This window comes from Pseudomonas sp. KBW05, assembly GCF_003852405.1.
Taxonomy (GTDB): domain Bacteria; phylum Pseudomonadota; class Gammaproteobacteria; order Pseudomonadales; family Pseudomonadaceae; genus Aquipseudomonas.
Window position 1 is genome coordinate 1 of record NZ_QAJM01000020.1, and the last position, 169479, is coordinate 169479.

167 protein-coding genes, 1 tRNA gene and 3 pseudogenes are annotated in these 169479 nt (G+C 60.4%); 88 read left to right on the forward strand and 83 right to left on the reverse strand.

Annotated elements, in window-relative coordinates:
- Window positions 1–208 precede the first annotated feature (208 nt).
- Window positions 209–2818, reverse strand: a complete 2610-nt coding sequence (gene acnB / locus DBR46_RS19965) for a bifunctional aconitate hydratase 2/2-methylisocitrate dehydratase (protein ID WP_124527704.1) — start codon at window positions 2816–2818, stop codon at window positions 209–211.
- A gap of 397 nt (window positions 2819–3215) precedes the next feature.
- Between acnB and DBR46_RS19970 the strand changes: the two genes are divergently transcribed.
- Complete coding sequence (locus DBR46_RS19970) at window positions 3216–3686, forward strand: DUF1289 domain-containing protein (protein WP_124527548.1); 471 nt, start codon at window positions 3216–3218, stop codon at window positions 3684–3686.
- Window positions 3687–3811: 125 nt separating this feature from the next.
- Here DBR46_RS19970 and DBR46_RS19975 read toward each other — a convergent pair whose 3' ends face one another.
- A complete protein-coding gene (locus tag DBR46_RS19975; RefSeq protein WP_124527549.1) occupies window positions 3812–4675 on the reverse strand; it encodes a universal stress protein in 864 nt (287 codons plus the stop codon).
- 151 nt (window positions 4676–4826) lie between these two features.
- Between DBR46_RS19975 and DBR46_RS19980 the strand changes: the two genes are divergently transcribed.
- Window positions 4827–5429 (forward strand): tRNA-(ms[2]io[6]A)-hydroxylase, encoded by a 603-nt coding sequence (locus DBR46_RS19980; protein ID WP_124527550.1) that lies wholly within the window; start codon window positions 4827–4829, stop codon window positions 5427–5429.
- On the opposite strand, the gene DBR46_RS19985 is transcribed toward DBR46_RS19980, so the two are convergent.
- Window positions 5385–6584 carry an MFS transporter gene (locus DBR46_RS19985; protein WP_124527551.1) on the reverse strand — a complete coding sequence of 400 codons (1200 nt, stop codon included), beginning with the start codon at window positions 6582–6584 and terminating at the stop codon, window positions 5385–5387. The two genes, DBR46_RS19980 and DBR46_RS19985, sit on opposite strands and share 45 nt — an antisense overlap.
- A gap of 156 nt (window positions 6585–6740) precedes the next feature.
- On the opposite strand from DBR46_RS19985, the gene DBR46_RS19990 reads away from it, so the two are divergent.
- Both DBR46_RS19990 and DBR46_RS19995 read left to right on the forward strand, forming a co-directional pair.
- Window positions 6741–7448, forward strand: a complete 708-nt coding sequence (locus tag DBR46_RS19990; protein ID WP_124527552.1) for a winged helix-turn-helix domain-containing protein — start codon at window positions 6741–6743, stop codon at window positions 7446–7448.
- Window positions 7449–8726, forward strand: a complete 1278-nt coding sequence (locus DBR46_RS19995; protein WP_124527553.1) for an ATP-binding protein — start codon at window positions 7449–7451, stop codon at window positions 8724–8726.
- A 156-nt stretch (window positions 8727–8882) separates the two neighbouring features.
- Here DBR46_RS19995 and DBR46_RS20000 read toward each other — a convergent pair whose 3' ends face one another.
- The 3 genes from DBR46_RS20000 to ampC form a co-directional block, all read right to left on the reverse strand.
- Window positions 8883–9674 (reverse strand): MipA/OmpV family protein, encoded by a 792-nt coding sequence (locus tag DBR46_RS20000; protein WP_124527554.1) that lies wholly within the window; start codon window positions 9672–9674, stop codon window positions 8883–8885.
- Window positions 9675–9691: 17 nt separating this feature from the next.
- Window positions 9692–11515 carry a serine hydrolase gene (locus DBR46_RS20005; RefSeq protein ID WP_124527555.1) on the reverse strand — a complete coding sequence of 608 codons (1824 nt, stop codon included), beginning with the start codon at window positions 11513–11515 and terminating at the stop codon, window positions 9692–9694.
- 107 nt (window positions 11516–11622) lie between these two features.
- The gene (gene ampC / locus DBR46_RS20010; RefSeq protein ID WP_124527556.1) at window positions 11623–12774 is read right to left on the reverse strand and encodes a class C beta-lactamase; all 1152 of its coding nucleotides are present in this window, start codon (window positions 12772–12774) and stop codon (window positions 11623–11625) included.
- A gap of 127 nt (window positions 12775–12901) precedes the next feature.
- On the opposite strand from ampC, the gene DBR46_RS20015 reads away from it, so the two are divergent.
- Complete coding sequence (locus DBR46_RS20015; protein WP_124527557.1) at window positions 12902–13780, forward strand: LysR family transcriptional regulator; 879 nt, start codon at window positions 12902–12904, stop codon at window positions 13778–13780.
- A 422-nt stretch (window positions 13781–14202) separates the two neighbouring features.
- On the opposite strand, the gene yghX is transcribed toward DBR46_RS20015, so the two are convergent.
- Window positions 14203–15090 (reverse strand): YghX family hydrolase, encoded by an 888-nt coding sequence (gene yghX / locus DBR46_RS20020; protein WP_124527558.1) that lies wholly within the window; start codon window positions 15088–15090, stop codon window positions 14203–14205.
- A gap of 44 nt (window positions 15091–15134) precedes the next feature.
- Window positions 15135–15629: a PaaI family thioesterase gene (locus DBR46_RS20025; RefSeq protein WP_124527559.1), complete on the reverse strand. Its 495-nt coding sequence runs from the start codon at window positions 15627–15629 to the stop codon at window positions 15135–15137.
- Between the two features lie 91 nt (window positions 15630–15720).
- Between DBR46_RS20025 and DBR46_RS20030 the strand changes: the two genes are divergently transcribed.
- Complete coding sequence (locus DBR46_RS20030; RefSeq protein WP_124527560.1) at window positions 15721–16287, forward strand: YceI family protein; 567 nt, start codon at window positions 15721–15723, stop codon at window positions 16285–16287.
- Here DBR46_RS20030 and DBR46_RS20035 read toward each other — a convergent pair.
- The gene (locus tag DBR46_RS20035; RefSeq protein ID WP_124527561.1) at window positions 16284–17174 is read right to left on the reverse strand and encodes a DMT family transporter; all 891 of its coding nucleotides are present in this window, start codon (window positions 17172–17174) and stop codon (window positions 16284–16286) included. The two genes, DBR46_RS20030 and DBR46_RS20035, sit on opposite strands and share 4 nt — an antisense overlap.
- A gap of 89 nt (window positions 17175–17263) precedes the next feature.
- Here DBR46_RS20035 and DBR46_RS20040 point away from each other — a divergent pair, with 89 nt between their 5' ends.
- Complete coding sequence (locus DBR46_RS20040; protein ID WP_124527562.1) at window positions 17264–18589, forward strand: PLP-dependent aminotransferase family protein; 1326 nt, start codon at window positions 17264–17266, stop codon at window positions 18587–18589.
- A gap of 1 nt (window position 18590) precedes the next feature.
- On the opposite strand, the gene DBR46_RS20045 is transcribed toward DBR46_RS20040, so the two are convergent.
- The gene (locus tag DBR46_RS20045) at window positions 18591–19016 is read right to left on the reverse strand and encodes a nuclear transport factor 2 family protein (protein WP_017736083.1); all 426 of its coding nucleotides are present in this window, start codon (window positions 19014–19016) and stop codon (window positions 18591–18593) included.
- A gap of 236 nt (window positions 19017–19252) precedes the next feature.
- Between DBR46_RS20045 and DBR46_RS20050 the strand changes: the two genes are divergently transcribed.
- Complete coding sequence (locus DBR46_RS20050; RefSeq protein WP_124527563.1) at window positions 19253–19480, forward strand: DUF6434 domain-containing protein; 228 nt, start codon at window positions 19253–19255, stop codon at window positions 19478–19480.
- Window positions 19477–20214, forward strand: a complete 738-nt coding sequence (locus DBR46_RS20055) for a CPBP family intramembrane glutamic endopeptidase (protein ID WP_256659343.1) — start codon at window positions 19477–19479, stop codon at window positions 20212–20214. The genes DBR46_RS20050 and DBR46_RS20055 overlap by 4 nt, the downstream gene beginning before the upstream one ends.
- 137 nt (window positions 20215–20351) lie before the next feature.
- Here the strand turns inward: DBR46_RS20055 and DBR46_RS20060 are convergent, their stop codons facing one another.
- A complete protein-coding gene (locus DBR46_RS20060; protein ID WP_124527564.1) occupies window positions 20352–22061 on the reverse strand; it encodes an amidase in 1710 nt (569 codons plus the stop codon).
- A gap of 54 nt (window positions 22062–22115) precedes the next feature.
- Window positions 22116–22904: a helix-turn-helix domain-containing protein gene (locus tag DBR46_RS20065; RefSeq protein WP_124527565.1), complete on the reverse strand. Its 789-nt coding sequence runs from the start codon at window positions 22902–22904 to the stop codon at window positions 22116–22118.
- A gap of 83 nt (window positions 22905–22987) precedes the next feature.
- On the opposite strand from DBR46_RS20065, the gene DBR46_RS20070 reads away from it, so the two are divergent.
- Together DBR46_RS20070 and DBR46_RS20075 are read left to right on the forward strand one after the other, a co-directional pair.
- Window positions 22988–23284: a DUF2834 domain-containing protein gene (locus tag DBR46_RS20070; RefSeq protein ID WP_124527566.1), complete on the forward strand. Its 297-nt coding sequence runs from the start codon at window positions 22988–22990 to the stop codon at window positions 23282–23284.
- A pseudogene (locus DBR46_RS20075) lies at window positions 23277–23684 on the forward strand (MAPEG family protein); the annotation flags it as partial. The gene DBR46_RS20070 and the pseudogene DBR46_RS20075, both read left to right, overlap by 8 nt.
- Window positions 23685–23844: 160 nt before the next feature.
- Here the strand turns inward: DBR46_RS20075 and DBR46_RS20080 are convergent.
- The 3 genes from DBR46_RS20080 to DBR46_RS20090 are packed head-to-tail and all read right to left on the reverse strand — an operon-like array spanning window position 23845 to window position 26781.
- Window positions 23845–24768, reverse strand: coding sequence for a sugar ABC transporter substrate-binding protein (locus DBR46_RS20080; RefSeq protein ID WP_124527568.1), 924 nt, complete (start codon window positions 24766–24768; stop codon window positions 23845–23847).
- Window positions 24769–24811: 43 nt separating this feature from the next.
- A complete protein-coding gene (locus DBR46_RS20085; RefSeq protein WP_124527569.1) occupies window positions 24812–25936 on the reverse strand; it encodes a phytanoyl-CoA dioxygenase family protein in 1125 nt (374 codons plus the stop codon).
- Complete coding sequence (locus DBR46_RS20090) at window positions 25936–26781, reverse strand: SDR family oxidoreductase (protein ID WP_124527570.1); 846 nt, start codon at window positions 26779–26781, stop codon at window positions 25936–25938. The genes DBR46_RS20085 and DBR46_RS20090 overlap by 1 nt, the downstream gene beginning before the upstream one ends.
- A gap of 122 nt (window positions 26782–26903) precedes the next feature.
- On the opposite strand from DBR46_RS20090, the gene DBR46_RS20095 reads away from it, so the two are divergent.
- Both DBR46_RS20095 and iolG read left to right on the forward strand, forming a co-directional pair.
- The gene (locus DBR46_RS20095; protein ID WP_124527571.1) at window positions 26904–27929 is read left to right on the forward strand and encodes a LacI family DNA-binding transcriptional regulator; all 1026 of its coding nucleotides are present in this window, start codon (window positions 26904–26906) and stop codon (window positions 27927–27929) included.
- A gap of 35 nt (window positions 27930–27964) precedes the next feature.
- Entirely contained in the window at window positions 27965–28969 is a 1005-nt protein-coding gene (gene iolG, locus DBR46_RS20100; protein ID WP_124527572.1) for an inositol 2-dehydrogenase, read from the forward strand.
- Between the two features lie 75 nt (window positions 28970–29044).
- On the opposite strand, the gene DBR46_RS20105 is transcribed toward iolG, so the two are convergent.
- From DBR46_RS20105 to DBR46_RS20125, 5 genes are all read right to left on the reverse strand, one after another.
- Window positions 29045–29431 carry a hypothetical protein gene (locus tag DBR46_RS20105; RefSeq protein ID WP_124527573.1) on the reverse strand — a complete coding sequence of 129 codons (387 nt, stop codon included), beginning with the start codon at window positions 29429–29431 and terminating at the stop codon, window positions 29045–29047.
- Window positions 29432–29570: 139 nt separating this feature from the next.
- On the reverse strand, window positions 29571–29957 hold the full coding sequence (locus DBR46_RS20110; RefSeq protein WP_124527574.1) for a hypothetical protein: 387 nt from the start codon (window positions 29955–29957) through the stop codon (window positions 29571–29573).
- Entirely contained in the window at window positions 29954–31363 is a 1410-nt protein-coding gene (locus tag DBR46_RS20115) for a PAAR domain-containing protein (protein ID WP_124527575.1), read from the reverse strand. The genes DBR46_RS20110 and DBR46_RS20115 overlap by 4 nt, the downstream gene beginning before the upstream one ends.
- Window positions 31364–31540: 177 nt before the next feature.
- Window positions 31541–32707: a GGDEF domain-containing protein gene (locus DBR46_RS20120; RefSeq protein WP_124527576.1), complete on the reverse strand. Its 1167-nt coding sequence runs from the start codon at window positions 32705–32707 to the stop codon at window positions 31541–31543.
- Between the two features lie 107 nt (window positions 32708–32814).
- Window positions 32815–34029, reverse strand: a complete 1215-nt coding sequence (locus tag DBR46_RS20125; protein WP_124527577.1) for an MFS transporter — start codon at window positions 34027–34029, stop codon at window positions 32815–32817.
- An 84-nt stretch (window positions 34030–34113) separates the two neighbouring features.
- Here DBR46_RS20125 and DBR46_RS20130 point away from each other — a divergent pair, with 84 nt between their 5' ends.
- Window positions 34114–34935, forward strand: a complete 822-nt coding sequence (locus tag DBR46_RS20130) for a helix-turn-helix domain-containing protein (protein WP_124527578.1) — start codon at window positions 34114–34116, stop codon at window positions 34933–34935.
- A gap of 16 nt (window positions 34936–34951) precedes the next feature.
- On the opposite strand, the gene DBR46_RS20135 is transcribed toward DBR46_RS20130, so the two are convergent.
- A complete protein-coding gene (locus tag DBR46_RS20135) occupies window positions 34952–35455 on the reverse strand; it encodes a GAF domain-containing protein (protein WP_124527579.1) in 504 nt (167 codons plus the stop codon).
- A gap of 51 nt (window positions 35456–35506) precedes the next feature.
- Window positions 35507–37009 carry a glycine betaine/L-proline transporter ProP gene (gene proP, locus DBR46_RS20140; protein ID WP_124527580.1) on the reverse strand — a complete coding sequence of 501 codons (1503 nt, stop codon included), beginning with the start codon at window positions 37007–37009 and terminating at the stop codon, window positions 35507–35509.
- A gap of 404 nt (window positions 37010–37413) precedes the next feature.
- Here proP and DBR46_RS20145 point away from each other — a divergent pair, with 404 nt between their 5' ends.
- Window positions 37414–38817, forward strand: coding sequence for an MFS transporter (locus DBR46_RS20145; RefSeq protein ID WP_124527581.1), 1404 nt, complete (start codon window positions 37414–37416; stop codon window positions 38815–38817).
- A gap of 38 nt (window positions 38818–38855) precedes the next feature.
- On the opposite strand, the gene DBR46_RS20150 is transcribed toward DBR46_RS20145, so the two are convergent.
- Window positions 38856–39776, reverse strand: coding sequence for a helix-turn-helix domain-containing GNAT family N-acetyltransferase (locus tag DBR46_RS20150; protein WP_124527582.1), 921 nt, complete (start codon window positions 39774–39776; stop codon window positions 38856–38858).
- A 139-nt stretch (window positions 39777–39915) separates the two neighbouring features.
- On the opposite strand from DBR46_RS20150, the gene DBR46_RS20155 reads away from it, so the two are divergent.
- Window positions 39916–40944 carry a UV damage endonuclease UvsE gene (locus tag DBR46_RS20155; protein WP_124527583.1) on the forward strand — a complete coding sequence of 343 codons (1029 nt, stop codon included), beginning with the start codon at window positions 39916–39918 and terminating at the stop codon, window positions 40942–40944.
- 6 nt (window positions 40945–40950) lie between these two features.
- On the opposite strand, the gene DBR46_RS20160 is transcribed toward DBR46_RS20155, so the two are convergent.
- Entirely contained in the window at window positions 40951–41901 is a 951-nt protein-coding gene (locus tag DBR46_RS20160) for a transporter (RefSeq protein ID WP_124527584.1), read from the reverse strand.
- 169 nt (window positions 41902–42070) lie between these two features.
- Between DBR46_RS20160 and DBR46_RS20165 the strand changes: the two genes are divergently transcribed.
- Window positions 42071–42556, forward strand: a complete 486-nt coding sequence (locus DBR46_RS20165; RefSeq protein WP_124527585.1) for an ATP-binding protein — start codon at window positions 42071–42073, stop codon at window positions 42554–42556.
- Window positions 42557–43039: 483 nt separating this feature from the next.
- Here the strand turns inward: DBR46_RS20165 and DBR46_RS20170 are convergent, their stop codons facing one another.
- Window positions 43040–44980 (reverse strand): methyl-accepting chemotaxis protein, encoded by a 1941-nt coding sequence (locus DBR46_RS20170; protein ID WP_124527586.1) that lies wholly within the window; start codon window positions 44978–44980, stop codon window positions 43040–43042.
- Here DBR46_RS20170 and DBR46_RS30325 point away from each other — a divergent pair.
- The 3 genes from DBR46_RS30325 to DBR46_RS20180 all read left to right on the forward strand — a co-directional run bounded on the left by DBR46_RS30325 (window position 44898) and on the right by DBR46_RS20180 (window position 46081).
- On the forward strand, window positions 44898–45068 hold the full coding sequence (locus DBR46_RS30325; protein ID WP_177414101.1) for a hypothetical protein: 171 nt from the start codon (window positions 44898–44900) through the stop codon (window positions 45066–45068). The two genes, DBR46_RS20170 and DBR46_RS30325, sit on opposite strands and share 83 nt — an antisense overlap.
- Before the next feature lie 130 nt (window positions 45069–45198).
- A complete protein-coding gene (locus DBR46_RS20175; RefSeq protein WP_124527587.1) occupies window positions 45199–45642 on the forward strand; it encodes an HIT family protein in 444 nt (147 codons plus the stop codon).
- Complete coding sequence (locus tag DBR46_RS20180) at window positions 45635–46081, forward strand: NUDIX hydrolase (RefSeq protein WP_124527588.1); 447 nt, start codon at window positions 45635–45637, stop codon at window positions 46079–46081. The genes DBR46_RS20175 and DBR46_RS20180 overlap by 8 nt, the downstream gene beginning before the upstream one ends.
- Window positions 46082–46087: 6 nt before the next feature.
- Here DBR46_RS20180 and DBR46_RS20185 read toward each other — a convergent pair whose 3' ends face one another.
- Both DBR46_RS20185 and DBR46_RS20190 read right to left on the reverse strand, forming a co-directional pair.
- Window positions 46088–47626 carry a hypothetical protein gene (locus tag DBR46_RS20185; RefSeq protein WP_124527589.1) on the reverse strand — a complete coding sequence of 513 codons (1539 nt, stop codon included), beginning with the start codon at window positions 47624–47626 and terminating at the stop codon, window positions 46088–46090.
- On the reverse strand, window positions 47619–48206 hold the full coding sequence (locus DBR46_RS20190; RefSeq protein WP_124527590.1) for a hypothetical protein: 588 nt from the start codon (window positions 48204–48206) through the stop codon (window positions 47619–47621). Before DBR46_RS20190 ends, DBR46_RS20185 begins: the two co-directional genes overlap by 8 nt.
- Window positions 48207–48328: 122 nt before the next feature.
- Between DBR46_RS20190 and DBR46_RS20195 the strand changes: the two genes are divergently transcribed.
- Complete coding sequence (locus DBR46_RS20195; protein ID WP_124527591.1) at window positions 48329–48910, forward strand: hypothetical protein; 582 nt, start codon at window positions 48329–48331, stop codon at window positions 48908–48910.
- 10 nt (window positions 48911–48920) lie between these two features.
- Here DBR46_RS20195 and DBR46_RS20200 read toward each other — a convergent pair whose 3' ends face one another.
- Window positions 48921–49541 (reverse strand): LysE family translocator, encoded by a 621-nt coding sequence (locus tag DBR46_RS20200; RefSeq protein WP_124527592.1) that lies wholly within the window; start codon window positions 49539–49541, stop codon window positions 48921–48923.
- An 81-nt stretch (window positions 49542–49622) separates the two neighbouring features.
- Window positions 49623–51188, reverse strand: a complete 1566-nt coding sequence (locus DBR46_RS20205; RefSeq protein WP_124527593.1) for a PAS domain-containing methyl-accepting chemotaxis protein — start codon at window positions 51186–51188, stop codon at window positions 49623–49625.
- A gap of 162 nt (window positions 51189–51350) precedes the next feature.
- On the opposite strand from DBR46_RS20205, the gene DBR46_RS20210 reads away from it, so the two are divergent.
- Window positions 51351–53549 carry an OsmC domain/YcaO domain-containing protein gene (locus DBR46_RS20210; RefSeq protein WP_124527594.1) on the forward strand — a complete coding sequence of 733 codons (2199 nt, stop codon included), beginning with the start codon at window positions 51351–51353 and terminating at the stop codon, window positions 53547–53549.
- A 137-nt stretch (window positions 53550–53686) separates the two neighbouring features.
- Here the strand turns inward: DBR46_RS20210 and DBR46_RS20215 are convergent, their stop codons facing one another.
- The 7 genes from DBR46_RS20215 to DBR46_RS20245 all read right to left on the reverse strand — a co-directional run bounded on the left by DBR46_RS20215 (window position 53687) and on the right by DBR46_RS20245 (window position 62313).
- Complete coding sequence (locus DBR46_RS20215) at window positions 53687–54853, reverse strand: cystathionine gamma-synthase (RefSeq protein ID WP_124527595.1); 1167 nt, start codon at window positions 54851–54853, stop codon at window positions 53687–53689.
- Complete coding sequence (locus tag DBR46_RS20220; RefSeq protein WP_124527596.1) at window positions 54850–56226, reverse strand: pyridoxal-phosphate dependent enzyme; 1377 nt, start codon at window positions 56224–56226, stop codon at window positions 54850–54852. Before DBR46_RS20220 ends, DBR46_RS20215 begins: the two co-directional genes overlap by 4 nt.
- 121 nt (window positions 56227–56347) lie before the next feature.
- Window positions 56348–57211, reverse strand: a complete 864-nt coding sequence (dapA, locus tag DBR46_RS20225) for a 4-hydroxy-tetrahydrodipicolinate synthase (RefSeq protein WP_124527597.1) — start codon at window positions 57209–57211, stop codon at window positions 56348–56350.
- Window positions 57212–57574: 363 nt separating this feature from the next.
- Window positions 57575–60016, reverse strand: a complete 2442-nt coding sequence (locus tag DBR46_RS20230) for a TonB-dependent siderophore receptor (protein ID WP_124527598.1) — start codon at window positions 60014–60016, stop codon at window positions 57575–57577.
- 95 nt (window positions 60017–60111) lie between these two features.
- On the reverse strand, window positions 60112–61083 hold the full coding sequence (locus DBR46_RS20235; protein ID WP_124527599.1) for a FecR domain-containing protein: 972 nt from the start codon (window positions 61081–61083) through the stop codon (window positions 60112–60114).
- Window positions 61080–61595, reverse strand: a complete 516-nt coding sequence (locus tag DBR46_RS20240) for a sigma-70 family RNA polymerase sigma factor (protein ID WP_124527600.1) — start codon at window positions 61593–61595, stop codon at window positions 61080–61082. The genes DBR46_RS20235 and DBR46_RS20240 overlap by 4 nt, the downstream gene beginning before the upstream one ends.
- A gap of 97 nt (window positions 61596–61692) precedes the next feature.
- Complete coding sequence (locus DBR46_RS20245) at window positions 61693–62313, reverse strand: LysE family translocator (protein WP_124527601.1); 621 nt, start codon at window positions 62311–62313, stop codon at window positions 61693–61695.
- A 298-nt stretch (window positions 62314–62611) separates the two neighbouring features.
- On the opposite strand from DBR46_RS20245, the gene DBR46_RS20250 reads away from it, so the two are divergent.
- The 5 genes from DBR46_RS20250 (at window position 62612) to DBR46_RS20270 (ending at window position 67334) form a co-directional block, all read left to right on the forward strand.
- Window positions 62612–63097: a MarR family winged helix-turn-helix transcriptional regulator gene (locus DBR46_RS20250; protein ID WP_124527602.1), complete on the forward strand. Its 486-nt coding sequence runs from the start codon at window positions 62612–62614 to the stop codon at window positions 63095–63097.
- Complete coding sequence (locus DBR46_RS20255) at window positions 63094–64305, forward strand: FAD-dependent monooxygenase (RefSeq protein ID WP_124527603.1); 1212 nt, start codon at window positions 63094–63096, stop codon at window positions 64303–64305. Before DBR46_RS20250 ends, DBR46_RS20255 begins: the two co-directional genes overlap by 4 nt.
- Window positions 64306–64384: 79 nt before the next feature.
- A complete protein-coding gene (locus tag DBR46_RS20260) occupies window positions 64385–65050 on the forward strand; it encodes a TIGR02466 family protein (protein WP_124527604.1) in 666 nt (221 codons plus the stop codon).
- A gap of 102 nt (window positions 65051–65152) precedes the next feature.
- Window positions 65153–66208, forward strand: a complete 1056-nt coding sequence (locus DBR46_RS20265; RefSeq protein WP_124527706.1) for an alpha/beta hydrolase — start codon at window positions 65153–65155, stop codon at window positions 66206–66208.
- A 10-nt stretch (window positions 66209–66218) separates the two neighbouring features.
- Window positions 66219–67334: a carboxymuconolactone decarboxylase family protein gene (locus DBR46_RS20270; protein ID WP_124527605.1), complete on the forward strand. Its 1116-nt coding sequence runs from the start codon at window positions 66219–66221 to the stop codon at window positions 67332–67334.
- Here DBR46_RS20270 and DBR46_RS20275 read toward each other — a convergent pair.
- Window positions 67331–68224: a LysR family transcriptional regulator gene (locus DBR46_RS20275; RefSeq protein ID WP_124527606.1), complete on the reverse strand. Its 894-nt coding sequence runs from the start codon at window positions 68222–68224 to the stop codon at window positions 67331–67333. The genes DBR46_RS20270 and DBR46_RS20275 overlap by 4 nt on opposite strands.
- Window positions 68225–68505: 281 nt before the next feature.
- Here DBR46_RS20275 and DBR46_RS20280 point away from each other — a divergent pair, with 281 nt between their 5' ends.
- From DBR46_RS20280 to DBR46_RS20295, 3 genes are all read left to right on the forward strand, one after another.
- A complete protein-coding gene (locus DBR46_RS20280; RefSeq protein ID WP_124527607.1) occupies window positions 68506–69024 on the forward strand; it encodes a GNAT family N-acetyltransferase in 519 nt (172 codons plus the stop codon).
- A 238-nt stretch (window positions 69025–69262) separates the two neighbouring features.
- Window positions 69263–71974, forward strand: a complete 2712-nt coding sequence (locus DBR46_RS20285) for an AAA domain-containing protein (RefSeq protein WP_124527707.1) — start codon at window positions 69263–69265, stop codon at window positions 71972–71974.
- A gap of 206 nt (window positions 71975–72180) precedes the next feature.
- Window positions 72181–73131 carry a hypothetical protein gene (locus DBR46_RS20295; RefSeq protein ID WP_124527608.1) on the forward strand — a complete coding sequence of 317 codons (951 nt, stop codon included), beginning with the start codon at window positions 72181–72183 and terminating at the stop codon, window positions 73129–73131.
- 138 nt (window positions 73132–73269) lie between these two features.
- Here DBR46_RS20295 and DBR46_RS20300 read toward each other — a convergent pair whose 3' ends face one another.
- The 3 genes from DBR46_RS20300 to DBR46_RS20310 form a co-directional block, all read right to left on the reverse strand.
- The gene (locus DBR46_RS20300) at window positions 73270–73593 is read right to left on the reverse strand and encodes a hypothetical protein (RefSeq protein WP_124527609.1); all 324 of its coding nucleotides are present in this window, start codon (window positions 73591–73593) and stop codon (window positions 73270–73272) included.
- A gap of 11 nt (window positions 73594–73604) precedes the next feature.
- Window positions 73605–74207: a hypothetical protein gene (locus tag DBR46_RS20305; protein ID WP_124527610.1), complete on the reverse strand. Its 603-nt coding sequence runs from the start codon at window positions 74205–74207 to the stop codon at window positions 73605–73607.
- Between the two features lie 84 nt (window positions 74208–74291).
- Window positions 74292–74696: a hypothetical protein gene (locus DBR46_RS20310; RefSeq protein ID WP_124527611.1), complete on the reverse strand. Its 405-nt coding sequence runs from the start codon at window positions 74694–74696 to the stop codon at window positions 74292–74294.
- Between the two features lie 114 nt (window positions 74697–74810).
- On the opposite strand from DBR46_RS20310, the gene fos reads away from it, so the two are divergent.
- From fos to DBR46_RS20330, 4 genes are all read left to right on the forward strand, one after another.
- Window positions 74811–75221: a fosfomycin resistance glutathione transferase gene (fos, locus tag DBR46_RS20315; RefSeq protein ID WP_124527612.1), complete on the forward strand. Its 411-nt coding sequence runs from the start codon at window positions 74811–74813 to the stop codon at window positions 75219–75221.
- Between the two features lie 152 nt (window positions 75222–75373).
- Complete coding sequence (locus DBR46_RS20320) at window positions 75374–75805, forward strand: VOC family protein (protein ID WP_124527613.1); 432 nt, start codon at window positions 75374–75376, stop codon at window positions 75803–75805.
- A gap of 34 nt (window positions 75806–75839) precedes the next feature.
- Window positions 75840–76295: a VOC family protein gene (locus DBR46_RS20325; protein ID WP_124527614.1), complete on the forward strand. Its 456-nt coding sequence runs from the start codon at window positions 75840–75842 to the stop codon at window positions 76293–76295.
- A gap of 84 nt (window positions 76296–76379) precedes the next feature.
- Window positions 76380–76802, forward strand: coding sequence for a hypothetical protein (locus DBR46_RS20330; RefSeq protein WP_124527615.1), 423 nt, complete (start codon window positions 76380–76382; stop codon window positions 76800–76802).
- A gap of 108 nt (window positions 76803–76910) precedes the next feature.
- Here the strand turns inward: DBR46_RS20330 and DBR46_RS20335 are convergent, their stop codons facing one another.
- The 3 genes from DBR46_RS20335 to DBR46_RS20345 all read right to left on the reverse strand — a co-directional run bounded on the left by DBR46_RS20335 (window position 76911) and on the right by DBR46_RS20345 (window position 78811).
- A complete protein-coding gene (locus DBR46_RS20335; RefSeq protein ID WP_124527616.1) occupies window positions 76911–77384 on the reverse strand; it encodes a GNAT family N-acetyltransferase in 474 nt (157 codons plus the stop codon).
- Window positions 77385–77570: 186 nt separating this feature from the next.
- The gene (locus DBR46_RS20340) at window positions 77571–78146 is read right to left on the reverse strand and encodes an HD domain-containing protein (RefSeq protein WP_124527617.1); all 576 of its coding nucleotides are present in this window, start codon (window positions 78144–78146) and stop codon (window positions 77571–77573) included.
- 107 nt (window positions 78147–78253) lie between these two features.
- Window positions 78254–78811, reverse strand: a complete 558-nt coding sequence (locus DBR46_RS20345; protein WP_124527708.1) for a helix-turn-helix transcriptional regulator — start codon at window positions 78809–78811, stop codon at window positions 78254–78256.
- 228 nt (window positions 78812–79039) lie between these two features.
- On the opposite strand from DBR46_RS20345, the gene DBR46_RS20350 reads away from it, so the two are divergent.
- A complete protein-coding gene (locus DBR46_RS20350; RefSeq protein WP_124527618.1) occupies window positions 79040–79816 on the forward strand; it encodes a nucleotidyltransferase domain-containing protein in 777 nt (258 codons plus the stop codon).
- A gap of 54 nt (window positions 79817–79870) precedes the next feature.
- On the opposite strand, the gene DBR46_RS20355 is transcribed toward DBR46_RS20350, so the two are convergent.
- From DBR46_RS20355 to DBR46_RS20365, 3 genes and pseudogenes are all read right to left on the reverse strand, one after another.
- Complete coding sequence (locus DBR46_RS20355; RefSeq protein ID WP_124527619.1) at window positions 79871–80776, reverse strand: DMT family transporter; 906 nt, start codon at window positions 80774–80776, stop codon at window positions 79871–79873.
- A 231-nt stretch (window positions 80777–81007) separates the two neighbouring features.
- Window positions 81008–81160 (reverse strand): annotated as a pseudogene (locus tag DBR46_RS20360) (transposase domain-containing protein); the annotation flags it as partial.
- Between the two features lie 34 nt (window positions 81161–81194).
- Complete coding sequence (locus DBR46_RS20365; protein ID WP_124527620.1) at window positions 81195–81806, reverse strand: TetR/AcrR family transcriptional regulator; 612 nt, start codon at window positions 81804–81806, stop codon at window positions 81195–81197.
- A gap of 116 nt (window positions 81807–81922) precedes the next feature.
- Here DBR46_RS20365 and DBR46_RS20370 point away from each other — a divergent pair, with 116 nt between their 5' ends.
- The 7 genes from DBR46_RS20370 (at window position 81923) to DBR46_RS20400 (ending at window position 91235) form a co-directional block, all read left to right on the forward strand.
- On the forward strand, window positions 81923–83701 hold the full coding sequence (locus DBR46_RS20370; RefSeq protein ID WP_124527621.1) for an ABC transporter ATP-binding protein: 1779 nt from the start codon (window positions 81923–81925) through the stop codon (window positions 83699–83701).
- Window positions 83695–85422, forward strand: a complete 1728-nt coding sequence (locus DBR46_RS20375) for an ABC transporter ATP-binding protein (RefSeq protein WP_124527622.1) — start codon at window positions 83695–83697, stop codon at window positions 85420–85422. Before DBR46_RS20370 ends, DBR46_RS20375 begins: the two co-directional genes overlap by 7 nt.
- The gene (locus tag DBR46_RS20380; protein WP_124527709.1) at window positions 85422–86354 is read left to right on the forward strand and encodes an ABC transporter permease; all 933 of its coding nucleotides are present in this window, start codon (window positions 85422–85424) and stop codon (window positions 86352–86354) included. The genes DBR46_RS20375 and DBR46_RS20380 overlap by 1 nt, the downstream gene beginning before the upstream one ends.
- Window positions 86351–87283: an iron chelate uptake ABC transporter family permease subunit gene (locus DBR46_RS20385; protein WP_124527623.1), complete on the forward strand. Its 933-nt coding sequence runs from the start codon at window positions 86351–86353 to the stop codon at window positions 87281–87283. The genes DBR46_RS20380 and DBR46_RS20385 overlap by 4 nt, the downstream gene beginning before the upstream one ends.
- A complete protein-coding gene (locus DBR46_RS20390; RefSeq protein ID WP_124527624.1) occupies window positions 87280–88044 on the forward strand; it encodes an ABC transporter ATP-binding protein in 765 nt (254 codons plus the stop codon). The genes DBR46_RS20385 and DBR46_RS20390 overlap by 4 nt, the downstream gene beginning before the upstream one ends.
- Before the next feature lie 8 nt (window positions 88045–88052).
- Window positions 88053–88985 (forward strand): siderophore ABC transporter substrate-binding protein, encoded by a 933-nt coding sequence (locus tag DBR46_RS20395; RefSeq protein WP_124527625.1) that lies wholly within the window; start codon window positions 88053–88055, stop codon window positions 88983–88985.
- Between the two features lie 66 nt (window positions 88986–89051).
- Complete coding sequence (locus tag DBR46_RS20400; RefSeq protein ID WP_256659345.1) at window positions 89052–91235, forward strand: TonB-dependent siderophore receptor; 2184 nt, start codon at window positions 89052–89054, stop codon at window positions 91233–91235.
- Window positions 91236–91370: 135 nt separating this feature from the next.
- Here the strand turns inward: DBR46_RS20400 and DBR46_RS20410 are convergent, their stop codons facing one another.
- The 20 genes from DBR46_RS20410 to DBR46_RS20515 all read right to left on the reverse strand — a co-directional run bounded on the left by DBR46_RS20410 (window position 91371) and on the right by DBR46_RS20515 (window position 118072).
- Window positions 91371–93932: an autotransporter outer membrane beta-barrel domain-containing protein gene (locus tag DBR46_RS20410; RefSeq protein WP_124527627.1), complete on the reverse strand. Its 2562-nt coding sequence runs from the start codon at window positions 93930–93932 to the stop codon at window positions 91371–91373.
- 237 nt (window positions 93933–94169) lie between these two features.
- Complete coding sequence (locus DBR46_RS20415; RefSeq protein ID WP_124527628.1) at window positions 94170–94931, reverse strand: PIG-L deacetylase family protein; 762 nt, start codon at window positions 94929–94931, stop codon at window positions 94170–94172.
- A gap of 177 nt (window positions 94932–95108) precedes the next feature.
- A complete protein-coding gene (locus DBR46_RS20420; protein ID WP_124527629.1) occupies window positions 95109–95768 on the reverse strand; it encodes a glycosyltransferase family 2 protein in 660 nt (219 codons plus the stop codon).
- Window positions 95765–96364 carry an SAM-dependent methyltransferase gene (locus DBR46_RS20425; RefSeq protein WP_124527630.1) on the reverse strand — a complete coding sequence of 200 codons (600 nt, stop codon included), beginning with the start codon at window positions 96362–96364 and terminating at the stop codon, window positions 95765–95767. The genes DBR46_RS20420 and DBR46_RS20425 overlap by 4 nt, the downstream gene beginning before the upstream one ends.
- On the reverse strand, window positions 96361–97119 hold the full coding sequence (locus DBR46_RS20430; protein ID WP_124527631.1) for a PIG-L deacetylase family protein: 759 nt from the start codon (window positions 97117–97119) through the stop codon (window positions 96361–96363). Before DBR46_RS20430 ends, DBR46_RS20425 begins: the two co-directional genes overlap by 4 nt.
- On the reverse strand, window positions 97116–98114 hold the full coding sequence (locus DBR46_RS20435) for an acyl-CoA dehydrogenase family protein (protein ID WP_124527632.1): 999 nt from the start codon (window positions 98112–98114) through the stop codon (window positions 97116–97118). Before DBR46_RS20435 ends, DBR46_RS20430 begins: the two co-directional genes overlap by 4 nt.
- 1 nt (window position 98115) lies before the next feature.
- Window positions 98116–100275, reverse strand: coding sequence for a glycogen debranching protein GlgX (gene glgX / locus DBR46_RS20440; protein WP_124527633.1), 2160 nt, complete (start codon window positions 100273–100275; stop codon window positions 98116–98118).
- 224 nt (window positions 100276–100499) lie between these two features.
- Window positions 100500–100733: a DUF2934 domain-containing protein gene (locus DBR46_RS20445; RefSeq protein ID WP_124527634.1), complete on the reverse strand. Its 234-nt coding sequence runs from the start codon at window positions 100731–100733 to the stop codon at window positions 100500–100502.
- Between the two features lie 24 nt (window positions 100734–100757).
- Entirely contained in the window at window positions 100758–103490 is a 2733-nt protein-coding gene (locus DBR46_RS20450) for a malto-oligosyltrehalose synthase (protein WP_124527635.1), read from the reverse strand.
- A complete protein-coding gene (gene malQ, locus DBR46_RS20455) occupies window positions 103487–105571 on the reverse strand; it encodes a 4-alpha-glucanotransferase (protein WP_124527636.1) in 2085 nt (694 codons plus the stop codon). The genes DBR46_RS20450 and malQ overlap by 4 nt, the downstream gene beginning before the upstream one ends.
- Window positions 105568–107313, reverse strand: a complete 1746-nt coding sequence (gene treZ / locus DBR46_RS20460; protein WP_124527637.1) for a malto-oligosyltrehalose trehalohydrolase — start codon at window positions 107311–107313, stop codon at window positions 105568–105570. Before treZ ends, malQ begins: the two co-directional genes overlap by 4 nt.
- A 19-nt stretch (window positions 107314–107332) precedes the next feature.
- Complete coding sequence (gene glgA / locus DBR46_RS20465) at window positions 107333–108886, reverse strand: glycogen synthase GlgA (RefSeq protein ID WP_124527638.1); 1554 nt, start codon at window positions 108884–108886, stop codon at window positions 107333–107335.
- A 489-nt stretch (window positions 108887–109375) separates the two neighbouring features.
- Window positions 109376–110329: a D-2-hydroxyacid dehydrogenase family protein gene (locus tag DBR46_RS20475; RefSeq protein WP_124527640.1), complete on the reverse strand. Its 954-nt coding sequence runs from the start codon at window positions 110327–110329 to the stop codon at window positions 109376–109378.
- Between the two features lie 26 nt (window positions 110330–110355).
- The gene (locus tag DBR46_RS20480) at window positions 110356–111357 is read right to left on the reverse strand and encodes an alpha/beta fold hydrolase (RefSeq protein ID WP_124527641.1); all 1002 of its coding nucleotides are present in this window, start codon (window positions 111355–111357) and stop codon (window positions 110356–110358) included.
- Window positions 111358–111401: 44 nt separating this feature from the next.
- Window positions 111402–111845 carry a YqaA family protein gene (locus DBR46_RS20485; protein WP_124527642.1) on the reverse strand — a complete coding sequence of 148 codons (444 nt, stop codon included), beginning with the start codon at window positions 111843–111845 and terminating at the stop codon, window positions 111402–111404.
- A complete protein-coding gene (locus DBR46_RS20490) occupies window positions 111842–112288 on the reverse strand; it encodes a DUF411 domain-containing protein (RefSeq protein ID WP_124527643.1) in 447 nt (148 codons plus the stop codon). The genes DBR46_RS20485 and DBR46_RS20490 overlap by 4 nt, the downstream gene beginning before the upstream one ends.
- Before the next feature lie 97 nt (window positions 112289–112385).
- Window positions 112386–112844 (reverse strand): SRPBCC family protein, encoded by a 459-nt coding sequence (locus DBR46_RS20495; protein ID WP_124527644.1) that lies wholly within the window; start codon window positions 112842–112844, stop codon window positions 112386–112388.
- A gap of 89 nt (window positions 112845–112933) precedes the next feature.
- On the reverse strand, window positions 112934–114928 hold the full coding sequence (locus tag DBR46_RS20500) for a methyl-accepting chemotaxis protein (RefSeq protein ID WP_124527645.1): 1995 nt from the start codon (window positions 114926–114928) through the stop codon (window positions 112934–112936).
- A gap of 180 nt (window positions 114929–115108) precedes the next feature.
- Complete coding sequence (locus DBR46_RS20505; protein ID WP_256659346.1) at window positions 115109–116542, reverse strand: M91 family zinc metallopeptidase; 1434 nt, start codon at window positions 116540–116542, stop codon at window positions 115109–115111.
- Window positions 116543–117076: 534 nt separating this feature from the next.
- A complete protein-coding gene (locus tag DBR46_RS20515; protein ID WP_124527647.1) occupies window positions 117077–118072 on the reverse strand; it encodes an aldo/keto reductase in 996 nt (331 codons plus the stop codon).
- Window positions 118073–118190: 118 nt separating this feature from the next.
- Here DBR46_RS20515 and DBR46_RS20520 point away from each other — a divergent pair, with 118 nt between their 5' ends.
- Window positions 118191–119105 carry a LysR family transcriptional regulator gene (locus DBR46_RS20520; protein WP_124527648.1) on the forward strand — a complete coding sequence of 305 codons (915 nt, stop codon included), beginning with the start codon at window positions 118191–118193 and terminating at the stop codon, window positions 119103–119105.
- A gap of 141 nt (window positions 119106–119246) precedes the next feature.
- Window positions 119247–119441 carry a hypothetical protein gene (locus tag DBR46_RS20525; protein WP_124527649.1) on the forward strand — a complete coding sequence of 65 codons (195 nt, stop codon included), beginning with the start codon at window positions 119247–119249 and terminating at the stop codon, window positions 119439–119441.
- 1 nt (window position 119442) lies between these two features.
- Here the strand turns inward: DBR46_RS20525 and DBR46_RS20530 are convergent, their stop codons facing one another.
- Window positions 119443–119823, reverse strand: a complete 381-nt coding sequence (locus DBR46_RS20530; RefSeq protein WP_124527650.1) for a fe2+ zn2+ uptake regulation protein — start codon at window positions 119821–119823, stop codon at window positions 119443–119445.
- A 225-nt stretch (window positions 119824–120048) separates the two neighbouring features.
- On the opposite strand from DBR46_RS20530, the gene DBR46_RS20535 reads away from it, so the two are divergent.
- The 3 genes from DBR46_RS20535 to DBR46_RS20545 all read left to right on the forward strand — a co-directional run bounded on the left by DBR46_RS20535 (window position 120049) and on the right by DBR46_RS20545 (window position 123407).
- The gene (locus DBR46_RS20535; protein WP_124527651.1) at window positions 120049–122337 is read left to right on the forward strand and encodes an acylase; all 2289 of its coding nucleotides are present in this window, start codon (window positions 120049–120051) and stop codon (window positions 122335–122337) included.
- Between the two features lie 212 nt (window positions 122338–122549).
- Window positions 122550–122623: transfer RNA gene (locus tag DBR46_RS20540), tRNA-Cys, on the forward strand.
- Window positions 122624–122897: 274 nt separating this feature from the next.
- On the forward strand, window positions 122898–123407 hold the full coding sequence (locus DBR46_RS20545) for a hypothetical protein (protein WP_124527652.1): 510 nt from the start codon (window positions 122898–122900) through the stop codon (window positions 123405–123407).
- A gap of 71 nt (window positions 123408–123478) precedes the next feature.
- Here the strand turns inward: DBR46_RS20545 and DBR46_RS20550 are convergent, their stop codons facing one another.
- The 14 genes from DBR46_RS20550 to DBR46_RS20615 form a co-directional block, all read right to left on the reverse strand.
- Complete coding sequence (locus tag DBR46_RS20550) at window positions 123479–124543, reverse strand: tyrosine-type recombinase/integrase (protein ID WP_124527653.1); 1065 nt, start codon at window positions 124541–124543, stop codon at window positions 123479–123481.
- Between the two features lie 3 nt (window positions 124544–124546).
- Window positions 124547–124783, reverse strand: a complete 237-nt coding sequence (locus DBR46_RS20555) for a DUF4224 domain-containing protein (RefSeq protein WP_124527654.1) — start codon at window positions 124781–124783, stop codon at window positions 124547–124549.
- Between the two features lie 2 nt (window positions 124784–124785).
- Window positions 124786–125205, reverse strand: coding sequence for a hypothetical protein (locus tag DBR46_RS20560; RefSeq protein WP_124527655.1), 420 nt, complete (start codon window positions 125203–125205; stop codon window positions 124786–124788).
- The gene (locus DBR46_RS20565) at window positions 125202–127283 is read right to left on the reverse strand and encodes a DNA cytosine methyltransferase (protein ID WP_124527656.1); all 2082 of its coding nucleotides are present in this window, start codon (window positions 127281–127283) and stop codon (window positions 125202–125204) included. The genes DBR46_RS20560 and DBR46_RS20565 overlap by 4 nt, the downstream gene beginning before the upstream one ends.
- The gene (locus DBR46_RS20570) at window positions 127280–127630 is read right to left on the reverse strand and encodes a hypothetical protein (RefSeq protein ID WP_124527657.1); all 351 of its coding nucleotides are present in this window, start codon (window positions 127628–127630) and stop codon (window positions 127280–127282) included. Before DBR46_RS20570 ends, DBR46_RS20565 begins: the two co-directional genes overlap by 4 nt.
- A gap of 74 nt (window positions 127631–127704) precedes the next feature.
- On the reverse strand, window positions 127705–128514 hold the full coding sequence (locus tag DBR46_RS20575; protein ID WP_124527658.1) for a DUF2303 family protein: 810 nt from the start codon (window positions 128512–128514) through the stop codon (window positions 127705–127707).
- A gap of 45 nt (window positions 128515–128559) precedes the next feature.
- Window positions 128560–128910 (reverse strand): hypothetical protein, encoded by a 351-nt coding sequence (locus tag DBR46_RS20580; protein WP_124527659.1) that lies wholly within the window; start codon window positions 128908–128910, stop codon window positions 128560–128562.
- A gap of 60 nt (window positions 128911–128970) precedes the next feature.
- Window positions 128971–129213 (reverse strand): pyocin activator PrtN family protein, encoded by a 243-nt coding sequence (locus tag DBR46_RS20585; protein ID WP_124527660.1) that lies wholly within the window; start codon window positions 129211–129213, stop codon window positions 128971–128973.
- Window positions 129210–129584, reverse strand: a complete 375-nt coding sequence (locus tag DBR46_RS20590; RefSeq protein ID WP_124527661.1) for a hypothetical protein — start codon at window positions 129582–129584, stop codon at window positions 129210–129212. The genes DBR46_RS20585 and DBR46_RS20590 overlap by 4 nt, the downstream gene beginning before the upstream one ends.
- Entirely contained in the window at window positions 129581–129856 is a 276-nt protein-coding gene (locus tag DBR46_RS20595; RefSeq protein ID WP_124527662.1) for a hypothetical protein, read from the reverse strand. Before DBR46_RS20595 ends, DBR46_RS20590 begins: the two co-directional genes overlap by 4 nt.
- Window positions 129857–129866: 10 nt before the next feature.
- On the reverse strand, window positions 129867–130448 hold the full coding sequence (locus DBR46_RS20600; protein WP_124527663.1) for a deoxynucleotide monophosphate kinase: 582 nt from the start codon (window positions 130446–130448) through the stop codon (window positions 129867–129869).
- Entirely contained in the window at window positions 130445–130642 is a 198-nt protein-coding gene (locus DBR46_RS20605) for a hypothetical protein (protein WP_124527664.1), read from the reverse strand. The genes DBR46_RS20600 and DBR46_RS20605 overlap by 4 nt, the downstream gene beginning before the upstream one ends.
- Before the next feature lie 94 nt (window positions 130643–130736).
- Complete coding sequence (locus DBR46_RS20610) at window positions 130737–130988, reverse strand: DUF1654 domain-containing protein (protein ID WP_124527665.1); 252 nt, start codon at window positions 130986–130988, stop codon at window positions 130737–130739.
- A 141-nt stretch (window positions 130989–131129) separates the two neighbouring features.
- A complete protein-coding gene (locus DBR46_RS20615) occupies window positions 131130–131843 on the reverse strand; it encodes a LexA family transcriptional regulator (RefSeq protein WP_124527666.1) in 714 nt (237 codons plus the stop codon).
- A 99-nt stretch (window positions 131844–131942) separates the two neighbouring features.
- Here DBR46_RS20615 and DBR46_RS20620 point away from each other — a divergent pair, with 99 nt between their 5' ends.
- The 34 genes and pseudogenes from DBR46_RS20620 (at window position 131943) to DBR46_RS20790 (ending at window position 158371) form a co-directional block, all read left to right on the forward strand.
- The gene (locus DBR46_RS20620) at window positions 131943–132170 is read left to right on the forward strand and encodes a YdaS family helix-turn-helix protein (RefSeq protein ID WP_065908188.1); all 228 of its coding nucleotides are present in this window, start codon (window positions 131943–131945) and stop codon (window positions 132168–132170) included.
- A 142-nt stretch (window positions 132171–132312) separates the two neighbouring features.
- Window positions 132313–132801 (forward strand): phage regulatory CII family protein, encoded by a 489-nt coding sequence (locus DBR46_RS20625; RefSeq protein WP_124527667.1) that lies wholly within the window; start codon window positions 132313–132315, stop codon window positions 132799–132801.
- Window positions 132794–132996: pseudogene (locus tag DBR46_RS20630) on the forward strand (transcriptional regulator). Before DBR46_RS20625 ends, DBR46_RS20630 begins: the two are co-directional and overlap by 8 nt.
- Window positions 132993–135683: a bifunctional DNA primase/polymerase gene (locus DBR46_RS20635; protein ID WP_124527668.1), complete on the forward strand. Its 2691-nt coding sequence runs from the start codon at window positions 132993–132995 to the stop codon at window positions 135681–135683. The pseudogene DBR46_RS20630 and the gene DBR46_RS20635 overlap by 4 nt, the downstream one beginning before the upstream one ends.
- Before the next feature lie 328 nt (window positions 135684–136011).
- Window positions 136012–136494, forward strand: coding sequence for a hypothetical protein (locus tag DBR46_RS20640; RefSeq protein WP_124527669.1), 483 nt, complete (start codon window positions 136012–136014; stop codon window positions 136492–136494).
- 189 nt (window positions 136495–136683) lie between these two features.
- Window positions 136684–137049: a putative holin gene (locus DBR46_RS20645; protein ID WP_124527670.1), complete on the forward strand. Its 366-nt coding sequence runs from the start codon at window positions 136684–136686 to the stop codon at window positions 137047–137049.
- Window positions 137042–137332, forward strand: a complete 291-nt coding sequence (locus DBR46_RS20650; RefSeq protein ID WP_124527671.1) for a phage holin family protein — start codon at window positions 137042–137044, stop codon at window positions 137330–137332. The genes DBR46_RS20645 and DBR46_RS20650 overlap by 8 nt, the downstream gene beginning before the upstream one ends.
- Window positions 137332–137676 carry an HNH endonuclease gene (locus tag DBR46_RS20655; protein WP_124527672.1) on the forward strand — a complete coding sequence of 115 codons (345 nt, stop codon included), beginning with the start codon at window positions 137332–137334 and terminating at the stop codon, window positions 137674–137676. Before DBR46_RS20650 ends, DBR46_RS20655 begins: the two co-directional genes overlap by 1 nt.
- Window positions 137677–137876: 200 nt before the next feature.
- Complete coding sequence (locus DBR46_RS20660) at window positions 137877–138404, forward strand: phage terminase small subunit P27 family (RefSeq protein WP_124527673.1); 528 nt, start codon at window positions 137877–137879, stop codon at window positions 138402–138404.
- Entirely contained in the window at window positions 138370–140130 is a 1761-nt protein-coding gene (locus tag DBR46_RS20665; RefSeq protein ID WP_124527674.1) for a terminase large subunit, read from the forward strand. Before DBR46_RS20660 ends, DBR46_RS20665 begins: the two co-directional genes overlap by 35 nt.
- Window positions 140130–141551, forward strand: a complete 1422-nt coding sequence (locus tag DBR46_RS20670; protein WP_124527675.1) for a phage portal protein — start codon at window positions 140130–140132, stop codon at window positions 141549–141551. The genes DBR46_RS20665 and DBR46_RS20670 overlap by 1 nt, the downstream gene beginning before the upstream one ends.
- 16 nt (window positions 141552–141567) lie before the next feature.
- On the forward strand, window positions 141568–142452 hold the full coding sequence (locus DBR46_RS20675; RefSeq protein WP_124527676.1) for a head maturation protease, ClpP-related: 885 nt from the start codon (window positions 141568–141570) through the stop codon (window positions 142450–142452).
- Window positions 142453–142455: 3 nt separating this feature from the next.
- On the forward strand, window positions 142456–143673 hold the full coding sequence (locus DBR46_RS20680; RefSeq protein ID WP_124527677.1) for a phage major capsid protein: 1218 nt from the start codon (window positions 142456–142458) through the stop codon (window positions 143671–143673).
- Window positions 143674–143714: 41 nt separating this feature from the next.
- Complete coding sequence (locus tag DBR46_RS20685; RefSeq protein WP_124527678.1) at window positions 143715–144116, forward strand: hypothetical protein; 402 nt, start codon at window positions 143715–143717, stop codon at window positions 144114–144116.
- Window positions 144117–144118: 2 nt separating this feature from the next.
- Window positions 144119–144469 (forward strand): head-tail connector protein, encoded by a 351-nt coding sequence (locus tag DBR46_RS20690; RefSeq protein ID WP_124527679.1) that lies wholly within the window; start codon window positions 144119–144121, stop codon window positions 144467–144469.
- The gene (locus DBR46_RS20695; protein ID WP_124527680.1) at window positions 144470–144847 is read left to right on the forward strand and encodes a phage head closure protein; all 378 of its coding nucleotides are present in this window, start codon (window positions 144470–144472) and stop codon (window positions 144845–144847) included.
- On the forward strand, window positions 144825–145346 hold the full coding sequence (locus tag DBR46_RS20700) for an HK97 gp10 family phage protein (protein ID WP_124527681.1): 522 nt from the start codon (window positions 144825–144827) through the stop codon (window positions 145344–145346). Before DBR46_RS20695 ends, DBR46_RS20700 begins: the two co-directional genes overlap by 23 nt.
- A gap of 69 nt (window positions 145347–145415) precedes the next feature.
- Window positions 145416–146006 carry a hypothetical protein gene (locus DBR46_RS20705; RefSeq protein ID WP_124527682.1) on the forward strand — a complete coding sequence of 197 codons (591 nt, stop codon included), beginning with the start codon at window positions 145416–145418 and terminating at the stop codon, window positions 146004–146006.
- Complete coding sequence (locus tag DBR46_RS20710; protein WP_124527683.1) at window positions 146003–146197, forward strand: DUF2635 domain-containing protein; 195 nt, start codon at window positions 146003–146005, stop codon at window positions 146195–146197. Before DBR46_RS20705 ends, DBR46_RS20710 begins: the two co-directional genes overlap by 4 nt.
- Window positions 146197–147693, forward strand: a complete 1497-nt coding sequence (locus DBR46_RS20715) for a phage tail sheath subtilisin-like domain-containing protein (RefSeq protein ID WP_124527684.1) — start codon at window positions 146197–146199, stop codon at window positions 147691–147693. Before DBR46_RS20710 ends, DBR46_RS20715 begins: the two co-directional genes overlap by 1 nt.
- Before the next feature lie 72 nt (window positions 147694–147765).
- On the forward strand, window positions 147766–148113 hold the full coding sequence (locus tag DBR46_RS20720) for a phage tail tube protein (protein ID WP_124527685.1): 348 nt from the start codon (window positions 147766–147768) through the stop codon (window positions 148111–148113).
- Entirely contained in the window at window positions 148110–148397 is a 288-nt protein-coding gene (locus DBR46_RS20725; RefSeq protein ID WP_124527686.1) for a phage tail assembly protein, read from the forward strand. The genes DBR46_RS20720 and DBR46_RS20725 overlap by 4 nt, the downstream gene beginning before the upstream one ends.
- 139 nt (window positions 148398–148536) lie before the next feature.
- The gene (locus DBR46_RS20735) at window positions 148537–150585 is read left to right on the forward strand and encodes a phage tail tape measure protein (RefSeq protein WP_124527688.1); all 2049 of its coding nucleotides are present in this window, start codon (window positions 148537–148539) and stop codon (window positions 150583–150585) included.
- Between the two features lie 3 nt (window positions 150586–150588).
- Window positions 150589–151839 carry a DNA circularization protein gene (locus tag DBR46_RS20740; protein ID WP_124527689.1) on the forward strand — a complete coding sequence of 417 codons (1251 nt, stop codon included), beginning with the start codon at window positions 150589–150591 and terminating at the stop codon, window positions 151837–151839.
- Window positions 151840–151842: 3 nt separating this feature from the next.
- Window positions 151843–152958, forward strand: coding sequence for a phage baseplate assembly protein (locus DBR46_RS20745; protein WP_124527690.1), 1116 nt, complete (start codon window positions 151843–151845; stop codon window positions 152956–152958).
- Entirely contained in the window at window positions 152955–153464 is a 510-nt protein-coding gene (locus DBR46_RS20750) for a phage baseplate assembly protein V (RefSeq protein ID WP_124527691.1), read from the forward strand. Before DBR46_RS20745 ends, DBR46_RS20750 begins: the two co-directional genes overlap by 4 nt.
- The gene (locus DBR46_RS20755; RefSeq protein ID WP_124527692.1) at window positions 153461–153859 is read left to right on the forward strand and encodes a phage GP46 family protein; all 399 of its coding nucleotides are present in this window, start codon (window positions 153461–153463) and stop codon (window positions 153857–153859) included. The genes DBR46_RS20750 and DBR46_RS20755 overlap by 4 nt, the downstream gene beginning before the upstream one ends.
- Window positions 153849–154889, forward strand: a complete 1041-nt coding sequence (locus DBR46_RS20760; protein WP_124527693.1) for a baseplate J/gp47 family protein — start codon at window positions 153849–153851, stop codon at window positions 154887–154889. Before DBR46_RS20755 ends, DBR46_RS20760 begins: the two co-directional genes overlap by 11 nt.
- A complete protein-coding gene (locus DBR46_RS20765; RefSeq protein ID WP_124527694.1) occupies window positions 154877–155476 on the forward strand; it encodes a YmfQ family protein in 600 nt (199 codons plus the stop codon). Before DBR46_RS20760 ends, DBR46_RS20765 begins: the two co-directional genes overlap by 13 nt.
- Window positions 155477–155486: 10 nt before the next feature.
- A complete protein-coding gene (locus DBR46_RS30580; RefSeq protein WP_256659347.1) occupies window positions 155487–156752 on the forward strand; it encodes a hypothetical protein in 1266 nt (421 codons plus the stop codon).
- On the forward strand, window positions 156752–157177 hold the full coding sequence (locus DBR46_RS20775) for a tail fiber assembly protein (protein WP_124527695.1): 426 nt from the start codon (window positions 156752–156754) through the stop codon (window positions 157175–157177). Before DBR46_RS30580 ends, DBR46_RS20775 begins: the two co-directional genes overlap by 1 nt.
- A gap of 62 nt (window positions 157178–157239) precedes the next feature.
- Window positions 157240–157749 (forward strand): glycoside hydrolase family 104 protein, encoded by a 510-nt coding sequence (locus DBR46_RS20780; RefSeq protein WP_124527696.1) that lies wholly within the window; start codon window positions 157240–157242, stop codon window positions 157747–157749.
- A complete protein-coding gene (locus DBR46_RS20785) occupies window positions 157746–158117 on the forward strand; it encodes a hypothetical protein (RefSeq protein WP_124527697.1) in 372 nt (123 codons plus the stop codon). The genes DBR46_RS20780 and DBR46_RS20785 overlap by 4 nt, the downstream gene beginning before the upstream one ends.
- Window positions 158114–158371, forward strand: coding sequence for a hypothetical protein (locus DBR46_RS20790; protein WP_124527698.1), 258 nt, complete (start codon window positions 158114–158116; stop codon window positions 158369–158371). The genes DBR46_RS20785 and DBR46_RS20790 overlap by 4 nt, the downstream gene beginning before the upstream one ends.
- Here the strand turns inward: DBR46_RS20790 and DBR46_RS20795 are convergent.
- The gene (locus tag DBR46_RS20795; RefSeq protein ID WP_124527699.1) at window positions 158355–158717 is read right to left on the reverse strand and encodes a hypothetical protein; all 363 of its coding nucleotides are present in this window, start codon (window positions 158715–158717) and stop codon (window positions 158355–158357) included. The genes DBR46_RS20790 and DBR46_RS20795 overlap by 17 nt on opposite strands.
- A gap of 259 nt (window positions 158718–158976) precedes the next feature.
- On the opposite strand from DBR46_RS20795, the gene DBR46_RS20800 reads away from it, so the two are divergent.
- Both DBR46_RS20800 and DBR46_RS20805 read left to right on the forward strand, forming a co-directional pair.
- On the forward strand, window positions 158977–160062 hold the full coding sequence (locus DBR46_RS20800) for an acyltransferase (RefSeq protein ID WP_124527700.1): 1086 nt from the start codon (window positions 158977–158979) through the stop codon (window positions 160060–160062).
- A 541-nt stretch (window positions 160063–160603) separates the two neighbouring features.
- Window positions 160604–163078, forward strand: coding sequence for a hypothetical protein (locus DBR46_RS20805; protein WP_177414102.1), 2475 nt, complete (start codon window positions 160604–160606; stop codon window positions 163076–163078).
- Window positions 163079–163444: 366 nt separating this feature from the next.
- On the opposite strand, the gene DBR46_RS20810 is transcribed toward DBR46_RS20805, so the two are convergent.
- The gene (locus tag DBR46_RS20810) at window positions 163445–163966 is read right to left on the reverse strand and encodes a phospholipase D family protein (protein ID WP_124527713.1); all 522 of its coding nucleotides are present in this window, start codon (window positions 163964–163966) and stop codon (window positions 163445–163447) included.
- Between the two features lie 166 nt (window positions 163967–164132).
- On the opposite strand from DBR46_RS20810, the gene DBR46_RS30240 reads away from it, so the two are divergent.
- The 5 genes from DBR46_RS30240 (at window position 164133) to treS (ending at window position 169352) form a co-directional block, all read left to right on the forward strand.
- Window positions 164133–164300 carry a hypothetical protein gene (locus DBR46_RS30240; protein ID WP_158619159.1) on the forward strand — a complete coding sequence of 56 codons (168 nt, stop codon included), beginning with the start codon at window positions 164133–164135 and terminating at the stop codon, window positions 164298–164300.
- Window positions 164301–164451: 151 nt separating this feature from the next.
- The gene (locus tag DBR46_RS20820) at window positions 164452–165060 is read left to right on the forward strand and encodes a LysE family translocator (RefSeq protein ID WP_124527701.1); all 609 of its coding nucleotides are present in this window, start codon (window positions 164452–164454) and stop codon (window positions 165058–165060) included.
- Between the two features lie 360 nt (window positions 165061–165420).
- The gene (gene lepB / locus DBR46_RS20825; protein WP_124527702.1) at window positions 165421–166089 is read left to right on the forward strand and encodes a signal peptidase I; all 669 of its coding nucleotides are present in this window, start codon (window positions 165421–165423) and stop codon (window positions 166087–166089) included.
- Window positions 166090–166161: 72 nt separating this feature from the next.
- The gene (locus tag DBR46_RS20830) at window positions 166162–167145 is read left to right on the forward strand and encodes a GlxA family transcriptional regulator (RefSeq protein ID WP_017734272.1); all 984 of its coding nucleotides are present in this window, start codon (window positions 166162–166164) and stop codon (window positions 167143–167145) included.
- 140 nt (window positions 167146–167285) lie between these two features.
- Window positions 167286–169352, forward strand: a complete 2067-nt coding sequence (treS, locus tag DBR46_RS20835) for a maltose alpha-D-glucosyltransferase (protein WP_124527703.1) — start codon at window positions 167286–167288, stop codon at window positions 169350–169352.
- Window positions 169353–169479: the final 127 nt, after the last annotated feature.

A 169479-nucleotide genomic window follows, 5' to 3' on the forward strand; every position in this document is an offset into this window, starting at 1 on the left:
GCGGTTAAAAATGTGGGAGCGGGCTTGCTCGCGAAAGCGGTGTATCAGCCGATACATGTATTGACTGACCCACCGCATTCGCGAGCAAGCCCGCTCCCACACAAGCCCGCTCCCACATTTGGTCGATGGTGTTATCAAGTCTGTATTCCAGGCATAAAAAAACGCCGCGTATCGTGAGATACGCGGCGTTTTTTATTGCATCAACACCTTAGGCTTGAATCACCGGGATGTTGGCGCTTGCTGCGATTTTACGGAACTCGGCAATCTGGTCGAAGTTCAGGTAGCGGTAGACGTCACTGGCCATGGTGTCCAGTTTCGCTGCGTAGCCCATGTACTCTTCGACGGTCGGCAGGCGACCCAGAGTGGAAGCAACTGCCGCCAGCTCAGCCGAAGCCAGGTAGACGTTCGCGCCGTCACCCAGACGGTTCGGGAAGTTACGGGTCGACGTCGACACAACAGTCGAGTTCGGTTCTACACGTGCCTGGTTACCCATGCACAGCGAGCAGCCCGGCATTTCCATGCGCGCGCCAGCCTTGCCGTAGATGCCGTAGTAGCCTTCTTCGGTCAGTTGGTGAGCGTCCATCTTGGTCGGTGGCGACAGCCATAGACGAGTTGGCAGCTGACCCTTGACCTGTTCCAGCAGTTTACCGGCAGCGCGGAAGTGACCGATGTTGGTCATGCACGAACCGATGAACACTTCGTCGATCTTCTCGCCGGCAACGCTCGACAGCAGACGGGCATCGTCCGGGTCGTTTGGCGCGCAGAGGATAGGCTCGTTGATTTCCGACAGGTCGATCTCGATGATTTCGGCGTATTCCGCGTCGGCATCGGCTTCCATCAGCTCTGGGTTGGCAACCCAGGCTTCCATCGCTTGGGCGCGACGTTCCAGGGTACGCGGGTCGCCGTAGCCTTCACCGATCATCCAGCGCAGCAGGGTGATGTTGGAGTTCAGGTACTCGGTGACGGACTCTTTCGACAGCTTGATGGTGCAACCGGCAGCCGAACGTTCAGCCGAGGCGTCTGACAGCTCGAAAGCTTGTTCCAGCGTCAGGTCGTTCAGGCCTTCGATTTCCAGGATGCGGCCGGAGAAGGCGTTTTTCTTGCCTTTCTTCTCTACAGTCAGCAGACCCGATTGGATCGCGTAGTAAGGAATGGCATGAACCAGGTCACGCAGGGTGATGCCAGGTTTCATTTTGCCTTTGAAGCGCACCAGGATCGATTCCGGCATGTCCAGTGGCATGACGCCAGTGGCTGCGGCGAACGCGACCAGGCCCGAACCGGCCGGGAACGAGATGCCCATCGGGAAACGGGTGTGGGAGTCACCACCGGTACCGACGGTGTCCGGCAGCAGCATACGGTTCAGCCAGCTGTGGATGATGCCGTCGCCTGGACGCAGCGATACACCGCCACGGGTCATGATGAAGTCAGGCAGGGTGTGGTGGGTGGTCACGTCGATCGGCTTTGGATAGGCCGCGGTGTGGCAGAAGGACTGCATCACCAGATCGGTCGAGAAGCCCAGGCACGCCAGGTCTTTCAGTTCATCACGGGTCATTGGACCGGTGGTGTCCTGGGAACCCACGGTGGTCATCTTCGGCTCGCAGTAGGTGCCAGGACGAACGCCTTTGCCTTCCGGCAGGCCGCACGCCTTGCCGACCATTTTCTGTGCCAGGGTGAAGCCTTTGCCGGTGTCGACAGGTGCTTCAGGCAGCTTGAACAGGTCGGTAGGGCCCAGGCCCAGCTCGGTACGTGCCTTGTCGGTCAGGCCGCGACCGATGATCAGCGGAATACGGCCGCCAGCGCGCACTTCGTCCAACAGCACCGGGGTCTTCATTTCGAAGGTGGTGATGACTTCGTTGCTGTTGTGTTTGCAGACTTTGCCAGCATGCGGGTACAGGTCGATCACGTCGCCCATGTTCATGTTGGTAACGTCGAATTCGATTGGCAGTGCGCCAGCATCTTCCATGGTGTTGTAGAAGATTGGAGCGATCTTGCTGCCGAAGCAGAAGCCGCCAGCGCGCTTATTCGGTACGTAAGGAACGTCGTCGCCGAAGAACCACAGTACGGAGTTGGTGGCCGATTTACGCGACGAACCGGTACCGACCACGTCACCGACGTAGGCGATCGGGAAGCCTTGGCCGCGCATCTCTTCGATCTGCTTCATCGGGCCGGTCTTGCCTTGCTCGTCCGGCACGATGCCTTCGCGAGCCATTTTCAGCATGGCCAGGGCGTGCAGCGGGATGTCAGGACGGGACCAGGCATCGGGAGCAGGGGACAGGTCGTCGGTGTTGGTTTCGCCGGTCACCTTGAATACGCGCAGGCTGATCTTGTCGGCCAGGGTAGGGCGGTTGCGGAACCATTCGCCGTCAGCCCAGGACTGGATCACGCCTTTGGCGTGCTCGTTGCCGTTCTTGGCTTTTTCGGCCACGTCGTGGAACGCGTCGAACATCAGCAGGGTGTGCTTGAGTTGGGCGGCGGCGACAGGTGCCAGCTCGGCATCGTCCAGCAGCTCGACCAGGGTCACGATGTTGTAGCCGCCTTGCATGGTGCCAAGCAGTTCAACAGCGCGCTGTTTGCTGATCAGGGGGGAAGTGGCTTCGCCCTTGGCCAGGGCAGACAGGAAACCGGCCTTGACGTAGGCAGCTTCGTCAACACCAGGTGGAATGCGGTTGGTGATCAGGTCAACGAGGAATTCTTCTTCGCCAGCCGGAGGATTTTTCAGCAGCTCGACCAGGCCTGCGGTTTGTTCGGCGTTAAGCGGCTGGGGAACAATACCCAGGGCTGCACGCTCTTCGATATGTTTGCGGTAGGCTTCAAGCACAGTTATTACCCTCATCAGTGGTCCCACGGGACGCTCATCCAGAAATGAACGGCACGCATGCGCTCGGGGGCTTTTTGGGCCGCAAAGCCAGCGCTGCCGGCATTCCTCACAGAAGCTGCTTTCAAAGTTTTACGCCTGCAGAACGGGGCTGATGAGGGTTGGCGAGGGTATTGACCTACCGAGTCATTGACCATCGCCAACACCGTTCTGAAGGAACGACTGTGCTCGTGACGCTTTGAAAACAGCTTCCAGCGGATTATTGGCGCCTTACAAGGCCGGATGATTCTACGGCAAAAAAAATCTAAAGGTAAGTTGCCTAACCAAGTTTGCAGGGTGATCAAGGTTAGACAAAGGGCTAACATGGCGCATTGTTTCGCTGATTTGCGTGTTGTTACCCATGCCCAACCAAACCATCAAGACCCCCTGCGTAGGCCTGTGCTCCACGGTCTACGGCGATCTCGTGTGCCGTGGCTGCAAGCGTTTCCACCATGAAGTGATCCAGTGGAATGGCTATAACGAAGAAGAAAAACGCGCGGTCTGGCTGCGCCTGGAGCAACTGCTGGTGCAGGTGATGGCCGGTAAGGTGGAGGTTTTCGACCCCAAGACCCTGCGCGGCCAGCTGGAGCAGCGCAAGATTCGCTTTGTGCCGCACCAGTCGGAGTATTGCTGGGCGTACCAGTTGATTGCCCGGGGCGCGCGGGTGATCTCCAATCTGGAGGCCTATGGCATGGTGCTGTTGCCGGAGTTTCGCGAGTGGGCCTTGCCGGATTTGCGTGATGCGATTGATCGGGAGTTTTTTATCCTGTCCGAGGCGCATTACCAGCGCTATATCGCGCCGGGGTTTCTCAAGGATGTATTTGGTGCCTGACACCGCGCAGAGCAAATGTGGGAGCGGGCTTGCTCGCGAAAGCGGTGTATCAGTCACCGATTGATGTCGACTGGCCCACCGCATTCGCGAGCAAGCCCGCTCCCACATTTTGATCTCCATCACCTTCAGGCTTTGCCAGCCAGTTCTTCTAGATGTGCCATTAGCGTTTCAGGCTTAAGCACCAACACATCACTTTCCACCGCATCCAGCACCACCTCCGCCGTATTGCCGATCAGCGCCCCGGAAATCCCGGTACGTCCCACGGTGCCGATAATGGTCACTGCAGCTTCTAATTTATGCACCAGATGCGGGATCAGCACATCCGCTGGACCTTCCTCGATATGCAGATGCTTGTCGTCCACATCAAATTCAGCCTGGAACGCCCGGCACTGCTCGCGATAACGTGCCTCGATGGTTTCCTTGAGCTGAAAGGTCGGGTCCGCTGCCGACAGCATCGGCGACGGGTGGGCGCTGATCACGTGCAGTTGCGCCTTGGCCAGGCTGGCGATGTCGAAGCCATGGTCAATGATGGCGTTGTGCAGTGAGCGGTGTTCGCCGTCGCTGTTGCCCACATCGATGGCCGCCAGGATCACGCCCCCAGCCCACGGCGTAGACGTCTTCACCAGCAGCACCGCCGTCGGGCAATAGCGCAGCAACTTCCAGTCCGCCGGCGTCAGCAATGCCTTTTTCAGCGGGCTGTCGGGAAAGTGTTGCTTGATCACCAGCCCACAACCTTCGGCCTGCTGCACATCAATGATGGTTTCATGCAGGCTGTCATTCCACGCCTGTTCGGTGGTGACGCTGTAGCCATCCTCCTGCAAGCCGGCCTTTAGCAGGCTCAACAGCGCCGAATGCTCATGCTTCCTGTCGCACACCAGCAAATGCAGGTGCGCGCCAGTGACCCCGGCAATCAGCTTGGCGCGCTTGAGGGCCAGGCTTTCCGAGTGTTCGGGCTCGATGACCACCAGGATGCTGCGGATGGCTTGCATGTTCGGGTTCTCCATGAAAAGGGGGACATGGAACAACTATAGTTGCTGCCCGGCGCACGTCATGTTGATACACATCAAGGCCAGTGGCTGGTGGTCTGCGGCGTGGTCGGTATAATCGGCGCCCTTTTGTGATCCTTTGCCCGTGAGCCCGATGAACCTGCCCGAAATCCACGAATTCCTCGGCTGCCGCACCCCCGACGCCTGGGTCCAGGCTGCCTTGGCCGATCAGGAAACCCTGCTGATCGACCACAAGAACTGTGAATTCAAAGCCGCCAGCACCGCCTTGAGCCTGATCGCCAAGTACTACAGCCATGTCGACCTGATCAATATGATGTCGCGCCTGGCCCGGGAAGAACTGGTGCACCACGAACAAGTCATGCGCCTGATGAAAAAGCGCAAGATCGAACTGCGCCAACTGAATGCCGGGCGTTACGCCTCGGGTTTGCGCAAAGTCGTGCGCACCCACGAACCGGTCAAACTGGTGGATACGTTGGTGGTCGGCGCCTTTATCGAAGCGCGCAGTTGCGAGCGTTTCGAAGCGCTGGTGCCGCATTTGGACGAAGAACTCGGCAAGTTCTACTTCGGCCTGCTGAAAAGCGAGGCGCGGCACTTCCAGGGCTACCTCAAGTTGGCCTACCAGTACGGCGACGCCAAAGACGTGCCCCTGGTCATTGAGCGGGTGCGGGCGGCCGAGCAGGAGTTGATCGAATCACCCGACGTCGAGTTCCGCTTTCACAGTGGCGTGCCAGCCTGAGGCGACGGCCACGCCGATCAATGCGGTGATGCCTGCCAGCAGCAGGATCACCGTTTGCACGCCCAAGGGCGCGGCCAATACGGCAATCATCAGACCCGCCAGCGGTTGCGGCAGGTTGTTGAGCAAGGTAATCACGCCCACGGTCTTGCCGAAGTCCTGCACCGGAATCACCTTTTGCCGCACGCTGCGCATGTACACGCTGTACATCTTGTCGAAGCCGATCACCAGCAAAAAGCCCAGGGAGTACAGCCATAGATTGGGGCTGATCGCCGTGATCAGTGCGCCCAGGGCAATCATTGCGTAGGAAAGCCCACCGAGCAGCTTCAACGGCAGGGTGGCGCGCGCCAGGTAGAACAGAATCACGATGGTCACCAGTGCGCCGGCCGCTTGCAGCACGGCGTAGGCGTCTTTGTCGGCGGCGTACAGGCCAGTGACCATCGCTGCTGACGTGGCCAGCGTGACGCCGATGATCAGGTTCACGCCCACCGTCAACGCAATCAGGCGCTTGAGCCCGGCGAGGTTACGGATATGCCCAAACGCAATCCGCAGCGGTTGCAGCCAGATATCCCGATGTTGCTCGAAAACGGCCGGGACTACCGTGCTGGAACGCTGCCACACGCGCATCGCCACGTCCGCCAACATAAACAGCCCGGCAATCCCCAGCACCACCCAATGCCACGCCCAGACTTCCAGCATCAGCGCCGCCACCAGCGGCCCGAGCACCAGGCCGCTTTGGTCGGCGATCTGTGAATAGGACAGGGTCTTGGCATAGCTGTACTGCTGGAAGATATGCGGCATCAGCACTTCGCGGGCCATGATGCCCTGGGTGGTCAACACCCCGCACACGGCCGATAGCAGCACGATCCAGTAGATGCCGTCGAACAGGCCGAACAGCGCCACTGCCAACACGCAGGCCAGCGCCCGGTAGACCTGGCTGATATGCAGGATGCGCACAGGAGGGTACTTGTCACACAGCGCCCCGCACAGCGGAAACGCGAGGAAGCGCGGCAGCGACTCGACGAAAAACGCCAGCCCGGCCCACGAAACACTGCCGGTGGTCTGGAAGACGATCAACGGCACGATAAACAGCAGGATCTGATCCGCCAGCCGCGACAGGAACAGTGAGATAAAAAACGCCAGGTAATCCTTGCGCATACAACTCCCTGTGAATGGCGTTAAAGATTGCGGGCAATTTGTTAAAAAGTCTTAAAAGCATGAAGCTTGGTCGGGCGGTGCTGGCCAGTTGCTTAAGTTGCCCAGCTTGCCACCTATAATGCCTGCACTTCAATCTGCGTCGCACACTGAGAATTTATGGAAAACCTGGGTCTGGGCAAGGTATTGCTCGTTGAAGACGACGAGAAACTGGCAGGGCTGATTGCACATTTTCTGTCGCAGCATGGCTTTGACGTGCGGGTGGTGCACCGGGGCGATGAGGCCTTGGCGGCGTTCCTGGATTTCAAGCCGAAGATTGTCGTGCTCGACCTGATGTTGCCGGGTCAGAGCGGCCTGCATGTGTGCCGTGGCATCCGCAACGTTTCTGATACACCCATCGTGATCCTCACCGCCAAAGAGGACGATCTGGACCATATCCTGGGCCTGGAGTCCGGCGCCGATGATTATGTGATCAAGCCGATCAAACCGCCGGTACTGCTCGCGCGGTTGCGCGCGTTGCAGCGGCGCCAGGTGCCTGAGCCAACGGTGCGTGGCTCCCTGGCGTTCGGGCGGTTGGCCATTGATCGCACTTGCCGGGTGGTCAACCTGGGCGAGGAGAAGATCGACCTCACCACCATGGAGTTCGAATTGCTGTGGTTGCTGGCCAGCCACTCGGGCACGATCCTGTCCCGCGATGACATCCTCAACCGCATGCGCGGCATCGCCTTTGACGGCCTCAATCGCAGCGTCGATGTGTACATCAGCAAGCTGCGCGGCAAGCTCAACGACAACCCCCGCGAGCCGGTGTGCATCAAGACCATCTGGGGCAAGGGTTACCTGTTCAATCCGTTCGCGTGGGAGGTCTAGATGCTCCGGCTGTTTCTGCGCCTGTATGTGATCCTCGCGCTGGGCCTGGCGGGGGCCATCTGGCTGGTCAACTACACCTTTGACGAGTTGCTGCCCGAAGCCAACGAAACTTATAACCGCGAAGCCATGCGCGGCCCGGCGTATGGCTTGGTGGAGCAATTGCGCCCAGTGCCGGAGGCGGCCCGGGCGGCGCGCCTGGCTGAGTTGCAAAGCCACTACGGTCTGCACCTTAAGTTGGTGGCGCGCGACGAGCTGAAGCTGAGCTCGCGCGAGCAGCAATTGCTCGCGGCCGGGCAATTGGTGGTGCGTGGCGACTTTATGGAGTTCATCGCCAATATCGACGGCGGTTCGCAACTGCTGGAAATCAAATTGCCGGAAGAACCCAAGTGGTTGTACTTGTGGGCCTATGGGTTCCTCGGCCTGTGCCTGGCCATCGTCCTGTATTTCTGGGTGCGCCCGCACTGGCGCGACCTGGAGCATATCCGCCTGGCCGCGCAACGTTTTGGCGACAACGACCTTGGTTCACGCATCCTGCTACCGCGTCGCTCCACCGTGCGTGAGTTGGCCGGGCACTTCAACCAGATGGCCGAACGCATCGAGAGCCTCATCGCCAACCAGCGCGAACTGACCAACGCGGTTTCCCATGAGTTGCGCACGCCGATTGCGCGCCTGTCGTTCGAGCTCGACCAGCTCAAGCAACAGGCCGATCCGCACCTGCGCGGCGAGCTGATCACCGACATGTATGCCGACCTTGGCGAGTTGGAAGAAATGGTTTCCGAGCTGCTTACCTACGCCAGCCTGGAACGCGGCGCGACCCAGGTCACCCGGGAAAGCATCGAGGCCCACAGCTGGCTCGACAGCGTGATCGGCAGCGTCGCGCTGGAGGCCGAAGCGGCGGGTGTGCAGTTGTCGTTGCGCACCTGCGAAGTGGACTTTATCCAGATCGAACCACGCTTTATGGCGCGGGCGGTGATCAACCTGCTGCGCAACGCCATCCGTTACGCCGAACGGCGTGTGGAAGTGTCGCTGGTCAAGTTCGGTCAGGGTTATGAAGTGCGCGTGTGCGATGACGGCCCTGGCGTGCCCGAGGAAGGGCGGGCGAAGATCTTCCAGCCGTTCATGCGCCTGGATGCCAGCCGCGACCGCCGTACCGGTGGTTTTGGTCTTGGCTTGGCGCTGGTGCAGCGGGTATCGCAATGGCATGGCGGGCAAGTGGAGGTGTTGGATTCGGAGTGGGGCGGCGCGTCGTTTCGGATGACGTGGGCGTATGCCGAGTAGCGCTTTGGAAAACGCAGTAGATCAAAATGTGGGAGCGGGCTTGCTCGCGAAAGCGGAGTGTCAGCCAATGCATCAGGTGACTGAACCACCGCTTTCGCGAGCAAGCCCGCTCCCACACAAGCCCGCTCCCACAGTGTGTTTACAGCATGGCTCCTGTTAGAACGTGTATTCCAGCACCCCCATCACCGACGTCTGCAAGCGCCGCTCCACAATCGGGCTCTTGCCCGCTTCATCCGCCAGGTACTGCACATCGAGCAAGGTGGAGAACTGGGTGTGCTCGCTGATCGGCAAACTCCATACCAGGTTCATGCCATTGCTGATATTGCCTGCGCCGGCCTTGTAGGCCTTGAACCGGCTTTGTGCGGCCTGGCCAGTGGTCACGCCGTACCAGGTCTGCAGGTATTCACGGTCGCCAAAGTGGCTGCTGAGGCTGGCATCGACCGAGCCGTAGCGGCCGTCATAGAGGTTGGTGCCCAGGCTCAGTTCCAAATGGGTGTAGGCCTTGCCGGTGTCCTTGTGGTCATCGTCCTTGAGCGCGTGTTCCAGGGTGGCGCCGACGATGGCGCCGCCGAGGTTGTAGCTGGCACTCACGCCTACTTGCGCCCGCGACTTGATTTCGCCCATGCCTTTGAGGCGCTTGGAGCCGGCGTGCATCGACTCGTTCTTATCCTTGCGTGAAGCGCTGGCGCCGACATACGTGCTGAAGCTCAGGGCGTTCCCTTCGTAGCCCCAGCCCAGGCCTTTGTCGGTGTCGAGGAAAATCCCCCAGGGGCTGACGATTTTGCCGCCCAGCACCGGCGCGGTCATGCGTTCGTCGCTGCCGCTGTAGCGGGGTGCGTTGGCGACGCCGGCCTTGAGGCTGTATTGCCAGTCCTCGGCAATGGCTGCGTCGGCCGTGGCGAACAGGCACAGCGACGAGAGGGACAGGCATAGGTTTCTTGAGCGCATCAGGGTGTTCATCCGTATTAAAGGTTCAGGGGTGGGTGAGGCGAATGGGTGCGTTTGAAGGCGTAGCCCGACGCGCTGAGGCCATTGATCTGGCGGCTCACGGTGTCGCCCAGGCCATAGCCATTACCGGCCAGTACGGCGTGGGCGTTATCGACGGGTAGCAGGATGTAGTCGGTCAGCGGTTCGTCGTGCAATTGGCCGCGAATCACCAGGAAGCCTTGCTCCAGGCGCACGCTGATGCCGGTCAGCGGTGCGTCGGGCTCATGGGTGTTGAGCACCTGATAGGTGCCGATGGTGTCGGCCCAGGCCTGGGGCAAGGGCGGCGGGTCGATGCGCTCGCCAATGGCGATGCGTTGGCCGTGGCTGCGGGCAGTGAGCAGTTGGCGGCCTTGCACGGTGACCATGTCCAATTGCACGCGGCCCAGCTCGCCGAGGTCCTTGAACCACAGGCCGAGCACGCGTTTTTGCGCGCGCAACCAGCCTTGTTCGTCACGCAACAGTTCGAAGTCGAACCCGGCCAGTTCGCCGAACAAACGCTCCTTTTCGTCGCGGATGCGCAATACGCCCCAGGCGGTGGCATAAAAACCGGCCAGGCGCTTGCGGTCGATGGCGGCCGGTACATGGCGCAGTTTCAACCCGTGGTTGGGTGCCTCGCAGCCGTCGCCACACACGGATTTTCCGGTTTGCGCCTGAAGCATCAGGCGCAGGGCGTCGGTGGCCAGGCGGGCGACCAGGTCTTCGGCGTTGCTGTCGTTGGCCATGATGATCACCGCCAGTTGCTGGTCGGGCAGCAAGGTCAGTTGGGCGGCAAAATCATCACCGCCGCCGCTGTGCTGGTAAGTGCGCACGCCGGCGCCGACCGGTTCGTCGCCGCAAGGGGCGAGGAACCAGCCCAGCCCCATCTGGCAATCGAAGTCGAGGGCGTTGCCGGTGTTTTGTTGGGTGAACATCGTGTCGATGGAGCGGGCGCTCAGCAGCCGTTTGCCTTTGTACTGGCCCTGGGCGAAGAGCATGTTCACGTAGTGGCCGAGGTCCTTCGGGCTGGCCCATAACCCCCCAGCGGCCAGGTCGCGCACCTGGGCATCGCTGCTGGCGCTGCCGTCCTGATAGCCCATGGCGCGGTAGCCCGTTACCGCGCCGGTGCCGATAAAGCTCGACTGGTTCATCTCCAGGGGCTTGAGCACGCTGTATTGCAGTTGGGCCTCAAAGCTTTTGCCGGTGCTGCGCTCAATGGCGGCACCCACCAGTGCATAGCCGAGATTGGAGTACGCCACTTGCGAGCCCGGCGGGCTGCTGAGCCACACGCCGGACATGCGCATTGGCATCAAGCCCATGGCGAAGGTGCTGTGGAGGTCGCGCAGGTGCTCGCTGGGCAGGCCGGACTGGTGGCTCAGCAAGCGACGCAAGGTGATATCGCGGTCTGCCGCGTCCTGGTCTGGATGAAAGCGCGAACGCACATGGAATTCGCTCAGGGTCTGCTGGATCGGTACATCCAGCCCCAGGCGCTGTTGCTCGACCAGTTGCAGTGCCGCCGTTGCAGTGAGCAGTTTGGCGATGCCGCCGGCACGAAATGCGGTGTTGGGCGTTACCGGCACACCGTGGGCCTTGTCGGCCAGGCCAAAGCCGCGGGCCCAGATCAGTTCCTGGCCGTTGACCAGGGCAATCGACAGCCCGGCTACATTCTGCCGGGCCATGTCCTGGGGAATGCGTGATTGCAGGTACCGAAGGATCGCGCCGTAATCACCCTTTTGGATGCGCGGCGCAGCGGGTGGCTGCCCCTGGCAACCGACGCTGCCGAGCAGGCAACCCAGCAGCGCGATACTGCGCAATGTGCGAAACATGAAGAGCACCCGAAGGATGGTTTGGATGCTCAAATGCTAGGGGCGCGGCGGTTGCCAGTCTTTGAGGGCTTTGTCGGGAAACTGTCAAAGACTGTTAAAGCGCGGTATCAGTGCATGGCCTCCAGGATGGCGTGCGCGACCTTCACCCGCTCCCCATTCGGGTAGTTCTTGTTCGCCAGGATCACCACGCCCATCCCCTTGCTTGGCACGTACGCGACATACGCACCAAAGCCATTGGTAGAGCCGGTCTTGTTGATCAGCGTGTCGGCGTGGAGCGGTTGTGCGGGCGTGAGCCATTTGACTGGGTGCGGTTCCATGGCCATTTGTGTCGAGTTGCCGTTGACCAGAACATCGAGTGGGACAGGGTAGGGGTACATTTCCCAGCCCAGGCCTTGGGTCATGCCATCGACGGTGTAGTAACCGGCATGGGTGGTTGCGATGGCTTGTTGCAACGGCTGCTCAAGGCGGCTCGGGTCCAGGTTGGCTTGCACGTAGTGCAGCAGGTCCGAGGCGCTGGTCTTGATGCCGTAGGCTTCACTGCCCATGGCGCCGGGGCCAACACGCACGGGGTTGCCGTCCTTGCCGTAGCCTTGGGCGTACAGGTTCATCTGGCTTTTGGGCACGGTGACAAAGGTGTGCTTGAGGCCCAGTTTTGGCAGCAGGGTCTTTTCCATTGCCTGGTCAAACGGTTGCTTCAGGCTTTGTGCCGCCAGGTAGCCGAACAGGCCCAGGCTCGGGTTGGAATACAGGCGCTGGGTGCCGGGGGTGAAGGCGGGCGTCCAGTGCTGGAAGTAGCTGATCATGTGCTGGCTGTTGTCGGCCTCGCGCGGGAATTGCAAGGGCAAGCCGCCTGCGCTGTAGGTGCCGAGGTTGAGCACGCTGATGTGCTCGAAGGCGCTGCCACGCAGTGCTGGCAGGTACTGGCTGGCCGGTGCCGGGAGCGTGAGTTGGCCCGTGGCGACGGCATAACCCGCGAGGGTGGCGGTGAAGGTTTTGCTCACCGAACCGATCTCGAACAGGGTGTTTTCGCTGACGGGCTGCCGGGCGTCCTGGTTAGCGACGCCGTAGTTAAAGTATTGCGTCTTGCCATCCTGCAGGACGCCGACGACAAGGCCCGGAATAGACTGTTGCTGCATCAGCGGTTTGACGCTGGCGTCCACCACGGTGCGCAGATCGGTGGCGGCAAGGCATTGACCCGTGCCGAGAAGCAGGGCAATGGCACTGAAATTAAGCATTCCAAACCGGGCATGTTGGGGCATGATGTCGCTTCCATGAGAGTGATCGAGTGAATGAGGCCTGCGCGGGCGCCGCCAATGTAGGCAGTTCGCAGGCGTTGGACAAACGATCATATTTCGCAGCAGCCATTAGAAAAATTTGGGCCAAAGCATGCTTCGTTCCCATCTGCCCCTTAACGCCCTGCGTGCCTTCGAGGCCTCGGCCCGGCATTTGAGCTTTACCCGTGCCGCCATCGAATTGTGCGTCACCCAGGCGGCCGTCAGTCATCAAGTAAAAAGCCTGGAGGCGCAGCTCAACGTCACGTTGTTCAAGCGCCTGCCACGGGGCTTGATGCTGACCAGCGAAGGCGAAACCCTGCTGCCGGTGGTGCGTGAGTCCTTTGATCGCATCGCCCAGACCCTCAGCCAATTCGAAGGCGGGCATTACCGCGAAGTGCTCACGGTGGGCGCGGTAGGCACCTTTGCCGTGGGTTGGTTGCTGCCGCGCCTACCCGACTTTCATGCGCGTTATCCGTTTATCGACCTGCGCCTGTCCACCCATAACAACCGTGTGGATGTGGCTGCCGAGGGCCTGGATTACGCTGTGCGTTTCGGTGCCGGCGCCTGGCACGGCACCGACGCCTGCCAACTGCTGGAAGCGCCGCTGACCGTGCTGTGCGTGCCGCACCTCGCCGAGCAACTGCGCACGCCGGCCGATCTGCTCAAGCACACCTTGCTGCGCTCGTACCGCGCCGATGAGTGGAGCCTGTGGTTCCAGGCTGCCGGCTTGCCCGCTGATACCCTGGTGCCGCGCAGCATTGTGTTCGACTCATCCCTGGCGATGATGGAATCGGCCCTGCAAGGCATCGGCGTGGCCTTGGCGCCGGCGCTGATGTTTTCGCGCCAGTTGGAAAGCGATGCCATCCGCCAACCCTTCGACGTCGGCATCAGCACCGGCAGTTATTGGCTGACCCGCTTGCAGTCGCGGGTCGAAACGTCGGCGATGCTGGCGTTCAAGGGTTGGTTGAAGGCGGTCGCAGGGGCGCATTGATAGGGATATCTGCGAGAGGGCGCGCACCCGCTATGAGGATTTACTGTGGGCCCCGGTGGCCATAGGTATCTGCACAACTTTGAGCATTGCTGCTGGACCTGTGGCGAGGGAGCTTGCTCCCGTGACGGCCTGGCAGTCGGGCGATTTTTACCGTGTGTAAACCGGCTCTACTGTGGGAGCGGGCTTGCTCGCGAAGACGGCCTGGCAGGCGGTCTGGGTTTTTGGGTCGGAGTACATATCCGTTACCGAAGCCATGGATATGTACTCTGACCCAAAGGCTCCAGCGCCTGACACATAGCCTTCGCGAGCAAGCCCGCTCCCACATTTGGATCGGGGTGCATCCGAAAAACCGCAGGCGCCTGTCAGGCCGCTATCGCAGGCAAGCCAGCCCACACAAGCCAGCACCTACAGTCAGATGGATGTCAGGCGAGGTATTTGCGGAACCAGCCCAATGTCCTGTCCCACGCCAGATTCGCTGCCGCTTCGTCATAGCGTGGCGTCGAATCATTGTGGAAACCATGGTTGGCGCCCTTGTAGATGTATCCCTCGTACGTGGTGCCCGCAGCCTTCAGCGCCGCTTCATACGCCGGCCAGCCTTCATTGATCCGCGTATCCAGCTCGCCAAAATGCAGCATGATCGGTGCCTTGATGCGCGGTACGTCCTTGGCGTCCGGCTGGCGCCCATAGAACGACACCGCCGCACCCAACTCCGGGTAGGCCACCGCCGCCGCATTGGTCACGCCGCCGCCGTAGCAGAAGCCGGTGATGCCGACCTTGCCGGTGCTGCTGTCGTGGTGCATCAGCCATTCGATGGCGGCGAAGAAATCGTTCATCAGCTTGGTCGGGTCAACGGTCTGTTGCAGTGCCACGCCTTTTTCATCGTTGCCGGGGTAGCCGCCCACCGAGGTCAGGCCATCCGGTGCCAGGGCGATAAAACCGGCCTTGGCCAGGCGTCGGGCGACGTCTTCGATATACGGGTTGAGGCCACGGTTTTCATGGACAACGACCACGGCGGGCAATTTGCCTGCGGCCTTGGCCGGGCGCACCAGATAGCCGCGTACGGTGCCGTTGCCCTTGGGCGAGGGATAGGTGATGTAGTCGGCGACGATATCCGGGTCGGTGAATTTCACCTGTTCGGCCAGCGCGTAGTTGGGGCTCAGGGCCGCCAGCAACGCCGAGGCGGTCAGGCCGCCGAAGGTGAACAGCGCGGCGCGGTCGAGAAATTCGCGGCGGTTGATCTTGCCGTGGGCATAGCCGTCGTAGAGTTCCAGCAGTTCGGGCGCAAAGTCTTTCGCGGTGAGACGAGTCATCGGTGCAATCCTCGATTAGCGGTGGCGGTCAATGTAAACCACCTTCAACCCTCGCGGCCATGGGCGGTGGCGGCCAATTGGCCGGTGTCGACGCGCACGAACACCGAGTCGCCAATGGCCGTCAGCACGTTACCTGCGTACACCTCGCAGACCACGCGGCTTTTGCGCCCCACATCGCCCTCGACCCGCGCGCGCAAGGTCAAGGTGACGCCCATGGGCGTGGGCTTGATGAACTTGATACCGAGGTTGCCGGTGACGCAGTCGATGCGTGGCAGGCTGCCGGGTTCGCGCTGCTCGGCACGGTAGTGATAGGCCATGGCCGTCCAGTTGGAATGGCAATCCACCAGCATGGCGATCAGGCCGCCGTAGACCAGGTCGGGCCAGCCGCTGTATTGGGCGTCGGGCAGGTGTTCGGCGATCAGGTGGATGCCGTCGGCGTCCCAGCGGCTCTTGATGTGCAGGCCATGGGGGTTGCTGGCGCCGCAGCCGTAGCAGATACCTTCGGGGGCGGTAATGTCCTGGAGGGAAGCAGGGTGCATGAAACGTCCTTATTATTTTGGGGGGCTACTCTGTTTAGCAGGACACGGGCAGGATGGGAACACGGTGGCCTTACTTCTTGCGGAGCGTTGCATGAACCTTCGACTTTTCCCAATCGTGTGGCTGGCGCTGGTCCTGGGTGGGTTTTCCAGTGCCCAGGCCGTGGAGTATCGGGACGTCAACCGCGCGGCCAGCCAGATCAGTTTCACCTTCCAGCAGTTCGGGCAGCGGGTCTACGGCACGTTCGGCGAGTTTGAAGGCACGTTGGCGTTTGACACGCAACACCCGGAGGCGGCCCATGCGCTGCTGACGATCCAGCTTGCCAGCATCGATGCTGGCAGCCCGGATGCCAACGATCAATTGCAGCGTCCGTCCTGGTTCGATACTGCGACGTATCCGCAGGGCGTCTACCAGTCCAGTGGCGCCACGGCACTGGGGGACAATCGCTTCAAGATCAACGGCGACCTCACCCTCAAAGGCATCACGCGCCCGGTGACGGTGGACGTGGTGCTCAAGGAGCAGGGCGGCATTGGTGTGTTCGACGGCGAGTTCATCCTCAAGCGCGCCGATTTCAAGATCGGCGAGGGCGAGTGGGTCGGCAACAGCGTGGTGTCGAATGACATCCACATCAAGTTCAAGATGGTCGCGCCGCAGCGCTAACGGGCGAATTTCTTCGCGCCGGCCACACAACCGATGACCGCGACGGTGACCAGCACCATGCCCAGGCTGACCTGTTCATGCAGCAAGCCAGCCGCCAGCGCCAGGCCGAAGAACGGTTGCAGCAATTGCAACTGGCCCACCGCCGCGATGCCGCCCTGGGCCAGGCCGCGATACCAGAATACAAAGCCGATCAGCATGCTGAACAATGCCACATAGCCCAGGCTCAACCACGCGGGCAGGCTGATGCCACTGAGACTCGCGGGGGCAAGGATCAGGCTCAACGGCACCACCACCGGCAGCGACACCACCAGCGCCCAGCAGATCACTTGCCAGCCGCCAAGGCTGCGCGACAACTTGGCGCCCTCGGCGTAGCCCAGGCCGCACACCAGCACCGCCAACAACATCAGCACGTCACCCGCCGGTGCAGCGCTCAAGCCTTGGGCAAACGCATAACCCATCACCAGCACGCTGCCCAGGATCGAAAACAGCCAGAACACCAGGCGCGGGCGCTCGCCGCCGCGCAGCACGCCGAACACCGCCGTGGCCAGCGGCAGCAGGCCGATAAACACGATGGAGTGGGCGGAGGTCACGTATTGCAGCGCCAGCGCGGTGAGCAAGGGGAAACCGATGACCACGCCCAGCGCGACGATCACCAAGGGCTGCCACTGGTTACGTGCGGGACGTTGCTCCCTGAACAGCGCTAACAGCATCAGCCCGAGTACGCCGGCGATGGCGGCGCGGATCATCGTCAGGAACACCGGGTCGAACTCCATCACCGCCAAGCGCGTGGCCGGCAGTGAACCGCTGAAGATCACTACACCGATAAAGCCGTTGATCCAACCGTGGGTGCTGCTGTCCAGGGGGTTGAGGGAAGAAGTGCGTTCCATGGGCGGTTGCCTGAAAAAGAATGATTGCGTGCTGACCATCCTAGAGTTGAAGATTAAGACAATCAAAAAATTGTCATGGATACAGCCCTATGCCACGCGCCCGCTACAAGTCGCTGGTCGATACGTTTGCCGCCGCCATCCGCAACGGTGACATGCCGCCCGGCACGCGCCTGCCGACCCATCGGCAATTGGCCGCCGAGCATGGCTTGGCGCTGGTGACAGCCAGCCGGGTGTACGCCGAGCTGGAGGCCATGGGCCTGGTCAGCGGTGAAACCGGGCGCGGCACCTTCGTGCGTGAGATCGCCTTGCCACCGGGGCAGGGCAGCGGGCAGATGAACGTTGCAACGGGCATGCTGGACCTGAACTTCAACTATCCGTCACTGCCGGGCCAGGCGGATTTGCTGCGCACGGCCCTGCGCCAGTTGGCGTTGTCCGGCGACCTGGAAGCGTTGTTGCGCTATCAACCACACGCCGGCCGCATGCATGAGCGCGCGGCGGTGGCGCGCCATCTGTTGAACCGAGGGCTGGCGGTCGAAGCCGAGCAGGTGCTGGTGGTCAGCGGCGCACAGCACGGGTTGGCGGTGACGATGATGGCGCTGCTCAAGCCGGGGGATGTGATAGCTGTCGATGCATTGACCTATTCGGGCTTCAAGGTGCTGGCCGAGACCCTGCACCTGGAAATCGTCGCGATCCCGGTCACGCCCGCCGGCCCGGACCTGCACCACCTGCAGCAGCTGTGCCGCAAGCGTCCGGTGCGTGCGGTGTACAGCATGCCGACCCTGCATAACCCGCTGGGCTGGGTCATGAGCCTGGAGCAGCGCGAGCAATTGGTGGCCATTGCCCGTGAGCACAACCTGATGATTATCGAGGACGCGGCCTACGCGTTTCTGGCCGAAACCCCGCCGCCGCCCCTGGCGACCTTGGCGCCGGAGCGCACGGTGTACGTGGGCGGCCTGTCGAAAAGTGTCGCGACGGGACTGCGCGTCGGATTTGTCGCGGCGCCGGCTGAGTGGGCGAAGATGTTGGAGCGAACGATCATGGCCACCACCTGGAACGTGCCGGGGGTGATGTGCGCGATTGCGGTGGGCTGGATCGAAGACGGCACCGTCGCCCAGTTGGAAGCACAAAAGCGCGCGGATGCCCAGGCGCGCCAGGCGTTGGCGGCGCAAGTGCTGATGGGGCTGGATTACACCAGTCACCCGTCATCGTATTTCCTGTGGCTGCCGTTGGCGGAGGAGGTCCGCGCTGATCAGATCGCCATGACCTTGCAGCGCGAGCATATTTCCGTGTCCACCGCCGAGCCGTTTGCGGTGTCGGCCCAGGTGCCCCACGCGTTGCGCCTGGCATTGGGCTCGGTGGCCATGCCGGCGCTGCGTGAAGCGCTGATCAAGGTGCGCAAGGTGGTGGCGTGGTAAATCAGTACTTGTAGGCCTGGCGCCCGATCAGCAACCATTTGCCATGCTGTTTTTGCCAGACCTGGAAGTTGTCGATGTCGGTGGGCACTTCGACGCCGCTGTTCACCGCCAGGGCGTGAAAGTGGTTGCGCACCAGGGCGGTGTCGCCGTTCAGGCTGATGGTCTGGTTCTGCATTTCCAGGGTCTTGAAGGCGCTGGTGTGGGTTTCCAGGTCGGCGATGAACTGCGCCTTGTTCTGCACTTTGCCGCTGGAATGGCCGTAGGTGAGCGTATCCGAGGTCAGCGCATGCAGTTGCTTGAGGTCCAGATGCAGCATGGCCTGGGTCAGTTGATCGACCGCTTGGGCCACGTCCTTTTCCGCTGGAGCGGCAGCCACATAGCCACTGAACAGGCACAGAAAACCGATCAACACTTTTACGTTGGGCATGGGTGTTTCCTTATTGTTGTGGGGTGAATACGACGGCTTAAGTCGTCGTACAACCATGCCGTATTTGTCAGGTCGAAATAAAGTGAAATTTGAAATATCTTGAAATTATTGGCCATATTTGCGATGGCTATTCATGTACGACGTCCTAACACATCAAATACTCAAGGCCGATTCTTCCTGGCAAAGTGGCATATCGCTATGCTGTCGCCCAAACAACAAGACGTCCGAGGAACAAAATGGATTTTGACTGGCATAGCGACACCATCACCCGTACCACCCCTGTCACTCCAAGCTATAAAAATACCCAGAATGTGCGCCGCTTCATGCTGGAACACTGCGGCCCCGGCTTCAAATTCGATCGTCCTTTCATGGCCTGGATTCGCAACGACATCGCCAAAACCCTGGGCGATGTCGTGGACGAGTGGCGGCGCCGCAACCCTGATCGCCAGGAACCGCGTGTGTGATCACCGAAGGTATGTGGGTGCTGGCCGACTACGCCAGCCACCTGACTCCCGGCCTGCTGTTGTTCGGCCTGTGGTTTGCGCTGACACCCTCGACGCTGCCGGCGATGCGCATCCTCATTCTGCTGGCCGCGTTTGTGCTGATGCGCGACGCGATGACGCCGTTGGGTATGTGGGCGCTGGGCAGCGAGGTGCAGATCGCCTTCAGCGCCAATGCCTTTGTGCTGGCGATGCTCGGCTGGCTGTCGGTGCTGCTGATCATGCTGCTGGCCCGCATCGCACCGGACCTGTGGCGGCTGATCCGCTGGACCCTCGGCCACCCTGGCATTGGCTTGGCGTGCGGGTTGCTGGTGGGGTGCTTGATCGGCGTGCCGCTGCGGATTTACCAAGGTATCGACGCGTCGGCGATCCACGGTTATTGGGTCTGGTTGCCGGGCATGGTGGTCTTGGCGTTTGGCGCCAATGCCCTGGAGGAAGTGTTGTTTCGTGGGTTTTTGCAGGGTTATCTGGAACAACACGTCACGCTGTTGCGCGCGGCGTTGATCAGTGGCGTGGCGTTTGCGGCGTGCCATGCTTTCCTGGCGTTGAGCGTGACGCAACTGGGCTGGCCGGTGTTGCTGTTTACGTTGCTTGAAGGGTTGGCGTGCGCGTTGGTGCGCATGCGCTATGGCGTGTTGCCAGCGGCGGTGGCCCATGGCACGGCGATCTTGCTGATCGCGGTGCCCTACATTCCCTGATTTGAAATACACAGCCAAAGGTGGGAGCGGACTTATGTGGGAGCGGGCTTGCTCGCGAAAGCGGTGGATCAGTCACTCAAGTATCGACTGACACACCGCTTTCGCGAGCAAGCCCGCTCCCACAATTTTGACCGCGTTTAGGCTGTTGGCAACGGCGGCGTACGCGGCGGAACCTGGCGTTTGCTGCCCGTCGCTTCAAACGCCGCCGCAAAGCGCAGCAACGCCGAATCGTCATAGGCACGCCCGGCAAACGTCAGCCCGACCGGCATGCCAATGTCCGCCATCACGCCCATCGGCACGGTCACCGTCGGTACGCCCAGGTGGCGGATCGCCAGGTTGCCGTTGGCCACCCAGATGCCGTTGCTCCAGGCAATATCCGCCGACGCTTCGTTCACATCCGCATCCGCCGGGCCCACATCGGCTACGGTGGGGAACAGCACGGCGTCGAGGCCGAGGCTGTCCATCCAGTCTTCCAGGTCCAGCCGCCGGGTTTGCTCCAGGCCGCGCAGGCCGTCGGGCACGGTGCTGATTTCGTTCCACGGGGTGATGCCGCGCTCGGCCATGCGCACGTACTCGTCCATGCCAGCGGCGAGGTCGTCTTCACGGTTCGGCAAGGTGCTGGGGTCGTGCGGGAAGATTTTCGGCCCGTCCACATCCGCCAGGCGGTTGAGGCTTGGGTCGCCGTTGGCACGCAGGAAATCGTCGAAGGCCCACGCGGACAATTCCCACAGCTCGTCGTGGAGGAATTCCTTGGACACCAGGCCACGGGTAAACACCGTCGGTGCACCGGGGCGGTCGCCTTCGCAGTTGGACACCAGCGGAAAATCCACTTCGATAACTTCGGCACCGGCCGCTTCCAACGCTTGGCGCGCGGCCTGCCACAGGTCGATCACCGTGGCGCGGGTGTTGATTTTTTGCCCGGTCGGGCCGCCGATGCCGGGTTTATCGCTGGTGCCCGCGTCGGCGTCCGCGTTGATGTACATGCGCGGCACGCCGAAGCGTTTGCCGGCCAGGGAGGCGGCGTCCACCGCCAGTTCCGCGTAGGACGCGGGGCGTACCGAAGCGACGCTCGGGATCGGCACCCAGGGTTGCAGGCGCCACAGGTCGCCACGGGTGTCGGGGTCTTCGGCGACCACCACGTCGAGCACTTCCAGCAAGTCAGCCATGGTGCGCGCGTAGGGCACCACCACGTCCATGGTCGGCGTTAGCGGCCAGTTGCCACGCACCGAAATTACCCCTCGGGACGGGGTGTAGGCACACAGGCCATTGTTGGACGCCGGACCGCGCCCGCTGGACCAGGTTTCTTCCGCCAGGCCGAACGCCGCAAAGCTCGCAGCGGTGGCAGTGCCGGCACCGTTGGACGAGCCAGAGGCAAACGGTGCGGTCAGGTAGTTGGCGTTGTAGGGGCTTTCGGCGCGGCCATACACGCCGCGTTGCATGCCGCCGTTGGCCATCGGCGGCATATTGGTCTTGCCCAGGCAGATCGCCCCACCAGCGCGTAGGCGCTCGATGGTGAACGCATCGCGGTGTGCAACGAGTTTGGCAAAGGCCGGGCTGCCGGATGCAGCCGTCAGGCCCTTGACCAAGTAGCTGTCTTTGGCGGTGTACGGAATGCCATCCAATGGCCCCAAGGTTGCGCCCTTGGCCCGGCGCGCATCGGACGCCTGGGCTTCTTCAAGGGCTTGCGGGTTACGCACGACCACGGCGTTCAACGCGGTCGCGGTCTGCGGGCCGTCATAGGCTTCGATCCGCGCCAGGTAAGCCTGGACCAGTTCAACGGCCGTGGTCTGGCCGGATTCCAGCGCAGCGCGCAATTGGGCAATGGAGACTTCGGTTACTTGCATCACGTTTTTTTCGCCGCCTTCAAGTGGGGGTATGGCGGCAGTCTACGTACAGATATTTCACAAAACCAGCGCCGAATAATCCGCATAGGCGGTGCGCATTATCTGCCAGGTGTGCGGGTCAGCCGGAATCAGATGTTCGATACGCAGGGAGGTGAGGGTGATGTCCTGGGGCATGCCAAAGGTGGTGAAGGTGGACAGGAAGTTCAGCTCGCCCTGGCTTGAGCGGATGCGGGTCAGCACCAGCGGCGGCATTTCCCGGGGCAGTTTGCTGCCCGGTGGCGCCGGTAAATCTGCAAGCAATGCGGCCAGTTGAGGATTGCCCAATGCCTCGCGTGTGGCACGTTGCCAAGCCAGGGTGCGGATCTCATCGGCATTGTTCAGGTGGTCGCCGAGGCCGCCGGGTTGCAGCAGGGTGCCCAGCAGGTTCAAGCCGGCGGCGGCGTCAGGCGGGATGCCCACCAAACCAAACAATGCGGCGGTACTCGCGTTGGCGGCCAGCACCTCCCACTGGCTGCCCAGCAGGATCGCCGGCGCGGGATTGTTGGCGTGCAGCACATGGTTGACCGCTTCGCGAATCGCCGCCATGGCAGGGGCGTCAAGCGGCGTGGCGCCGTAGCGCGGGGCGAAGCCGGCGGCGAGGAACACACGGTTGCACTGCTCCAGCGGCGTCTCCAGTGCCGTCAGCAGATTGTGCAGCGTGCCCGGGCTGGGTTTGGCGCGGCCGGTCTCCAGGCAACTGAGATGGCGCTGGGAAACCCCGGTGATCAAGGCCAGGTCGAGTTGGCTGAGCTTGGCCTGGCGGCGCAATTGGCGCAGCTGTTCGCCGGCGGTAGCTGGGTTGTCCATGAGCGGTTCATGACCTCCGAGGTCATTGCGAGGGGCGCAACCTTATCACTAACGTGGGCCTCCATCATTCCAAGGACGAGACCATGCACAGACCCTACATAGCCCTGGCCGCTTTACTCGGATTTACCCTGTATACCCTGTTCACGATGCTGACGGCCGAGCAGTCGCTGCTGGCGTTTGGACGGGAATTGATGGCACGGCCGGACACGGCGCAGGTGGTGATCGACCTGTATTTGATGGCGGCGCTGGCGTGTGTGTGGATGTATCGGGATGCGCGTGGGCGAGGGCGGTCGGCGCTACCCTATATATTGCTGACGGCGGTGTTTGTGTCGGTGGGGCCGCTGCTTTACATCGTGGTGAAGGGGTTCAGGGATGAATGATCTTTTACCGGTCTATGCGGTGTGCGTGCTGGTGTTGTGCCTGAAGATGTTCGCGATTTCCTGTTATCAGGGATATTTCCGTATACGGGAGCGGGCGTTTACCAATCGTGAGGATGCGGCTTTTTTCAATCGCAGCGCGCAGCCTCTGGAGTTGCCGCAAGTGGCCCGGGCTGCCAGGGCGTGGGCCAATGACCTGGAGAACATCCCGCTGTTTTTTGTGCTGGGTGGGTTGTGTGTGGCGCTGGAGAGTGACAGCGCCGCGACCCTGTGGCTGTTCGGTGTTTTCACCTTGGCGCGGGTGGTGCACACCTTGGCGTATCTGATGGGATGGCAACCTTGGCGCACACTGGCCTACGGCGTGGGTGTGGCATGCCTGTTCGGCCTCGGCGCCAGGATTGTGGGGAGCACCACCGATCAACTGTGGGAGTTTTCGAGCTTTAGCGAGGCTGCGAAGGCGGCGGCACTGGTGGTAGAAATGTTGTCTGTGCCGCCGCCATCGCAGGCAAGCCAGCTCCCACATTTGAGCGGGTTCACAAGTCGAAATGTGGGAGTGTTCGAGCTTAGGGGTTGAGGAACGCCTGGTAATTGTCCTTCGTGATCTGCTGATAAGGAATCGTCAGTTCAGCCGTATACGGTTCCTTCTTCACCATCTTCACCGCCAGATCAATCGAGCCTACCGCCTGCCCCTTGTTGTCCTGGTACACCGTCACCAGCAGTTGGCCCTTTTTCACCGCATCCAACCCAGCTGGGCCGCCGTCGCTGCCGGCCACGAGGATGTCCTTGCCCGGTTGCATGCCGGCCTGGCTGATGGCCATGGCGGCGCCAATTGCCATTTCATCGGCGTTCGCCGCCACTGCGTCGATCTTGCGCCCGGAAACGATCCAGTTGTTCATCAGGTCGATCGCCTTGTTGCGCTGCCATTCCGCGGTTTGTTCTTCGACGATCTTGATGTCCGGGTACTCCTTGAGTACGGTCTTCACCCCCAGCGTGCGGTTGTGGGTGGCGTTGTTGGACAGCAGCCCGAGCATGATCGCCAGGTTGCCTTTGCCGCCCATTTTCTCGGCCAGGTAGCGCATCTGGATCTCCCCGGCCTTGACTTCATCCGAGCCCACATAACCCACGCCCGGCGGCAATTGCTGGGCATCCGGGCGGCGGTTGACGTAGACCAGCGGGGTCTTGGCTTGCTGGGCGTTGGTGCTCATCTTCGCCGTGGCGGCAGTGTCCACCGGGTTGACGATGATCGCGTCCATGCCCTGGGCGGTGAAGTTCTGCACCTGGTTGAGCTGGCGCACCACATCGCCCTGGGCATCTTCGAATTGCAGGGTCACGCCGGGCAATTCCTTGGCGTGGGCCGCCATGTAGTCGCGCATCTGCGCGAGGAATACATCGTCGACCTGGGCGATGCTCACGCCGATACGGATATCGGCCAGCGCCCACGGCGTGACAGCGAGGGTAAACAGTGCCGCAAGGAGATGCTTCTTCATGGTTTTGCTCCGTTGTTATTGTTGTTGTTAAAGCAGGGGTGATTCAGGCCTGGCGCTTGGCGCGCATCTGCGCCACCGCCGCCGCAAAGTCCGAGGGCGGCCAGCGTTCGCTGAGTGCCTGTTGCATCAGTTGTTGTCCGGTCTGCGGGGCCAGGCCTTTGAGCGGTGGATCGGTGTCGAGGTTGGTGGGGAAGGAATAACCGTCCGCCGTGCACGCGATCACGGCCTCGGCATCCAGGGACGGATTGGCCAGCAGCGCCGGGTACACCGCGAGCATCATGCGGTCGCGGTCGAGGGCTTCCATGGGTTTGCCGAATGCCGAGGATATTTGCAGCAGGTTGGCCATGCGATGGCGGTCGGCGGTGCGGTTGGTGCCGGCGGCGTGGAACAGCGCCGGGTTGAAGAACAGCAGGTCGCCCTTGTTCAGCGGCAACTGCACGGCGTGTTGCTGGAAGTAGTCGATAAAGTCCTCACGGCGCCACGCCAAGTAACCCAAGGCGTATTGCTGGGAGAATGGCAGCAGTTGGGTCGGCCCGGTTTCCAGTGGCATGTCCGTGTGGGCCACCGCGCCTTGCAGCGTCAGATACTGCGACAGCACGTGCAAGGGCAGGGGGAAGCGTTCCACCACATCGTTGGTCTGGAAACCCAGGTGGTAATCCCGGTGCGGCTGCTGCGCCTGGCCGCCGGGATGCACCACGTTGACCTGCGCCGTGACCTGAAAGCTCGGCCCCAGCCACGCTTCGGCAATCAGCCCCAGCAGCGGGTTGGCGTAGTACTCGACAAACGATTCGGGCGACTGCAACGCGGCCTTCTGCAACGAATTCCAGATGCGCCCGTTGCTGCCTGCCTTGGCAAAGTGGTCGGCGGCCACGCCTTGGGCGGCCTCATTGGCAAAGATCGCCTCGAACACCTGGCTGTGCCGGTCCACCACTTCCAGATCTTCATAGGCCCGGCGTACCACCATTACCCCCGGCCCGTCACGGAACACCCGGTGCAGTTCATTCATCACGCTGCGGCGGTCGCTGTTGCGCAGGGTCTGGGCCTGATAGATCGGCACATTGCTCAGCACTTCCTGGCACAGCGGGTAATCCTCGGCGTGCGCCCGTTGCGCGCAAAGCTGGCTGAAATCCGCCAGGCGTACGGCCTCAGCGCCGACAAACGCCGACATCACACACCCCCTGGCAGGCTCAAGGCCTGGTGCGGTTGCGGGCTGCCACCGTCGGTGCAGCCGACTACGCCTTGTTCCAGGTCGATCACCGAGCCGGTCATCATCCCCGATTCGCTGGACAGCAAAAACGCCACGCTGCGCGCCACTTCCTCCGGCTTGAGCAGGCGCCCGAACGGCTGTGCGCTTTCGGCCTCTGCCAGCCAACCGTCCTGGGCGCCGTGGTACTGGCGCTGGATGTCATCTTCGTGGGGCGTGTCCATCCAGCCGATATTCAAGCCGTTCACGCGGATACGGTTGCGCAGCGCACTGAACGCGACGTTCTTGGTGAGGATCGCCAGCGCGCCCTTGGACGCCGCATACGCGCTCAAAAACGATTGCCCACCATGCCCGGTAACGCTCTGGATATTCACCACGGCGCCTTCCACACCTTTACTGATCATCAGCTTCAACGCTTCCTGCATGAGGAAAAACGGCGCCCGCACATTCACCGCAAACAGCTTGTCGAACAGCTCCGGCGAGGTGTCGAGGATGGTGCCGCGATCTGACATGCCGGCGCAGTTCACCAAGCCGTGCAAGGTGCCGAAGTGGGTACGTGCCGCGTCGATGATCGCCCGGCAATCCTCGACCTGCTCAAGGTCCGCCTCGACGAAAAACGCCTGGCAATCCAGTTGGGCCAACTGCCGCACCTGTTCCTCGCCCTGGGCACGGCGGCGGCCGCAGATGATCAGGCCGGCGGCGCCACGCCGCGCCAGGGTATGCGCGACGGCGGCGCCCAGGCCCTGGGTGCTGCCCGTGACAACAAAGTATTGGCCGCTGAACGTGGTGGCGAGATCGGTGTTAGGCATGCAGTTCTCCTGATTTTTGTTGTTGTGCATCGCCCGGCTCGACGCCGGGCAAAACTGAGACTAGCATTGCGAAACCTCAGTAACGCCCAAATAAGACCTCAAAAACACCTCAGGCAAACCCCATGCTCGAACGCGCAAAACACTTCTCCATCAAGCAACTCGCGACCCAGGCGGGCGTGAGCAAAGCCACGGTCGATCGTGTGCTGCATCAACGCGGCAGCGTGCATGCGCAGACGCGGCGGCGCATCGAGCAGGCGTTGGATGAGCTGGAGTCCCAGGAGAAAAACGGCCTGGCGGTGGGGCGCACCTTTCATGTGGACGTGATCATGCACACGCCCAAGCGCTTCAGTGCAGCGGTGCAAGCGGCCATCGTCGCGCAACTGGCCAGCCTGGCGCCGTTTCGGATTGCCCCGCGTTTTCACCTGTTCGAGGAGATCGAACCCCAGGCCATGCATGACCAACTGCTGCGCTGCCTCGACACCGGCAGCCAGGGCGTGGTGCTCAAGGCCGCCGACGAACCGGCAGTGAACCAGGCGGTCAAGCAACTGATTGCGGCGGGCATTCCGGTGGTGACCCTGGTCACGGACTTGCCGCAAAGCGAGCGCATCGGTTACGTCGGCATGGACAACCGCACCGCTGGGCAGACCGCGGCGTACCTGATGTCGCGCTGGCTGCCGGCGTTGGCCCAGGACGTCGCCGTGGTGATCGGCAGCGAGCTGTTCCGTGGCGAAGAAGAACGCGAGATGGGCTTTCGCGCCTGGCTGCGTGGGCGTGCGCCGCACCTGCGGGTGCTGGATGTGAGTGGCGGTTATGGCGTTTACGAGCGCACCTTCGAGCGCGTGACCCAGGCACTTAAACACCATCCGGAGCTGAAGGCGGTGTACAGCGTCGGCGGCGGCAACCGCGCGATTGTCGATGCCTTCGCCGCCCTCGAACGCCCGCTGGACGTGTTTATCGGCCACGACCTCGACGAAGAAAACCGCCAGTTGCTGCGCGAAGAAAAAGTCGCCGCGATCATCGACCACAACCTGCAGATCGACGCGCGCAGCGTGTTCCTGCACATCCTGCAATTTCATCGGCTGTGGAAGGCCGGGCCGATTGCGCCGTCACAGGTGCAAATCGTCACGCCGTTCAACCTGCCGGACTGAATCTCTCCCCAACAACAAAACTAGGAGTGTTCACCATGCTACGAATCGCCGTTCTAGGTGCCGGGCGCATCGCCAAGATCCACGCCGCCAACGTCGCCGCCCACCCCAATGCCACGCTGGTGCTGGTGGCCGATCCCTGGCGTGAAGGGGTCGATGCGCTAAGCACGCAATTGGGCTGCGAGGCGGCTTACGATTGCGCCGCCGTGCTCAGCCGTGACGATATCGACGCCGTGGTCATCGGCACGCCCACCGACACCCATATCGACCTGCTGCTGGCAGCGGTGGCTTCGGGCAAGGCGGTACTCTGCGAGAAACCCATCGACCTCGATATCGCAAAGGCGCGCAGCGCAGCAAAGGCCGTAGAACGCCAGGGCGGCCTGGTGATGCTCGGCTTCAACCGGCGTTTCGACCCCGACATGCTGCGCCTGCGCCAAGCCCTGGACGCCGGGCAGATCGGCGCCGTGCGCCAGGTGATCATCACCAGCCGCGACCCCGGCCTGGCGCCGCGTGACTACCTGGCCCACTCCGGCGGCATCCTGCGCGACATGACCATCCACGACTTCGACACCGCGCGCCACCTGCTCGGCGAAGAACCGGTGGAAGTCAGCGCCATCGCCAGCCGCCTGGTGGACCCTAGCCTGGCCGAGATCGACGATTACGACAGCGTGATGGTCTTGCTGCGCACCGCCTCGGGCAAGCAATGCCATATCAACTGCTGCCGCCAGGCGGTGTATGGCTACGACCAGCGCGTCGAAGTGTCCGGCGCCAGCGGCGTGCTGCTCACCGATAACCATCGCCCCAGTACCTTGCGACACTGGAGCGCGGCGCACACCGAGGCGCTGGAGCCGTTGCAGCATTTTTTCCTGGAGCGGTATGCGGATGCTTATCGCAATGAGCTGACGCAGTTCATTGATGCGCTGAACGGCGGCCAGCCGTTGCCTACCACTATGCGCGACGGTTTGTACGCGTTGCACCTGGCGGACTGCGCGCTGGAGTCGGTGAAGAGTGGGCGGAGTGTGGCGGTGAGTTACGATCTCTAACGGTAGGCGTTGGTGGGGAAATGGGGACGGACCCCATTTCTCCGACCCCATTTCTCCCGGCGTTACGAGTCGCGGTTAAAGCAAACCGAGCTTAATGGCTATGCCCAAGGTCATCATGACCGCTATCAGCCCGAGCGCGCTCCATTGCAGACGCACGAGTTTAAGTTTGAGCGCGACCGGAAAGCCCGCGAGCTCTTCGGTGCTCAACATACCTCTTTTGATGTGGCGCTTTGGAAATGTGACGATTCCAGAAATGCTACCGATCACCAGCAATTTCCCCCATGGCCCCCCGTACCGAAAAGTCGCCCAAAATGCGACTATCGAACTGTTTTTCAGGTGTTCCAGGATGAGGTCCATTTTTGTATAGGCAAGGTGCAGACAAATACCAAGCCATAGAAAAATGCCGGCAAAATCTGCCAAGGCAATAACCAAAAACACCTTGTCGCCTATGCTCAGGCTCATTTAACCACCTCATAAATCTTTTCCCCTATCCGTTCACCCGTTGCCCCACCTACAGCTCCGGCGGTGGCGGAGGCAGTTCCAACTGCGACGACCGGGAAATGGGGACGGCCCCCATTTCCCACAGCGTTACGAGTCGCGGTTAGATCAATCCGAGCTTAATGGCTATGCCAAAGGTCATCATGACCAGCAAGAGGCCGATCATGGACCACTGCAAAAATGCCAATTTGCGTTTGAGGGCGGCGGGGAAACCCGCTAAGTCTTCAGCGCTCAATTGACCTTTTCTGAGTTGGTAGCTTGGGAACGTGATGAGCCCGCAAACGCCGCCTATGAACATCAGTTTTCCCCAGGGGCCGGCGTGTAGGATCGGTGCCCAAGTCATGATTGCCGGACTGTTTTTGAGGTGTTCCAGCATCACGTCTGCTTGGGTATAAGCCAGGTGCAGGCAGATGCCAATACAAAGGAAAATCCCGGCAAAGTCGACTAGCGCAATGGTCAAAAGAACTGTATCGCTCGTGCTCAGCGTCATTCAGCGGCCTCGTAGATTTTCTCGCCTACCCACCCGCCAAATGCGCCGCCCATGGTGCCTCCTGCGACAGAGCCTGCGCCAACCACGACGAGGCCGCATACCAAAGGAGCTATCCCTACGGTTGGTACACCCAACCCGACACACAGGCCACCGACGACAGCACTTGATAGTGCCGCACCCGCCCAGGCACCACCACCTAGCGACCCGACAAAACTACCTGTTTCCGAAAACTTGATCTTCTCGCAGGCTTCTTGGTTACCCGCAGAACACACGTTTTTCACCTTCATATAAGAAGCCCCACCCCCAATCGCTGTACCGACCCAGCCTCCACGTTTGATCACCGTCGAAGCTTTCGCCAACTGTTGGATGTGGGTCGCGTAACCAGGTATCTGGCCCGGTGCCCCGGCCTGCGACCACCGATGAACAAGACTGCGGCTTGATATTCCCAGCGCGGTTTTCAGATGGGGATGGTCGGGAATGCCGGCGCTTCTGCGGGTCAGGGCGGTGAGGTGGGTATCAAGCCAAGCCAGCGGGTTTTTGCGTTCGGCGAAGAATTCCGGTGATCGCAAGTGTCCGTCCTTGAGGAATGCTTTTTGGTGCAGTGCCTCGATGTCCTGCAAGATTGTTTTCAAGTTATCCAGGTTCCTGGCGAGTATGGTTTCACCCGCTCCGATAGCGGTTGAACTGTGGGCCAGGAAGCTTTGGATCTGCTCGCGATGGCGCATCATGAAGTCCGCATCGGCTGCACTAAGCGGGTTTATAGCGTCATGGGTGAGTGCCGCGGCTTCCAGTAAGTGGTTTTCTTCTTTGCTGCATTGAAAGTTGTTTGGATCGCCAAGCACGATCAATGAGCCGGCTTTAACGTTGTCTGTTCGAGGGTTGAGCGTTCGGAACTTGGCCATTACCGCTGGGTCTGGCGTTGGAAATAACGTGGCCTCCAAAGCGTCGCGGGTCGTGCTTTGGGGCACGATATAGAAGCCGGGTTCTACACCTTGTGGGCTGTTAAGCGCAGAGGGCGTCCAATGACTCGAAGGACGGTACGTCGACTGATTCTGTGCCGCCGAACTGCGGGCCTGAGCCACTGGCGCCGGTTCAGCGGCGCGTCTCATGGCCGGCCGTTCGTAGCTTTCGTTGCGGTAGATCGCCGTGTAGATCGAGGGAATGAATCTTGCTCGGCAGGGGCAACTGCTGAAGCTGTCCAGCGTGCCAGCCATCAGCCTGCCATGGCTGTTCATGTGTGAAATACCGCCGAGTATTTTATATATGCCCGGGTGCTTTCCACATGTCACGCGGTCTCCCTCACAGGCGTGGAGGAGGCCATAGATGTTTATGCTGGGGTCGCCATCCAGGACTTTCCCGCCGCAGGTGGTTTTGTCACCCAAGCCAATGAAGTGTCCGTCACTCATTCAAAATGTCCTTTTTATGCAGTCAGTAAACGTGCGTTTATTACGCAGTTACCCTGATAATTTGGATATTCGAAGTACAGTCGGACGCTTCCGGCCATCACTTAGGAAAAGTCAGCTGGATACGTAGGGATGGTGCAGATGGGGTCGCTGTACGGTGAAAATCACCCTGAGCGACGATTAGCCAAACGAACTCGCTCCAGTCCGATCCACCAACCGAATGCTGTCACGCCCACCGCGCTTGGTTTCATACAGCGCGGTGTCCCCTTGTTCGATCAATTCCGTCAGGCTTGCCGGCGGCTGGTCGAACAGGTTGGCGCCGATGCTCAGGGTGACCGCTGTCGGGGTCGCAAAGGTTTGCGCGGTGAATTGAAAAAATTGCCCGCGCAGGCGGCTGCCGAGGTCGACGATTTGCTCGGTGGAGGCCGGGTGCAGCAGGATTACAAACTCATCACCGCCCAAGCGCGCGACCAGTGCGCCACGGGGCACCACTGCACGGATCATCTCGCTCAAGGCGATCAGCAGGCGGTCGCCGGCGATGTGGCCGTAGAGGTCGTTGACCGGCTTGAAGTTGTCGATGTCGATCAACAACAGCGCGCCCGGACGGGCCGGGGACACCTGGGCCAGCAAGCGCGGCGCACGCAGATCCAGGGCGCGGCGGTTGTAGAGGGCGGTCAGCGGGTCGCGGGCGGCGAGGCGGGCGATCTGCTGTTCGCGGCGATAACGTTCCGAGCCGGTCATCGACAAGGCGATCAGCATGATCGCCATTGCGCCTTCCACCAGGGACACCTGGATGATCTCGCCCTTGAACGCCGCCAGGTCGATCAAGGTGCCGGGGATCAACACCGACAGCGCCTTGGCCACGTAGAACGAGCCGTGGATCAGCAGCACATAGCGCAGTTGCACCGCGCCGATGCTCAATGACTTGCCGTGGGGCCGCAGCAGGCTGCTGGCACATAAGGTCGGTGCCGCCACCAACAGGGACTGCACCGCCAGCATGGCTTTGGACCACGGCAAGTCGGCCGGCAATAGCAACATGCCGAGCCACACGACGGGCATCAGCAGCCACCACCGCGACAGCCGCGCCTGGGTGAACCGTGCTACGCCGAGCAAGAACAGGAAGTGGGCGATCACCAGCAAGCCATTGGCGAACCAGATGCCGATCATCAAGAAGCCGCTGCTGCGCAGCAAGGCGAGGGTGGAGCCGATGCTGATGGTCGCGAAACCGGCGCTCCAGCACAGCAGCGACGGTTCGCGCACGCTGCGCCATTCAACGGCGAGGTACAGGGCAGCAGCAGCGGCGAGGGCCACGGTGAGGGCCAAAATCGTAGGAGGGTCGAGCGTCATGTCTTGCCGGGTCTGCCTGGTGTGCGTTTAAACCGGGATTGTAAGCGCACACGCAGGTTTTCAGAACACTCATCGTCATGGCATTGCGCCAGCCGATGAGTGGCAGGTCAGACGCCCTTGGTGGACGGCAGCAATATTGTCAGGATGCCCACCAGCGGCAGGAACGAACACAGCTTGTAGACATACTCGATGCCGTGGTTATCCGCGAGCAACCCGAGCAGCGCGGCGCCAATCCCGCTGAAGCCGAACATCAGGCCGAAGAAGATCCCGGCGATCATGCCGACGTTGCCGGGCACCAGCTCCTGGGCGAACACCACGATGGCGGAGAAGGCCGAGGCGAGGATAAAGCCGATCACCACGCTGAGCACGGCGGTCCAGAACAGATCGACGTAGGGCAGGGCGAGGGTGAACGGCGCGGCGCCGAGGATCGAGAACCAGATGACTTTCTTGCGGCCGATCTTGTCGCCAATCGGCCCGCCGGCAAAGGTACCCACGGCCACTGCACCGAGGAACAGGAACAGGTACATCTGCGAACTGGCGACCGACAGCTGGAACTTCTCGATCAGGTAGAAGGTGAAGTAGCTGGTGAGGCTGGACATGTAGAAGTACTTGGAGAACACCAGCACGGCCAACACCACCAAGGCAAAGGTCACGCGGCCCTTGGACAAGCCATGGGTAGCTTTGCCGCCTTGCTTGAGCTTGAACAGGCTGAGGTGGTTGCGATACCAACGGCTCAAACCGTAGAGCACCAGAATGGCAAACACCGCAAACAGGCCGAACCAGGCGACATGGCCCTGGCCGTAGGGAATGATGATCGCCGCCGCGAGCAACGGGCCGAGGGCGCTGCCGGTGTTGCCGCCGACCTGGAAGGTCGATTGCGCCAGGCCAAAGCGGCCGCCGGAGGCCAGGCGCGCAACGCGCGAGGTTTCCGGGTGGAAGGTCGAGGAACCCACGCCCACCAGGCCTGCGGCGAGCAGGATCGCCGGGAAGCTGCCGACAAACGCCAGCATCAGGATGCCGACCAAGGTGCAGACCATGCCGGCGGGCAGCAGCCATGGTTTGGGATGGCGGTCGGTGTGGTAGCCGATCCACGGTTGCAGCAGGGAGGCGGTCAGCTGGAAGGTCAGGGTAATCAGGCCGACCTGAGCAAAACTCAGGCCGTAGTTGGCCTTGAGCATCGGGTAGATCGACGGCAGTACGGCCTGGATCAAGTCATTGATCAGGTGCGCCAAGGCACAGGCGCCGAGAATGCGCATGACCAAGGGGCTGGCGTGGGGCGTGGCGGTGGTAGCAGCAGCGGGTGACGCGGTCAGGGTCGACATGCAGGCATTCCATACAGGGTGGCGAGTACTTGGGCTCGCCATCTATTTCAAAATGATTCGGCGTTCATGCTAGATTTGCGGAAAATGCCTGTCTCGCGAAATTCGGGCAGCAATCATCGCAAAAAGGGCGAAATGATCAAATCACTGGATAAATTTCTACAGGAAATCGACGAGGGCGACTGGGCAGTGATCAGTTCGGCCACCGACTACCCCGAGAACTGGGTCATCCCCGAGCACAGTCACGAGAAACACCAATTACTCTACGCCATCGAAGGCGTGATGGTGGTGCACTCGGCGCAAAGCCAATGGACGGTACCGTCCAACCGTGGGTTCTGGATGCCGTGCGGGCAGGTTCACTCGCTGCGGTGCGTAGGGACGTTGAAAATGCGCAGCGTGTTCGTGCGCCCCGATGTATTCCCCAACCTGCCGAGTGAAACCAAGGCGGTGAGTATCTCGCCGTTGTTGAGCGAACTGATCAAGGCGTCGGTGAGCCTGAAACCGCCGTATGCCGAAGACTCGCGGGATGCGCGGATCATGCACCTGATCCTTGATGAACTCGCGTTGCTGCCGGCCTTGCCGCTCTCGTTGCCGCAGCCGGCTGACCCGCGTATCCAGCAGATCTGCGCGGCGTTGCAGGACGACCCGGGCGATGCCTCCACCGTGGCCGATTGGAGTGAACGCCTGGGCCTGGACCAGAAGACCATCCAGCGCCTGTTCCGCAAGGAGACCGCCATGACCTTCGGCCAATGGCGCCAGCAGGCGCGCTTGTTGCTGGCGCTGGAGCGCATTGCGGTGGGGGAGAAGATTATCGATGTGGCGCTGGAGCTGGGTTATGAAAGCCCCAGCGCCTTTACCAGCATGTTCAAGAAACAGTTTGGCAAGACGCCGAGTCAGTTTTTCAGGTAGGAGCGCGCTGTCGAAGTCACTGATCACTGGTTAAATTGGCGTAGAAAATACAGCCAATCAGTCGCGCAAACAGGCTCAGGGTTTCTGGCAGGTTGGGGTCGTCAAACAGCATCGCCCTTGAATCCAGGGCGCAAAGCGCGCCATACAGGCGGCCGTCGGGCAGGAAGATCGGGGCCCCCGCATAGCTTTCGATTTCAAATTGTTTGACCACTGGGCGGGCGGCAAAGCGGCCGTTCTTGCTGATTTCGGGAATGAACAACGCCTGGGGGTTGATGCAGAACTCGCTGCACAGGGTGGTTTCCAGATCCAGCACGTCGTGGACGTTGATGCCCATTTGCAAGGGGTCGTAGACCGAACACACCACCCATTCCAGGTCGGTGAACTTGGCGATGCCGGCGAAACGCATGCCGGTCAGGCGGGTGACCAGGTGAAGGATGCTGGTGGTGGCTTCGATTTCGGCGATGGCGGCGCGTTCTTCGGCGCTGAGTAATGATTGTGCTGCTGTGACGCTTGGAACCATACGGAACACTCCAAAGGCGTGGCGACCAGGGCCGCCACGCACGGTCAGGCCTTAATTGATCCGCGGATGCTGCTGCACCAGGTTCTCGCGCTTGGCTTCCAGTTCGGCAATCTCGGCATCGATGTCTTCGATCTTCTGCTCGATATTGTCGTGATGCTCCTGCAACAACTCCTTGGCTTCGGCCATGTCCGACGCCGCCGGTGCTGCACCGCGCAGGGGTTTGTTGGCGGTTTCCTTCATGGTCAGGCCGGTGATCAGGCCGACCACGGCAAACACCATCAGGTAGTAGGCGGGCATGTACAGGTCGTTGGTGCTTTCCACCAGCCAGGCCACGGCCGTCGGGGTCAGGCCGGCGATCAGCACCGAGACGTTGAACGCACTGGCCAGCGCACTGTAGCGCAGGTGGGTGGGGAACATCGCCGGCAGGGTCGAGGCCATCACGCCGATAAAGAAGTTCAGCACGATGGCGAGGATCAGCAGCCCGGCGAAGATCAAGCCGATCTTGCCGCTGGTGATCAGCATGAAGGCCGGGATCGACAGCACCAACAGGCCGATGCTGCCCGCGATGATGAAGGGCTTGCGGCCGATCTTGTCGCTGACAAAACCAATGAACGGCTGCACGAAGAGCATGCCGACCATGATGGCGATGATGATCAGTACGCCGCTGTTTTCTTTGTAATGCAGGTTATGGGACAGGTAGCTCGGCATGTAGGTGAGCAGCATGTAGTACGTCACGTTGGTCGCGGCGACGATGCCGATACAGGTCAACAGGCTGCGCCAGTGCTTGGTCGCGACTTCCTTGAAGGAGACTTTTGGCCCGTGGCTGAGGCCTTCGCGGTCGCCTTGTTCGAGCTTGTCCATGTGTTGCTGGAACGCCGGGGTTTCTTCCAGGGCGTGGCGCAGGTACAGGCCGATGATGCCCAGGGGCAGGGCGAGGAAGAACGGCAGGCGCCAGCCCCACGATTCAAATTGCTCTTCACCCAGCACGCTGGAGATCAACACCACCACGCCCGCACCAAGGACGAAACCGGCGATGGAGCCGAAGTCCAGCCAGCTGCCAAGGAAGCCGCGCTTGCGGTCGGGTGCGTATTCGGCAACGAAGATCGACGCACCGGTGTACTCACCGCCCACCGAGAAACCCTGGGCCATTTTGCACAGCAACAGCAGGATCGGTGCCCAGATGCCAATCGTGGCGTAACCAGGGATCAGGCCGATGGCAAAGGTGCTCAGGGACATGATCACGATGGTGGCGGCGAGGACTTTTTGTCGCCCGTATTTATCGCCAAGCGCACCAAAGAACAGGCCACCCAGCGGGCGGATCAGGAACGGCACGGAGAAGGTGCCCAGCGCGGCAATCATCTGCACGCTGGGGGAGGCATCGGGGAAGAACACCTTGCCGAGCACGTAGGCGACGAACCCGTAGACGCCAAAGTCGAACCATTCCATGGCATTGCCCAATGCGGCGGCGGTGATCGCCTTGCGCATCTTGGTGTCATCGACAATGGTGATGTCTTTCAATCCGATGGGGTTGACACGTTTCTTGCGAGATTTCATGGGGGCCACTCTAAATCTGAACAGGGGAGGTGCCATCGCCGCGATGGCACCGCTCTGAAAGGTCAGATACAAGCGGACACGAAATAATTCACCCGATGGGGCATTTTTTATTGTCTTGCGCAAAAACAGGTGGGAGCTGGCTTGCCTGCGATGGCGGTCTGTCAGTGAAAAATCTGAGGCTGACCCACCGCTATCGCAGGCAAGCCAGCTCCCACAGTTGAGCGGTGCGTGGAGTAATCAGGATTGTCATCCTACAACTGCTTTTGCCTTGTGCATCACATACCTCAATAAACCGCAATCTTTCAGATTGACAGCCCGTAGGACGCCCGCTATAAAAGTCACAGTTGTACGACGACATATGACGTAACGTATGTCCTACCTAACAAAAATAAAAAAGTGATGCCATGAACTTGAACGAGCCCATCAACGCCCAGCGCGTTGGCCAAGCGGTAGGCAACTATCGCTGGACCATCTGCGCGATGCTGTTCTTTGCCACCACCGTCAACTACCTCGACCGCCAGGTGCTCAGCCTCCTGGCGCCACAGCTGTCCACGCAGTTTGGCTGGAGCAACACCGACTACGCGAACATCGCGGCGGTGTTCCAGTTTGTCTACGCCATCTCCATGCTGTTTGCCGGGCGCCTGGTCGATAAGATCGGCACCAAGACCGCTTATGTGGTGGCGATTGGCATCTGGTCCACGGGCGCCATCATGCATGCGTTCTCGGTGCCGATGGGCGAGGGCATCGCCGCCGTCAGCGGGGCGATTGGCTTGGCGGTGATTCCGGTGTCGATTGCCGGTTTCATGCTGTCCCGTGCGGTATTGGCGATTGGCGAGGCGGGTAACTTTCCGATTGCGATCAAGGCCACGGCGGAGTACTTCCCCAAGAAAGAGCGCTCATTCGCCACCGGCATTTTCAACTCCGGGGCCAACGTCGGTGCGATCCTGGCGCCGATTTGCGTGCCGTTGATTGCAGGCCTCTGGGGCTGGGAAGCGGCGTTTATCGTGATTGGTGCGCTGGGTTTTGTATGGGTGGCGGTGTGGATCGCGCTCTACGAGAAACCCGAGCAGCAAAAGCGCCTGTCGGCGGCGGAACTGGCCTACATCCGCAGTGACGAGACCGTACAGCCGTTCACCCCGGCGCCTACCGGAGCCGTGGAGAAAAAAGTCTCGTGGTTCAAGCTGCTGACCTACCGTCAGACGTGGGCATTTGCCTTCGGCAAGTTCATGACCGACGGCGTGTGGTGGTTCTTCCTGTTCTGGCTGCCTACGTACCTGGCGGCGCAATACGGCATGAAAGGCGCCGATATCGTGATGCCGCTGGCGGTGCTGTACAGCATGACCATGGTCGGCAGCATCGGTGGCGGCTGGTTCCCCAGCTACTTCATGGCCCGGGGCGATGCGCCGTATGACGGGCGCATGAAGGCGATGTTGATCATCGCGCTGTTCCCGCTGGTGGTGTTGCTGGCGCAGCCGTTGGGCTATATCAGCTTCTGGGTGCCGGTGTTGCTGATCGGCGTAGGCGCTTCAGCGCACCAGGCGTGGTCGTGCAATATCTTCACCACCGTGTCCGACATGTTCCCGCAGAAAACCGTGGCCTCGGTGGTCGGCATTGGCGGCATGGCCGGTGGCCTGGGCGGCGTGGTGATGACCAAGATCGGCGGCTGGGTGTTCGACTACTACAAGTCGATCAACGATATCCACACTGGCTACATGATCATGTTCGCGATCTGTGCACTGGCGTACCTGGTGGCCTGGAGCGTGATGAAGACGCTGGTGCCACGCCACAAGGAAATCACTGACCTTTAATGCGAAGCTTCCCGCGCTGCCGGCAGCGCGGGAATGTTTCACAGGTCCCGCGCCCAGGTCTGGCTGATCAATTCTTTCCCGAAGCTTGCAGTGGGCTCCTCTTCAACCAATTCAAACCCCGCCTTCTGGTACAGCTTGCGTGCATCCACCAGCGCGCTCATCGTCCACAGCACCATGCGTTTATAGCCGGCGTGCCGGGCGAACCGCAGGCACTCATCCACCAGGCGCTGGCCGATGCCCATGCCACGCGCGCTGGCATCCACGTAGAGCATGCGCAGCTTGGCGGTGCTGTCGTCATGGCGCACCACAAACACCGATCCCACCACCTCGCCGTCCTTTTCCGCGATCCAGCAGCGCTCGCAGCTCGGGTCAAATTCGCGCAAATACTTGGCGACGATCTCCGCCACCAACGCTTCAAACTCCCAATTCCAGTGGTACTCACGCGCATAAAGGGCGGACTGGCGCTGCACCACCAGGCCCATGTCGCCAGGCTGCGGATCGCGCAGCAGGAATCTGGGCGGCGTGCCTTGCAGCAGGGTCTGGATACGCTGCATGGCGGCGGTCAGTTGCTGCTGTTGCGGTTCGGGCAGGGCCTCCAGCAAGGCGATCACTTCGTCCTGGGTCTTTTGCTCCAGGGGCGTCAATACCGAGCGGCCGAGGTCGCTGAGGTGCAGTTGTACTGCGCGGGCGTCGGTGGTGGAGCGGACCTTCTGGATCAGGCCTTGCCTTTCGAGCCCGCTGATCAGCCGGCTCAGGTAGCCCGCATCCAGGCCGAGCATCTGGCACAGATCGGCGCTGGTCAGGTCGCCACGGGAAGACAGCTCGTACATCACGCGGATTTCGGTGAGCGAGAAGGCGCTTTGCAGCAGGTGTTCCTGCAATACACCGATCTGGTGCGTGTAGAAACGATTGAAGCCACGGATGATGCCGGCGCGTTCGACAAGGGAGGTGGAAGACATGATGGAGTCCATATAGTTGCCCTTGGCAATTATATTGTTGCCTTAGGCAAGCATGTCAATGGACAAATCCACTGAACCTCCTGGGTTGCGTCGCACCTAACCCCGTATCATCCCGTCCTTATCTCCGCCAGGCACTCCCATGACTCATCCACGCATCGGCTTTGCATGCCAATACAAGCATCCCGAACGCCTGCTCTCGGCCAGTGCCCTGAAGTTGATCGAAGGCCCGTACAACCCGCGTACCACCACCCTGCGCTGGATGGACGGGGTCACGCCCAAAGTGGCCCGCGCCAAGCTGGTGGAAGTGGTCACCCATAACCTCGCCGCGCAATTGCACCTGCTGCGCTACGTCGCCGGGTTGCCGCCGACCTTGCGCATGCTGCGCCTGAGCAGCGATTTGTTGCCGTTCTACAGCCACCCGAAAGTCGCCGCGGTGTACCAGGACCCGGCCATCGCGCAGCAGTTGATCGAGGGTTTTGCCGCCATCGGCGAACTGGCGCGGGGGGCGGATATCCGCCTGTCGTTTCACCCTGGGCAATATTGCGTGCTCGGCTCGGAAAACCCCGGCGTGGTGGAAAACAGTCTGGCCGAATTCGAATACCACGCTGACATGATCCGTATGATGGGCTATGGCCGGCAGTTCCAGGACCTCAAGTGCAATGTGCACATCGCCGGCCGCCTGGGGGTGGAGGGCACGCGTGCGGTGTGGGCGCGCTTGTCGCAAGTGGCGCGTAATTGCATCACCTTCGAGAACGACGAGAAGACCTACGGCCTCGACCACTGCCTGCAAGTCGCCGACCTGGCGCCGGTGGTGCTGGATATCCACCACTGCTGGATCAACGAAAACGACTACATCGACCCCCACTCGGAACGAGTCGCGCGAGTCATCGACAGTTGGCGCGGGGTGCGCCCGACGATGCATTACTCCCAGCCGCAGGAGAGCTTGCAAGAGTTGGGCTTTGACGCGGACCACAAGCTGGAAATGGATGCGCTGATGCAGGTGGTGTCCAAACGCGATTTGTACGGCCATAGCGCGCAGATGTGGAACCGCTGGACCAATGACTACGCGCTGCAGTTTCTCGACCGTTTCGACATCATGCTGGAGGCCAAGGATAAGAACGTCGCATCACTGGCGTTCTACGAACATTGGCAGCGGCGCCTGGCTTGACGGCGGTCATTTCTTGCCATTCAGAGGGATGACCAGCGACACCCACATGTTCCAGCCATCGGGGCGGTTCTTGGCGTCGAACTCGTAGTAGCCCTTGATATTGGCGTACCACAACTCATCGCTCACCTTGAAGAAATGCCCGGCCTGCGGGCCAATCCCGGCGACCCGTGATTTGAAATCCCCCAGCGTCGCGCCGCTGCCACTGTCGCCGGTGACTTGTTCGAAGTAGTAGCCGACCAGGCCGACCAGGGTTTGTGAGGTGAAGAAGTGCGAGGCGCTCAGGTCGAGGTGGGCGTCGATGCCGTTCTGGTAGCGGGTGTCGGTGTTTTCCCAGTTGTAGGTCATGCCGGCCACGGCGGAAAACTCGTTGGTCTTGTCGAAGTAGGTGTAGCCACCGCCGGCATCCAGGGCGGCGTGGCCCAGGCCGATATTCACCAGGCGATCCGGGTCATAGGCGCCGATGGGAATGTTGCCCATGGTGTAGGCCATGAAGTTGTGCACGCCGTGGTTCCATTTCAGGGTGCCGAGCAGATAAAGGTCGCTGCCGCCCTTGAGGCTGTCGTTGGTTCCGCCGGAGAACGAGCGGCCGCGCGGGCCGGTCACCGTTGCATCGATACTGGCTTCGGAGCGCGCCACCGCTCCCACCGCTGAAATCGCTGCCTGGGCGCCACCCAGCACTGGCGTTTCAAAGGTGTAGGTGGGGCTGGCGAAGAGCAGGTCCGCCTCCGCATCCAGCCCGACCACGGTACGCCCGCCGCGTGGGAAGGCCTTGTTTTTGTTATCGCTGGCTTTGACGTGGTAGTAGATCAGCGGCAGGCTCCAGCCCGGGGTGACCGGGGCGGCGGCGAGTGCGCCGAACTGGCCGGGCAGCCAGAAGCTGATGCCGCCATCGTCGGCGTGGGCCAAGGCCAGGGGGAGCAGGGCGATCAGGCCCAATACGCTTGTCTGTCTGGTCATAGGACTTCCTATCCAAAAGGCCATGGCTGGCGGCAGGCGCCACCGCTCTCAGTGCCTTCGGACGCACTGCGCTCCCAATGGCTGCTTGAGCATAGTCCAGGGATTGAAGAGTGTTGCCCGGCCACGCATCGCCGGGCATGCTCTGTGACCGACACAAGGAAACGTCTCCATGCCTACCCTGCACCTGCTCTGCGGCAAGATCGCCTCCGGTAAATCCACGCTCGCCAACCGCCTCGCTGCGGAGCACGCCGCCATTGTGCTCAGCGAAGACCATTGGTTGGCACAGCTCTATCCGGGGGAAATCCTCGCCATTGCGGACTACCTGCGCAGCGCCCAGCGTATCCGCGGCGTGCTGGGGCCACTGGTGATCCGCCTGCTGCAATCGGGGGTCAACGTGGTGCTGGACTTTCCGGCCAACACTCTGGCCAACCGCGAATGGCTGCGCGGCCTGGCGCAGACGGCCCAGGTGCCGCATTGCCTGCACTACCTGGAACTGGACGATGCGACGTGTCGCGCCCGGCTGCATGCCAGGAATGCCCGCGGCGAGCATGATTTTGCGGCAACCGATGCTGAGTTCGACCTGATTACTCGTCACTTTTGTGTGCCGAGTGAGGAGGAGGGGTTGGTGATTGAGGTGCATCGCCCGGCGATGTGATTGCGGTGGCACAGGCGAAACCTCTATTGCCTGACCCACCGCTTTCGCAGCCTCGCTAAAGCTCGACAGCTCCCACAGGGGATTGGGTTTGCAGGTGGGTGCAGGTGTACTCAGTTCAAAATGTGGGAGCTGGCTTGCCTGCGAAGACGGCGGCACAGGCGAAATCTCCGTTGCCTGACCCGCCACTTTCGCAGCCTCGCTAAAGCTCGACAGCTCCCACAGGGGATTGGGTTTGCAGGTGGGGGCAGGTGTACACCGTCCAAAATGTGGGAGCTGGCTTGCCTGCGAAGACGGCGGCACAGGCGAAATCTCCGTTGCCTGACCCACCGCTTTCGCAGCCTCGCTAGAGCTCGACAGCTCCCACAGGGGATTGGGTTTGCAGGTGGGTGCAGGTGTACACCGTTCAAAATGTGGGAGCTGGCTTGCCTGCGAAGACGGTGGCACAGGCGAAACCTCTGCTCCCACAGAGGATCGGCGCAAGGCTCAGGACTTGAACCGCCCCACCAACCCATTCAACTCATCCGACAGGTTCGACAGCCGACCCGAGTCGTCCTGTGCCGAGTTCGCCAGGCTTTCCACCAGTCGCGCTTCGTCGTAGATCTGCTGGATATGCCGGTTGATCTCTTCCGCTACGCTGTGTTGTTCCTCGGCGGCGGCCGAGATCTGCAGGTTCTGGTCGCGGATTTCGTTGACCGACAATTGGATGCCCTCGAAGCTGTCCCGCGCGCTTTCGATGGACGACACGCTGGCGCGCGACAGGTCCAGGCAACTGCCCATTTTCTGGGTGACTTCCTGGGTCTTGGTTTCCAGGGTGCCGAGCAGGTTTTCGATCTCGCCGGTGGAGTCCGATGTGCGCTTGGCCAAGGCCCGTACCTCGTCGGCTACCACGGCAAAACCACGGCCTTGATCGCCGGCCCGGGCGGCTTCGATGGCGGCGTTGAGGGCCAGCAAGTTGGTCTGTTCGGCAATGGCGCGGATGGTGCCGAGGATCTGGTTAATGCTGCGGCTGCCGGCTTCCAGTTCGACCATGGCCTGGGACGATTCGGTCAGGCGACGGCCCAGGCGGTTGACGTTGTCGGTGGTCACTTCGATCTGCTGTTTGCCTTCGGCGACGCGGCGATGGCCGTTCTCGGCTGACTCGGCTGCGCCGCTGCACGAGCGGGCAACTTCGTTGGCCGTGGCGACCATCTCGTTGAACGCCGTAGAGACCAATTCCACCGCCTCGCGCTGGCGCCCCGCAGCGTCGTTCATATTATTAGCCACTTCACTGTTGACCCGTGAAGCATCCTGCAGATTGGCCGATGCGGCGCCGATGTGCTGGATCAGCTGGCGGATCGCCGCGAGAAATTTGTTGAACCAGCCGGCCAGTTCGGCGGTTTCGTCCTTGCCCTGCACGTGCAGCTCATGGCGCAAGTCGCCTTCACCCTGGGCGATGGACTGCAAGCCGGTGCTGACCTGGCCGATGGGTTTGACGATGACCTTGGAGAACGCTGCCGCCACCAGCCCGAAGATCAGCACCAGCACCGCGACGATCGCGCTGGTGAGGTAGGTCATGCGCGTGGCCTCGGCCATCACTTCGCTGTATTCGATCAGGCCGACATACCGCCAGCCCAGGCCGGGCGAGGTCCAGATATTGGCCATGTAGCGCACGCCATTGATCACCACTTCGGTGGAACCCTGGGCGGTATTGGCCAATTGTGCGTAGGGCTCGCCAAGGTCTTTGAGGGGCTTGAAGTTGTGCGCGTTGTCGCGCGGGTCCACCAGCACCACGCCGTCTTCGATCAGCATCACGTAGCCGCTTTCACCGAGCTTGATGCTCTTGACCAGCTCGGTGAGATTCTTCAGCGAGACGCTGACCACAAACACGCCCTTGGCCTTGCCGGTGTTGTCCAGCAACGCGCGCGCGGTGCCCACCAGTGCTACATCGTCTTTGTCGTAGTAATACGCCGGGGTGCGCACGGTCTTGCCGGGGCTGGCCATTGCCGCCTTGTACCAAGGGCGCGTGCGCGGGTCATATTTGGCCAGTTGCGGGTCATCGGGCCATTTGGCGTAGGTGCCGTCTTCCAGGCCGATGGACAGGATCGCAGCGGCGGGGTGCGTCGCGCCATAGCGCGCAAAGTGCTCGATCACCTGTTGCGCCTCGGCCGGCATCGGCTGGCTGGCGGCGTTGGCGGGTTGGTAATCCTTGAGGGTGTTCACGGAAGTGTATACAGGATCGGCGGACAATTGATCGACGTTCTGCGTCGTGCCGTCGAAAAACTGCCGGATGTTGCCATCGATCTGGCGTATTTCCCGGGTGCTGCCATCGATGAATTGGTCGACCGCCTGGGTCCGCGTGTTCATGACGGAGATCACCGCAACCAGGCTGACCGGGATAAAAGCGACGGAAACGAAAGCAAGGACCAGCTTATTTTTTATTTTCATCGAGACGACCATCAGCGGGGAGGGCGGCCAAATCGTCGCGTCAGGGTGGGAGGCGGCGATTTGCTATCACCGCTATGTCGGCCTGTAGGTCGAGAACCTTTAGCGATTTTTTGTCTACAAGTCTTATCGCGTATTGTCCTAACGTGGGTTTGCCTGTTTTCCGGGCAGTCGTGCCGGGTAAGATGCCGCCTGCACCTCATCTTGATCAAGGACATGACATGGCGCTCATCACGGAACGCGTAGAACTGGCTCGCAACGGTGCCAATGACAAGGTTATCTGCCGCATGGCCTCAGGCTGGGCGGTGATGGGCGATGTGCAATTTCTGCCGGGGTACTGTCTGTTGTTGCCCGACCCGGTGGTGGCCAGCCTCAACGACCTGGATGCGCAAGCCCGCGCCACGTACTTGCTGGACATGGCGCGCCTCGGCGACGCCGTGCTGCAAGCCACCGATGCCTTGCGCATGAACTACGAGATCCTCGGCAATTCCGAGCCGGAACTGCATTGCCATATCTTCCCGCGTTATGCCTCGGAGCCCGACGACAAGCGGCGGATGCCGGCCTGGTTTTACGACTGGAAAAACGCGCCGCCCTACGCCGAGGCGCTGCACGGCCCGCTGCGCAAGGCTCTGGCGCAACTGCTGGAGGCACCGGCCAATGCGTGAGCGCAAGGCTTCGCGGCTCTTGGTGATCAGCCCCGCCCACGAAGTGCTGCTGTTCCGCTTTGTGCACAAGGACGGCGCCTTGGCCGGGCAAAACTACTGGGCCACTCCCGGCGGCGGTGTTGAAGAGGGAGAAACCTTCGAAGCCGCAGCGATACGCGAACTGCGCGAAGAGACTGGCCTTGTATGCAATAGCGTTGGCGTATGCGTGGCCGACCGCCGCGTTGTCTTGATGCTGCCCTGTGGCGAAACAGTGCTGGCCATCGAGAAATATTTTGTCGTGCACGCGCCCAGCACCGCGCTGTCAAAAGCCGAGTGGACCCTGTCAGAAACCAAAGTCATGGCCGATCACCATTGGTGGTCCGTCAGCGACCTGAGCACCACCAGCGACACGGTCTGGCCTGAAGCGCTGCTCCAGATGCTGCAAGACGCAGGCATCTGACCCCACTCAGCGCGTGTACCCTGGCACTAGTCGAAACGCCTCGGCGACACGCGTTGGATTCGGCAACGCGAGCACTCGGCGGTACAGCTCTTGGTGGGCTTTGCACACCTCAGCGGGGGCATGTTGGGTCGGGTTTCGATAGGCGTCGTAGGTGCCGGGCTCGGCGTGGGTGAACACGCGGTTCAGATCGGCCCGGGCCTGGGCGGTCGGGGTCACGTCACCCGTGACCTCGGCGGCGGCCTTGACCAGTTCGCGTCGGCTGTCCCGTGTGGCCGTGAACAGCGCAAGCAAGGTGTCTGGCATTGCGCTGTAACCCCCGGGGTAGACGCCGCTGAGGTAGAACGCGCAAATCTGCTCGTCGCCTTGCCCCACGGCGTTCACGAGCGCCGCCTGGGCTTGCCAGAATCGCAACAGTTGCGGGGCAGGGGCCTTGCGCAGGGCTTCCTGGATCAGCCAGGTGTCGTGATCCCGCGTGAGCTTATCGAACGCGGTAAAAGTTGAGGCCTTATCCAGGGCTTTTTGTGCCTTGGCTTTTTCCACCTCGTACTGCGCAGGCGCGTCTTCGGCCAGGGTGTTGAGCTGGAAATACTTGCGCAGGTGGGCGTCCAGTTGTCCGGGTTCCCGCAGCCTCGCCAGGCGCGCATCGGTGAAGTCCCGGCTATCTACGGTGGCGGTAATGATGTGCTCATGCTTGAGTTCAGTGATGTCGGGGAACCACATGTCTTCACGGCCGGTCGCCAGCACTTTGTCGACGAACTGCCTGGAGGCGCCGTGTTTGAGCAGGGCATCACGATACTGCTCGACGACGGCCGTTGATGCCTCGCCCGATTCGAACAGCGTCGCGGCATGAAAGCCCAGCTTGCCCTCAGCACCGAGCAAACGCTGCTTGCCGGACATGAACACCAACGCGCAGGCACTCACGCACTCGTGGTTGGTATAGGTGTTCAGGCCCTTGTCTTCGATGAGCCGCGCGATGGCCCGGGCTTCGCCGAACAGGCCGCCCGGGCTGTCCAGTTGGATTGTGGTGACGTTGGGGTGGTCCGCCACTGCCTGCTCGAAGGCTGAAAAGCTGCCGGGCGCGATGCCGCCGTTGAATTCCAATTCAGTGTCGCTGAGTGCGGTAATGCGATAGGAGGGCAGCGCATTGGGATCCATGGCCAGGCGCAACGCCGCCTTGAACGCGGGGACCACATCGAACAACGAGTAAGCCGTCTGCACCGCGCCGACGATCACCAGTATGCGCACCACGGTGACCCAGCGGGACTTGCCGCCGCGCTGGCGGTGGTGCCGGGCCGAACGCCACACGCCCACCCCTTGCCAGAGTGTGACGGCCAGCGCGGCGCCCATGAACGGCACGCCCATCATCAGCAAGCCGGTGGGGCTTGGCGGGTTGCGCACCAGCAGGAAGTACAGCGGCGATGTCGCGAGCAGGCACACCAGGCTGAGCAACACTTCGTTGATCCAGAATGAGTGGGCCAGCGAGAACTCGCCGCGCCAGTGGCGGATCAAGTAATTGCGCGGTGTTGGCGCGACGGCTTCACTCATGATCGGTACCGATGCTCACGCTCAGGCCTGCCTGGCGGGCCAATTCGAGGGTGTACTCAACGCGGTCGGCATCCACGATAAACCCGACGTAATCGTCATCGCCTGAGTCCAGGTGCAGGTAGCGTTTGTCGAAACCGGTGAGCCACTGATCAAAGCTCACCAGCACTTCCAGCATCGGCCGGGTGCCGGTGTGTTCATAGTGGTAGGGCGTTTGCACACCGCTGGCCGCCACAAGGTACGGCGCCTGGTATTCAAACACGTCGAAGCCACGCCAATCGACGCCGAGCAAGGCAAGGTCGGCGAGCTTTTGACCTCTGGAGGTGTCGAGCAAACCTTCGGTCAATGCGCTGGCGGGGGCTTGGTTCACGGCATATTTACGCAGGACGCGGCGCACGAGCCTCGCGCTTTCTGCCTCAGGCACACGCGCCAGAAGGGTTTCGGTGAACACCTTGAGTGCCTGTTTTTGCGCCACAGATTCGGGCGAGCGCATCTCGCGCATGATCGCTGCATGGCTGGCGTTTGTTTCATCGGGTGGCGGCATAGTGAAGCGGCCACCGAACAACCGATCTAAAAAGCCCATCGCATTCCCTCGCTGTAGACCTGTTGCAAAAGGCGCGACCATAGCGTTTTTTTATAGGCTGGCCAACCGGCATCACCGTTTGTCGTTAAACTGCGCGCCCAAAATTCGGCAAGGAAGCGCTCATGAAGATGCAGCAGTGGTTCAAAACGTGGGAATGGGCTGTTCTTTTTTGCGTGGTGGTTGCGATTGTTGTGTACGCGAAAACCGTGTCCATCAGTGAGTGGCCACTGGCTACGGGTGGCTTTCTGTGTGTGGTCGCCGTACTGCTGTTCGGCCTGCTCCTGGATATGAAGACCCTGCGCGTGCGTAAAGGGATATTGATTATCGGGCTGGGCGTGATCACGTCGATGGTCTACAAGTTTGGCGTCGCGGAGTACGTGAAGTGCGCGCTTGAGCTGACTCACGCATCTGGTACGTGCAAGGTCGATGTGCCGCCTTCTGTATTTATCACCGCCAATACCATCGATACCGTGGTCTTGCTGCTATCCATCGCATGCGGCGGTGTCGGCGGCAGCATCCTGGCCGCTCACGGCGATGTCACCGCTACGGATGCGAAAAGCGCACCACCGGCAAATCCCGGCGATATTCACACCTTGCTCGAGTCGATCGACAGCAAGCTGGACCGCCATAACGCCAAGCTGAACCTGGTCTGCGCTGGCGCATTCGGGGTATTGCTGCTGGTGATCGTGCGCGTGTTCTCCTGAGCTCAACGCACTAGCGCCGGCTCAACGCCAACTTCGCGGCAAACAACACAAAGATCATCCCGGTGGTACGGTCCATCCACTGGATGACCTTTTCCCGGCGCAAGAACCCGGACAGCGGCTGAGTGGCGCCGATCAACACCAGCGACCACGCCAGCCCCAGCACCACATGGATGCTCACCAGGCCAAAGGTCCAGGCGATCAGCGATTGGCCTTGGGGAATGAACTGCGGCAGGAACGACACGTAGAAGATCCCCACCTTGGGGTTCAGCACATTGCCCAGCATGCCTTTGACAAACCAGTTGCCGCCGGTTTTGCCCTCCACCTCGGCTGACGCCAGCGAGCGCCGTGGACGCAGCAGCATGTTCAGCCCCAGCCAGGCCAGGTAAGCCGCGCCGCAGTATTTGAGCAGGTTGAAGGCCACTTCCGAGACCGCAATCAGCGCCCCCAAACCGAACGCCACGGCCGCGCCCCACAGCAGGCAGCCTGCGTTGATCCCGAGTGTGGCCTGCAAGGCCTGGCGCTTGCCTTCCACCGTGGCGGTCCTGAGCACCAATGCAGTGTCGAGCCCAGGTGTAAGCGTCAGCAGCGTGGCGGCGAAGGTAAAGGCGAGGAGGTTATCGGCGATGGACATGGCGCTGGCATCCGCAAGAGACAGACGTGGACGTTAGCGCATGCAAAGGCGCCCTGTAAAAGGGCGCGTGAAGGGAAGGGCTCAGCGATTGAAGCGGGCGACCAACGCGTATTGGGTGGCCGCGGTATTGGTCAGTTCTTTGCTCAAGTCGGTGGACTGATGAGCCTGGATAGACGTCTGGTCAGCCAGCCCGGCAATAGTGGTGATATTGCGGCTGATTTCCTCGGCCACCGCGCTCTGCTCCTCGGTGGCGGCGGCGATTTGCGTGGTCATGTCGGTGATGTGCGACACGGCCTCGCTGATGCCAACGAGTGCCTGGTCCGCCTCCAGCACCCACGCCACGCCTTCCTGGGCTTGGCGCTGGCCGTTTTCCATGCTGTGTACGGCGTTGTTGGAGGACGCCTGCAATTGCGTGATCAACGCATGGATCTGCGTGGTGGATTGTGAGGTGCGTTGGGCCAGTTGGCGCACTTCGTCGGCCACCACCGCAAAGCCTCGGCCCATGTCGCCGGCGCGAGCCGCTTCGATGGCGGCGTTGAGGGCCAGCAGGTTGGTTTGATCGGCAATGCCTTTGATCACGTCCACCACGCTGCCGATTTCGTCGCTGTCGCGGGCCAATTGGGCGACGGTCACCCCGGTTTCGCCGACCACGGCGGACAGGCGCTCGATGGCTTCGCGAGTATCGCGTGCCACCTCGCGGCCGCGTCCGGTGAGGGCGTTGGCTTGCTGGGTGGCATCGGCGGTGCGCTGCACGTGGCTGGCGACTTCCTGGGTGGTGGCGGCCATCTGGTTGACGGCTGCCGAGACTTGTTCGGTTTCCACGCGCTGGCGGTCCAGGCCTTGGGCGCTGGCGCTGGCCAACTGATCGGATTGGCCGGCGAGGGCGCTGAGTTGTTCGGCGCTGTCCTGCAGGCGCGTGAGGCAGGTTTTCAGGCGCGCGGCCTGGCTGAGGAACGCGGTTTCCAGGCGCCCTTGGGGGCCACGGGCGTCGCTGTACATCTGCGCGATCAACGCGTCTGACGTCGAAGGCTCCACGCCGCGCAACAAGTGCAAGGTACTGGCCTGGCGCATACGCGCGCAAAGCACGCCGACCGGTATCGCCACGGCGACGGCCACGGCCAGGGCGAGAGGCGCACTGAGCAACAGGCCCGCCAGGCTCCCGGCTACGCCGGTTGCCACGTAGGGCACGCAGTTCAGCGCCGCTGGCAGCCACGCGTCCTGGCGTGGCACGCCGGGTTTGCCGGCGCTGATACGCCGGTACAGCGCCTGGGCGCGCCGGATCTCATCGGCGCTGGGCTTGACCCGTACCGATTCGAAACCGACCACCGTGCTGCCGTCGAAGATCGGCGTGACATAGGCGTTGACCCAATAGTGGTCGCCGGTCTTGGAGCGGTTCTTGACGATGCCCATCCACGGCAGGCCCTGCTTGAGCGCACTCCACATGTGCGCGAAAACCGCGGGTGGTACATCGGGGTGACGCACGATATTTTGCGGTGCGCCGATCAGGTCGGCGCGTTCAAAACCGCTGATTTCAACGAAGGCGTCGTTGCAGTAGGTGATCACACCTCTAACGTCGGTGGCGGAAATAAGTTTTTGCTGAGGCGCGAGTGAAATCTCGCGCTGTGTTACTGGCTGGTTGTTGCGCATTCCGACTACTCCCTGGTTGCACTCAGCCAATCGGCCTCAGCTGGGAAAAGATTAATCTACATTGGCTATTTCGCCAGCCATTGGTCAAAAGCCTGAAACTTCCCGAGGAAAAACCTCATAATGGCGGCCATTTTTGTTTAGCCGTTATTCTGGTGTGCCCGCATGGAAATCAAGGTCAACTTTCTCGACAACCTTCGACTTGAAGCCAAGTTCGACGACTTCACGGTTATTGCCGACCAGCCCATTCGCTACAAAGGCGATGGTTCGGCACCGGGGCCGTTCGATTACTTCCTGGCTTCGTCGGCGTTGTGTGCGGCGTACTTCGTGAAGTTGTATTGCTCCACCCGCGATATCCCCACGGACAATATTCGCCTGTCACAGAACAACATCGTTGACCCGGAAAACCGCTATAACCAGATCTTCAAGATCCAGGTCGAATTGCCGGCGGACATCTCCGAGAAAGATCGCCAGGGCATCCTGCGTTCCATTGACCGTTGCACCGTGAAGAAAGTGGTGCAGGCCGGTCCTGAGTTCATCATCGAAGAAGTGGAAAACCTCGACGCCGATGCCCAGGCCTTGTTGATGCCCAATTCCACCTCCGCAGCGGGCACTTATATAGCGGGCAAGGACCTGCCGCTGGAGCAGACCATTGCCAACATGTCGGCGATTCTCGCCGGCCTGGGCATGAAGATTGAAATCGCGTCGTGGCGCAATATCGTGCCCAACGTGTGGTCGCTGCATATCCGCGACGCCCATTCGCCGATGTGCTTTACCAACGGCAAGGGCGCGACCAAGGAAGGCGCTTTGGCGTCGGCGTTGGGCGAGTTTATCGAGCGGCTCAACTGCAACTTCTTCTATAACGATCAATTCTGGGGTGAAGAACTGGCCAACGCGCCGTTCGTGCATTACCCGGATGAGCGCTGGTTCCAGCCCGGCCCGCAGGATGAGCTGCCGGCGGAAATCCTCGATGCCTACTGCCTGAAGGTCTACAACCGCGACGGCGAACTGCGCGGTTCGCACTTGTACGACACCAACTCGGGCAACGAAGCGCGCGGCATCGTGTCACTGCCGTTCGTGCGCCAGTCCGACGGTGAGGTGGTGTACTTCCCGTCCAACCTGATCGAAAACCTCTACCTCAGCAACGGCATGAGCGCCGGCAACACCTTGGCCGAAGCCCAGGTGCAGTGCCTGTCGGAGATTTTCGAGCGGGCGGTGAAGCGCGAAATCATCGAAGGCGAATTCGCCCTGCCGGATGTCCCGGCCGACGTGCTGGCCAAGTACCCGGGGATCCTCGCCGGTATCCAGGGCCTGGAGGCCCAGGGTTTCCCGGTGCTGGTCAAGGATGCATCCCTGGGCGGTGAGTTCCCGGTGATGTGCGTGACCCTGATGAACCCGCGCACTGGCGGCGTGTTCGCCTCGTTTGGCGCGCACCCAAACCTGGAAGTAGCGCTGGAGCGCAGCCTTACCGAGCTGCTGCAAGGTCGCAGCTTCGAAGGCTTGAACGATCTGCCGGCGCCGACCTTTGAAGGCCAGGCGGTGACCGAACCGAACAACTTCGTCGAGCACTTCATCGATTCCAGCGGTGTGGTGTCGTGGCGCTTCTTCAGCGCGCAGTCGGACTACGAATTTGTCGAATGGGACTTCTCCGGTGAAGGCGCCGACTCCAATGCGCAGGAAGCCGCGACCCTGTTTGGCATTCTGGAAGGCATGGGCAAAGAGTCCTATATGGCGGTGTACGAACACCTCGGCGCCACCGCCTGCCGCATCCTCGTGCCGGACTACTCGGAAATCTATCCGGTGGATGACCTGATCTGGGACAACACCAACAAGGCGCTGTTTTTCCGTGCCGACATCCTCAACCTGCACAGCCTTGACGATGCCGAACTCAACGCCCTGGTGGAGCGCCTGATCGAAAGCGAGCTGGACGACTACACCGACATCACCACCTTGATCGGCATCGAGTTCGACGACAACACGGCCTGGGGCCAGTTGACCATCCTCGAATTGAAGCTGCTGATCTTCCTCGCCTTGCAGCAACATGAGGAAGCCAAGGAGTGCGTAGAGATGTTCCTGCAATACAACGACAACACCGCCGATCGTGGCCTGTTCTACCAGGCGATGAATGCGGTGCTGGAGATGGAACTGGACGACGACCTGGAACTGGCGGATTACGAAGCCAACTTCCGCCGCATGTTTGGCAATGAGCGGATGGACGCGGTGATTGGCTCGGTCAATGGCAGTGTGCGGTTCCATGGTTTGACGCCGACCAGCATGAAGCTGGAAGGGCTGGATCGGCATCAGCGCTTGATTGAGAGCTACAAGAAGCTGCATGCGGCGCGGGCGAACGTTACCTCAGCTTGACGCAATTCTCCCTGTGAATGCGGGCTAGTGTGGGAGCGGGCTTGCTCGCGAATGCGGTGTGTCAGTCAAAGATAGGTTCACTGATCCACCGCTTTCGCGAGCAAGCCCGCTCCCACATTTTTGATCGGCGACTAGCTTTAGATATGTGCCAGGGCCTGGGCCAGGTCCGCGCGCAAATCCTCCACATCCTCAACCCCCACCGACAACCGCACCAACCCATCGCCAATCCCGAGCTGCGCGCGGGTGGCGGCGGGGATGCTCGCATGGGTCATGATCGCCGGGTGCTCGATCAGGCTTTCCACGCCTCCCAGGCTTTCGGCCAGGGCGAAAATCTTTACGTTTTCCAGGAAGCGTGTGGCGCCCGCCAGGTCGGTGTTCAAATCCACCGAAATCATCCCGCCAAACCCGCGCATTTGCCGGCGGGCCAGTGCGTGCTGTGGGTGGGAAGCCAGGCCGGGGTAGTAAACCCGCGAGACTTGCGGCTGTTGCTCCAGCCAGGTGGCCAGGTCGAGTGCGTTGCTGCAATGGCGCTCCATGCGCAGGGCCAGGGTTTTCACGCCGCGCAGGGTAAGGAAAGCGTCGAACGGCCCGGCGATGGCGCCCACGGAGTTCTGCAGGAAACCCACGCGTTCCGCCAGTTCAGGGTTGTCGCCAACCACGGCAATGCCGCCGATCACATCCGAGTGGCCGTTGAGGTACTTGGTGGTGGAATGCACCACCACGTCGAACCCCAACTCCAGCGGCCGCTGAATCCACGGGCTGGCGAAGGTGTTGTCGGCCACGCAGATAATCCCCCGCGCCCGGCAGATACGCGCGATGGCGCTGAGGTCGGTGAGGCTGAGCAACGGGTTGCTGGGCGTCTCGACCCAGACCATACGCGTATCGTCCTGCAATGCGGCTTCGAACGCTGACACATCGCTTAAATCCACAAAGCTGAAACGGTGCCCGGCGCTGCGTTGGCGCACCTTGTCGAACAGGCGGAAGGTGCCGCCATACAAGTCATTGCCGGAGACGATGTGGGCGCCGGCGTCCAGCAACTCCAGCACCGTGGAAATCGCGGCCAGCCCGGAGGCGAAGGCAAACGCCTGGGTGCCACCTTCCAGATCCGCCACGCAACGCTCCAGGGCAAACCGCGTGGGGTTGTGGGAGCGCCCGTAATCGAAGCCCTTGTGCACGCCGGGGCTGTCTTGCAGGTAGGTGGAGTTGGCGTAGATCGGTGGCATCAGCGCGCCCGTGGTCGGGTCGGGGCTTTGCCCGGCGTGGATCACACGGGTGGCAAACGCGCTTTTATCGGGCAGGCTCATGCAAGGGTTCTCCGTAGATGGTTGAGCAGATCGACGCGGGTGATCAGGCCATGGAAGCCGGAGGCGTCGGCAATGATTGCCACCAGGCCACGATCCAGTTCTTCCTGGAGTTCGGCGAGGCTGGCACTGGGGGCGAGGGTTTCAAGGCGACCGGTCATGGCGCTGGCAACCACCATGCCGAAATCCGCAGCGTCATGGTGTATGCCCAGCAGGATGTCGGATTCGTCGATCACGCCCACCAGTTCACGGCCGTCCACCAGCACCGGCAGTTGCGAGACATCTGCCAGGCGCATGCGCTGGAAGGCGGTGAGCAAGGTGTCATCGGGGCTTACGCTGATCACGCGGCCGTCTTCGAAGCGGCGCGCGATCAGGTCGCGCAGGTCGCCGTAGTGCTTGTATTGCAGCAGGCCGGCGTCGTTCATCCACTGGTCGTTGTAGACCTTCGACAGGTAGCGCGTGCCGGTGTCGCAGACAAAGGTGACCACGCGCTTGGGCGAGGTCTGTTCGCGGCAGTAGCGCAAGGCGGCGGCGAACAGGGTGCCAGTGGATGAACCGCCGAGAATGCCTTCGGCCTTGAGCAGTTGGCGGGCGTGGTCGAAGCTTTCTGCATCGCTGATGGAGTAGGCGTGGCGCACGCTGGACAGGTCGGCAATCGAAGGGATGAAGTCTTCGCCAATGCCTTCCACGGCCCACGAGCCGGGTGTTGGCAGGGTGCCGCTGCGGCTGTATTCGGCCATCACCGAGCCCACCGGATCGGCCAGCACCATTTCCAGTTCCGGTTGCACGTGCTTGAAGAAGCGGGTCAGGCCGGTGAGGGTGCCGGCCGAGCCGACGCCCACCACGATCGCGTCCAGGTCGTGCGCCGTTTGCGCCCAGATTTCCGGGGCGGTGCCGGTCTCGTGGGCCAGGGGGTTGGCGGGGTTGTTGAACTGGTCGGCGAAGAATGAACCGGCAATGCCTTTCGCCAGGCGCGCGGCGACGTCCTGGTAATACTCGGGATGGCCCTTGCCCACGTCCGAGCGGGTGATATGCACCTCGGCGCCCATGGCCTTGAGGTGCAGCACCTTTTCCGTGGACATCTTGTCGGGCACCACCAGGACCACGCGGTAGCCCTTGGCCCGGCCCACCAGCGCCAGGCCCAGGCCGGTGTTGCCGGCGGTGGCCTCAATGATGGTGCCGCCGGGGCGCAGGCGGCCGTCGCGTTCGGCGGCGTCGATCATGGCCAGGCCAATGCGGTCCTTGATCGAGCCGCCTGGGTTTTGGGATTCAAGCTTGAGAAACAGTGTGCAGGGGCCGGTGTCGAAGCGACTGACCCGAACCAGCGGCGTGTTGCCGATCAGGTCGAGCACGGCGGGGCGGGACAGGCTGGGCATGGTGTCACCTGTTACGGGAATCGTAGGTGGGACAACAAAGTGCAAGGCATGCCTTGGACCATAGGCCTGGATCGCACGGCTCGCAACCGGGCGGCTCGCCGCGTGTCTGTTTCTTGGCACATCAGCCGGCTAGCTTGCACACCTGCTGCAAGCGCCTGACCGCCGCCTCGCTGGCAGCTTGCATCGGCGCGCGCAATTCGCTGTTGATCAAGCCTTCCAGGGCCAGTGCCGCCTTGACTGGCGCCGGGTTCGGCTCGATAAACATAGTGTTTATCAGTGGCAACAGTTTGAAGAACGTCCCACGGGCCTCGACCAGCTGGTTATCCCGCACCTGTTGCCACAGCGCCACGAAGTGTTCGGTGTGCACATGGGCCGACGCTGCAATCGCACCGCTGGCGCCCAGGCACAGCGCGTTGAAGATTTGCAGGTCTTCGCCGCACAACACATCCACCTCACCGCTGGCGAGTAATGCCAGAGTGTTGGCCAGGTTGCCGCCGCAATCCTTGATGGCTTGGATGCGCGGATGGCTGACGATATTCAGCAAGGTCTGCTGCTCGAAGGTCACGCCGGTGCGATAGGGAATGTCATAGAGGATGACGGGCACGCTGGAAGCATCCGCCACCGTGCGGAAGAACGCTTCCAGCCCCGCCTGGGACGGGCGGATATAACTCGGCGCCGGCACCAGCAAACCCGCGACCGGGCGCTGGAGGATGTCCTTCTGGAACTGCAGCAATTCAATCTGGTTGTTGCCCGACAACCCCATCACCACGCGCTGCGCGGGCACCAGCTGCAGCACCGTATCCAGCACGGCCAGTTGTTCCTGGCGGCTCAGCGCGGCGGCTTCGCCGGTGGTGGTGCACACCATGATCCCGGCCACGTGCTTTTCCAGCAGATGGCTGACCAGGCGGCGCAGGCCGATAAAATCAATGGCGCCATCCTGGAACGGCGTGACCACGGGAACCCAGATACCTTGAAACGCTGACATGCACTTTCTCCTGATGATTGACCGATCAAGTCACCGTCAGAAGGGCAGAGGGAATTGTGCAAGGGGGGAGACCGTCGCGCTCAATGTCCTGTCAGCTCATCTGACGGGACAGCGCGCCCCGGTCACATGAGCGACTGTTTCTTCGATTTGAGGGCGTGCGCCACGCAACCTTGCGCCTTGGCAATCGAGCCAATGACGGAAAGGTTAACCAGCGACTTAGTAGACATGAATTGTCACACCCTGAATGAGATGGCCATCTTCAGGGGATGTGAGCGAGTGTGTCAAGCCCAGGCTATGGCGGTTGCTCAATGGCGCAGTGACCGGGATGCGCCCGCTCACTGCTGATGCGCGGCTTTTATCCCGTCAGAAACTGTACTTCGCCGTGACCGTAAAGTTGCGCGGGTCGCCGTACACATCATACGGGCTCCACGTGGAGTTGCTGGCAATCCCCTGGTAGTACTTTTTGTCGAACATGTTGTTGATGTTCAGCTGGGTGTCCAGGTGTTTATTGACCTGATACCCGGCCATCAACCCCACCAAGGCATAGGCCTGCTGCTCGATATGGAAGTTGCCGAACACATTGCGGCCCTTGTTGTAGGTGCTGCTCTGGCTGTAGAGGTTGGCGCCGATCCGCCAGCGGTTCAGCTCGCCTTGCAGGCGATAGGTGGTGTTGGCCTTGAACATATGGCGCGGTACGTCAGTGTCGAACAGGGTGCCTTCCTTGGCGGCGTCGGCATCTTTCTCGTACTTGGCCTGGGCGAAGGTGTAGCCGGCGCCTACTTGCCAGTTCGGGGTCAGTGCGCCGTTGATCTCCAGCTCCACGCCCTGGCTGCGCACTTTGCCCGCGGCCTCGTAGCACGCGTAGGCGCCGACAGGGATGAATTTGCAAGTTGTGGCGTCTGCCACTTCTGCCGCGCGGTTGAGCTGGTCGATCTGGAACACCGAGGCGCTGGCATTCAGTGCGCCGCCAAAGTATTCGCCCTTGATGCCCACTTCGTAGTTTTCCCCGGTGATGGGCTTGATCCCGCCCCCGTCGCCGTTCTTTTCGGTCTGGGGCTGGAAGATGTCGGTGTAGCTGGCGTACACCGAGTGGTTGTCGTCCAGGTCGTAGATGACACCGGCATACCGGGTGAGGTGGCGTACCTCGCGGGTTTTGCCTGAGGTGTAGTACTGGTCGTTGATCTGGTCGTAGATCGAGGTCGCGTCGTACCAATCCAGGCGGGCGCCGAGGATGACTTTCAGCGGGTCGGCGAGGTTCCAGCGGGTGGTGACATAGAGCCCTTCCTGATCGACTTTCTCGCTGAGGGTGTAGATGTCCGGCACGCTCGGCCGCGCCAGGCCGCCGGGGTTGAAACGGTTGATGTCGATATTGTTGACGAATACCGTGCCGCCAGCGGCCTCGGTCTTGAGTTGGCGCTTGCTGGCGCCCACCACCAGTTCATGTTGGCGGCCAAGGAGGGCGAAGGGGCCGCTGGCGAAGAAATCGTAGGTGGACTGGTCGAAGTCGCGGCCCTGGTTGAACACGCGTTGGCGGTAGCTGGCGTCGTTGTTACGTTCCAGTACGGCGCCCATCATCTTGAACTCGGACCAGTTTTTCGAAGCGCCCAGGTGCAGGCGCCAGTCGTTGTCGAAGCGCTGATCGAGCTCGACGAACAGGGTCTTGTTGTCGATGTCCTGGTGTGACCAGCTGTAGCCGAAGGTCTTCGAGCGCGAAAAGCCCATGTGGCTGCCATTAGGGTTCACCGGCAAGCCACCCCAGTTGATGTTGTTATTGTCGTTCTGCTCGGAGGCACCAACGGTCAGGGTGGTGCTGTCGTTCAGGTCGAACTCGCTGACGCCGTAGAACACGCCGCGTTCGCGGCCGGCGTAATCCTGATAGCTGTCCTTGTCGTTGTATGCGCCGACAAAACGGCCACGCAAGGTGCCGCTGTCGTTGACCGGGCCGCCAACGTCCAGCTCGCTGCGGTAGTTGTCCCAGCTGCCGGCGCTGGCGGTGATGCTCGCCTGGTAAGCCTGGGTGGGACGCTTGCGCACCATGTTGATGGCGGCCGAGGGGTTGCCGGCGCCTTGCATCATGCCGGTGGCGCCGCGTACCACTTCGACACGGTCGTACGGGGCCAGGTCGGCGGTGGCGACCCAGTCGGCGTTGTAGGTGGTAGGCAGGCCGTCGAACATCAGGTTGGTGATGGGGAAACCCCGGGCGAAGAATTCGCTGTTGGCCGGGCGCGCGGCGGCCAAGCGCAGCCCGGGTGTGGCCTGGACCACATCGTCGAGGCTGCGCATACCTTGGTCGTCCATGCGTTGACGGGTAATCACGGTGACCGACTGCGGCGTTTCCCGCAGGGACAATGGCAGCTTGGTCGCGGTCTGCATGGCGCCGGTGGTGTAGGAGCCGCTGTTTTCAGTCGTAGCCCCGAGGTTCAGGCCGCTGATGTTGGTGGCGCCCAACTCAAGCGCCCCGGAATTGCCGCCGCGCGGTACCAGCAGGTAGTTGCCGCTGGCGCTGCGCATCACGCTCAGGCCGCTGTCGTCCAGCAGGCGGCTGAGACCATCATGTACGTCGTAGTCCCCGCGCAGTGCCGGGGCGCGCTTGCCTTGCACCAGCGCCGGGTCGAAGGGCAGGGTGATCCCGGCCGCCTGGGCAAAACGGTTGAGCGATTCTTCCAGTGGCCCGGCGGCCAATTCGTAATGACGACTGTCAGCTTGCGCGGACTGCACCGCAACACCGGCCAGTAGAATGCCCTGGAGGGCAAGTGCAAGGGCACTGCGGGGCAGTGGCCGAGGGGAAATCACAGCAGAGGACATGAACGACGAGCTCCTTTCGAATCACAGGGTATGTTCTGTTTGTCGAAGGCCCCGGAAAAACCCGTAAACTTTTTTGCGATTATTTCTCATCCGGCTCAACGAGCTACGACGCGGGTCCAGAGTGGCGTAAATCGCTCGATGCGTACCGGCAATGAGTCGCCAAGCGCGCTCAACGCGCGATCGATGTCATCCAGTTGGAAGACGCCCGAGACCTCTAGCTGCGCGATGGCGGGATCGCAGCGCAGCCAGCCGTGACGATAACGCGACAATTCGGCCGTCAGGTCGCCCAGGCGCATGCGCTTGGCCACCAACTGCCCCTGTGTCCAGGCGCTGGCGTTCAGGGTGCTGGTCTGGACACGTTGACTGTCGTTGATACTGATCAGGTATTCCTCGCCGGCGGCGATCAGGACCGGTTCACCCCTGCCGTGAATCGCCACCACGCCGTCCTCGACCCGAACCCGTGTGCCGCGTTGCTCATCACGCACGCCGAAGGCGGTGCCGATGGCCTGCAACTGCGCGTGCCGAGTACTGACCCAGAAGCTGCGACGCCCATCGGGCGCGGTGCCGTCCTTGCCGGTATCGACGAAGATCTCGCCGCGCCGCAGGCTGATCAGCCGGCGCCGCGCGGTGAATTCGACGTCGACTGAACTGGCGGTGTTCAGTTGCAGGCGCGTGCCATCCTGCAACAGGAACTGACGCCGTTCGCCCACCCCGGTGGCATAGTCCGCGCCCCAGGGCAGCTGTGTGCTGTCGCGCAACTGCCAGCCGGTAACCCCCGTGATGACCACTCCCACCCCCAGCAATTTGAGCGCTTGGCGCCGGCTGTGATGGCCGCTGTGCAAGCGCTCCAAGGTATCCAGCGCCACCGTGCCCGGCAGCGCGGCCAGCCCTTGGAAGGCCGCGTCGCTTTTATGCAGCGCTTGCCAGGCTGTTTCATGCAGCTTGTCGGCTTGGCGCCAACGAAGGCACGCCTCCAGGGTTTGAGGGTTTGAACCGTCGGATTCGATCCGCACCCGCCAGCCGATGGCTTGGTCGAGCACGGTATCGGGCAATGGCTGTGTGCTCATTGCTGAGCCAGATAGCAATGGCGAATGGCACAGGCCATGTACTTCTCCACCGACCCGAGGCTCACGCCCAAGCGCCCGGCGATCTCCTTGTAGCTGAGCCCCTCCAGGCGCGACAGCAGAAAGGCCATGCGCACCTTGGGGCGCAGGCCATCGAGCAAGGCGTCTACGCGCGCCAGGGTTTGCAGCAGGATCAACTGTGATTCCGGCGACGGCACCTCAGCTTCCGGCAGGTGAGCAATGGCCTCCAGATAAGCCCGCTCGACCCGCTGGCGGCGCACCCGATCAACCAACAAACCATGGGCCACCGTACTCAACCAGGCCCGTGGCTGGCGCAACTCCTGCAACCGCTCCGGCTTGCCGAGGATGTGTACAAACGTATCCTGGGCCAGGTCGGCGGCGCTGTCACCGTGGTGCAGCCGTTTGCGCAACCAGCCCAGCAGCCAGGCGTGATGATCGATGTACAACGCGCGAATATCGGCGTGCGGAGCCGGGGGAGTGGATGACGACGACACGGAAAGCCTCTGCAAGAACACAGTGCATTTGAGAATTCATCGCATCCTAGTGTCTGCAAGCCGTGGTCAGCAAGTAAAGACTGTGTTTATTCCTGGCTTATGCCCGCCGCGCCATCAACAACACCGTTGCCGCCGCCGACAACAACCCTGCGCAGCAGCGATTGAATATCCGCTTGCCACGCGGCTCGGCAAACCAGCGGCGCATGTGCAGGCCCATATAGGCGTAGGCGCTGATGGCGATCCATTCCAGTACCAGGAACATCGCGCCCAGCACGGCGAATTGCGGGGTGATAGGTTGGCCGGGGACGACGAATTGCGGGAGGAACGCGGTGAAGATGAGGATGGCTTTTGGATTGCCCGCCGCCACCAAAAACTCCTGCCGCGCCAACGCCCACAAGCCTACCTTGGCCGTCGCCGCCTCCGATTCCCCCTGCGGACTCGCCCGCCACAACTGAAACGCCAGGTAAAACAGGTACGCCGCCCCGAGGATCTTGATCCCGTAGAACAACAACTCCGAGGTTTGCAGCACCACCGCGAGGCCGGCGGAGGCGAGGGCGATCATGCCGGCGAACGCCAGCAGGCGGCCGATGCCAGCCAGGCAGGAGGTGCGGTAGCCGTAGCGGGTCGAGTTGCTCACCGACAACAGGTTGTTGGGGCCGGGCGCCATGTTCAAGGCGAAGCAGGCGGGGAGGAAAAGGGCGAGGGTGGCGAGGTCCATGGCGGCTCCGGGGTCGCGTGGCTGGGGAGGCTGAAGAGTAAAGAGAGGAAGTTGCCTGGGCAATCCTAAATGCCAGTCAGTCAAAGACGAACACTGCATCTGTGGCGAGGGAGCTTGCTCCCGCTGGGTTGCGAAGCGACCCCAGTTCTTTGTTTAAAAGGCTGGGACCGCTGCGCAGTCCAACGGGAGCAAGCTCCCTCGCCACGGAGGGCAATCGGGTTGTACTGGGGATTAAGGTAGCTAAGCAAGTTAGCTATATGTTAATTTCTCGCTTCTCCAAACCACCAGAGCCCCACCCATGATGTCCCCCCAATCCCTCGCCGAGGACCCACGCACCCTGCAAATCGCCAGCGATCCGGTCGGCCAGCAGTTGCAACAGATCGCCATCCTGTCGCGCAAATCCGCAGGCCACCTAGGCGCGGCGCTGGGCATCAACCAGACCGACATGGCCGCGCTGGAGCACCTGATCACCGACGGCCCGCTGCCGCCGACCGAGCTCGCCGCGCGCCTCTCGGTGACCACCGCAGGCATCACCCAGGTCATCGACCGGTTGGAACGCGCGGGGCATGTGGTGCGCGAGCGGCAGCTGGAGGACAAGCGCCGGGTATTGGTGTGTCCGCTGCCCGCATCCGTGGCACAGGCATATCGGCATATTGCGCCGATGCTCGGCGGGCTGAGCACGGTACTCGGTGCGCTGGAAGGCCAGGATCGCGCGGTGGTCGAGGCGTTTCTGGGGCAGGTGATCGAGGTCTACCGCAACACGTTGCCGGGGGAGCAGTCATGACCTCTAAAAAGGTATTGATCAGCGGCGCCAGCATCGCCGGCCCCGCGTTGGCGTATTGGTTGGCCCGGCAGGGCATGGACGTGACGGTGGTCGAGAAGGCGCCGGCGTTTCGCGATGGCGGGCAAACCATCGACGTGCGGGGAGCAGGGCGGGTGGTGGTGCAACGTATGGGCTTGGAGGCACTGATTCGGGCCAATAGCACCCAGGAACAAGGCATCGCCTTTGTGGACCAAGGCAATCGGACCAAGGCGTTCATTGGTGTAAACGCCTTCGACGGGGACGGCCCGATTGCCGAGCTGGAAATCCTGCGCGGCGAACTCGCCAAGCTGTTGATCCAACAAAGCGAGGATCGGGTCACGTACCGCTTCGGTGACAGCATCAATGCCCTGGAAGACGATAGCGACCAGGTGCACGTGCGCTTCGAGCAGGGTGTTGAGCAGGTTTACGATCTGGTCATCATTGCCGAAGGGATTGGTTCAGCGACGCGCAATCACGTGTTCGGCAACGAAGTCGAGCGCCGCTCCCTGGATCTCTACACCGCGTATTTCACTGTGCCACGCGCGCCGAGCGATGGCCAGGTGATGCGCTGGCACAACCTGCCCGGTGGCCGTTGTATCTGTTTGCGCCCGGACAACCTGGGCACCACGCGCGCCTTCTTGTCGTTTCAGCAAGCGCCCAGCGGTTACGAAAAGCTCACAAGGGACGCACAAGTCGCATTGCTCAAGCGCGTGTTTGCCGATGCCGGCTGGGAGGCGCCCCGCGTACTCGCCGCGCTGGAACACGCCAGCGATCTTTATCTGGATGCGGTGGGCCAGGTCAAAATGCCCCGCTGGTCCAAGGGCCGCATTGCGTTGGTTGGGGACGCCGCCTATTGCGCATCGCCCATCAGCGGCATGGGCACTAGCCTGGGGTTGTGTGGCGCTTATGTGCTGGCCGGCGAGCTCGGGCTTCACGCCGACCACCGCCAGGCGTTTGCGGCGTATGAAAAGCTGATGAGGCCTTACGTCAAGCAGGCGCAAAGCGTACCCAAGTTCGCCCCAAGGCTGGCATCGCCGCACTCGCGCGCGGGCATTGCCCTTGGGCATGCGGTATTGAGGCTGGCCACCGCGCCGGGGTTCAAAACCCTGTTTGGCAAACTCCTGTCGCCAAAAGCCGACGCCATCAAGTTGCCGTGCTACGACGAGGCCCGTATTACTAAAACCCCCTAGACCTTAACAAAGGTTTACATCGCTCAAGGCTTTCGCCCCGTATGGTCTGTGCCTTCTGGCACAACCTGGCGAACAGCCCATGCAACCCAGCAGCACGCGTGTAAATCCTGACCTCATCAACATCCGCCGGCTTTTCGCCACGCCCTTGGCGAGCCTTCAATACCCCGATGCGCAATGGCTCAATGCTGAGCTGAAGACGCTCATCACCACGCGCATGGCGCAGGACCTCTGCGGCACCCAACGTAGCAACGATGGCGGCTGGCAATCCGCCCACGACTTCGCGCAGTGGGGCGGGGAAGCCTGCGATGCATTGGTGGGCTTTGCCAGGGAATTCGCCAACCAACTGACCGCCGTGCACAACGAGCAATACGGTTTCACTGAGCCAGCGTTTGAGTGGAAACTCAACGCCTGGGCCAACGTCAATGAGGCCGGCCACAGCAACGCCTTGCATGGGCATCCTGGTGCATTCTGGTCCGGGGTTTACTGGGTCGATGCAGGCGGGCGCGAAGAAAATGCCAGTGTCGGCGGTGACCTGGAGTTCATCGACCCACGGGGAATGGTGGCCTCGACCTACAACCCAGCGCTGCGCATGCGCGTCGAAGATTGCCTGACGGCAGGGTTCAGCAGCACCTGTTCGGCCACCAGCGGCACCTTCGTGATGTTTCCATCCTGGCTGATGCATGCCGTACGGCGTTTTGAAGGGACGCGGCCACGGATGTCCATCGCATTCAACTTTGGTGTATGAACGGGTTTATGTGATTTTGGTATCAGTGCTATGTGATTTAGCCGGTTTATCGATCAATGCGTGAACGGTAGTTTGCTCTTCAAGCCAATACGGAGCACTGATCTGATGCGCACCACACTGAAAACCACCTTCATGGCCGCGATGATCGGCATGTCCGGCGCCGAACTGCAAGCAGCGGACTACAAGCAAAACCCCTTCACCCTGACGTACGCCGGCGCGCTGACGAAGAACGAGCCCGGCAAGGTCAACATCCACCCGGTGAGCTACAAGCTCAATGGCCTGGACATCACCGCCAACGTCTACACCCCGGCGAACTATGACGCGAAGCACAAATACCCGGTGGTGGTCGTCGCCCATCCCAATGGCGGGGTGAAGGAGCAGGTCGCCGGCCTGTATGCCCAGCGCATGGCCGATCAGGGCTACATCACCATCACTGCCGATGCGGCTTACCAGGGCGCCAGTGGTGGCGAGCCGCGTAACGTCGACAAGCCGGCCCATCGCATTGAAGACATCCACGGCATGGCCGACTTTATTGCCAACTATCCCGGCGCCGACGCCACGCGCCTGGGCTTGTTGGGGATTTGCGGCGGCGGCGGTTATTCCCTGGCGGCGGCGCGCACCGACAAGCGCTTCGCCTCGATTGCCACGGTGAGCATGTTCAACTCGGGCCTAGTGAGGCGCAATGGCTACCAGGACTCGCAAGTCGCGACGATCCAGGAACGCCTGCAACAAGCGTCCGCCGCCCGCGCGCAAGAAGCGGCTGGCGGTGCGGTGGTGTACACCGGCGACGTCAAGCTGACCGATGAACAAGTCGCCAAGCTGCCCTTCGACCTGTATCGCCAGGGCTTTGAGTATTACGGCAAGACTCACGCGCACCCCAATTCCACTTTCAAATACACCTTGAGCAGCTTGCTGGACCTGATGAGCTTCGATGCCACCGACCAGATCGAGCTGATCGATAAGCCGCTGCTGATGATCGCCGGCAGCAAGGCCGACAGTCTCTACATGACCGAGCAGGCGTTTGCCAAGGCCACGGGCACCCAGGACAAGCAGTTGTTCAAGATTGAGGGCGCCACGCACATCGAAACCTATTGGGTGCCCGCGTATGTGGACAGCGCCATCGAGCAACTGACGGCGTTCTACGCCCGTACGCTGTGAGGGGCTCGGTATGAAAAGCACGCTCTTAGGCATTGCACTGTGCGCCACGGCGCCGTTTGCCGCAGGCGCCGAGAGTGTCGGCGAATCACAGCAGATCCGCCGCGCCAACAGCCAGGCGCCGATGGTGGGGCCTGAGGATTATTTTTCCGGGAAGGTGCGGGTGGATCCGTTGTTTTCGGCGTCCGAGGAGGTCAACGCGTCCGGTGCCTACGTCAGCTTTGAAGCGGGCGCACGGTCGGCCTGGCATACGCATCCGGCGGGCCAGCGCCTGGTGGTGATGTCGGGTGTCGGTTTGACCCAGGAGTGGGGCAAGCCGGTGCAGCGCATCCTGCCCGGGGATGTGGTCGTCTGCCCGCCGGGCGTCAAGCATTGGCACGGCGCTGCGCCGAATAGCGCGATGATGCACTTGGCGGTGACCGGATCGGTTGACGGCAAAAATGTCGAGTGGCTGGAAAAGGTCAGCGATGCGGAGTACCTCAAACCGTTGCCCAAAGCGGCCATCGGCAGTGCGCTCTCAGCCAGACAACAGGCCATCCCGCTGATTGCCGCCGCGATGGCAACCAGCAATCTGCCTGGCTTGAACGCGGCGTTGAACCAGGGCCTGAACGCCGGCCTGACGATCAGTGAAGCCAAGGAAATCCTTGTGCAGTTGTACGCCTACACCGGCTTCCCCCGCAGCCTCAACGCCCTCGGCGAGCTGATGCGCGTGGTGGAAGCGCGCAAGCAAGGCGGTATTAAAGATGAGCAAGGGCGTGAGCCCGTCGCGCTGATTCCAGTCGGCGAACAGTTGCTGATCCTCGGCAAAGCCAACCAGACCAAAATCGCCGGCGTCCCCGTCCAGGGGCCGCTGTTCGAGTTCGCCCCGGTGATCAATCAATACCTGCAAGCACACTTGTTCGGCGACATCTTCGCGCGGGACAACCTCGACTGGCAGAGCCGCGAACTGGCGACCGTCGCCGCGTTGGCCGTCACCCCCGGCGTCGAGCCGCAGCTGCGCTCACATATCGCAGCGAGTCTGCGCGTAGGCTTGAGCGCCGCACAATTGCGCGAAGTGGCGCAACTGCTGGCCGAGCAAGGTGACGTCGCGGCGGCCCAGCGCACCACCGCAGCCCTCGACGCGCACTAGTCGCGATAACGCAAAGTGTCGCGCACCAGGGTAAACGCCGGCGAGCTTTGGCGCCGGCTCGGGTAATACAGGTGGTAGCCGGAAAACGGCTCACACCAATCCTCCAGCACACGCACCAGGCGGCCCTGCGCCACATGCTCCAGCACCAGGTTCTCCGGCAGGTACGCCAACCCCAAGCCCTGGAGCACTGCCTCCAGGCGCATGGCAATGGTGTTGAACACCAACTGCCCCTCGACCCGTACGTTCAACGCCTGGCCGGCCTTTTCGAATTCCCACGCATACAGCGCGCCATGGGTGGGCATGCGCAAGGTGATGCAGTTGTGCGCCATCAACTCGTTGGGAATCAGCGGCACCGGGTACCGCGCGAAATACGCCGGCGACCCCACCACCGCCATGCGCATATCCGGGCCGATGCGCATGGCGATCATGTCCTTGGCCACCTGCTCACCGAGGCGCACCCCGGCATCAAAGCCTTGCGCGACGATATCGGTGAAACCGTAATCCACAATAATCTCGATATTCAGGTCGGGATGGTCCGGCAGCAGCTTGCCGAGCATCGGATGCAACACCGAAATCGCCGCATGCTCCCCGGCCGTGATCCGCAGCTTGCCGGCGGGTGTGTCACGGTACTTGCTGAGCAAGGCCAGCTCGCTGTCGATCTCCTCGAAGCGCGGCGCGATCACCTGCAACAGATGCTCCCCGGCCTGGGTCGCCGACACACTGCGGGTCGTGCGCGCCAGCAAACGCACGCCCAGGCGTTCCTCCAGCTGGCGCATGGCACGGCTCAAGGCCGGTTGTGACATGCCGAGGCGGGCGGCGGCGCGGGTGAAACTGCGCTCCTGGGCGACGATGGAAAAAATGGCCAGTTGGTCGTAACGATCGGCGCTCATTGATACGGCTCTGGTATGAATGGAAGCTGATTATGCCTATGGAAATGCCAGTCGGCTAAGCACGAGCGCTGACCCTGTGGCGAGGGAGCTTGCTCCCGCTGGAGTGCGCAACGCTCCCTGCTCTTGAAATCAAAGAGCGGGGCCGCTACGCAGCCCAACGGGAGCAAGCTCCCTCGCCACAGATACAGTGTTTGCCCTTGACTGAGTGGCATGAGTTTCTGTCATGCAATGGCGGCAGACTGGCTCCACCTGCATTCCCTACCCGAAGAAGGACGACTTCGATGATCCGTAGCGCATTGCCCTCCGACGCCAAGGCCATTGCCCACGTGCATATCAGCAGCTGGCAAGCCGCCTATCGCGACCTGATGCCGGCCGACTACCTGCACTCGCTGAGCGCGACCCTGGCACGGAGAGAAGCGTTCTGGAGCCGCTCGATTGAATCGGGTGAATCCAATGCAGTGGTCGCGGAGGCGGGCGGGCAGGTGGTTGGCTGGATATGCATGGGCGCCGGCCGTGATGAAGATGCTGTCGTGGGGGAGAGTGGTGAGGTCATGGCTATCTATGTGTTGGCCGAGCATTGGCACACGGGCGTGGGGCTGGCCTTGTGGCAAGCCGGTGTGCAGCAGTTGAGGGCGCAGGGGTTTCAGCGTTTGACGCTGTGGGTGCTGGCGGGGAATGAACGGGCTATCCGGTTTTATCGCAGGGCAGGGTGCGTGGAGGAGGCGGGGAGTGAGCGCACGCTGGAGAGAGGGGGGGTGACGTTGGTGGAGGTGAGGTATCAGCTGTCGCTATCCCGCTAGATGTGACGGAGGTAACGCACTCCAAAATGCCAGTCAATCAATGACAAACACAGCACCTGTGGCGAGGGAGCTTGCTCCCGCTGGGTCGCGAAGCGATCCCAGCTCTTTGTTGAAAGATGACTAAACGCATGAGTCGGCTATCGATCCGGCACGCAATGATGGCAATATGGCTTCTCATGGAGCAGGGAGCATTCGGCACCAGGCAAAGCCTGATGTCATGGAAATAGGGATAATGAAAATGGCTTCTATTCAGGTGGATGGTGAGGACAAGACCGCAACGATCAGCGACTGGGCGATTCGCTGGAGCGACAAACACAAAGCCATGGAACTGACCTGTCACTTCCCCTCCCAGAAAAAATACACCCGCCCGCTCAGTAACTGCCAAGTTTCGCCCACCCGCGAACTGACCAATGTATTGCTGCAAAAGCCCGGCAGCATGATCGCCACGCCCATTGCCAAGGCTACGATTTACGGCGAGCGTTATGCCATCGTGCATTACCCGGGCGCCGAAAAGCCCTATGTCTATAAGATGGACGGCATCACGTTTACTGCCCCGACATCGATGAAGGACACGCCGGTCTTCCGCTATTTGACTACCGTGGCGAATGCCCGACAGAGCCATGCTGAGTCGAAGACTGATCGTGAAATCGCCAGTAATGTGGTGCGCCAGCTCGAAAAACTGCCCGCTGTCTCGGGCACTGCCTTGCAGGCCTATTGTACGGGGCGCAACGGTACGCTCGCGCCGGGTCAGGGCTTCATCTATCCGTTCGGGCTCAACGAGAGTCAGCTTCAGGCGGTCGAGCGGGCGTTCAGCGCGCAAGTCAGCGTGATCGAGGGCCCACCAGGGACCGGCAAGACCCAGACGATTCTCAACATCCTCGCCAATGTTCTGTTACGTGGTCAGACGGTAGCGGTGCTGTCCAACAACAATGCTGCCGTGGAAAACGTCTACGAAAAGCTGGAGAAATATGGCCTTGGCCACTTGGTCGCCAAGCTTGGCAACAAGGACAAGCGTGAGGCCTTTTTCGCTGATCTGCCTGCATGGCCATCAAGCGCGCCCGAGCCAGCACCGTCCCTGGATGAGATCCAGGCCTTGCTGAGCCGCTTGAAGCAGTACCTGCAAGACCACAACCGGGTTGCACAACTGCAAACCGAACTGGACGAGTTGGTCATCGAGCGGCGCTACCTGCAGCAGTGGCAGGCAGAAAATGATGTGCAGGCCACAGGCTCGCTCGACAAGTACGGGCTGACACCGCGTAAAACTGCGGACCTCATGGCTTACCTGGCTTACCTCGGCGAGCAGCGCATTCAACTCAAAGACCGCATCGAGTTACTGTTCAAATTCAGAATCTTTCGCACCAAGCCATTCGCCGAGGGAGAGGGGCGTTTTGCTGTTTTCCATGCACTGCAGATGCATTACTACGACAAGTCGCTACGGGACAAGGAAGCGGAGCAGCGGGCGTGCCGTGAATCGTTGGCACGCGGGAATTTCACGACCCTGCTGAAAGAACTGACAGCAGCATCGATGCACCATTTGAAACACCACCTGCAACTTCAGGTACCGCCGTCGGACAGCTTTGATGTCAAGACTTACTGCCGACATTTCGATGCCTTCGTGCTGCGCTTTCCCATCCTGGGCAGCGGCACGCACTCGATCGTCAATTCGATCGCGCCGGGAGCGGTTCTCGACTACGTGATCATCGACGAAGCCTCGTTGCAGGACATCGTGCCGGGCATCCTGCCATTGGGCTGTGCAAAGAATTTAATCGTCGTTGGAGACAACCGCCAGTTGCCGCATATCCCTGTGGCATTAGGGCTCCAAGCGCCCGCCGAAGCATACGATTGCGAGCACTACAGCCTGCTGGATTCGTGCATTGCAGTGTTCCAGGACGCGTTGCCCAGAACCCTGCTGAAAGAGCACTACCGCTGCCATCCCAGGATCATCCAGTTCTGCAACCAGCAGTTCTACGATAACGCACTGGTGCCGATGACCGAGGACAAGGGCGAAGCGGCCCTACGCCTGGTAGTGACAGCCAAGGGTAACCATGCCAGAAAGAACACCAACCTACGGGAGTTAGACTCCTTGCTGAAGGTGCTTGAGGATGAAGGGCAGCCGGTTGGACTGGACAGTGAAGGTCGCGGTTACATCGCCCCGTTTCGGGCGCAAATCAATCTTGCCGACACGCATTTGCCGACGGATTTCGTCAAGGACACCGTACACAAGTTTCAGGGGCGCGAATGCGAGGAGATCGTCTTCTCCACGGTGCTGGACAAGAAGCGCTACAACCAGATGCGAACACGCCTGGATTTCGTCGACGACCCACACATGATCAACGTGGCAGTTTCGCGGGCCAAACATCGCTTCACCTTTGTGACCGGCGACGAGGTGTTCACTGACAACAATGGCCACATCGCCGCGCTGATCCGCTACATCAGCTACTACGCGCAGGACGAGCAGATCGTACGCGCGCCGGTGGTGTCGGCATTTGACTTGCTGTACCGCGAGTACGACCAGTCTTTGGCACGCTTGGACGCCCGCCTGCGGCCTGAGGACTCGCGCTACAAATCCGAGCAGATCGTGGCACAGTTACTGCGCGAAGCGCTGTCGGTACCGGCGTGCCAGGGGTTGAAGTATCACACACAGATCCAGCTGGATAAGGTTGCATCGTTGAGCAGCCTCGACTGGACGGCGCCCCAGCAGGCGTTCATGAAACGCGCTAGTTGCGATTTCGTGATCTATTTCAAAGTGGGCAAGAAACCGATAGGGGTGATCGAGGTCGATGGTGGCTACCACGACCAACCCATACAGGCAGCTCGGGATGCCATGAAAAATGAGATTTTGGCTAAAAGTGGTATTCCTATTTTGCGGCTGCGGACAGTAGAGAGTGACATAGAGCGCAGAGTTGGCGAATTTATCGAACAGTGGGCTAGCTCTGCGCATGGAGCATAAACACTGGGCTAGAAGCTGTAGCGCCTGATTTCATTTTTGAGGGGTTTCAGTATTAATTAATGTCGAGATCGTCGCACCGATCATCCAGAAAGTTGATCAGGCTGGTTTTGCGCTGTATCTGGAGTGCAAAGACATCTGGTACCAGGCTGAACACCTAGAAGTGGGTCAGCGCGAATTCATCATGAAGCTATTATAAGGAAATTAAGATGTGGGTAGATAACATTCAAGTGGGTATAGACTTGGCCACCAGCGTGACCATTTTAATTGCGGTGGGCACGTTCTGGGTAAATGCCATCAAAGAGCGAAAAATTGGAGTGGCCGACAGCGCCAGGTCAACGATAATAGAAAACATAAATATCTCCATCACTGACATGGCGAAATCATTCAATTCATTCGTTATGTTGAACACGTCAATTGAGAAGAAAATAGACGTACCTTTAAGTCAAGGTGATGAGTATTTTGCTGAGTATTTGAAAATCGAAAAAAAGGCAGCGAAAGAAATTGCCGAGCTGTTTAGAAAAAGCATATCCGCCATGGGTGAGTTTTACGAGAAAGGAGAGATGCTGAAGTATACAATTTTCCCTTCTTTATATTCTATTGGTGACGAAAGTGAAGCGGTAGATATAATTAAAAAAGAAATCAGCGATGTCATGGACTCTTACAATGAGAGTAACAGGACTTACTTGTCATACCTGGAGTCGGTTCTGGCGCTGAATGCAGGGCTTGAACAGTTCAAGGGCGAGGGTGCAGAAATTTCATATTCAAAAATAGCAAATGATATGAGTCGCATCGTGGACGACAGTGATCATTTCTTGTTTTTAAAAGCATTCATCGAGGATGAGGACATAGACAGCTTTCAAGCTTCAATGGCCAAGAGCATCGCCGACATGACCGACGGCGAAAAGAAAATACGCGTATCTCTCATTGAAACAGTCTTGTCATTTATGCAGGCAAACCCTGAACTTGTAATCGCTCATGCTTTGGAAGCTCTCAGCTTCAAGCTTCAAGAAAACAGAACGCAATGCAAGGAATTTTTAATCACGCTAAGTGCCGTGTCCAGCAAGATGCAGCAAAGGTCCGGTAATTTTTCAGTGAAAAAAGCATACGAAGACTTGAGTTCGGAGAAGTATTTCGATACCCGAGGCACAATAAGATAAGTGTTTGTGAACACCGAGAAAACTCTGCATGCGGAGTCTTCTCGGGGAGCCGACTCTAGTTTTGTAAGCCCGTAGATGAGTCAATCGTTTGCGCGTGTTGAAACGCGGCCTTTAGGCTCGATAGCCCGGTTTCCTGTATCAGGAAGTCGGGCTTTTTATTTTTATTGCACGTGAGTCTTTAGTTAGTCCTACCAGCTCAGTCGCCAGGCCAGCCGCTTCTTGCCGATAGACTTTGTCCCAGACACCTGACCAGTCATCAGGCCTTCCCTCATCGTCCCATTGCGCCAACGCCAGCCCGTTGATGATCTCCAGCTCGAACCAGACACGCTGCCAAGCGACGGCGTCCTGGACCAAAGCACTGTCTTGCCACAGGAACTCGGTTTGCGCGACAAAAGCCGACCATGCAAACAGATCCTCTGATGCTCGTTCGCCGAGCGATATCCAGTAATTCCTGACACCCAATTAACGACTCCTTATAAAACATCCACGCCCGGATAAAGCTCCGCAGGCGGATGGTAATCGGAATCCTCGAAGCGGCTATTGCTGTAATGGGTTTTCGCCGTCGGCCCTTCACCCTTGTAGGTCACCTGCGAGTTTGGCGTGAGATGCCAGCCGTCGCCATCCTTATCGCGCTCGATCAGCGACGGGTACAGCGTACAGGTGCCGGCCGAACCCGATGTCAGCCGGAACTGGTAAAAACGCCCAGCCTGGGGCGTGAACTTCGCCGTGACAGAGCAGGATTGCGTGCGCGCCCCCTCCCAGAACATGCCCACGTGGGTTTCGATGCCGGGTCTGACCCGCGTTTCGTAATAGTCCGACGTGAGATTTTGCCCGGCTTTGGGCATTCCCTCATCCTGCGTAAGGGTGAACGGCAGTGGCCCACTGCGAATGACACCGCCCGAACGTATGCCGTTTTGGTATTGGTACAGGTCGGCATGCTGCGTAAAGTTGACGATGCGTACCCAGGCGGGGTTGGGCTCGTTTGCAGGTGCTGTGAAGTAATCGGTGTGAGGGAAATACTGGCAGCCGGCGAAAAACGGCAGGGCCAGCAGGCAGAGTGCAGGGCGTATCGACATGGAGCGTGTCCTTTTGCGGCGTCGGGGTAGAGACCACAAGAAAGGGCGTGCATTGCAAGACCGGTAAAATTTCGCCAGGAATTGTCAGGTGTCATCCGCGACGTAGTAGAGAATATATCCGGAATACGCGAGAGAACCGGCCGCGACTTCTGCCTTGAAGCACTCGGTGAGTGCAGCCTCATCGGCAAAACCGTACGCCGACAACCTGTCGCCGGCAAAACCGGCAAGTCGCCATGCGTCGAAGCCATCGATCTCACCCCGGGCCCCAAAGTCAAAGTCGACTGTGCCTGTGGGCAGGTGAACCGCGCAGCCATAGCCGTGCTTGAAGTAACGCACACCGCCTTCCAACTCGCCGCGCTGAGGAATGTCAGTGCCCACCCAATCGGTATTGGTTGGGGGGCGGGGGATACCGGACCGCTGCAGCAAGTCCACAGCGCTCGCAACGCTTGCTTGGTAGTCGCTGATTAAAAGGGCGAGTGGGTTATTCATGCAGTTCCACGTTCAAAACAAGTAATTGGAGGGGCAGCGTTGGGCTGCTTGTGTTGAAAAAGTCGGTGTTGATACGCTCATCCATTCTAGACGGTGGGTTCAGGGTAAAGGCTCATGTTGACTAGTTTGAATCATCTTACGTTGGCGGTTGCGGACCTCTCTCGCAGTGTCGAGTTTTACCGTGCGCTTCCTGGCGTTAAATTGGCCGCTCGCTGGGAAGCGGGCGCTTATCTTTCCCTCGGTGATCTCTGGCTGTGTCTGTCTCTTGATGAGAACCGAGTGTCGGAGCAACAGCCGGATTACACCCACTACGCGTTTTCGGTGGAGCAGGACGATTTTGAGGAAGTCACCGCTTGCTTGCGGCGTCTTAAGGTTATCGAGTGGAAATCCAATTCGAGCGAGGGTAACTCGTTTTATTTTGCAGATCCCGATGGGCATCGCCTGGAAGTGCATGTCGGCAACCTGGCTTCCCGGCTTGAACAATGCCGACGCCAGCCGTATGCGGGTATGGAGTTCTTTGACTGACCGTTATTGGCCAACCGTGGGAGCGGCAGTGCGACGATTCGACTTGCCCGCGATGGCGGTGGATCAGTGAAGCCTGTATCAAGACACGTGTTGTAGTCTTGGCGTCATCATGCCCGCAGACCGAAAGACCCTTGTGAAATGGAAGTCATCTAATGTTCGAACGCAATAAACTGGTGCCAGAGTTAATGGTAACCAACCTGGAGAACAGCCTGAATTTCTGGGTTTCATGCCTGGGATTCAACGTGGTTTATCAACGCCCGGAAGACGGATTTGCCTACCTTGATTTGAGCGGCGCTCAAGTCATGCTAGAGCAGGTTGACCCCAGCGCGGGCCAATGGCTGACCGCGCCGCTCGCCAAGCCGTTTGGCAGAGGCATCAACCTGCAGATTGATGTTGAGGCCGTCGCACCGATCATGCAGAAACTTGAACAGGCTGGATTTGCGCTGTACCTGGAATGCAAAGATACCTGGTATCGGGCGCAAGATCTGGAAGTAGGCCAGAGCGAATTTATCGTTCAGGATCCTGATGGTTATCTCGTCAGGCTGGTACAGCGGTTGGGCGAGCGACCGGCTTGCGCAATCTGATCAACACGCACGTCGTTTCAACAGGAGGCCGGCAATGGATCTGAAGTTCAGTCACGTAGATGTACTGGTCAATAATCTCGAAGAAGCCTGCGCTTACTACGCGCAGATACTGAATGCCAGGATATCCAAAACCCTCGTCTGGGAACGAGGTGGCCTGCACGTGCGCTATGCGATTGCGCTGATCGGTCAAGAGCGTTTCATGTTGGTCCAGCCATTGGCGGGGAACCTGAAGGAGCTATTGGACGCCTCGGGAGAAGGGATGATTTATCGGCACTGCTATTCGACACCGGATATCGAGAAGGCCTACGACGAACTGATGGCCGCCGGTGTTCAGCCAGAAGACGAAAACGGAAAGCCATTGGCTCGGGCGAACCTTCAATCGCCGTCGGGAGCACGGATTATTTGGCTACCTAAGCGCTTTGGGCAGTTCTCTATCGAAATCCTCGAAGACAAAGCGCTGGAGGCGTTTATAGCGGCAGCGTTTTCTTGAGTATCTGATACAACGCAATCCAACTGTGGGAGCGGGCTTGCCCTCGATGGCGGTGGATCAGCAACAAGCAAGGTAAATTTCGCGATGAAAAGCTGGATAGCTAATACGAAAATTAATGCACTGTTAGGTGCTGATTCTCAAAAAATTGATGGAGTAAAGGTAAGGCGGACCCTTATAGAATACTGCGAAAGGTATCAAGAAATTTATCCTTTTGACATTCTGGAAGCTCCACTTGAGTTTCTGAAAAACAACGTAAATTCAGATAGTCAATACAGGGAGATGCGAGCCCTGCTTAGGGCTGCTGCTGAAGAATATTGCATTAGTTTAAACGAGATAGCCGATGCTCTTCTTGACCTGATAGACACTCATACCCTTACTGCCGACCAAGCAAAAAAAATCATCAACCACGTTTTCGAAGCTTTTTCCTGCAACGAAAGCCCCGAAGATTTCATTCCGAGAGAGGATACCTATTTGTGCAAAAACCTATTTGCGATTACCACTAGCTAACAAATGGTTGAAACCACTAGCCTTGCTCATAATGACGAGTCCGCAGGGGAACAAAAAAGCGCAAAAAAAGGACAGATTTATTGCTGAAAAAATCAATCTGACCCCCTGTTAGCGTTCAGCCGGAACACACTGACGAACATAATAATTGTCGAATTCAGCACTTTCGATGAGTTGGAAGCCATGGCGGATATAAAAGCGATTCGAAGCGCTTTCTTTGAGAGCACCCACTTTAATCGGGAGCGCAGCCGCATCCGCCTCTTTGAAAATCTGTGCAAGAACAGCAGACCCTACACCTGATCCTTGCGCGCTCGGTTTCACATACAAGTGGTCGAGCCAGAGTTCATTATGGTGATGCGTGACCACTATAAAACCAACCCTCTGTCCAGCTACCTCGATGTAGCGTGTGTTGCCAGCGTCGAATCCGTCAGTGAACCGCTCGCGCGCGCGCACTGGATCAAATCGCCCAACACGCTCCAGACTTTCGCGCATGGCCTCGATTCGAATGGCTACAAGGTTATCCAAGTCGCTTTGTTGAGCCAGGACCAAAATGATTGGGGAGTTTTGATTGGATGGGACGGGCATATTTGCGCTCCAACTATCATCCAGGGTGGCCAGTATCGGTAGATTTTTCACTTGCTCGGCAATGCGGCTTTGCGCGACCGTCGGCTTTTGGCCAGAATCGGACGCTCCACGAAACCCTAGCAAGAGTCCACGGTGTTCGGTGTGCAAAGTCAGTTGAAACGCGTGCCCAGCAAGGTTGCTGCTGATTCACTTCGGGTTTGCAAGCATGTTTTCTTTGGTTTCCTGGTCGATGATATTACGAAGCGTCTCGAAGAGAGGGGCGGCATCTGTGTATTTTTTGCCATAGGCAAGATTGAATTCGTAATCGAAGTCAGGTGGGTTCTTGCCCTGATTGTGCTGGAGCATTGTTTCCAGCTTGTCCAGCGCCTTGACGGCTACGGCCTCGGGCGACAAAGCACTTTCGTAGTCATCCCAAAGTGCCAATATCTCGGTCTTTAAAGATTCGTCCAGGGCTCTGGTCAAGAGTACGAGATCGCGTCTCTCTTGCTCACTCTTATCGGGGAAAGAATTTTTATTGACGGCGGGAATATCTCCGCTGATGGCCTCTCCCAAGTCGTGGACGAGACACATCTTGAGCATTTTCAACTTATCGAGTCCCGGCAGGTAATCGCTGAAGACAACGGCCATCAGGCAAAGACGCCAGCTATGCTCCGCGGTGCTTTCTGTGCGCCCGGAAGAAGTGTGTGCGCTTCTGAGTACATCCTTGAGCTTTTCCGTCTCGCGTAGAAACTCGAGGCGCCCTTTGATTTTTTCGATGTCCATGAACACCTCTAACTCATTCGGCGAGCAGAATATTGCTCACCTTGTTCAGGCCAGACTAAATCTCAAGGCGCTCAGCGTCCACGCATAAAATATGCAGGACGACGCAGTCAGAGCGACTCAACCAGCCGTGCTGTTGTTCCGTCCGAAAGAGGGATACGTGTCCAGCGACAAAGGCTTTGGCTAATCGGAACGATGGGCGAATCATTGTTACCTGTTAGAAATTCCAGTGCAGGTGGTGCGAAAGCTTCCCGCCAACCCGATTTATCCAGGTCAACTTCCTTGCTAAGGATATTGGGTGTCGCGAAGCGCCATAGTGAGCGTCCCAACAGCTCGCTGACAGGCGTCGCGAACTGGGCTGCTCGCGAAGGTGAGCAGGCAAGCAAACGGTGCGTCAAATCGCAAATGAGATGAACGGGACGCGAGCTTTCACGCACCATTCGGCCAAGCGCTTGATCTGCGGCTGTTGAAAGGCGAGCGGCCAATAATTTCTCAAGCGTTCTGTGTGCGAGGGGATCCAACGCCAGCGCGCCACTCTCCCAACGTGAGATGGTCGATTGGGTGACGCTGAACAACTCCGCCGCATGAGACTGTTTGACCCGGTGTAACTGACGCCACCGCCTTAGCATGACGCCGGGCAAGGTGGGGTTTGGCCATATGTCAGACATTTCGGAATACGGAAAGTGGAAGGGCGAGCAAGTCTGATCCATGCGGTACACATCTGCAAATGGGCTGGGTAGATTAAAGCTGGATCGATTTTGCGAAAGCTGTGTCTTCCCCTATGAACGACTGCTTCTGGCCGAAAGCAGCCGTCCACAAATCCGCCTCTCCAGCGAGAGGCATGCCCCATCGACCCTGTTAAAGTCCCTCCCTGAACACACTCAACGGACGGCTCCATGGACCGACTCCACCCAAGTGGCATCGACGCCGACGGTTACATCCTCACCTTACCCAATGTCGAGGTGCAGCCACAGTTTCAGGATGTACTGGCAGACGTTTGCATGACGCTCACTCGGTCGCCCCCTCTGCTGGACGGCATTTACCTGTACGGCAGCGTCGCAAGAGGCGACGCCGTGCCCGCGGTTTCCGATCTGGACCTGACCCTCGTCCTGCAAAACCCTCCCGCATCGCAAGATCTGGAAATGCTGGAGACGAAACGGCGCGCGCTGGAAAGTCGGCATACCGAAGTCATCAAGATCGATTTTGATATCGGTAGTCGAGCCGAAGTATTGGCGGCTGACAATCGATTGAGCTGGGGGTATTGGCTCAAGCATCACTGTCGTTGCATAGGGGGTAATGATCTGAGCAAACATTTCGATCGGTTCAAGCCATCGCGTGATATCGCCATTGCGGTAAATGGTGACTTTGCATCCGTACTGACCCGGTATGCCGACCTAATCGAGCAGGCGCCGATACCGACGCAATCGCTGCGTTTGCAACGTGAAGCTTCGCGCAAACTTATCCGGTCAACTCAAGTACTTCGTTCTGAGCAGGACTTGATGTGGCCGCAAACACTGGAAGAGCATGTCGAACTGTTTGTTCAGCATTTTCCGTGTATGCGCATGCAGGCCTGCTTTTTCTTATCCCAGGCAAGGAATCCGGACGCCGGGCCAAAAGAATTTGCGGCTCATCTGCGTAGTTTTCTGATCTGGATGGCTTCAGAAACCGGTTAAGTCCGTGGCAAAAAAGAGACATATTTATTTCACAAAAAATAAATAAGTTTGTCCCTACAAGCGTTTGAGTTCTTGCTTTGGCGTGCTCTTGCTGAGAACAAACCACACGGCTAAACAGATGAGGCCGCCGCCGTACAAATGCGCGGCCGAAAGACGTTCACCAAGGAACATCACACCCCACAGAACGCCGAAGGGAGGGATAAGGAAGGTCACGGTCAACGAACGCACCGGCCCGATATCCGCGATCAAGCGGAAGTACAGGATGTAGGCACACGCAGTGCAGATGAAACCCAACGCAACCAGTGCTATCCAAGCCTCTAGGTTACCCCAGCTCGCCGGTGGGGTTATGGCGGTTGAGACTCCGAAAAACGGTACGAGAAACAGTGTCGCGCCAATCTGACTGCCAAAAGCTACGAGTTTCGCGTCAAGCCCACCCTTGTCAGCTACCCATCGTTTCGTCAGAAATCCTGCTGCACCGTAGCAACTGGTGGCGACTAAACATGCCAACGCGCCCATGACCACGTTCATTGAAAGTGTGACGGGGCCGGTGCTGGTCAGCAACGTAATGCCCATAAGCCCGATCAACACGCCGACGCCTTTTTTCAGTGTCAACGAATCGCTGAAACACATCCAACCGATCAAGACGCCCATCATCGGTGTGGTCGCATTGAAAATTGCTGAATAGCCGGCAGGTAACAGCAGTGCCGCCACGCTATACATCAAAAATGGGATGCCCGAATTGATAACGCCCAATACCATGGTCTGCTGCAGCTTGCCTTTGAAGTCGGCCTTGGTTTTTAAAATGGCAAGAATGACGGCCAAGCCAATAGCGCCCAACAACACGCGAAAAAATGCAGTCGGCAATGCACCCACAACAGGCGCCGAGATGCGCATGAAGAGGAAACTGGCGCCCCAGATCGCCGCCAGAGCAAGTAGTCGAACATAATCGGATAATTTCATGGGTTGCCTTCAGCGCCGTTCGTTAACTCAAAATGACTCGAGAATTGCAAAGCGAATGCCGGGCAATCCAAAAATGTATTGGAGTGGTTAAGGGGAAAAGGCCGGCTATACGGAAGTCATGGTGGACTCCTCTAAGTTTGGAGTCTCATCGTAAGGGGCTTCGAAATGTGCCCGCACTCCGATTCTTGCTGCCGAAAATGTTTGGGCGTTTGGGCATCACGCCTTTTGTGATTAAACCAGCTGCCACCTATGCGGTAGCAACTGCTCGATGTCACTCGCCCGCTGCGTCGGCAGGCGCGTTAGAACATTCTTCAGATGTGCATACGGATCATGCTCATTGAGCCGCGCAGACTGGATCAAACTCATGATCGGCGCCGCCCGTTCGTGGTGCGCATGATCATGCAGGGGCGAGCAGGAGTTATCGAGCCTCGCTCATCATCACCAACGCCCCCACCACCAACGCCTCCATCCCCCGCGCCAACTCCACCTCCATCTCCGCCTCTTCAGCGGCACGAGAGGTCTCCACCACCGGCTCCCGCTGCGTCACCGTATACACCGTGTCCGCCACCGCCATGCAGTGAAACGCCACCGTCGCCAGCAGCCAGCGCGCCTGTTCCTTGCTCACCCCAAACCCCTGCGCAATCAACGCCTGATGCCCATCAATCTTGGCCAGCATCGGTGCGGTCGCGGCCGCGCGGCGGATTACGTAGGGGGTCAGCCCGGGGTGGGATTTGACGAATTCGCGTACAGAGGTGGCGAACACGATCAGGTAGTCCTTCAACCCGCCGTCGGCATCGCCGCAGTCCTGGGGGATCTGCCAGCGGGTGAAGATTTCTTCGGCAACCATGGCCTTGAGCGCTTCGAGGTTGGCCACGTGTTTGTACAGCGCCATATGGCTGACCCCCAACGCCGCAGCCAGCCCGACGAAGGTGATGTTGGGCAGGCCCATCTCGATGCCGGCGTCGACGATGCGTTCGCGGGTGATGCTCGGCGGGCGGCCGCGGGTGGCGGGTTTTTTTGCGGGTTCCATGGGTATTCCTTAATCGCTGAACACAAGGTTGTAGCTGTCTTGTCGGCTTTGCGCAAATTAGTTTATAGTCATGCAACTAAATATGATTCTGATTCTCAAACGGACTTTTTCTGTCAATGGACTCTCCTGAAGCGGCTTCGGCCAACCCTCAAGTCGCAGGCACCCTAAGCCGGATTCTGACGCCTATCCGTGGGCGTCTTTGCATAGCCGCCGGGCTGGCCGCTGTCGGCGCCATGCTCACGCTGGTACCGCTGGCGGCCATCGCCCATATCGCCGCACGTGTACTCGGCGCTGGCGGTCAGCTGTCGAGCGAAGTGTGGTGGGTTGTTGGCCTTAGCGCTGTCAGCCTTTTCGCGGGGATGGCGTTGATATTCGCTGCTGAGCTGCTTGCGCACTTGGCTGACAATCGCCTCACTCACCACTTGCGCCGCGCGATCACCCAGCGCTTGAGCTGTGTGCCGCTGGGTTGGTTCAGCAGCCGGGCCTCGGGCGAAGTGAAACGGGCGATGCAGGACGATATCAATACGCTGCACAGCCTCACCGCGCACTTCTACACCACCGCTGGCCGCGCGGGCGGGGCGGTGTTGGTGTCGGCGGTCTACCTGTTTGTCATGGACTGGCGCCTGGCGCTGGTGGCGCTGCTGCCGTTTGCCGGGTATTTCCTGTTTTTCTCGCGGGCCATGCGCGCCAGCGGCGCGAGTATGCAGGAATTTGTCAGCGCGATGGCGCGCATCGACAACGCGGTGGTGGAGTTCGTCAATGGCATTCCGGTGGTCAAGGCGTTCGGCGCCAGCGGCAAGGCGCATGGGGCTTATCGCAGCGCCATCGATACGTTCGCCACGACCTTTATCGACTTCACCCGCCCGCTGGTGGCGTCGATGGCAAATGCCAATGCGATGATCGCGCCGGTCACCGTGCTCGGTGTGGTGCTGGCAGCCGGTACGCTGTTTGTTGGCCTGGGCTGGATCGCGCCCGTGGACGTGCTGCCCTTCGTACTGGTGGCGCCGGGTCTGAGCGCGCCGTTGCTGCTGTTGCACTACATCACCCACGATTTGAACAACGCCACCGGCGCCGCGCAGCGCGTGCAGCGCTTGCTGGACACACCGACGCTGACGCAAGAGGCCGTGCAATTGCCCAGCGGCAACACGATCTGTTTTGAGCAGGTCGGCTATGCCTATGAAGGCGACTATGCGGTGCTCAGCGATATCAATTTCACCCTGCAACCGGGCACGACCACGGCCATCGTCGGTTTGTCCGGTGCCGGCAAGTCAACGCTGGCGCGCCTGCTGCTGCGGTTTTTCGATCCCAGCAGCGGGCGCATCACCCTCGGCGGCGCCGACCTGCGCCACCTCGACACGCCGCTGTTGTATCAGCGCATCGGGTTTGTGCTGCAAGAGGTGCGCCTGATCAACGCCAGCGTGCGCGACAACATCGCCCTCGGCCAACCCACCGCGACCCAACTAGACATTGAACAAGCCGCGCGCACGGCGAACATCCACGACCGCATCCTGCGCCTGCCACGTGGTTACGACTCGGTGATCGGTGAAGACGCCCAGCTCTCCGGCGGCGAACAACAGCGCCTCAGCATCGCCCGTGCAGTGCTGCTGGACCCGCCCGTGCTGGTACTCGACGAGGCCACCGCCGCCGCCGATGCCGACAACGAAGTGGCGATCCAGCAAGCCCTGTCGCGCTTCGCCCAGGGCCGCACGCTGCTGGTCATCGCCCATCGGCTCGACACGGTGATGCATGCCGACCAGATCCTCTTTATCCACGACGGCACTCTGCACGAGCAGGGCCGTCACGCCGACCTGCTGGCCCACGGCGGGCTCTACGCGCGGTTATGGCAATTGGGCGATTACGCCCGCAGCGAACCACAGGCGGTGCAACCATGCTGAAGACTTTTGTGCGCCTGCTCGGTGAAGACGCGCCCACGCTGCGCCGCTATGCCGTGATGGCGGTGTTTTACGGCATGCTCAGCGGGTTGACCTTGCTCACGCTGGTGCCGGTGCTCAGCCACTTGTTGGCCGGGGATGCAGTGGAGGCTGGGCGTTGGTTGGTCGCGCTGCTGGTCGGCGTGATGGCCTGCGCGCTGTGGCGCCGCGCACTCGACAAGGCCGGTGTGGCCGTTGGCGTGGCGGTGCTGCAAGGCGCGCGGCAACGCCTCGGCGATCACGTGGCGCGCCTGCCGGTGGGCTGGTTCAGCGCACAAAACAGTGCACGGCTCGGCCATCTCATCACCCAGGGCATGATGGCGGTGGCGCAGTTGCCGGCGCATGTCTTCACCCCGGTAATCAGCGGCGCGGTGACGCCGTTGGTGCTGGTTGCCGCACTGTTTACGTTGCACTGGCCGCTGGGCGTGTTGGCGTTGCTGGCGCTGCCGGTGTTGGTGGGCGTGATGCTGCTCACCGCGCGCCTCGGCCACAGTGCCGACAGCACCTATCAGCAGCACTTCGCCCAGACCAGCCAGCGCATGGTCGAGTTTGCCCAGGCCCAGTCGGTATTGCGCGCGTTTAATGGCAGCGGCGGCGCTACGCGTTTGCTGGACCAGGCCATCGACCAGCAGCGCCAGTCCGGCCAGCGTTTGATTTATCGCTCGTCATTGTCGGCGGTGCTCAATGCCTGGGCGGTGCAAGGAATCTTCTGCGCGCTGCTGGTGGCCGTCGCGCTGTGGTGCGACGCGCTGGAGGCCCACGAGGCAATTGCCGCCTGCGTGACCTTGGTATTGGTGTGTCGTTACATCGAACCGTTGTTGGAAGTCGCCAGTTATGGCGAGATCCTGCGCAGTGCCAACGCCCAGCTTGACGCGGTGCACAGCATTCTGGCCGAACAGCCATTACCGGTCGCCGCGCAAGCGAAAATGCCAACGGACAGTTCGGTGGAATTGCGCAGCGTCAGCTTTCGTTATGCCTCTGGCGAACCCCAGGTGCTGCGCGGCGTGAGCCTGCGCATCGAATCGGGCAGCATGACCGCGCTGATCGGCGCGTCGGGCTCGGGCAAGACCACGCTGGTGCGGCTGCTGGCGCGCTTCTTCGATGCAAGCCGGGGCCAGGTGTTGATCGGTGGTGTGGATGTGCGCGAGATGTCCGATGCGGCGCTGGCCGCGCAGATCAGTCAGATTTTCCAGGACACCTACCTGTTCCAGGGCAGCATTGCCGACAACATCCGCCTCGGTAAACCGGACGCCAGCCTGGCCGAGATTGCCGCTGTGGCGCAGCAAGCCGGCGTGGCCGAGATCATTGCGCGTTTGCCCCAGGGCCTGCACACGCCGGTGGGCGAGGGCGGGGCGCGGTTGTCGGGGGGCGAGCGCCAACGCATCGCCATTGCCCGCGCGTTGCTCAAGGACGCGCCGATCTTGCTGGTGGACGAAGCCACCGCCGCCCTCGATACCTACAACCAGGCCGCCATCGCCGAGGCGCTGGCCAGGCTGCGCGGGCGCTGCACATTGATTGTGATCGCACACCAGTTGTCGACGGTGGCCATGGCCGATCAGATTCTGGTGCTGGATGATGGTGAGATCGTCGAGCAGGGCACGCCTTTGACCTTGGCGGCCAGTGGTGGGCGGTACGCGCAGTTCCTCGCCCAGCGCCGGGCGGCCCGTGGTTGGCGGATTGCATGATGCGGCTAGTGGGCTGTGGCGTGTTGCTGGTGCTGTGCGGTGTGTCGCTGCTGGTTGGCGCCCGTGAGATCGACCTGTTGGCATTCGACGGCGACGCGTGGCTGACACTGACGGCCAGCCGCCTGCCGCGCCTGGCCGCGCTGGTGTTGACCGGCGTCGGCTTGGCGGTGTGCGGGGTGATCTTGCAGCACATCCTGCGCAACAAGTTCGTGGAGCCGGGCACCACCGGCGGCCTGGACGCGGCCAAGCTCGGCATCCTCGTTTCGCTGGGCGTGGCGCCGGCGGCCAACGCGAGCGTGCGCATGCTGTTTGCGCTGCTGTGTTGCTTTGCGGCGAGCCTGGTGTTCCTGGCGATCATCCGGCGCCTGCGTTTTCACCACACCTTGCTGGTGCCGGTGATCGGCCTGATGTACGGCGGCGTGCTCAGTGCCATCGCCGATTTTTATGCGTACCGCCACAATATCCTGCAAAGCATGCAGGGCTGGCTGCTGGGGGATTTTTCCAAGGTGGTGCAGGGCAACTACGAGATCATTTACCTGATCCTGCCCATCGTCGCGTTGGCTTACCTGTATGCGCAGCGCTTCACCGTGATGGGCATGGGCGAGGGCATGGCCACCAGCCTGGGCCTGAACTACGCGGCCACGGCGGCGCTGGGCCTGTTGCTGGTGGCCGTGACCGTGGCGGCGACGGTGATCACCATCGGTTCGATCCCCTTTGTCGGGTTGGTGATTCCCAATCTGGTGGCCTTGTACTACGGCGAAAACCTCAGCCGCACGCTGCCCATCGTCGCCCTCGGCGGTGCTGTGCTGTTGTTGGTCTGCGACATTCTCGGGCGCTTGCTGATCTTCCCGTTCGAAGTGCCGATTGGCCTCACTGCCGGCATCGTCGGCGGCGGCTTGTTCCTCGGGTTGATTGTCTGGAGGCAGCGATGAAGCGGCTGTGGGCCTTGGTGCTCGCCCTGGCGTTGGGCTTCGTGCTGTTTCGCTCCGGGCTGGATTTCGATTACGTGATCCCCAAGCGCCTCGCGCGGTTGGCGGCGATGTGCATTGGCGGTGTGTGCGTGGCGTGGTCGTCGATCATCTTCCAGACGCTCACCGGCAACCGCATCCTCACGCCGGCGATCATGGGCTATGAAGCGGTGTACCTGTTGTTCCAGGCGTTGTTGGTGCTGGTACTGGGCACCGCCAGCCTGGTGGTGCTGGGCAGCCAGGGCAACTTTGTACTGTCGGTGCTGCTGATGCTCGGCTATTCCTGGGCGCTGCAACGCTGGTTGCTGCGCGGGGGCAACAGCAACGTGTACTTCCTGTTGCTGCTGGGCCTGGTGTTGAGCCTGGTGATCGGCACGCTCACGCAGTTCGTGCAGTTGAAGATCAGCCCCGGCGAGTTCTCGATCCTGCAAGGCTTCAGCCAGGCGTCGTTCAACCGCGTGCAGCCACAGCAACTGCTGCTCTCGGGGTTGCTGGTGGCGGCGCTTTGCTTGGGCTTTGCACGCACCCTGCCGACCCTCGACGTGCTCGCCCTCGGCCGCGACCAAGCCGTATCGCTGGGGGTGGATTACCCGCGCGTGGTGCGCCTGCAACTGGCATTGGTCGCGGCATTGGTGGCGATCTCCACCGGGCTGCTCGGGCCCACGGCGTTCATGGGCGTGTTCGTGGCCAACACGACTTATGCGTTGGCGCGCACGTTCCGCCACCGCATCACGTTGCCCATGGGCAGCGCGATTGCCATCGCGATGTTTATCGCAGCGCAACTGCTGGTCGAGCACGTCTTCAACTACAAGACCACCGTCAGCATTCTGGTGAACCTGCTGTGCGGCACGTATTTCCTGGCGCTGATGCTGCGCAACCGAGGCACCCGATGATCACTGTGCACAACCTCCACAAAACCTACGGCACCAAGACCGTGCTGGCTGGCGTCAACGCGAGCTTTGCGGCCGGGCGCCTGACCTCGCTGATCGGCCCCAATGGCGCCGGCAAGACCACGTTGCTGATGATGATCGCGCGGCTGATGGCACCGAGTAGCGGCGACATTTGCCTGGACGGCCGCGAGGTCGGCGACATCCCCCTGCGCGACTACGCCAAGCGCGTGGCCACCTTGCGCCAGGCGCCGGATTTCAACCTGCGCCTGACCGTCGAAGAACTGGTGGCTTTCGGGCGCTTCCCCTACAGCCGTGGCGCGCTGACCGCCGCAGACCACCGCGTGATCGATGACGCGCTGAGCTTCCTTGCGCTGCAACCCTTGCGCAAGGCCTACCTCGACGAACTCAGCGGCGGCCAGCGGCAAATGGCGTTCCTCGCCATGACCATCGCCCAGCAAACCGACTGCCTGTTGCTCGACGAGCCGTTGAACAACCTCGATATCAAGCACGCCGTGCACATCATGCGCGCGCTGCGCCGGCTGTGTGACGAGCAGGGCCGCACGGTGATCCTGGTGGTGCATGACATCAACTTCGCCGCCCATTACTCCGACCACATCCTCGCGATGAAAGCCGGCGCCGTGCATTGCGCCGGCAGCGTGGCCGAGGTGGTCAACGAAGCCCGTTTGGGCGAACTGTACGACCTCGACTTCGAGATCACCCACGGCGCCCGTGGCCGCCTGTGCAACTACTTCAACCCCGCATGAGAACGCCCATGAACCTTAAACACTCCGCCTGGGCCTGCGCCCTGTTCCTCGCCGCGCTTGGCCCAGGGCAGGCTTTGGCCGTCGCCCCGATCAGCGTGACGCACGCGTTGGGCACCACGCTGATCCAGCCGCCCGTACAGCGCGTGGTGGCCCTGGACATGAACGAAGTGGACTTCCTCGACCAATTGGGCGTACCGGTGGCCGGCATGCCCAAGGACTTCGTGCCGCAGTTCCTGCAACGCTACAAGGACGACGCGGCGGTGGTGGACACCGGCGCCATCGTCCAGCCGAACCTGGAGCGGGTGCACGCGGCCAAGCCGGACCTGATCCTGATCACCTCGCTGCAGGCCCCGCACTACGGCGAACTCAGCGAAATTGCGCCCACCGTGCATTTCGACGTGGATTACCGCGACAGCCAGAAGCGCCATATCGAGGTGATCAAGCAGCACCTGCTGACCCTCGGGCAGATCTTCGCCAAGCCGGCCCTGGCGCAACAACAGGTCGCCGCCCTCGAGGCCAAGGTTGCCGAAGCGCGACGCGTCACCGCCGAGCGCCCCGAGCGCGCCTTGGTGGTGCTGCATAACAACGGTGCGTTCAGCTCATTTGGCGTGCAGTCGCGCTACGGCTTTGTGTTCACCGAACTAGGGGTGAAACCGGCGAGCCCGACCGCCGAGGCCGGCTTGCATGGCCAGCCGATTTCCAGTGAATTCATCCAGCAGGCCAACCCGGACATTCTCTACGTGGTCGACCGCACGGCGGTGATGGAGCATCGCCCGTTGCTCAACGCGCACACCCTGGGCAACCCGTTGTTGCGCCAGACCAATGCCTGGAAAAACGGGCGCGTGGTGTTTGTCGATGCCGACGCCTGGTACGTCATGGCGGCCAGCCCGAGCTCGATCAAGCAAGTGATCGCCGATGTGCTCCAGGGCTACCAACCCTGACTCCAGGCGTTAACCCCGCTTCAAACTGCCAACACTAAAAAAACATCCCACCTTACGGAGCCTTCCATGACTCACCGTACACGTACCCCTGTGCCCGCTCGTCCGGGTTTTGCCTCCATGGCCTTGCTCGGGCTGGCGATCAGCAGCGCCCCTTCGCTCGCCGAAGAACTCGCGCAAGTTGAAGAAAACCGTGTGTCCACCTTGCCAGCGATTCGCGTCGAGGGGGAAGCGCCGGCCGCCGACCTGCCGCTGACCTATGCCGGTGACCAGGTGGCGTACGGCAGCCGGCTCGGCCTGCTGGGCAACAAGGACTTTATGGAAACGCCGTTCAGCACCATCAGCTACACGGAAAAGTACATCGCCGACCGCCAGGCCCAGACCGTCACCGATGTGATCGCCGCGACCGACCCTGCGGTGTTCAGCAACGGCCTGAAGGGCACCTACAGCGAGAACTATTCGATCCGTGGTTTCGCCACCAGCATCAGCGATGTGACCATCGACGGCCTGTTCGGCGTGGCGCCGTACTACCGCATCTCGCCGGAGATGTACGAGCGCATTGAAGTGCTGAAAGGCCCGTCCGCGCTGCTCAACGGCATGCCACCGGGCGGTTCGGTGGGCGGCATGGTCAATCTGGTACCCGAGCGCGCTGGAGCGGAGCCGTTGACGCGGTTCACCACCACTTACATGTCCGATGCACAGTTCGGCGGCCACCTCGATGTGGGCCGTCGCTTTGGCGACGGGCAGCAATTTGGTGTGCGCTTCAACGGCATGTACCGCGATGGCGACACCGCGACCGAGCATCAACAGCAGAAAGCCCAGTTGAATTCCCTGGGCCTGGACTGGCGCGGCGAGCGTGCGCGGCTGTCGGCCGACCTCTACAACAGTGAAGACCGGGTGCGCGGGCAAAACCGTGGGATCAGCCTGGCGGCGAATGTGGCCGTGCCCAAGCCGCCGAAGTCCGACACCTTGCTCAACCCGGACTGGGCGTTTGTCGATACCAAGGACCAGGGCGCGATCGTGCGCGGCGAATTTGACCTGACTGAGCAACTGCTGGCCTACGCGGCGTTCGGCGCCAGCGAGACCCACTACCGCTACAGCGGCGCGATGTCGGCTCAGGTCATCAATAACGCCGGCGATTTGAAGACCAGCATGGGCCAGCTGAAGATGGACATCGAGAAAACCTCGGGCGAGGTGGGGCTCAAGGGCAAATGGCAGACCGGGCCGATCGGGCACCAATGGGTGGTCAACGCCACGCGGTATGCCGACAAGCAAAAGGACTACGGCCGGCGTTGGGTGCCCGGGGCTGATTGGCTGACCAATATCTATCACCCGACCTGGGGGCCAGCGGCGCCGCGCAGCTTTGCGCCGGTGGCGCATACGGAGTCCACGCTGACCAGCTACGGCGTGGCGGACACCTTGTCGATCCTGGACGACAAAGTGCAACTGACCCTTGGCGTGCGCCGCCAGAACGTGGTCACGGACACCTTCAACACCACCACCGGCGCGCGTAACAAGCCCGGCTATGACGAAAGCGCGACCACGCCCGCTGCAGCCTTGGTGGTCAAGCTCACGGAGCAGGTCTCGGTGTACGCCAACTACATCGAGGGCTTGAGCAAAGGCGCGATGGCGCCGATGACGGCGGCCAACTACGGCGATGTCTTCGCCCCGTATAAATCCAAGCAGAAGGAGATCGGCCTCAAGCTTGACCTGGGCACGTTCACCCACACCCTCAGCCTGTATCAGATCGAGCGCCCGGGCAGCGCCACCGATCCAGTGACCAATGTGTTTTCCTTTGGCGGCGAGCAGCGCAACCGTGGGATCGAGTGGGGCTTCTTCGGATCGCCCATTGACGACGTGCGTCTGATGGGCGGCGTGGCCCATGTTGATCCGAAGATCACCAAGTCGCCGGGGGGCGATGATGAAGGCAAGACGGCCACCGGCTTGCCCAAGCTGCAAGGCAAGCTCGGTGTGGAGTGGGACACGTCACTGGTGTCCGGCCTGACGCTGACCGCCAATGCGACGGCGGTTTCCCAGCAATACATCAGTGACGACAACGCGCAGTCGATCCCCGGCTATACGATTTTCGACCTGGGCTCGCGGTATGCGATGCAGGTCGCCGGGCGGCCTGTGACCCTGCGTGGCACGGTCACCAACGTCACCGACAAGGCGTATTGGGGCATGCCGCTGACGTCCAGCCTGGGGTTGGGTGCACCGCGCACGTTCGAGTTGTCGGCGACGGTGGATTTCTGAGGTTAAAACCGCACCTGTGGCGAGGGAGCTTGCTCCCGCTGGACTGCGCAGCAGTCCCCGCCTTTCAAGCAAAAAGCGGGGCCGCTACGCGACCCAGCGGGAGCAAGCTCCCTCGCCACAGGGACAGCTTTTGACTCAGAACGCCATACGCAACCCCAGTGTGCCTTGGCGGCCATTCAAGGCATTGCTGTCCAGGTTGCGGTTGAAGCCCACCTCGCTGTACAGGCTGACGCCCGGTGCCACGGTCAGGTTGGTGCCGAGGCTGACGCCCATGTTGGTGGATTTCTGCTCGGTATCAATGTCGGTGACGTCGGCAAAGGTCACCGTGTTCTTGCCGCCCCGGGTGTGCCAGATATTGGCCCGGGCATAGGGTTGCAACGGCATGCCGCTGACCTGGTAATCACCGCGCAGGCGCACGCCCAGACGGGTGGTGACGGTGGTGTCGGCTTTGTATGCAACGTCGGAGATACCATCGTTCTGGCTGTCCAGTTTGGTCTTGCCAACGATCAACTGGGCCTGGGGTTCTACGACCCATTGGGGCGTGACCTGGAACGGCCGGCCGACTTCAGCCGAGGCCGAGACGTTGTGCCCCTGGGTATCCATCTTCACGCCACGGTCCGACTCGTTGTGGCCGTCGAGGCGCGTGCCCATCAACACCACATCCAGATAAGCCTGGTTGGCGCCAATCAGCGTCAGGTAAGCGCCCAGGCTGTCGCCGCGCAGGGTGGTGTTACCGGCGTCGTTGTCTTGCCAGCCGCCATTGAAGCCTTTGATATCCCCCCTCAAGCGGCTATGGCCGACGAAGAACCCCGCGTGTAAATCCGTGCCGCCGTCAGTGCGGTGGGTAAAGAGGTCACTGCCCACTTGAAAACCGGTGATCGAGCTTTTGAGCGTGGGGTTGACCGTGCCCGCAAAGCTTTGCCGGCTGCTGCTGCCGTAGACCCGGCCCCAACCAGCGCGAAGGGGATCGCCCTGTTGCTGGCCCTGGTCGCCCATGCGCTCGTGATAAGTGCCCAGCATGCCCTGGACGATTTGCTGGGCGGCGGGAAACAGCGCGGCGTAGATCGGCACTTCGGGACGGTAGATGGGGATCGGTGTGATCCCTGGGTTGGGCGGCAGCGGTGGTTCGCCAGGGCTGGGGCTCGGGAGCGGGGCGATGATCACCGGGTCCGGTGGGGTGACCGGCACGGTGGAGCGCAAGTAGTAGTTCTCGCCGGTGCCTGCGGTGACCCCACCCTTGAACAAGCGATAGTCAAACGCCCCGGCAGACACCGGACCGGCCAGGGTAAACGCTCCCGCGCTGCCGCTGGCGCCGTTGGTGGCTTGTACCACTTGTATCCCGTCCTGCAAGGTCGCCGCCCCTGCGCCGCCGAGGTTGCTGACGCTGATGGCGGTGCTGCCCTGGAGGGTGCCTTGGCTCACCACCAATTTGTCGCTGGGCGAACCATCGGCCCCCAAGACACTTTGCAGCAGGAGTTTGCCGCCGTTGCCGTTGTAGTTGCCATTGACCGTCAGTGTGTCGGTGGCGGTGGCACTGCCGGTGGTCATATCGATGCTGCCGCGGTTGTTCAGTGTCACCAGTTGGCCAGTGGTGAATGCGCTGAGCGTGCCAGTATCGACTAGCAGCGAACTGCTGCCGTTGATTGTCATTGTGCCGGTCTGGGTGCCGGTGTCTCCGAGTACAAAGGTGCCGCCGAGTCTGAACGTGGCGTTATTGTCCAGCGTCACCTGCTCCCAGTTGGTATAGCGTCCCGGCGTTGCGGCCTGGGTGTTGTCGAACGTCAGCGTGTCGGTGCCCGTGCCGCCGTCAATCAACGGCGTGGTCGCCAGGGTGGCTTCGGTGAGGTTCTGGATCAGCGCCGTGTCGTTGTCGTTGCCCATCAGCACAAACCCACGGATTTGCCCGCCGCCGATCCAGCTGAAATGGTCCTCGCCCGCGCTGGCGAGGATTTGCCCGCCAATGGTTCCGCCGGTGACGGTAATGCTGTCGGTCCCGCCGCTGGTACTGATGTTGCCACCGATAAAACTGGTGCCCGAGACCCGGATGGTGTCATTGCCAAACCCCGTCACCAGGTTGCCGATGATCGTGCCGCCACTCATGTCGAAGAGGTTGTTGTCCAGTTTCATGTCCACCCGCCCGATGCTGCCACCGGTCATCGTCGCATCGTCGCCGTCCTCGAACGCGCCCGTGATGGTGCCGCCGCTCATGTTGAAGGTGTCATGCCCGTCGCCCTGGGCCAGCGATGCAATCGTGCCGCCACTCATGGCGAAGCGATCGACGCCTGCCCCCTGGCTGATGGCACCGGCCTGCCCACCGCTGATCTGCGCGATATCGGTGCCCGAACCCTGGTTGACCGCCCCGGTGATCGTGCCTTTGTTCAGCCGGAAGATATTCACGCCATCGCCCATGCTCACCGAACCGTTGATCTGCGTGTCCGGTGCGTCCAATTGCACCAGGTCGTTGCCCGGGCCTAACGCCACATTTCCGTTGATCACACTGTTGCCGCTGGGGAACAACACTTCGTTGTCGCCGGTCAGCGCCGTAATACCAGGGTCGGTGCCGCTGGTGCAGGTGAAGACCTGGCCCGTGGGGCCAGGGGTGACGACACAGGCTGCTGGCGCGAGCAGGGGCCATGCGGCGAGGACCGCCGAGGTGGCCAAACTCAGGTACAGCGTGGGGGGGATCTGTCCGCGCATGATCTGTCCTCGCATAGAGGGGTGTTGTTCCGTCACCGGGGTTCTCCGGTGCGGTCCAGACCATGACAACGTTATGCACGATACGGATCAGGGGTTACCTGGTCAAAAACACTGGCCAATGCAAGGGGTTGGCATGGGTTTCTCGACTGCATCTCAACCTGTGCAGCACGCTTGCACTCTAGTCATGCATTGCACATACCGCCACTGTCAGAAATAACAGGTATAGACGAGTTGGGCCTAGGCAAAAATGATTTCATAGGGCTCGCGCATGCGCTCCAGCAGCACTTGGGCCAGCATCGGCGCCAGGCCGATCTCGGGGTCGCCGGCCAGTTGGCTGGCATAGGCATGGGTGGCGTGCAGCTTGCGCGCCACGCTCCAGGTGTCCAGGCGCACCTTGCGCGCCCGTTGCCAGGGAATCATCGAGGTTTCCCGGGCCGGCCAGTGCCACGCCCAGATCGGCAGTTCGTAGTGGCGTGCGCCCACCAGGCTGCAGGCTTTGGCGCTGGCGCGGCCGACCACGTCATGGTCGTCGTTGCCGTCTTTGCGCCAGGTGCTGAAGACCACATCCCCCGGTTGCAGGTAGCGCGCGATAAATTGGCTTAACGGTTGCTCGCGCGCGGCCAGGGCGTTGTCGCAGAAGCCGCCGCGAATCCACTTCAAACTGTGCAGCGGCATGCCCAGACGGCGCAGGGCCTCGACGCTTTCCTGGGGGCGCACCACACTCAGGCGGGCCGCCGGCCACACATGGGAACCGGGGTGGCTGGCGCTGCCGTCGGTGACCGAGATCAGTTGCAGCGGGTGGTCAAGGGTGCTGAGCAATTGCAGCAAGCCGCCACAGGCCAGCACTTCATCGCCAGGGTGCGGGGCAATCACCACCACGCGAGCGCCCGGTGGTACCAGCTTGGTCGGATGGATGATGGGGATTTGCGCCAGTTGCGGCGCATGGTTCCAGATTTGCGCCGGGCCACGGCGGCCTTCGCTTAAGGAGGCAGGCTTCATGGGTGTCACGTCCTTGTCGGTGAATGCGGGTCGTACCCCGTTGACGGGACGACGCTCTTTTATTCACCACAGGCTCCGCTGTGGTGATTGCGCGGCACTCCAACCCTGGATTGCCCGCAAGGCGTCCTCAGCATAGTCAAGGACTGGTCGCTTTTACATCTTGTAATGTCGTTTTTTTCACGGGGCGTGCATCAGAGTCTTCAAGTAATCGCCAAAGCCGCCCTCGGCGCGGCAATCGAGGCGGGCGCTGGTGATCACCTGCGGGGTGTGGCTCCAGGCAATGGAGGCCCCGCAGCGCTCCAGATTGCGCACCAACTGCACATCTTCATGGCACGCCAAAGGCTCGAACCCGCCGGCCCGCACATAAGCACCTGCACTCATGCCCAGGTTGGCGCCGTGCACGTGCCGGTGCCCGTCGCGAGCTTGATAGGCCTGGTGATAGCGGATCTGCGCAGCCGGATCGAAGCCTTCACTCCAGGCGTCTACGGTGACCGTCCCACACACGGCCTCGACCCCTAGCGCCAATTGCGCCACCAACCAGTCGGGGGCCACGCGGCTGTCGGCATCCGTGCAGGCAATCCACCGCGCGCCCTGGTTCAACAAGTGGCGGGCGCCGATACCGCGAACCCGCCCCACGTTGCGTGCCTGCACGGCCAGGCTGTGCACCGGGTACGCCTGGGCGATCTGCGCACTGCTATCACTGCAACTGTCGAGCAGCACCAGCACCTCGACCCGTTCGCCCAGCAGACCGGGGTGGTTGGCGGCGATCACTGCGGCCTTCAAGCATTCCGCCAGCAACGCTTCCTCGTTATGGACGGGAATCAGCACGCCAATCATTGCAGCCCCTCAAGTGTCGCCACCGATCGGCCGTCGCGGCTCCAGAGATCGAGCAGGAAATCGGCTTCGTGATGGCTCGCCACGGGCGCCATTCCCAAGCGTTGCGCCAGCACGGCATGCACCTGATCCGCCGTTTGCGGGCAACCTTCGATGGGCGGACGCCAGTGGCAGGCGAGCAGTTGCCCGTCGTCGCTCAGCGAGCCGAGGGCGTGCTCGATTAACCGGTGCAGGTCAGCCGCGTCGAGGTAGTAACACCACTCGCTCAACACGATCAGGTCGAACCTCTCGCGTGGCCATTGCTCGGGCAAGCGTGCCTGCTCCACCCGGGTATGGGCGAACCCAAGCAGGCGGGTGCGCGCCAGTGCGACGGCGGCGCTTGCAGTGTCGCAGCACAGTAGGCGATCACAGCGTGGCGCCAGTTCGGCGCTCAGCTCACCGTTGGCGCAGCCGGGTTCGAACACCGCGGCATACCGTGGGCGCGTGAGCACTGCCAGGGTCAGTGCGCGTTTGCGGCGCTCGTACCAGCGTTGGCGAAAGGCCCAAGGGTCATCGTTGCCGGCAAACAACTGGTCAAAATACGGCGTGGCCACGCTCATACAAACACCACCTCGAACGGTTGCAGCAAACGTTCCACCACATACGGCGGCAAGACCGCAGGCAAGCCGATCTGCGGGTCACCCTCCAATTGGCTGGCAAACGCGTGGATCGCATGACGCTTGCGTGCCAGGGCTGCGCTGCTCAGCGGGATTTTACGTGCGCGATGCCACGGCAACTGGCTGCCTTCGGGTGACGCCCAATGCCAGGCCCACACCGGCAGTTCATAGAAACGCGCGCCAACGGCCTGCGCCGCCACGGCACTGGCGCGGCCCACGGCTTCATGGTCGCAATGACCGTCTTCACGCCAGGTGGCGAACACCACGTCCGTGGGCTTGAGATGGCGCCTGATAAACGCCGCGAGTTCATCCTCGCGGGCTGCCACCTGGCTGTCGGCAAACCCGGCGCGCAACCATTGCAGACCGTGCGGCGGCAGGCCGAGGCGATGCAAGGCCTCGGCCGACTCTTGCGGGCGCTCCACATTCAGCCGCGCCACCGGCCAACGGCGCGAGCCTGGGTGGCTGGCGCTACCGTCGGTGACGGAGATCAACTGCACGGGCCGCCCCAGCGTCGCCAACCCTTGCAACAGCCCGCCACAACCGAGGACTTCATCATCCGGGTGCGGCGCGATAATCACCGCCCGACAACCCTCTGGCACCAATTGCGCGACGCTGACGTGGGCCAGTTGCGCCAATTGCGTCGAAGTCTGCCAACGGTGCAACGGCGTGCCCTGGCCGACGATTGGGTTGGGTTTCATAACTGCCACCTCCCTGTGGGTGCACCGACGACGCTTTCACCCAGCGCAGCCAGGTCGCGTTCGGCATGACTCTGGCGCACATACACCGGCAGGTCCGCCATCAACTGTGCAAAGTGCGCATCCTTGCAGTACGGGCCCGCCCCGACGGCGCGACCGACGTGGCGGATCACTTGCTCCACGCTGTCCTCGACACACGCACGGGCCAGTTGCGCCCATGGTTGGGCATTGGCCAACGGTTGCTGATCCACCTGCTTGGCCGATGCGCGCAACACGCAGGCCGCGCTGTTCAGGGCACTGTCCACCGCGCCCAGGTGGGCGAGGGCATGGGGCTCCGGGCGTTGGGTGCAGTGCGCACGCAGCGTTTCAGCCAGGCGCTGCGCGGCGCCGTACCAGCAGGCGGCGATGCCGATCCCTCCCTGCCAGAAACCGGGTCGCGCGAGGTAATCCCCCGGCCCGCCGACTGCCAAGCCTGTGGCGCCACTGAACACGATGTCGACACTGCCCGAGGCCGCCATGCCCACGGCGTGCCAGCCCGCGTCCGTCACTGTGACCCCTGGTTGATCCATGGGTACGGCGACCAACTGTTGTTCATCTGCCTCATTCCAGGCGGTCAACAACCCATGGCTGACCACCGCCGCGCCGGAGCACCAGGCCTTGCGCCCGTCGAGGACCCAGTGCTGGCCGTCCCGGCGTACGCGGACCTTGGCCGTCGGCGGCTCGGCGGCCCACATGCCCCAGGTGCTGCCCGACGGCGCCAGCGGGCCATGCAGTTCGGCGATGATCGCCAAGGCGTCGGTGTGCCCCTCAAACAACTTGCACAGGCCCAGGTCATGGCCTGCGACCTGGGCCAAACGGCTGAAGCGCTCCAGGGTTTCGCCGCTGCCCGGCAGCGGCAGGCAGTCCAGCTCTGCACGTTGCAGAGCCTTCAGTGCCTCGCCGAGGGCCAGGGTGTTCCCATAGCGCCCGCTGCCCTGGAGGAATCCGTGGAGCGTCATGTCACACCTCTTCCGAGTGTTGCAGTTCGAACAGCAGCAGTGAGCGGCCAGTCACGGCGTATTCGTGATCGAACTCGAAGCGTTCCTGGCCACGTACCGAGGGTTGATTGGTATCGACCATGCAGGTCCAGAACTCGCCTTCCGGCACCGGCGGCAGGCGGAAATTCACCATGTCATGGTGAGCATTCACCACCAGCAACAAGGTGGCGTCGGCCCCCGGGCGACGGATACCGGTTTCCTGGGCGCGGCCATCCATCAGCATGCCCAGGCAGCGGCCATGGCTGTCATGCCATTGCTCGGTGGTCATTTCGTTGCCATCCGGGGCGAGCCAGGTGACGTCTTTGACGCCGATGTCTTCGTTGTAGTCGCCCACCAGGAAGCGCCCACGGCGCAGGATCGGGTAGGCCAGGCGCAGCTTGATCAGGCGCTTGACGAACTTGAGCAGGGCCTTGCCATCGTCGTCCAGGTCCCAGTTGACCCAGCCGATTTCGCTGTCCTGGCAATAGGCGTTGTTGTTGCCGTGCTGGGTGCGCGCGAACTCGTCACCCGCCACCAGCATTGGCGTGCCCTGGGCCAGCAACAGGGTGGCGAAGAAGTTGCGCATCTGGCGCAGGCGCAGCGCGTTGATTTCCGGGTCGTCGGTGGGGCCTTCGACGCCGTGGTTCCAGGACAGGTTGTTGTTGCTGCCGTCCTGGTTGTTCTCGTCGTTGGCCTCGTTGTGCTTGTCGTTGTACGACACCAGGTCGTGCAGGGTAAAACCGTCGTGGGCGGTGATGAAATTCACCGAGCTGTAGGGGCGGCGCCCGCGATGGTTGAACATCTCGCCGGAAGCGGTCATGCGTGCGGCAAAATCCGCCAGTTGGCCGTCATCGCCTTTCCAGAAGGCACGCACGGTGTCGCGGAAACGGTCATTCCATTCCACCCAGCCCGGTGGGAAGTTGCCCACTTGATAACCACCGGGGCCGCAGTCCCAGGGCTCGGCGATGAGTTTGAGCTGGCGCAATACCGGGTCCTGGCGGCAGGCCACGAGGAAGCTGTGGCGCTCGTCGAAGCCGTCGCGGTAACGGCCGAGGATGGTCGCCAGGTCGAAGCGGAAACCATCCACGTGCATCTCGTTGGCCCAATAGCGCAGGGAGTCGGTGACCATTTGCAGCACGCACGGGTGGCTCAGGTCCAGGGTGTTGCCGGTTCCGGAATCGTTGATGTAGAAGCGCTTGTCATCCGGCATCAAGCGGTAGTACGAGGCGTTGTCGATACCGCGCATGGACAGGGTCGGGCCGCGCTCGTTGCCTTCGGCTGTGTGGTTGTAGACCACGTCGAGGATCACTTCGAGTTTTTGCTCGTGCAGGTGCGCGACCATCTCCTTGAACTCGGCGATCTTGCCGCTGGCCAGGTAACGCGGGTCGGGGGCGAAAAACGCGATGCTGTTGTAGCCCCAGTAGTTGGTCATGCCTTTTTGCAGCAGGTGCTGGTCATTGACGAAGGCATGCACGGGGAGCAGTTCCACGGATGACACGCCGAGCTGGCGGATGTGCTTGAGCACGTCGTCTTCCATCAGTCCGGCGCAGGTGCCACGTACTGATTCACCCACCGAAGGGTGGCGCATGCTGATGCCGCGCAGGTGGGTTTCATAGATGATCGTACGGTCCCAGGGCACACGCACCGGTTGGTCGTTGCCCCAGGTGTGCGCCGGGTCGATGACCTTGCACTTGGGCACGAAAGGCGCACTGTCGCGTTCGTCGAAACTGAGGTCGTCGTCCGGGTGGCCGATGGTGTAGCCGAACAGGGCCTCGGACCATTTCAGTTCGCCCACCAACTGCTTGGCATAGGGATCAATCAGCAATTTGTGATGGTTGAAGCGATGGCCGTTGGCCGGGTCATACGCACCGTACACGCGGTAGCCGTAGATCAGCCCGGGGTGGGCGTCGGGCAGGTAGCCGTGGAAGGTTTCGTCGGTGTATTCGGGCAGTTCGATGCGTTCCAGCTCGACCTCGCCGGTGTCGTCGAACAGGCACAGTTCGACCTTGGTGGCGTTGGCCGAGAACAGTGCGAAGTTGACGCCCAGGCCATCCCAGGTCGCGCCGAGGGGGAAGGGCAAACCTTCACGAATCCGCGACGGCTCGTTTGGGGGCGTCGGTGGGGTTTTGTCGGGTTTGCTCATTGAGGTGCTCCTGCAAAAGGGTTTTCTCGAGGCGAACGCGGCCTAGGTGACAGTGGTCAGGTCAACATCGGATTAGATTGAAATGCGTCCCCTGTGGGAGCGGGCTTGTGTGGGAGCGGGCTTGCTCGCGAAGACGGTGTGTCAATCACCTCATGCATTGGCTGACACAACGCATTCGCGAGCAAGCCCGCTCCCACACAAGCCCCTCCCTCAGGGGAATGCGGTCAACCGGCGGGCTTGCGCGGTGCCTTGGGTTTTTTCTCGGCGGGCGGCTTTGGTTTGGGTGGCGCTTTCGGCTTGGCCGCCGCCTTCGCCTTGGGCTTGCTCGGCGTCAAGGCTTCCGCCTCCGCCAGCTTTCTCGCCATCTCCCAATGGCGGGTGTCCTGGCCATGGGGTTTGCCTTCCGACTCCCAGATCTGATGGGCCAGTTCCCGTATGCGTTTGTCTTCAGTACTCATCGCAATGCTCCTCACAGAAAATTTTCAGCTTTCTTGATCATCAGGATTGATAAAGACATTGACCGGGAAATCCCCCAGGGCAGTGCTCAGCGCCAGCTCCTTGTTTGGTGTGACTGCGCCTGTGTGGAAAAGTCCCTTCCATTTTTGTGCCGTGGCGGCGAACGGTAGTGCGACCCGTGTATCGCCCCAAACCTGCGCATCGATCCGGGGCTGCACACCGTTTTCAAGCAAGTGATGGGGCCAGCGTGGCACCACCACCACGAGGTGTTTGCCCTGATATTCGCGGGCGAACGCGACAACCTGTGCGGCGTGTTTGCCCAGCACTTCCAGCGGCAGGTAGCCGCCGCTGCGAAACAGCCCGGGATGGGCCTTGCGCAAGGCCAATGCCTGGGCGATTACGGACTGTTTGATACGCCCGTCGCGCCAGTGCAACAACAGTTCGCCGATGTCCGGTGGGGTTTGCAGTGCCTGTTGCCGTGCATTGAAATCCACCGGGCGACGGTTGTCCGGGTCCACCAGGCTGAAGTCCCAGAACTCGGCGCCCTGGTACAGGTCCGGCACACCCGGCACGGTGATGCGAAGCAAGGATTGCGCCAGCCCGTTGATCGCGCCGGCGCGAGCGATGACCTCGGCGGCGTCGCCAATGGCCGTGCGCAGCGCGTGGCCCGCATCGCTTTGCAGCACGCCCGTGAGGAAGGCTTCGACGCCTTGCTCATAGGCCTCGTTGGGTGCGCTCCAGCTGCTGTGCAACTTGGCTTCGCGCAGGGCTTTTTGTTGCCATTGCCAGAGACGCGATTGATAGTCGGCGAAGTCTGCGTCCAGCGGCCAGCTACCCAGCAGCACTTGATAGAGGATCAACTCATCGCCCGCCGAAGGGCTGCTGGCGTCACGGCGCAACGGTGCGGCCAGGCTGCGCCAATGCTCCACCTGTTGCACAAACCACGGCGCGCATTCGCTGAGTACCGCCAGCCGCGCACGGCTGTCTTCGCCGCGTTTGTGGTCATGGGTGGCGGTGGCCAGCAGGTTGTCGGGAAAGCTGTGCAGGCGCTGGCGGTTGGCCGCGTGGAAGTCGGCCAGCGGCGCGCTGAACTGCTCGGTACTGAAACCCACATCGTTGCGCGACAGCAGCACTGCCGAGCGATAGAACGCGGTGTCTTCCACAGCCTTGGCGGCGGCGGGCGAGGTCAGTTGCTGGAAGCGCACGCAGGCATGCTTGAGGATCTTGCGCTCACGGCCCACCGGGCGATCGCGCCACGGTTGGCCGCCGAGCCAGTTGGCCAGGTGATCGAGCACCGGCCAGTCGCCTTCGCCCAAGGTAGTGCGGGCACCGTCCATGGCCTGCTGGAACAGTTTGTCATCGGCGGCGCTGCGGCCACGGGCGCTGATATAGGTGCGGTACACCGGAAAGTGCACGATCAATTCCTGCAAGGCGCGACGGATCGCGCCGAGGGTCAGGTCGCGGGTCATCACATCGTCGCGGGCCACTTGCAACAGAGCCTGGGCCACACTTTCAAAGTCGCCGCCGAGGGAGCCATTGAGGATTTGCTGGCGGGCCAGCCGCGCTTCTTCGATAAACGCCGCGGGGCGCTCGCTGTGCCGACTCCACAGTTCGGCCAGCGGGGCGAAGCCGTCGGGGTGATGTTGCAGCAACGACAGCTGGTTCATGAATTCGTAGCCGGTGGTACCGTCCACTTGCCAGTCTTCGCGCAGGGTTTCTCCTTCGCCAAGGATCTTCTCGACAAAGATCGGCAAGTGCCGCCCTGGCGCCAATGCGTCGACGCGCCTGCGCAGCTTGCGGCAATAGCCCCGTGGGTCGGCGAGCCCGTCGATATGGTCGATGCGCAGGCCATCCACCAAACCTTCGCTGATCAGCTCGAAGATCTTGCCGTGGGTGGCTTCGAACACGGCGCTGCGTTCGACTCGCAGGCCGCCCAGCTCGTTGACATCGAAGAAGCGCCGCCAGTTGATATCGTCCGCCGCCGTGCGCCAACTGGCCAGGCGATAGGCTTGTTGTTCCAGCAGATGGTGCAGGCGCTCGAAGTCGAATGTAGCGAGTTGCTGCTCAATGGCGTGCAGCACCGGCGCGTCAGTGGCGCGCTCGGCCAACGCCTGCTTGAGCCACTGCGCCTCGTGGTAGGCATCGTCCTGGTCGGCCAGTGCGCTGAAGCGTTCGGCCATGGGCTTGAGCAAGACCCCGGTGCCGAGGATCTCCGCGTAATCTTGTGGGCAGATCGGAAAGCGGTGCTCGTAATGCGCGACATAAAACTCGCCGTGGGCTGCATCAAACTGCAGGGTCACGCTGCCGCTCTGCAAGGCTTCGCCATAATCGCTGCCGAGAAAAGGCATGAGCAATTGGCCCTTGAGCAGGGGATCCGGCGAGTGCCATTGGATATCGAAGAATTCGCTGTAGGGGCTCAGGCGCCCCCATTCCAGCAGGTCCAGCCACCAAGGGTTATCCGCGCCGCCGACGGCCATATGGTTGGACACGATATCGAGGATCAGCCCCATGTCGTGCGCGCGCAGCGCCGCCACCAGCCGGTGCAACGCCGCTTCACCGCCCAGCTCAGGATTGACCTGGGTCGGGTCGACCACGTCGTAGCCATGCATGGACCCGGCGCGCGCACTCAGCAGCGGCGAGGCATACAGGTGGCTGATGCCCAGCGCGGCGAAGTACGGCACCAGCGGCACCGCGTCATCCAGGGTAAACCCGGCGTGGAATTGCAGGCGCTGGGTGGCCCGTAGCGGCAGGTATTTCATCGGTCACGCTCGTGGGCCTGGTTGCGCGCCACGGCCAACAGTTCCAGGCGGCGGGCGGCGCCGGCATTGTCCAGCAGGCTGGACGCTTCGCCCGCCAGGCGCCGACGCCAATTCGGGTGGGTGTCGAGCGTGCCCGGCAGGTTGGCTTGTTCCTCCACGCCCAGCGCGTCCTCCAGCGGCAGCAACACCAGCGGCGCCCGGGTATGGCCGAGGTAGCGCACACTGGCGTCGATCATGTGGTCGGTGTCATTGCGGATTTCATCGACGAAGTTCTGCGGGTCCTGGCTCAAGGCCTGGCGCAGCGCCTGGCGTTCGCGCAGGCGGTGTTCGCTCCATTGTTCCACGGTGGGAGCGTCGATCAGGCCCAGCTCGATGTTCCATTCGATGTCGCGGCTGTGCCACCAGCCGTTGAGGGTCGGCAGGTCGTGGGTGCTGGTGGTAGCGAGGGCGTTGTCGGGCCAGTCGAGGATGGGCTTGAACTGGCCGTCGTGGCCTTGTTCGAACAGCAGCACGCGCATGCCGAGAATCGAGCGGCCGCTGAGTTTTTCGCGCAGGCCGTCGGGCACGGTGCCGAGGTCTTCACCGAGGACGATGGCCTGGTGGCGGTGGGACTCCAGGGCCAGCAGGCGCAACAAATCGTCCACCGGGTAATACAAGTACGCGCCTTCACGCGGCGACGCACCGATGGGGATCACCCACAGGCGTTGCAGGCCCATCACATGGTCGATGCGCAAGCCACCGGCGTGGGCGAAGTTGGCCCGCAGCATCTCGATAAAGGCGCGGAAACCGTTGCGCTTGAGGCCTTCCGGGGAGAAGGCGGAAATGCCCCAACCCTGGCCGGCGCGGTTGAGGATGTCCGGTGGCGCGCCCACGGTGAGGTCGGCGAGCAGTTCATCCTGGCGGCTCCAGGCCTGGCTGCCGCCGCCGTCAGCGCCCACGGCGAGGTCGGCGATCAAACCGACGCCCATACCGCTGCCGCGGGCGGCCTGTTGTGCGCGTTCCAGGCTGCGTGCGATCAGCCATTGGCTGAAGGCGAAGTAGCCGATGTCCTCCGCGTGTTCTTCGGCGAACAGTGCGAGTGCCGGGCTTTGCGGGGTGCGCCACGCTTCAGGCCAGTGGCGCCAGTCGAGGTCTTCACCGGCAGCCGCGCGCAGAGTTTGCACGGCTTCGAAGCGGCAGTGGTTTTCCAGGGCCTCGCCGCCGGCCTGGCGGAAGCTGAGGAAGTCGGCGTGTTGCGGGTGCTCGCCGTGGCGGAAGTCGGCATACAACGCGCGCAGCAGGCGGTGCTTGGCCTTGGCGGCGGCGGGCCAGTCGATCAGCTCGAGTTGTTCGAGGCGATGCAGCTCTTCGCTGAGGCCGATGGTTTCAATCGCGTTGCGCACTTCACGCTCGCCGAGAATGCACGCGGGTGATGCGTACAGGCAGTTGAGAAACAACCGGCTGGACGGCGAATAGGGGCTGTAGCGCCCGGTTTCGGCGCTGAACATCGCGTGCATCGGGCTGATCGCCAGGGCATCGGCACCGCGTTCGGCGGCTGCGCGGGCCAGGTGCTCGAGGGCCAGGGTGTCGCCGAAGCCACCATCGCCCAGGCGGCGCAGGGCATAGAGCTGGGCGCTGAGGCCCCAGGCGCGGGCGGGCTCGCTGTTGACGGCTTCGGCCACGCTATAGCAATGCGTCGGTGCGACGGCGAGGGTGAAGGTCTGCCCGGCGATATGCACCTGGTGGTAGCCGAGGGCGATGACGCCGGGCAGTACCGCGTCGCCGTCGAGGCGTAGCTCCAGGGTTTCGCCGTCTTCCAGGCTGACCCGGCACAGGGTGTCAGGCTCGAAGTAGCGCGCCAGGTCGAGGCCCGCGCCGCTGTCGATGGTCATCAGGGGCGGCAGGTGTTTGGCGTGTTGCACCTGCTCCAGTTGCAGCAGGCTGGCATCGATCTCGGCGTCGCTGTCGGCCGGGTGGCCCAGGCCCTTGAGCACGGCGCGCAGGGCATCAGGTTGTACACGTTGCGGGCGGCCATTCGCGTCGATCCAATCGACGGCCAGGCCCGCTCGGCTGGCGAGGATTTCCAGGTTCGCTTCGCTCAAGGGTGCTCTCCAACAGGGGATAGGGTGACGCGTGCGCTGTAGGGCGGCAGTTGCGCGCCTTGGTGCGCAGGCGTTTCGAATAGCAGGTGGGTGCTGGCGGGATGATCGAGGGCGGTGGCGCTGAGGTTGAGGTCGATCTGCAACAGGCTGCCGTTGCCCAGGCGCCAGCGTGCGCTGACAGCGCCGTCGGCCAACACCTGCGCGCCCAGCGCCACGCTGCCGGGTAGGTGCGGCACCAGGTGCTGATGGCGCAGGCTAAGCAGATGGCGGTAGAGATCGGCGTGTTCGCTGGCGGCAAACGTGGGGGTCGATTGGGCAAAGGTCGCCGGGGCGTTCGGATCGGGAATGCGTTCGCGCAGCGCCGGGTCGTGGAACGCGGCGAAGTCGGCGAACTCGTTGCGCCGGCCTTCGCGCACGGCGTCGGCCAGTTCGCCGTGGTGGTCGGTGAAAAACAGGAACGGCTCGCTGGCGTTGACTTCATCGCCCATGAACAGCAGCGGAATCATTGGTGACAGCAGCAATAAGGCGGTCGCGGCGCGCAGTGCCTGGGGCGAGCACAGTTGGTGCAGGCGCTCGCCGAGGGCACGGTTGCCGATCTGGTCGTGGTTCTGCAAGAACAACACAAAGGCGCTCGGCGGCAGGTGGGCGCTGGGTTCGCCGCGTGTATGGCCGTGCCGGGTGATCTCGCCTTGGTAGATAAAGCCTTCGCCCAGGCAACGCGCCAGTTTGGCTGTGGTGTCGCTGGCGAAGTCGCTGTAGTAGGCGTCGGTTTCGCCGGTGAGTAACACGTGCAGGGCGTTGTGGCCGTCGTCGTTCCATTGCGCGTCGAAATCATGTTCCAGCAGGCTGGCCTGGTTGAATTCGTTTTCCAGCACCAGCCAGACGTGACGGCCGATATCCACTTGCTGGCGCACGCGCTGGGCGAGGGTTTGCAGGAAACCGGGGTTGTCGATGGCGTGCACTGCGTCCAGGCGCAGGCCGTCGAAGCGGTATTCCAGCAGCCACATCAACGCGTTGTCGAGGAAGAAGTCGCGCACTTCGCGGCGTTCAAAATCGATGCCGGCACCCCAGGGCGTGTGCACGTCTTCACGAAAGAAGCCCTCGGCATATTGGCCGAGGTAGTTGCCGTCGGGGCCGAAGTGGTTGTAGACCACGTCGAGGATCACCGCCAGGCCGTGTTCGTGGGCGCTGTCGATCAGGTGCTTGAGCTGCTCGGGTGTGCCGTAGGCTGCGTGGGGCGCGTAGGGTAAGACGCCGTCGTAGCCCCAGTTGCGCTCGCCGGGGCATTGCGCGAGCGGCATCAACTCAATGGCCGTTACGCCCAGTTCGGCCAGGCGCGGCAGGTGTTGCTCCACGCCGGCGTAGCCGCCCAGAGCGCCGACATGCAGCTCGTAGATCACCGCTTCATGCCACGGCCGGCCTTGCCACTGGCTGTGGCGCCAGGGGTAGGCGAGCGGGTCCACCACCAGGCTCCAGCCATGTACATCCGAGGCCTGGGCGCGGGACGCGGGGTCGGGGACATCCCGTTCCCCGTCGATATTGAAGCGGTAGCGGGTGCCTGCCGGGCAGGCGATTTCGCTTTCAAACCAGCCATCTGCCTGGGGCAGCATGGCGACGGACTTGCCGTGTTCCAGTTCAACGCTGACGTAATACGCATCTGGCGCCCACAAGGCAAAACGCGTGTGTTGCGCGTCCAGCATGATTGCGCCGTGGGGCCAGGTTTCCAGAGTCCGTGACGGCATCTATAGAGACCTCCCGTATTTATTTAGCGGATTTCCCCAGGGCCTTGGCCACCAGTTGTTCGTACAGGTCGGCGTAGGGTTCCACCGCCTGGCACCAGTTGAAGGGTTGGGTCATGGCGCGGCAACGCATGGCGTTGAGCAGGCGCGGAAAGGCGAAGACCTTGAACGCGCGGCTCAGCGCTTCCTGGTAGCTGTCCACGGTGGACTCATTGAACAGGAAGCCGGTGACGCCATCCTCGATGGTGTCCGCCAGCCCGCCGGTATTGCGTGCCACCGGCAGCGAACCGAAGCGCTGGGCGTACATCTGGCTCAGGCCGCACGGCTCGTAGCGTGACGGCATCAGCAGGAAATCGCTGCCGGCAAACATGCGCCGGGCGTCGGTTTCGTTAAAGCCGATGCGCACACCGATCTGGCCGGGAAAGCGCAGGGCCAGTTCACGCATGGCTTGCTCTTCTTCAGGTTCGCCACGGCCGATAATCGCGATCTGGCCGCCCTGTTCGACGATAAAGCTGGCCACGGCTTCGGTGAGATCCAGGCCTTTCTGATAGACCAGGCGCGAGACCACGGCGAACAGCGGGCCGCTGGATTCGTCCAGGCCGAACAGGTTGCGCACATGAGCCGCGTTGATCGCCTTGCCGTCCCAGTCGCCGATATTGAAGTTGTGGGTCAGGTGGCTGTCGGTGGAGGTTTCCCAGCTTTCATCGATGCCGTTGGGGATGCCACTGAGCAGGCCTTGCTGGGTCTTGCTGGCGAGGAAGCCATCGAGGCCGCAGCCGAATTCGGGGGTGGTGATTTCCTGGGCGTAGGTCGCGCTCACCGTGGTGATATGGCTGGAATACGCCATGCCGGCCTTGAGGAACGACATCTTGCCGTAGAACTCCATGCCTTCCTGTTGCAAGGCGTGGGGCGGAATGCCCAGCTCCGGCGTCGAAGCGAGGCTGACCACGCCTTGATAGGCCAGGTTATGAATGGTGAACAGGGTCGGGGTGCGTGACCCACGCCAGTGCATATATGCCGGGGCCAGGCCTGCGGGCCAGTCGTGAGCGTGCACCAGGTCCGGGCACCAGTGGATCTGCGCGAGGTTGGCGGCCATGTCGGCGGCGGCCAGACCGAGGCGGGCGAAGCGGATATGGTTGTCCGGCCAGTCGCGGCCATTGTTGGCGCCGTAAGGCGTGCCTTCGCGCTCGTACAGCTCGGGGCAGATCAGCACATAGATGACCAGGCCATCCTTGAGGTCCATGCGCCCGATCTTGCACGGCGGCAGCGCAGCGTGGCCGCCCAGTTCGCCGATGATATGGATCGGGTTGTCGCTTTCCATCACCTGCGGGTAACCGGGGATCAACACGCGTACATCATGCAGATGGGCCATGGCGCGGGGCAGGGCGGCGGAGACGTCGCCCAGGCCACCGGTTTTCACCAGGTCGGCGAATTCGGAGGTGACGAACAGGACTTTCTTGCGATTGGGGTTCTGACTCACGACCGGCCGCGAAGTGGCTGGCAGATCGATCAATGAAGATCCCTCTACCGGCTGACTGACTCGCTCTCCCTGAACATCTACAGCGGCACTGATCATAGTTCTCTCCCACATGTTGGTTGGCTAACGGCCCGCTGCCATCAGCTCCGATGACCGCTTCCTGCGGTCAGGCGCACAAGCACTGTACAAACTGGCAAGGCGTATGCCAGTTGCACGGATTGCGAAAAAAGAGTGGATGGACGGCACTGGTCATGAAGCCCACGTGCTCGCCTTACCTTAAAACTGGACCTACGGCAGAGTTGTAAAGTTTCGATTTTTTGCGGGGTTTTTGTTTTCGAACGGACCCATCGGTCATCAGTCTAGGACAGATCCTAGAGCCCGTAGGGTTTGTGAGAGAATTTTGTAGGACAAAAATCTTGTAACCATATGCTGCTTTGAAAAAGCCGTTTTTTGTGGCGAGGGAGCTTGTCGAATCGTCGCACCGTCCCGCTGGAGTGCGTAGCGCTCCCAAGATTTTTGGGGCCGCTTCGCGCCCCAGCGGGAGCAAGCTCCCTCGCCACATAGGTGCATATGCCTCAAAGTGGTGCGTCAGCCAAGCACGCGAATGGGCGCGCCGCTGGCCCAGGCCTGGATGTCTCCGATCATCTGCCCATAGAACTGCTGGTAATTCTGTTCGCTTACATACCCCACATGGGGCGTAGCCAGCACGTTGGGCAAGCGGCGGAACGGGTGATCCAGCGGCAGCGGTTCGTCGGCAAACACATCCAGTGCGGCGCCGGCCAGCCGGCCACTTTCCAGGGCCTGGATCAGCGCCTGTTCATCCACGATCGGCCCGCGCGCGGTGTTCACCAGGCGCGCGCCCGGTTTCATCCAGCCCAGCGCCTCGGCGTCCACCAGGCCACGGCTGCGGTCGCTGAGGACCAGGTGCACCGTGAGAATGTCCGCCTGTTCGAACAGCTGTTGTTTGCTGACCCAGGTAACACCGGCTTGCGCAGCGCGCTCGGGGGTGAGGTTTTCGCTCCAGGCAATCACGCGCATGCCGAACACCTGGGCAAATTGCGCGACTTTCTGGCCGATGCTGCCCAACCCGAGGATGCCCAGGGTCTTGCCATGCAGGTCGCCGCCCAGGCCGACTTGCCAGCCGCCTGCACGCAGCGAGTTGGCTTCGGCCAGCAGGTTGCGGGTGCTGCCCATGATCAACGCCCAGGTCAATTCCGGCGCCGCATGTTTATAGCTGTCGGTGCCGCACACCTGGATGCCCAGTGCCTTGGCGGCGGGAATGTCGATGGCGGCGTTGCGCATGCCGCCGGTTACCAGCAGCTTGAGCCGGGGCAAGCCTTGCAACAGGGCCTGGTCAAAGGTGGAGCGTTCGCGCATCACGCAGATCACGTCGAACTCGCGCAAACGCTCGATCATCGTCGCGGTATCTGCCGGGTAATTGTGCAGGAAGTGCAACTGCCCAACAGCCTCCAGGGCTGACCAGTCCACCACGCCTCGCGCCACACGCTGCCAATCATCGATGACTGCAATCTGTACCGACATTCACGCGAACCTCAAAAAGGGTTGGATTAAAGGGCGTTCAGGCCCTGCAACAGCGCCTGGTGGAACTTGGCCGGTTCTTCCATCTGCGGCGCATGCCCCAGCCCCGGGAATTCCACCAGGGTGGCGTGGGGAATCAGCTTGGCCACTTGCTTGCCCAGCACCTGGTAATCGCCCAGCTTTGCCTTCACGGCGGGTGTCGCGAGGTCCTTGCCGATGGCGGTGTTATCGGACGTGCCAATCAACAGCAGCGTCGGCATTGGCAGGTGCTTGAACTCGTAATACACCGGCTGGGTGAAGATCATGTCGTAAATCAACGCCGAGTTCCAGGCGACCAACTTATGGCCCGGGCCGTTGCTGAGGCCCGCGTACATGTCCACCCAGCGCTCGTACTCTGGCTTCCAACGCCCGACGTAGTAGGTATTGAGCTGGTATTTGCGAATCCCGTCGGCATTGACCTTCAGTTCACGCGCATACCATTGGTCGACGGTGAGGGAGGGCACGCCCAACGCTTTCCAGTCTTCCAGGCCGATGGGGTTGACCAGCGCGAGTTGTTCGGTTTGTGCCGGGTACATCAGGGCGTAACGGGTGGCGAGCATGCCGCCGGTGGAGTGGCCAAGGAGCGTGGCCTTCCGGACGCCGAGTTTTTCCAGCAGCTGGTGGGTGTTGGTTGCCAGCTGCTGGAAGCTGTACTGGTAATGCTCAGGCTTGCTGGAGCTGCAGAAGCCGATCTGGTCTGGGACAATCACGCGGTAACCGGCCTCGCTGAGGGCTTTGATCGAGCCTTCCCAGGTGGCGCCGCAGAAGTTCTTGCCATGCATCAGCACCACGCTGCGACCATTCGCGCGGCCCTTTGCGGGCACGTCCATGTAGCCCATTTGCAGGTGCTTGCCTTGGGACTGGAAGGCGAAATGCTCCACCGGGTAAGGGTATTGAAAACCTTGCAGCTCGGGGCCGTAGGTCGCGGCGAACACCGGGGCGGTGCCCGCCGTCAGCAAGGTGGCGATGCAAAAAACGCGTAGAGAAGGCATTGGCAAGGCTCCGGAAAGGATGCCCGGATGCTCTTTGGAGGCGATTAAGTGGGGATTAACACCCACTGCAAGGTCACGGCGGCGAGCACCGCATAACGCAGGCTTTTGGCCACGGTCACCAGCAACAAAAAGCGCCACAACGGCTCACGCATCACCCCGGCCACCAGCGTCAGTGGATCACCAATGATCGGCACCCAACTGAGCAGCAACGTCCAATGCCCCCAACGCTGGTAATGCCGGCGCGCCTTGTCCAATTGCTGGTCGTTGACCGGAAACCAGCGCCGTCCCTTGAAATGCTCGACCCAGCGCCCCAGCCACCAGTTGACCAGCGAACCGAGGACATTGCCCAGGGTTGCGAGGCCCAGCAGCAGCCACAGGCTGTAATGCCCGCTGAGCAGCAGGCCCACCAGCACGGCTTCCGATTGCAACGGCAACAAGGTGGCGGCGCCAAACGCCGCGAGGAACAGCCCGAGGTAGCCCGCGATCATTGCGCCGGGTAGTCAGCCACCACCACATCTTTACCTTCGCGGGTCAGGCCGATGACTTGATAGGCCTCGCTGCGGCCGTCCACTTCCATGCCCGGCGAACCCATCGGCATGCCCGGCGCGGCCATGCCCAGCAGGTCGCTGCGCTTGCGCAAGGCCAGCACCTGCTCGGCGGGCACGTGGCCTTCGACAAACTTGCCGTCGATCACCGCGGTATGGCACGAACCCAGCCGCGGGGCGACGCCGAGGCGTTGCTTGACGGCGCTCATGTCGGCTTCGACATGGTCATTGACCTTGAAACCGTTGCTTTCCAAGTGGCTGATCCACTTTTTGCAGCAACCGCAATTGGCGTCGCGGTGCACGTCGATGGGGATCAGGTCGGCCGCCTGGGCCAGGGTGGTGGTGAACAGGGCGGACAGCAGGGCCAAGCGCAATGGGGTTTTCATGATGGGCTCACACGGTGATGGTCGGGGCGATCATGACGACGTCATCGCAGGCAAGCCAGCTCCCACAGGGGGGAGCTGTGGCGGTAATGTTTCTAAATTATACAAAGGGTGGGTTTTCCAGCCGATGTTTGAGCTGGTCCAGGGCAATCGTCGACAGTTCGATCATGCGGTCATGCAAGGTGGCCAGTTGCAATTCGGTTTCATAGACCAGCACGCGCTTGAACAGGGTGCCGTCGCGGTGGGGCTGCAAGAAGTAGTGAATCGAGCCGTCAACGGCCAGGGAGGTGAACACGGTCTTGAATTCGCTGGGGCGCCGGGCGATCTGCACGCGGTAGCTCATGGGCACGCGCACGCCCAGCAGGTCGATGTACTCGGTGAAGCGTGCACCGACGGGGAGGGAACCGAGGGTGCCGGTGTCGGCACTGAGGGAGGTGGGGTGCCATTCGTGCCAGCGATCTGGCTGGGTGACGTAGTCGTAGATGGCTTCGATAGGGGCCTGGATAAAGCGTTCTTGACTGATCCGCTCCAAGCGGACCGACTGCTCGACAGCGCGCATTGCACACCTCCTGTGTGGCGTTCTTAGCACTGGGAACTGTCAGAATAGTCCGACTCCCGTGCTTTGCACGGGAGTAAGCGAGCAATTGATCAACGGACTTTGAAGCGACTCATCAGGGCAATTACCCGGCCATTGGCGTCCAGCAGGCTTTGGGTATTGGTTTCGGTGGCGTGCCCGCTTTGCACCAATTCTTCGACCATATGGCGGATGTGTACCATGCTGCGGTTGATCTCCTCGGTGACCGCGCTTTGTTGCTCGGCGGCGGTGGCGATCTGCGTGCTGAGGTTGTTGATATGGCTGACCGAACCGGCCATCTCATCCAGGCCGGTGTTGACCCGGGCCGTCGCATCGGCCGCCGACTGGCAGCTGGCCTGGGTGTTTTCCATGGCCGCTACCGACGTGCTCACCCCGCTGGTCAAGCGCGCGAGCATCTCGTTGATCTGCGAGGTGCTGGCCTGGGTGCGTGCAGCCAGTGCGCGCACTTCATCCGCGACCACCGCAAAGCCACGGCCTTGTTCGCCAGCCCGCGCTGCTTCGATGGCGGCGTTGAGCGCCAGCAGGTTGGTCTGGCCGGCGATTGCGCCGATTACGCCGAGGGTTTCGGTGATACGCGCGGCGTCCTGGCGCATGTTTTCCACGCTGTGGGTGGCGCTGGACACTTCGCCGATCAAGGCGCTGACGCTGTTGGACGCTTCGCCCACCACCACGCGGGAACGGTCGGCGTGCTCGTTGGCACGTTGGGTAAACGCCGCGGTTTCGGCGGCGTTCTGCGCGACGGTGTCGGCGGTGGAGCTCATTTCGGTGATGGCGGTGACGGTCTGGTCGGTCTCCGAGGCGTGGCGTACCAGGATCTGGTTGGTCTGTGCCGAGGTCTGCTGCAACTGCGCAAGCCCTGACGACATGGCGGCGGTGGCCTGGGTTACTTCACCGATCATGTTTTGCAGGTAAACGATAAAACGGTTCACCGAATGGCCGATGGCCCCCAGTTCGTCCTCGGCGCGGATGGTGATGCGGCGCGTCAGGTCGGCATCGCCGGCGGACAGCGCGTCGATGTTGCTCTTGAGCGACTTCATGCGCTGTACCAGTTGGCGGATCGCGTAGACCTGCAACAGCACCAGCAACAACACCATGGGAATTTGCAGCAGGGCCAGGCTGCCCAGCACGTCATTGCGCTGGGCGGTGATCAGCGACGTGGGCAGGGCGGTGGCGAGGAACCACGGCGTGCCTTCGATCGGGCGCATATAGAAGGTGCTGGCGACGCCGCCGTTGTCGAACTCGCTGCGCTGCAACCCCTGGTTGCGCTGGGCCAGGGCTTTGCTGACCTGGGCGGCAAACGCCGAGGTGCCGGTCAGTTCGCTGATGTTCTTCAACACCACCGGGCCGCTGATGCGTGAGCTGTTGCTGATGATCTTGCCGTCGCCTTCGACGATGAGCATTTGCCCGCCGATGTCTTTTTCCTTGCTGGCCACCAGGTCATTGAAGAAACCCAGGGTCACGTCGATGGTCGCCACGCCATACGCGGCGCCGTCACGCTGGATGGCCATGGCGCAGTTGGTGCGCGGCTCCTGGCTGGCGTCGTCTTTATAAGCGGCAGCCCAGGCGCATTGGCCGCGCGGCGAAGCGAGGCCGCCTTTGTACCAGCTCTGGTCGTAGTAGTTCGGCGCGGGGTCGCTGTTCCAGAACGTGTTGACCGTCAGCTTGCCCGAGGCATCGCGGTGCCAGAACGTGCTGTGCTTGTTGCGCCCCGGGGTGCGTTGGTTGGGCAGCGGCCAGATGCCGCCGCCAAAGACTTTCAGCTCGCCATACTGATCCACCAGGCCCGGCAAGACCTTGTCGATGGCATCGCTGTCGAGCAGGGGAATGGTTTGGGTGATGGTGCGTTGCTGGGCCTGAACCTTGTTCAGTTCGCCCTGGATCTGTTCGGCCACTTCGCTGACGCGGTTGAGCACCACCTGTTCTTCGGTGTGCTGCAACTTGGGCGCGACCAACTGGCCGATGCCGACGACGGTCAAGACAAATAACACCAGGACGAACAGCACCAGAAACAGGGTATAGCGGGCTTGGATGGAGCGCAGTGCAGGCATGGGGGTCGTCCTTACGAAGCGTTTATTATTCACGCGGCTTTGTTAGAGCTTCGTAGGGTTATCGGCTTGTGTATCAGGAGCTTTAGGTACGATCGTGCAAGAAAATCGAGGCGCCGTTTGCCGGCGCCTCATTCTTGTGATGGTGCCGCCGTGTGAGGGTAGCAGCGCTGACTTTTGGCGTTACAGGCCGTAACCCTGCCGACTAGGGGTAAGCAGGTGGAATTTGCGTAGCGGCTTGCCCATTTCTTCATTCAGCGCGTTTTCTGTGAAGTGCTTCGGGTTGACCGTCGTGGGCGGGGTAGAGGGGTCATCATCGAGGTCAAAAGGTGTTGCGGTGTTGGGTATGCCGATAGCCTGGAACTCTTCATTGTGCGTCGAGTCTTTGCTGCTTGAGTCGGCCTTGGTGGACGGATCGTCGGCTTTGCTGCTCCCGCTCAGGAAGGTGCCCTTTGCGCCATTCCAGGCGTGGATTATTTCATGGTAGAGCCCTGTCACGGGGACGATCGTATTTCCGTTTTTTTCCTCGATGATTGACAGCGCATCGTAGTGAATGCGGGCGCGGTCAGCGCGAGAACCGGCTACGCCATTGGTGATTCGGCCAAAGCTCGACTCATCAATCTTTCCTTCACCCCCGGCTCTCAGAGCATCCAAGGCCTTACTACCAAACACGTACTCGCAGCTGCCAAACCCGATGGGCTTAATGGTGACCTTGCTGTCATGGGTGTCAGCGAGCGCATCCATCTCAGCGAGGACCTTCTGACCATTAGGCGAACTGCGCATGAACTCAAAATCATCGGCCACGCGTTGCTTGAAGTCTTCATCACCGGCTACCGTAAACCCCCGCTCGCCCGCGTTGCTGGTTGAAACGGGGGTAAATGACGAACCCACGTTACGGTTAAATTGATCGTTGATCTTGGCGTAAATGCGGTCATGAGCCTGATTTTTTCGTATCCGGTCCTGGCCTTTACCGGTATAAAATGTCGTGCGGTCATGCCCGACCAGATCATCATCACCGTTGCCACCGTGCAGGACACTATGCCCTTTGCCTGCGTAGAGTTGATCGTTGCCATTGCCCCCATCCAGGTAACTTTGCTTATGTTTGCCACCCGTGCCTGCATAAAGACGGTCGTTGCCATTGTTGCCATACATGACGCCGTTGCCGCTGCCGCCGATGAGGGTGTCATCACCGTCGTTGCCTTCTGCATACCCCAAGCCGCTGCCCAGGCGTAGCGTATCGTTACCAGCTCCACCGCACAGGCGGGATCGTCCGCCTCCCGCTTGAATATCATCGTCGCCGTCACCACCGTCCACATCGACACGAAGCATCACGTCCTGGTCGATCGTTATTTTGTCGTTACCACCCTTCGCGTCGATCCACAGCCCCAGTTGCGGGCCTTTTTTTGTCTCGGTATCAATCTTGAATACATTGCCGTTTACGGTGATCTGAATCTGCTTCCCAGGCCCTTTACTGACATGAATGACGTCATCGTCATTACCGGTTTTCACCACGATTCGGTTGTTCAAAATCGACGGCTCTCGGCCAGGTTTCCAGGAGACTTCATGGCTAATCTGGATATCGCCTTTGGTGTGCAGCACATGGTATTTATAATTCATGACCCCAGGCTTCAGGTCTTTTGGTGTGTCGTAGGGTGAGGGCGGAGGAGGGTTCTCAGAAGCGGAGGTGTGTCGTTGTTGTGATGCCGCTAAATATCCAAGGGCTGCGAGTATCATCATTAAACCTTGTTGTTGAACTTAGGAAAAGGTCTGGCAGCGCTATTGAGTTTTGCGCGTCAGGCTCGCAGATTCTGTGGGCGTAACGCGCATAACGTTCCCGGATACCGCAAGATGCTTAACGCTAAATGTTTCGACGGGGCCTGCTGCACTTGGCCTGTCCTACCTGCAGAACATCGAGGCCTTTAGCGAGATAACCTTTCAATACATCGCGATTTCTGTCGGCTTGTTCGTGGTGGTGATCAACGGCATATCGCGGTGCCAGAACGTGCTGTGCTTGTTGCGCCCCGGGGTGCGTTGGTTGGGCAGCGGCCAGATGTCGCCGCCGAAGACTTGTAGGGCGATCGGCTTGGGTATCAGGATTTTTAGGTACGTTCGTGCAAGAAAATCGAGGCGCCGTATGCCGGCGCCTCATCTTTATATGTCCAGCATCGCCATGACCGCTTCGGGATAACGCAGGCCGGCGGTTGCCTGTGCCGGGAAGATCGCTTCCAGCGCGGCCAATTCGTCAGGCGCGAGGGTGATCGACAGGGCCTTCACGTTTTCTTCCAGGTATTTACGCTGCTTGGTCCCCGGGATCGGGATGATGAAATCGCCCTGGGCCAACACCCACGCCAGCGCCAGTTGCCCGGCTGATACGCCTTTGTCCGCCGCCAGCGCCTGCACCTGGTTCACCAACAGCAAGTTTTTCGCAAAGTTTTCGCCCTGGAAGCGCGGGCTGAAACGGCGGTAATCATCAGCCGCGAAATCCTCCGGGCTGTTCAACGCGCCGGTGAGGAAGCCCCGGCCCAGTGGGCTGTACGGCACGAAGGCGACACCCAGGCGCTGGCACGCCGCGAGGCAGCCGTTGTCTTCCTGGTCGCGGCTCCAGAGCGAATATTCACTTTGCAGGGCGCTGATGGGATGGACCTTGTGCGCCCGTTCCAGGGTGGTAGCGGAGGCTTCACTCAAGCCCAGGTAGCGCACCTTACCCTGGGTGACCAGTTCGGCCATGGCGCCGACGGTTTCTTCGATGGCCACGTCGGGGTCGATGCGGTGTTGGTAGTAGAGGTCGAGGGTGTCCACGCCGAGGCGGCGCAAGGTGCCGTCGATGGCCGCGCGGATGTACTCGGGGCGCCCGTTGACGCCGCGCAGCGCAGGGTTGGCCGGGTCGCGCACAATGCCGAACTTGCTGGCCAGGAACACCTGGTCACGCTTGCCGGCGATGGCTTGGCCGATCAGGCTTTCGTTGGTGTGCGGGCCGTAGATGTCGGCGGTGTCGAGGAAGTTGACCCCCAGTTCCAAGGCGCGGTGCAGGGTCGCGATGGCCTCCTGGGTGTTGGTGCCGGTGGTATAGAAATCGGTCATGCCCATGCAGCCGAGGCCGATGGCGCTGACATGGGGGCCGTTTTTGCCGAGTTGACGGGTGTGCATGGGTGTCGCTCCTGGGTGGGATAGGACGCTATTGTTATCCTCGACAAAACCTGGATAAACCGGCTAAAACCGCTATCACTATTCGTAAATTCCAAATAATCGACGGGGAAGGGTGCCTTTGGACCGTTTTAATGCGATGCGCGTGTTTACCCGGATCGTCGAATTGGGTGGCTTCGCCAAGGCCGCCGACAGCCTGCAACTGCCGCGCGCGTCGGTGACGGTGCTGATCAAGCAGTTGGAAGCGCACCTGGGTGTGCAGCTGTTACAGCGCACCACGCGACAGGTCAGCCCGACATTGGACGGTGCGGCGTACTACCAGCGCTGTGTGCGTTTACTGTCCGACCTTGAGGAAACCGAGGCGGTATTTTCCGCCAGCCGCCAGCACCCACGAGGCACCTTGAGCGTGGACATGCCCTCAGGCATCGGGCGTTTTATCGTGATCCCGGCGCTGCCCCAATTTACCGCGCGTTACCCGCAGATCGAATTGGAGATCGGTCTCAATGACCGCCCGGTGGACCTCATCCGTGAAGGTGTGGATTGCGTGCTGCGCGGTGGTTTGGCGCTGGATGAATCACTGGTGGCGCGGCCTTTGGCGATGATGGAACAGGTGACCCTGGCCAGCCCCGCTTACCTCGAACGCATGGGGGTGCCCACCTCCCTTGACGAACTGGTGGCCCATCACCAGATGGTCGAGTACGTTTCCAGCACCAGCGGCAAACGTTTTGGCCTGGAGTTCCAGCTGGGCAGCGAACTGCGCGCGATCAACCTGCCCAAGCGTATCGCAGTCAACAGCGCCGATGGGTACTTCGCGGCGTGCGCGGCCGGGTACGGCCTGATCCAGGCACCGCATTACCACGCCATGCGTCAATTGGCCGAGGGCACGTTGGTGCCGGTGTTGGCCAAACTGCCGGTGCCGGAAATGGCGCTGACGGCGTTGTACCCGCCGCACCGCCAGTTGTCCCAGCGGGTGCGGGTGTTTGTGGATTGGCTGGTGGAGTTGTGCGCATCCCCAGGCCTGGGATTGCGCCGATAACGTCAGCGTCAGGCAAGCCAAAGTGCGTCATCGCCTGTAATATGGGACCTTGCCGACCCTGGCTCATCCCTGGCAAGGGCGATGGGCTTGGCGTGTGTCGGCGATACACAGTGGCTACATTCTCAAGATTCAGGAACTGTCATGACCCAAAAGCAACGTTTGAAATATTCAATTCTGATCGCCCTGACGGTACTGGCGACGATGTTTGGCCTGTCCTACCTGCAGAACATCGGGGCCATCAGCGAGAAAACCTTCCAGTACATCGCGATTTCCGTCGCCGTGATCGTGGTGGTGATCAACGGCATCATGCGTCGCAAGGTCAAGCCTAACTTCTGAGTCAGGCGCGGCCTTCGAGCACTTTGGCAGCCTCTGCATGGAGGCTGTAGCTTTTATCGGCATTGAGGGTGATCACGCCCTCGCTGCACAGGCGCTTGAGCACCTCACGCACGCTGAGAAACGACAACGGAATGCCCAGCTCCAGCAAGTGGCTGTGCACGCCGCGTACCCCGAGGGTGCGCTGGTTGTCGGCGGCCGTGAGCAGGGCGTCGATGACCTTCAGCCGGATCAGGCTGGTGCGCAGGCCAAAATACTTGAGCAAATGGCGAATCCGTTGGTTGCCTTGCTGTTCCGGCGCCTTGCCGAAGGCGTGGCCGGCGTTGCCAAACGAGGCCTCGGCGGCGGGTGAATGTCCATCCGTGGGCAGTTGCGAGTTGTACATGCAATAAAACTCCTTATCAGAGCCTGATCAGGAAAATGAGCGCTCTTAGTTAATAAGACGAACGAGCAGCCGAAATCATGAAGTTTTAGATGTGTAAATTTCGTCAGTATCGGATTTGTCACAGCGACAAAGCCTGCGTGTGCCTAAATTGTTCCCGGTCAATTGCGTCCTTACGGTGGGGTAGCTGCCCCTTGCGAGGGTGTTCAATTTGACTGTGGAGTGGGTGTGATTATTTCCAACGGGTTGTCCAGGGTGTGTGTGGCGGGTGTGTTGCTGGGCTTGAGCCTGGGCGCATCGGCACGGGAGCAGGTGACGCAGGCGTCGGCGCAGATCCAGCGCACCGGCTTTGGCGTGCCCCATATCCGCGCCAATGATGAGCGTGGTTTGGGCTACGGCATCGGCTATGCGTATGCCCAGGACAATATGTGCCTGCTGGCCAATGAAGTGGTGACGGTGAGTGGCGAACGTTCACGCTTCTTTGGCCCGGAGCAGGCGACGCTGGAAGAGCGCAACAACCTGGCCAGTGACGTGTTTTTCACCTGGCTGAATACGCCGCAGGCGGTCGCCACCTTCTGGAACGCGCAAACGCCGCAGATCCAGCAGCGGGTCGAAGGCTACGTGGCGGGGTACAACCGTTATTTGAAAGAACACGGCGCGCCGGCACAGTGCCAGGCCGCGTGGATGCGCGCGATCACGGCTGAGGACGTGGTCAAGCTGACCCGCCGCTTGCTGGTGGAGGGGGGCGTGGGCCAATTCGCCGAAGCGCTGGCGGGGGCAACGCCGCCTGGTGTTACCACCGGCGTACAGGCCAGCGCCCAACGCTTCGAAGTGGCAGAGGCCAATCAGCAGCGTTTTGCTCTGGACCGTGGCAGCAACGCAGTGGCAGTAGGCCGTGACCGCTCGTTCAATGGCCGTGGCATGTTATTGGCCAACCCGCATTTCCCGTGGGTCGGTGGCATGCGCTTTTATGAGATGCACCTGACCATTCCCGGCCAGTTGGACGTGATGGGCGCCGCATTGCCGGGCTTGCCGGTGATCAACATTGGCTTCAACCAGCATGTGGCCTGGACCCATACCGTCGATACCTCCAAGCATTTCACCCTGTACCGCCTGACTCTGGACCCCAAGGATTCCACGCGTTACCTGCTGGACGGCAAATCCCTCCCGCTGGATAAAACCACGGTAACCGTCCAGGCCAAACAACCCGACGGCAGCCTCAAGGCCTTGTCCCAGACGCTTTACAGCTCCCAATTCGGCCCAGTGGTGCAATGGCCCGGCAAGCTGGACTGGGACAACCACTACGCCTTCAGCCTGCGCGACGCCAACCTCGGCAACGACCGCGTGTTGCAGCAGTGGTACGCAATGAACCGCGCCGCCAGCCTCAAGGAGCTGCAAACCTCGGTGCATACCCTGCAAGGCATCCCGTGGGTTAACACCTTGGCCGCCGACGACCAGGGCCAGAGCCTGTACATGAACCTGTCGGTGGTGCCGAACGTCAGCCAGGCCAAGCTCGCGCAATGCAGCGACCCGCGCGCCGGCCTGCAACTGATCGTGCTCGACGGCGCCCACAGCGCCTGCGCCTGGGACATCGACCCGCGCGCAGCCCAGGCCGGCATCTTCGCCGCCGACCAGCTGCCGCAACTGGAACGCAGCGACTATGTGCAGCATTCCAACGACTCGGCGTGGCTGGCCAACCCCAAGGCGCCGCTGACCGGGTTCTCGCCGGTCATCAGCCAGGACCACATCGACCTGGGCCCACGTGCACGCTTCGCCGTGCAACGCCTGCAATCCCTGGAGAGCAAGCCGATCAGCGTCACCGACCTGCAACATATGGTGATGGACAACGAGGTCTACCTGGCAGGGCTGGTCATGCCAGACCTGCTGGCGTTCTGCGCCAAACACCTGGGCGCCGACGCGGCTGCGCTGCAACCGCTGTGCACCAGCCTGAAAACCTGGGACCAACGCGCCAACCTCGACAGCGGCCTGGGCCTGGTGCACTTCATCAACCTGATGGAGCACCTGCAGCAAATGCCCGACGCCTGGCGCGTGGCCTTCGATCCGACGCAACCATTGACCACGCCACGCGGCCTGGCCATCGACCGCGAAACTGTCGCCAAGGCCCTGCGCGAGGCGATGCTTGCTTCCGTGGCGGATGTAAACAAGTTGGGCCTGACCGCCAACAGCCGTTGGGGCGATATCCAGGTCAGCGGCCAAACCCCGATCCATGGCGGCCCGCAGGCACTGGGCATCTACAACGCCATGCAAACCGTCCCACGTGCCGACGGCAAACGCGAAGTGGTCAGCGGCAGCAGCTACCTGCAAATCGTCACCTTCGACGACAACGGCCCCCAGGCCCAAGGCGTGCTGGCGTTCTCCCTGTCCAGCGACCCAGCGTCCAAGCACGCCAAGGACCAGACCCAGGCCTTCTCCGAGAAAAAACTCCGCCCGCTGCCGTTCACCGAAGCCCAGATCAAGGCCGACCCGCAATACCAGCAGCTCCAGATCAAGGAGTAGGGCAGGCGCGCAACCCCTTGAAAGCGCTGCGAAATATTTTTGAAATCAAGGGGTTGCACGCATTGGCAAATACGTACATAATGGCGCCCATCGAACGCAACGAAGCATTAAAAACTTCAATGTATTCAATGAGTTAGAGTAGAGGCAGGCTTCATTAGCCCACTCAAGTTTGCATGCGGTGAGTGCCAGTGACTAGGGCATTGATCGTTTGAGGCCGAGTAGCAAAATGGTTATGCAGTGGATTGCAAATCCACCTACGCCGGTTCGATTCCGACCTCGGCCTCCACTCTTAAAGCCCCGTAGATCAATGGTCTACGGGGTTTTTTATTGCCTGCGATTTATGAGCCATTCCGCAACTTTCGAGAGGCCTTCCGCAACCACCCTCCTTTATGACCACAATTTAGGGGGGGCAGCATCAGGCGCGAGGAGGCTATCGTTCATTTTCAGAGAGACGCCCAAGCATTAGAAAATGATATATTCGGGCGCGTAGAGATAAATTCATACTGGTATGCCGGACCCTGATTTTCGCGGTTGGCATGTTGCGTGGGAGGGGGAGTGATATGTCAAGTATGTTGTTGGGGTTGCTTTCTTCTGAAACATTCAAAAGGAATAATAAGGTTTTAGAAGAGCACTTCAAAGATGGTGTTGATGAATTGTCCGCGCTACTAAAGTGCCACTTGCTAATCGAACAAAATCTCAGAGACTTCTGCAATGCGAGCGTTCTTAATCCGTCTCATCTTAAAGGTAAGCGATTTCAGTTTTCTCATGTTGTGAGCTTGGCAAGGGCGCTCATAGAAGAGCCTAAAGACCTCGATGTTAGCTGGATGTGGGGCGCGATAGATCTTTTGAATGGCCTAAGAAACAGCTATGCGCATGAGTTGGATCCGAACCTATTACTGATTGAAGAAAAAAAGAATAAACTCATAAAGCTTTTGTCTCCCATGATTAAGGATGAACCCCTGTATAAGGGAGTTGACGTTCCGCTAAATGTGTACCTGGGGATCCTAATTGGAGCGTTGTCTGGGTATTTGTTTTTTATTCTAGAAACACGCGGTGGCCTGAAGGGATGACTACGAATTTAGCTCTCGGTTTTTGGCCTCAAACGTAGTTAGCCCATCAAGCTTTTTTAGAATTGATTTGATTACTTCGTGGGCTTTACGATCTCGCCAACTCTTCGGTAAACCTTCTTGGTCATCTCCTCTGTGGAGTGTCCTAGTAATCGGCTGGCATGTCCCAGCTCGATCTCACTGGCAGCTTTCGGGCGGATGTCCTTGAACTGGAACTGGCGAATCAGTACGGCCAGGGCAGAGTCCCCATCGGCTCCGGCCTTAATGGCCGCGTTCTCGCGTGCTTCATCCCATCGATTGCGCAGCATCTGCTGACTCATCCGCAGGCCGGACGTGTTGGTGATGAGCCTCGATGTTTTGATGCCCTTGAGTGCACGTCGCTCTTGGAGATCATCAATAAAGGCACTGAGCCCGGATTGCACGCCCTCATCCTCCAGCCGTAGGCGGAGTTTCTTCGAGGTCTTGCCTTGTTTGACCATCAGGAAACCCGCGTTCAGGTCGGTGGTGGCGACCTTGAGTACGTCAGCGGGTCGCTGGCCAGTTAGATAGGCCAGGTCCATGGCGTCTTTGAGTTCCTGCGGCGCCTGATCATAGACGGCATTCCAAACGATCTCACCGGCGTAGTAGTCACGCGGGGTTTCTTTGTTGCGGCGCAGGCCGAAACACGGGTTTGCCTTGTCCGTCAGACCCCATTCCCGGGCGAACGTGAACATAGTTGATAGAAGCGCGATCTCTCGGTTGGCACGCACCTTGGCCTTCCTCGCGTCGCGGTATTGAGCAATGATCTGTGGTGTCATAGCGTCGAGTGGGGCGCCGCTGAACGCCTTTTTCAGCTGTCGGAGACCTTTCTGATAGTCGTCCTGAGTGCCCTTGGTCAGCTTGGGCATCACTTTCTTTTCGTACTCTTCGAACAGTCGGTCTATTAGGTGCGCAGGAGACGGCACTGCTTTGCGCTCCAGGCGCGCCCATTCAACTTTTGCGTCGTCAAGGTCACTGCCCAGGGGGATCTCTTTGCGTTTGCCTTCGGCGTCCCTGCCGTTGTAGTAGTACCCGATCCAGATTGTTCCGTTCTTTCGTTTCTGGCGGCGGCGGATCATGCGCGGGGGCAAATCCCGGTTTGCTGTAGATTTCTGGCGCATTGATTAACTCACGTTCGCCAGGTCGAGTGACCAAGTTTCGGCGACCGCATTTACCGCAGAGGGCTTAACGCCTGCCAGTTTCAGGCGGGCGTATACGCGACCCACGATAGGGCGGTGTGCGCCTGTCAGGACAAACTCCCAGCGGTTGGTGGTCAGCCACAGGATTTGCTTGGACGGGATCTGATAACCGGTGATGGTGGCCAGCTCTTCGTCGGCTAGGGTTTCGCTTTGAAATTCCATCATCATGCCTCCGATACCAGTGCGTTTTTGAACTGTGCAGCGAGATGCCAAGGCGTCCAGTAACCATCGTCCATTTGAACGGCGAGAGGTTCCGTCGGGCCATTCCAGCGCAGCCCATACCGAGGTAGCCCATAGCCCTCAGGCGGTCGCGGCGGTAGATCAGGTTTAAGCCCTCGTAGGTGTTCGTTTTCGGCGATCAGGGCCAGAATGGCCGCTGGTGTAGCGGCCTCAATAAAGTCGCGATAGGGCTTGGGAATCGCCAGTAGGGGCGTACCATCCATGCTCTTTACGGCGCTCAGCACATCGCCGTCACGCAGGCCATGATCTAGATTGCTGGTGAGCCGCAGCACTGAATTGCTGGTCCACCAGCTCCATTCGACTCCACCGGCAGCCATTGCCGCTGATTTAAGTACGTCGCTCATGCGGCCTCCCGATGCTGCACAGTGAGTTGCCATGGATCATTCGCCAGTGCTAGCGCTGCCATTGGCGGTGGGCTTACGCTGTTCCCGCACATGTGCACCTGCTGGCTGATGTTGAAGGGCTTGCCGTCGGCGCCGTGGGTGATGACGTAGCTGGTGGGGAAGCCTTGGGCCTTGTACAGCTCTGCCGGTTTGAGCATCCGCAGGCAGATGTCGACGATCACGTACGGCGTGCCTTTCACCATCACAGTGACCAGGGCCAGGCGGTCCTTGGTGGTGATGGTGGGTGCCGGTGCATCGCAGGCGCTGACGTTCTCGGTGCCGTAGTAGCTGATCAGGAAGGCGGCAACGCGCAGGGCTCCGGCTTCGTGTTCCGGCGAGAGGGTGAGCGACACCAGCGAGCTCTTGCCACCGCCACCGGCAGTGATGGTCGGTGCCGGATCATCCAGGCCCAGGCCAACGCTCCCGCCGATTGCCCGTTCCATGAAGGCGCTGACCAAGCCGTGGTGCTGGCCGCCGGCACTGATGGTGTGCAGCGGGTCATTGGCGTCCCGTGCATCACAGTTGCCACGCATGTGCACCAGGTGCGCCGTCGCCAACTGCTGCTGGCTGCCGGTGTTGGTCACCGTGGTCATCGGGTCGCGGATGTCCTTGGCGTGCACGGTGTTGAACCCGCCGTTGGCCTGGATCATCACCGCAGTGCTGACGGACTGTCCGCCGCCGCTGGCAGTGACGGTGCCCACCGGGCCGCAGATGTCGTTAACCCCGTGGGAGCGGCGCTTGGTTGCACCGGAACCCTCGCCGTGCCCGGCCTGGACAATGCAGGCTGATGCTACCGCGCGGTGGCTTCGGGTCATTAGCGTTCCCATTGGCTGGTCCGCCGATACCGGGTGCCCGGCATACACCGGCCCGCCGGCCCCAACCATTACTGGGCTGATCAGCGTCAGCTCACCGCGATTCGCGCAGGTCACCGTCGGCAGTGGGTCGAGCGGATCATTGATCCGGTCGCTGCCCTGGTGCGTTGCCGGTGCGATCACCGGGCTCACCACCGAGAAAGCGCCGCCCTTGGGATAGGAGGTGATCGTGCGCAGCGGCTCGCCGGCGGACTGCACCGACTCACCCGACCAGTTGGCGATAGGCACAATGAACGGCGCGGGGCTGTCGATGACGAATTTCTTCATGCCCTTGGCGACGCGGCGCAGGGTGGCGTCGGCCAGGTCTTTCTTGCGGCCGAAGATGCTTTTGCCAAGGTCGGTGAAGTCGATGCAGTCAGCGGCTGTCTTGTACTTCTGCTGACCCTTGACCGGGTTCTTTGCGTGGGTAGCCTCAGGCCATACCACCGGCCGGCCATCGCACCGGGCAATCATGAACAATCGTTCCCGGCTGGTCGGCGCGCCGAAGTCGCACGCTTTGATCACCTTCCACTCCACCACATATCCCATGCCTTCCAGCAGGGCTACGAAACGGCGCCAAGTGCGGCCGCGCTGTTTCGGGTCCGGTACCAGGAACTGGTTCGACACCGACACTTGCTCGCCGGGTTCGGCCACCCTGTTGGTGGTTTTCCCTTTCTTGGTTGGGTGCGGCACCTGGTCCAGCGTTACCACCCGGCCGGTGGCCTTGTCGCGTTTGGCGATCAGTCGGCCCCATTGCAGGATCTGCTTCACGTTCTCCAGGCTGATCACCCGTGGCCGCTTCATGCCTGCCCACTTGAGGCCGATCCACGACAGGTTGCGGATCTCGCGCTTGCGCGGCTGACCGCCGGCTGCCTGGCTGTGATGCGTGCAGTCCGGCGACATGTGGAACCAGCCCACGGCCTTGCCGCCGCACTCAGTATCGGGGTCGCCCTCGAAAACATCCGTGGTGAAGTGCTGCGCCCCGGGGTGGTTCATTGTGTGCATGCTGATCGCTTGGGAGCTGTGGTTCTTCGCGACATTGACGGGGCGGCCTAAACCCATCTCCAGGCCGGTGCCTGCGCCGCCGCCACCACAGAAAAAGTCCACGACGATTTCGTCATCTTGTGCGTCGAAGCCCAGGCCGTATTGGGTTTTGAAGTCGAAGGGCTGCTTATTGGATGTTTTCATGCCGCATCTTCCGCATTCAGTTGCGCGGGATAGGCCGCTAGCCACATCTTCGCGGCGAAGGCAGTCAGTTGGCGGCGCTGTTTGTTCACTTTCGTCACCATGGCTTCTGTGCCAGGGAACGCCTGCCAAGTCGCCACGGCCAGGCCCAATGATGTAGTTATCTTGGTCATCAGTTCATGGTCAGCAATGGTGCAAGACGGCGAGCTGGCATGCTGTTGGCGAGCAAGCCTCACTCCACGGTCAAAGCCGCGCGCGTATGCTTTGTTGGCTGCTCGGTACAGGAAAAATCCGGTTGCAAGCCAGCCGGCTAGAAGGCCGATGGAGATGATGTAGGTTTCGATTTGCATGTGCTGTGCCTCGATAAGAGCCCGCCGCCGGACAGTTTTGGTGAGAGGACGGCGGCGGGGTGTTGCAGTGGTGGTTAACCCAGGTTGAAGCTGCCGATGGTCAAGGTCGCGGAGCCGCCGACTTCTTGTTGAACGACTTGCTTGAACTCTTGGGCCAGGTCTTCGCGCAGTTGCGCTTCGCCAATCCAGCGCAGACGCAACGCTGGCTTATCGCCGCCGGTCAGCACGGCTACGCGGAGGCGGATCGTGCGCGAGTCCAGCCCTTCGTACGGCGGCGTGGTGAACAGAAACTCAGCTGGCAGACCTTCCGAGGACTTGGCCTCGATCTGATCCATGGCCGAGCGGGACGCGCTCAGGTCGCCTACGACGTGCTCGCTTTTACGGGCCTGCTCGATGCTGATGGAGCGGATGGCGCCAGCTGCCTTGGTCAGTGGGATGTCCTTGTCATCGGCGTCCAATGCTTTCAGGTTTGGCGCCCAATCCTCGATCCAATCACTGAGGTCTTTCTGGGCGTGCGTACGTTGTGCCGCGTGCTCAAGTGCCAGGAATGCAGCGGTTTTTTTCAGCGTGAGTGTGGCGTTGTAGTCGCCGTGGCCCGGTGTTTCGGCATCGCCGAGGTTGAAGTACACGGTGCAGGCCATCGCGTCGCCGTCTACGAAGCCTACGGCGGCCGGACCTTTGGCGGCGACCACGTAGTCGGCGAAGTCTTTCAGCGAATGAGTGGCCAAAGCACCACGGAAGCGGCTGCGCAGTTCCTGGAACTTCTCGATGCTATGCAACTTCACGTCCACTGGCAGGGCCAGCACTGGAGTGAAGGTGCCCAGCGATTTTGCGTGGGCCAGCAGGGCGGTGTCTTGAATCAACTGAATTGCTTTGGCTTCCATTGGATCTAGTTCCTGTTTTGGTGAGAGGTATGGAGCGGTGTAGCGTTAGGACTTGGCGTGAATCGGTGCGGCTTCGCGGTTGAACAGCTGATCCGCGTGGGGTGTCTCGGGGAACAGCGTGAGGCAGCCGCCGGAGCCGACATGCATAGGCGTGTCGAGGGTGGTGTCTTCGCTGCGGCTTCCGCGTTTGGTCGGTACCTTGTAGGCGAGCTTGTGGTTGACGGTCACCTGGTGGCTGTCGGCGATTTGCTTCATGGTGAAGGTGAGCGTGACGGTGCCGACCTTCTTGTTGTCAACGACGCCGGCCGCGACCTCCGAGAGCGCGTGACCTATTTGGCTGGCGAAGACGCCGGCGTTGAGTTCGCCAATAAAGTCGGCGGTATTGGTAGCTTTCATGTGCTGTGCCTCAGTGATGAGTTGCTGTTTGCCCCTGGTCGGCAGGGGCTACCGTTTGAATCAGGCCGCTTGCTTCGTCGCCTGGGCGTCGAGGTAGTCGGCCAGGTCGTGCAGGTAAACGACTGGCTTGGCGCGGGTCGAACAGTGCAGGCGCTTGACCACCAGCTTGATCCGACCTGCCTTGATTTCGCTCAGCAGGTAGCGGTCGGTGCGGATGTGCGTGAAGTACTGTTCACGCACGGCGGTCAGCGATGGGCACGGTGTGGCGAACTGGCGCCGGAGTTGTTCCAGGGTGGTGGTCACGCGGGTTCCTCCCCATGCCCCTCCTTTTGGGGCACCAGCTTGAGGCGGATCAGTTCGGCGAGACCTTCTTTGCTCTTGCCCTTGGCCGCTGCCAGCACGTTGCCCTTGGCGTCTGCGACTACGGCGCCATATGGGTATTCCGGGCACTTGACCGGGGTTACGTAGACCACCTGGTCGTCGGAGATGACGGCATCCACGCAGCGGAATACTTCGGCCAGTTCGACCGACACGCAGGGCAAGGCCTCAAGTAGTGCGACAGCTTCGGCCGAGGCGCCAATCAGCGTGGCGCGGCTGATTACCGTTGGATGGTTGAGGTACATCGGCACCAGTTTCAGTGCGCCTACAGCGGCGTTGATGGCGTTCGGCTTCATGCTGCGGCGTCCTTCTTGGTGATGGTGATGTTCAACTTCTTGGCGATCCACTCGACACCGGCTTCCTTGACCATCACCACGGAGTAATGGGTGTAGTTGCGGAGTGTTGGATTCCAGCGGCAGCGCGGGTCGGAGAACAGGTAGCCGCGCTCGCGGTGTGCGCTGGCCAGGTCGCCGGACGAATTCAGCACGCCGAGTGCCCGCAGCCTGGTGCGGAAGGCACGGGGCTTGAGCCCGAGCAAAGCGGCGGTTTGATCCAGGGTACGGTTCATGACGCTGTCCTCAGGCTGATAGCTTTTCGGCGCGCGGGTGGCGCTCGCGAATCATGAGGAACACCTCGTCCAGCGAGCGCAGGAACTCATCAACTGTGCCGTTGTTGCGCAGGATCAGGTCGTCCTGGCGAACGGCTACACCGGCCTCGCTAATGTGCGGGTTCACCGCTTGCGCGTCGTTGCGGCCGATGTGGATGATGGTGCCGCCCCGGCGGCGAATGAGGTCCGCCTCGTTTTCGAAGCGCACGTCGCTGACGACGAAACCGAGTACTGCGCCCAGCGCTTTCGTCATGTAATCGAGGTTCTGTTCGGCGAGCTTCACCCAGATATCCGGGTGTACAGTGTTGCGTGCCCACTCTGTACCCATCGACTGCATCAGTTGACGGGGCGAGCGGCCCAGCCAGGCCAGAGGCTGTTCCTTGCGGTCGCCTTCAAAGTCGCTCGGGTCGAGATTGAAGATCGCCATCAGACCGTCGCGAAGCGGATCAGCGAAGGCGTAGTGCTCCAGCAGGTACGTGCCAACCAGGTGTTCAGCGGCAGTCGACTTGCCGGAGCGTGCGCGCCCAGTGAGACCAATCAGAAGAGGCTTCATGCTGCATCGCCTCCCCAAGGGCCCTGGTCGTCAGCGATGACAACTGCGGGGGCGTTGGACATGGTGACGCGACCGAGGTTAACGATGACCAGCAGGCCGGTACTGCGCTGGATGCGCTCAACGGCGGCTGGACTGGTGGCGGCTGCCGGGTGGAGATACACCGGGCAGCGATTGTTGTGCTGTGTTGTTTGCATGGCTCGTAACCTGTGGTGAGAGGAGTACGAGCCAAAATTAGCAATAGCTAAATTATAATGCAATAGCAGATGCTAAATTAGTTTGGTGCCAGAGCTACTCGGTTTGGGGTACATCCCAATACACGCGAATAGCGCCATCGTCTTGAAAAGTGACGTGCACACCATCGGTCTCTGTAATCGCTTCTATGATCTGATCCCAATCTTCCTGTGCCTCATCTGGTGCTTTCGAGATGATCGCGGCGTGTGCCTTCTGGGCGGCGGGGGCATTTATTATTTTCTGTAGCCGCGCGCCGAGCAGCTCGATGGACGTGGTTGGGGCGGGGCTTTTGGGGTTGGGCTTTGCCATAGGATCCTCCTTGGTTGCTGTATGTTCATACAGTATGTCGAGAGGATTCCTACGGCAAGAAAAAAAGAGCACATATGTACTCTTTACGGTGAGAGGCAATAAAAAGCCCGCATAAGCGGGCTTCTATCGTCGGGCGTTCAATCACAGTTTTTTAGCATTCCAAACCAGCAAAACTCGGGCTTGGATATGGACCTTTTCAAGGTCAGCGCCCTCAATCATGATCGCTGGATAAACAGGATTATCAGAGATCATGCGTAAGGAGCCGCCAGTTAGGCGCTGCAAACGCTTTATGAAAAGATCTCCGTCCAGTGTGAAAACGTACACCGCGTCAGTTCTTATATCCGTGATACCGCGATCTACAAGCAGGGAATCGCCGTCGCGGAACGTACCATTCATGCTGTCGCCGTCGCCGGTAATGATGGCCAGGTTTTCAATCCCGGAGAACGCGAGGCCTTGGGTTTTGATCCAGTCTAGGTGGACCGTAATTTCGCGTATGACCTCGATCTGATGATCGGGCGGTACATTGCCTGATCCCATTGACGCGGCGACATCGAGGTGCGGGATGGTTACAAACCCCAGAGACTCCATCACCTTCTTTTTACCAGGCAGTACAGGGTGGACCGAATTGACATCGGTCTCGTCACCAACCGGCTGAGTAGGCGCTACAAGCGTTCCAGGCGCGAGTTGGATCTTTGCCTCAAGCGAGGACGCGGCTTTCTCACCGAGCTTCCTGTGGCCTGTTAATAGCTGCGACAAATAGGACGCGTCCAACCCGTGCTGATTGGCAAAGTCCTTCTGTGTGAGCCCTGCCATTGCGTGGCGTAGAGCCTTAATGCGCTGTTCGTAGATATCCATTTCTCATGATCGCTTGACGTTAGCAAACAGTAAATTACGGTTTGCTATTGCTGTGCTGATTAGCAATTGCTAATCTGCGTATCCAGAACGGAGGTGCACATGACTCTGCACGAATTTTTGAAAGGTCTTAACAAGACGGATCTAGAGGCGTTCGCGAGCAAATGCGACACCTCGGCAGGACAGCTTCGGCAGGTCGCATATTGCAATCGCCGAGCAAGTGCGGCTCTCGCAGTCAACATTGAGCGTGAGTCCAAAGGGGCTGTGGTCTGCGAAGTGATGCGCCCGGATATCGATTGGGCGTACCTGCGCGGTTCTGAAGCGGCTTAAACAGGTGCCGGAACTGGGGCCTCTCACCACAAGATTTCCCCAGTCCGGCTACGACGACATACAGCACATGCACATCGGTCGTGGTCGTAGGATAGGGCGTGCCCGTTTCTATGACTAGACCGTAAACGGGGAATTTACGGTTATGAGTCGAACAGAACAGTCACCGGCCATCGCGCCGGTTCTTTCACTTCGCAAGGCAATCTATCGCGCAGCGCATGACTTCCATGGCGGTGTCACCGCACTGGCGCTCGATATGGTCATGGACTACGACAGCCTGCAAAAGAAGGTCAAGCACGACTTCGAACAGCGCTGGCTTGATCCTGATGAGTTGGAAGAGGTGATACGCCTGACGGCCAACCCCTTGTTGCTGGATGCCTTGATGCGGCCCGCAGGGATGGTTTGGTACAAGCCGGAAGCGGCGGCGCCGACCAAGGAAGCCTTGCTGGCTGTCAGCAAGGTGTTGCACCAAACAGGCCTTTTTGTTTCCAGCATGCATGAAGGTGCTGCCGACAACATTTGGGAGCCACACGAGGTTGAATGCCTGGAGAAACACGGCGCCGACGTGATCCGCGCGGTTCTGGGCATTATGGCCGGGGCCAGGGAAGCGATGGAGGCCCGCCAGAATGTCTGATGATATCGATATGGCCAACGAAGCTGCCGAACGCTTCCGCCTGCACGCATTGGCGTGCCGTCCGCGCCCGACGTGCTCTGTCAGCGCGCAGTTCTGTGAGGACTGCGACGAACCCATCCGTTACTTCGTCAACAGACGATCCAGGGTTGTGCAACCTGCGTCAGTTGCCAGGGGTTGCGGGAGCGGCGGCGATGAGTGAGCAATCCACTGGCACTGCAATATCGTCCTGGGCTCGCCGCTACATCGAAACCTTTAACCTTGCCCTGGTGCCGATTGACCCAGGCGAGAAGGCACCGAAGGGCAAGGGCTGGAACAAACCGGGCGGTTACATTACCGACCCGGCAGCCGCCGAAGCATTCTGGCAACGCAACCCCAACCACAACCTAGGCGTCGTGCTCGGGCCTAGCCGTGTCTGCTCGTTGGACGTGGACGATGTGCAGTGGACGCGGTTTGTGTTGTTTGACCAGATGGGCCTCGATCTGGATGCCATGGCGGTGGTTTATCCGACCATCGTGGGTAACCCGTTGCGATTTCGTGTGCTGTTCAAGATGCCCGATGACATCGACCTGACGCGTCACTCGCTTTCCTGGCCCAACGAGAAAGACCCAGACGGATCGATTCACAGGGGGCTATTGGCTCGGGCCAAGGCCGCGAAAGAGCAGGGCGATACTGTCGGTGAGGAGGCAGCCCAGGCAGAAGCCGACGAATACAAGCGCTTCACGGTGTTTGAACTGCGTGCGGGCCTGGTGCAGGACGTGTTCCCGCCATCGATCCATCCGGGCACTGGCAAGCCGTATACCTGGCGCACGCCGCCGAGTGCCGCTGATGGTCTGCCGGTGCTTACCAACGAACTGCTGAATATTTGGCAGAATTGGGATGTCTTCAAGCGCAATGCCGAGGCCGCGTGCCCTTGGGCCCCTAAGCCCAAGAAGCCCGCCGCGAAACCAATCAAGCGCGCTCCACCCGCAGACGGCAAACCCTCAGTGATTGATGAGTTCAACCGCTGTCACGATGTGGAAGAGCTATTGCGTGCCCATGACTACATCAAGCGCGGCAACAAATGGCTGTACCCCCATAGCAGTACCGGGCTACCAGGTGTGACGGTCACCGACCGCAAGGTCTATTCGCACCACGGCGCGGACCCGCTGGCCAACGGTCACCAGAATGACGCTTTTGAGGTGTTTTGCCTGCTGGACCATGATGGCGACCAGTCCAAGGCGGTGAAGGACGCGGCCCGAATGCTGGGCATGCAGCACGCCCCACGCCCAGCCCCACAAGATCTTCCCCCGCCCCCATCGGCGGATGCCAGCGTGCAGGACTCTGGCGAGCCGGCCTGTGAGGCAGCTCCTGCTGCTGACGGGGGGGCGGGGGAGGTGCTGACCTATGAGCAAGTGCTCCGGCGTTATGTGTTGGTTGAGGGCACCACTCAGGTGTGGGATCTCGACAAGTCGCGGGTTATGAAGAAAACCGCTTTTGAGGCCCGCGTCGGTAAGCCGTTGGCGAAACAGTGGATTGACGACACGAGTAAAAAGCTGATCTCTGACGACAAGGTTAAGGAGATCGAGCAGGCCCGCAAGATGGCCGGCAAGAAGGGCGGTGCGCTCAACCTGGAGCCGATTGAACGCTATGTGTACATCGACGGTACCAAGGACGTTTGGGACCGGGAGAAGAAACGCCGCGTTGCCGAAGGCGCCGTCAAGATGGCCATCGGTGATATGTACGGTATGTGGTTGAACAGCCCGGAGCGGCGCGTGGTCGACGTGGAGAATATCGTGTTCGACCCGACTATGACCAAAGACCCCAACCTTTACATCAATACGTTCGACGGGTTGCCTATGGAGCCAGCCCGTGATGACGCCGCGTGCGAGAACCTGCGGTGGTTGATCTCGTTTCTGTGCAACCACGATAAATCGTCGAACGATTGGCTGGTGAAGTGGTTGGCGTACCCGTTGCAGCACCTGGGCGCGAAGATGGATACGGCGGTGCTGGCTCACTCGACCATGGAAGGCTCGGGCAAAAGCCTGCTGTTCGCCGATGCCTTCGGTTTACTTTACGGCCAGTACGCCGCCACGGTCGGGCAGACGCAGCTCGAAAGCAACTTCAACGCGTGGCAAAGCAGAAAACTGTGGGCAGTGTTTGAGGAAGTGGTCAGCCGTGACCAGCGTTACAACCAGGTGGGCAAGATCAAGCACCTGGTCACCGGCAAGACGGTGCGCATGGAATCGAAGTTTATCAACGGTTGGGAAGAAGCCAACCACATGAACGCCGCGTTCCTCAGCAACGAGATCATGCCCTGGCCCATCGCGCCAAGTGATCGCCGCATGTTGGTGTTGTGGCCGATGGAGACATTGCCGGTCGAGCGACAGAAGGCCGTGGGCCGTGAGCTGGAAAATGGTGGTGTGGCGGCGCTGTATGCGTGGTTGCTTGCCGTTGACCTGGGTGACTTCGACCAGCGTACCAGGCCGCCCAGCACTGATGCGCGTGAGCGGTTGGTGGCGTTGAGCCGGGCGAGTTGGCAGACTTTTCTGTTCCTTTGGCAATACGGCGAGTTGGGGCGTGATATGTGGGGCGCCTGTCTATCCACCGACATTTACGCGATGTTCCTGGAGTGGTGCCACCGCAACAAAGAGCACGTGATGAGCCAGACGAAGTTCTCGTTGTTCATCAGCTCTGAGGTGGACAAGACCCGTGCGATCCCCTGGACCGACGGCAGCAATCGCAAGTTCGGGGCGTTCTTCTTTCCGCGCGATGACCAGGCTTCCCAGCCCCCATCACTCAGTTCGGCCGATCTGGGCAAGGCGGTGGTCGCTTGGCGGGCTGCGGCGCGCCTGGCGGGCTGGAACGTCGATAACTGGGATCACATCAAGGCGGCAGCGGCATGAATCCGACCAAAAGTGTGTTGGGTGTGTTGGGTGTGTGTTGGGTTGGTTTTCGATACCCCACACAATTTCAAGCCTTCTATCTCGCGGCTTTGAGCCATGTGTGTTGGGTGTGTTGGGTTTGTCGTCGCGCGCGCGCATGGGCGACATTATTTAACTCAATGGCAGCAAGATTTTTTTCTCATGCGAGAACCGTTAAACCCAACACACCCAACACACTCAACACAGTTTGTTTAAAGCTATTGAATTTAAAGGGTTTTAGCTGTGTTGGGTTTGTGTTGGGTACGGTGTTTTTTGTGTTGGGTTTGGTTTTGACCGGGGGAGCGGGGCGATGATCGAAGAAATGGAAACGTTGTTGAAGCACTGGGGCGAGCAGACGCGGCGGTGTGGCTCGGCCGGTGGTTTGGGCAGTCCGATGGCTACGATTATGGAATGGGGTGGTTGCGCACCACGCGGCACGCCTGGGCCCCGGATCCTTCTCGATGCGGGGGCTGGCATTGATGCTGTTGCGCAGGAAGTCGCGGCGGCGCTGGCAGAAGTTGGGCGGCAGGACGCTCGTGGTCAACAGTTGGAGCATTTGGCTGTGCTGCGTTATACGGATGACCCGGCGCCGCCGTGGACGATGCAGATGCATCTACTGGAATCCGGGTCGCGCGCAAAGCAGACCTACTATGACTGGGTGCATAGCCTGCATCTGCGACTGCTACAGGTGTTGGCTGACCGGTCTGGGGCGCGCAAGTGGCTTACCGCTGGTCAGGGCACTTTGCCTCAAAGTCTCCTCAAAGCTGCGTCAAAGTTGCGTCGAGTCAGTTAACCGAAATTGCCCCCTTTTCGGTTCCGTACTCAGAGGGTAAAAAGTCCCCACGATATGGAATTTGCGCCTCGGCGCTGACCTCGCACGTGCTGTGCAGCTTTACCCGGTTTCCCTAGACCGGTCACTTGACCCCGCTTCGGCGGGGTTTTCTATTTCTGCCCGATGGGTGTCTGCATATGGAGTATCAGCATGGGCGAGCCAGCAAGCACGGCTGCAACTGTTGTCGTGGCCGGCGGTGCCGGTGCTGCTGTAACCGGCTTGTTCACCGGGATTGATGCGCTTGCCGTGATCGGTGCTCTCGCTGGTGCGCTGGTGTTCTTCACCACCACCGAAGAGTTGCCGGTGTGGAAGCGGGTGGTGTTTCTTCTGGTGTCCTTTGTCATGGGCTATCTGTTTGCCCCGGGCCTCGGCGAGTTGGAGCTGTGGGGCATTCGCCCGTTCAAGCATTCAGGGCCGGCTGCATTCGGTGCGTCGGTACTGGTTGTCACGGTTGCTCTCGCCATCATCAAGCGACGCGGTCTCGATGCCGAACCGCATGGGAGGCAGGATGGATAGTCACCTGATGCAGGCGGTTCTGACCCAGGCCACGTTCTGGTTGTGCGTGGCGCTGTTCGTTCGGCTGTTCACGTTCAAGCGCCTCGGCGCACGCTTCCGTCGTGACATGAGCTGGCTTGCTTGGCTGGTGATGGTGGCGTGCGGCGCGGTCATCGTTTACATCGGCAAGGGCCAGTTGATCATGCCGCGCAATTCGTGGCCGCTGGTGTTGCTGCTCGCGGTGTTCGTCGGGTCGGTGTGCCAGAGTTCGGGCAACCTGGCCCGGGTGTGGAGAGTGGGCTGATGGCAACTGAACCAAGGGTTTACAACAGCCGCTGGGACAAAGCCCGACGCACCTATTTGTTGAGCCATCCGCTGTGCGTGATGTGTGAGCAGCAAGGGTTGGTCGAGGCGTCCCGTGTCGTGGACCACAAGATCAAACATGGGCTGAAGGCAGCGATCCTATCTGGTAACAAGGCCGCAATCGCGAAGGCGCAGCGGTTGTTCTGGGATCAGGGCAACTGGCAGGCGCTGTGTAAGGTGCATCACGATTCGACCAAGCAACGCGCAGAGAAGCGCGGGCACGAGATCGGATGCAGTGAGCACGGCCTTCCGCTGGACCCGCGTCACCACTGGGCTCAGGGCTGAAATTTGTGTGTGGCACGCCAGTTCCCCTTGGTGGCGCACCGAAAGGGTGCGGAACGCCAGTGCCCCGGCGGGGGTGGGGTGAAAAGTCTGGACCTTTTACCTCCCTGACCCCTCGCCCTGGTTTGTGTGCAAAAGCGGGAAAAATGGGGGGGTACCCCTTCGGTATGTTTGATGCGTGTGCGTGAAATCTGAGGTTTGAAATGGCCGGAAACGAGAACTCCGGGCGACCCGGGAAGCCGGCCGTCGTCCACTTAATCAATGGCAACCCCAGCAAAAAGAACCGCGCTGACCTTCTCCGCGAGCAAGCCCAGCCGGTGATGCCGGTAGAGGCGCCGCCGATGCCAGACTGGCTCGACGATGACGCCCGGCGAGAGTGGGAGAGGGTGGTGCCCGATCTGGTGACCCTCGGACTGATCTCTAAGATGGACATGCAGGTCATGGCCCAGTATTGCGAGGCAGTGTCCGACTACCGCCGCTGGACCTTGAAGATCCAGGAACTGAACGACAGCCTCTCCGCGTCAACACGCGGCGATGTGCAGACCTACCGCACGGGCGCCCAGGACCTTTCGATCTGGCGAAAGCTGCGTAACGACGCCGAACGCCGCGCCAACGATGCCGGCGGAAAGTTTGGGTTCTCACCAATGGCGCGGCGTTCGCTGAAGCCTGCTGCGCCTCAGGGAGACCTGTTCCCCAATGACCACAAACGTATCGCCGACACCTATTTCTGATAGGGCCACCTGGTTTGCTCAAGAAGTCGTAGCGCGACGAATCATCGCCGGACCAGACGTGCGTAACGGCTGCCAGCGTCACCTCAATGACCTCAAGCAAGGCCCGGTTCGCGGGCTGCGCTGGGATCTGGCGGCAGCTCAGCGCGCAATCGGGTACTACGAAGATGTGTTGTGCCTCAACGGCGGTGAGTATGAGGGCCAACCCTTCATCCTAAATCCTTGGCAGGCGTTCGTGATTGGCTCGCTGTTCGGCTGGAAAGCCGCAGATGGCTACCGCCGCTTCCGCACCGCGTATGTCGAAACCGGCAAGGGCTCGGGCAAATCGCCACTGGCAGCGGGCATCGGCCTACTAGGAATGACGTCCGACGGCGAGGCGCGCGCCGAGGTGTATGCGGCCGCGACAAAGAAAGACCAGGCAATGATTCTGTTCCGTGATGCCGTGGCGATGGTCGATCAGTCAGAACTACTGGCCGAACGTATCGAGCAGTCAGGCCGTGGCGAAAAGGTGTGGAACCTTGCACACGCAGCGTCTGGCAGCTTCTTCCGTCCGATCAGTGCGGACGACGGCCAGTCAGGCCCGCGCCCACACATCGCGCTACTAGACGAAATCCACGAACACAAAACACGCATGGTTGTGGACATGATGCGGGCGGGAACAAAAAGCCGCACGCAAGCGCTGATCGTGATGATCACCAACAGTGGGCACGACCGTACAACCATCTGTTACGACTACCACGAATACGGTATTGCACTGTGCAAGGGCGACAAGCAGGACGACAGTTTCTTTGCGTTCATCTGCTCGCTCGATCCAGGTGACGATCCGATCAAGGATGAAGGGTGCTGGTATAAATCGAACCCCAGCCTAGCGTTCGGGAGGCCAGGTGATGTAAACGGCGGGGTGCCTGGACTCAAGTATTTACGTGAGCAGGTCACCGAAGCCAGGGGCATGCCTTCCAAAGAGTCGAGCGTGCGCCGTCTGAACTTTTGTGAATGGGTGGACGCCGAGAATCCATGGCTGGCCGCCAACATTTGGCTGGCTTGCGAGGATGACTTTGACGTCGATGAAATACCTGAGGGCGAGCCTTGTTACGGCGGGCTCGACCTCTCCGGTACCCGCGACCTTACCGCACTGGTACTGTTCTTTCCGCGTCTGAAAAAGGCCCTGTCGTTTTTTTGGACGCCCAAGGACAGCCTGCTAGATCGTGCGCGCGTTGACCGGGTGCCTTACGACGCCTGGGTGCGCGGTGGCTTCTTGAATGCGCCACCAGGCATGGCCGTGGACTACTCGGCTGTTGCCACTCTGGTCGGCGAACTCGCTGTTCGGTTCAGTATTCAAGGCATAGCGTTTGACCCGTACCGGATCAAATACTTCACGCCCGAACTTGAAGCTCAGGGCATCGAAGTGCCATTGCTGCCCCACGGCCAGGGCTACACGGTTTCGAAAGAAACCGGGCTGTGGATGCCGCGCTCAATTGAACTGACTGAAACACTGCTCACCGAGCAGGGCATCACGATTAAAACCAACCCTGTGCTGCGGTGGAACGCAGCCAGTGCGGTGCTGGATGCGGACCAAAAAGACAATCGAATATTTGCCAAGCGTAGGAGTACCGGGCGAATCGACGGCGTTGTTGCGCTGGCGATGGCCATCGGTGCGGCAGATCTGCAACCTGTCTTTGCTGGCGACCGCGACGGCTTCTTCGATAATCCGATCATGGTGGGACTTTAATGGCACGCGATAAAAAGACCGGGCGAGTTCGTGCCGCCCTCCAGCAGTGGCTGGGCGTGCCGATCGGGTTGAACAACAGCGCCTTTTGGCAGGAATGGTTCGGCACCTCCAGCAGTGGCAAGTCGGTGACCGTAGACAGTTCGTTGCGCTTATCCACGGTGTGGGCCTGTGTACGGTTGCTGTCTGAGTCAGTCTCGACGTTGCCCCTCAAACTGTACAAACGAATGCCCGATGGTTCCAGGCAGCCGGCCACTGACCACCCACTGTACCGGGTGTTGTGCCGCTCTCCGAATATCGAGATGACGCCGCAGCGCTTCATGCTGATGGTCGTGGCCAGCATTTGTCTGCGCGGCAATGCCTTCATCGAAAAAAAGATGATCGGCAGCCGCATCACGGCATTAGTCCCGCTGTTGCCTCAGTTCATGAAGGTGGAGCGGGCCCGCAACGGTCGTTTGGAGTACACCTACACCGAGAACGGTGTGCGGCGTGAAATTCCTGAAAAGACGCTGGTGCATATCCGTGGCTTCGGTCTCGATGGCGTTTGCGGGATGCTGCCCATTACAACGGGCCGCGACATAATTGGTGCTGCCATGTCGGCTGAGGAAGCCGCCGCCAAGGTGTTTGCCAATGGCTTGCAAGCCTCGGGTTTCTTGACTGTGGAAGGGGGCGGTGCCCAAGGCGCAGGAACCCTGACCGACAAACAACGCGAATTGCTGCGGTCCAGTTTAGCCGCGTTCAGTAGTTCAACCAACGCCGGTAAGACGATGGTGTTGGAGGCCGGCTTGAAGTACCAGGGGATCACGATGAACCCCGAAGCCGCTCAGATGCTTGAAACGCGCTCGTTCAACGTCGAGGAAATTTGTCGATGGTTCCAGGTGCCCCCTTTTATGGTCGGGCACATGGACAAACAGAGCAGCTGGGCGGCGAGCACAGAGGTGCAAAACCTGCACTTCCTTACCAACTGCCTACGGCCCTTGCTGGTCAACATCGAACAGGAAATCTCCCGATGCCTGATCGGCGACCTGGACTCTGAAGAGTTCTTTGTGGAGTTCTCAGTTGAAGGGCTGTTGCGGGCAGACAGCGCGGGCCGCTCGGCCTACTACAACAGCGCGTTGGATCATGGTTGGATGAACCGCAACGAGGTCCGGCGCAAAGAGAACATGCCGCCGATACCTGGTGGGGAGGTCTACACCGTGCAGGGTGCGATGGTATCGCTGGAGTGGTTGGGGCAGAACGGTGGGCTTTCCGCAAAAGCAGCCAAGTTCATGCAAGACCTTATGGCCGCTAACGATACCGGCGACCAAGCAACGATCCGCCTGGCCTACGCCGAGGCAGCTAAGGCGCTGCAAGCGGGTGACCCTGACGGCACCGTGATGGCTCACGCGTTGATCTCTCTCGACCGGCTGAACAAGGCCGCCTGACACCTTCGGAGTTTCCATGACTATTAAATCGCTTCCGGCCGCGCCGGCGGCTCGGCCGCGCTCGGACGTTTCTTGCGATATGTCGCCGTTGGCGCTTGATCGCTGGAACCCCGAAATCCGGGCGGCTGCCGATGAAGACAACACTATCTCGATCTACGACCCTATCGGCTACGACTATTGGACGGGGGAGGGTGTGACCGCCAAGCGGATCAGCGCTGCTTTACGCTCCATGAACGGCGCTGACGTCATCGTCAACATTAACTCTCCGGGCGGTGATGTGTTCGAAGGGCTTGCGATCTACAACTTGCTCCGCGAACACAAGGGCAAGGTGACGGTTCGTATCCTGGGGCTTGCTGCGTCGGCCGCGTCGTTTATCGCCATGGCGGGAGATGACATCCAGATCGCCCGTGCAGGGTTCCTGATGATCCACAACGCATGGACCATCGTTGGTGGCAATCGCAACGACATCCGAGAGGTCGCTGACTTCCTGGAGCAAATCGATACGGCCCTAGCTGATATTTACGCGGTCCGCACCGGCGACCTCATCCAGGACATGCAGCGCCTGATGGATGCCGAAACGTGGATGGCTGGTTCGGTTGCAATCGAAGAGGGTTTTGCGGACCAGCTGCTGCCGTCCGATGCCACCAAACAAGAGGCTAAGGCCGGGAGCCCGCAACAGATCGCGGCGCGCCGGCTGGACGTCATCCTCGCAAAACAAGGGATGCCGCGCAGTGAGCGGCGTTCGCTGATTCAAGACATCAAGACCGGCAAGCCAGGCGCTGCTGATCAGGGTACGCATGACGCTACCAACCCCCAGGCCATTCCGGCCGCCGCCATTGCTGAGTTCGAACGGGCTTTCGCCCAATTCAAAACAGCAGCCTCAACAGTACCTGGAGTTTGATACATGCCCGATACCGCCGAACTACTCAAGAACGTCTCTGCCGAATTGGCAAAGGCCAGCAGCGAATTCAGCCAGAAAGCAGAGGCTGCCCTGACCGAAGCCAAAAAGGCTGGAACCCTTTCCGCTGAAACCAAGGCTGCGGTCGATGAGCTGGCGACTAAGCACAACTCGTTGATGGAAGCTGAAAAGCAACTCAAGGCCAAACTGGGCGAGCTGGAGCAGGAGTTTGCCCGTTTGCCATCCCTCTCGGCGCCGCAGCCCCGCGACAGCCTAGGCGGCACGGTGATCAAAAGCGAAGCGCTTAAATCATTCGCTGCCAGTATCGAGGGCAACAAACGGCTGAGCATTCCAGTCAGTGCCGCGCTTCTTTCGGGTGATGTACCTGCCGGTGTGGTCGAGCCACAGCGTCTTCCTGGTATCGACAGTCTCCCGAAGCAGCGTTTGTTCATCCGCGATTTGATCGCATCTGGGCGTACGACTTCGCCGGCTATCTTTTGGGTGCAGCAAACCGGTTTCACCAACGCCGGCAAGGCCACGGCAGAAGGCACTGCCAAAGCCTACTCGGCAATCCAATTTGCCGCGAAACTGACGGGTGTGTCGACCATCGCCCATATGTTCAAGTCGTCCAAACAGATCTTGGACGACTTTGCGCAGCTCGCTTCGACCATCGATGTCGAAATGCTGTATGGGCTGAAATATGTAGAAGAACAGGAAATTCTGTTCGGCGACGGTACCGGTGTGCACATGCACGGGATTGTTCCTCAGGCATCCGTTTTCGCTCCGGCATTCGATGTCGAGGACCAATCGGGTATCGATGATCTGCGACTTGCAATGCTCCAGTGCCAGTTGGCGCGACTGCCTTCCAGCGGCCACGTGCTGCACTTCATGGACTGGGCCAAAATCGAACTGACCAAGGACTCGCTGGGCCGTTACATCTTGGCCAATCCACTGGGCCTGGCGGGTCCTGTTCTTTGGGGGCTGCCAGTCGTTGCCACTGAGGCTGTTGGTTTCGAGGGCAAGTTCCTCACCGGTGCATTCCAAACAGGTGCCCAGCTCTTCGACCGCGAAGACGCGAACGTCGTGATCAGCACCGAAAACGCGGATGACTTCGAAAAGAACATGATCTCCATCCGCTGTGAAGAGCGGGCGGCGTTGATCGTGAAACGTCCAGAAGCATTCGTTTACGGTCCGTTCACTGCACCTGCTCCGGCGGGTGGTTGAACTTGATTCGGGCCGCCCTTGGCGGCCCGTTGGAGGTCACAATGAAACTGATCACGCTGAAACCGCTCTTTCTGGGTGGCTCGGTTGTGGTTGAGGGCAAGCCCTTCGAAACCATCGAGCAGCATGGCCGTGAGCTAATCACGAAAGGCTACGCGGTGCTGGATGAATCCGACGCTGAGCCAGTGGTGACGCTCGCTGAAGAGCCCACGGCTTTTGCCTTGGCATTCACCAGCGATCAAATTTTACCTACACCGCTGAGCACGGCAGCAGCTCGTATCGGTGACCTGCTGGACCCACCTGCGCCGGACGCATCTGATGCACCGGACCTGCTGGACCCGCCTGCGCCGGACGTGCCTGATGCGCTGGACCTGCTGGACCCACCTGCGCGGGATGCACCTGAGGCGTCGCAGAAGCCCGCTAACCCTAAAAAGAAAGCGAGCTGATTATGGGGGCAATCGATATCACCCTGGCCATGCAACACCTGCGTGCCGAAGTGGAAGATCAGGCGTACGTCCAGGTGCTGCTTTCCGCTGCGGAGGACAGTGCGGCCCAATACCTGCAACGTCAGTTTTACGCTGACAGTTCCGCCCTTGAGGTGGCTGTGCTTGGCGGGACAGCGGGCAATGATCCGCTTGTCATCACTGGATCGATTGTGGCGGCATGCTTGCTAACCCTGGGGCATCTGTACGCAAACCGAGAAGACACGGTAACCGGTATCAACGTCGCCTCGGTGGTTCAATTGCCTATGGGATCCCGAACGCTGCTGCATCCGTATCGGGTGCAGATGGGGGTATAGATGGCCTTTCGCGAACCTGGCGCTGGTGAATTAAACCGGAGCGTTCTAATCCGGCTGCGCGCAGATGAGCCAGCAACGGATATGGGGCTCGACTCGGTGTTCACGGATGAACGCCGCCGGTGGGCCAAGATTGAGCCGGTAGGTACAGCGGTTTATGCAACCGGGGTGCAGACTGAAAACAAGCTGACTCATCGCATTACCCTGCGCTTGTTGAAAGGAGTGACTGATGCCCATGAAGTTGTACACGGTGACACGATCTACCGAGTGAAGCGCAGTGCAGACCTAAACGGCACCCATCGTTTCACCCAGCTAGAAGTCGAGGAACTGGGTAGCGATCAGGCGGGAGATGATATTTATGGCAAACTCAGTCGGGGTTGACGGTTACATTCACATCGAGGGTTTCGAAAAGTTTGAGCGCGATGCTTTCGACAAGAAGAAAATCAAGGCTGCAATGCGTAAGGCCGGCAAGTTGGTTCGGCAGCGTGCACAGCTAAACGTCGCATTGTCCCGTGGCCAGGACAGCTACCCTGTGAATCGAACCGGCGCTTTGCTGGACTCGATCAACTTCAAGGTTTCCCGGTCGGGGTTTCTGGTGAAGATCGCGCCCTACAAAACGGGGGCGATGCATGATTACTACCCAGCCTACCTGCACTACGGGGTGAAGCTGGGCGGCCGTATCAAGAAGCTCGCGCCGGGCGAAGGTCGTGGTAAGAGCAACCGCCGTCGGAAGGGCGCTCGCGCTGCGCTGGTTGCTGACCGCAAGAGCAACGGCTGGCGCATTGAACCACGGGCCAACTACATGAGCGACGCCCTGCAGGACTCTTCTTCGGCAGTCCGTGCGATTCTGTCGCAGGCTTTCGCTGACGCGCTGGGCTGATCATCCTCAGATATTGACTCAATAAACAACCTCGCCACGGCGGGGTTTTTTATTACCTGGAACTCACCCATGAAGATCTCTCCAATCGTTGCCCACCTGCGTCAGTACTGCCCTAGCTTCTCCGGGCGAGTGGCCGGCGGCATTGATTTCGAGGCGGTAGCCGCCAGTGCAAAGTTGAGCCACCCCTCGGCATACGTAATCGCGGTGTCTGACAAGGCCACTCAAAATGACGTGCAGAACGGCCTGCGCCAGGTAATTACCGACTTTTTCGACGTGGTGCTGGTGGTGGACACCCGGGACGAGCGGGGTCAGGAAGCGGCAGATCTGACCCACCTGTTCCGTGCGGAGATCTGGCGGGCCCTGGTCGCCTGGGTGCCTGGCCCGGAATACACGCCGATTGAATACGGGGGCGGGGAGTTGCTTTCGATTAACCGTAGCCGAGTGGTTTACCGCTTCACCTTCTCGGCGGACTTCCAGATTGGCCGCAATGCGGCCACTGACCCGCCGGAAACGTGGGAAGAGCTGGAGTTAGATGGGCTGCCTAGTTTTGCCGGCATCACCTTCGACATGGACTGTATCGACCCGGCAGACCCCAACCTGCAACGACCCGGCCCTGATGGCCGCATCGAAGTGAAATTCTCAGGAGACGTAACCCCATGACCAAACGCATCACTGTGCGGCCGGCTGCTGGCCGTGCTGTGCCTGACCCGGACGCCGGCGACCTGTTGCCAGGAGCGGGCCGGGAGGTTCCAGACAACGCTTATTGGCGCCGCCGCCTGGCGGATGGCGACATCACCGTTGAAACCCCTACCAAGACTGCCAAGGCGGTAAACCCCGAGGAGCCTAAATAATGGCTATTGGATTCAGCAATATCCCGGCCGACATGCGCGTGCCGCTGTTCTACGCGGAGATGGATAACTCGGCGGCGAACACCGCTTCGTCATCCATGCGCCGCCTGATCGTGGCTCAGGTCAACGGTGATGCAGCCGCTGAGAACATCGGTTCTTTGGTGCTGGTGCCGAGCCTGGGCCTTGCCAAGAGCATTGGTGGTTCGGGCTCTATGCTCGCCGCGATGTACGAAGCCTGGCGAAAGGTAGATCCGGCGGGCGAGGTGTGGTGTTTGCCGTTGCAAAACACGGAAGGTGCCGCAGCGGCAGGGACGGTAACAGTGGTCGGCACGGCCACCGAGGCCGGGCTACTGAACCTTTATATTGGCGGCGTGCGGGTGCAAGCCACCGTAACCGCGGCAGCAACGGCCACTGTCGCGGCCGCTGCGCTTGCGGTGAAGATCAATGCTACTGCCGATCTGCCGGTAAAAGCCGTCGCGGCGGCGGGTGTGGTTACCCTGACGTGCAAGTGGAAGGGCGACAGTGGCAACGACATCGCATTGCAGTTGAACCGCCTGGGCAAAACCAGTGGCGAAATCACCCCCGCTGGTATCACCGTCACGCTGACCAAAATGCTGGGTGGCGTCGGCGTGCCGGATCAGGTCAGCGCCTTGGCCGCGCTTGGCGACGAGCCTTTCGAGTTCCTTTGCGTGCCGTGGTCCGACACCAACAGCCTGGACGCCTGGAAGGGCGCGATGGATGACAGCGTGGGCCGCTGGAGCTGGGCCAAGCAATTGTTCGGTCACGTCTACGGGGCGAAGCGCGGCACTATTGGAACCCTGGTGGCAGCTGGTCAGACGCGCAATGATCAGCACATGACGATCCAGGCCATGGAGCCCGGTGTGCCCCAGCCGTTTTGGGTGCAGGCGGCGTCGTTGGCGGCGCGCACAGCGGTGTTTATTTCCGCCGATGCCAGCCGCCCAACGCAAAGCGGTAGCCTGCCTGGTCTTGATCCTGCACCGGCAAGCGAGCGTTTCACGCTGACGGAGCGTCAGTCGTTGCTCAGCTACGGCATTGCCACCGCGTACTACGAAGGCGGCTATGTGCGTATCCAGCGCTCGATCACCACGTACCAGAAGAACGCCTACGGCCAGGCGGACAACTCTTATCTGGACAGCGAGACCATGCACCAGTCGGCGTTCATCATCCGCCGGATGCAGAGCGTCATCACCAGCAAGTACGGCCGCCACAAGTTGGCCAACGATGGCACCCGGTTCGGTGCGGGCCAGGCCATCGTCACGCCGAGCACGATTCGTGGCGAGCTGATTGCGCAATACACGCTGCTGGAGTTGGAGGGCCATGTGGAAAACACTGAGCTGTTCGCGCAGCACCTGATCGTTGAGCGCGACAGTAACGACCCGAGCCGGGTCAACGTGTTGTTCCCGCCTGACTACATCAACGGCCTCCGGGTGTTTGCGTTGCTGAACCAGTTCCGTCTGCAATACAACGACGCCGCTTAACCCATCACGCCGCATTTTCTGAACAACCCCAGCCCGCGATGTGCGGGCTTTTGCATTCTGGAGACTATGACCATGGGTCAATTAGTGGCGGGTACCACCTACGTCAAGGTGGATGGCGTGCAGCTGACTATCACAGGCGGTGCGGAAGCGCCCCTGATGGATGTGAAACGGGAAACGATTTTTCCGGGTTACTACAAGGAAGAGGAGTTGGCGCCGTACGTGAAGATGACCGCGATCCTCGGCTCTGACTTTCCAATCAAAACTCTGGTGAATGGCCGGGATATGACGGTTACCACCGAATTCAAAAACGGGCGTGTTTACGTCCTTGCCGGTGCGTATCTGGTCGATGAGCCGTCTTTCAAGGCTGACGACGGCACCGTGGAGTTGCAATTCGATGGCATCAAGGGGTCATGGCAATGAGCTTAACCGTAACGCTACAAGTCCCAATCGAGGCTCATGACAAAACCGTCACTGAGCTGACTCTACGTCGCCCGACTGTGCAGGAAGTCCGCGCCATCAAGTCTCTGCCCTACAAGCTCGGCAAGGACGAAGAGATCAACATCGACACCGAGGTCGCGGCGAAGTACATCGCGGTCTGTGCAGCGATTCCTTCCTCGTCGGTCAATCAGCTGGATCTGTCAGATCTGAATGATCTTGCGTGGGCCATTGTTCGTTTTTTCATGAGCGCGGCATCAGCGAAGTAACCGACCTGATCGCCGTTGCTTATGACCTGGCTTGGTTCTGGAAAACGGATCCTGAGCTGATGATGGCCCGCCCCCTGGACGTGCTCTGTGAGTCATTGGAGCACGCACAGCGAATCAATAAAACACAGCAGGCATAGCCATGGATAAGTTTCAGCTCAAGGCGTTGATAACCGGCGTCGATAAGTTGTCGCCAAAGCTGGCCGGTATTCAAAAAAACGTCGGGACATTCAGGAAGAATCTCGAAAAGACGGGCCTCGGGAAAATCGGTATTAAGGATCTGATCACCGGTGGTGCCCTGGCTGCGCCGTTTGCCGTCGGTACTCGGTCGGCGATTGAGTTTGAATCCGAAATGGCGAACGTTAACAAGGTCGTTAACTTTGACAGCCCCCAGCAATTCAAGCAGATGGGTGATGACATTACCCGTATGTCGGAAGTGCTGCCAATGGCTGCGGGGGACATCGCCAAGATTGTCGCGGCTGGAGGCCAGGCGGGGTTTGCCAGCAACGAGTTGTTGGGCTTCGCTGAGTCGGCGGTCAAGATGGGGATTGCCTTCGATCAGACCGCCGACCAAAGCGGGGAGATGATGGCGACCTGGCGTACATCGTTCAAGATGACCCAGGACGGTGTGACGGACCTCGCCGACCGCATCAACTATCTGGGCAATACCGGCCCTGCCAACACCAAAAAGATCTCCGATATCGTCACCCGAATTGGCCCGCTGGGTGAAGTGGCCGGGCTTGCATCCGGCCAGATTGCGGCACTGGGTGCGACCATGGCCGGGGTAGGGGTCGAGCAGGAAGTTGCGGCTACAGGCATCAAAAACTTCATGCTGGCGATGACTAAAGGTTCATCAGCGACGAAGGCGCAGTCGCAGGCATTCAAGGCGATTCGGCTGGATTCCAAGCAAGTAGCAAAGTCTATGCAGACCGACGCGCAGGGCACGATCCTGAACATTCTGGAGCGAATTGGAAAAGTCGATTCTGCGTCCCGGGTGGGTTTGTTGACCCAGTTGTTCGGGTCCGAGTCGGTTACCTCTATCGTGTCACTGGTCTCCAACCTCGATTTGCTCAAGGGCAATCTCACCAAGGTAGGTGATGCCACGCTGTACGCGGGTTCCATGGAAAAGGAATACGCGGCTCGCGCGGCAACAACAGAGAACAACCTCGGCTTGCTGCGCAATGCCACGACAAACGTGTCGAAGGCAATCGGCAATGCCATGTTGCCGGCCGTTAACGCGGTGGTGGATGCGGTTCGGCCAATGGTCGTGCAGTTTGCGAAGCTAGTAGAGGCGAACCCCGAGGTTGTGCGGGGTGTTGCCGCTGCCGGGATCGCGTTCACCGCGCTGCGACTTGGGATCGTTTCAACCATTGTTGCCACCAAGCTGCTTTCGTTTGCATTGAAGGCAAACCCCATCGGGCTGGTGGCGACCGGCATCGCACTGGCGGCGGGGCTTATTGTTGCAAACTGGTCAGCTATCGCCCCTTACTTCCAGGCGATCTGGGCCAAGATCAAAGGCCCGACCATGGCCGCCTGGGACATGTTCAAGACCTTTGTATCGTGGACCCCTATCGGCCTGATCATGTCCAACTGGGGACCGTTGACCGAGTTCTTCAAGGCGATATGGGGAGTGCTGGTTGCGATCTCTGTGCCCGTGATGGACTTCCTCAAGACGATGTTCGACTGGTCTCCGCTGGGGTACATCGTCAAGAACTGGGAACCCATCAGCGCCTGGTTCAAAAGCCTGTGGGAAAAACTACGGCCGATCATCGAGCCCATGATGAAGTTCTTCGGCGGCGGGGAGGGTGGTGACGGACTCATCGAAACCGCCACCGGCAAGGCCAATGCCTTTGCCGAGCAGCAGCGCCTGCGCAACGCGGGCGTCGGCGGCGGCACCGGTGAGTTTCTACAGGCGAATGCGGTGCAGTTGGCACAGAACCGGCAGTTGGCCAACAACTCCCAGATGGGAATAAGCCCTGGTCAACTGCTGCAAACCCCCAGCAAGTTGCCAGCACCGGGCAGTCTGCTGCAACAAACCGCCGCCGCCAACGCCCAGAACCTCAACGGCAAAATCGACATCAACCTGAACGGTGCGCCACCCGGCACCACCGTCGAACAGTCGCAAACCAACCAACGCGGCTTGACCATCAAGCCCAATATCGGCCAGCGCACGGTCGGCACGCAGAGGTAGCCAATGGAAAAAACGTGGCGTGATCAACTGCTGCCCGCATCGTACCGGGGTATCAGCTTTCTGATCGAGCAAGCGGCCGTCCCTGTCGGGCAGAAGGGCCAGCTGCATGAGTTCCCGCAACGGGATGAACCCTACTTCGAAGCATTGGGCAAGCAGGCGCAGGTCCACCGGATGAGCGCCTGGGTGATCGGTGACGACTGCTTTGAGCGACGGGACAAGTTGCAGGAAGCGCTGCAAACGCAGGGCTCCGGCGAGCTGGTACACCCGTGGTTGGGCCGCATGCTGGTCAAGGCGGGCGAGTGCGAGCTGACCCATGATCGCCGCGAAGGTGGCGTGGCCAGGTTTGAACTGACGTTCTATCCCGACGCGCCGCGTAAGTTTCCCACGGCAACGGCGAACACGCGGCAGCAGGTGGTCAAGTCGTCGGAGGGGCTGCTGGAGTCGGCCCTGGCTCGATACAAGGCCGCGATGGAAAAGATCGACAAGGCGCGGCTCAGTGTCATCGGGCTGCGCAATGGCCTGTCCGGTGTTTATGCCGCCATCCAACGCCAGTTCGCGCCGCTGGTTGGGTTGTTTACCAACCTCAGCGGGTTTGTGCAGTCGCTGATCAACTCGCCGGGTGCGCTGGGCGCGTTGTTCTCCAGCTATTTCAGCGACTTCACTGGGCTGGACTTCTCCAGTCCGGGGTCCAGTTACCTCGCGACGGTGGCCACCGCGTCGCAGCATGCGTCGGCGGTGTCCAGCATCAACACCGTCAGCCCCGCGAATGGAGCGGATACCAGCGCGATGGCCCAGGCTACCGCCGACCTGGTGCAGGACGCCCTGTTGGTGCAGGTCGGATTGATCATCAGCGAGATGCCTGTGTCAGTGCGGCCGCCGGTGATGGAGTCGGTACCGGCGATTGACCAGCAGGCCATCGCACCTGTCGTGCGGCCGGAAGTGCCGGTCGCTGATGACGTGATCGAGTTGCGCGACTCGCTCAGTGAGGCGATCTGGGAGGCGTCACTCAAGGCTGATCCTGATCACTATCGGGTGCTGACCACCATGCGTCAGGTGCTGGTCAAGCACCTGACCGCCGTGGCGGCGTCAGGCGTGCGCCTGGTGGACATGACGCCGGCGGAAACACTGCCAGCCCTGGTGTTGGCATACCGCCGCTTCGGCGACTCCACGCGAGCTGGGGAGATCGTCCAGCGCAATCGCATCAGTCACCCGGGCTTCGTCCCGCCGGTATCGCTCAAGATCGCCCAGGAGTAACCCATGCTCGATGCAGAGAATGCAGTCAGCCTCACCGTTGACGGTCTGGATTATGGCGGCTGGAAAAACGTGGAGATCTCCGCAGGACTCGAACGCCAGACCCGTGAGTTCAGCATGGGCATTACCTGGAAGTGGCCGGGCCAGCCGATCTCAATACCTATCCGGCAGGGCTCCAAGTGCCAGGTGCGCATTGGCGGCGACCTGGTGCTGACCGGCTGGGTGTTCGCCACGCCGATCAGCTACGACGACAAGATGGTCACGATGACGATCTCGGGCCGCTCGCTGACGGCTGATCTGGTGGATTGTGCGGCGGTGAACAAGCCTGGCCAATGGAGTGGCCTCGGGGTGCTCGCCATCGTCAAGGCGCTCGCGGCGCCGTACGGCGTGAAAGTGCGCAGTGAGATCAGCGAAACGGGAACGCTTTCCGACCATACGATTGAGCCGGGAGAAACGGTCTTTGAATCCATCGACCGACTGCTGACGGTGTTTCGCGTGTTCTCCACCGACGACGCCAACGGCATGGCGGTGCTTGCCAAGCCTGGTAGCGAAGGCTGGGCCAGCGACCGACTTGAGGTCGGGCGCAACATCCTGACTGGTGATGCGGGCTTGGATTTTTCGGGGGTGTTTTCCGAATACCGCGTGCTCGGTCAACGCAGCGGTACCGACGAAGAATTCGGCAAGACAGTGGCCGAAGTTTCGGCCGTGGTGGCCGATGATCGAACCACCCGTAAGCGGGTAATGATCATCAAGGAATCAGGGCAGATGACCTCGGCGCTGGTCAATGCGCGTGCCAACTGGGAAAGCGTCACCCGCATGGGCAAGTCGCTCAGCACCACCTACAAGGTGCAGGGCTGGCGGCAGTCGAACGGTGCGTTGTGGAAGCACAACATGCTGGTGCGGGTGGTAGATCCAATCATCGGCATGGACCGCGACATGCTTATTTCCGAGATCACCTATTCGCTCAGCGACAGCGGCACGGTGTGCACGATGGTTGTTGGCCCGCCGGACAGCTTCGAACCCGAACCGAATGACCGTCACAAAAAACGCAAGCTCAAGAAGGGCGGCAAGGCCGACAACTTTGAGTACCTCCTACCCGCTGACTGGAAGCCCAACGAATGAGCCTCATGAGTTTGTTTGTGCGCGGGACCGTGGTGCTGGCTGATGCCACGAAGAAGTTGCAGACCCTGCAAATGCGGCTGTTCGCCGGTGAGGTCAAGGACAACCTTGAGCACTTTGAACCCTACGGGTGGACAAGCAACCCCCTGGAAGGCGCCGAGGGCATTGCTGCGTTCCTCGGCGGTGACCGCTCCCACGGGGTGGTGCTGGTGGTCTCTGACCGACGTTACCGCATTCGGGAGATGGAGCCGGGAGAGGTGGCCATCTACACCGATGAAGGCGACAAGATCCACTTCAAGCGCGGCCGGATCATCGACATCGAAACCCAGACCCTGAATATCAAGGCCGGGGCTTCGGTGAACTTCGACACACCACTGATCACCCAGACCGGTCGGATTGTCTCCGGTGGCGATCAGGTCGCCGCCGGCGTCAGCCAGGTGGAGCATCTGCACACGGAGGTGCAAGTCGGCACCGCCCAGAGCGGCCCACCTGTTGGAGGTGGCGGATGATCCTCGCCAGCAATCGGGAGGCCTCCCTGGTGCGCGCCGTGGTGATCAGCCTGTTCACCTGGCGCCGCGCTGCGACAGATGACCCGCTCGACGACGATGAGCGTTACGGATGGTGGGGTGACAGCTACCCCAGTAGCGCCGATGACCGCATCGGCTCCCGGTTGTGGCTGCTACGGCGGGTGAAGCTCACCACCGATACCCGCCGTGATGCCGAGTACTACGCCCGTGAGGCGCTGGCCTGGCTGATCGATGACGGCGAGGTTGTCGAAATCGACATCCTCAGCGAGCAGTCGGGAGTCAACCGGCTGAACCTGCGGGTAATCCTCACTATCGACACCGGCGCGCGCCTGGAAATCAACTCAAACCAATTGTGGCAGGTGATCTATGCCGTTTGATACGCCAACGTTACCGGTGCTGGTCAACCGTACACAGAGCGACCTGGCCAGCGATGCGCTACGGCGCTCTGATGCGCAGGTGCTTTCACGGGCATTGAGCGGTACGGCTTACGGGCTGTATGGCTACTTGGAATGGATTGCACAGCAGATCCTGCCCGACACCGCCGATGAAGAAACCCTTGAACGTATCGCAAACCTTCGCCTGAACCAGCCCCGTAAAGTCGCCCAGGCGGCCGAAGGCACTGCCAGCTTCACGGCGGGTGCAGGACGGGTGGTGGACGTGGACACGGTGATGAAGGCCAACGATGGCCGGGCCTATCGTGTGACGCAGAGCGTCACTACGGTGGCGGGTACCAACGTCGCAAAGCTGGCAGCGGTTGACGCGGGCGCCTTGGGCAACATCGAAGCAGGAATGGTGTTGACGCTGATCCAGCCGGTGGAAGGGCTCGTCAGCACCTTTACGGTTCTGACGCCTGGCCTGGTGGGTGGCATCGCCCAGGAGAGCGTCGAGTCTTTGCGTGCGCGGGTGGTGCGCTCTTATCGTGTGATCCCTCACGGCGGATCGGCGGACGATTACGAAACGTGGGCTTTGGAAGTTCCTGGCGTAACCCGCGCTTGGTGTCGTCGTAACTTCCTTGGGCCAGGCACCGTTGGGCTGTTCGTAATGCGTGACAACGACTCCAATCCAACCCCGGCCCCTGCACAACTAGCCGAGGTAAAAGCCCATATCGAGCCGCTGCGACCTGTCACCGCAGAGCTGTACGTGCTTGCTCCGGTGCGGGTTTCTGTGGTGTATCAGTTGCGCCTTACCCCAGATACGGGCGCGGTGCGTGCGGCCGTTGCACTTCAATTACAGGACTTGCACAACCGAGAGGCGGGCCTGGGTGACGGCCTGCTGGTCAGCCACATTCGTGAGGCCATCAGCAGCGCCACGGGCGAAACCGATCATCAGCTTTTGGCACCAGTGGCAGACGTGCCAGCGGCGAGTAATCAGTTGCTGGCGTACGGGGGGTGCATATGGTTGCCGTGAGAACTGCTGCGCACTATCGCGCCCAGTTGCAGGCGCTGCTCCCAGCCGGGCCTGCTTGGGATCCCGAACTCGTCCCCGAAGTCGGACTGATCCTGTCGGGTGTTTCGTTGGAGTTCGCGCGTCTGGAGGGTAGGGCCGCTGACATTTTCAACGAAATGGATGCGGGCGGTGTTAGTGAGCTGGTACCCGACTGGGAAAAAGTCATGGGCCTGCCTGACGAATGCCTGGGCTTGAACCCCGCATTTGAAGATCGGCGCCTGGCAGTCCGCCGCCGGCTGGTGGAAGTCGGTGGTCAGCACCGCGCCTACTTCATTGAAATCGCGGTAAGCCAGGGCTACCCCGGTGCAACCATCACCGAATACCGAGCCCCGCGAATGGGGCGCTCACGTTTTGGCGCTGCGCACTTTGGCACCTGGGGTGCCCAGTTCATGTGGGCGCTGAACACTGGTGGGCGCCAACGTGTTGGGCGGCGCTTCGGTGCGAGCTTCTGGGGCGAGCGCTTCGGCACCAATCCCGGTGATGCACTTGAGTGCCTGATCCGCAGGCCGGCGCCGGCGCATACCGTCGTGCATATCAATTACGATTAAGGGGTGAGATGTGGATTTTCCAAAGAGTGTTCCGGGTGTGGGTTTGGTTAATGGGAAGTTTATTGACGAAGACCCGTTGGCGGCTACGCCAGGGTCGTTGATTCCTTCCGAGTGGGGTAACGCGGTTACTCAGGAAATCCTGAACGTGATTACATCCGCCGGCGCAGTCCCTGATGAGGCGAATACCGGCCAGCTACTGACGGCTATTGATAAAAAGATCGAGAGCAGTACCGTTTCATTTGCCACCCAGGCGGAAGCCGAGGCAGGAACGGTCACGTCGAAAGTGATGAGTCCGGCGAGGGTGTTTCAGGCAATCGCCAAAGTCGTGACCCAGGCGACAGAGGCCAAGTTTGGGTGGCTAAAACTAGCCACGCAAACGCAAACTAACAACGGTCTGGATGATGCCACAGCCGTTACCCCTAAAAAGCTGGCGTCTACCGTTCAAAGCCAGGCTTATTTGGCCGTTACTACGACAGGTACTAGTACCGCGTATGCCATTGCGCCGAACTATGATGCTGCTCCGTATGCGCCCAATCAGCGGTTCTTCATAACGTTCCACATAGCGTCCACTGGCGCCCCAACGCTTAACGCTTCGGGTCGCGGGAACCGCTCTTTAAAGATGTTCGACTATTCCGGGGCCAAGATCCCGGCTGTGGTTTACGCGGGTCAAATGTCCGACGTTGTATGTGATGGACTTGACTTTATCGTTCTCGACCAACCCCCACAGTACTTCACTCAAGATCTGTGGGCTTTCCAGCCCATCGGCGCTCTTATTTCGCTCGTTGACAATGTGCCCGTGCCGGCTCCACCGCTTGGCAATCCGAACTACACCTACATCAAACTTACGGCTGGTGACGCATATAACGCCGGCTTTCTGACGTCCGAGTCCGTGTCCGGCACGAAGCCACAGTTGCTTGCGTCGGCTGTAGTGAGTCTCGCAGGAAGCCCATTCAACGGGGCAACTGTTCGACTCATCAATACTGAAGGTCGGTTCATTCGGGCCGGGGCCCCCGGGACAATCGAAGCCGACCAGTTTCAAGGACACTCTTTCGGCGACCCTCGTTTGGGGGCCGGGTATATTCTTTCTACCCCTGGCAACGTGAACATCTCTTATTCAACCGGCGCAGACTACGGCACCGTCATCACGCGGATCGATGTGGCCACGACCGGTGTCCAGCTTGCTGCAAAAACTGACGGGACTAATGGCACCCCAAGAATCGGCAATGAAACCAGGGTCAAGTCTATGGGCGCCACTTTCTATCTGAGGATCAAATAATGCCGTATGCCGCCAAATGGGAAATAGCCACTGATAAAACTGCCTTTGAAAAGGACGGTAAAGATTTCATTGAGATCACTGATGAACAGTACCTTCAAGCTTTGGAGGGTATGCAGAATGGTCTGGCAGTTACCATCGACGACGGCTTCACAGTTGCGTTACCACCGCCTCCACCAGCTGCACCGCCTCCACCATCGCCTACTGACGATGAACTCTCTGTCGCGGCAATGGCTCAGCGCGATCAAGCGCTGGCGGTTGCAGCTATCCGCATCGCACCTCTACAGGATGCAGTGGACCTTGGTAAGGCAACCCCTGCCAAGATTGCACTTCTGAAAAAGTGGAAGGAATACCGGATCGATCTCGACGATGTTCCTGATCAGGAAGACTTTCCTCGGGTAATCGACTGGCCTGTAGCGCCTTCTTAAGTCAGTTGCCGAATACCAGCCACCCGCCATCGAGCGGGTTTATTTTTGCCTGGAGAAAAGCAATGGCTCGACTTTCTGAATCGCTCGCCGGCGGCCGCAACGCGCTGGCCTTCCTCGATATGCTCGGCTGGTCCGAGGGCACCAGCACCTCACCGGCCACGGCCATGGATGGCTACGACGTCATCGTGACTGGCATCGACCGTAAGCCTGAGGTGTTCAAGGACTTCACTGATCACCCGTTTGCCAAGGGGCGCGCCTCCAAGGTCATCAACAGCAAGGGACTGAAGTCCAATGCTTCCGGCCGGTACCAGCAGATGCTGAAGGACTGGCCGCACTACAAGGCACTGCTCAAGCTGCCGGATTTCAGCCCGATCAGCCAGGACCTGCTAGCCCTGCAACATATCCGCGAGTGCCGGGCTTTGCCTGATGTGCTTGCCGGTCGGATCGAGACGGCAATCTCGAAGTGCCGGAACATCTGGGCCAGCCTGCCGGGTGCGGGGTATGGCCAGCGGGAACACCGGTTGGAGGACCTGCTGAAGCAGTACCGCCTGGCAGGCGGGGTGATGTCGTGACGCCGTTGGAGAAGTTGATCGGGCTGGGCCTGGCGGTGATCTTACTGCTGGTCCTCGGCGCCAGCGTTGGGGTCTGGCGTGCCGTTGCTCACTTCCGGCCGCTGCTCGATGCGGCCAATAGTGACCTAGCCACCACCAATGCCGCCCGTGACAATTTGGTAACTCTGACGGGAGAGCAGGGCAAGAAGCTCGGCGAGCTGGTGCTGGCAGGTGAACTCCGGGAGCGGAATGCCGCGCTGGCACAGGAGAAAGCCGCGCAAGAAGCCCGGCCAGACTACGCCGCAGCCAATCAGCTATTGCGGGAGCGAACCGGCGGCGATCCTGCTCAGACTGCCGCGGCGATCATCGATCAGGAGTTGGGGTTATGAAGCTGCTACTGGTGGTACTGGCCCTGGTGCTGGCCGGCTGCGCGACCAAGGAACCGGCGGTGCGCACCGTTCGTGTTGAAGTGCCGGTGCTGGTGCCGTGCAGGACGAAAGAGATAGTGGTGCCGCCGTGGGCCGCCGTCGGGCTCAAGAAGTCCGACAGCCTGGAAGTGAAGGTACGGGCGTTGCTGGCAGAGCGACGGCAGCGGATCGGCTACGAGCGGCAATTGGTAGCGGCTATTACGGCGTGCCAGTGAGTGGCAATTTCCGCGCCAGTAAAAGCCGCTGATTCTCCCTGAACAGTTCGTCACGTTGCTGGGCTACGGCCATTAAGCCGTTTATCCGACGATCCATTTCTGAGGTTTCGCGGTTGAGTGCACCCACTTCGGCCAGTGCTTTCTTCAGCGATTCCTCGGCGAGAGCTTTCTCGGTGGACAGCGCATCATTCATCTGCACCAGCCCGGCGATGTTCTTCCGGGCATTGCGCAGCAGCGCCTGGGTTTGGGTTAGTTCGTCCTCGAGCAGCGCGCACTGGTGCTTGTACATTTCCAGAGGTGTGGGGCAGCCAAGCCACGCTGAGGTGTCTTCGTCAATGAGGTGCATGGTGGGTAAACTCAAGTACTGTATGTGCGTACAGTAGTCGAGGTTTGGCCGTAGCGCGATTTGAGGCGACGAGCTGTAGCAGATTTGGTTTGGTGTTCGGTCGGCAGAGCGCCGGGGGGAGGGAGTAAATAATATTCGCAGCTACATGTTCCCTGAATAGCCGGGCCATCAACGGTGGCGAGTTGCCGCTATCCATTTAAGCTATCATCCTTCCCGCCGATACACATCCGGTAAATAATAAAGCGTCCATGGAGTGCGTATGTCGCGGGAAAGAGTTGAAACCATTGATTACCTACGCGGCATTCTTTCCGTGTCGATCATGTTTTATCACTACATGGGGTGGCTGTTCCCCAACCAGATGGCCGAAGACAGCTTGCTCAGCAAGGTTGGTTACTACGGTGTCTCGGCTTTTTTTGTCATCAGCGGCATGAGCATGTGTATTGCCTACAACGGCAGGCTCTCAACTCCGGGTGACGTGAACCAGTATGTGATCAGGCGCGCTCTTCGCATTGTCCCGCTGTACATGCTCGCCTCAGTTGCGGCGTTGGCAGCAGCAGGGATGGCAAGCAAGACTCAGGGCGCCATCGATGTTTATGGCTGGTCGTCGGTCGTCCTGAACTTCACGTTGCTGTTTTCCTTTATTGATCCGAGTAAGGCCATACCAGGTGGTGGCTGGTCCATCGGCAATGAGCTGTTCTTCTATTGCTACTTCCCGATCATGCTGTACCTGATTCGTCTGCATCGCGCCTATGCGGCGGCGATTCTGCTGGTGTCGGCGGGGATGTTCATCTATTGGGCCATGGTCTTGGTGCCATCAGCCGGTGAGGCGCAGGCCTGGAAAGAGTACGTAAGCAACCAGAATCAGGCGTTGTTCTTCGTGTGCGGCGTGCTGATTGCCTACGCTGGCGGTCGCCACAAGCTGGGCAATCTTGCCTCGATTACGTTGGGCGTGTTGGCGTTTACGGCCTTTTGGGCTGTGAGTGTTGAAGTCAGCACCGCACTGGTGGTGGGCTGGGAGCGGATCGCGCTGGGAATCTGCACCATCGCGTTTGTCTCGAGCGTCTATTTTGTGAAGGTGAAGCTGCCCATCGCTATCGCCTGGGTTCTGCATACGGTTGGCGCGCTCTCGTTCTCGATCTATCTGCTGCATCCGCTGGTCTTTTCGGTCGTGCGCAAGGTCGGTTCGATCCTGGGCCTTGCGCCTGAGCTGATTATTGCCGCGTCGGTTGCTGGCACTTTGGTTGGGGCTTATGTGGTGTACCACTGGTTTGAATTGCCGATCATGCGTCTGGGCAAGAAGCCAAAGCCGCAGGCGCCGATCAGCGCTGAGCTGGTGCAGAGATAGCGTCGGGAGGCGTTCGGCAGGAAGCCGGGGGATGGGGCAAATCAGTTCCGCAACTAGATTTCTACCCCTTGAAATCATTGACCCTAAGGGGCATTCAAAACCTCAAGGTGCGGAATTTATATTGGCATAAGGTGCTGATAAGTATAGAAAAAATCATGGATTGCAAATCCACCTACGCCGGTTCGATTCCGACCTCGGCCTCCACTCTTAAAAACCCCGTAGATTAACGTCTGCGGGGTTTTTTATTGGCTGCAGGAAAGTGAGGTTTTCTGCAACTATCAGTTGTGTTCCGCAAGTGCGAGCGATGTGGCGGCACGTGATCAGAATGATGTCAGGGCGCAATCGGCCAGGGGTGGATATTCATTAGCGGCCAGAAACAGCCCTCGGATGTCGGCGAGTTTGGGCCCGTGTACCACGCGAGGTTCAGTTTTCAGTTGTGTCTCTCAAGCGCTTTCTTTACAAGCATTGATAGACGCAAGCTTTTCTTTTACGTGCCTTGAACTATGGTGAGTAGAATTGTCAGCTCATCAGGGAGAAAGGTATGCGAGCACCATTTGAGATGACCGACGGGATGGTGTCTCTGCGCAAGATATTAGAAAGCTACCCAGTTGGGAGTGAACATTGGAACGAGGCACAAAATCGGTTTCAGTTTGTTGACAGGTTGCTGACAGAGTGCTTGGGTTGGGAAAAGCCAGATATTGCTGTTGAGCTAACTGATGAAATGAATGGGAGAGCGGATTACGCATTAGGCCTTCCCGTCAAGGCAATTCTAGAAGCAAAAAAAGAGGCGATTCTTTTTGACATACCTCCTTCTAGCTCAAATATTGTGCTTCGTAAGCTCCAACCTTTAATTGTCGCATCCAAAAGCTTTAAAGAAGCCATTATTCAAGTTATTCCCTATTGCGCAATGAGAGGCGCACAAGTCGCGATTGTTTGTAATGGTCCACAAATTGCAATTTTTCAAGCAGTCACTCCTGGATTTCCTCCGCTAGAAGGCGAGTGTTACTTTTTCAATGGTTTTCAATCGTACATTGAACATTTTCCACTTCTGTGGAAGTTTCTTTCACCTGAGGGGATTGAGGGGAACCATGCAAATCGAGACTTGGCTTTTCATCGAAACCCTAGGATACCTCCCAAAGGTTCCACGGTTATCGCTGAACCTTTAAAATATAGGTACCGGAATGACTTTCAAGAAAATTTAAGATCATTGTCATCGCTACTTTTGGAAGAGATCGAAGATAATCCCGAACTAAAATCAGACTTTTACAAAGAATGCTATATCGGCATTGAGGCTAATAACAGGCACCTTCTTTTAAGCAAAAGTATAATTTCCGCTCGTTACCGGCGAGCAGGTGAACTCGGCGTTGCACCCTCAGCTCTAGATGAAATTACGGGAGTTGATGGAAATGGCAATTTACAGATCAGCGACCCTTCTCTGCTTGGAAAGATGGGCTCCCGTCCCATAGTAGTGATTGGAGATGTGGGCGTAGGAAAAACGTCTTTTTTTGAAAACTTATTTGAAAGCCTCACTAGCACAGATCAGGCTAATACGTATTTCATAAATATTAATCTTGGCATAAAGGCAACTTTGAGTCGAGATATAAAAACATATATACTGGAAGAGGTTCCGAGAATACTAAAAAGCAAATATAGCATCGATATAAATACTGCTGCTTTTGCCAATGCGATATACCATAAGGACTTGGTGGATTTCGACGCAACTGTAAATGGAAACCTAAAAGAATCAAATTCAGAACAGTATATCCTCGAGCGAGCAAGGTTCTTAACAATTAAAACAGATCAAAAGGATATGCATTTACAGGCCGCATTGGGTCACCTGAGTCGTGGTCGTAGCAAACAAATAATAATGGTGCTGGACAATGCAGATCAGCGCTCGTTCGAAGTGCAGCAAGAAACATTTCTTATTGCGCAAGAGTTTGCGGCATCTAGGAACTTGTCAGTTTTTGTAGCACTAAGGCCTAGTACATTTTATCTCTCAAAAACTACTGGAGCACTTTCTGCTTATCAAAACAAAGTCCTAACTATATCCCCTCCGCCTGCGGATGAGGTTATCCAGAAAAGGCTAATTTTTGCTGTCAGAGTGGCAGAGGGGAAGGTAGCTCCTGCCGCACTGCAGGACATCAGGCTAAACCTGAAAAATGTTGTGCTTTTCTTGAATGCCACTTTGCGCTCCATTAGAACAAGTGACTCTATTAAGCAGTTCTTGAGTAATGTGACGGGAGGTAATACGCGCTCGGTTATCGAATTAATTACCGGCTTTTTTGGAAGCCCCAATGTCGATTCTAAGAAAATAGTCAAGATCGAAGAGGAAAGGGGCGGGTACAGAATACCATTGCACGAATTTACGAAACATAGCTTGCTAGGTGAGTATGCCTACTTTAACTCCCAGTCGTCATTAGTTGCTTGCAATATATTTGACGTTGTTGGCGCAGCTGACCCGCGAGAGCATTTTTTGTCTTCTCTAATTGTTGCCTACCTCAGCTCCAATACGGGCGTGGTCGACAATGATGGTTTTTTGGCTGGTAGAAATATAATTGCGGAGCTTACTGGTCATGGTTATGTAGATGATCAAATCAGTAGGGCTTTAAAGTTTTTGGCTATGAAGCGGTTAATTGAAACTCCGTACGCGCACTACCGCGAAATACAGGTTGCGGAGCATGAGCGCAGTGATCAGATGCATTATCGGGCGACATCAGTTGGAATTTATCATGTTCGTCACTGGGCAGGTTCGTTTGCATTTTTAGATGCCATGTCAACTGATACCCCAATCTTTGACGAGGCTGCAAGAGAAATAGTTTGTGGTCTTGCGTCTTCCTTTTCTATAAGTGACAGATATACAAAAACTGTTGCCTTTAGAGATTATTTAAAGGCGCAGTGGCTGTTATCTAGCATAAATGTAAATTATTTTGATTTTATAAGTTTGCTCGGCGGCCAGGAGAACTCTTTTCTTACCGTCTCCAGTCACATTGTAAACCGACCTGCTCACCAAAGATGAGTTTCAGTTATGGGGTCGATTCCTTGGGGAGCAATTTCGGTAAAGCTGCTATTAGCCAATAGTTGCCTGTTGTGTCGAGGGTCGGCTCAAGGCATAGGTGAAACTAAGGCGGCGATATTAGCCAGCCAAGATTGAAGAAAAAATCATTTCCTCAATGATAAATCAATGTCGTGTGAATAAAGGTTTTCAGCCGTCTTGATACATCATAAATACGGAAGGTTATTTATCTTAACTAACTGGGTTGCAGGGTTTTATTCTTAGATCGCAACTCCAGCTACACCGCTTCGATTCCAACCTCGGCCCCATTCTTGAAAACCCCGTAGACCAACGTCTGTGGGGCTTTTTTATTGCCAAAAGACAAGTACCTCACCGCGCCGTATACCCCACCCCAAGCTCCCACCGCGACTGCCAATGTTCCACATACCGCCGTGCTACCTCCGGCGCCCCCTTAATCACCAGCACATTCTCCGAATTCGCCGTCTCCGCAGACGTCGCATAATTGAATGACCCCGTTTGCACCGTGCTGCCATCAACAATGATCACCTTGTCATGCTGCAGGTGAAAGTGATCACTGGTACGCAGTTCCACGCCATTGCGGCTGACAAAGTCCATAGCCGTGGTACTGGCCTTGCCAAGGTTGCGTTTCTTGTCGATGACCACACGCACCTTCACCCCACGCTTCTGCGCCTCGACCAACGCCCGTGTGATGTCGGGCGCTTGAAAGGCGTAGGCAAGCATCTGAATGCTGTGCCGCGCGCTGCCGATGGTCTCCAGGACCAACGTACGCGCCGAACCTTCTGGCGAGAAACCGACGGCAATGCTGGGTTCAGCCAGAGAGAGGGGCGATAAGCCGAGCAGGGCCCCCAAGGTGATGCTTCGAACGATCATCATGTTTCAAACCCCGATAGCGCTGTGTGCAAACGCTTCGTTCGCAGCGCGTTGTAAGTTTAAAAATACAAAGCCTACCAACACGTTACACGATAGCCGTGACGCCGTCGGCTTTCGCTTGTCCTATCTCTCGCGAAACAAATATTGCCAAGCAGAGAGTGTTTTCATGAAGTTGAATTACCTGACCAAGGCGGCCGTCGTGGTCGCGCTGTTGTCCACCCTTTCGGGTTGCTGGATGTTCATGCCACCACCAGGTGGTGGTGGTGGTGGTGGTGGTGGGCACGGACAGGGCGGTGGCCACGGTGGTCCAGGCGGTGGCGGTGGCCAGCGCTAAGTAGTGCATCCAGGGAGCAAGCCGTTGCGGCTTGCTCCTTTTTTTTGTGCGGCGAAAGTGTATTCCCCGATCCACCCCTAGCTGTACGGGGCGGTCGGCCCGCTAAACCTCTACTGTCACAGTCCTGCCACCACCGTCTGGATGCTGCGCCATGTTCATGTCTACCAGCCTGCTGTCAGCCTTTGTGCTGTTCGCTTTCGTGTCTTCGATCACCCCGGGGCCTAACAACACCATGCTGCTGGCGTCGGGGGTGAACTTCGGGTTTCGTCGCTCGATGCCTCATGCGCTGGGGATCAGCATCGGTTTCATGCTGTTGGTGATTGCGGTCGGCCTGGGGTTGGGCGAGGTGTTCAAGGTGTTCCCGTGGGCCTACACGCTGTTGCGTTATGTGGGCGCGGCGTACCTGCTGTACCTGGCGTGGAAGATTGCGACGTCCGCCGGTATGTCCGAGAGCAGCGATGCGCACGGCAAGCCGATGACGTTCCTCGGCGCGGCGGCGTTTCAGTGGGTCAACCCCAAGGCGTGGATCATGGCGCTGGGGGCAATCACTACCTATACGCCGGCCGAGGGTTATGTCACCAACGTGCTGGTGATCGCCTTGGTGTTTGCCGTGGTCAACCTGCCCAGCGTGTGTGTCTGGGTGGTCTGTGGCAGCGGCCTGCGCAATGTGTTGCGCGAGCCGCGCTGGTTGCGGGTGTTCAACGGGTCAATGGCGGGCTTGTTGGTGCTGTCGTTGTACCCGATGTTGTTTGTCAGCTGACGGCGTTACACCGGCGAGATGGTCGCCAGCAGGCCGATGCCGATGGTCAGCACTAAAAAGCCGAACAGGAAAATTGCCATCTTGGTCATAAGGCCTCCGAAGGGAAGGGGGCGCCAGGAAGTGTCCTGGTGCACTCGACAAGGGTGTCGGGAGTGGGCGTATTGTCCGCCCGGGGCAGTTTTCGATACAGAGGCAGATGATAAAGAAAAAACCGTATCAGATGCGCGTTCAGGCGCCTGGCTTCGGCCTGTGCAGGGTGGCGGTTTTTTCAAGCTCAGCCCACATCCCGGTGTTTATGCGCCCGCCAACCTGTAATCTTTACGCTTGATAGTGACCGTTACCGTGCCCGTGCGAGGATGTATGCGACGTCTGTTGAGCAAATACCGTTACGCCATTATTTTCTGGCTGTGCTTCGGCATCTTCCGCACCTCCCTGGCCGATTGGAACCCCATCCCCTCTGGCTCCATGCGCCCGACGCTGGTGGAGGGCGATGTGGTGCTGGTCAATCGCGTCGCCTACGACCTCAAGCTGCCGCTGACCGACATCTCGGTATTCGCGCTGGAAAACCCGCAACGGGGCGACGTGGTTACCTTTACCTCGCCCAAAGACAGCCTGCGCCTGATCAAGCGCATCGTCGGCATCCCTGGCGACACCCTGCAAATGAAAAACGAGGTGCTGTGGATCAACGGCGTGCCCGCCACTTACCTCGATGCGCAGGCCATCAGCGAGCGCGTCTCGCCTGATCAATCCATCGCCGGGATCAAGCTGACCGAGCTGGCGAACAACAGTCGGCGCAGCGTCCAGTTCATGCCGCAGGTGCGCGCGCGCAGGGACTTCGGCCCAGTAGTGGTGCCCGCCGACAGCTACTTCATGCTCGGCGACAACCGTGACAACAGCGCCGATTCGCGCTACATCGGCTTCGTACCGCGCCGTTTGCTGATCGGCCGCGCGCACCATATCCTGGCGTCCGCGCAGATCCTCGATCGTTGGATGCCGCGATTTCGCCGATTTGGTGCGCCAATCCTCTAAGATGGCGCCCACTGCACCAACAACAATAAAGTGGGCAACCCCTCGATGGAAAGACGCCAGTTCAGCGGTGGCATGAAAGGCAAGAACCTGCGCTACCTGAATGACAACCCGCAACAGCCGTCGCCGGTCACCCGCGTCGGCTTTGTGCTGCTCGAACACTTCTCCCTGCCCGCATTCACCCAGACCCTCGACACCCTGGTCACCGCCAACCTGCTGCGCCCGGATCTGTTTGCCACACGCACCTTTGGTTGGGACGATGGCGAAGTCATCAGCGACCTCGGCCTGGTGATCCGCCCGGACGCGCGCCTGGACGTTGCGGCGTTGCACGAGCTGGAATTGCTGGTGATTTGCGGGGGCTTTCGCACCGAACTCAAGGCCGGCGATGACTTTGTGCAACTCCTGCGGGTTGCCGCCGAGCAAGGCGTGGGTCTTGCGGGGCTGTGGAATGGCTCGTGGTTCCTCGGCCGTGCCGGCTTGTTGCAGGGCTACCACTGCGCGATCCACCCGGAACATCGCCCGGCCTTGGCGGAGGTGTCCAAGGCGGCCCACGTCACCAGCGAACCCTTTGTGATCGATCGCGACCGGCTCACGGCGTCCAGCCCATCGGGGGCGTTTCATATGGCCCTGGACTGGATCAAAAGCCTGCACGGCAAAGCCCTGGTGGAGGGGATTGAAGATATCCTGGCGTTTGAAGAGTCGCGCTACCGGCGTATCAAACCGACGGAAAACGTCAGCGTCAGCGCGCCGTTGCGCGAAGTGGTCAAGCTGATGGATGCCAACCTTGAAGAACCCCTGGAACTGGATCAGTTGGCCGTGTACGCCGGCCGCTCACGGCGCCAGCTTGAACGGTTGTTCAAGGAGCAACTGGGCACCACGCCGCAACGCTACTACATGGAGTTGCGCGTGACCGAAGCGCGGCGGTTGTTGCAGCACACCGAACTGTCCCAGGTGGAAGTGCTGGTGGCGTGCGGGTTTGTGTCGCCGAGCCATTTCAGCAAGTGCTATAGCTCGTACTTTGGGTATCGGCCTTCCAAGGAGAAGCGGTTGGTCAAGTAGCGGGGTGGTTGGCAGTACCACCGCTATCGCAGGCAGCACAGACAACATCCCAACCCCAGACCCACCCCCAATGCAACGATTCGCCCCCACACCCCTCATATGTCTACACCCAACGTTTCTCCACGACAGGTAGCGGACTTATGACGGCGGCGGACAACGATCATGTGAACTGGCTGGTGCAACAGTCGATGCTGCACGCGGCACGCCAGCGCGCGAGGCTCTATTCCGGGCAAGGGCGCCTGTGGCAGCAACCCTACGCACAGACTCGGCCACGGGATGCGACGGCGCTGTCGTCGGTGTGGTTCACCGCCTACCCGGCGTCGATTGTCACCCGTGACGGCGGTACGGTGCTGGAAGCCCTTGGCGATGAAAGCCTGTGGCAGGCCTTGTCGAAGATCGGCATCCAGGGCATCCACAACGGTCCGTTGAAGAAGTCCGGTGGCCTCAGCGGCACCCAGCACACGCCGACCATTGACGGCAATTTCGACCGCATCAGTTTCGACATCGACCCGCAACTGGGCACCGAGGCGCAGTTGCAGGCGTTGACGCGCATGGCCGCCGCACACAACGCGGTGATCATCGACGATGTGATCCCGTCCCACACCGGCAAGGGCGCGGACTTCCGCCTGGCCGAGATGGCCTACGAGGACTACCCCGGCCTGTACCACATGGTGGAGATCCGCGAAGAAGACTGGCCGCTGCTGCCCGATGTCGCCGAGGGCGATGACGCACATAACCTCAGCCCGCTGCAGGTCGATGCCCTGCGTGACAAGCACTACATCGTCGGCCAGTTGCAGCGGGTGATCTTCTTCGAGCCCGGCGTCAAGGAAACCGACTGGAGCGCCACGCCCGTGGTCCTCGGTGTGGACGGCAAGCCGCGCCGCTGGGTGTACCTGCATTACTTCAAGGCCGGCCAGCCGTCACTGAACTGGCTGGACCCCAGCTTCGCCGCGCAGCAGATGATCATCGGCGACGCCTTGCACGCCATCGATGTGATGGGCGCGAAGATCCTGCGCCTGGACGCCAACGGTTTCCTCGGCGTGGAACGCAAGCTGGACGGCACGGCCTGGTCGGAAAGCCACCCGCTGTCGATCACCGGCAACCAACTGCTGGGCGGGGCGATTCGCAAGGCGGGCGGCTTCAGCTTCCAGGAGTTGAACCTGACCGTGGACGACATCGCCGCCATGTCCCACGGCGGCGCGGACCTGTCCTACGACTTCATCACCCGCCCGGCCTACCAGCATGCCTTGCTGATGGGCGACACCGAATTCCTGCGCTTGATGCTGCGCCAGATGCACAGCCTGGGCATCGACCCCGGTTCGTTGATCCATGCCCTGCAAAATCACGATGAGCTGACCCTGGAGTTGGTGCACTTCTGGACCCTGCACGCCCATGACAGCTATCAGTACCAGGGCCAGACCTTTCCCGGCAACAGCCTGCGCGAGCACATCCGCGAACAGATGTACGAGCGCCTGGCCGGCGAGCAGGCGCCGTATAACCTCAAGTTCGTCACCAATGGCGTGGCCTGCACCACGGCCAGCATCATCACCGCGGCACTGGGCATTCGTGACCTGGCTACCATCACGCCGACGGATATCCAGCAGATCCGCCAGATCCACCTGCTGTTGGTGATGTACAACGCCATGCAGCCCGGGGTGTTTGCCTTATCGGGTTGGGACCTGGTGGGCGCGCTGCCTTTGGCGGCGGATAGCGTGGCGCATTTGATGGGCGATGGCGACACGCGCTGGATTCATCGCGGCGCCTATGATTTGGTGGACCTCAACCCCGAGGCCGAACTGTCGGCCGGGCAGATGCCGCGCGCGCAAAGCCTGTATGGCAGCCTGAACAGCCAACTGCTGGACCCGCAATCCTTTGCCTCCCAGCTGCAAAAAATCCTCGCGGTACGCCGTGCCTACGACATTGCAGCGAGCCGCCAGATCCTCGTGCCGGATGTGCAGAACCCTGGGCTACTGATTATGGTTCACGAACTGCCAGCGGGGAAGGGCACGCAAATCACCGCGCTGAATTTTGGCGCGACGCCGATCACCGAAACCCTGCACTTGCCCGACATTGCGCCGGGGCCGGTGGTGGACATTATCAATGAGCGGGTTGAAGGGGATTTGTCGGCGGAGGGCGAGTTCACTATCACCCTGGATGCTTATGAGGGATTGGCATTACGGGTAGTCAGCACCACCCCGATGCTGTGATTGAACGCGGTCAACTGTGGGAGCTGGCTTGTGTGGGAGCGGGCTTGCTCGCGAATGCGGTCTATCAGTCACAGATGTGTTGTCTGATCCACCGCATTCGCGAGCAAGCCCGCTCCCACACAAGCTC

Bases quoted from the DNA above. Each gene is read 5' to 3' on its own strand.
- DBR46_RS19970 (WP_124527548.1), top strand. From the start codon at position 3,216: ATGCCCAACCAAACCATCAAGACCCCCTGCGTAGGCCTGTGCTCCACG.
- DBR46_RS19975 (WP_124527549.1), bottom strand. From the start codon at position 4,675: ATGCAAGCCATCCGCAGCATCCTGGTGGTCATCGAGCCCGAACACTCG.
- DBR46_RS19980 (WP_124527550.1), top strand. From the start codon at position 4,827: ATGAACCTGCCCGAAATCCACGAATTCCTCGGCTGCCGCACCCCCGAC.
- DBR46_RS19985 (WP_124527551.1), bottom strand. From the start codon at position 6,584: ATGCGCAAGGATTACCTGGCGTTTTTTATCTCACTGTTCCTGTCGCGG.
- DBR46_RS19990 (WP_124527552.1), top strand. From the start codon at position 6,741: ATGGAAAACCTGGGTCTGGGCAAGGTATTGCTCGTTGAAGACGACGAG.
- DBR46_RS19995 (WP_124527553.1), top strand. From the start codon at position 7,449: ATGCTCCGGCTGTTTCTGCGCCTGTATGTGATCCTCGCGCTGGGCCTG.
- DBR46_RS20000 (WP_124527554.1), bottom strand. From the start codon at position 9,674: ATGCGCTCAAGAAACCTATGCCTGTCCCTCTCGTCGCTGTGCCTGTTC.
- DBR46_RS20005 (WP_124527555.1), bottom strand. From the start codon at position 11,515: ATGTTTCGCACATTGCGCAGTATCGCGCTGCTGGGTTGCCTGCTCGGC.
- ampC (WP_124527556.1), bottom strand. From the start codon at position 12,774: ATGCCCCAACATGCCCGGTTTGGAATGCTTAATTTCAGTGCCATTGCC.
- DBR46_RS20015 (WP_124527557.1), top strand. From the start codon at position 12,902: ATGCTTCGTTCCCATCTGCCCCTTAACGCCCTGCGTGCCTTCGAGGCC.
- yghX (WP_124527558.1), bottom strand. From the start codon at position 15,090: ATGACTCGTCTCACCGCGAAAGACTTTGCGCCCGAACTGCTGGAACTC.
- DBR46_RS20025 (WP_124527559.1), bottom strand. From the start codon at position 15,629: ATGCACCCTGCTTCCCTCCAGGACATTACCGCCCCCGAAGGTATCTGC.
- DBR46_RS20030 (WP_124527560.1), top strand. From the start codon at position 15,721: ATGAACCTTCGACTTTTCCCAATCGTGTGGCTGGCGCTGGTCCTGGGT.
- DBR46_RS20035 (WP_124527561.1), bottom strand. From the start codon at position 17,174: ATGGAACGCACTTCTTCCCTCAACCCCCTGGACAGCAGCACCCACGGT.
- DBR46_RS20040 (WP_124527562.1), top strand. From the start codon at position 17,264: ATGCCACGCGCCCGCTACAAGTCGCTGGTCGATACGTTTGCCGCCGCC.
- DBR46_RS20045 (WP_017736083.1), bottom strand. From the start codon at position 19,016: ATGCCCAACGTAAAAGTGTTGATCGGTTTTCTGTGCCTGTTCAGTGGC.
- DBR46_RS20050 (WP_124527563.1), top strand. From the start codon at position 19,253: ATGGATTTTGACTGGCATAGCGACACCATCACCCGTACCACCCCTGTC.
- DBR46_RS20065 (WP_124527565.1), bottom strand. From the start codon at position 22,904: ATGGACAACCCAGCTACCGCCGGCGAACAGCTGCGCCAATTGCGCCGC.
- DBR46_RS20070 (WP_124527566.1), top strand. From the start codon at position 22,988: ATGCACAGACCCTACATAGCCCTGGCCGCTTTACTCGGATTTACCCTG.
- DBR46_RS20080 (WP_124527568.1), bottom strand. From the start codon at position 24,768: ATGAAGAAGCATCTCCTTGCGGCACTGTTTACCCTCGCTGTCACGCCG.
- DBR46_RS20085 (WP_124527569.1), bottom strand. From the start codon at position 25,936: ATGTCGGCGTTTGTCGGCGCTGAGGCCGTACGCCTGGCGGATTTCAGC.
- DBR46_RS20090 (WP_124527570.1), bottom strand. From the start codon at position 26,781: ATGCCTAACACCGATCTCGCCACCACGTTCAGCGGCCAATACTTTGTT.
- DBR46_RS20095 (WP_124527571.1), top strand. From the start codon at position 26,904: ATGCTCGAACGCGCAAAACACTTCTCCATCAAGCAACTCGCGACCCAG.
- iolG (WP_124527572.1), top strand. From the start codon at position 27,965: ATGCTACGAATCGCCGTTCTAGGTGCCGGGCGCATCGCCAAGATCCAC.
- DBR46_RS20105 (WP_124527573.1), bottom strand. From the start codon at position 29,431: ATGAGCCTGAGCATAGGCGACAAGGTGTTTTTGGTTATTGCCTTGGCA.
- DBR46_RS20110 (WP_124527574.1), bottom strand. From the start codon at position 29,957: ATGACGCTGAGCACGAGCGATACAGTTCTTTTGACCATTGCGCTAGTC.
- DBR46_RS20115 (WP_124527575.1), bottom strand. From the start codon at position 31,363: ATGAGTGACGGACACTTCATTGGCTTGGGTGACAAAACCACCTGCGGC.
- DBR46_RS20120 (WP_124527576.1), bottom strand. From the start codon at position 32,707: ATGACGCTCGACCCTCCTACGATTTTGGCCCTCACCGTGGCCCTCGCC.
- DBR46_RS20125 (WP_124527577.1), bottom strand. From the start codon at position 34,029: ATGTCGACCCTGACCGCGTCACCCGCTGCTGCTACCACCGCCACGCCC.
- DBR46_RS20130 (WP_124527578.1), top strand. From the start codon at position 34,114: ATGCCTGTCTCGCGAAATTCGGGCAGCAATCATCGCAAAAAGGGCGAA.
- DBR46_RS20135 (WP_124527579.1), bottom strand. From the start codon at position 35,455: ATGGTTCCAAGCGTCACAGCAGCACAATCATTACTCAGCGCCGAAGAA.
- proP (WP_124527580.1), bottom strand. From the start codon at position 37,009: ATGAAATCTCGCAAGAAACGTGTCAACCCCATCGGATTGAAAGACATC.
- DBR46_RS20145 (WP_124527581.1), top strand. From the start codon at position 37,414: ATGAACTTGAACGAGCCCATCAACGCCCAGCGCGTTGGCCAAGCGGTA.
- DBR46_RS20150 (WP_124527582.1), bottom strand. From the start codon at position 39,776: ATGTCTTCCACCTCCCTTGTCGAACGCGCCGGCATCATCCGTGGCTTC.
- DBR46_RS20155 (WP_124527583.1), top strand. From the start codon at position 39,916: ATGACTCATCCACGCATCGGCTTTGCATGCCAATACAAGCATCCCGAA.
- DBR46_RS20160 (WP_124527584.1), bottom strand. From the start codon at position 41,901: ATGACCAGACAGACAAGCGTATTGGGCCTGATCGCCCTGCTCCCCCTG.
- DBR46_RS20165 (WP_124527585.1), top strand. From the start codon at position 42,071: ATGCCTACCCTGCACCTGCTCTGCGGCAAGATCGCCTCCGGTAAATCC.
- DBR46_RS30325 (WP_177414101.1), top strand. From the start codon at position 44,898: ATGACGGAGATCACCGCAACCAGGCTGACCGGGATAAAAGCGACGGAA.
- DBR46_RS20170 (WP_124527586.1), bottom strand. From the start codon at position 44,980: ATGAAAATAAAAAATAAGCTGGTCCTTGCTTTCGTTTCCGTCGCTTTT.
- DBR46_RS20175 (WP_124527587.1), top strand. From the start codon at position 45,199: ATGGCGCTCATCACGGAACGCGTAGAACTGGCTCGCAACGGTGCCAAT.
- DBR46_RS20180 (WP_124527588.1), top strand. From the start codon at position 45,635: ATGCGTGAGCGCAAGGCTTCGCGGCTCTTGGTGATCAGCCCCGCCCAC.
- DBR46_RS20185 (WP_124527589.1), bottom strand. From the start codon at position 47,626: ATGAGTGAAGCCGTCGCGCCAACACCGCGCAATTACTTGATCCGCCAC.
- DBR46_RS20190 (WP_124527590.1), bottom strand. From the start codon at position 48,206: ATGGGCTTTTTAGATCGGTTGTTCGGTGGCCGCTTCACTATGCCGCCA.
- DBR46_RS20195 (WP_124527591.1), top strand. From the start codon at position 48,329: ATGAAGATGCAGCAGTGGTTCAAAACGTGGGAATGGGCTGTTCTTTTT.
- DBR46_RS20200 (WP_124527592.1), bottom strand. From the start codon at position 49,541: ATGTCCATCGCCGATAACCTCCTCGCCTTTACCTTCGCCGCCACGCTG.
- DBR46_RS20205 (WP_124527593.1), bottom strand. From the start codon at position 51,188: ATGCGCAACAACCAGCCAGTAACACAGCGCGAGATTTCACTCGCGCCT.
- DBR46_RS20210 (WP_124527594.1), top strand. From the start codon at position 51,351: ATGGAAATCAAGGTCAACTTTCTCGACAACCTTCGACTTGAAGCCAAG.
- DBR46_RS20215 (WP_124527595.1), bottom strand. From the start codon at position 54,853: ATGAGCCTGCCCGATAAAAGCGCGTTTGCCACCCGTGTGATCCACGCC.
- DBR46_RS20220 (WP_124527596.1), bottom strand. From the start codon at position 56,226: ATGCCCAGCCTGTCCCGCCCCGCCGTGCTCGACCTGATCGGCAACACG.
- dapA (WP_124527597.1), bottom strand. From the start codon at position 57,211: ATGTCAGCGTTTCAAGGTATCTGGGTTCCCGTGGTCACGCCGTTCCAG.
- DBR46_RS20230 (WP_124527598.1), bottom strand. From the start codon at position 60,016: ATGTCCTCTGCTGTGATTTCCCCTCGGCCACTGCCCCGCAGTGCCCTT.
- DBR46_RS20235 (WP_124527599.1), bottom strand. From the start codon at position 61,083: ATGAGCACACAGCCATTGCCCGATACCGTGCTCGACCAAGCCATCGGC.
- DBR46_RS20245 (WP_124527601.1), bottom strand. From the start codon at position 62,313: ATGGACCTCGCCACCCTCGCCCTTTTCCTCCCCGCCTGCTTCGCCTTG.
- DBR46_RS20250 (WP_124527602.1), top strand. From the start codon at position 62,612: ATGATGTCCCCCCAATCCCTCGCCGAGGACCCACGCACCCTGCAAATC.
- DBR46_RS20255 (WP_124527603.1), top strand. From the start codon at position 63,094: ATGACCTCTAAAAAGGTATTGATCAGCGGCGCCAGCATCGCCGGCCCC.
- DBR46_RS20260 (WP_124527604.1), top strand. From the start codon at position 64,385: ATGCAACCCAGCAGCACGCGTGTAAATCCTGACCTCATCAACATCCGC.
- DBR46_RS20270 (WP_124527605.1), top strand. From the start codon at position 66,219: ATGAAAAGCACGCTCTTAGGCATTGCACTGTGCGCCACGGCGCCGTTT.
- DBR46_RS20275 (WP_124527606.1), bottom strand. From the start codon at position 68,224: ATGAGCGCCGATCGTTACGACCAACTGGCCATTTTTTCCATCGTCGCC.
- DBR46_RS20280 (WP_124527607.1), top strand. From the start codon at position 68,506: ATGATCCGTAGCGCATTGCCCTCCGACGCCAAGGCCATTGCCCACGTG.
- DBR46_RS20285 (WP_124527707.1), top strand. From the start codon at position 69,263: ATGGCTTCTATTCAGGTGGATGGTGAGGACAAGACCGCAACGATCAGC.
- DBR46_RS20295 (WP_124527608.1), top strand. From the start codon at position 72,181: ATGTGGGTAGATAACATTCAAGTGGGTATAGACTTGGCCACCAGCGTG.
- DBR46_RS20305 (WP_124527610.1), bottom strand. From the start codon at position 74,207: ATGTCGATACGCCCTGCACTCTGCCTGCTGGCCCTGCCGTTTTTCGCC.
- DBR46_RS20310 (WP_124527611.1), bottom strand. From the start codon at position 74,696: ATGAATAACCCACTCGCCCTTTTAATCAGCGACTACCAAGCAAGCGTT.
- fos (WP_124527612.1), top strand. From the start codon at position 74,811: ATGTTGACTAGTTTGAATCATCTTACGTTGGCGGTTGCGGACCTCTCT.
- DBR46_RS20320 (WP_124527613.1), top strand. From the start codon at position 75,374: ATGTTCGAACGCAATAAACTGGTGCCAGAGTTAATGGTAACCAACCTG.
- DBR46_RS20325 (WP_124527614.1), top strand. From the start codon at position 75,840: ATGGATCTGAAGTTCAGTCACGTAGATGTACTGGTCAATAATCTCGAA.
- DBR46_RS20330 (WP_124527615.1), top strand. From the start codon at position 76,380: ATGAAAAGCTGGATAGCTAATACGAAAATTAATGCACTGTTAGGTGCT.
- DBR46_RS20335 (WP_124527616.1), bottom strand. From the start codon at position 77,384: ATGCCCGTCCCATCCAATCAAAACTCCCCAATCATTTTGGTCCTGGCT.
- DBR46_RS20340 (WP_124527617.1), bottom strand. From the start codon at position 78,146: ATGGACATCGAAAAAATCAAAGGGCGCCTCGAGTTTCTACGCGAGACG.
- DBR46_RS20345 (WP_124527708.1), bottom strand. From the start codon at position 78,811: ATGTCTGACATATGGCCAAACCCCACCTTGCCCGGCGTCATGCTAAGG.
- DBR46_RS20350 (WP_124527618.1), top strand. From the start codon at position 79,040: ATGGACCGACTCCACCCAAGTGGCATCGACGCCGACGGTTACATCCTC.
- DBR46_RS20355 (WP_124527619.1), bottom strand. From the start codon at position 80,776: ATGAAATTATCCGATTATGTTCGACTACTTGCTCTGGCGGCGATCTGG.
- DBR46_RS20365 (WP_124527620.1), bottom strand. From the start codon at position 81,806: ATGGAACCCGCAAAAAAACCCGCCACCCGCGGCCGCCCGCCGAGCATC.
- DBR46_RS20370 (WP_124527621.1), top strand. From the start codon at position 81,923: ATGGACTCTCCTGAAGCGGCTTCGGCCAACCCTCAAGTCGCAGGCACC.
- DBR46_RS20375 (WP_124527622.1), top strand. From the start codon at position 83,695: ATGCTGAAGACTTTTGTGCGCCTGCTCGGTGAAGACGCGCCCACGCTG.
- DBR46_RS20380 (WP_124527709.1), top strand. From the start codon at position 85,422: ATGCGGCTAGTGGGCTGTGGCGTGTTGCTGGTGCTGTGCGGTGTGTCG.
- DBR46_RS20385 (WP_124527623.1), top strand. From the start codon at position 86,351: ATGAAGCGGCTGTGGGCCTTGGTGCTCGCCCTGGCGTTGGGCTTCGTG.
- DBR46_RS20390 (WP_124527624.1), top strand. From the start codon at position 87,280: ATGATCACTGTGCACAACCTCCACAAAACCTACGGCACCAAGACCGTG.
- DBR46_RS20395 (WP_124527625.1), top strand. From the start codon at position 88,053: ATGAACCTTAAACACTCCGCCTGGGCCTGCGCCCTGTTCCTCGCCGCG.
- DBR46_RS20400 (WP_256659345.1), top strand. From the start codon at position 89,052: ATGACTCACCGTACACGTACCCCTGTGCCCGCTCGTCCGGGTTTTGCC.
- DBR46_RS20410 (WP_124527627.1), bottom strand. From the start codon at position 93,932: ATGCGCGGACAGATCCCCCCCACGCTGTACCTGAGTTTGGCCACCTCG.
- DBR46_RS20415 (WP_124527628.1), bottom strand. From the start codon at position 94,931: ATGAAGCCTGCCTCCTTAAGCGAAGGCCGCCGTGGCCCGGCGCAAATC.
- DBR46_RS20420 (WP_124527629.1), bottom strand. From the start codon at position 95,768: ATGATTGGCGTGCTGATTCCCGTCCATAACGAGGAAGCGTTGCTGGCG.
- DBR46_RS20425 (WP_124527630.1), bottom strand. From the start codon at position 96,364: ATGAGCGTGGCCACGCCGTATTTTGACCAGTTGTTTGCCGGCAACGAT.
- DBR46_RS20430 (WP_124527631.1), bottom strand. From the start codon at position 97,119: ATGAAACCCAACCCAATCGTCGGCCAGGGCACGCCGTTGCACCGTTGG.
- DBR46_RS20435 (WP_124527632.1), bottom strand. From the start codon at position 98,114: ATGACGCTCCACGGATTCCTCCAGGGCAGCGGGCGCTATGGGAACACC.
- glgX (WP_124527633.1), bottom strand. From the start codon at position 100,275: ATGAGCAAACCCGACAAAACCCCACCGACGCCCCCAAACGAGCCGTCG.
- DBR46_RS20445 (WP_124527634.1), bottom strand. From the start codon at position 100,733: ATGAGTACTGAAGACAAACGCATACGGGAACTGGCCCATCAGATCTGG.
- DBR46_RS20450 (WP_124527635.1), bottom strand. From the start codon at position 103,490: ATGAAATACCTGCCGCTACGGGCCACCCAGCGCCTGCAATTCCACGCC.
- treZ (WP_124527637.1), bottom strand. From the start codon at position 107,313: ATGCCGTCACGGACTCTGGAAACCTGGCCCCACGGCGCAATCATGCTG.
- glgA (WP_124527638.1), bottom strand. From the start codon at position 108,886: ATGATCAGTGCCGCTGTAGATGTTCAGGGAGAGCGAGTCAGTCAGCCG.
- DBR46_RS20475 (WP_124527640.1), bottom strand. From the start codon at position 110,329: ATGTCGGTACAGATTGCAGTCATCGATGATTGGCAGCGTGTGGCGCGA.
- DBR46_RS20480 (WP_124527641.1), bottom strand. From the start codon at position 111,357: ATGCCTTCTCTACGCGTTTTTTGCATCGCCACCTTGCTGACGGCGGGC.
- DBR46_RS20485 (WP_124527642.1), bottom strand. From the start codon at position 111,845: ATGATCGCGGGCTACCTCGGGCTGTTCCTCGCGGCGTTTGGCGCCGCC.
- DBR46_RS20490 (WP_124527643.1), bottom strand. From the start codon at position 112,288: ATGAAAACCCCATTGCGCTTGGCCCTGCTGTCCGCCCTGTTCACCACC.
- DBR46_RS20495 (WP_124527644.1), bottom strand. From the start codon at position 112,844: ATGCGCGCTGTCGAGCAGTCGGTCCGCTTGGAGCGGATCAGTCAAGAA.
- DBR46_RS20500 (WP_124527645.1), bottom strand. From the start codon at position 114,928: ATGCCTGCACTGCGCTCCATCCAAGCCCGCTATACCCTGTTTCTGGTG.
- DBR46_RS20505 (WP_256659346.1), bottom strand. From the start codon at position 116,542: ATGAATTATAAATACCATGTGCTGCACACCAAAGGCGATATCCAGATT.
- DBR46_RS20515 (WP_124527647.1), bottom strand. From the start codon at position 118,072: ATGCACACCCGTCAACTCGGCAAAAACGGCCCCCATGTCAGCGCCATC.
- DBR46_RS20525 (WP_124527649.1), top strand. From the start codon at position 119,247: ATGACCCAAAAGCAACGTTTGAAATATTCAATTCTGATCGCCCTGACG.
- DBR46_RS20530 (WP_124527650.1), bottom strand. From the start codon at position 119,823: ATGTACAACTCGCAACTGCCCACGGATGGACATTCACCCGCCGCCGAG.
- DBR46_RS20545 (WP_124527652.1), top strand. From the start codon at position 122,898: ATGTCAAGTATGTTGTTGGGGTTGCTTTCTTCTGAAACATTCAAAAGG.
- DBR46_RS20550 (WP_124527653.1), bottom strand. From the start codon at position 124,543: ATGCGCCAGAAATCTACAGCAAACCGGGATTTGCCCCCGCGCATGATC.
- DBR46_RS20555 (WP_124527654.1), bottom strand. From the start codon at position 124,783: ATGGAATTTCAAAGCGAAACCCTAGCCGACGAAGAGCTGGCCACCATC.
- DBR46_RS20560 (WP_124527655.1), bottom strand. From the start codon at position 125,205: ATGAGCGACGTACTTAAATCAGCGGCAATGGCTGCCGGTGGAGTCGAA.
- DBR46_RS20565 (WP_124527656.1), bottom strand. From the start codon at position 127,283: ATGAAAACATCCAATAAGCAGCCCTTCGACTTCAAAACCCAATACGGC.
- DBR46_RS20570 (WP_124527657.1), bottom strand. From the start codon at position 127,630: ATGCAAATCGAAACCTACATCATCTCCATCGGCCTTCTAGCCGGCTGG.
- DBR46_RS20575 (WP_124527658.1), bottom strand. From the start codon at position 128,514: ATGGAAGCCAAAGCAATTCAGTTGATTCAAGACACCGCCCTGCTGGCC.
- DBR46_RS20580 (WP_124527659.1), bottom strand. From the start codon at position 128,910: ATGAAAGCTACCAATACCGCCGACTTTATTGGCGAACTCAACGCCGGC.
- DBR46_RS20590 (WP_124527661.1), bottom strand. From the start codon at position 129,584: ATGAAGCCGAACGCCATCAACGCCGCTGTAGGCGCACTGAAACTGGTG.
- DBR46_RS20595 (WP_124527662.1), bottom strand. From the start codon at position 129,856: ATGAACCGTACCCTGGATCAAACCGCCGCTTTGCTCGGGCTCAAGCCC.
- DBR46_RS20600 (WP_124527663.1), bottom strand. From the start codon at position 130,448: ATGAAGCCTCTTCTGATTGGTCTCACTGGGCGCGCACGCTCCGGCAAG.
- DBR46_RS20605 (WP_124527664.1), bottom strand. From the start codon at position 130,642: ATGCAAACAACACAGCACAACAATCGCTGCCCGGTGTATCTCCACCCG.
- DBR46_RS20610 (WP_124527665.1), bottom strand. From the start codon at position 130,988: ATGGCAAAGCCCAACCCCAAAAGCCCCGCCCCAACCACGTCCATCGAG.
- DBR46_RS20615 (WP_124527666.1), bottom strand. From the start codon at position 131,843: ATGGATATCTACGAACAGCGCATTAAGGCTCTACGCCACGCAATGGCA.
- DBR46_RS20620 (WP_065908188.1), top strand. From the start codon at position 131,943: ATGACTCTGCACGAATTTTTGAAAGGTCTTAACAAGACGGATCTAGAG.
- DBR46_RS20625 (WP_124527667.1), top strand. From the start codon at position 132,313: ATGAGTCGAACAGAACAGTCACCGGCCATCGCGCCGGTTCTTTCACTT.
- DBR46_RS20635 (WP_124527668.1), top strand. From the start codon at position 132,993: ATGAGTGAGCAATCCACTGGCACTGCAATATCGTCCTGGGCTCGCCGC.
- DBR46_RS20640 (WP_124527669.1), top strand. From the start codon at position 136,012: ATGATCGAAGAAATGGAAACGTTGTTGAAGCACTGGGGCGAGCAGACG.
- DBR46_RS20645 (WP_124527670.1), top strand. From the start codon at position 136,684: ATGGGCGAGCCAGCAAGCACGGCTGCAACTGTTGTCGTGGCCGGCGGT.
- DBR46_RS20650 (WP_124527671.1), top strand. From the start codon at position 137,042: ATGGATAGTCACCTGATGCAGGCGGTTCTGACCCAGGCCACGTTCTGG.
- DBR46_RS20655 (WP_124527672.1), top strand. From the start codon at position 137,332: ATGGCAACTGAACCAAGGGTTTACAACAGCCGCTGGGACAAAGCCCGA.
- DBR46_RS20660 (WP_124527673.1), top strand. From the start codon at position 137,877: ATGGCCGGAAACGAGAACTCCGGGCGACCCGGGAAGCCGGCCGTCGTC.
- DBR46_RS20665 (WP_124527674.1), top strand. From the start codon at position 138,370: ATGACCACAAACGTATCGCCGACACCTATTTCTGATAGGGCCACCTGG.
- DBR46_RS20670 (WP_124527675.1), top strand. From the start codon at position 140,130: ATGGCACGCGATAAAAAGACCGGGCGAGTTCGTGCCGCCCTCCAGCAG.
- DBR46_RS20675 (WP_124527676.1), top strand. From the start codon at position 141,568: ATGACTATTAAATCGCTTCCGGCCGCGCCGGCGGCTCGGCCGCGCTCG.
- DBR46_RS20680 (WP_124527677.1), top strand. From the start codon at position 142,456: ATGCCCGATACCGCCGAACTACTCAAGAACGTCTCTGCCGAATTGGCA.
- DBR46_RS20685 (WP_124527678.1), top strand. From the start codon at position 143,715: ATGAAACTGATCACGCTGAAACCGCTCTTTCTGGGTGGCTCGGTTGTG.
- DBR46_RS20690 (WP_124527679.1), top strand. From the start codon at position 144,119: ATGGGGGCAATCGATATCACCCTGGCCATGCAACACCTGCGTGCCGAA.
- DBR46_RS20695 (WP_124527680.1), top strand. From the start codon at position 144,470: ATGGCCTTTCGCGAACCTGGCGCTGGTGAATTAAACCGGAGCGTTCTA.
- DBR46_RS20700 (WP_124527681.1), top strand. From the start codon at position 144,825: ATGGCAAACTCAGTCGGGGTTGACGGTTACATTCACATCGAGGGTTTC.
- DBR46_RS20705 (WP_124527682.1), top strand. From the start codon at position 145,416: ATGAAGATCTCTCCAATCGTTGCCCACCTGCGTCAGTACTGCCCTAGC.
- DBR46_RS20710 (WP_124527683.1), top strand. From the start codon at position 146,003: ATGACCAAACGCATCACTGTGCGGCCGGCTGCTGGCCGTGCTGTGCCT.
- DBR46_RS20715 (WP_124527684.1), top strand. From the start codon at position 146,197: ATGGCTATTGGATTCAGCAATATCCCGGCCGACATGCGCGTGCCGCTG.
- DBR46_RS20720 (WP_124527685.1), top strand. From the start codon at position 147,766: ATGGGTCAATTAGTGGCGGGTACCACCTACGTCAAGGTGGATGGCGTG.
- DBR46_RS20725 (WP_124527686.1), top strand. From the start codon at position 148,110: ATGAGCTTAACCGTAACGCTACAAGTCCCAATCGAGGCTCATGACAAA.
- DBR46_RS20735 (WP_124527688.1), top strand. From the start codon at position 148,537: ATGGATAAGTTTCAGCTCAAGGCGTTGATAACCGGCGTCGATAAGTTG.
- DBR46_RS20740 (WP_124527689.1), top strand. From the start codon at position 150,589: ATGGAAAAAACGTGGCGTGATCAACTGCTGCCCGCATCGTACCGGGGT.
- DBR46_RS20745 (WP_124527690.1), top strand. From the start codon at position 151,843: ATGCTCGATGCAGAGAATGCAGTCAGCCTCACCGTTGACGGTCTGGAT.
- DBR46_RS20750 (WP_124527691.1), top strand. From the start codon at position 152,955: ATGAGCCTCATGAGTTTGTTTGTGCGCGGGACCGTGGTGCTGGCTGAT.
- DBR46_RS20755 (WP_124527692.1), top strand. From the start codon at position 153,461: ATGATCCTCGCCAGCAATCGGGAGGCCTCCCTGGTGCGCGCCGTGGTG.
- DBR46_RS20760 (WP_124527693.1), top strand. From the start codon at position 153,849: ATGCCGTTTGATACGCCAACGTTACCGGTGCTGGTCAACCGTACACAG.
- DBR46_RS20765 (WP_124527694.1), top strand. From the start codon at position 154,877: ATGGTTGCCGTGAGAACTGCTGCGCACTATCGCGCCCAGTTGCAGGCG.
- DBR46_RS20775 (WP_124527695.1), top strand. From the start codon at position 156,752: ATGCCGTATGCCGCCAAATGGGAAATAGCCACTGATAAAACTGCCTTT.
- DBR46_RS20780 (WP_124527696.1), top strand. From the start codon at position 157,240: ATGGCTCGACTTTCTGAATCGCTCGCCGGCGGCCGCAACGCGCTGGCC.
- DBR46_RS20790 (WP_124527698.1), top strand. From the start codon at position 158,114: ATGAAGCTGCTACTGGTGGTACTGGCCCTGGTGCTGGCCGGCTGCGCG.
- DBR46_RS20795 (WP_124527699.1), bottom strand. From the start codon at position 158,717: ATGCACCTCATTGACGAAGACACCTCAGCGTGGCTTGGCTGCCCCACA.
- DBR46_RS20800 (WP_124527700.1), top strand. From the start codon at position 158,977: ATGTCGCGGGAAAGAGTTGAAACCATTGATTACCTACGCGGCATTCTT.
- DBR46_RS20805 (WP_177414102.1), top strand. From the start codon at position 160,604: ATGCGAGCACCATTTGAGATGACCGACGGGATGGTGTCTCTGCGCAAG.
- DBR46_RS20810 (WP_124527713.1), bottom strand. From the start codon at position 163,966: ATGATCGTTCGAAGCATCACCTTGGGGGCCCTGCTCGGCTTATCGCCC.
- DBR46_RS30240 (WP_158619159.1), top strand. From the start codon at position 164,133: ATGAAGTTGAATTACCTGACCAAGGCGGCCGTCGTGGTCGCGCTGTTG.
- DBR46_RS20820 (WP_124527701.1), top strand. From the start codon at position 164,452: ATGTTCATGTCTACCAGCCTGCTGTCAGCCTTTGTGCTGTTCGCTTTC.
- lepB (WP_124527702.1), top strand. From the start codon at position 165,421: ATGCGACGTCTGTTGAGCAAATACCGTTACGCCATTATTTTCTGGCTG.
- DBR46_RS20830 (WP_017734272.1), top strand. From the start codon at position 166,162: ATGAAAGGCAAGAACCTGCGCTACCTGAATGACAACCCGCAACAGCCG.
- treS (WP_124527703.1), top strand. From the start codon at position 167,286: ATGACGGCGGCGGACAACGATCATGTGAACTGGCTGGTGCAACAGTCG.